This window comes from Alteromonas stellipolaris, from assembly GCF_001562115.1.
Lineage (GTDB): Bacteria > Pseudomonadota > Gammaproteobacteria > Enterobacterales > Alteromonadaceae > Alteromonas > Alteromonas stellipolaris.
Window position 1 is genome coordinate 2422206 of the sequence record NZ_CP013926.1, and the last position, 230686, is coordinate 2652891.

At 43.1% G+C, this 230686-nt stretch carries 194 protein-coding genes, 2 tRNA genes and 1 other RNA gene (2 of these 197 only partly in view); 69 read left to right on the forward strand and 128 right to left on the reverse strand.

The features are described from left to right. The 8 genes from AVL57_RS10330 to AVL57_RS10365 form a co-directional block, all read right to left on the reverse strand. Positions 1-532 carry the 5' portion of an alpha-amylase family protein gene (locus tag AVL57_RS10330; RefSeq protein WP_231751111.1) on the reverse strand. It extends 1283 nt beyond the left edge of the window, so only the first 532 of its 1815 coding nucleotides appear in the window; its start codon is at positions 530-532; the stop codon falls past the left edge of the window. A gap of 365 nt (positions 533-897) precedes the next feature. Beyond that, positions 898-1860, reverse strand: coding sequence for a PEP-CTERM/exosortase system-associated acyltransferase (locus AVL57_RS10335; RefSeq protein ID WP_231701195.1), 963 nt, complete (start codon positions 1858-1860; stop codon positions 898-900). A gap of 34 nt (positions 1861-1894) precedes the next feature. Then, a complete protein-coding gene (locus AVL57_RS10340) occupies positions 1895-2410 on the reverse strand; it encodes an RNA methyltransferase (protein WP_057791637.1) in 516 nt (171 codons plus the stop codon). A 134-nt stretch (positions 2411-2544) separates the two neighbouring features. Beyond that, complete coding sequence (locus AVL57_RS10345) at positions 2545-3420, reverse strand: patatin-like phospholipase family protein (RefSeq protein WP_057791635.1); 876 nt, start codon at positions 3418-3420, stop codon at positions 2545-2547. A 373-nt stretch (positions 3421-3793) separates the two neighbouring features. After that, entirely contained in the window at positions 3794-8143 is a 4350-nt protein-coding gene (locus AVL57_RS10350; protein ID WP_061093607.1) for an alpha-1,6-glucosidase domain-containing protein, read from the reverse strand. A gap of 86 nt (positions 8144-8229) precedes the next feature. Then, the gene (locus tag AVL57_RS10355) at positions 8230-11325 is read right to left on the reverse strand and encodes a TonB-dependent receptor (RefSeq protein ID WP_057791633.1); all 3096 of its coding nucleotides are present in this window, start codon (positions 11323-11325) and stop codon (positions 8230-8232) included. Between the two features lie 398 nt (positions 11326-11723). Beyond that, positions 11724-13310 carry a tryptophan halogenase family protein gene (locus AVL57_RS10360; RefSeq protein WP_231751112.1) on the reverse strand — a complete coding sequence of 529 codons (1587 nt, stop codon included), beginning with the start codon at positions 13308-13310 and terminating at the stop codon, positions 11724-11726. A 156-nt stretch (positions 13311-13466) separates the two neighbouring features. Then, positions 13467-16271, reverse strand: a complete 2805-nt coding sequence (locus AVL57_RS10365) for a TonB-dependent receptor (RefSeq protein ID WP_057791631.1) — start codon at positions 16269-16271, stop codon at positions 13467-13469. A gap of 59 nt (positions 16272-16330) precedes the next feature. Here AVL57_RS10365 and AVL57_RS21415 point away from each other — a divergent pair, with 59 nt between their 5' ends. Next, positions 16331-16459, forward strand: coding sequence for a hypothetical protein (locus AVL57_RS21415; RefSeq protein ID WP_257721360.1), 129 nt, complete (start codon positions 16331-16333; stop codon positions 16457-16459). A 217-nt stretch (positions 16460-16676) separates the two neighbouring features. Here the strand turns inward: AVL57_RS21415 and sucD are convergent, their stop codons facing one another. From sucD to sdhC, 8 genes are all read right to left on the reverse strand, one after another. After that, positions 16677-17549 carry a succinate--CoA ligase subunit alpha gene (gene sucD, locus AVL57_RS10370; protein WP_013783986.1) on the reverse strand — a complete coding sequence of 291 codons (873 nt, stop codon included), beginning with the start codon at positions 17547-17549 and terminating at the stop codon, positions 16677-16679. Then, positions 17549-18715, reverse strand: coding sequence for an ADP-forming succinate--CoA ligase subunit beta (gene sucC, locus AVL57_RS10375; RefSeq protein WP_057791629.1), 1167 nt, complete (start codon positions 18713-18715; stop codon positions 17549-17551). The genes sucD and sucC overlap by 1 nt, the downstream gene beginning before the upstream one ends. Positions 18716-18867: 152 nt before the next feature. Continuing rightward, entirely contained in the window at positions 18868-20364 is a 1497-nt protein-coding gene (odhB, locus tag AVL57_RS10380) for a 2-oxoglutarate dehydrogenase complex dihydrolipoyllysine-residue succinyltransferase (RefSeq protein WP_061093587.1), read from the reverse strand. A 9-nt stretch (positions 20365-20373) separates the two neighbouring features. Further along, positions 20374-23193, reverse strand: a complete 2820-nt coding sequence (gene sucA, locus AVL57_RS10385) for a 2-oxoglutarate dehydrogenase E1 component (RefSeq protein WP_057791625.1) — start codon at positions 23191-23193, stop codon at positions 20374-20376. Between the two features lie 173 nt (positions 23194-23366). Beyond that, on the reverse strand, positions 23367-24077 hold the full coding sequence (locus AVL57_RS10390; protein ID WP_057791623.1) for a succinate dehydrogenase iron-sulfur subunit: 711 nt from the start codon (positions 24075-24077) through the stop codon (positions 23367-23369). A 14-nt stretch (positions 24078-24091) separates the two neighbouring features. Then, entirely contained in the window at positions 24092-25864 is a 1773-nt protein-coding gene (sdhA, locus tag AVL57_RS10395; RefSeq protein WP_013783981.1) for a succinate dehydrogenase flavoprotein subunit, read from the reverse strand. 1 nt (position 25865) lies between these two features. Next, entirely contained in the window at positions 25866-26213 is a 348-nt protein-coding gene (gene sdhD, locus AVL57_RS10400) for a succinate dehydrogenase, hydrophobic membrane anchor protein (RefSeq protein ID WP_057791621.1), read from the reverse strand. Beyond that, positions 26207-26581, reverse strand: coding sequence for a succinate dehydrogenase, cytochrome b556 subunit (gene sdhC, locus AVL57_RS10405; protein ID WP_013783979.1), 375 nt, complete (start codon positions 26579-26581; stop codon positions 26207-26209). The genes sdhD and sdhC overlap by 7 nt, the downstream gene beginning before the upstream one ends. Before the next feature lie 701 nt (positions 26582-27282). Here sdhC and AVL57_RS10410 point away from each other — a divergent pair. Continuing rightward, the gene (locus AVL57_RS10410; protein WP_057791619.1) at positions 27283-28560 is read left to right on the forward strand and encodes a citrate synthase; all 1278 of its coding nucleotides are present in this window, start codon (positions 27283-27285) and stop codon (positions 28558-28560) included. Positions 28561-28684: 124 nt separating this feature from the next. After that, positions 28685-29107, forward strand: coding sequence for a DUF3429 domain-containing protein (locus AVL57_RS10415; protein WP_057791617.1), 423 nt, complete (start codon positions 28685-28687; stop codon positions 29105-29107). A gap of 237 nt (positions 29108-29344) precedes the next feature. On the opposite strand, the gene AVL57_RS10420 is transcribed toward AVL57_RS10415, so the two are convergent. From AVL57_RS10420 to AVL57_RS10430, 3 genes are all read right to left on the reverse strand, one after another. Continuing rightward, complete coding sequence (locus AVL57_RS10420; protein ID WP_057791615.1) at positions 29345-30805, reverse strand: phosphohexomutase domain-containing protein; 1461 nt, start codon at positions 30803-30805, stop codon at positions 29345-29347. Positions 30806-30955: 150 nt separating this feature from the next. Then, positions 30956-31924 carry a glutathione S-transferase family protein gene (locus tag AVL57_RS10425; RefSeq protein WP_057791613.1) on the reverse strand — a complete coding sequence of 323 codons (969 nt, stop codon included), beginning with the start codon at positions 31922-31924 and terminating at the stop codon, positions 30956-30958. Positions 31925-32131: 207 nt separating this feature from the next. Beyond that, the gene (locus tag AVL57_RS10430) at positions 32132-32467 is read right to left on the reverse strand and encodes an FAD-dependent oxidoreductase (RefSeq protein WP_057791611.1); all 336 of its coding nucleotides are present in this window, start codon (positions 32465-32467) and stop codon (positions 32132-32134) included. Positions 32468-32674: 207 nt separating this feature from the next. Here AVL57_RS10430 and tcdA point away from each other — a divergent pair, with 207 nt between their 5' ends. After that, positions 32675-33457, forward strand: coding sequence for a tRNA cyclic N6-threonylcarbamoyladenosine(37) synthase TcdA (gene tcdA, locus AVL57_RS10435; RefSeq protein ID WP_376738706.1), 783 nt, complete (start codon positions 32675-32677; stop codon positions 33455-33457). A 113-nt stretch (positions 33458-33570) separates the two neighbouring features. After that, positions 33571-33978, forward strand: coding sequence for a hypothetical protein (locus tag AVL57_RS10440; RefSeq protein ID WP_057791609.1), 408 nt, complete (start codon positions 33571-33573; stop codon positions 33976-33978). Between the two features lie 103 nt (positions 33979-34081). Here AVL57_RS10440 and AVL57_RS10445 read toward each other — a convergent pair whose 3' ends face one another. Both AVL57_RS10445 and AVL57_RS10450 read right to left on the reverse strand, forming a co-directional pair. Continuing rightward, positions 34082-34555 carry a DUF2919 family protein gene (locus AVL57_RS10445; protein WP_057791607.1) on the reverse strand — a complete coding sequence of 158 codons (474 nt, stop codon included), beginning with the start codon at positions 34553-34555 and terminating at the stop codon, positions 34082-34084. A 107-nt stretch (positions 34556-34662) separates the two neighbouring features. Then, positions 34663-36297, reverse strand: coding sequence for an esterase/lipase family protein (locus AVL57_RS10450; RefSeq protein ID WP_057791605.1), 1635 nt, complete (start codon positions 36295-36297; stop codon positions 34663-34665). Between the two features lie 192 nt (positions 36298-36489). Here AVL57_RS10450 and rimO point away from each other — a divergent pair, with 192 nt between their 5' ends. Continuing rightward, positions 36490-37932 carry a 30S ribosomal protein S12 methylthiotransferase RimO gene (gene rimO, locus AVL57_RS10455; RefSeq protein WP_057791603.1) on the forward strand — a complete coding sequence of 481 codons (1443 nt, stop codon included), beginning with the start codon at positions 36490-36492 and terminating at the stop codon, positions 37930-37932. Between the two features lie 154 nt (positions 37933-38086). On the opposite strand, the gene AVL57_RS10460 is transcribed toward rimO, so the two are convergent. The 6 genes from AVL57_RS10460 to AVL57_RS10485 all read right to left on the reverse strand — a co-directional run bounded on the left by AVL57_RS10460 (position 38087) and on the right by AVL57_RS10485 (position 45375). Continuing rightward, on the reverse strand, positions 38087-38746 hold the full coding sequence (locus tag AVL57_RS10460) for an SDR family oxidoreductase (protein ID WP_057791601.1): 660 nt from the start codon (positions 38744-38746) through the stop codon (positions 38087-38089). 229 nt (positions 38747-38975) lie between these two features. After that, a complete protein-coding gene (gene kdsB, locus AVL57_RS10465; protein WP_057791599.1) occupies positions 38976-39725 on the reverse strand; it encodes a 3-deoxy-manno-octulosonate cytidylyltransferase in 750 nt (249 codons plus the stop codon). Positions 39726-39732: 7 nt separating this feature from the next. Further along, entirely contained in the window at positions 39733-39927 is a 195-nt protein-coding gene (locus tag AVL57_RS10470) for a Trm112 family protein (RefSeq protein WP_013783967.1), read from the reverse strand. 16 nt (positions 39928-39943) lie between these two features. After that, entirely contained in the window at positions 39944-40945 is a 1002-nt protein-coding gene (gene lpxK, locus AVL57_RS10475) for a tetraacyldisaccharide 4'-kinase (protein WP_057796115.1), read from the reverse strand. A gap of 9 nt (positions 40946-40954) precedes the next feature. Further along, entirely contained in the window at positions 40955-42700 is a 1746-nt protein-coding gene (gene msbA, locus AVL57_RS10480; RefSeq protein ID WP_057791597.1) for a lipid A export permease/ATP-binding protein MsbA, read from the reverse strand. A 71-nt stretch (positions 42701-42771) separates the two neighbouring features. Continuing rightward, a complete protein-coding gene (locus AVL57_RS10485) occupies positions 42772-45375 on the reverse strand; it encodes a DNA internalization-related competence protein ComEC/Rec2 (RefSeq protein WP_057791595.1) in 2604 nt (867 codons plus the stop codon). 69 nt (positions 45376-45444) lie between these two features. On the opposite strand from AVL57_RS10485, the gene AVL57_RS10490 reads away from it, so the two are divergent. Beyond that, positions 45445-45981, forward strand: coding sequence for a DUF2062 domain-containing protein (locus AVL57_RS10490; RefSeq protein WP_057791593.1), 537 nt, complete (start codon positions 45445-45447; stop codon positions 45979-45981). A 177-nt stretch (positions 45982-46158) separates the two neighbouring features. Here the strand turns inward: AVL57_RS10490 and ligA are convergent, their stop codons facing one another. The 3 genes from ligA to smc all read right to left on the reverse strand — a co-directional run bounded on the left by ligA (position 46159) and on the right by smc (position 53481). After that, the gene (gene ligA / locus AVL57_RS10495) at positions 46159-48192 is read right to left on the reverse strand and encodes an NAD-dependent DNA ligase LigA (RefSeq protein ID WP_057791590.1); all 2034 of its coding nucleotides are present in this window, start codon (positions 48190-48192) and stop codon (positions 46159-46161) included. A 191-nt stretch (positions 48193-48383) separates the two neighbouring features. Then, positions 48384-49994 (reverse strand): cell division protein ZipA, encoded by a 1611-nt coding sequence (gene zipA / locus AVL57_RS10500; protein WP_057791588.1) that lies wholly within the window; start codon positions 49992-49994, stop codon positions 48384-48386. 19 nt (positions 49995-50013) lie between these two features. Further along, positions 50014-53481 carry a chromosome segregation protein SMC gene (gene smc / locus AVL57_RS10505; RefSeq protein ID WP_057791586.1) on the reverse strand — a complete coding sequence of 1156 codons (3468 nt, stop codon included), beginning with the start codon at positions 53479-53481 and terminating at the stop codon, positions 50014-50016. Positions 53482-53738: 257 nt separating this feature from the next. Between smc and cysZ the strand changes: the two genes are divergently transcribed. Beyond that, entirely contained in the window at positions 53739-54488 is a 750-nt protein-coding gene (cysZ, locus tag AVL57_RS10510; protein ID WP_167542098.1) for a sulfate transporter CysZ, read from the forward strand. 4 nt (positions 54489-54492) lie between these two features. Here cysZ and AVL57_RS10515 read toward each other — a convergent pair whose 3' ends face one another. Together AVL57_RS10515 and nlpI are read right to left on the reverse strand one after the other, a co-directional pair. Then, positions 54493-56262, reverse strand: coding sequence for a tetratricopeptide repeat protein (locus AVL57_RS10515; protein ID WP_197427672.1), 1770 nt, complete (start codon positions 56260-56262; stop codon positions 54493-54495). Positions 56263-56275: 13 nt separating this feature from the next. Then, positions 56276-57169, reverse strand: coding sequence for a lipoprotein NlpI (gene nlpI, locus AVL57_RS10520; RefSeq protein ID WP_057791584.1), 894 nt, complete (start codon positions 57167-57169; stop codon positions 56276-56278). Positions 57170-57298: 129 nt separating this feature from the next. On the opposite strand from nlpI, the gene cdd reads away from it, so the two are divergent. Next, positions 57299-57706 (forward strand): cytidine deaminase, encoded by a 408-nt coding sequence (cdd, locus tag AVL57_RS10525; RefSeq protein WP_057791582.1) that lies wholly within the window; start codon positions 57299-57301, stop codon positions 57704-57706. 176 nt (positions 57707-57882) lie between these two features. On the opposite strand, the gene AVL57_RS10530 is transcribed toward cdd, so the two are convergent. Genes AVL57_RS10530 through AVL57_RS10540 form a run of 3 tightly spaced genes read right to left on the reverse strand, consistent with a single transcriptional unit; the run spans position 57883 to position 59763 of the window. Next, complete coding sequence (locus AVL57_RS10530; RefSeq protein WP_057791580.1) at positions 57883-58497, reverse strand: hypothetical protein; 615 nt, start codon at positions 58495-58497, stop codon at positions 57883-57885. After that, positions 58494-59060 (reverse strand): sigma-70 family RNA polymerase sigma factor, encoded by a 567-nt coding sequence (locus AVL57_RS10535; RefSeq protein WP_057791578.1) that lies wholly within the window; start codon positions 59058-59060, stop codon positions 58494-58496. Before AVL57_RS10535 ends, AVL57_RS10530 begins: the two co-directional genes overlap by 4 nt. A gap of 55 nt (positions 59061-59115) precedes the next feature. Further along, positions 59116-59763 (reverse strand): energy transducer TonB, encoded by a 648-nt coding sequence (locus tag AVL57_RS10540; RefSeq protein ID WP_057791576.1) that lies wholly within the window; start codon positions 59761-59763, stop codon positions 59116-59118. A gap of 400 nt (positions 59764-60163) precedes the next feature. On the opposite strand from AVL57_RS10540, the gene AVL57_RS10545 reads away from it, so the two are divergent. Continuing rightward, positions 60164-61267 carry an NADH:flavin oxidoreductase gene (locus tag AVL57_RS10545; protein ID WP_057791574.1) on the forward strand — a complete coding sequence of 368 codons (1104 nt, stop codon included), beginning with the start codon at positions 60164-60166 and terminating at the stop codon, positions 61265-61267. 231 nt (positions 61268-61498) lie between these two features. Beyond that, positions 61499-62692, forward strand: a complete 1194-nt coding sequence (locus AVL57_RS10550) for an MFS transporter (protein ID WP_057791571.1) — start codon at positions 61499-61501, stop codon at positions 62690-62692. 113 nt (positions 62693-62805) lie between these two features. Here AVL57_RS10550 and AVL57_RS10555 read toward each other — a convergent pair whose 3' ends face one another. The 6 genes from AVL57_RS10555 to AVL57_RS10580 all read right to left on the reverse strand — a co-directional run bounded on the left by AVL57_RS10555 (position 62806) and on the right by AVL57_RS10580 (position 69367). Then, positions 62806-63090 carry a hypothetical protein gene (locus tag AVL57_RS10555; RefSeq protein ID WP_057791570.1) on the reverse strand — a complete coding sequence of 95 codons (285 nt, stop codon included), beginning with the start codon at positions 63088-63090 and terminating at the stop codon, positions 62806-62808. Positions 63091-63273: 183 nt separating this feature from the next. Further along, the gene (locus AVL57_RS10560; RefSeq protein ID WP_057796111.1) at positions 63274-63483 is read right to left on the reverse strand and encodes a hypothetical protein; all 210 of its coding nucleotides are present in this window, start codon (positions 63481-63483) and stop codon (positions 63274-63276) included. Between the two features lie 136 nt (positions 63484-63619). Further along, positions 63620-63946: a YceK/YidQ family lipoprotein gene (locus tag AVL57_RS10565; RefSeq protein WP_057791568.1), complete on the reverse strand. Its 327-nt coding sequence runs from the start codon at positions 63944-63946 to the stop codon at positions 63620-63622. Between the two features lie 80 nt (positions 63947-64026). After that, positions 64027-64560, reverse strand: coding sequence for a DinB family protein (locus tag AVL57_RS10570; protein ID WP_057791566.1), 534 nt, complete (start codon positions 64558-64560; stop codon positions 64027-64029). Positions 64561-64568: 8 nt separating this feature from the next. Further along, positions 64569-66539 (reverse strand): tetratricopeptide repeat-containing sulfotransferase family protein, encoded by a 1971-nt coding sequence (locus AVL57_RS10575; RefSeq protein WP_057791564.1) that lies wholly within the window; start codon positions 66537-66539, stop codon positions 64569-64571. 119 nt (positions 66540-66658) lie between these two features. Next, on the reverse strand, positions 66659-69367 hold the full coding sequence (locus AVL57_RS10580) for a TonB-dependent receptor (RefSeq protein ID WP_057791562.1): 2709 nt from the start codon (positions 69365-69367) through the stop codon (positions 66659-66661). Positions 69368-69663: 296 nt separating this feature from the next. On the opposite strand from AVL57_RS10580, the gene AVL57_RS10585 reads away from it, so the two are divergent. Together AVL57_RS10585 and AVL57_RS10590 are read left to right on the forward strand one after the other, a co-directional pair. Next, positions 69664-71634, forward strand: a complete 1971-nt coding sequence (locus AVL57_RS10585; RefSeq protein ID WP_057791560.1) for a BCCT family transporter — start codon at positions 69664-69666, stop codon at positions 71632-71634. A 34-nt stretch (positions 71635-71668) separates the two neighbouring features. Further along, a complete protein-coding gene (locus AVL57_RS10590; RefSeq protein ID WP_057791558.1) occupies positions 71669-72148 on the forward strand; it encodes a MarR family winged helix-turn-helix transcriptional regulator in 480 nt (159 codons plus the stop codon). A 140-nt stretch (positions 72149-72288) separates the two neighbouring features. Here the strand turns inward: AVL57_RS10590 and AVL57_RS10595 are convergent, their stop codons facing one another. Together AVL57_RS10595 and AVL57_RS10600 are read right to left on the reverse strand one after the other, a co-directional pair. Beyond that, positions 72289-72669 carry an RnfH family protein gene (locus AVL57_RS10595; RefSeq protein ID WP_057796109.1) on the reverse strand — a complete coding sequence of 127 codons (381 nt, stop codon included), beginning with the start codon at positions 72667-72669 and terminating at the stop codon, positions 72289-72291. A gap of 11 nt (positions 72670-72680) precedes the next feature. Next, on the reverse strand, positions 72681-73112 hold the full coding sequence (locus AVL57_RS10600; RefSeq protein WP_013783879.1) for a type II toxin-antitoxin system RatA family toxin: 432 nt from the start codon (positions 73110-73112) through the stop codon (positions 72681-72683). 234 nt (positions 73113-73346) lie between these two features. On the opposite strand from AVL57_RS10600, the gene smpB reads away from it, so the two are divergent. After that, positions 73347-73826 (forward strand): SsrA-binding protein SmpB, encoded by a 480-nt coding sequence (gene smpB / locus AVL57_RS10605; RefSeq protein ID WP_057791556.1) that lies wholly within the window; start codon positions 73347-73349, stop codon positions 73824-73826. 26 nt (positions 73827-73852) lie between these two features. Here smpB and AVL57_RS10610 read toward each other — a convergent pair whose 3' ends face one another. Next, complete coding sequence (locus tag AVL57_RS10610; protein WP_232363278.1) at positions 73853-75169, reverse strand: NADH:flavin oxidoreductase/NADH oxidase family protein; 1317 nt, start codon at positions 75167-75169, stop codon at positions 73853-73855. A 130-nt stretch (positions 75170-75299) separates the two neighbouring features. Between AVL57_RS10610 and ssrA the strand changes: the two genes are divergently transcribed. After that, positions 75300-75657, forward strand: a transfer-messenger RNA (tmRNA) gene (ssrA, locus tag AVL57_RS10615). 236 nt (positions 75658-75893) lie between these two features. Here ssrA and AVL57_RS10620 read toward each other — a convergent pair. After that, positions 75894-76478, reverse strand: coding sequence for a hypothetical protein (locus AVL57_RS10620; RefSeq protein WP_057791552.1), 585 nt, complete (start codon positions 76476-76478; stop codon positions 75894-75896). A 580-nt stretch (positions 76479-77058) separates the two neighbouring features. Between AVL57_RS10620 and AVL57_RS10625 the strand changes: the two genes are divergently transcribed. From AVL57_RS10625 to AVL57_RS10635, 3 genes are all read left to right on the forward strand, one after another. Beyond that, the gene (locus tag AVL57_RS10625; RefSeq protein ID WP_057791549.1) at positions 77059-79899 is read left to right on the forward strand and encodes a TonB-dependent receptor domain-containing protein; all 2841 of its coding nucleotides are present in this window, start codon (positions 77059-77061) and stop codon (positions 79897-79899) included. 376 nt (positions 79900-80275) lie between these two features. After that, on the forward strand, positions 80276-81469 hold the full coding sequence (locus tag AVL57_RS10630) for an MFS transporter (protein ID WP_057791547.1): 1194 nt from the start codon (positions 80276-80278) through the stop codon (positions 81467-81469). A 333-nt stretch (positions 81470-81802) separates the two neighbouring features. Beyond that, a complete protein-coding gene (locus tag AVL57_RS10635) occupies positions 81803-83128 on the forward strand; it encodes an RICIN domain-containing protein (protein ID WP_057791544.1) in 1326 nt (441 codons plus the stop codon). A 72-nt stretch (positions 83129-83200) separates the two neighbouring features. On the opposite strand, the gene AVL57_RS10640 is transcribed toward AVL57_RS10635, so the two are convergent. The 5 genes from AVL57_RS10640 to betB all read right to left on the reverse strand — a co-directional run bounded on the left by AVL57_RS10640 (position 83201) and on the right by betB (position 92575). Then, positions 83201-85522 (reverse strand): CehA/McbA family metallohydrolase, encoded by a 2322-nt coding sequence (locus tag AVL57_RS10640; RefSeq protein ID WP_057791542.1) that lies wholly within the window; start codon positions 85520-85522, stop codon positions 83201-83203. Between the two features lie 170 nt (positions 85523-85692). Continuing rightward, entirely contained in the window at positions 85693-88050 is a 2358-nt protein-coding gene (locus AVL57_RS10645; protein WP_057791540.1) for a TonB-dependent receptor, read from the reverse strand. 70 nt (positions 88051-88120) lie between these two features. Next, the gene (locus tag AVL57_RS10650; protein ID WP_057791538.1) at positions 88121-89338 is read right to left on the reverse strand and encodes a BCCT family transporter; all 1218 of its coding nucleotides are present in this window, start codon (positions 89336-89338) and stop codon (positions 88121-88123) included. Between the two features lie 103 nt (positions 89339-89441). Further along, on the reverse strand, positions 89442-91112 hold the full coding sequence (betA, locus tag AVL57_RS10655; protein WP_057791536.1) for a choline dehydrogenase: 1671 nt from the start codon (positions 91110-91112) through the stop codon (positions 89442-89444). Beyond that, entirely contained in the window at positions 91112-92575 is a 1464-nt protein-coding gene (gene betB / locus AVL57_RS10660; RefSeq protein ID WP_057796107.1) for a betaine-aldehyde dehydrogenase, read from the reverse strand. The genes betA and betB overlap by 1 nt, the downstream gene beginning before the upstream one ends. An 815-nt stretch (positions 92576-93390) precedes the next feature. Here betB and AVL57_RS10665 point away from each other — a divergent pair. Continuing rightward, positions 93391-94764 (forward strand): hypothetical protein, encoded by a 1374-nt coding sequence (locus tag AVL57_RS10665; protein WP_057791534.1) that lies wholly within the window; start codon positions 93391-93393, stop codon positions 94762-94764. On the opposite strand, the gene AVL57_RS10670 is transcribed toward AVL57_RS10665, so the two are convergent. From AVL57_RS10670 to AVL57_RS10700, 7 genes are all read right to left on the reverse strand, one after another. Further along, positions 94761-95963 carry an RNA polymerase sigma factor gene (locus AVL57_RS10670; protein WP_057791532.1) on the reverse strand — a complete coding sequence of 401 codons (1203 nt, stop codon included), beginning with the start codon at positions 95961-95963 and terminating at the stop codon, positions 94761-94763. The two genes, AVL57_RS10665 and AVL57_RS10670, sit on opposite strands and share 4 nt — an antisense overlap. A gap of 4 nt (positions 95964-95967) precedes the next feature. After that, positions 95968-96933, reverse strand: a complete 966-nt coding sequence (locus AVL57_RS10675) for an alpha/beta hydrolase (RefSeq protein ID WP_057791530.1) — start codon at positions 96931-96933, stop codon at positions 95968-95970. 114 nt (positions 96934-97047) lie between these two features. After that, positions 97048-97320 (reverse strand): DUF3325 family protein, encoded by a 273-nt coding sequence (locus AVL57_RS10680; RefSeq protein ID WP_057791528.1) that lies wholly within the window; start codon positions 97318-97320, stop codon positions 97048-97050. Beyond that, the gene (locus tag AVL57_RS10685; RefSeq protein ID WP_057791525.1) at positions 97320-98930 is read right to left on the reverse strand and encodes a PepSY-associated TM helix domain-containing protein; all 1611 of its coding nucleotides are present in this window, start codon (positions 98928-98930) and stop codon (positions 97320-97322) included. The genes AVL57_RS10680 and AVL57_RS10685 overlap by 1 nt, the downstream gene beginning before the upstream one ends. A gap of 20 nt (positions 98931-98950) precedes the next feature. Further along, positions 98951-99232 carry a hypothetical protein gene (locus tag AVL57_RS10690; protein WP_057791523.1) on the reverse strand — a complete coding sequence of 94 codons (282 nt, stop codon included), beginning with the start codon at positions 99230-99232 and terminating at the stop codon, positions 98951-98953. A 35-nt stretch (positions 99233-99267) separates the two neighbouring features. Further along, positions 99268-101727 carry a TonB-dependent receptor gene (locus AVL57_RS10695; RefSeq protein WP_057791521.1) on the reverse strand — a complete coding sequence of 820 codons (2460 nt, stop codon included), beginning with the start codon at positions 101725-101727 and terminating at the stop codon, positions 99268-99270. A 102-nt stretch (positions 101728-101829) separates the two neighbouring features. Then, positions 101830-102795 carry a LysR family transcriptional regulator gene (locus tag AVL57_RS10700; RefSeq protein WP_057791519.1) on the reverse strand — a complete coding sequence of 322 codons (966 nt, stop codon included), beginning with the start codon at positions 102793-102795 and terminating at the stop codon, positions 101830-101832. 242 nt (positions 102796-103037) lie between these two features. Here AVL57_RS10700 and AVL57_RS10705 point away from each other — a divergent pair, with 242 nt between their 5' ends. The 4 genes from AVL57_RS10705 (at position 103038) to AVL57_RS10720 (ending at position 107816) form a co-directional block, all read left to right on the forward strand. After that, positions 103038-103877, forward strand: coding sequence for a DUF4437 domain-containing protein (locus tag AVL57_RS10705; protein ID WP_057796105.1), 840 nt, complete (start codon positions 103038-103040; stop codon positions 103875-103877). Positions 103878-104205: 328 nt separating this feature from the next. Continuing rightward, the gene (locus AVL57_RS10710; protein WP_057791517.1) at positions 104206-105264 is read left to right on the forward strand and encodes a transporter; all 1059 of its coding nucleotides are present in this window, start codon (positions 104206-104208) and stop codon (positions 105262-105264) included. Positions 105265-105273: 9 nt separating this feature from the next. After that, entirely contained in the window at positions 105274-105759 is a 486-nt protein-coding gene (locus AVL57_RS10715; RefSeq protein WP_057791515.1) for a YfiR family protein, read from the forward strand. After that, complete coding sequence (locus AVL57_RS10720; protein ID WP_057791513.1) at positions 105756-107816, forward strand: bifunctional diguanylate cyclase/phosphodiesterase; 2061 nt, start codon at positions 105756-105758, stop codon at positions 107814-107816. Before AVL57_RS10715 ends, AVL57_RS10720 begins: the two co-directional genes overlap by 4 nt. Here AVL57_RS10720 and AVL57_RS10725 read toward each other — a convergent pair. The 3 genes from AVL57_RS10725 to AVL57_RS10735 form a co-directional block, all read right to left on the reverse strand. Beyond that, on the reverse strand, positions 107813-108631 hold the full coding sequence (locus AVL57_RS10725; RefSeq protein WP_057791511.1) for a DUF3307 domain-containing protein: 819 nt from the start codon (positions 108629-108631) through the stop codon (positions 107813-107815). The genes AVL57_RS10720 and AVL57_RS10725 overlap by 4 nt on opposite strands. Before the next feature lie 2 nt (positions 108632-108633). Continuing rightward, a complete protein-coding gene (locus tag AVL57_RS10730) occupies positions 108634-109272 on the reverse strand; it encodes a hypothetical protein (RefSeq protein ID WP_057791509.1) in 639 nt (212 codons plus the stop codon). 378 nt (positions 109273-109650) lie between these two features. Continuing rightward, a complete protein-coding gene (locus tag AVL57_RS10735; protein ID WP_057791506.1) occupies positions 109651-111141 on the reverse strand; it encodes a sensor domain-containing diguanylate cyclase in 1491 nt (496 codons plus the stop codon). Between the two features lie 197 nt (positions 111142-111338). On the opposite strand from AVL57_RS10735, the gene AVL57_RS10740 reads away from it, so the two are divergent. After that, positions 111339-111917: an exopolysaccharide biosynthesis protein gene (locus AVL57_RS10740; RefSeq protein ID WP_057791503.1), complete on the forward strand. Its 579-nt coding sequence runs from the start codon at positions 111339-111341 to the stop codon at positions 111915-111917. Between the two features lie 18 nt (positions 111918-111935). On the opposite strand, the gene AVL57_RS10745 is transcribed toward AVL57_RS10740, so the two are convergent. The 8 genes from AVL57_RS10745 to AVL57_RS10780 are packed head-to-tail and all read right to left on the reverse strand — an operon-like array spanning position 111936 to position 122750. Continuing rightward, the gene (locus AVL57_RS10745; protein ID WP_057791501.1) at positions 111936-112724 is read right to left on the reverse strand and encodes a sterol desaturase family protein; all 789 of its coding nucleotides are present in this window, start codon (positions 112722-112724) and stop codon (positions 111936-111938) included. Further along, positions 112724-113383, reverse strand: coding sequence for a CDP-alcohol phosphatidyltransferase family protein (locus AVL57_RS10750; RefSeq protein WP_057791499.1), 660 nt, complete (start codon positions 113381-113383; stop codon positions 112724-112726). The genes AVL57_RS10745 and AVL57_RS10750 overlap by 1 nt, the downstream gene beginning before the upstream one ends. Continuing rightward, positions 113377-114012, reverse strand: coding sequence for an ABC transporter ATP-binding protein (locus AVL57_RS10755; protein ID WP_057791497.1), 636 nt, complete (start codon positions 114010-114012; stop codon positions 113377-113379). Before AVL57_RS10755 ends, AVL57_RS10750 begins: the two co-directional genes overlap by 7 nt. Then, on the reverse strand, positions 114009-115862 hold the full coding sequence (locus AVL57_RS10760) for an ABC transporter permease (protein ID WP_232363277.1): 1854 nt from the start codon (positions 115860-115862) through the stop codon (positions 114009-114011). The genes AVL57_RS10755 and AVL57_RS10760 overlap by 4 nt, the downstream gene beginning before the upstream one ends. After that, a complete protein-coding gene (locus AVL57_RS10765) occupies positions 115862-117286 on the reverse strand; it encodes an ABC transporter substrate-binding protein (RefSeq protein WP_231751115.1) in 1425 nt (474 codons plus the stop codon). The genes AVL57_RS10760 and AVL57_RS10765 overlap by 1 nt, the downstream gene beginning before the upstream one ends. After that, positions 117273-118196, reverse strand: coding sequence for a DUF547 domain-containing protein (locus AVL57_RS10770; protein ID WP_082605040.1), 924 nt, complete (start codon positions 118194-118196; stop codon positions 117273-117275). The genes AVL57_RS10765 and AVL57_RS10770 overlap by 14 nt, the downstream gene beginning before the upstream one ends. A gap of 16 nt (positions 118197-118212) precedes the next feature. Beyond that, on the reverse strand, positions 118213-120366 hold the full coding sequence (locus AVL57_RS10775; protein ID WP_057791495.1) for a dihydrolipoyl dehydrogenase family protein: 2154 nt from the start codon (positions 120364-120366) through the stop codon (positions 118213-118215). A 20-nt stretch (positions 120367-120386) separates the two neighbouring features. Further along, a complete protein-coding gene (locus AVL57_RS10780) occupies positions 120387-122750 on the reverse strand; it encodes a TonB-dependent receptor (RefSeq protein ID WP_057791493.1) in 2364 nt (787 codons plus the stop codon). 154 nt (positions 122751-122904) lie between these two features. Here AVL57_RS10780 and AVL57_RS10785 point away from each other — a divergent pair, with 154 nt between their 5' ends. After that, positions 122905-123321, forward strand: coding sequence for a DoxX family membrane protein (locus AVL57_RS10785; protein ID WP_057791491.1), 417 nt, complete (start codon positions 122905-122907; stop codon positions 123319-123321). A gap of 64 nt (positions 123322-123385) precedes the next feature. On the opposite strand, the gene AVL57_RS10790 is transcribed toward AVL57_RS10785, so the two are convergent. After that, positions 123386-123853, reverse strand: a complete 468-nt coding sequence (locus tag AVL57_RS10790; RefSeq protein ID WP_057791489.1) for an EVE domain-containing protein — start codon at positions 123851-123853, stop codon at positions 123386-123388. A 221-nt stretch (positions 123854-124074) separates the two neighbouring features. On the opposite strand from AVL57_RS10790, the gene AVL57_RS10795 reads away from it, so the two are divergent. Beyond that, entirely contained in the window at positions 124075-126369 is a 2295-nt protein-coding gene (locus AVL57_RS10795) for a YgiQ family radical SAM protein (RefSeq protein WP_082604906.1), read from the forward strand. 34 nt (positions 126370-126403) lie between these two features. Here AVL57_RS10795 and AVL57_RS10800 read toward each other — a convergent pair whose 3' ends face one another. The 7 genes from AVL57_RS10800 to ahpC form a co-directional block, all read right to left on the reverse strand. Next, positions 126404-126907: a cupin domain-containing protein gene (locus AVL57_RS10800; protein ID WP_057791485.1), complete on the reverse strand. Its 504-nt coding sequence runs from the start codon at positions 126905-126907 to the stop codon at positions 126404-126406. Further along, the gene (locus tag AVL57_RS10805; RefSeq protein ID WP_057791483.1) at positions 126904-128001 is read right to left on the reverse strand and encodes an SMP-30/gluconolactonase/LRE family protein; all 1098 of its coding nucleotides are present in this window, start codon (positions 127999-128001) and stop codon (positions 126904-126906) included. The genes AVL57_RS10800 and AVL57_RS10805 overlap by 4 nt, the downstream gene beginning before the upstream one ends. Before the next feature lie 369 nt (positions 128002-128370). Continuing rightward, positions 128371-129909 carry a PepSY-associated TM helix domain-containing protein gene (locus tag AVL57_RS10810; RefSeq protein ID WP_082604904.1) on the reverse strand — a complete coding sequence of 513 codons (1539 nt, stop codon included), beginning with the start codon at positions 129907-129909 and terminating at the stop codon, positions 128371-128373. A 10-nt stretch (positions 129910-129919) separates the two neighbouring features. Further along, complete coding sequence (locus AVL57_RS10815; protein ID WP_231518261.1) at positions 129920-130459, reverse strand: hypothetical protein; 540 nt, start codon at positions 130457-130459, stop codon at positions 129920-129922. A 12-nt stretch (positions 130460-130471) separates the two neighbouring features. Further along, complete coding sequence (locus AVL57_RS10820) at positions 130472-132604, reverse strand: TonB-dependent siderophore receptor (RefSeq protein WP_057791480.1); 2133 nt, start codon at positions 132602-132604, stop codon at positions 130472-130474. 156 nt (positions 132605-132760) lie between these two features. Further along, the gene (gene ahpF, locus AVL57_RS10825; protein ID WP_057791478.1) at positions 132761-134350 is read right to left on the reverse strand and encodes an alkyl hydroperoxide reductase subunit F; all 1590 of its coding nucleotides are present in this window, start codon (positions 134348-134350) and stop codon (positions 132761-132763) included. Between the two features lie 149 nt (positions 134351-134499). After that, on the reverse strand, positions 134500-135063 hold the full coding sequence (gene ahpC, locus AVL57_RS10830; RefSeq protein ID WP_057791475.1) for an alkyl hydroperoxide reductase subunit C: 564 nt from the start codon (positions 135061-135063) through the stop codon (positions 134500-134502). Positions 135064-135405: 342 nt separating this feature from the next. Between ahpC and AVL57_RS10835 the strand changes: the two genes are divergently transcribed. Together AVL57_RS10835 and AVL57_RS10840 are read left to right on the forward strand one after the other, a co-directional pair. After that, positions 135406-136722 (forward strand): DUF2252 family protein, encoded by a 1317-nt coding sequence (locus tag AVL57_RS10835; protein ID WP_057791473.1) that lies wholly within the window; start codon positions 135406-135408, stop codon positions 136720-136722. Positions 136723-137006: 284 nt separating this feature from the next. Further along, positions 137007-139574 carry an ExeM/NucH family extracellular endonuclease gene (locus AVL57_RS10840; protein WP_057791471.1) on the forward strand — a complete coding sequence of 856 codons (2568 nt, stop codon included), beginning with the start codon at positions 137007-137009 and terminating at the stop codon, positions 139572-139574. A gap of 165 nt (positions 139575-139739) precedes the next feature. Here the strand turns inward: AVL57_RS10840 and AVL57_RS10845 are convergent, their stop codons facing one another. Then, positions 139740-141428 carry a response regulator gene (locus AVL57_RS10845; protein ID WP_057791469.1) on the reverse strand — a complete coding sequence of 563 codons (1689 nt, stop codon included), beginning with the start codon at positions 141426-141428 and terminating at the stop codon, positions 139740-139742. A 198-nt stretch (positions 141429-141626) separates the two neighbouring features. Further along, positions 141627-142298: a 2OG-Fe(II) oxygenase gene (locus AVL57_RS10850; RefSeq protein WP_057791467.1), complete on the reverse strand. Its 672-nt coding sequence runs from the start codon at positions 142296-142298 to the stop codon at positions 141627-141629. Between the two features lie 253 nt (positions 142299-142551). Here AVL57_RS10850 and AVL57_RS10855 point away from each other — a divergent pair, with 253 nt between their 5' ends. The 4 genes from AVL57_RS10855 (at position 142552) to AVL57_RS10870 (ending at position 146982) form a co-directional block, all read left to right on the forward strand. Further along, on the forward strand, positions 142552-144108 hold the full coding sequence (locus AVL57_RS10855) for a bifunctional GNAT family N-acetyltransferase/carbon-nitrogen hydrolase family protein (RefSeq protein WP_057791465.1): 1557 nt from the start codon (positions 142552-142554) through the stop codon (positions 144106-144108). A gap of 136 nt (positions 144109-144244) precedes the next feature. Then, the gene (locus AVL57_RS10860; protein ID WP_057791463.1) at positions 144245-145069 is read left to right on the forward strand and encodes a hypothetical protein; all 825 of its coding nucleotides are present in this window, start codon (positions 144245-144247) and stop codon (positions 145067-145069) included. Positions 145070-145255: 186 nt separating this feature from the next. Beyond that, a complete protein-coding gene (locus AVL57_RS10865; protein WP_057791461.1) occupies positions 145256-146071 on the forward strand; it encodes an alpha/beta fold hydrolase in 816 nt (271 codons plus the stop codon). Positions 146072-146109: 38 nt separating this feature from the next. Then, complete coding sequence (locus tag AVL57_RS10870; RefSeq protein WP_138118229.1) at positions 146110-146982, forward strand: sensor domain-containing diguanylate cyclase; 873 nt, start codon at positions 146110-146112, stop codon at positions 146980-146982. A 23-nt stretch (positions 146983-147005) separates the two neighbouring features. Here the strand turns inward: AVL57_RS10870 and AVL57_RS10875 are convergent, their stop codons facing one another. The 14 genes from AVL57_RS10875 to AVL57_RS10940 form a co-directional block, all read right to left on the reverse strand. Beyond that, positions 147006-148112 (reverse strand): M48 family metallopeptidase, encoded by a 1107-nt coding sequence (locus AVL57_RS10875; protein ID WP_057791458.1) that lies wholly within the window; start codon positions 148110-148112, stop codon positions 147006-147008. 4 nt (positions 148113-148116) lie between these two features. Then, entirely contained in the window at positions 148117-149322 is a 1206-nt protein-coding gene (locus AVL57_RS10880) for a YjgN family protein (protein ID WP_057791455.1), read from the reverse strand. A gap of 139 nt (positions 149323-149461) precedes the next feature. Then, positions 149462-149731 carry a 30S ribosomal protein S15 gene (gene rpsO / locus AVL57_RS10885; RefSeq protein ID WP_013783816.1) on the reverse strand — a complete coding sequence of 90 codons (270 nt, stop codon included), beginning with the start codon at positions 149729-149731 and terminating at the stop codon, positions 149462-149464. A gap of 103 nt (positions 149732-149834) precedes the next feature. After that, positions 149835-150809, reverse strand: a complete 975-nt coding sequence (gene truB / locus AVL57_RS10890; RefSeq protein WP_057791453.1) for a tRNA pseudouridine(55) synthase TruB — start codon at positions 150807-150809, stop codon at positions 149835-149837. Next, positions 150810-151211 (reverse strand): 30S ribosome-binding factor RbfA, encoded by a 402-nt coding sequence (gene rbfA / locus AVL57_RS10895; protein WP_013783814.1) that lies wholly within the window; start codon positions 151209-151211, stop codon positions 150810-150812. Positions 151212-151392: 181 nt separating this feature from the next. After that, positions 151393-153999, reverse strand: coding sequence for a translation initiation factor IF-2 (gene infB / locus AVL57_RS10900; protein WP_057791451.1), 2607 nt, complete (start codon positions 153997-153999; stop codon positions 151393-151395). A 25-nt stretch (positions 154000-154024) separates the two neighbouring features. Next, complete coding sequence (gene nusA / locus AVL57_RS10905; RefSeq protein WP_013783812.1) at positions 154025-155518, reverse strand: transcription termination factor NusA; 1494 nt, start codon at positions 155516-155518, stop codon at positions 154025-154027. 45 nt (positions 155519-155563) lie between these two features. Then, complete coding sequence (rimP, locus tag AVL57_RS10910; RefSeq protein WP_013783811.1) at positions 155564-156022, reverse strand: ribosome maturation factor RimP; 459 nt, start codon at positions 156020-156022, stop codon at positions 155564-155566. 344 nt (positions 156023-156366) lie between these two features. Beyond that, positions 156367-157362, reverse strand: coding sequence for a response regulator (locus tag AVL57_RS10915; protein ID WP_057791449.1), 996 nt, complete (start codon positions 157360-157362; stop codon positions 156367-156369). Then, complete coding sequence (locus tag AVL57_RS10920; protein WP_057791447.1) at positions 157362-160691, reverse strand: MHYT domain-containing protein; 3330 nt, start codon at positions 160689-160691, stop codon at positions 157362-157364. Before AVL57_RS10920 ends, AVL57_RS10915 begins: the two co-directional genes overlap by 1 nt. 386 nt (positions 160692-161077) lie before the next feature. Then, positions 161078-161154 (reverse strand) — tRNA-Met (locus AVL57_RS10925). Between the two features lie 65 nt (positions 161155-161219). Beyond that, positions 161220-161296 (reverse strand) — tRNA-Met (locus tag AVL57_RS10930). 182 nt (positions 161297-161478) lie between these two features. Further along, positions 161479-161784, reverse strand: a complete 306-nt coding sequence (locus AVL57_RS10935; RefSeq protein WP_057791445.1) for a 4a-hydroxytetrahydrobiopterin dehydratase — start codon at positions 161782-161784, stop codon at positions 161479-161481. 195 nt (positions 161785-161979) lie between these two features. Then, complete coding sequence (locus AVL57_RS10940; RefSeq protein ID WP_057791443.1) at positions 161980-164691, reverse strand: TonB-dependent receptor plug domain-containing protein; 2712 nt, start codon at positions 164689-164691, stop codon at positions 161980-161982. Positions 164692-165095: 404 nt separating this feature from the next. On the opposite strand from AVL57_RS10940, the gene AVL57_RS10945 reads away from it, so the two are divergent. Beyond that, positions 165096-166070: a mechanosensitive ion channel family protein gene (locus AVL57_RS10945; RefSeq protein ID WP_057791441.1), complete on the forward strand. Its 975-nt coding sequence runs from the start codon at positions 165096-165098 to the stop codon at positions 166068-166070. Positions 166071-166111: 41 nt separating this feature from the next. Further along, positions 166112-166294 (forward strand): entericidin A/B family lipoprotein, encoded by a 183-nt coding sequence (locus tag AVL57_RS10950; RefSeq protein ID WP_057791438.1) that lies wholly within the window; start codon positions 166112-166114, stop codon positions 166292-166294. A 77-nt stretch (positions 166295-166371) separates the two neighbouring features. Here AVL57_RS10950 and AVL57_RS10955 read toward each other — a convergent pair whose 3' ends face one another. After that, positions 166372-166680 (reverse strand): hypothetical protein, encoded by a 309-nt coding sequence (locus AVL57_RS10955; RefSeq protein ID WP_057791435.1) that lies wholly within the window; start codon positions 166678-166680, stop codon positions 166372-166374. A gap of 240 nt (positions 166681-166920) precedes the next feature. On the opposite strand from AVL57_RS10955, the gene AVL57_RS10960 reads away from it, so the two are divergent. Beyond that, a complete protein-coding gene (locus AVL57_RS10960; protein ID WP_057791433.1) occupies positions 166921-167388 on the forward strand; it encodes a hypothetical protein in 468 nt (155 codons plus the stop codon). A gap of 369 nt (positions 167389-167757) precedes the next feature. Then, positions 167758-168876, forward strand: a complete 1119-nt coding sequence (locus AVL57_RS10965; RefSeq protein ID WP_197467658.1) for a mechanosensitive ion channel family protein — start codon at positions 167758-167760, stop codon at positions 168874-168876. A 39-nt stretch (positions 168877-168915) separates the two neighbouring features. Here AVL57_RS10965 and AVL57_RS10970 read toward each other — a convergent pair whose 3' ends face one another. Further along, entirely contained in the window at positions 168916-169371 is a 456-nt protein-coding gene (locus tag AVL57_RS10970; RefSeq protein WP_057791431.1) for a MaoC family dehydratase, read from the reverse strand. 190 nt (positions 169372-169561) lie between these two features. Here AVL57_RS10970 and AVL57_RS10975 point away from each other — a divergent pair, with 190 nt between their 5' ends. Together AVL57_RS10975 and AVL57_RS10980 are read left to right on the forward strand one after the other, a co-directional pair. After that, positions 169562-170464, forward strand: a complete 903-nt coding sequence (locus AVL57_RS10975) for a LysR family transcriptional regulator (RefSeq protein WP_013783800.1) — start codon at positions 169562-169564, stop codon at positions 170462-170464. Positions 170465-170657: 193 nt separating this feature from the next. Continuing rightward, entirely contained in the window at positions 170658-171050 is a 393-nt protein-coding gene (locus AVL57_RS10980) for a DUF3718 domain-containing protein (protein ID WP_013783799.1), read from the forward strand. 147 nt (positions 171051-171197) lie between these two features. On the opposite strand, the gene AVL57_RS10985 is transcribed toward AVL57_RS10980, so the two are convergent. Together AVL57_RS10985 and AVL57_RS10990 are read right to left on the reverse strand one after the other, a co-directional pair. Beyond that, entirely contained in the window at positions 171198-172712 is a 1515-nt protein-coding gene (locus AVL57_RS10985) for a mannitol dehydrogenase family protein (protein WP_057791428.1), read from the reverse strand. Between the two features lie 9 nt (positions 172713-172721). After that, the gene (locus AVL57_RS10990) at positions 172722-174437 is read right to left on the reverse strand and encodes a purine-cytosine permease family protein (protein ID WP_057791426.1); all 1716 of its coding nucleotides are present in this window, start codon (positions 174435-174437) and stop codon (positions 172722-172724) included. 706 nt (positions 174438-175143) lie between these two features. On the opposite strand from AVL57_RS10990, the gene AVL57_RS10995 reads away from it, so the two are divergent. The 3 genes from AVL57_RS10995 (at position 175144) to AVL57_RS11010 (ending at position 177720) form a co-directional block, all read left to right on the forward strand. Beyond that, positions 175144-175800 (forward strand): HAD family hydrolase, encoded by a 657-nt coding sequence (locus tag AVL57_RS10995; protein ID WP_082604902.1) that lies wholly within the window; start codon positions 175144-175146, stop codon positions 175798-175800. Positions 175801-175814: 14 nt separating this feature from the next. Next, positions 175815-176771: a sugar-binding transcriptional regulator gene (locus tag AVL57_RS11000; RefSeq protein ID WP_057791423.1), complete on the forward strand. Its 957-nt coding sequence runs from the start codon at positions 175815-175817 to the stop codon at positions 176769-176771. Positions 176772-177324: 553 nt separating this feature from the next. Next, a complete protein-coding gene (locus AVL57_RS11010; RefSeq protein ID WP_013783794.1) occupies positions 177325-177720 on the forward strand; it encodes a DUF3718 domain-containing protein in 396 nt (131 codons plus the stop codon). Positions 177721-177854: 134 nt separating this feature from the next. Here the strand turns inward: AVL57_RS11010 and AVL57_RS11015 are convergent, their stop codons facing one another. The 4 genes from AVL57_RS11015 to AVL57_RS11030 all read right to left on the reverse strand — a co-directional run bounded on the left by AVL57_RS11015 (position 177855) and on the right by AVL57_RS11030 (position 183974). Further along, complete coding sequence (locus AVL57_RS11015; RefSeq protein WP_057791418.1) at positions 177855-178781, reverse strand: alpha/beta fold hydrolase; 927 nt, start codon at positions 178779-178781, stop codon at positions 177855-177857. 71 nt (positions 178782-178852) lie between these two features. After that, a complete protein-coding gene (locus tag AVL57_RS11020) occupies positions 178853-180652 on the reverse strand; it encodes an acyl-CoA dehydrogenase C-terminal domain-containing protein (RefSeq protein WP_057791416.1) in 1800 nt (599 codons plus the stop codon). Between the two features lie 9 nt (positions 180653-180661). Further along, positions 180662-181843 carry an acetyl-CoA C-acyltransferase gene (locus tag AVL57_RS11025; RefSeq protein WP_057791414.1) on the reverse strand — a complete coding sequence of 394 codons (1182 nt, stop codon included), beginning with the start codon at positions 181841-181843 and terminating at the stop codon, positions 180662-180664. 10 nt (positions 181844-181853) lie between these two features. Next, positions 181854-183974, reverse strand: coding sequence for a 3-hydroxyacyl-CoA dehydrogenase NAD-binding domain-containing protein (locus AVL57_RS11030; RefSeq protein ID WP_057791412.1), 2121 nt, complete (start codon positions 183972-183974; stop codon positions 181854-181856). Positions 183975-184219: 245 nt separating this feature from the next. Here AVL57_RS11030 and AVL57_RS11035 point away from each other — a divergent pair, with 245 nt between their 5' ends. The 4 genes from AVL57_RS11035 to AVL57_RS11050 all read left to right on the forward strand — a co-directional run bounded on the left by AVL57_RS11035 (position 184220) and on the right by AVL57_RS11050 (position 187045). Continuing rightward, the gene (locus AVL57_RS11035) at positions 184220-185134 is read left to right on the forward strand and encodes a haloalkane dehalogenase (protein WP_057791410.1); all 915 of its coding nucleotides are present in this window, start codon (positions 184220-184222) and stop codon (positions 185132-185134) included. 9 nt (positions 185135-185143) lie between these two features. Further along, positions 185144-185908 carry an SDR family NAD(P)-dependent oxidoreductase gene (locus tag AVL57_RS11040; protein ID WP_057791408.1) on the forward strand — a complete coding sequence of 255 codons (765 nt, stop codon included), beginning with the start codon at positions 185144-185146 and terminating at the stop codon, positions 185906-185908. Between the two features lie 211 nt (positions 185909-186119). Next, positions 186120-186425: a hypothetical protein gene (locus AVL57_RS11045; protein ID WP_057791406.1), complete on the forward strand. Its 306-nt coding sequence runs from the start codon at positions 186120-186122 to the stop codon at positions 186423-186425. A 272-nt stretch (positions 186426-186697) separates the two neighbouring features. Beyond that, a complete protein-coding gene (locus AVL57_RS11050; RefSeq protein ID WP_057791405.1) occupies positions 186698-187045 on the forward strand; it encodes a VOC family protein in 348 nt (115 codons plus the stop codon). A 127-nt stretch (positions 187046-187172) separates the two neighbouring features. On the opposite strand, the gene AVL57_RS11055 is transcribed toward AVL57_RS11050, so the two are convergent. The 4 genes from AVL57_RS11055 to AVL57_RS11070 all read right to left on the reverse strand — a co-directional run bounded on the left by AVL57_RS11055 (position 187173) and on the right by AVL57_RS11070 (position 191300). Then, positions 187173-188147 carry an NADPH:quinone oxidoreductase family protein gene (locus AVL57_RS11055; protein WP_057791402.1) on the reverse strand — a complete coding sequence of 325 codons (975 nt, stop codon included), beginning with the start codon at positions 188145-188147 and terminating at the stop codon, positions 187173-187175. Between the two features lie 185 nt (positions 188148-188332). Then, positions 188333-189373, reverse strand: coding sequence for a phosphotransferase family protein (locus AVL57_RS11060; protein ID WP_057791400.1), 1041 nt, complete (start codon positions 189371-189373; stop codon positions 188333-188335). Between the two features lie 9 nt (positions 189374-189382). Beyond that, a complete protein-coding gene (locus AVL57_RS11065) occupies positions 189383-190597 on the reverse strand; it encodes an acyl-CoA dehydrogenase family protein (protein WP_057791398.1) in 1215 nt (404 codons plus the stop codon). A 28-nt stretch (positions 190598-190625) separates the two neighbouring features. Next, a complete protein-coding gene (locus AVL57_RS11070) occupies positions 190626-191300 on the reverse strand; it encodes a histidine phosphatase family protein (RefSeq protein WP_057791396.1) in 675 nt (224 codons plus the stop codon). 328 nt (positions 191301-191628) lie between these two features. Here AVL57_RS11070 and AVL57_RS11075 point away from each other — a divergent pair, with 328 nt between their 5' ends. Then, on the forward strand, positions 191629-194178 hold the full coding sequence (locus AVL57_RS11075; protein ID WP_057796093.1) for a TonB-dependent receptor: 2550 nt from the start codon (positions 191629-191631) through the stop codon (positions 194176-194178). 127 nt (positions 194179-194305) lie between these two features. On the opposite strand, the gene AVL57_RS11080 is transcribed toward AVL57_RS11075, so the two are convergent. The 3 genes from AVL57_RS11080 to AVL57_RS11090 all read right to left on the reverse strand — a co-directional run bounded on the left by AVL57_RS11080 (position 194306) and on the right by AVL57_RS11090 (position 196876). Further along, positions 194306-195349, reverse strand: a complete 1044-nt coding sequence (locus AVL57_RS11080; protein ID WP_057791394.1) for an XdhC family protein — start codon at positions 195347-195349, stop codon at positions 194306-194308. After that, positions 195346-195984: a DsbA family oxidoreductase gene (locus AVL57_RS11085; protein WP_057791392.1), complete on the reverse strand. Its 639-nt coding sequence runs from the start codon at positions 195982-195984 to the stop codon at positions 195346-195348. The genes AVL57_RS11080 and AVL57_RS11085 overlap by 4 nt, the downstream gene beginning before the upstream one ends. Positions 195985-196072: 88 nt before the next feature. Then, positions 196073-196876: an SGNH/GDSL hydrolase family protein gene (locus AVL57_RS11090; protein WP_057791390.1), complete on the reverse strand. Its 804-nt coding sequence runs from the start codon at positions 196874-196876 to the stop codon at positions 196073-196075. Positions 196877-197115: 239 nt separating this feature from the next. Between AVL57_RS11090 and hemN the strand changes: the two genes are divergently transcribed. Further along, positions 197116-198483, forward strand: coding sequence for an oxygen-independent coproporphyrinogen III oxidase (gene hemN, locus AVL57_RS11095; protein WP_082604899.1), 1368 nt, complete (start codon positions 197116-197118; stop codon positions 198481-198483). A 148-nt stretch (positions 198484-198631) separates the two neighbouring features. Here the strand turns inward: hemN and AVL57_RS11100 are convergent, their stop codons facing one another. The 7 genes from AVL57_RS11100 to moaB are packed head-to-tail and all read right to left on the reverse strand — an operon-like array spanning position 198632 to position 203307. Next, a complete protein-coding gene (locus AVL57_RS11100; RefSeq protein ID WP_057791386.1) occupies positions 198632-199828 on the reverse strand; it encodes an ATP-binding cassette domain-containing protein in 1197 nt (398 codons plus the stop codon). Continuing rightward, on the reverse strand, positions 199807-200499 hold the full coding sequence (gene modB, locus AVL57_RS11105; RefSeq protein ID WP_057791384.1) for a molybdate ABC transporter permease subunit: 693 nt from the start codon (positions 200497-200499) through the stop codon (positions 199807-199809). Before modB ends, AVL57_RS11100 begins: the two co-directional genes overlap by 22 nt. Next, positions 200500-201507 (reverse strand): molybdate ABC transporter substrate-binding protein, encoded by a 1008-nt coding sequence (gene modA, locus AVL57_RS11110; RefSeq protein WP_057791382.1) that lies wholly within the window; start codon positions 201505-201507, stop codon positions 200500-200502. It abuts the gene before it with no gap. A 2-nt stretch (positions 201508-201509) separates the two neighbouring features. Beyond that, positions 201510-201983 carry a molybdenum cofactor biosynthesis protein MoaE gene (locus AVL57_RS11115; protein ID WP_057791380.1) on the reverse strand — a complete coding sequence of 158 codons (474 nt, stop codon included), beginning with the start codon at positions 201981-201983 and terminating at the stop codon, positions 201510-201512. A gap of 2 nt (positions 201984-201985) precedes the next feature. Beyond that, positions 201986-202258: a MoaD/ThiS family protein gene (locus AVL57_RS11120; protein ID WP_057791378.1), complete on the reverse strand. Its 273-nt coding sequence runs from the start codon at positions 202256-202258 to the stop codon at positions 201986-201988. A gap of 21 nt (positions 202259-202279) precedes the next feature. After that, complete coding sequence (moaC, locus tag AVL57_RS11125) at positions 202280-202804, reverse strand: cyclic pyranopterin monophosphate synthase MoaC (protein WP_057791377.1); 525 nt, start codon at positions 202802-202804, stop codon at positions 202280-202282. Beyond that, entirely contained in the window at positions 202804-203307 is a 504-nt protein-coding gene (gene moaB, locus AVL57_RS11130; RefSeq protein ID WP_057791374.1) for a molybdenum cofactor biosynthesis protein B, read from the reverse strand. Before moaB ends, moaC begins: the two co-directional genes overlap by 1 nt. Positions 203308-203632: 325 nt before the next feature. Between moaB and AVL57_RS11135 the strand changes: the two genes are divergently transcribed. Both AVL57_RS11135 and AVL57_RS11140 read left to right on the forward strand, forming a co-directional pair. Continuing rightward, entirely contained in the window at positions 203633-204478 is an 846-nt protein-coding gene (locus AVL57_RS11135; protein WP_057791372.1) for a HesA/MoeB/ThiF family protein, read from the forward strand. 125 nt (positions 204479-204603) lie between these two features. Beyond that, positions 204604-205725, forward strand: a complete 1122-nt coding sequence (locus AVL57_RS11140; RefSeq protein WP_057791370.1) for a M14 family metallopeptidase — start codon at positions 204604-204606, stop codon at positions 205723-205725. 67 nt (positions 205726-205792) lie between these two features. On the opposite strand, the gene AVL57_RS11145 is transcribed toward AVL57_RS11140, so the two are convergent. The 12 genes from AVL57_RS11145 to AVL57_RS11205 all read right to left on the reverse strand — a co-directional run bounded on the left by AVL57_RS11145 (position 205793) and on the right by AVL57_RS11205 (position 215306). Beyond that, a complete protein-coding gene (locus AVL57_RS11145) occupies positions 205793-206497 on the reverse strand; it encodes an alpha/beta fold hydrolase (RefSeq protein WP_231751156.1) in 705 nt (234 codons plus the stop codon). 59 nt (positions 206498-206556) lie between these two features. Further along, positions 206557-207285 carry a fibrobacter succinogenes major paralogous domain-containing protein gene (locus tag AVL57_RS11150; protein ID WP_232363276.1) on the reverse strand — a complete coding sequence of 243 codons (729 nt, stop codon included), beginning with the start codon at positions 207283-207285 and terminating at the stop codon, positions 206557-206559. 36 nt (positions 207286-207321) lie between these two features. Further along, a complete protein-coding gene (locus AVL57_RS11155; RefSeq protein ID WP_057791366.1) occupies positions 207322-208272 on the reverse strand; it encodes an SDR family oxidoreductase in 951 nt (316 codons plus the stop codon). Between the two features lie 1229 nt (positions 208273-209501). Beyond that, a complete protein-coding gene (locus tag AVL57_RS11160) occupies positions 209502-209981 on the reverse strand; it encodes a nuclear transport factor 2 family protein (RefSeq protein ID WP_057791350.1) in 480 nt (159 codons plus the stop codon). A 123-nt stretch (positions 209982-210104) separates the two neighbouring features. Continuing rightward, entirely contained in the window at positions 210105-210461 is a 357-nt protein-coding gene (locus AVL57_RS11165) for a hypothetical protein (RefSeq protein WP_057791352.1), read from the reverse strand. 105 nt (positions 210462-210566) lie between these two features. After that, a complete protein-coding gene (locus AVL57_RS11170; protein ID WP_138118199.1) occupies positions 210567-210971 on the reverse strand; it encodes a hypothetical protein in 405 nt (134 codons plus the stop codon). A gap of 153 nt (positions 210972-211124) precedes the next feature. Beyond that, a complete protein-coding gene (locus AVL57_RS11175) occupies positions 211125-211601 on the reverse strand; it encodes a hypothetical protein (protein WP_057791356.1) in 477 nt (158 codons plus the stop codon). A gap of 134 nt (positions 211602-211735) precedes the next feature. Next, positions 211736-212356, reverse strand: coding sequence for a hypothetical protein (locus AVL57_RS21420; RefSeq protein ID WP_232363275.1), 621 nt, complete (start codon positions 212354-212356; stop codon positions 211736-211738). Between the two features lie 689 nt (positions 212357-213045). Next, positions 213046-213516 carry a DUF8453 domain-containing protein gene (locus AVL57_RS11190; RefSeq protein ID WP_057791360.1) on the reverse strand — a complete coding sequence of 157 codons (471 nt, stop codon included), beginning with the start codon at positions 213514-213516 and terminating at the stop codon, positions 213046-213048. Between the two features lie 146 nt (positions 213517-213662). Next, a complete protein-coding gene (locus tag AVL57_RS11195; protein ID WP_312038617.1) occupies positions 213663-214001 on the reverse strand; it encodes a putative quinol monooxygenase in 339 nt (112 codons plus the stop codon). Between the two features lie 634 nt (positions 214002-214635). Then, positions 214636-214917: a hypothetical protein gene (locus AVL57_RS11200; RefSeq protein ID WP_057791362.1), complete on the reverse strand. Its 282-nt coding sequence runs from the start codon at positions 214915-214917 to the stop codon at positions 214636-214638. 131 nt (positions 214918-215048) lie between these two features. After that, positions 215049-215306, reverse strand: coding sequence for a hypothetical protein (locus AVL57_RS11205; protein WP_057791364.1), 258 nt, complete (start codon positions 215304-215306; stop codon positions 215049-215051). 1083 nt (positions 215307-216389) lie between these two features. On the opposite strand from AVL57_RS11205, the gene AVL57_RS11210 reads away from it, so the two are divergent. From AVL57_RS11210 to AVL57_RS11235, 6 genes are all read left to right on the forward strand, one after another. Next, positions 216390-216851: a hypothetical protein gene (locus tag AVL57_RS11210; RefSeq protein WP_057791347.1), complete on the forward strand. Its 462-nt coding sequence runs from the start codon at positions 216390-216392 to the stop codon at positions 216849-216851. Positions 216852-216987: 136 nt separating this feature from the next. Further along, a complete protein-coding gene (locus AVL57_RS11215; protein WP_138118198.1) occupies positions 216988-217431 on the forward strand; it encodes a hypothetical protein in 444 nt (147 codons plus the stop codon). A 125-nt stretch (positions 217432-217556) separates the two neighbouring features. Then, on the forward strand, positions 217557-218768 hold the full coding sequence (locus AVL57_RS11220; protein WP_057791343.1) for a hypothetical protein: 1212 nt from the start codon (positions 217557-217559) through the stop codon (positions 218766-218768). Between the two features lie 111 nt (positions 218769-218879). Further along, positions 218880-219311: a hypothetical protein gene (locus AVL57_RS11225; RefSeq protein WP_057791341.1), complete on the forward strand. Its 432-nt coding sequence runs from the start codon at positions 218880-218882 to the stop codon at positions 219309-219311. A gap of 141 nt (positions 219312-219452) precedes the next feature. Beyond that, positions 219453-220370 carry a hypothetical protein gene (locus AVL57_RS11230; RefSeq protein ID WP_057791339.1) on the forward strand — a complete coding sequence of 306 codons (918 nt, stop codon included), beginning with the start codon at positions 219453-219455 and terminating at the stop codon, positions 220368-220370. 89 nt (positions 220371-220459) lie between these two features. Continuing rightward, on the forward strand, positions 220460-221032 hold the full coding sequence (locus AVL57_RS11235) for a class I SAM-dependent methyltransferase (protein WP_057791337.1): 573 nt from the start codon (positions 220460-220462) through the stop codon (positions 221030-221032). 119 nt (positions 221033-221151) lie between these two features. Here AVL57_RS11235 and AVL57_RS11240 read toward each other — a convergent pair whose 3' ends face one another. Together AVL57_RS11240 and AVL57_RS11245 are read right to left on the reverse strand one after the other, a co-directional pair. After that, entirely contained in the window at positions 221152-221442 is a 291-nt protein-coding gene (locus tag AVL57_RS11240) for a type II toxin-antitoxin system RelE/ParE family toxin (protein WP_057791335.1), read from the reverse strand. Continuing rightward, entirely contained in the window at positions 221435-221656 is a 222-nt protein-coding gene (locus AVL57_RS11245; protein ID WP_057791333.1) for a TA system antitoxin ParD family protein, read from the reverse strand. Before AVL57_RS11245 ends, AVL57_RS11240 begins: the two co-directional genes overlap by 8 nt. A gap of 186 nt (positions 221657-221842) precedes the next feature. Here AVL57_RS11245 and AVL57_RS11250 point away from each other — a divergent pair, with 186 nt between their 5' ends. From AVL57_RS11250 to AVL57_RS11330, 14 genes are all read left to right on the forward strand, one after another. Next, complete coding sequence (locus AVL57_RS11250; protein ID WP_145974493.1) at positions 221843-222085, forward strand: hypothetical protein; 243 nt, start codon at positions 221843-221845, stop codon at positions 222083-222085. A 129-nt stretch (positions 222086-222214) separates the two neighbouring features. Further along, the gene (locus tag AVL57_RS11255; protein ID WP_057791329.1) at positions 222215-222559 is read left to right on the forward strand and encodes a hypothetical protein; all 345 of its coding nucleotides are present in this window, start codon (positions 222215-222217) and stop codon (positions 222557-222559) included. A gap of 114 nt (positions 222560-222673) precedes the next feature. Then, positions 222674-223459: a DUF2071 domain-containing protein gene (locus AVL57_RS11260; protein ID WP_057791327.1), complete on the forward strand. Its 786-nt coding sequence runs from the start codon at positions 222674-222676 to the stop codon at positions 223457-223459. 114 nt (positions 223460-223573) lie between these two features. Next, entirely contained in the window at positions 223574-224017 is a 444-nt protein-coding gene (locus tag AVL57_RS11265; RefSeq protein WP_057791325.1) for a hypothetical protein, read from the forward strand. 552 nt (positions 224018-224569) lie between these two features. Then, the gene (locus tag AVL57_RS11275) at positions 224570-225067 is read left to right on the forward strand and encodes a GNAT family N-acetyltransferase (protein WP_057791320.1); all 498 of its coding nucleotides are present in this window, start codon (positions 224570-224572) and stop codon (positions 225065-225067) included. A gap of 990 nt (positions 225068-226057) precedes the next feature. Next, the gene (locus AVL57_RS11290; RefSeq protein WP_057791314.1) at positions 226058-226303 is read left to right on the forward strand and encodes a hypothetical protein; all 246 of its coding nucleotides are present in this window, start codon (positions 226058-226060) and stop codon (positions 226301-226303) included. Between the two features lie 95 nt (positions 226304-226398). After that, positions 226399-226761, forward strand: coding sequence for a DUF2750 domain-containing protein (locus AVL57_RS11295; RefSeq protein ID WP_057791312.1), 363 nt, complete (start codon positions 226399-226401; stop codon positions 226759-226761). Positions 226762-226885: 124 nt separating this feature from the next. After that, positions 226886-227176, forward strand: a complete 291-nt coding sequence (locus AVL57_RS11300) for a hypothetical protein (RefSeq protein WP_057791309.1) — start codon at positions 226886-226888, stop codon at positions 227174-227176. 20 nt (positions 227177-227196) lie between these two features. After that, positions 227197-227442 carry an Imm32 family immunity protein gene (locus AVL57_RS11305; protein WP_057791307.1) on the forward strand — a complete coding sequence of 82 codons (246 nt, stop codon included), beginning with the start codon at positions 227197-227199 and terminating at the stop codon, positions 227440-227442. Between the two features lie 354 nt (positions 227443-227796). Further along, entirely contained in the window at positions 227797-228486 is a 690-nt protein-coding gene (locus AVL57_RS11310; RefSeq protein ID WP_057791305.1) for a VIT1/CCC1 transporter family protein, read from the forward strand. Between the two features lie 140 nt (positions 228487-228626). Then, a complete protein-coding gene (locus AVL57_RS11315; protein ID WP_057791303.1) occupies positions 228627-228866 on the forward strand; it encodes a hypothetical protein in 240 nt (79 codons plus the stop codon). 198 nt (positions 228867-229064) lie between these two features. Further along, a complete protein-coding gene (locus AVL57_RS11320) occupies positions 229065-229898 on the forward strand; it encodes an acyl-CoA thioester hydrolase/BAAT C-terminal domain-containing protein (RefSeq protein WP_082605039.1) in 834 nt (277 codons plus the stop codon). Positions 229899-230007: 109 nt separating this feature from the next. Beyond that, complete coding sequence (locus tag AVL57_RS11325; protein WP_062087368.1) at positions 230008-230394, forward strand: DUF5412 family protein; 387 nt, start codon at positions 230008-230010, stop codon at positions 230392-230394. Between the two features lie 22 nt (positions 230395-230416). Then, positions 230417-230686, forward strand: the 5' end (the start) of a protein-coding gene (locus AVL57_RS11330) for an SDR family oxidoreductase (protein WP_057791297.1). It continues 462 nt past the right edge of the window; the window shows 270 of its 732 coding nt (coding positions 1-270); the start codon lies at positions 230417-230419; its stop codon lies off the right edge, out of view.

Consider the following 230686-nt stretch of genomic DNA (forward strand, 5'->3'; position numbering starts at 1 on the left):
CTCGAGCATACTCTTGCGATTTATCATCGTTAGCACCGAAGTTATCATGGCGTGGCGAAAAAGATTGATAACGGCGTGCAACATGATTAGGCACTATATCGATAACCACTTTCATACCGTGCTGATGAGTGCGCTGGATAAGCGCTTCAAATTCATGTAATCGATTTGCAGGGTTGTCTGCTAAATCAGGATTAACATTGTAATAATCTTTAACTGCATAAGGCGAACCTGCACGTCCTTTAATTACATCGGGATCATCGTCATCAATACCGTATTCTAAGTAGCTAGTGGCGAGGGCATGATGGGGTACACCGGTATACCAAATATGTGTAGTACCTAAGGCTTTTATGCTTTGAAGGGCTTGCGGTGTGAAATCACTAAATTTCCCCACACCATTTTCTTCGATGGTGCCCCAAGGTTTATTAGTTGTATTGGTATTCCCGAACAATCGAGTAAAGACCTGATATACCACGGGCTTGCCAGAATTAGGGGGAATTTGTGTTCGTGGGTGATTCGCGTTCTCATTTTCCATGAGATCGGCTCCTGACTGTGAGTAAGCGATGCATGATAAGAGGCCAAGTGATAAAGCCACTACTGTCAGTTTCTTAACCGCCGAGCTTTTGTTTACGCTTTTTATAGGAGTGTGTGCCGCGTTTTCTGCTGCACATTTCACCGTGTGGAGGTGATTTGTCTTTTTGATATCTAACACTACAAGCATACCTTTGCATTGAATTGCCAATAGCATACTCGTTAAGGGAATGTTAAAACAATTCCATACGTATTCAGTAATAAATTAGTACGATGTGATTGCTTTCTTCCGTTTCCCTTGTTCTTCGATTTGTCCTTTAATCTATTAGTAGTTTTTAAATAAGAGAAGTGCGTAATACAACACTGATACTATGCCGCTTTACTGGCTGTAAACTCTTCCTCTACTTTCATGCTGGCGCCAAACATATTTTCAGTTAAGCTGCCCGCCAGGTCATTTTTAATTCGTAATAAAAAGCTACGCAGCGCCGGAGTTAATTCACTCTCAATAGATTTGGGCTTGATACGATACACCGCACGTAAGCCATTGTAGTCAATCGGATCGCCCAAACGTTCAAAATTAAACCCGAACATTTTTAATCTGCGAGCCAATTTAGGTTCCATCAATACATAGGCATATTCCATTTCCTGTTCAACGCAAATACTCAGAGCGATGAAGTAGAGCGCCAAAGATAAATAAGGTATGTGTTCCAGTAGAACGCTTTCTGCTTTACTCACCTTTTGTTTACCAGAAGGTTTGAACGGCGCTTTAGCTTTAAGCTGTCTAACTCTAAACGATTTAGGAATGGCTAGACGAGAGATTTCGCAGATTGAAGTTCTACCCAATTGAGCGGGCACTAACGCTTTGTCTTCAATGGCGTGAATACATTTTTCTTCCAACGGCAGGGCTTGATTGCGAATAGCAGGCATAATGATACGAATCGTACCTGCACAATCTCCTGTCGGTAGATGTTTGATGTAACAATTGACAGAATAGTCATCATATCTATCAATTTCTAATCCTGTAGAGCGCTCTTTTTCGAAGTTCATTTCTTCACAATAAACTTCGTGCCTTGTGCTGAAACATGTCTCTCGGTCTTCGTTATTTTGTGCGACCACAAGTGAGTAACGACTAAAGAAAAAACTTGATAGTTCATCCATCTGTTTTTTCTTTCTTTTGTTTCTCAATTTCTTCAAATTAGCAGAAATATGGCTATGAATTGTTTTTAATTTACTTAGCGAAGTAGCGACACGTTTTTTCAATTTTTGGTCCTCTATAGATTTAGCAGGCCCAGTTTGAAAAGCATGACAAAAGCTCACCTTGCGCTCACGCACAATTTCACTCTCGAATACAACGATTCAAACCGATTTATAGTTTTGATTGATTATTATTATCCCGGCTCTCACGTATGAGGCTATTACCTGAGATATACTCTGATTTTGCTAAGCGATCGTAAAGTACCACGTTAGCGGTAGCAGCTAGATTCATGCACGAATAGGTAGGTATGTAGACAACATGGTCACACCACTCAAGCACGCTTTTATCTAAACTGCCATCTTCTGGTCCGAAAATGTACATTGCGTTTTCGGGATGTTTAAATTCTGGTAAAGGTAACGCGCCTTCTACTAGCTCTATGGCTACTACACTTGCATTCTCGGGCACGACCTCTTTTAAATCATCAACGCCGATAGTAGGGATCTTTTTATGGAAAGCCTTCGTATCAGCATTAAAGTTCTTCGCAATACGGTATCGGTATCCGGTGTAAAACACGCTTGAAACACCGTAACAACCTGCTGCTCGTAAGATAGAGGCAACATTCACGGGATTTTTAGGGTTTACTAACCCAATGCTTACTGTTTGCTTTGATAGCGAAAGGGAACTCACACGACCTCTTCTTATTATTTATTATTTTGTTATTTTGTTGCGCAATCGTTTTTCAGCACTGCCATCTTATCTATTGCAGCTTTACGCCATTCTAATTTATTAGTTACTTCGGTATTGAGCGTTATTCTTATACTTTAGTTTAGTTGCGCGACGGTTTTATTACTCTGTGCAGTCTGCAATTCTTTTTGCCAATTCGATATAGCACGTCTTGCCATCCGCCTTCCCTGCCCGTAGCCACGTAATAGTTTCTTTTTATCCATTGTTAAACGTTTAACGCAGAACGCCTCATCAGGCGCAATGACAGTAATTTTGCAATCAGACGGCGGATTTAAGAGAAAATTCAATGTTTCGTTATAAATATTTGATCTTTTCGTCATCTTATCTAGTAAGGCGGGTTGAGCGCCATACATTTTTTCTAAAAGCCACGCTGTTTTTACTGCCGGCTTCGTGAAGCCCTTAGGTTGAGATAGCACTACCGTTATATCACGTGCCCCCATCTCATAAGCTTTTATTGCCGGTATAGCATCAGCCACTCCGCCGTCAACATAGCGGTTGCCATCTATTATGGGTTGTTCTCTAAACGCTGTTGGAATGGCACAGGATGCTACCATCAACGCATCAACATTTTCTTCCGTAGCTTGTATGTATTCACATTCACCCGACTCAACATTAGTGATCCCAACATACAGTGGCATTGCTGTTTTTTCACCTGGTGCAGGTATGCCCAACGACTTTTTAGAGTGATGCCATAACCAATGAACATCAGTCATATGCCCACCTTTAATAAAACGTATTGGGCTGAAAAACTCTCGTTTAGTGGCATGCTGCGTGATAATGGTCTTACTAAGGCCTGGCATTCTAGCTACGTATGTTGAGAGGTTTGTTGCCCCAGCCGACACTCCTATCGCGAAATCAAACGGATAGTAATTTTCCTCCATAAACTTATCCAATACGCCAGCTGCAAATACGCCACGCATCGCCCCACCTTCTACCACTAAAGCTGATTTCATTGTCTGAATCTCCGTTATAGCAATATATAAAATTACTACTTAATTAAATCCTTCTATTAGAGCACCCTTAGCCATCTAAAAGCTCAGGAAAAACAATGTTGTTCAGCAATGCCTATTATTAACCACACCTATTGCTGAAGCGCCAATGTGCATAAACATGCACTTTTGCTAAGTTGCAATTGTGTGTAGCGTTCATCTACTACATAGGTTGAACAAAGCAAAGTATGTTCCAATAGTGCGAATTTTTAATTTTGCCGTAATCGGGTGAGAAAGATGCAAGAGAAAAACTGATTGGCTTAATGGAAAAAACTGTTTAAAGAATAAAAAAGCCGTGAAAATCCACGGCTTTAGTTTTTTGATTCAACGCTAATAGTTATTTTGCGCTCACGGTGAGTGTAGGCGACTCTCCATTAGGACCAGACACTTTAAATTCGTAAAGCCCAGCATCAGTGACGTCAATAACAAGATTGTTGTTGCTAAATGACAACACTTTTGGCTGACCCGGCGTTACTAGGTTAGATGCCGCATCGTTTGGGTTACCTAAATTAACAGTATTCCAATCTTCTGATGCCACCTTGAACTCCGCACTTCCTATGCTGAGTTCAATATCTACCGTGTACTCACCCTCACCTTGGTAGGTAAATAGGTCAGTAGTTCCCCACCCGTTCATACCACCGCGAATGTACACTTCTGTATCACCGAAATAGGCTTCTTTATACACACCTATGGTGGGATTGTTTTCGTCATTTACATCAAAAACAAATACATAACGGTCAGCTTCTTCAATAGTCAAAAGCAGATTATCGTTTGTTCTTGCCAAAGCAGTCGTTTGACCTACGTTAACATTCTTATCTGCATCATCAGCACTCAATGCGCCAAAATTAACCGTATCCCAATCTTCAGAAGCGACTTTGAATTCATAACTGCCTGGGTCTATATCCATTGTCACTATATAGATACGCCCCCCTTGATACACAAGTTCGTCATTAGTGCCCCAATCGTTCACTGCACCTCGAATAAACACAGGTGTGCCAACATAGGGCTCTTCGTTAACAATAGTGAGTACTGGGGACTCTGAATCCGAGGCGTTTATGGTAAACAGATACGTAGCACCAATAGCCGGAGTGAATGATAAATTATTATTAGTTCTAGCCAAGATTTTAGGCTCACTTTCTACAAACGCAGCATCATCTCCGTCTGCGGCACCAAAATTAACCGTTTCCCAATCCTCTGAGGCAAACTTAAAGCCATAAGTGATTCCCGCTTCCAAGGCAACAGCAACTTCATAAATGCCATCCCCTTTATAAATAAATGGATTATCAGTCGTCCAACCGTTCATATCGCCGCGAAGGTAAGGCGTAGTTTCACCATAAGGCACAACATCCGGGGCACCAGAAGTTGCGTAGGCCGACAAACCGTAACCTTGTGCGCCAGATTGCGGCTTCACAAATACGGCAATGGTCAGTGCTGGAACCGTGAATATACCATTCCCGTCTTCAGCTTCGTTAAACGTAGCGCCTCGCACAGTTTCATCACTTGATTTCATTTGCGTCGCATGTAATGAAAACCCGGTTGCGGTATTGATGCTTATAGATTGCGTTTCGTACCCCGTATTCACAAGTACAACGATGGCATCATTTTGCATATCGAGGTCGGTACGTAGCGTTTCAGCATCAGCCGTAACACCATCATCAATACTCATGGCTATTAAGCCTTTTTGCTGGTTTGAACCGATATTATGAAAGCCAATACGGTTAATGATGTCCTCTGCGGTAGTTAAACGAAATAACGGACTTTCCATACGAATGGCAAGCAACTCGTTAAATACATCCGACGCGAGCAATATATCAGTCATCGTTGCTGCTCGTTCTGGGCTATAAATAAATTCACCCATTTCTTCCCAGCGAACTTCATTGTCTTGTGCTAACGGTAAACCCACATTCCAGTTGTTGGTTTCATAGGTAAAATCAACGAAGTTGAACCAGTCACCTGCATCATAGGTGTTTCTGTCCATAGACTTAGAGCGCAGTAAATCGCCCCCCATTTGCAAGAATGGAATACCTTGAGACACCAGTGGAATACCGATAGCGACATTCTGTGCACGTACGCGCTCACTCAACGAAATATCCATTGGCAAGGTGTAGTTCAGTTGATCCCATAAGGTTTCATTATCATGTTTAGACACATAGTTAATAATGTCGGCAGGATCGAGTGCGTAACCACCTAGGTTACTGGTATTGCTGGCCACACCAGCCGAGGTTTCAAGCACATAGTCTTGTAGGGTGCCTACCATGCTCATCTTCACTTTATCTTGATCGCTCAATAGCGCGTCAGAATCAGGTGAAAAGATATTCCCTTGGCGAATAGCTTCACGAATTCTATCGTTGTACGTGCCTATTTGCGTACCGGCCATATTTAGCTGGTTCGCTTGCTCATAACCTCTGTCAATGCGCGTCCAGCCTTCGCCGTAGAAGTAATTGTCTTCATCTAATGCTTGTACGCTGTTGCGCAATTGCAACATGGTTTCTTTAGAAGCTTGGCTCATAATGTCGAAACGAAAAGCGTCGTATTTGTAATGCTCGGTCCACATAAGTAGTGAATCTTGCATCAATTTTTCCATCATGACGTTGCGCGGTTCAGTGTCGTCACAGCAGGTTTCGCGAACAATATCACCCGTGTCTGTTTCATATCGATGGAAATAGCCAGGGACTACTTTGTCCAGTACAGATTTAGCAAACACGCCAGAGGCATTGGTATGATTAAATACCACATCTAAAGCAACTCGAAGGCCCATTTCATGCAGCGCTTGAATCATGGCCCGCATTTCAACTATACGTTCTACCCCCTCGGCGCTTGACGCATAGCTACCTTCAGGAGCGTTAAAATGATGTGGATCATAACCCCAATTAAAACCATCAATGGCACGCATATCACTTGTAAGCTGTTGAGCTTTCGCTGCTTCAGCTAGTGGGTCGTAGCTGTTGTATACATCAATAAGTTGTGTGGCACTGTTTTCTTCCTCACAAACTGCAGCTTCGGTATTTAGACGACACAAGTCCGCAACCGTATCAAATAAACCAACCGTTTTAGTCGGGTCCTCATCAATAGTGGCAATATCGTTCGCTGGCAGTACATGAAAGTAATTTAGCCCCGCTTCAACCAGTTTTTGTAGGTGTAAAACAGGTGCCGTGTTTTGCTCAGTAAATGCCATGTACTTGCCACGATTTGCTTCGCTTGTAGACATATCGCGAATACTGAAGTCTCGTACATGACCTTCATAAATAACGGCATCCTCAGGGTTTTCCAACGTAGGAATGACCTGCGTATCCCACCCCTCTGGTTTTAAATCGTCATCAGCTAAGTTAACAAAGCGAGAAAAGCGGCCATTGGTGCTAAGGCTTACCGAATAAGGGTCAGTAACTTCAAGTTTTTCTACCGCCCCCGTTTGCGGATGAAAAACCGTCACTTCATAGCGGTAAAGCTGTCTATCTAACGACATGTCTCCTTCAAATTGCCAAATACCTGTAACGGTGTCGCGTGTCATGCTATAGCGATTAGCGAGGGTTTTGTTATCGTTGAAGGTCAGCAAATCTACATTTTGAGCCGTGGGTGCCCATACCGCCACCGCAATACCCGTGTCAGAATATACGGCCCCTAAACTTGCTTCATTTGCATCTTCATCACCCGCCGTATAAATAGCATCAATAACCTTTGCGTTTTGTAAGCCTGTTGCTGCTATTAAAACGCCATCACTGTCATACCCACCTACTACGGCTTGAGTGGTTAAGACCGTTTTTGCATCCTCTAGGCTCCAGTCACCTTCCCACGCCTGAAGACCCGCTAGGTTTTCTGCTTTAGCAGTTTGGCTATCGTCTAACGTGGCAGGCATTAACGCTACTGACGTGCCGTTAATTCCACTTTCCAATGAACTTTCTAAGTCAGCATTCGGTGAATAGTGAAGCTTCACGGTAGATACGGTATCAGCCACATCCCACAATATCGTATTCGCATCTAACCAATGTGCGCCAAACCCCACTATATCCACTGGCTGTGGCCCAAGTGACATAATTGGGTATTCAAATAAAGTGGGCTCTCCCGATAAGGTAAAGTTCATTCGCACGTAAGTATCATCATCTTGAACTAGCGAAGCTTGGAAGTCAGAACCACCCAGCTCTTTGCCTGCATCGTCAGTGCCTAAGTGAATGATAAAATTGTGGCAATCATCAAAATCATTTTTTAAATCTAAAACCCAATACGCGCCATAATTAGGATCGATCCCCGTATGTTGACGTCCGTTGGCCCAATCAGTATCTGAATCGGCATATGCGTCACATTCATCGTTGTTCCAGGTATGCAAACGCCAGCCTTCGTACACGGGATCGTTTGTGGAATTATCAGCATCAACTGCCGCGCGGTTGTAGTATAAAACCGCTTGATTATCTGCAGGGAAAAATACCGGTAGTGGCAAACTTGGATCGGCGCCAACCACACACGCATCATTAGTTTCATTTGGTACCGTAGGTGCATCACACTGAATAGGCGGGGGTGCGACACACGCGCTGCCGTCTGCATTAGGTACGTTTGGTACATTACAAGTCAGTAAATTGTTAGAGCCAGATTCAACACCTGAGCCCCCGCAACCTACTACAAGAAGCGCCGTTAGAATAAGTGCTGCAATACGCCATACATTCAGCATTGGCGTTGATAAGGGTTTCGTTAACATGGATAACTCCAAATTTTTCTTTTTCATAAACGCAGTATTGGCATTGATTGCCTTAGGATTCAGCTTTTGGGAGAGAGGTAAAATACTCATAATTGGTATGTCATCCCTAAGTAATACTGCGTACCGAAAAACTGAATGGTGCCGGTTTGTTCAGAAGAGGTGAAATAGCTTTTGGTAGGTTCGTCGGTAACGTTGTTAACTTGAAACAAAACGCTCCAATTATCGTTAATTTCATAGGATGCTTGGTAATCAACAACCAGTTCAGAATCAAAATTAACGGTTTGATCGTTCACCGCCACTTGTTCAGAAACGAAGAAATCTCGATAACGCCCAGATAAGCGAGTTTCAAACCCTTCGTATTCCCAAAATAGCGTTACCGTGGCGACATTTTCGGATAAGCCAGGCAAGCTATCCGAATACACCGAACTACTCAGCGTACGTTGAATTTCACTTTCCGTGTAAGAGTAACTAGCCGTAACCCCTAAGCCAGACCAGAAATCCGGCAACTTGCTATAAATTTCAGTGTAGGCAATTTCAACACCTCGAATATAGCCGCCTTCAGCGTTATTTACTGCCGTACTATAGCTCCCATTTTCTGTAGGAACCGTAACAAAGATAGGGTTGCCGTCGGCATCCCGAGACAACTCAGCCTCTTGACCCACAAACTCAGGCTCAAGATAGACAGGTACCTGTACCGAATCTGGAACCACAATACCGTTGCCACTGAAGTCATAAGGTTCTATGTTAATTTCTTCAATGAAAGACTCTATGTCTTTGTAAAACGCTGCCAGTATCAATGCCCCTTCGGTATCCTCAAAATAGTATTCCCATGAAATATCATATTGGGTGGCATAAAAAGGCTCTAGGTAAGGGCTATTTGTTGCGTTCCCGTTTACCTTGGCGGTAGGTTGCGACAACGTAACCTCCCCCGAGTCTCTATCCTGCACAGCAGTCACCGTTTCAACGGTGGTAGAAGCATTTGCTGCAAACCTATTGATAGGCGCACGGCCCATCACTTTTGCTGCAGCGACTCTTAGTTGGGTATTATCTGTAAGCGCAAAATTTAGATTAATAGACGGCAACACATCGTCGTATTCGTGAGTAAGCGTTGTGAAGCGATAAAAATTGTTAATTAAGCCGGCATCGTCGGTAATATTTTGTGCGCCCGCGGTGGGATCACTCACCTCTATTGTGACACCCGTTTCTGGGTCGGTAATTAACGACGTAGCACGCTGGTATGTAGTAGAGCTTTGTTTGGTTTTTACATACCGGACACCCACGTTACCCGTTACTGGCATTCCCGCTATCTCAGTGCTTAGACCCGCCATCACATAAGCAGAGTTTACCGTTTCAAACACCTGACCACTTTCTTGCATAGTCCAAGAGGTAGACGGCCCTGTACCTGGACCATTAATCACGCCAGCAGCCCCTGGCCCCCAAGTTTGAACCGGTTGAGGATAGCCGCTTGGAAACCATGCGTTAAGCGCACTGTTTAAGTCTACCGACAAATAGCTTGGGAAATAGCTAAAATCGCCAGCCCAATCGACTTGCTCCACCATGTCATTTGTTAACCTCAGCGGTGGCTCACTTACTGAAAATGCACTGTCATTGCCGTATTCAAATACTGAACGATCGTTGCTGTACTCTCTATCAGAATAGCGATAGCCAAACTCCAAGCCAGTCACGATAGGCATGTCGATAAAGTATTGGAAATCGACCTTGTAAGCATCAAGCTCATCTTTGTTTACAAACGGATAAATACCGTACTTACTGACCATCACCCTATCAATATCGGAAAACGCATCTGCTTGATTAAAGGCTAAATCAGGAAGATTATTACCATTCAACAAATACGAAATTTGAACGTTCTCATCAAACACAGGGCTGATGGCGTTGGCATCTTCACTGACTAACGACCATAGCAAGCCATTACGGAAATCACTTTTCGCGGTGGAACGAGACACATCAAATTGCACCGACAAGTCAGCACTAATTTCCCAATCTGCGTTAATACCAAAGTTTTCAACGCTATCGAAATCCTGGTTGTCGTCGTTAACTAGTTCAACCCGAGTAAAGCTGTTGTCTGTTCGAGAAAAAGTGCCACCAATCACACTATTATTCACAATGACAGGGTTCGTGATGCCTGCCGTTATACCGCCTAATTTTACTCGATACCCACGGGCAAATTCTTCTGAATCGAATTTAGAAATAAATGCATCGGCTTTTAAGGTGAAATTTTCCAGTGGTGCCCATTCTATGGCTGCAACGTACCCATCACGAGTTTGCTCACCACCCTTGTGTTGCATTTCAAAGCCTTCTGAAATGAGCTCACACTCTGGGCAGTCTGTGCCTGCTCTGTCGATGTCACCTTCAATACCATCTACATCAACAGCCCCGTTATATGCTAAGCCCACAAATTGGGTAGATACACTAGGTTGGAATAAACGTGCATAACCAAGAGATAAACCTACGGTGTCGTCCATGAACTTCCCTTGATAGGAAAAACTCAATCGATGGCCGTATTCACTGGCATCAGATATCTCATTGGCTCGATCGTTATACATACCCCGCATATTGGCACTAAACTTATGCTGCTCTTCCATGGCTAATGGGCTTGCTGTTTTCAGTTCTACCGTTCCCGCAATCCCCCCTTCAATGAGCGATGCTTTAGGCGATTTGTATACACTGGCTTCGGTGATCAATTCTGATGGGTACTGGTCGAACTCAATGGCTCGGCTTCCACTCGTAGACACTTGCTCACGACCATTGAGTGTAGAGAACACAAAGTCACCGGCTAAACCACGAATGTTAATCTCAGCCGCTTGTCCCCCTGTTCGAACAGCTGATATACCCGGCAATCGGGTAAGGGCATCTGCCATAGATACATCAGGCAAACCGCCCAAATCATCCGCTGAAATTTGTTCTGACACTGTGTCAGAAAAACGTTTCTGGTTGAGTGATTGAATGAGGCTAGTACTAAACCCCCTCACCTCTATACGTTCGAGCGTGTCCTCAGATATGTCATCAGCAGCTGGTTGACCGCGCGATTGCTCAATTGAAGTTTCGTTACCGACTTCATCAATGGTGTCTTCCGACGTTTGCTGTGCGTAAATTGGCAGGGAAAATGCCAACCCACTACTGACTAACGCCACCATGATAGGCTTAAGTTTGAATGTTCTCATTGGTGCCCCGTTCCTTATTTTTTATCAACGGTTCGGGAATACCACACCCAAACTCGTCACTTATGGTTCTGCCACAAATAGTATCGGGTTGTATAAAAAGAGAGCAACACTATGCATACGTATTCATTTACATTAAATTTACACAGCAATACATATTAGCAACACCTGACTTAACGGGGTGTGTAAATTATTGAATTTAAATGAGGAATAGACCCTCAAGGAAAGCTTGAGGGGTACATAGAATGGTTAGGTGTTAATAAATGTTAATTTTTCAGCCGTGCTGCACACCAACGCTCAGTGAGGCGAACCGAACACAAAGTATGTTGAGGCAAAGCTAAATACGATGAAATAAATAGCACATAGGCCCGCAACACACCTGCAATAAAAATCCAAATCAATTAAAAGCTCACAGACGTTTTATTTGCACTATCAATCATAGATTGAATGTACGCATCATGTGTTGGTAACGATGCTATTGGTTCCCGTTTAATCTTATATAAGGACGCTAACATAGCTTGCGTTTTTTCATCAGAAAAGCTATTCGTTAACCCATGATAATCTTCAGGGACTAGCCCTTGCCCATACATAACTTGTAGCCAAGAACTTTCTAAAAATAAGTCACTCTGCTCGCGCACTAAATTGCCATTTTGTTTAAACAGCGCCATTTTGTGCACCAACGAGTCTGGTAATGTTAAGTGGCGCATATCTCGCCAGAAATCACTGTCTTCGCGTTCATTTAAACAATAATGCAATACTAGGAAATCTCGTATTTGCTCAAATTCTACTTTTGATTGTGCGTTGTATTCGGCAACAGCACTATCTGAAATACCTTGGTGTGGAAATAGTTTAATTAACCTTACGATGGCTGATTGAATCAGGTGAATACTTGTAGATTCCAAAGGCTCTAAGAATCCACTAGAGAGGCCTACCGCAACCACATTTTTATACCACTGCTGTCTACGACGACCGGTAGTAAATTTAATGAGTTTAGGATCGCCTAATGGTTTGGTATCTAAGTTAGCCATTAGCGTATCGTGGGCTTGGTTATCACTAATATAACGTGAACTATAAACGTGACCATTGCCATTACGATGTTGCAATGGAATACGCCACTGCCAGCCCGCATCGTGGGCGATAGAACGGGTAAAAGGTGCAGTATTTTCGTGGCGTTCAGAAGGCACTGCGATAGCCGAATCGCAAGGCAACAAATGAGACCAATCATCATAACCGGCCCCCAGGGTTTCGTTAATCAACAACCCTCGAAAACCAGTGCAGTCGATAAACAAGTCGCCATCAATGGCGTGGCCATTTTCGAGATGCAATGCTTTTACATTGCCACTGAGTTTGTGCCTTGATACATGACTGATTTTACCTTCAACCCTTCTAACCCCCATTCCTTCACTGAGTTTACGGAGATATTGTGCATAGAGTGAGGCGTCAAAGTGGTAAGCAAAAGGAAGCTCTAAAACCGGATCTTTCGCATTAATACGTGCAAATTTACCTGCCTCTGCCGCTAAATAATTAAGATCATAATCCCATAAATCGTGTTTCAAACCCTGCTGACGCGCTTTTAGCCAAAAGTGATGAAAGTGACAAAAGGCCATGCTTTTACCTGGCGCGCCGAACGTGTGGTAGTAGTGCTGCCCTTGCTGCTTCCAGTTTTCAAATCGAATTGCTAGCTTAATGGTAGCTTTGGTATCACGAAGAAAGGTTGCCTCGTCAATACCTAGCACTTGGTTAACTAAGCGGATGGGCGGAATGGTGGCCTCGCCTACTCCAACTGTGCCGATAGCTTCAGATTCTACGAGGGTAATATTCACAGCTTCGCCAATGACTTTTTTCAGTAACGCGGCCGCTAGCCACCCTGCCGTTCCGCCCCCAGCAACAACAACACGTTTCACTGGCGTATGCTTAGCTTCTTGGTGATCCCTTGTCTGTTGATCCGTTGCTTGTTGATTCGCCTCTTTTTGATTTGCCACTGCCATATTCAACCCTTACTACTTACTTCACCACACTGTAGATGGTTTGCCTGTCTTTTTACAATAAAAAACCACCTTTTGCTTCGCCGCCGGAATTCATATTCGAGCGCTGAAACAACAAGGTGGTTAGTATCTATCCTAATGTTGGCTTTCGCTCAACCATTAGAAGGTATAGTTAAAGCCTAACAAGTAGTTAGTACCGTAAGATTGATATTGCGTGATTTGACGAGAATCCGCCTGTGACGCTTGAATATCATCTTCATCAGTTAAGTTTTGCGCTTGGAAAGTAACACGGAGGCCTTCCAGAGACTCAATACCAGACTCGCTAAAGTCGTAACCGATTTGTGCGTCAACCAATGTACCGCCTTGCTTAGTAGCATCTACTAATGCCAAGCTAGTACCGCGTTCTTCTGTTAGGTAGTCATCACGCTTCGTTGCCGCAACACGGAATTCGAAACCATTGCTTTCATAGAAGAATGTCATGCTGTATGACTCTTCAGACAAACCTGGAATACGGGTTTCTGTTTGCGTAGGTGCTGCATCTACTTCACCTTCCATGAAGGTAGCACTTGCGAACAAGCCAAAGCCTTCAAGTGAGTCATGAAGCAATTCACCTGGTAACGAACCTTGAAGTTCATAACCGCGCACATATCCTTCAAAACCATCAAGTACACTGCCTACTGAACCTAAGAAAGTTGCTGGCGTTTGACCTTCTGAACCTTGGTGTAAATCAGGAATGTACACATCAGAGAAATCAGTCAGTACACTCGTATCACGATGCCAGTTTTTAATATCCTTATAGAAGAATGAAGCCGCTACATAACCCGTATCAGAGAAGTAGTTTTCATAAGCGATATCCAACTGGTTAGCTTCAAGAGGCTTAAGTTCAGGGTTACCTGAGCTACCACTCCAAGGCCCATTTTCAGGATCGGTACTGGTAATTTGGTTATCGTTGAATGCAAAAGACGCCTGCGTATTTGGACGCATATCGTCCATACGTGGTCTTGAAATCACTTTACCCAAAGCGAAACGTACAAACTGACCTTCCGCTACTTCTGCAGAAAGGTTAAGTGTTGGTAGTACATCTGTGTAATCAGCACCACCAGAAACCGGTACCGCTACTGTCATTCCATCAGCATCTGACGTAGTTGAGAAACCGGTAGATTGTTGGTCAGCATTAACCACTTGCACACCCACGTTACCGCGAATATAAACATCACCCACTTCCATTTCTAAATCAAATTTAGTGTAGAAAGTCAGTAATTCTTCATCAACCGTGTAGCTATCTCCTAAACGATCGTTTTGTACAAGCTTGGCGTCTGTCGCTGTGTAATAACCACTTTGGAACAGTCCAAGTGAATCATACGCAAGAATACCATCTATACCGATGAAATCTAAAGGTACTACACCTAGTACATCTGGAATAGCCGCATCACCAGGATAGCTAGGCGCAGTTAAATATGCACCGTTGTTTTCTTTGGTTTTGCTGCGGTCTGAGTAGATAACGCCCGCAGACATGCCAGTCACTACGCCCCATTCAACGTACCCTTTTGCATCAAAGCGGTAAGTATCTAGGTCTTCTTCATAGTTTGGTTGGTTAACAAAACCATCTTGTGCGTCTGCGCCAATAATAGGTGCGCCCCACGCTTGTGGGCCTGCAAGACGAATTAAGCTTTCGTCGGTAAGGTCAACCGGTGCAATGCTTGGGTGATCAGAATATACCGCGCCAGTCGACGTCATTTCCCAACTACGAGCAGTAATAGGACGACCATCAATACCCGCACGGCCTACACCTGAATAACTCTCTACATCGATAATGTCTTTTTCAACTTTACCGGTAGAGTAATCAAACTCAAGCGTCCAGTTATCATTTAAAATGTATTCAGCGTTAACGCCCACTGTTGTTAAGTCAGCTTCTTGAGTACGAGCGTCGTTACGAATAACTGAATAGAAGCCATCGTAGTAGCCTGATGTCACTAAACCGTTTTCAACACCAGTAATAGTATATTCGCCAGTACCCCATTCAGCACCGCCTTCTTCAAGACCACGACGAACGTCATCTTCAACAAAATCGATGTAAAGCGCATCTACTTGAACATTTAATTTATCATTAGGCGCCCATTCAACCACAGCTGCGATAGAGTCACGCTCTAACATAGCTGAACGTGCAAATGAATCGTGTCCACCTAGAATCGTAGTTCCTTCTGCAACATCTACACCGTCAACGGCATTATCTGCGTTAGCACCCGCGTAACCCCAACCACGGAAGTGTTGTTCTTGACGAGGTGATTCCATGCTAGCAACAGTTAATGCTAAACCAATGGTATCGTCGGCAAATTGATCAACGTAGTTTACTGAAATACGATGCCCATTATTGTCGAAGTCTGGGTTAGGAGAATCTTCAGCATTCTTTTCATACGAGCCATTGATAGCAAAAGTACTTTTTGCTGTTAGTGGGCTAATCGTTTGAAGATCAATTGAACCACCAATGTTTTGGGTAGTCATGCCAGCTTCTGCTGTTTTATAAACAACAATGCTAGAAATGATTTCTGTAGGGTAAAGATCGAATTCAACGCCGCGGTTGTCACCCATACCTAATAATTCACGACCGTTAAGTGATGTACCTACGTAGTTTTCGTTGAAACCACGTACTGAAATACCACTTGTACGACCGTTTCTACGCTCACCGGCTAGACCAGGCAAACGTGAAATAGATTCTGCAATACTTGTATCCGGTAATTTACCGATGTCTTCTGCGGATAACGCTTCAACAATAGATGTATTGTCCATCTTAATTGCTTGAGCGCGTTGTAAGCTGCCACGTATACCGCTAACTTGAATAACTTCAACGTTAGCTTCATCAGCTGCTTCAGAATTTGTTTCTTGTGCAAATGTAGGCGAACAACCAAAAGCTACGCCACCAGTGATCAGCGCAACCTTGATGAGATTTGGTTTAAATTGTTTCATAAAACAGGTGTCCCATTCAGTTATATTTGTTGTCTTTTTGTTATTTTTATGACAATCGAATGACAATGTATCCAGTCGCTGACAATCCTATAGAGCACATGGGCTTTGCACAATTGCTTGCATACGTATTCATAGAAAATATTCAACACCCCATTAACATTAACCATCATGAAATTATTGAAATTTAACAACAAAATTACGCAAATTAACGCCAAAACACCTTTTATGTTGTAATTTTGTTACCTTGAAAGATGGCAGAGTTGAGGTGGTAAGCACACTTAAAACTGTGGAAAATGATAGTATTCATTACGTATAATTATAAATTAATAATGTCACCGTTAACTAACAGCAGGTACAAAAAAGCCCGCTTAAAGCGGGCTTTTAAAATGACTAATAAGCGTTAGCTTACCAACCAGTAGTTTCGCGAAGTGCCTTGCCGATTTCAGCAAGAGAGCGAACCGTTTTAACGCCCGCATCTTCTAGTGCTTTAAATTTCTCGTCAGCTGTACCTTTACCGCCTGCAATGATTGCACCAGCGTGACCCATACGCTTACCTTCAGGTGCAGTTACACCCGCAATGTAAGAAACAACAGGCTTAGTTACGTTAGCTTTGATGAATTCAGCAGCTTCTTCTTCTGCTGTACCACCAATTTCACCAATCATAACAATAGCTTCTGTTTGAGGATCATCTTGGAACAACTGCAAAATGTCGATGAAGTTAGAACCAGGAATTGGGTCCCCACCGATACCAACACAGCTAGACTGGCCAAAACCTTCGTCAGTAGTTTGCTTAACCGCTTCGTACGTAAGCGTACCAGAGCGAGAAACAATACCTACTTTACCAGGCTTATGAATGTGACCAGGCATGATACCAATCTTACACTCTCCAGGAGTAATAACACCTGGGCAGTTTGGACCAATCATGCGAACGCCTTTAGCATTTACGTATTCTTTTACGTAAAGCATATCAAGCGTAGGAATACCTTCAGTAATACAAACGATAAGCTCGATGCCAGCATCAGCAGCTTCAACGATTGAATCTTTACAGAATGCAGCTGGTACATAGATAACAGTTGCAGTTGCGCCTGTTGCTTCTACCGCTTCACGTACTGTATTGAATACTGGAAGACCTAGGTGCTCAGTGCCGCCTTTGCCTGGTGTAACACCACCAACCATCTGCGTACCGTAAGCAATGGCTTGCTCAGAGTGGAAAGTACCTTGACCACCAGTGAAACCTTGACAGATTACTTTGGTATCTTTGTTAATTAATACAGACATTATTTGCCCTCCGCAGCAGCAACAACTTTCTCAGCTGCATCAGTTAGCGACTCAGCAGCAATGATATCTAGACCAGAGTTCGCTAGAACTTCACGGCCAAGCTCTGCGTTTGTACCTTCAAGACGTACAACAACAGGAACACTAACGCCAACTTCTTTAACCGCGCCAATGATACCTTCAGCAATCATGTCACAACGAACGATACCGCCGAAGATGTTAACTAAAACAGCTTTAACGTTGTCGTCAGATAAGATGATTTTGAATGCTTCTGCAACACGTTCTTTAGTCGCGCCGCCACCAACATCTAGGAAGTTAGCTGGCTTGCCACCGTGTAGGTTTACGATGTCCATTGTACCCATTGCTAGGCCGGCACCGTTAACCATACAACCTACGTTACCGTCTAGAGCAACATAGTTAAGTTCAAACTCAGCAGCATGCGCTTCACGTGCATCTTCTTGAGTAGGATCTTGCATAGCTTTAACTTTAGGCTGGCGATATAACGCGTTGCCGTCGATAGCTAGCTTAGCGTCAAGACAGTGAAGGTCACCGTCTTCTTTAATTACAAGCGGGTTAATTTCAATCAATGCAACATCAAGATCTTCAAACATCTTAGCTAGGCCAAGGAAAATCTTAGTGAATTGTTTGATTTGAACGCCAGAAAGACCAAGTTTAAACGCCATTTCGCGCGCTTGGTAAGGCTGAGCACCAACAATTGGATCGATTTCAGCTTTAAGAATTTTTTCTGGCGTTTCTTCAGCAACAGTTTCAATCTCAACGCCACCTTCAGTAGAAGCCATAAACACAACACGACGGGTTGTGCGGTCAACTACTGCACCAAGGTACAATTCGTTTGCGATATCTGTGCAAGTTTCAACAAGGATTTTGCTCACAGGCTGACCATTTTCGTCAGTCTGGAAAGTCACCAAATTTTTGCCAAGCCAGTTTTCTGCGAAAGCTTTAATTGCGTCAGTATCTTTTACTAACTTAACGCCACCTGCTTTACCGCGACCACCTGCGTGGACCTGACATTTAACTACCCACTCACTACCGCCAATGCGGTTAGCGGCTTCTACAGCACTTTCAGGAGTGTCTGCTGCGTATCCTTCAGAAACAGGTAGACCGTATTCTTTGAATAGCTGCTTACCTTGGTATTCATGCAAATTCATGGTGTTTCTATCCGATTTTTAGTAAGACAAAAGCCGCTCGCGCGACTTGATTAATTAGACTGATATTATAGGGCGAATATCAGCGTTGTGGCAGTAACGCTCCTTACCTCAATAAGAAACGCTGCTGCACACAATAACAAGAGAGGAAAGCCTTACACGTCTAATAGAAGGCGTGTTGGATCTTCAAGCATCTCTTTGATTGTTACCAAGAAGCCTACTGACTCTTTACCATCAACAATACGATGGTCATAAGACAGAGCGAGGTACATCATTGGCAGAATTTCCACCTTACCGTTAACAGCCATTGGACGATCTTGGATTTTATGCATACCCAAAATAGCGCTCTGTGGCGGGTTAATGATAGGCGTAGACATCAATGAACCAAACACACCACCGTTAGTGATAGTAAAGTTACCGCCTTGAAGGTCTGCCATCGACAATTTGCCATCACGGCCTTTAATTGCCAATTCTTTAATTCCTTTCTCAACACCGGCCATACCTAGCGTATCCGTATCTTTTAAGATAGGCGTAACTAGGCCGCGAGGCGTTGATACCGCGATAGAGATATCGAAGTAGTTGTGATAAACAATGTCATCACCGTCAATTGATGCGTTCACATCTGGGAAACGTTTAAGGGCTTCAGTTACCGCTTTCACATAGAAAGACATGAAACCTAAACGAATACCGTGACGTTTCTCAAAGCTCTCTTGGTACTGCTTACGAAGTTCCATAATTGGCTTCATGTTAACTTCGTTGAACGTAGTTAGCATAGCAGTAGAGTTTTTAGCTTCAAGTAAACGTGTTGCAATCGTTTTACGAAGACGTGTCATAGGAACACGTTTTTCAGTGCGATTACCCGTAGGTAATTCAGCTGTGTCGGCTGTAGCAGATGGTGCTGAGGCCGCTGGTGCACTACCACCTTTAAGGTGCTTTTCTACGTCTTCTTTAGTGATACGGCCATTTTTGCCCGTACCTTTAACTTTTGCTGCGTCTACGCCTTTTTCCGCCAATAAACGGCGAACTGAAGGACTAAGTGCATCGCTGCTTTCATCTGAATCATCAGATGATGCTTCAGACGACTCAGATGCAGCTGCACCTGATGACGCGCCTTCAACAAATTTAGCAATCACTTCTTCAGCTGTCACTGTTGCGCCTTCTTCGGCAACAATCTCAGATAGTGAGCCATCAGCTGGCGCAACTACTTCTAGAACCACTTTATCAGTTTCGATATCAACCAAGTTTTGGTCACGGCTTACCGCTTCGCCTACTGCAACATGCCATGTGGCGATGGTTGCATCAGCTACCGACTCAGGTAATACAGGCACTTTAACGTCTGACGTTTTACCGCTAGATGCAGGTGCAGCTTCTTTTTTAGATTCAGCTTTCGCTTCAGATTTAGCTGGCGCAGCGCCACCTTCTTCTAATTTAGCAATAACTTGTTCGCCTAGTACCGTTGCACCCTCTTCATTAAGAAGCTCACCGATAGTTTCGTCGGCTGGTGCTACAACTTCCAGCACAACTTTATCAGTTTCAATGTCAACCAGGTTCTGGTCACGCTTTACCGCGTCGCCGGCCTTTACGTGCCAAGTTGCAATGGTGGCATCGGCAACTGACTCTGGTAGGACCGGAACTTTTATCTCAATTGTCATCATTGTTCCTTATTTAATAGTGAGTGCGTCTTCAACCAGCGCTTTTTGCTGCTGATTGTGAACGGAAACATAACCTACTGCAGGTGAAGAAGATGCTTCACGACCTGCATATGTTAATTTGGCGCCATCTGGAATTGCTTGCCAGAAGTGGTGTTGACTGCAATACCAAGCTCCTTGGTTTTGCGGTTCTTCCTGACACCAAACCCAATCTGTAACGTGGCTGTATTGTGCCACAACTTTAGCGCATTCTTCTTGCGGGAACGGATAAAGTTGCTCCAATCTTACGATTGCAACGTCTGTTTGTTCATTTTTACGGCGCTGATCAAGCAAATCATAGTAAACCTTGCCTGAACACATCACCACACGCTTAACATCTTTCGGATTAATATCGTCAATTTCGCCAATGACGTTATGGAATTTACCTTCCGCCAACTCTTCAAGAGAAGAGGTAGCTAACGGATGACGCAACAAAGATTTAGGCGACATAACGATAAGCGGTTTACGCATTGGGCGAACCACTTGACGACGAAGCATGTTAAATACTTGCGCTGGTGTAGAAGGTACACATACTTGCCAGTTGTGATCAGCACACATTTGCAAGAAGCGTTCAAGACGCGCCGAGCTGTGCTCAGGACCTTGGCCTTCATAACCGTGCGGTAGCAGCATAGTTAGACCACATAAACGGCCCCACTTCGCTTCACCTGAACTCAAGAATTGGTCAAATACAACCTGTGCACCGTTTGCAAAGTCACCAAACTGGGCTTCCCAAATGGTTAAGCACTCAGGTTCTGCCGTTGCGTAACCATATTCAAACGCCATAACCGCTTCTTCTGAAAGCACAGAGTCGTAAATCTCAATCTCACCTTGGCCTTCCCGAATGTTTTGCAGCGGCATATACGTCGAGCCATCAGCTTGATTATGCAATACTGCATGGCGGTGAAAGAAAGTACCACGGCCAGAATCCTGACCTGTCATACGTATATCTTCACCAGAGTCCACCAACGATGCGTAAGCAAGGTTCTCTGCCATTCCCCAATCAAGTTTCTTCTCACCACTCACCATGGCCTTGCGGTCTTGGTATAGTTTGTTTACACGTGATTGAAGTTTATGTCCTTCAGGGAAAGTCGTTAGTGCTTCACCAAGTTCTTTAAGTTTTTCAACACTGATAGCGCCATCATATGGGGTATCCCAATCGTGACCTAAGTACGGAGACCAGTCTACGCTGTGCTCTGTCATCGGACGCCATTCTTCAACCACACACGCACCATGATCAAGTGCAGCGCGATATTCTTCTATAAAGCGGTCTGCATCACGCTGCTCTATAACGCCTTCAGCAATTAGCTGGTCGGCGTAAATAGCGCGAGGAACAGGATGTTTCTTCACTTTTTGGTACATGAGGGGCTGAGTTGCATTTGGCTCATCAGCTTCGTTATGACCATGACGGCGATAGCAAACTAAATCGATAACCACATCGCGCTTGAATTTGTTACGGTATTCAAGGGCAAGTTGAGTCACAAAAGCTACCGCTTCTGGATCATCAGAGTTAACGTGGAAAATAGGCGCCTGAACCATCTTAGCAATATCAGTACAGTATTGCGTAGAACGGGTATCTTCTGTCTTCGACGTTGTGAAACCAACTTGGTTATTCACTACAATACGCACAGTTCCGCCCACGGCAAAACCGCGAGTTTGTGACATATTGAAGGTTTCTTGCACGACACCCTGCCCAGCAATTGCTGAGTCACCGTGAATGGTGATAGGAAGTACGGTATTGGTATCGTCGTTTCGACGTTCAAGACGCGCACGAACCGAGCCCATCACTACCGGATTAACAATCTCAAGGTGAGACGGGTTAAATGCAAGCGCTAGGTGAACATTGCCACCTGGGGTAGCAAAATCTGATGAGAACCCAGCGTGGTATTTAACATCACCAGCACCTAATGAATCATCATGCTTACCTGCGAATTCGTCGAACAATACAGATGGGTTTTTACCCAGTACGTTAACGAGTACGTTTAGACGACCACGGTGAGCCATACCAATAACCACTTCTTTGGTACCGGCAGCACCTGCATTAGTGATTAGGTTTTTGAGCATTGGAACCAACGCATCACCACCTTCCAGTGAGAAGCGTTTTGCACCTGGGAATTTAGACCCAAGATACTTTTCCATACCGTCAGCTGCCGTTAGCCCTTTAAGTAGGGTAAGTTTTTCATCTTTAGAAAACTCAGGCTTGGCTTGTACTGACTCAATTTTTTGCTGTAACCAGCGTTTTTGGTCTGTATCGGTAATGTGCATGTACTCAGCACCGATAGAGCCACAATATGTTCTATTAAGTGATTTAAACAACTCACCTAATGACATCGAATCTTTACCAATGGCAAAAGACCCTACGTTGAACACACTGTCAAAATCTTTATCAGACAGGTTATGGTGAGAAAGTTCTAAATCACGAACGCGCTCTTGTTTCCATAATCCTAGCGGATCAAGGTTGGCATGTTGGTGTCCTCGGAAGCGAAAGGCGTTGATAAGCTGTAACACTTTAACTTGCCTGTCATCCGAGACCGGAGTGCCTTCAACTGGTGCGCTCGACATTCGTGCTGTCGGGCCTAGAGCAGCTAGCTTCCTAAACTGGTCTTTAACACTAGTATGGTTGGTTTCAAGTTCAACGCCTTCGACCTTGGGGAGGCTATCAAAGATTTGACGCCAAGTATCGGAAACGCTCTGCGGGTCTTCCAAATACGATTCGTACAATTCTTCAACATAGGCAGCGTTGGCACCTGCCATATGCGAGGAATCCCACCACGCTTTCATCACGCTTTCTTGCATTTAATTTGCCTTGCTACGTTTTGTAAATTCTATTAACCATCGGTTTGTATTATAAGGTTATTCGTGACATAACCAAGCGTTATACCGATGAATACAAAAAAAAATAGCCATCACATCCGGATGGCTATTTAGAGCATTGCTTTCTGTCACTCAGGAGTAAACAGAATATAGTACTAAACAGCCCGTTGTAAAAGCATAGACTTAATGTGTCCAATTGCCTTTGTCGGGTTTAATCCTTTCGGACATACACTTACACAGTTCATGATACCGTGACAGCGGAATACGCTAAATGCGTCATCTAGGTCGTTCAAGCGTTCGTCGGTTGCAGTATCACGACTATCGATAAGGAAACGATAAGCGTGAAGCAAACCAGCTGGCCCGATAAATTTATCCGGGTTCCACCAGAACGATGGGCACGACGTAGAACAACATGCACATAGAATACATTCATACAGCCCATCAAGCTTAGCACGTTCTTCAGGAGACTGAAGGTGTTCTCTTGCAGGAGGCTGTTTATCATCGTTGATTAAGAATGGCTTAATCTTTTCATACTGGGTGTAAAATTGTGTCATATCAACCACAAGGTCGCGTACTACTGGCAAACCTGGAAGTGGACGAACAACAACTTTACCTTTACCTAATGCAGACAATGGCGTAATGCAGGCAAGACCATTCTTACCATTCATATTGACACCGTCTGAACCACACACACCTTCACGGCACGAGCGGCGGAATGATAACGTTGGATCTTGCTCTTTAAGAGCAATAAGTGCATCCAACACCATCATGTCACGACCTTCCTCTACTTCTAGAGTGTAGTCTTGCATGCGTGGCTTGTTATCAACATCAGGGTTGTAACGATATATCGAAAATTGTAATTGCATGATCGTTGCCTCTATTAATATGAACGCACTTTAGGCGGGAAAGCTTCCCGAAGCTTAGGCGCCATATTGACATCACGTTTAAGCATTTTTTCAGTATTCGGATCGTAAACGCTGTGGCATAACCAGTTCTCATCGTCACGGTCCGGGAAATCGAAGCGGCTGTGTGCGCCACGGCTTTCCGTTCTGAAGTTCGCTGCTACTGCTGTGCTGTACGCGGTTTCCATAAGGTTATCAAGCTCAAGACATTCAATACGCTGTGTATTGAAATCGGCACTCTTATCATCAAGGCGAGCATTCTGAAGACGTTCACGAATTTCACCAAGTTGCTTAAGACCGTCTGCCATGGCTTCACCTTCACGGAATACTGAGAAGTTAAGCTGCATGCATTCTTGCATATCTTTTTTGATTTGAACCGGATCTTCGCCCTTGCCTTTCTCTGAGTTTTCCCAGCGATTGAAGCGAGACATAGCCACTTCAAGGTCAGACTCTGATGCTTCGCGGAATGGCGATACGTCAGAAAGGGTTTTACCTAAGTGTAGTCCAGTCGCACGACCGAATACTACAAGGTCAAGTAGTGAGTTACCGCCTAAGCGGTTAGCGCCATGTACAGATACACATGCAATTTCACCACAAGCGAATAAGCCATTTACCACTTTATCGTTACCGTCAGCATCTACAGTTAGACATTGACCGTCAACAGTAGTGGGAATACCACCCATCATATAGTGACATGTAGGTATTACAGGAATCGGTTCTTTAACTGGATCAACGTGAGCAAACGTACGAGAAAGCTCAAGAATACCTGGTAAACGAGACTCAAGTACGTCTTTACCAAGGTGATCAAGTTTGAGTTTACAGTGAGGTCCCCAAGGGCCATCAAACCCGCGGCCTTCGCGAATTTCTGTCATCATTGAACGTGCTACAACGTCACGACCAGCGAGGTCTTTCGCGTTAGGCGCATAACGTTCCATGAAGCGTTCACCGTCTTTATTAAGTAGGTAACCACCTTCACCACGACAACCTTCCGTTACTAGCGTACCAGCACCGGCGATACCCGTAGGGTGGAACTGCCACATTTCCATATCTTGTAGTGCAACACCAGCGCGAATTGCCATACCAACACCGTCACCGGTGTTAATGTGTGCATTGGTAGTAGAAGCGAAAATACGCCCTGCTCCACCTGTCGCAAGTACTACCGCTTTAGACTTGAAATAAACCACTTCGCCTGTTTCGATATCGATAGCAGTACAACCAACAACATCACCGTCTTGGTTTTTAACTAGGTCGAGTGCATACCACTCAGAAAAGACCTTTGTTTTATTCTTTACGTTTTGCTGATAAAGCAAATGCAGCAAGGCGTGACCAGTACGGTCAGCGGCGGCTGCGGTTCGAGCTGCTTGCTCGCCACCGAAATTTCTTGATTGACCACCGAAAGGACGCTGGTAAACCTTACCATTCTCAAAGCGTGAGAAAGGTAAACCCATGTTTTCCATCTCAATGATGGCTTCTGGGCCGGTTTTACACATATATTCGATAGCGTCTTGGTCACCAATGTAGTCCGACCCTTTTACAGTGTCGTACATGTGCCATTCCCAGTTATCTTCATGGGAATTACCTAGCGCAACAGTGATACCACCTTGCGCTGATACCGTATGTGAACGGGTAGGAAATACTTTAGACAGTAGTGCACATGATTTTCCAGATTCTGAAATCTGTAATGCTGCACGCATACCAGCGCCACCAGCACCAATAACTACTGCGTCAAACTCGTGAACGGGTAAACTCATCTTACACTCCCCACAATACAAACAGACCAACAGCGACGTAACCAAAAGCAATGATGTTTAGCACATACTGAATGATTGCACGCAAACCAGACGCCTTCACATAATCGGTAAGTACTTGCCATAGGCCGATACGAACGTGGATCATGATGGCGATAAGTGCTGCCAGTGTGAACACCTTCATCGCTAACCCAGAAAATAATCCGTGCCATTCAATGAAAGTAATATTATCAGTGGATATAAAAAACCACGCCATGAATACCGTATAAGCAAAAATTATTGCAGCGGTAGTACGTAGTGACACGTAATCTTGAATACCATTACGCTTTAAGCTTGCTTGGTTTCCTAGCATAGTGCTACTCCCAATACTACTGTCAGCACAATCCAAAGAGCGATAGCTATTTTGGCGCTGAGGTTTCCTGACTCCAACTCTTCCCAGTGACCTAAATCCATAACAACATGTCTTAGGCCGCCTAAAATGTGATAAGTCAGCGCTGATAAAGTGCCTATTGCGATCACTTTTCCAATGATACCGTCCATCATCGCTTGTACGTTCGCAAACCCTTCAGGCGAGGAAACAGATACTGCCCATGCCCAAATAACAAAGAGTAATGCGAAAAACATTGCGACACCGGTAACACGGTGGAGAATTGACGAAATAGCGGCAGGCGGAAATTTAATAGTATTGAGTTCTAAATTTACTGGTCTTTGCTTTTTCACAATGTATGCCTGTTTAATCCGTAGGGATAATGAATTACTCACCGTTATTATGTCCTGTGCGAGTTAATTCGTTTATTACCTGTTAATTACCTCATCCAATGAGTTGTTAACAATTTGTGAATTATTCTTTAATGCAATTTACAGAATAATTATTCTGTTTTAATGCACCGCTGAGTATATCCAGCACAGTATATAATTACAATTTTTTGTGCTGCAGTAAGACTTTAGTCTTTTTTGACAAATCTTCCTGATAAACACAAAGAAAAATAGTCACAAATACTAACAACAAGCATGGAATGCTTAATAAACAAGGCTGTAAAGTGTATCAGCACTAAACTAGAATAACACTATTTTCACTAGTAAAATTAAGGTCTTTTAATGAAAACGAGCAATTCTCAATCGACAAAAGGTTAATATTTCAGCTAAGCTGTTAATAAATTTGGTAAACGGTGGTTTACCTTTTGCTAAAAGACATTGATAATTACCCCGAAACGGGTTTAGTGCGATTACCAAAATGTTAACGATACAGATTCCGGCTGAGTATTATAAATCTCAGTAATTCGGAATATTTATTGTGCATAAATGCAATTAAATTGACTTATTGGTACATAATAAAGTACAAATACGCCACTTTTCCCCAACGAAACGAGCATTTTCGCCCGTTTTCGCTGCAAACAGAACCATTCTGAGGAGAGCATTTTATGGCAGATCAGAAAGCCATTCTTAAAGCCGGCGGTAAGGAAATCGAGCTTCCTATCTTGTCTGGCACCGAAGGACAAGACGTAATCGACGTCCGTTCACTTGGTCAACACGGTTACTTCACCTACGACCCTGGTTTTATGGCGACAGGATCTTGCGAGTCAGCTATTACTTATATTGATGGCGCTGCTGGTGTTCTTTTACACCGTGGTTTCCCAATTGAAGAACTAGCGCGCGATGCAGACTACCTTGAAGTTTGTCATATGCTTCTACACGGCGATGCGCCGTCTAAAGAAGAATATGAAGAATTCAAATCAACGATTACACGCCACACCATGGTACATGAGCAAATCAACATGTTCTTCCATGGCTTCCGCAACGATGCCCACCCTATGGCAATGTTATGCGGTACTGTTGGTGGTATGTCATCTTTCTATCACAGCGACTTAGACGTTTCTAACGATGAAGAGCGTAAACGTAGTGCACATCGCTTAATTGCGAAAATGCCTACATTGGTAGCCATGTGTTACAAGTACAACATTGGCCAACCTTTCGTTTATCCACGTAACGATTTGAGCTATGCAGCTAACTTCTTGAACATGATGTTCTCAGTTCCTGCTGAAGAATTTGAGATTAGCCCTGCGGTTGAACGTGCAATGGATCGTATCTTTACGCTTCATGCTGACCACGAGCAAAACGCATCTACCTCTACTGTTCGTCTAGCTGGTTCATCTGGTGCTAACCCTTATGCATGTATTGCGGCTGGTGTTGCCTCACTTTGGGGCCCTGCCCACGGTGGTGCTAACGAAGCATGTTTAAATATGCTTGAGGAAATTGGTACTGTTGACCGCATTCCTGAGTTTATTGCACGCGCTAAAGATAAGGCAGACCCGTTCCGTCTTATGGGCTTTGGTCACCGTGTATATAAAAACCACGATCCACGTGCAACAGTAATGCGTGAAAGCTGTCACGAAGTACTTAGCGAACTTAATGTTAAAGATCCACTACTTGAAGTAGCAATGGAACTTGAAAAGATTGCATTGAGCGACCCGTACTTCGCAGAGAAGAAATTGTTCCCTAACGTAGATTTCTACTCGGGTATCGTACTTAAAGCTATTGGTATTCCTACCAATATGTTTACGTGTATCTTCGCACTGTCTCGTACAGTGGGTTGGATTTCACACTGGCATGAAATGATGAGCGATCCCAAACAAAAAATTGGCCGTCCTCGTCAGCTATACACTGGTCACAACCAGCGTAAGTACACGCCATTAAAATAAGCGTGAACAGGTAAATATTTGTTCATAAAATAGCGCCTTACGGCGCTATTTTTTTAGCTCTTTTTTAATAAAATTACTGTTGTAAAACAAATTTATTAAAATAACCGCAGAAGGATTATGTTACATGCCCTACTCTGTTGTGTTACTTGGCGTGGCTGGGCTCATCCCATTTTTAGCTATGCCAATAGCCTATTCTCTTAATCTTTTGTCATTAACCCAAAGCGCTATTTACTTTATGCAGTACTCAGCGGTTTTGCTGTCATTTTTTGGTGGGATTCATTGGTGGGATTCCATCAGTAATCAGCGCTATGGTAAACAAATGTATATCGCCATGCTACCGAGCATTATCGGTTGGCTTTGTCTGGTGTTTAGCCACGACCCGAAAACCTTAGGGGTGTTATCGCTTAGCTACGTTGCCATTTTAGTTTACGATAAATTCACGCTTAGCCTTCCTAAAGGCCAAATTGTGAGTTACATCAGTTTACGTATAGCCCTTACCTCTGTTGTGGTGATTAGCCATGCTTGGATGATTTACCTCATTACCTAATTGCCATAAAAGACATACAGCACATGTTGTCAGCACAGCATCGTAATTAGTGGCTAATTCTGCAAGTGGTGGCAAATTCCTGAGATGGCACTTGCCAGTAATACACAAAAAAAGCGCAGTCATTACTAACATGACTGCGCTTTATATTTGTTCCAATTTTCATGTTCCGGTTTTTATCTTTTAATGCTTACTCAGTTTTTGAAAAGTAAGAAGTAAAAAGAATTAAAAAGCGGAATATTATTCGTCACGTATTACCGAAAGCAACTCAGCCGTTTTCTCTTCCATTAAAGCAATATCACCTCGGCTTTCTACGTTTAAGCGAATAACCGGTTCGGTGTTCGATTTACGCAAATTGAAGCGCCATGTATCAAATTCCAATCCAAGGCCGTCGGTAGTATCGATAACCGTTGCAAGCGGCTTATATTTAGATGTCGCGCGCTCAAGTGCAGCATCGGCGTCTTTAAGCTTGCTGTTAATTTCACCCGATGATGGGAACGCTTCAATGCGTGCTTTAACCATGCTGGCTAACGATTGTTTTTTAACACACACGAGTTCGGCTATTAATAACCAAGGGATCATGCCTGAGTCACAGTAAGCGAAATCTCTGAAATAGTGGTGCGCACTCATTTCACCGCCATAAACAGCATCTTCTTTGCGCATACGCTCTTTAATAAACGCATGCCCTGTTTTTGACTTAATGGGTGTACCGCCAGCATTCGCCACGATGTCTTCTGTATTCCAAAATACCCGTGGGTCATAAATAATTTTGCTGTCTTGGTTTTTCTCAATGAACGCTGCCGCAAGCAAGCCAACAATGTAATAGCCTTCAATAAAGTTTCCTTCGGCATCGAACAAGAAACAACGATCGAAGTCGCCATCCCACGCCACACCAAAATCCGCATTATATTTTATAACAGCATCGGCAGTGTCTGCTCTGTTTTCAGGTAACAATGGATTAGGAATACCATGAGGGAACGTGCCATCTGCCTCGTGGTGCACTTTGATGAAGCTAATTGGAATTTGTCTGCTTGCTAACTCAGCCTCAATAGCATCAAGCGCTGGTCCTGCAGCACCATTGCCCGCATTGACCACTATTTTAAGAGGCGTGAACGAATCAAGGTTAACGTAAGACAACATGTGATCTACGTAAGCTGACATACAGCTATCTTCTACATAGCTTCCTGTGTCTGTTAAATGTGAAACCTTTATGTGTGCATGACCATTATAAAAGGCATCAGCATCGATGGCTTCGCCTTGGGTGTAATAGGCAAGGCGCTGTGATACAGCTTCATCGCTTAACTGCTCAGCACGCGTTTTAATCGCATTTAAGCCAGTGTCGCCACTAATGGGTACAGAATCAGCTTTTACCAACTTCATGCCATTGTAGTTAATGGGGTTGTGACTAGCGGTCACTTCTATTCCGCCATCAACACCTAAGTGTTTAGTCGCGAAGTATATTTCTTCCGTTCCTGCCATACCAATATCGGTGACGTTCGCGCCAGCATCAATGAGCCCTGCGCTCAAGGCAAGTTTTAACGGGGTAGAGGTTAAACGAACATCGCTGCCTACTACTACCGTTTTCGCATTCAACTCTTCAGCAAAGGCGTAACCAATGCGGTAAGCCGTTGCTTCATCAAGTTGGCTGTTAAGCTCACCGCGTATGTCATATGCTTTAAAGCACGTAATTGGTTTAGTCATGTATTAGAGTCTCTGTTCCCTGTTAAAGATATTATTGGTCACTAGTGTTATAAGAAAAAGTGTTACAAGAAAAGTAACCAGTATCATTCTAAAGTAGATGGTATAAAACCCCTCACCTTCGCGCAATGCGCTTTTGAAATTACCATGCAATTAAGCTGGCTTTATTGCTTCTCTGTTGTGGGGAGCCATTAAATCTTGTTTTGGGCCAACGGGAATGACTTGGGTAGGGTTAATCATGGTGTGACTATAATAATAATGACGTTTGATATGATCAAAATTCACCGTATTCGCCACACCAGGATATTGATACAACTCCTTCATGTAGCCAAACAAGTTGGGGTAGTCCGCTATTTGGCGAATATTGCATTTAAAGTGGCCGTGGTACACCGCATCAAAGCGGATCAAGGTAGTGAATAAGCGCCAATCTGCTTCGGTAATTTGATGGCCAACTAAATAACGCTGTGTAGACAATCGCGTTTCCAACGTATCTAACGCCTCAAATAAGTCCTCAACCGCTTCTTCATAGGCACGTTGAGTGGTAGCAAAACCCGCCTTGTACACACCATTATTAATAGCGTGATACACCATTTTATTAATATCGTCTATATCTTCGCGCAGTGGTGCAGGGTAAAAATCTTGTTTGTCACCCGTAAGCGCATTGAAGTCACTATTAAAAATACGAATAATATCTGCCGATTCATTATTCACTATGGATTGGGTTTGCTTATCCCACAAAACCGGAACCGTTACCCGGGTGGTAACATCATGCTTTGCTTTGGTATAAAGCTGGTGCAGGTAGTCAAAGTGGTAAAGCTTATCGCCAGTGCTACCTGGGTAATCTGAAAAACTCCAACCATCCCCCAGCATATCTGGGTTTACCACTGAAACATCAATGTGTTCAGTGAGCCCTTTTAGTTGTCTTAAAATTAACGCACGATGGGCCCACGGACATGCATAAGCGACATAAAGATGATATCGACCAGATTCAGGGGGGTGCTGCGCACCGGCTTCACCGCCAATTGCACCTCTAAACTTCGACGCTTGGCGTTCAAATTTACCGCCATTCTCACTCGTGTCGTACCATTTATCTTGCCATATTCCATCTACAAGCAATCCCATATATTTCTCCAAGCATTCATTTTAAAACGTGTTATTCAAACATGTATAGCTTTGAACGTAATGCCTGTATTTTTGGATTTAACTTCCTAGTTTTTAGAACGAATAGGTAGAGCAAGTCTACATAGCGTCGATTTTATCGATGATGGCTCTGGCAATGGGCATGGCGCTAGTAGCTGCAGGAGAAGGTGCATTGCCAACGTTACTCTGTCAGTTGATAAAAAGGTTATCAAGCTTATGCAACTCATCAGTGTTGGTCGCCACTATAAGCTTACCGCATTGCTCAAACGGTAAATGATGGTCTCTACACCACGCAATAGTATCTTCTAAACCTTGCCTACAATACTGTGACTTTAACGAACCAGGCGGGTAATACACCCCAGCGTGGATCACTCCCGAGTTTCTGCCAGTTTGATGAAATGCAGCTACAGGCTCTTTTTCAATTAAGTGAACCTTGTGCTGTGGATAGCGCTTTTGATACTCATAAAGTACAGCCGCACCCACTATCCCAGCACCTACAATGGCAATATCGTACCGTTTTGACATGTCTTACTTAATGTTTAAAGAAGATCCCTTGCAATATTACGCTTTTTTGCGATCATGCGCCCCTTATGTAAACGCTTTTAATTTATTGTTTAAACTGCTGTGTTTATTCGCCGCCTCCAAGTGTTGGCAGAGCAGTGTCAGCAAAGCAATGTTGACGGGGCAGTTTTAACAAACAGGCTATTGGCATAGCAACAACTGGAATACATAGTGAGTATATTGGAAGATCAAAGGTTTGGCGGCATCGTGCGCCTATACGGCGCAGACGCCGCAGAAAAACTTGCAATGAGCCATGTGTGCGTTGTGGGTATTGGTGGTGTTGGAAGCTGGAGTGCAGAAGCACTTGCGCGCTCTGGCATCGGTAAAATCACCCTGATTGATTTAGATGACGTATGTGTAACCAACACCAACCGACAAATTCATGCCATGGCAGATACTATAGGCGACGCAAAGGTTGACGCTATTGCTGAGCGTATTAAACGTATAAACCCAAATTGCGAAATCGTATGTATTGAAGACTTCGTTACACCTGAAAACACGGTTGAGCTGTTAACCCAAGATATGCATGCCGTGATTGACGCAACCGATAGCATTAGAGCGAAAGCTGCCATGGTTGCCCATTGTAAACGCGCTAAAATACCCATTGTGACCGTTGGTGGTGCCGGCGGACAGATTGACCCTACCCAAGTCACTAGGGGCGATTTATCGAAGACCACCCAAGATCCTCTTGCAGCTAAATTGCGCAGTGAATTAAGACGCAATTATAATTTCAGCAAAAATCCTAAACGCCGCTTTGGGGTTGAATGTATCTATTCAACTGAACAGTTGCGCTATCCCCAACCTGACGGCAGCGTGTGTTATAACAAATCGGCTATGGAAGGCGGTACTCGGCTAGATTGTGCTGGTGGTTTTGGCGCGGTGGTAACCGTAACGGCTACCTTTGGTATGTTCGCGTCAGCCAGTGTAATCAATCGCTTAACCGGTCATAAATAGACAAACGGGAATAACTACCGCACAATGTTGAAAGCTGGGTTATCAGCAGGTTTAAAAATGACGATAGCTAACATCACACTATCGCGTAAAGGTTAAAAGAGAAGGATAATAAAATGTCACCCATAGAGCTCGAAAAATTAATGAAGGACTGCGCAGAAGATGCGGTTGCTACAGCCCAAGAAGAGTTCAGTTTAACCTTAGATTATTCTGCTGAAAGTATTTCACTTGTAGATGATATTTTACTTAGTTTTTTAGACAAATATCATGACAGCGCGCTAGAAGATGAGGCAGTTTTCACCATTTGTAATATCTTTGGAGCCTACGTAGGAGAAACGTTTCAGCGTTTTGTGGGTGGAACCTGGCTTTATGACCAATCGAATCCCAAAGCACCTTATGTGTTACTGGTGGTGGGTGAAAACTCTTATGCCTTTGCGGGTATTTGCTACGAGCGACTAGTGAACGACAGCCAAGTTAGTGTTAAAGCTTATTTCGACCAATCTGTAAGTAATCACCGCCAGTAATCGGTCTGTATTGCACTTCTTCGTGTGGGGCTTTTATTTCTTGCCTCACACGCTATTCGCGATTTGCATGTAATTTAATATCTGTATGTAATTTAATGGTAATTTACTCGCAATGAGGCTTTTTCCAATCTTGTATCATCCAGCGCAAATGCCGACTTCGGCTAATACAATATAGACTGATAATCGACACCACCACTTTGATGGCCGTTATTATCTCAAACCCCCAATGTACTGACACAACATGATAAAACTGCACACTCAACGACGCTATCACTCCCACTAAAATAAGTGGCAACAATGCACCAGACCAACTTGTGTATCCCTTATTCCAAAGCCTTTCACGTTGCGATATAAGCGCAAGCCCTAGCACTATCGGCACACTGCTTAATAATGCCAAGCCTAAACTTTCACTTTGAGGATAAAACAACTTGAGTAATGCTTCTGTTTGCGAACGCGAGGCTAACGAAAAAATAAACGCAATCCAGTCCAAACTAAATAGCGCTAGTATGACGTACAGCCATTTCGGCGGTAAAATGCGGCCAGATTCATCGTAATATTTTAATGGCAGTTTTAGCATGAAAAACACATAGCCTTGCTTTAAAGAATAATTAATAGCTCAGTTATTATTGGGCTAATAATGCAAACTTAAAGCGCTAAAAGAAAATATCCGACAATTTGGCAGGTTTATAAATGCTTTAATATAAACGACACGGCATCAGGTGATTTAAATGAGTTATGTTTAGATACAACAATGAGCCTTTCTAGCGCTTCTGGTATATCTGCACTTTCGTAGGTCACCACGCCATCAGTGAGTAATAAACACACTTCCCTTTTTTCACATTCGGTTTCTTTTTTTGACCCAATAATTGAATAAGCTTTTCCCTGAATGCGCATAGGATACAGGGTGTTCATTAAAGGGTGGCCTGGCTTTAATGAGTCGAGGCTTTTGAATTTAGTGTCTGTTAGATAGCTCTGCATGTCTGACTGAACAATGTCTAACCCTTTCTCATCAAGTAAACCAACAAACATATTTTTAAGTTCATAGGGTATTTGTACTAACGACGAGCCAATATAACCGATTGCCGATGCCGCCAATGCCGAGCCCTTATGGGGCGTATCTAAATAAAAAACCGTGTTAGTTTTAAACCTAGGCTCAAAGAAAAAGGTGTCCCGAATATCTTCAGATATCGACTTTTCAACCTGCTCTGGTGACACGGCAAAGGTAGTATCCCAAAAGGCATCACCAGAAGATACCGTCAGTAACTTGGTTATAAGCCCTCCTAGGCTGTGCCCAATAAACACCGCCTCGCGAGTAATAACGGGGTTATCAATAGTGTCCAGTAGTGCATCAAGCTCTCTCCTAATTTTCATGGCGCTGTACAGTGGCGGCTGGCCTGAAGGGTAAAGCACATGCCAAATTTGATAGCGTTCGTTTAACCATTCGTCATTCATCACGGCCATGGTTAAGTAACGCCAAATCAAGGGATCGGAATTAAGACCATGGATCATAACAAGGGGAATTTTAGTGTCTGACATCTCCCCAATAACGTAAATTCCTCTAAGGGCTTTTGCTTGCTTAGTACCCACAAACCCTTTCCAACGAAGCCCGCCCACGGTTGCATCATTCAATAAGGCTAAATACGTGGCGCTTGGAGAGTAGCGCGCCATGTAGGCATTATTACCCACACGTACCGTGGTTCGTCCGTGGATTTTCTGGGCATCTAAGGTAATGTGCACCTCGTTACCGTCTAACTTAATGCCTTGGAACATTAAGGTGTAACTACTGTAAGTCCCTTCTTGAGGGTAATAAGTTTGTTCTGCTTCTGTGGTCGCTGGTTCTCTTACTACCACGGCAACGCCGTATTCCCCTAATATGTTGGGTTGCAGCGCCTCTTCTGAAGGCAGCATCCTAGAAGCAAAAATAATTGGTTGGTCTAAAGTCAAATGGGTGTGAAAATGTGCTTCATCTTCTTTCCCAGACATGCGCAATGTTAGCAAACTCATTAGTGCTTCTCGATGGCGCTTTAATGCAAAGTGGCGTTCGTCAGCACTGACATCATTCCTACCAAGTAGAGCTTGAGTACACAACAAGCTATTAATTAACCCTTCTGTCGAACGAGGTAGTACTGTTACGCAGCCCCAATAAAGCTCGCGTGTGGTGTGCGCATCATAATCAAGGGTGTATTGTGGCGTATCAGACAAACGCAAAGTGAGTGATGGGGGCTTGGGTTTATAATAGTCGGAAGAACATGACGCCAAGCCAAGCGCAAGCAAGCTAAACAGGATGGCTAACCTTTTTCTGCAATTAAAACTGCCCATGAAGCCCTGCCGTAAACCTAGTTGAGAAGAGCGAAAGAGTATGATGAATTTTTGTTCAGTATTCCACTAATTGGCAGTATTGTCGTTAGTTGAAAAAGTTTTACCTCAAAGAGCTGCGAACCCGTCATACTTACTGTATAATCCGCGGCCATTTTAGGCACAAGTAGCGTCGTTTACCGGGTGATATTTTAGATGACTGTAGAAACCTTCAATCCAAGTAAAGCAGCAAACAAAACCACTACTTTAGAAACGCCAGTTAGAACTCTAACTGAAAATCGTAGTACAGGTGCAAGCAACGGCGCCCGCATTGGGTTTGTCAGCTTAGGCTGCCCTAAAAACTTGGTAGACTCCGAGCGCATTCTTACGCAATTGCGTACAGAAGGCTACGATGTTGTTCCTACATACAACGATGCTGATTTAGTCATTGTTAATACCTGCGGCTTTATTGATGCCGCGGTGGAAGAGTCACTTGATACCATTGGTGAAGCGCTAAAAGAAAATGGCAAAGTCATCGTGACTGGTTGTTTGGGCATTAAAGAAGATGAAATTCGTGAAGTACATCCTAATGTACTGGCTATTACCGGTCCTCACGCTTATGAATCGGTAGTTGAGCAAGTTCACGAACACTTACCTAAGCCTCAACATAATCCGTTTGAACATTTAGTGCCCGATCACGGTGTTAAACTTACCCCTCGTCATTACGCGTATTTAAAAATATCAGAAGGCTGTAACCACAGATGCACTTTCTGCATCATTCCTTCCATGCGTGGCGATTTGGTAAGCCGCCCTGTAGGCAGTGTGCTTGATGAAGCTAAACGTTTAAAAGCTGCGGGTGTGAAAGAGCTACTGGTTATTTCACAAGATACCAGTGCCTACGGCGTTGATGTGAAACATAGAACAGGCTTCTGGGATGGTATGCCCGTAAAAACACACATGCAGCAATTGTGTGAGAAATTGGGTGAAATGGGTATTTGGGTGCGCCTTCATTATGTTTACCCCTACCCACATGTTGATGACCTTATTCCCTTAATGAATGAAGGTAAAATTCTTCCTTACCTTGATATCCCATTTCAGCATGCCAATAAACGTATTTTACGTTTAATGAAACGCCCTGGTAGTGCAGATCGTACCCTAGAACGAGTTAAGAAATGGCGTGAAGCCTGCCCTTCATTGGTAATACGCTCAACCTTTATCGTAGGTTTTCCGGGTGAAACCGAAGAAGAGTTTGAAGAGTTGCTCGACTTTATTCGTGAAGCACAGCTAGATCGTGTGGGCGCATTTGCTTATTCACCAGTTGAAGGTGCTCGTGCCAACGATTTACCTGATCCTGTGCCAGAAGACGTTAAACAAGAACGCTTAGCACGCTTTATGGAAGTTCAAGGTGAAATTAGCGCCCAGCGCTTACAAGCTCGCATTGGTAATGAATACCAAGTGGTTATTGACAGTGTAGACAGCGAAGGTGCTGTAGGGCGAACGTACGCCGATGCGCCTGAAGTTGATGGCTTAGTTCACCTTAATGGCGTTTACGATGTAAAACCGGGTCAACGGGTGTGGGCTGAAGTCATTCACGCTAATGAACACGACGTGTGGGCTGTGCTGTCTGAAGACCAAGACGAAGACGAAAGCCAAGGCTAATTTTAGAAGCAGCCAGCAAGCGTTCAACTCGCTAGCTACATTAAACACAGTTTAGAAAAAACCGGTAAGTCCTAAGGCTTTACCGGTTTTTTTATGTGTTCTTTAATCTAAGAAAAGTAACAAATATACTTTATATAAAGGACTTACTTAGGGCTTACCAAGGCAATTCATCGCCATTGGAATGAATAAAACGCCCTGCATTATCAAGAGTCATCTCAGCTATTCGAGCCACTAATCTTTGTGCAGAGGTATCTGCATCAATATCTCCGCTTCCATTCACCATTTCAGTTTGCACAAACCCTGGGTGAAATAAACCTACCGCTATTCCTTGTGGCTTGAGATCGTTTGCTAATGACACACCAGCAGCATTTAGTGCGGCTTTCGACATTCTATAGCCATAATACCCGCCAGAGGTGTTATCCGTCATAGAGCCCATTCTGCTGGTGATCATGGCTATCTTACTGTTGTCGGCCATTGATGAAAGCAGAGTTTGCGTGACAAGCAGTGGCCCCATAGCGTTCACTCTAAACTGATAATCTATGGTATGAGGTTCCCAGTCATCCAAGGTTTCTCTGCCCAACACACCAGCGTTATTAATAAGCAGGTCAATTTTAACGTCTGTTAATTCCGCTAAACTATCTGCCAGTGTATCTGGCTGCGACACGTCAACACCGGTAATTACTTTGACGCCAGAGGAATTGAGCTCATCACAGCTATTACGACAGGTGGCATACACAGTCGCACCTTGCGCTTTATATTGTTTAACGAGGGCTAGACCAATACCGCGGTTGCCCCCTGTAATGACTACGTTCATTTTAACGCTCCCTATTTTTATGCTGCACCCGATTTAGAATATGCCAGTCGTATTTCGAGAAAACCAGGCTGAATGCACTCACAATGAAAGAATGTATTAACCGTCTTTGGCAACGGTAAGATTTGTCTTTAAGCAGGCAAATCTTATTGCTCTTTAACACGTTATATCACGTAGCTTTTTTATCTTTACTGGTTTACAGCCACCTAAAAAAGCGAGTAAAAAGTGCGGCCTACCCTAGCGACGCCAGCAAACGCGCGAGATCTTCAGGTGTATCAATACCTACTGGTGGTTTGGCATTTGCCACAGTACAGTGGATTTTGTCGCCATACCACAAGGCCCGAAGCTGCTCGAGAGATTCAATTTGCTCAAGAGCACTAGGCTGATAACTTACGTACTGCTGCACGTATTGTGCACGGTACGCATAAATGCCTATATGTCGAAAATACAATTTAGGATCAACACTTTGACGGTTTTCCATCATACGATCGCGCTCAAATGGAATAGCCGAACGCGAAAAATACATCGCTTCTTGATGTGCGTTAACCAGTACTTTAACCATATTAGGGTTGAATACATCGTCGCTTTCTAAAATGGGCGTAGACAAGGTAGCCATCACACATTGAGGTGCATTCGACAAATTACTTGCCACTTGCTTAATGTTCGCCGCAGGAATGAAAGGTTCATCGCCTTGCACATTGACTACTATGCTATCAGCAGCAATGTTTTCTTTCTCAATGACCTCGGCAATACGTTCGGTGCCTGATTGATGTGTATCGGCGGTCATACATACATGAGAAAATTCGTTAGCAACGTCGGCAATGCGCATATCGTCAGTGGCGACAATGATTCGATCAGCCCCCGCCTCAATGGCTCGCTCCACCACATGCTGAATCATGGGTTTACCATTAATGTCAGCTAGGGGTTTACCTGGAAAACGGCTAGAGCCATATCGTGCGGGAATAACTACTGTAAATGCCATCACACACCTATCGCGTTGCGTCTACTTCATCAAGTGTCATTACCGTTGCTTTGCTTTCGATAAGCACCGGAATACCGTCTTTAATATCGTAAGCTAAACGGTCGAAGCGGCAAATTAGTTTATCTTTTTCATCATTAAGCACCAATTTGCCTTTGCACACTGGGCATGCCAGTACTTCTAATAATTTATTATCAAATGCCATTATATTTCCTTGCTTGCTAAGGCGTCATTGTTAAGCCAGCATTAACCAGCTTGTCATCTATTTGCGTGAAAAACTTCTGGTCGATACTTGCCGAAACCGGCAAATACCAACAATCGCTATGAGCGATTTCACTTACCTTCACCGCATCTTTTTCGGTCATTAGTACCGTACCCGAAGGGATATCGTTTGCTGTAAATTGGTGATGATCAGGAAACGGTAATGTGCTGGACAAATTCAACCCCATACTCTTTAACTGAGAGAAAAAACGTTCAGGAGCACCAATACCCGCCATTGCGGTAATATTTTTACCCGTAAAGCTAGTCAGTTCAGCCTGCTCGGTGGGCTTCGTAACAGAGCACATTTCACCGGCTACCAACTTCATAAGGTACTGAGGAGTTTGACCCGCTTTAAGCTCTGGCTTTTTGTTATCAGCACGGTTATGCACGATAGCATTCACCGTTGCCAGCCGCCAATGACCTTCTCTAAGCGGCCCCATCGGTATTAAAAAGCCGCTACCGGTTAAACGCTCGTCCATTACCACTACTTCAACATCTCGCGCTAACGCATAATGTTGAAGGCCATCATCACAGATAATTAGGTCGCAATTAAGAACATTTGAAAGGTAATTTGCGCCCCGGCTACGTAGGGGGTCTATGACGACTGGCACTTGGCTACGAATGGCCAGTAATCGAGGTTCATCCCCTACTTCACTGGCATCATCGTTACCGGTAACTTGTCGAGGATAGAAGCTAGACTTACCGCCATACCCCCTACTTAAAATACCAACTCGCACACCCTTTTTGCGATAATACTGCGCGAGTGCAAGTACTACGGGTGTTTTACCGTTACCGCCAACCGAAATGTTGCCTACGACAATAACCTTGGCATGGCCTCGATACACTTTTTTCAGGCCTGTAGAAAACAAACACCTACGAAAAGCAGTTATCAGCCAGAAAAGTATCGCAAGTGGCGATAACAGCCAAACTAATGGGTGACCAGCGTACCAGCGCTTCACCATACGGCTCACTTAGTTATCACCAAACTGCAGTGCGTGAAGCTGAGCATAATGCCCACCTTTCTCAAGTAACTCGTGATGCTTACCACTTTCAATGATTCGACCTTGCTCAACCACCATGATGGTATCAGCATTTTCAATAGTCGATAACCTGTGTGCTACTACAATACTGGTACAACGTTTTTGTAATGTTTCTAATGCATCTTGAATGAGTCTTTCCGATTCAGTATCTAGCGCCGAGGTAGCTTCGTCTAAAATTAGAATTGGCGCATCGGCTAAAATAGCGCGGGCAATAGCAATACGTTGGCGCTGACCGCCCGATAGCATAAGGCCATTTTCACCAATAACGGTATCGATACCTTCAGGTAAATTACCTAAAAATTCATCGACATGGGCCATTTTACAGGCTTGCTCGATTTGTGCTTGCGTCACCGTTTCTTTCGCACCATAAGCAATGTTATTGGCAATAGAATCGTTGAACAAAGTCACATTTTGCGATACCACAGCAAACTGCGCCCGTAGTGATTTCAAATCAATACTGTCTAAAGGATTATCATCCAACCTGACTTGCCCACTTTGCGGGGAATAGAATCGGGTAAGCAATGAGGAGATAGTCGACTTACCGCTTCCCGAACGCCCGACCAAAGCAACAGAATGCCCAGGCTCTACAGTAAACGAAACGTTCGACAGCGCAGGTGAATGCTTGCCTGGATAAGTAAAGGTCACATCATCGAATTCAATTTTACCCACTGCGCGTTCTACTTTTATGTCGCCAGAATCAGCTTCGTTTTCTCTGTCTAGTATTTCAAATACGCTTACGCAGGCAGTCATGCCTTTTTGAAATTCATTATTAATTGTAGTTAACTGTTTAAGTGGCTTTAATAGCATCACCATACAAAACACTACGTTAATAAATACACCAGCAGAGAGCTTTTCTACCATGCCAGGGGTACTGGCAATATAGAGCACTACGGCTAACGCAACAGAGGCAATAACTTGAATAGACGACACACTTAGAATTTGGGTAACCGCCAGCTTCATGGTTTGTTGACGATTATTATTATTTTTCTGCTCGAAGCGTTTTTGTTCGATAGTTTGCCCACCAAACATAATCACTACTTTATGGCCTTTTACCGCCTGCTCTACCGCAGAGGTTAAATTGCCCATGGCTTGCTGAATGTTTCGACTAACCACCCTAAACCGTTTACTCACGAATGAGACAATAACTGCAACCAAGGGGCCAATCAGCAAGAAGATAATAGATAATTGCCACGAGTAATAAAACATAACGGCGAGCAAACCAATAACCAGCGCTCCTTCCCGCACCAAGGTTAACAAGGCTTTACCGGAAGCATTTGCAACTTGCTCTGTGTCGTAGGTCACTTTACTTATTAACGCGCCCACCGCTTGCGTATCGTGAAATGACACCGGTAAATGGATATATTTATCGAATAACTGTTGTCGCATGCGCATGACAACCTGCGCACCAATCCACGTTAGTGTGTAGGTACCAAGAAAGTTAAATAAGCCCCGTAACAAAAACAAAGGGACTATGGCATAGGCGGCCAACCTTAGGTAAGCATGATCATTTTTCCCTAATGACTCGTCAATCATGGGCTGCAATTGTGCAAATACAAAAGTATCTACCGCGGAGTAGCCCACCATGCCAATAACGGCAACGAAGAAAGGGAGTTTATATTCACGCAGATAGCGTAAAAAGCGTTTAACCTGGAAGGCCGACGGATCGGTTTGTTGCATCAAAGTGTTTTAACCTGTTCGTTATTCATTACTTTCACCCTAGCTATTGTACTAGTACTTGAGTCATTTCCCTAATCAACCCTATGCTTTGCTTGGAAAATGTCCGTTTTCTTCACTTCAGATTCTGAAGAAATAAGATGCCTTGGCGTGTAACGTGGCAAATACCAACGGTTTTGGGCGTCTTTTCGTTCTGAACTAACTATATAGCCACCTTCTGCGAACTCAAGTCGAATGAAACCAAATTCACTGGTGGTGAATTGGCGAACGCCATAATGTTGGTAGCGAGAAAAGACTGAATGGCTTGGAAATTTCCACCTGTTTTCATACCCTTGCGTATAAACAACCACATCAGGGGAAACACGTTTAATCCATATATCAGTAGATGAGGTTTTACTGCCATGATGAGGCGCAATTAACACATCAGCATCCACTGCCATTTTTTCGAAGTGGCTTTTATTATCTTGAGCGCTGCTTATGCCCGCATTATCCCCATTAGTCATTTGCTTTTGTTCTGCATGTAATATGGCGTACTCACTGGAACGCTCAATATCACCAGGTAGTAAAATACTGTGATGTCCATCATCAATTTTTATCACGCAAGACATGGCATTACTGTCTTCTAGGTTTCCTTTTTCAGGCCACAGAAAAGTAAGGGTTAAACCTTGCCAGTTAATTACCCGGCCTCGCTCACACCCGTCTATTGGGCTTATCCATGAGGGCTGAATACCTTCGTTGTCTAACCAAGCTTTAAATGCAGCTTTTCCGCCAGCGTGATCAGTATCGCCATGACTATGAATAACCATGTCTACTTGCTCACTGTTATTTCGCTTAAGAAATGCAGGTATCACCTTACTCGCCAATGGCGCTTCACCGTTATACATAGGCCCTGTATCTACAATGATGGCATGTACACCTTTGGTTAACGCTATTGCAGTCCCCTGCCCAGCATCAAATACATTGACAAACCACCGGGCTGGTGATGAAGGGATAAGAGAAAAGGTAACTGGCAGTATTAGCAATAACACACATGGCCATTTGTAGCGCCACCTGGGCAAAACCACAAATAACATGGCGATAAGTAGGCAAAGCATTGAACCCGTGCTGGGATAGAAGTGTATTGCACTTATTCCCCAAGATGCCGCTTCGCTTAAGCAGCTTAAAAGCCAGCCCAATACTGTATCTATTTTGAGAAGCACCCAAACAGTAAAGTCTAAGCTTGGAGAAAAATAGAACCCTGCCATTAAAGCAAGCAGTGCAACAGGAAGAATAAGCGTAATAACCGGCAATACAAAGAGATTAGCGATAATACCAATTGTGCTAGCCGTACCAAACCACAAAAGAGTGATAGGCGCCATCACTACACTCACGCCTAACTGCATATAAAATAACGCTTTGTACCAAGGCATTGCTTGAAATCGAAACCGCCAATTAAGCAGCCAAATACTTATCACCGCGCCAATACTTAAATAAAAACTGGCTTGTAGTAACGACAAAGGGAACAACACAATACAGGTAAACAACATAAACACGCCCATATGTAATGGCCGTAACACATTATTGAATGCAGCAAAGCCTATGCCCACCACTAATAAAACAAACGCCCTTACGACAGGCAGTGCCATACCACTTAGCATGACATACAATGCCGCACTACTAACCAAAGTTATTAATACGTAACCCCTTAGGTTTATAAAAGCCGACTTTCCTTTCACTATGCTGCTAGCAACAAAAATAAACGCGCTACACCCATAAAATGCTGTCATGGCGATTATCGATAAATGCATGCCCGATATACTGAAAATATGCGCGGTACCGGTTTGTCCAATAGTATGCCAGTCTTCCTTGGTTAACAGACTGCGTTCACCAATCAATAACGCCTGAAACCAGCGCATTTGATTAAGAGGCAACGTAGATAAAAAAACTGACATGTTATGACGAGTACTATGGTTATGAAGCACAGATTCATGATGTAGCTGTTTTATATAGCCCGTGGCCACAATTTGTTGGCTGGCAAGGTATTGTTGCCGATTAAAGCCTACTGGGTTAAGCGTGCCGTAGGCCGGTTTTAATTTCACCGTAGCTGTAAATTCATCACCGTTGTGTAAACAGGCACCGGTCACGCGATGACTTAATGTCATTTTACGAGTGAATCTGAGTGCTAAGTCATCTAGGGCGTTAACCTTTACGGTGTACGCCATAAATCGCTGTTCGCTTTCATCATGCCCTGCGCTTTGAGTAGGTTTTGATTTACTTGAGTTTGCCGTGCTTTCTGTATTTTCCCTATTTAATGCATTCTCTCTATTTTTTAGGCTGGGCTCGGCGTTTTTTTGACCACTTAGACAGCCTCCATGGTCAACCACCGCATTTATTGTGACATCTTGTTGAATTTTGCTCTGTGGTAGTTGCCAAGATAGGTGCCAATACCCTAAACTCGCCAACCATGTAGCACCTATAAAAGCGCCACTAACTGCAATAAGCACAAACTTTATCCAAGACGTTTGTTTCTCACCGCTTATTGTATGAAAGTGAAAATTGCACTTTGAAAGGAACAGCAGTACACCACCACCTATGGCAAGCGTCATCACTAGGTTTAGCGATGGCAACTCGGGCCATAAAACAGCGGTTGTTGCGCTAACACAAAAACTGCCACACCAAATTGTGATACGATTTACCATTGTTTTACGTAGCAATAAATATAGCTGGCTGAATGTAGCCCATATGTTGATAGTTAACGAACGAGTGTTATGCCTAAGAAATTTATTAGACGCTTCCTGCCTGAACCGCAGGCTGTAAAGAACAACAAAATTCTGCGCGTATTCGGCAGCGTTTTGCACGAACCTAATTTATGGCATTTAAACAGACGTTCAGCGGCAGGCGGATTTTGTATAGGGCTGTTTTTTGCATTTTGGCCTGTACCCTTTCAAATGTGGCTTTCTGCGGGTGTCGCCATTCCTTTTCGTGCGAATTTACCGTTATCGGTAGCCACAGTTTGGGTTACCAACCCCTTCACCATACCGCCCATATTTTATGCTGCTTATAAAATTGGTTCTACTGTACTTGGGACCAAACCTGAGCACTTTGAATTCCAATTCAGTTGGCAATGGGTGGTAGAAAGCATCAGTACCATTGGCCCCGCATTCTTGGTTGGCTGCGCCATTTGTTCCATCATCGCCAGTGCTGTGGGTTACTTCACCCTGAACTGGATTTGGCGTTTTCAGGTCAAAAAGGCGTGGGAACGCAGAAGATTGGCGCGTGCAAAAGCCAAGGTACAAGCACAGTAACGCGCTGTCCCTGTTTCTAAACAGAAGAGTAGAGGCAAAGTATTGGCGGGTAGATAGCCTACCGTACATTTTCTGAATACATAGCTACCCCAAAAATACCCACGCAGAAACGAAAAAGGCGCTTTATTAAGCGCCTTTTTACGTTCCAATGATAAGCATGCTGTTAATTATAAAGTGCTAGTCATGCTCTGCTAAAAAGGCGAGCAACGTCGCTTCATCCCACACTTCAACATCTAGCTCTTGTGCTTTGGTCAGCTTCGATCCCGCTTTTTCACCCGCGACTAAAAAGGAGGTATTCTTCGATACCGAGCCTGCCACTTTAGCACCCAACAATTGTAGTTTCGCTTTAACATCAGAGCGACCCATTTCGCTTAATATTCCTGTTACTACGCAGGTTTGTCCATCTAGAGGAAGCGCACTTTGTGGCTTTTTCTCAATTGCAGGCCAATGAATACCCGCCTCAAGTAATGCGTCGATAACATCGGTGTTATGTGGCTCATTAAAGAAGTTATGCAAATGCGCCGCTACAATTGCGCCAACATCTTGCACTTCAATGAGTTCATCTTCGCTTGCGCTACGAATAGCCTCTAGGGTTTCAAAATGCATCGCAAGATTTGCCGCCGTGGCTTCACCTACTTCTCTAATCCCTAACGCATATAAAAACTTAGCTAACGTGGTAGCTTTCGATGCCTCAAGAGACAGCAACAACTTGGCAGCAGACTTTTCAGCCATACGCTCAAGACCAACAACATCGCCCAATTTAAGATTGAAGAAATCTGCTGGGCTATGCACTAAATCGGCATCAACGAGTTGATCTACCAACTTATCGCCTAACCCGTCGATATCAAATGCTTTACGAGAAGCAAAATGCTTCAACGCTTGCTTGCGCTGCGCCGCACAAATAAGGCCGCCGGTACAGCGAGCAACGGCTTCGTCTTCTAGTTTTTCTACATTAGAACCACATACTGGACAATCTGTGGGAAAGACAATGTCTTTAACATTGTCATCTCTTTTGGCTTGTACAACAGACACCACTTGAGGAATAACATCACCCGCTCGGCGAATGATTACGTAGTCGCCTACTTTCACCCCTAAGCGGTCTATTTCATCTTGGTTATGTAATGTGGCGTTTGATACCGTAACACCACCCACAAATACGGGCTCTAATCGCGCTACAGGGGTAATCGCACCGGTACGCCCTACTTGAAACTCAACATCTAACAGTTTGGTAATTTCTTCTTGAGCAGGAAACTTCTGCGCAATTGCCCAGCGTGGCGCCCGTGCTACAAAACCTAATGTTTGCTGTACGCTAATATCATCAACTTTAAACACTACGCCATCGATGTCGTAAGGCAAGTCGTCACGAAGGGTTAATATGCGCTGGTAGTATTCTAAGCAGCCTTTGCCGCCTTCAGCAGTGTCAATATCAGGGCATAAGGGTATGCCCCAGTCACCTAATTGCGCTAATCGCGCACTATGATAACGTGGCAGCTCGAAATCTTCAGGCGTAACCACACCCAAAGAATAGGCGTAAAACATTAATGGACGTTTCGCTGTTACTTTTGAATCAAGCTGCCTAAGGCTGCCAGCGGCAGCATTACGTGGATTAGCGAACACTTTTCCGTCGTTAGCACGCTGATAGTCATTAAGCGCTTCAAAGCCCTTCTTAGGCATAAATACTTCGCCGCGAACTTCCAATCGGGATGGGTAGTTTTCGCCACGTAATTTTAGAGGAACGTTAGCGATGGTGCGAACATTGGTAGTAATATTCTCGCCAACTTGACCATCCCCTCGCGTAGCTGCACGCACCATTTCGCCATTTTCATAAAGAATACTAACGGCTAACCCATCAAGCTTTGGTTCACAGCTAAAGCTAAGCGCTTTATTATCTTTCAGGCGATCGTAAATACGTTTTTCAAACGCCAATAGCGACACATCATCAAACGCGTTATCTAGAGACAACATAGGCACTTCATGCGTAACCTGCTCGAAGGCAGAAAGCGCAGAGCCACCCACTTTCTGACTGGGTGAACTCACACTCTGCAATTCAGGGAACTGCTTTTCGATACTAATGAGTTCCTGCATATCTCTATCATATTGTGCATCGGGCACCGTTGGGGCATCGAGCACATAGTATTGATAGTTGTATTCATTTATTTGCCCACGAAGTGATTCGGCGCGGGCTTTAGCTTGTTCTAACGAGTCTGACATGTTGATACTTGCGTGTAATTTTTTAAAAGAAATGGCTTTTGTATTCTGCTAAGTAAAACAGAAGCAGTACCCTCACTCAATATTAATTGAGTGGATGTACTTAACTACAAATAATTGCCCTAATGGTAGCATGAGATAACAAAAAAGGGCCGCTAAAAAGTCAGGCCCTCTTTGATATTTATAGAAAATGACTACTGCCGGGTAATCATACGTTTGCGCTCAAATTCACGTATCTTTTCCATATATTGCTGTAAACCTTGTTTGGTCAGAACACTACGACGACCATCTAGCACTTGACCACCAAATTCGTCTGCCAGCTTACGTGCGGCGTTGTGCATCATGTTAAACACTTGATGGGGGTCGCCTTCAATGGGCAGGATCATAAACAAAGAAACACCGTGTGTGTTGAAGGTTTCAAGGTTATCAATATCGAAAATTCCAGGCTTAAACATATTGGCCAAGCTAAATAACACCGGCCCTTTACCATTTGAATTCACATGGCGATGGAAAATATCCTGATCGCCAAACTTAAAGCCAAGGGTAAGTAACATAGGCAATAAGGCCGCACCAGCTATTGGGTCGTTCTCGGGGGCTTTCACATTGAGTACAAGTACTTCTTGTTCAATTTGCTCGGAAGCGCCTTGATTTTGAGTGCGGCTGTTTGAATCCGTCGCGTTTTGCATACTGTTTTCTTGGCTGACTGTACTCTCACTTTCTGCACTTCCTGCATTGGCGGTACTGGCTGCACTATCATCGAAATCGATACGCATTTGATCATCGCCAAATTTAGGCTCTTGGCGCTTGCGAGAAATAGGTTTGCTGCGCTTTCCTTTCATAAAGCGTTTCGCTTGTTCACCTAGGCCGCTGGCACTAACAACTTCAGCACCTTCACTTACCTGATGCTCAGTCTCTTTGCGGCCTGTCTCTGCGATATTCCCCGACACAGATTGTGTTGCCGGTGAATCTAAACTGAAATCATCTATTTCTGGTGATTTGTGGTCAGGCGCTGATTGGCTATTGCCTTCATCATGAGACACTGATGTATCGCCAGCGCTATAACTTACAGAAGGCTGGTTGGTAGCGGCAGTTTCAACTTCACTAGCAGGTTCATCGTCGCCTTCTCGTAATAGAAAACCTGGAGGTTCTGGAAATGAGTCAGAACTAAAACCATCGCCCTCATTTGCAGGGACTGAACTGCTTTGTAGATGCGGCTTTGGATTAGACACAACCGAACCATAAAGCTTAGGTTTGTCGGCCACCTTTTCTTTCGGCGCATTTGTGTCACCAGCAGAATCTTCAGAGCTCGCTTTTGAACTATTAGCTTCTTTCTGTGCAGATGTCGCTAGGTGATCACTGGTTTCGTATTCAGGCGACAGTTTATCCGATACATTACTAACATCGCGCTCATTATCACGCTCAAAATTGCGATCGCTATCATCGGTGTTATCGCTAGCATAGAAGCTTTTTGCTTTAGAGGCATTTGCCCCAGTGTGACTGGCATTGCTATGTTCATTGCTACTTGCGTCACTTGGGTCTTGCTCATAACTTGCATCGAAATCGTTTTGTGAATTTTCTTGTGCATTACCAGAGCTCACCACGCGAACTTGGCCAATACCTAATTCATCAAAACCTTCTGATTGCGAACCTTCTTCTTCGCCAGTATCTGCCCACTGCCGGGGCTCAACCCGAGGTTTACTGCTCGGTTTTGTGTTTTTGCGAATTTTCCAAATACCGTGTGCAAGCACTGCAATTATAAAGCAGGTACCTGCAAACAATAGTGATAGACGTAATTCATCTTCCATTTAGCTTCGTCGCCCTTTGTTATGCTTCTGCGAAAGCCATTGCTTCATCAACATCAACTGCTACCATCCTAGACACACCAGGTTCTGCCATGGTAACACCGGTTAAATGAGTTGCCATTTCCATCGCAATCTTATTGTGGGTGATATAAATAAACTGCACCGTTTGCGACATTTCTGAAACCAAGTTACAAAAGCGCCCAACGTTAGCATCATCCAATGGTGCATCCACTTCATCCAGCAAACAAAATGGTGCTGGATTAAGCCTAAATATCGCAAATACCAATGATAAAGCGGTTAACGCTTTTTCTCCACCGCTTAAAAGGTGAATTGTACTATTTTTCTTACCAGGAGGGCGCGCCATGATGGTTACCCCCGTTTCCAGTAAGTCATCGTCGGTTAAGGCTAAATAGGCTGAGCCTCCCCCGAACACTTTGGGAAACAGGGCTTTCAAATCTTGGTTCACTTGCTCAAATGTGGTAGAAAAACGGGTACGGGTTTCTTTATCTATTTTACGTATCGCGCTTTGTAACGTTTCTAACGCATCGGTTAAGTCATTATATTGAGTATCAAGGTGTAACTTTCGTTCCGATTGAATCTCGTATTCTTCTACCGCGGCTAGGTTAACCGCCCCTAAGCGTGACAAACTCCCTTGAGTGCTTTCAAGTTCACTCTGCCACTTTGTTTCATCAGCCTCGTCTGGCAATGTTTCAAGAATAGATTTAAGCGACTGTTTGCTGTCTTCTAGCTGCTCTAAAATAGCGGAAGCACGCACTTTAAACCCTTCAATCTCGATATTTAGCTTTTCAATATTACTTGTGCGCTCTTGAATATCTTTAGCCAACGCCTGTTGACCTTTTTCTGACTCACGCAGTAATTGCTCTATGTCATCCTGCTTAGATTGGTACTCAGAACGCTTATTTTCAAGTTCATTTTTTTGGGTAAGCAATTCTTGTAGTTGAACTTTTTGAACCGCTTGTGGCGCCGACAAGTCGTTAAGCTCTTTGCTTAGTGTATCTCGTCTGAATTGATAATCGGTTAGCTGCTGCTGGTTACGCGTTACCTGTTGCGTATATAAATTCTGATGACTTTCCAATTGCTGTACTTTTAATGCCATCTCATGAGCCTGATGCGTTAACGACTCGACCTTACTGCGAAGTTGTGCCACCTTATTATCAAATTGTTCTCGGTTGTTTTGTGCCTCGCGAACGCGCTCTTCGTATTCTGCGAGCTGTGCTTCATGAATTTCAAGTTGACCAGACAATGTTACAAGCTGCGCTTCTTCTTTACCTAACATGACATTTTGCTTGCTTAATTCGTCTTTAAGTTTTGCATTTCGCGCCGCTAATTGTTCGTTTTGCATCACCAAAACAGACATGGCATTAGTATGTTGAACTAGGGTGTTTTTAAGGTTTTCATGAGTAAGTTTGGCATTATCACTTAGCTCGGTATTACGAATAACCAGCGTGTTAGCTTTTTCCACTTTTGCTTGAGCTAATGTTATATCGCTTTCAATGCGGTTAAGATTTTTACTTAATTCAGCCAGTTTTGATGCTCTATGCAACACACTGTTCTCAACCTCACCGCCCCGCACTACCCAATCTTTGGCACACCAAAGCCCTTCTTGAGAAAGTACGGTTTTTCCTTCTGCAAGGGTATCAACACTACGCAGAGCATCAGCATTGGTTTCACATAATAAGATATGATTAAACGCTTCTGGTACCCGTTCATTTGGCAAGGCGGCGGCCAGAGTGTTGGGTTGCTTTACATCAGTGAAAGCTGATTGCGCAAACACTCGCCCGCCCATGGGCAAAAACGTTATCTGATTAACTAATTCGTTTACTTCAAGGGAACCGGCAATATAAGGTTGCTGCCAATAGCGCAATACGGTTTCCACACAGTCATTCAAATGTTCTGGAACGGTTAAGTGCTGCCACAACAATTGTAAGTCGCTATGAACGTCTGTATTGCTGGTAGCAGCATCATCTTGCAGTGCAGAGAGTGCTGCAATGGTAGATTGCAACGATTGTCGTTCGCCATCTAGCTGTCTATGCATTGATTCGGCTTGTGCTAAGGATTGTTGACTGCTTACAAGGGCTTCCTTGGTATCGTTGTACTGTTCAAACGCCTCGCTTACCTGAACTTCGGCTTCATCAATTTGCGCCGTCAATATCGCAATACGTTCGCTAACATCATCGGTATCAAGCTGACTAAGCTCATCATTCAGTTCACTCATACGCTGCGTAGTACGAAGTTGCATATTCATTGTCGACTGAATTTGACTGTGGCAAGTTTGTACTTCTTGTTTTAAGCGATGATAGATTTGTTCGTGCTCACGGCTTTGCGCACTAAAATCACGGCGTTCTTGCTCGGCATTTTCAAACATGTCTTTGGCTTGCGCCAAGGCTTCATCATTTAATTCTTGCTGGGGTAACAGAGCATCTAAACCTGCTTTAGATGTAGCTAACGCTTGGTTAGCTTCATCTAACCCCGTAACCAACAAGTTAGTTTGCTCGGTTAACGTGGCTAGTTCCGCTTCAATTTGCTGTTTGCGCTGCTGGCTATGTAATTCGTTTTGTTCAATGCGGGTAATGGCGTTACTGGTGGTAAATAACTGCTGCTGTACGTCATCGGCGGCTTGTTTATTTTGCGCAAGTTGCTCTTTGTAGATGAGCATGCCCGCTTCGTCACCATGTTGTCGAGACACTAATGCATCAAGTGCTTGCTGATGACCTTGTAGTGCATGCTGCAAATTTTCAGTTTGTTCGTTATTTTTCAAAAAGCGGATACCCGCTAACTGCCCTTTGAGTTCCCGCACTTTTTCACGCAACGCTTTATAGCGATTAGCCGCTGCGGCTTGGCGCTGAAGCTTTTCAAGTTGTTGGCCAAGCTCATCACGCACATCATTTAACCGTTCTAGGTTATCTTGAGTATGGCGTATACGGTTTTCGGTTTCTCGCCTTCTTTCTTTGTATTTAGAAATACCGGCCGCTTCTTCAATGAAAACACGCAGCTCTTGCGGCTTAGATTCAATTAGCCGAGAAATCATGCCTTGCTCAATAATAGCGTAAGAGCGAGGCCCTAACCCTGTGCCTAAAAACAGATCGGTTACATCACGACGACGACACTTAGTGCCATTTAGAAAGTAAGTAGATTGGGCATCGCGGGTGACTAATCGTCTTACCGATAACTCACTGTAGGTAGCATATTCACCACCAATTCGCCCTGCACTGTTATCAAAAAACAACTCAACACTGCACTGCCCAACAGGTTTACGTGCACTAGAGCCGTTAAAAATAACGTCTGTCATGGCATCGCCACGTAAATTCTTAGCAGAACTTTCTCCTAACACCCAGCGTACAGCATCGATTACATTCGACTTTCCGCACCCATTTGGGCCAACAACTGCGGTCATTTCACTGGGAAAAGGAATGGTGGTTGGGTCTACAAAGGACTTAAAGCCCGCTAACTTGATCTTTTTTAAGCGCACAGCACTACCTTACGCATTATAGCTACGTAACAAGAGACGCCCCGTTGATAAGGGTTAAACGTTATAAAAGAAATATTTAGCGTATTGGCTAAGTGCATTAGGAAGCACATTTTTTTGGTTTTTATTATGCTTGGATTTTACCAAATCTAACAGCTTGTAACAATTACCATTTCGTTTGCGTTAGGGTGTTACGTATAATGTGAAACTCACTGTGTTTCAGTAATACCGTCTTAGTAAAACCGAGCAATGGAGTAATGATGAGTTCGCGAAGTGGTATACATTATTTTTTTGAAGGGTTTTCATTAATCAAAACTAAGGGCCTAAAACGTTTTGTTTTTGTTCCTTTAGCTATCAATATTCTGCTTTTTTCCGCCGCATTCTATTTTCTATTTGGCCAAATTGAGTACGGCATAAGTTATGTTATTAACCTAGTGCCAGAGTGGCTGGGCTGGATTAAAACCGCGGTAAACTTCTTTTTATGGCCATTAGCAGTATTAAGTGTACTGCTTATATTTGCCCTTATATTCGGCACACTCGCAAACTGGATTGCTGCGCCTTTTAACGGCGTATTATCGGAAAAAGTCGAGCGGCACCTAACAGGGCAAGCCATGGGCGATGATGGATTACTCGACCTGGTGAAAGACATTCCTCGCACCTTAGGTCGAGAATTTACCAAGCTGTTTTGGTATATCCCTCGTGCTATAGGCTTCTTAATACTGTTTATATTTGTGCCTGTGTTCGGGCAAATTCTATGGTTCTTGTTTTCTGCTTGGATGATGGCCATTCAATATTGCGATTACCCTTACGATAATCACAAGATTGACTTTAAGCGCATGCAAAATCACTTATCACAACATAAAGGTAAATCGATGTCCTTTGGCGTGATGGTGAATATCTTTTCACTTATTCCGGTGGTGAATTTTATTGTTATGCCAGTCGCAATTTGTGGCGCTACATCGATGTGGGTAAGTGAATTACGTGATGAGGCATTAAGAAACCGAATGTAGCCCCCTACTCTTCAGTATCGGTATTACTGTCTGAATTTGTAGAGGTAGCAGCATCTGCAGGTGCCTCACTCGCATTAATTTCACCACTGGCTTTGTGGCTTTCGTAGGCTGCAAGCCATTGCCCTGCTTCTTGTGGCTGTCCGTTTTTATGAAATGCTTGGAACAAGTTCATTGAAATAGGGCGCTGCGCCGCTGGGTTCGCTAATTGCTCTTGCCACAACGATAAATACAAATCAGGAATTACACCACTATCATGGTGCTCCATAAACGTGATCACGCGGCTAGGCTTGTAGCTGGTTACGTTTATTGCACCACAGGTTTTAGCCGTACCTACCCGTAAAGGTAAAAACTCTTCTTTGGCTTTTGTTTCCCATCGATTTACCGTGTTTTGAGGATGATAAGCAATGGCACCGTCCATAGTTAGATTAGGCGGAGCAAACGTGTTCAACCCTTCTTTGGAGCAGTAACGCCTCGCAGCATTGCGTGACAACGCATATTCGTCAATAAAGCCCGAGAAGTGCGCCAGCTCGTGCACCATCACTGAGTAAGCATCACTTATATCTAAGTACATCACCCCATTTTGAACATTGGCTTTACCCTGCTCTGATACCACGATGGCGTGGGTAATATCCCGCGCTTTTACAATGGGAGCGAGCGGCTTCACGTTACAGGCAAGATTACCTTGCCCTTGAAAATTAGCGTTACAGTCAAGCACGTTATTTTCAAGCCATATAGGCGGCGCAATACATAGTGGAAGTTCGCTTAGCCGCTCATCATTCTTATAGTCTTTGTATAACTTATCCGCACGAGCAATCGTCGCTAAAGACGTGGCCACAAGTTGTATTCGTTGATGGCACATTGTATTTGATTGCCATGCATATTGAGGCACGTTAGAAGGCGTTGTTGGGCTGTATCGCTTGATAACAGACGCCATTTGCTGCGCTAGTTTGTGACCTTCTTTGGCCGCACGCTGAATAAACCCCTTTGCTTCTTCACGATTGTTTTCATCCCACAGCAACCTGCCATACTTAAATGCACTTTGCATATCTTGCATTGCTGTTTTTTGAAGCCAAGGCTTGGCCAATCCTGGTTGAGCGTGTAATAGATACCAATCGGCGAGTGCCGCTTGTGCTGGCATATAACCTTGTTCAGCCGCTCTTATTAACCATTTCTCTCGTTTTTCAGAGTTTTCAGTGGCCATGGCGAAAGCCAGCTGGGCTTCAGCAACGTTACCAAGAGCAGCTAAGCGAACGAGCCGGTCGGAAGCGGCCTCTTCACCAAGTAGCTGGTACAGAGCCCATGCTGCGTCAGCGTTATTAATTGAGGCTAGCTGCTCAAGCCAATATTGGGCGTTGTTTTTACTTGCTAGCGTAATAAGAAGGCTTTGCGCTTCTTCGCTGGCACTATCGTTGCCTTGACTTGTAGCAGATTGATCATGATTTTGCGCCGCAAGCCAAAGCAGCGCGTAAACGCTTTGCTTTAATGGTTGGGCGTCATTTAATGGAGATGGTTTATTCGCAGACGCACTAGACGTTAAATCAGCGCTAGCTGTATCAGAGTCAGCCGCATCAGAGCCAGTTGAATCAGAAACAGTTTGTTCGGGAGTGAATGACTCGGGTAAATCAGGCTCAGTTGAGAGAGATTCGGCTGCAAGAAATTGCTTGTCGTAAGCGTGTATTGCCGAAGTAGCATTACGCACTAACTGCTGTGTGTAACGGCCGCTGTCGCCGGCTATCAGCAACAACGCTATTATCGCTAGTGTTAATCCACGCATTATTTAGGCGCTGTTACTCTTCAGCGTCTGACGAACTTTGACGAAGGCGGTTAAGCTCCATGCGAGCGTAACGATGCTCAACATAATCGAAGACGTTGGTGCTTAGCGCCAACTTAAAGTAGTTAGAAGCTATACCATTGTTACCGTCTTGGCTATGGTACTTCCCTAAATAAAAGTAGGCTTCACATAACCTGTCGGTTAACGCTTTTTGACTCTTTACACCGTCAAGTAGCGAATTAAGCACTGCGTTTTCATCCACCACGCCTAAAAATAGATCGGTTAGTGTCGTCGCCCAATGTTCGTTATTTAATTCTGGGCGAATAGCCGCTAAATAAGCCTGACCTTCTTCTGGCGACAAATCATAATGGGCAAAATACGCCCACAACGCCCGAAACGGGTCAGAATTATCTTTTTGCAAAAACAAGCCTAAATCTTCGACAGCCAGTTCGGCTCTACCGCCGTAATACAAGGCAATGCCGCGATTTAAAAAAGCGAAATCGTATTCAGGGTTAATTTCTAGCGTAGAATCGAAGGAATCGTAGGCTTGAATAAAGTCGCTTTGCTGAATGTAGTGAATACCCATTGAATTATAGGCTTCTGCAAAATCGGGCTTAAGATTAATGGCCTGACTGTAGTCAAACTGCGCTAGCCCACCTAACCCAACGCTGTCATATAGCATTCCGCGCTGTAGGTGAAGCTCTGCTTTGTCTTCGTCAGACAAGGCACTGCTACCCAAAATTTGATTGTAACGGGCAATAGCCATTTCAGAGCGAGGATTAACTGGCGCAGGCTCTGCTAACAGTAAATTACCCATTTGTGGTTGGCGAGAAACTTCTGGAGTTTGTGCACAACCGCCTAAAATACCAACAGATATGAAAAAAAAGATGAGACTAACGTTTCGACGCATGGTAAAAAAGCATTCTTAAGTAAGAAAAAACATCCCGCGTTACAGATGCGTAAGCGGCTTTATATGCCGCCAACCTTCTCGCATTTAGTGTAAAAAGTAAAGTTATAAGTCGGGAGAATGTAGGTAGTTATGGATAATAAAAAGATAAAAAAACTAATAGAACAAGCACAAGAAGTTCAACAACACTCGCACTCACCTTATTCTAATTTCAAAGTAGGTGCTGCTGTACTTACTGAGTCAGGTGATATTTTTGCAGGCTGCAACGTAGAAAGTGCCGCTTACCCGCTAAGTCAATGTGCTGAAGCCAGCGCCATTGGAAATATGGTTAGTCACGGCCACAAGCGCATTCATTCTATTGTGGTGGCGAGTCAGAACGACGAGTTTTGCTTTCCTTGCGGAGGCTGTCGACAAAAAATTGCAGAGTTTGCACCGGATGACACCCCTGTGGTGATGGTTACCAAATCTGGTGAAACCCACGAAACCACCATTGGTGAATTACTGCCCAATGCTTTTAGGGCGCATGACTTAGGCAAGTAATAGGTAAATAGCTACGTTCAAACATAGTGTCTTACGCGGTTATTTTTAGTCATAACACCGCGTAAGGCTTGCGTTTTTCACCTGTTTTAATGCTACGTTTCCAGCCCTCATCTTTCTATGTTATGCATTGCCTATTTTACACTCAATTAGCGCGCACTCTTAATTCATACGTCTTATCAGCACATTCTCGGCGCCCCAGAACGAGTAATGTTCAAGATCAATCCGTTTTGATTAAACGCTAATGCGACTTGATCGCCAATTTCTATGCCCGTGGCGATACGCTGATGCTCCCTCATACTCGCTACTAGATTATCAGAAAGGGTGATTTGCTTTGACGAGCAGTCGACTAACGTCCATTGATTATCTATGTTCGTAAGTGTTGCTACGCTTGTTCTTACGGTGTTCAATGTGGCTGCCTGTTGTTCGTAAGCTCTGCTGTAAGCCTTATATTTCTTGCTGTAATCGTTAATATTAACATCAGCTATTTCATCACTAAAACCGTGTACTTCAAGTGCAACATCTATAATGTCAATATTTGCTGTATTACTTACCTGGCTTTTAAAGTCGTAAATGCCAACCAACACCACCAACACAAATGCGGCCGCGCCAAATGCAAACCAGTCTTTATGCCAACCCCGTAAGAGTTGCCAAAAGCGTACCCCTTTTGCAGTACGTGAATTTTCATGGTGCTTGGCATTACTTATCACATTACGTTTAATACGGCTTGGCACCTTACGTTGACGCTTACTGTGCTGATATGCCTGACGGAACTGTTCATTTTCGTCGTTCATGATTGTGACTCCAATGCTTTTCTAAGCTTTTCCCTTGCATAACGAAGACGTGTTTTAACTGTCTCATGAGGGACACAACAAATTGTGCTTATCTCATGCACGCTGAACCCTTCTTGCTGCAAGGAGAACGCTTCTTTTTGCTCGAAAGGTAACCGCTTTAATAGTTGGTGAAAGTCTGGGATATCATCTAATACGGCGCTATCTGACACCAAGTTTTCAACTTGATTACAATGGCTATTTTGTTGATGTTGTTTTCTAAGTTCGTCTAACAGGGCGTTGCGTCCAAGGGTAAAAAGCCAGCCCAAGAATTTTCCTTCATGGCGATACAAGTGCTTTTTTTCTATTACCTTTAGCCAAGTTCTTTGGGTTATATCGGCTGCCATATCGGCGTTACTCAACACCAACAGATAGTAATACAGTGCATTGCTATGTTGGTCGTATAAACGAGACAAGACTTTGGGTTCCCCGGTACGCGCATATTGTTCCATTAAGCTTTCATCGCTTAAGGGAGCACTAAACCAATCTTTTACTGATATCAGCAGCCCTGCTCTGGCATAACTCATACGCGTACTCCCTTAATTACCTTTAAGAACAAACAAAACTAATTAAAACGTATTATTACCGTGCGGATTCAAAACGAAAATCTAATACAACAAACATATCATGCTGAGCCACTGGCACACCATTTTCTATTTTTGGTTTATATTTCCATTTAGACAAGGCTCGACGGGCTGCACGGTCAAACACACGCTTTGGCTCGGAACCAATGATATGAATATCTTGTACCGTACCATTAGACGCTACAGTAAAACCTAACTTAACCCACCCTTCTGTACCATTTCGCAACGCCTCTTGGGGAAAGGTTGGATCTACCCGAAATTGCGGAGAAGCTTGCATATCCCTTTTCCCACTTTGAAAATTGGGATTTATATTTACCGTATTGTTTGTAAATTGAGGGGTAAACTTAAACGTTGTATCGGTATCATTGGGCGTAGGATCCGCTTTGGGTATTTCCATAGGCGGCTGTGCTACAGGCTTCTCCATGGGTTTTATAGGCGTACGCACAATCACTTCAGGATCATCCAAGGCTAGTACTACTGGCCCAACAGTCTGATATTCAGTAACTTTGCTGCCAACCTGATTATTCTCAATTAACTTAGCCATTACGACGAACAAACCAAAGGTGATAAGTATACTCATCGCTATGTAAATAAGTGGCTTAACGCTAAAGGGTCGAAATACATTATGTTGTGTAAAAGCGTTCATATTGCTCTCCTGTTTTCTTACATAACGTAACAAGATGACAATAGGGGTGAATTATTTTTGTGTTTAAATTGAAACCGCATGCGCGCAACCACTGGTATGACCATTCAAATTGATAAATTGACTCTTCTTCATCTGCTAATACTATATTCAATCTCGTAAACTGGTGAAACCTAAGATCATTACGCTTATCAATGAGCTCATTATAAAGTTCGTGTTAATAAGCTTTTATCCAAGAGCGCGTATAAAGGGCTCGTGTAAAAAGCCTTTGTAAAGAGATACGAAAACGATAAAGCGGCTTACTGAGGTTTCCCAGATAAATTTTGTTGCGTTGAATGTTCGTTTATAAGCCCTATCGTGCTTTTAAGTACATTTCGCGCACTATTATGGAATACAACTGCCTATGACCACCAAAACTCAAGCGTTATTTACCCCTTTCAAGCACAAAGGGCTATCGGTAGACAACAGAATTGTAATGGCACCGATGACTCGTGAATTCTCTCCTGAAGGTGTACCAACCTCAGATGTTGCTGATTACTATCGCCGCCGCGCTGAAGGGGGTACTGGTTTAATCATTACTGAAGGTACTACGGTAAACGATCCGGTAGCTAATATGAGCCATCGTATTCCGGTTTTTCACGGTGACAAAGCACTTGCCGGTTGGGAAGAAACAGTAAAGGCAGTGCATAGTGTTGGCGGAAAAATTATGCCTCAGCTTTGGCACGTAGGAATGGCTCGTGTTGCTGAAAAAGCGCCGTTCCCTGAACTTCCTAGCGCAGGCCCTTCAGGCTTGTTTAAGCCAGGTAAGCAAGGCGCAGAGCCAATGACTCAGCAACATATTGAATCTGTAATCAACGCTTTCGCAACTGCTGCGGCAGACGCTAAACGTATTGGATTTGATGGTATTGAAATTCATGGCGCACATGGTTATTTGATTGACCAGTTTTTCTGGAGCGGCACTAACGAGCGCACCGATGAATGGGGGGGCAGCATGGCAAACCGTGGTCGCTTTGCGGTAGAAATCATTAAAGCTATCCGCGCAGCTACGTCACCTGACTTTCCCATTGTGCTTCGTTATTCACAATGGAAACAACAAGATTACACAGCACGTCTGGCTGAAACACCGCAATTACTTGAAGAGTTTTTAGCTCCGCTTAGCGATGCAGGTGTAGACATTTTCCATTGTTCGCAGCGCCGCTATTGGGAAAATGAATTTGAAGGCGAAGATTTAAACCTAGCTGGCTGGACTAAAAAACTTACCGGCAAGCCAACCATTACCGTAGGGTCAGTGGGTCTTAACGATGATTTTTTCGGAGCATTTACAGGTAAAGGTTCAAACACCCGCGCTATCGATGATTTGATTGAACGTTTAGAAAAAGGCGAGTTTGATTTGGTGGCTGTAGGTCGAGCCCTACTACAAGATTCAAACTGGGCTAATAAGATTAAAAACAATCAACTTGATGAACTAGAAGAGTTTTCAGGCAAGGCCCTCGCTTCGCTTACATAAGCAGTTACGTGAGTAGTTACATAAGCGCCGACATCAGCGCTGCCGACATCAGCGCTTATGTAACCTTTTGCACAAATACTCGATAGCGAGCGCGCTAATTAACGTCCATGAGATTGCTCAACTGGTGACACAATGGCTAACGCGCGCAATGGCTAATACTTACGGTGGCTAACACCTACATAAGAATAGTACTTTCACCATTGACCGTTCAATTAATCAGTAATCTTCACTATGACACAACCAATGCCGTCTAATAAGTTAGCTAAAAATACACTGCTATTAGCCGCAGCTGCCATTGGATTTGCTCAAACCGTTCTGTTCGCTATCTTAGCGCCGCTGGGTAGAGAAATTGGCCTAATAGAAGTGCAAATTGGTGCCATTATTTCTTGTTCTTCTCTTACGTTATTTTTAATAAGCCCTTTGTGGGGGCGTGCTAGCGATCGTTGGGGTAGACGAAAAGTACTCTTGATTGGATTGTTTGGCTATTCTGCGGGTACTTTAGTCTTCGCTGGCGTATTCCAAGCTGCACTATTAGGCTTTCTAGCCCCTTTAGCCGCGCTTACCTTACTTATCATCACTCGGGTGGGTAATGCCACGGTAATGGCTGCCGTATCGCCGTCAGCAAGCGCTTATATGGCTGACATCACCACAGTAGAAGAGCGTGTAAAAGGTATGGGCGCATTAGGTGCGGCCACCAATATTGGCTCAATTTTGGGTCCTGCCATTGGCGGGCTACTGGCCAGTATAAGTTTACTTACGCCACTTTATTTTTCTGTGGGGGTGACAGTAGCTGTTGCAGTATTAGCCATGTTTTCTTTGCCAGTATTGCCTAGACCTAATCATACTTCATTACCAAAAAAGCTGAAGTACACCGACCCGAGAATATTTCCTTTAATAGTTGCAGGTGTATTGTTGTTTATGGGTTTTGCTATCGTTCAGCAAACCATAGCCTTTCGGTTTCAAGACACCTTCGCGCTAAACAGTACCGACACCGCTAAAATTGTAGGCTTTAGTTTGATGATCTCTGCGGCATCAGCCTTGCTGGTTCAAATGCTGCTTATTCCTCGATTAAAGCTGCGGCCTTTCACGTTACTACGGCTTTCAATGCCCATAATGATGGTAGCGTTCGCTATTTTAGCCTCGGGCGACACTAAATTTCAGTTTATGTCGGCCATGTGCGTATTGGGTTTGGGATTAGGAATAGCGGGCCCAGGCTTTATGGCTGGTGTATCGGTAGCGGTATCATCAGATGAACAAGGTGCGGTAGCTGGCATCGCTGGTGCTTGCCCACCTTTGGGGTTTGCGGTAGGTCCACTTTTAGGCTCGTACCTTTACGCTATAGATGCCTCATTGCCCTACTGGTTCTCGTTCAGCTGTTATTTGTTAGTGTTCTTCTTCACGCTAAAATTTAAAACACGCCATTAAAATTAGGCTTTAGAGTTAAGTGGGCTCGCTACTTTTTACTGGTGACTTTCTTCTTAAGCCATTCAACTAGGGTCTATCAAAGAGACACGTTCACCCAAATTGCTAAACATGCGCTATTTTGTAACTACAATGCCTTCGGCTTCTGTTACCGTTTTTGCATCGGCGCGCTCTATAACTTTAAGTAGCGTAGTTTGAATGGTTTCATCGGTTCTTGCGTCAGTCTTGCTGGCAAATTTTTGTTCTTGTGGAGCTGCGCCTTCTTCAGCGATAAATCCCATCACCACTTCGTTTGCGCATTCTGCCGTTTCCCCATAATACGTTAAGGTAATTTGTGGGTAGCCTTGAAATCCTTTCTTTACCCTTTTGGCAATGCGTTTTGTCGACTTATCTAAATTCATAGTAGTTCTGGTAGGTAATTGTTCTAATGCCTAGAGCATTGCATGTAACCTGAGCAATGTCGCAGGTTATTTACTCATAAGGACGTAATTAACAGTAATTAGTATGAACATTGGCTGTTAAAAGTGAGTTATTACAAAAAAACGCCGATATAACGACGGCAAGCCCTATTAGTAAACCAACGATCAATTTTCCGATATTTTCACATCGTTTTTTAATACCAGTACGAATAGAAATATAATTGCTACAGGCGGTACAAGTGCGGAAAAGAATGCCAAAACAGAGGTAATAATGGGCGATTGGGTTTTTCGCTTCCCTAAATAATAGCCAACAGCAGCCATCAGTACAGCAAAGACAATAATAACTTGCCCAATCAATGTTGCATTAATATTCATAACAAACATTCCATTTTACCATCTTGGTAAAATCAACCTTAGCGGAAGCGATGGTCGCCATACAATCGCCTTTACGTAAAGTTGCGTATTTTTACACAAGGAGTTGAATCATAAAGAAGCGAGTGAAAGCGAAAGCTTAGTTAACTTTAATGCTGCCTTTGTCTATCTGCTGTACCGCCGTGTACGGAATAACAATAGTGTCTGCCACAATAGAAAACGCCGCATCAATAACAAAGAAAGGAACTTTCCCAACCGTCGAACCGATATTTTCCCGTCGGCTTGGTTCACCATTTAACAAACATACATTGTATGAGAATCCACTGTATACACGAGGTATTTCTTCGCAGTAGCTTTTCTTACCTTGATGTTCAATTTGAACATGGTTGTTGTCAGGAGAAATTGTTTTCACAGTGGCACAAGAGCAACACGCTAAAGATAAGATGGCGAGAGACAAAATTTTCATATACGACTAATTCCATTTAATGCTGTTGAATTGGGGGCAACTTCGTGCAGTCGATGTTAATGCGAAATTGATAGCAGAAACTATAACGCAGGGATTAGCTCCAGTAAATCGGTAGCCCCAACATCTAGACCACGCTGAGAAAGTAACGTAGTAATTTGCCCGCGGTGATGTGTTTGATGGTTAAATAAGTGCAGTATAAGTTGACCGAAGTTTTTCGTATGTGGCACACCCGCAGTATCTAGAAATGACAAGTCAGTGGTAAGCACTTCGCTTGATAAGGCATTAGCGAAGGCCAAAATAGCCTCATCTACTTTCACTCTTTGCTCGCGTAGTAACCCTATATCCTCAAAAAGTGTTTCATCTAGCTTTTTAGGAAGCGACATTGCCATTACGATGTCTAACTCGCTGAACTTATCAGGATGCTTTGCAAATCGTTGGAGCCAGATAATATCGGCAACCAATATGTGGTTAAGCGTTCCTAAGATAGATCCAAAAAAAGCCCCCACATCTTCATCCAATGCGGCCGGGCTTAATTGCGATGCTGCTGAATATACAGACTCATTCATCCACTGATTGTATTGAGCCATCAATGTGAAGCTATTTTTTAAAGACATAAACGTTCCTAAGACATGTTGCTTCGTTTAGTTAATGCTAGCTTAAGTTCATCTAAGTAACTTTCAAAGGGCTTCCACTGCTGCATGCCAGTTTTATATATAGGCTGGCGTACTTGTTCTGAACTGGGGGTTTTAATTACCCGTTTGGTTTCATAGAACGATAAACACGCTGGTTCAAATGGCAGACCGCAAAAATCAAGAATGCGTTGTACTTGCCCTTCTAAATCATCAAGTACGTCTTCGTGCTGCACGGTTAGAATATGATCCGGCAATACAGAATGCCAGTGGTTCATTAGCTTTTCATATGCGCAATAATAACGGCCAATATCATCTAAGGAATAGCTAAACTCCTGCCCTTCCCCGAATAACTGCTTAAAGCCACTAAAGCAGCAATCCATGGGGTCGCGCCTAGCATCGATGATTTTTGCGTTTGGCAAAATGCGCTTTATGAGGCCAATATGCACAAAGTTATTCGGCATTTTATCGATAAAAAATGGGGCTGACTGGCGATACGCTTGAGTTTGCGCCATGTATTTTTCGCCAAGGGCAATGCATGCTTCATCAGACAAATCAGCAAGATTAAAGGGGTACGCTTTCTTCTGATTACTTAAGCTGGATGCAATGCCTAAAATATCATGTAGCTCCATAGTGCCATCCACCATAGAATGGGATGCCAATATTTGCTCTAGCAAGGTTGAACCTGCCCTCGGCAAGCCAACAATAAAAATGGGGTCTGGCGCATCGCAGCCGCTGAACTCACTCATTAATTCTGCGTCGCAGGCCGATGCTTGGGCTTCAAGCGCCACTTCTGTGCGAGCAATATCAAAGCGATGAGTGCGCTTTTTAAGGTCGTTGCCTTTGTTATAATATTCAAACGCTTTGTCGGGCTGTTTCGCATCTTCAAAGCCTTTCCCTAAGGCAAAGCAAAGGTGAATTCTGTCGTCTAGCTTTGTGGTTTCAAGCGCTTCTTGCTGTTGCATTGCCGTCAAAGCGTTATCATCAAAACGATAGGTTTTCGTATTAGCCAAGCTCCAGTACGCGTCACCAAAATCAGGGGCAAACATGGCGGCTTTCTCGTAAGATGCAATTGCCTCTTTCACATCGCCTTTGGCCTTTAATGCATGGCCTAAAGCAACCCACAGAGCGGGGCGATCTTGCTTATCGGCAAGTAAACGATGATAAATACCAATGGCCTCTTCCAACTCACCAACACCCACTAGCGCATGGGCCAAGCTTACTTTTATGGAAAAGCTTTCTGGCTGCTGTGCTAAGCGCGCTCGCGCCACTTTTGCCGCCTGCGGGAATTTGCCCAGTTTTGCCAGTAACCCTTGGTAAGCCGCTTGGGCTTTATCGTTGTCAGGATAAAGCGCAACACAACTTTCTAATAAAAACTCGGCATCATGGTATACCTTTAACTGCACGCCTAATTCTGCCAATAGCATCATGGCTTCAGGGTGATGCTTGTTTTTGGCTAAAAACTGACGGCATACCTGTTCTGCTTTATGCAACTGGCCTTCGTGCATTAAATCGTGTGCGCCAAGTAATGGTTTGGGTAGACTTTGCAGGAAACTAATATGTTGTTGTGCGAGTGCCAAAGCTTGAGGTTGATTGTCTCGCTTGTATACCGCTTCTAACTGCTGCCATGCGGCAACAAGTGCGGGGTTGAAACGTGTGGCCTGATAAAAGGCGTTGGCTGCCTCGCTGTGGGCGTTTTCACGTAAATAACAGTAGCCCAACTCTTGAAAGCCTCTGCCGTAATCTGGGAATATTTCGACAAGATGTAACAGTGTACTTATTGCGCTTTTAATCTCTCCGGCAAGTCGGTACGCCACTGCCATTACATACATGGCTTCGCGGGTAGCGTCTTCGCTGGGTTTAGCATTGAGAAACTGCTTACTTTGCGCAATAACATGCTGATGATTAGACTGCATCAAACTTTGTTTTAGTGCAGTAAGAGTTTGTTGTTCTTGTGAATTCATAAATACAGCATGCCTAAAAACATAAAAAAACGGCATCCCCTAAGGCATGCCGTTTTAGGTAGGTGTAACATATTACATGAAGTTCAAATTACACCAAAGTCAGATTACATAACTTGTGTTTAGTAGTAATCGTAAGAAAAGCGCACGCCGATGGTACGTGGGCGATTCGTGACTACCTTAGGTGTAAACTGCTGAGTATCAATATTTAATATCGCGCTTTCATCAAACACGTTATCGACATAAAGCTCGGCTTTCCATACCTCGTTAGTTACACCAACGGCTAAGTTAGCCAGCATATAAGACTCTTGTACGTAACGGCCGCCTTCAAATACGTCACCGTTAGAGTCGGTATACGTTACGCCTTCGTAAACGTCTGCATGCTTCTCAATTTTAAGGCCAGAACCTGTGCCGTAAATAAGTTGCGTTGCATCTTCCATTACGTAAGCGTCCATTACCATGCCTGCATAACGGTCGCCGGTGTAGCTTACAGAGCCATTCACGTAACCACGCTTGTCGCCTTCTAATTCGAAGAAGTAACGTGCGTTAATGTTACCAGAGAAGCCAGCAGAGTAAGGAAGTTCAGAGCCTACACCTGCTGCAATGCCTTCTAATTCAGAGTTAACGCTAGTTAATTCAGTATTTAACAAACTGAAAGCAGCGTTAATCACTAAGTCGTCTGTAGCTAACCACGTAATGTCGGCATCTAAACCTTGAATCTCTGCATCACCAACGTTGTCGGTAAATACTAAGAAAGAGATGTTAGTTGGGTCGAAACGTGACGTTTGTAGGTCAGAAATTTCAGAGTAATACGCCGTAGCGTTTACACGTAGTATGCCGTCTAAGAAGTCACCCTTAACACCTAGTTCGTAGTTATCAAGGGTATCTGTGGTTGAGTACACAGGAATACGGAAGTTTTCAAATGCGCCACTTTGGTTTTTCGCCAAACCACCACCAACACGGTTAGTTACCGGAGGACGGAAGCCTTCAGAGTAGTTAGCAAACAATAATAAATCGTCGTTTACTTTCCAATCTAGTGAAAATTTGAAGATAGTATCGTCAACGGTAAGTACACCATCGCTACCTAACAAATCAGTTTCTAGCTGGCCACTAGCAATGGCAGCATTTACTGCATCTGGGTCTAGGCCAACGGCAGCGAGCTCATCTGGGTCAAGTGAACCAAACGCTTGAACACGGCGTGTTACGTCAACAGTAGAGGTTGAACCTGTGTACTTATCATCAATTTGATACCAACGAGCGCCTACACTAGCGGTTAGTGAATCGGTAATGTCGTATTCAAACTGACCAAATACCGCAATTTGCTCAACGGTATGGGTAATGTCGTTAATAAAGCTTATTTCTGATGGGAATGGACCACCGTCGCTATTAATACCGTCGGTACCTACTAACGTTCTTTGTAGGTTGTTAAAGCCGTATTGGGTTAGCTCGCCGTCAGTATTAGCAATTTTGAACTGCCCTACTGTTGCCACTTCTTGGTCATCATAGAACAAACCCGCAGTTACGCGCCAAGGCGTATCCATGGTCGTCACAAAACGAAGCTCGTGAGTAGAACGAGTTGTAGTTGTGTCTTCTCTAAAGTACTTGGTAGGATCTAGGCAGCGCTGATCTTCAGCTTCAACACCAGCCTCATAATGGTTACACACGTAATACGCTGCGAAAGCACCGCCATTAGTGTAGCCCGTGTAATCGGCTAAGGTATCGATTTCACGATCTAAATAACCACCTGTGTACACAAGGTCTAGTTTTTCCAAACGACCTTCTAATGTCCAGGTTGTTAAGCCAAACTCATCTTTGTTTTCTTCTTGAGCAAAACGAAGCGCAGAACTTTCGCCCTCAAGCGTAGGGTCGTAAGCAAATACACCTTCAGTATCTAGTGATTGTTGAGTATGTTGAACCAACAAATCCCAGTCATCATTAAATTCATAAAGTAAACCGAAACGTGCACCCGTGTAGATTGCATCGTTGAAGTCTTCCTCAACAAGCGCATCATTTTGTGGAGATACAACAGATGCTTCTTCGTTCGAGTTAACGCCTGGGCTAGTTACGCGGTTTGCATCCATGGCAACAGGATCAGCAAGTGGGCCGCCAGAGATTCGGTCAATAACTACCGCACTTCCAATGTAACCGCCTTCACCTGGAACGTTCATCACGTTATCAATCCAGCCGCCTTGCTTATCGTTGTAAGCGGCAACACGGAAACCTAGCTTGTCGGTAAGTGGCAAATTAAAGTAAGCCGTTACCGAGTTACTCATTTCACCACCTTTGGTGAAACCAATGTTGGTATCAAAACCAGCACCAAAACTGTTTAGGTCGGGTTTATTCGTGATCAAACGAATTGTACCTGCCTGAGAGCTTGCACCGAACAAAGTACCTTGTGGCCCAGGTAATACTTCAACGCGGGCAACGTCAGTAGCGTACACGTCTAGGTTACGACCGGCCATTGATACAGGCTGTTCATCTACATAGAAAGCAACAGAGGGTTGTAATGCTTGAACTGAAGACAACATGATGTTTGATTGGGTAGTTGCCGCACCACGAATATAAATTTCGTTTTGGCCCGGGCCAGTACCCTGAAACACTACGTTTGGAAGAAATTCAACGTAGTCTTGAAAATTATCAATACCTAAATTTTCGAGTGCTTTACCATTAAGTGCAGTAACGGCGACAGGTACATCTTGGATAGATTCGGCGCGTTTAGTGGCTGTAACTTCTATAGTTTCAAGTTTCGCTGGCGCTTCAGATTCTTGAGCGAGCAACGGTGAAGATGCCAATGCAGCAACGATTGCACAGCTAAGCTGAGTTTTACGCATAATGTGTGTTTTCCCTATTAGGTGATTTTTTATTCTTTGAACTGTGTTTACTTAAAACACTTATCAAAAATATCATTTCTATTAACCCATAAACTAAGATTAATTTCTACTCTAACTATTATTTAATACCTAGAACTTTCGTTTAACGCCGTCATATCGCAATTTTAAAAATCAGCCGCTCCCATTAAGGAATCAGTTCTAATAATTACAATCAAAGTTTATAAAAGTTGTTCCATGCGGTATATTTCAACGTAACAACTCTAATTCGACAGAAAAGAGAAAGGACGAGTACTAGCGTGAGCGAAACTGAGACCACATCACCCTTAAACAAACCCGTGTTTTACACATCTTCTATAATTATAGCCTGCCTGCTCATTTTTGCAGCAGCCTTGCCTGAAACTGCGGATTCACTTTTCAAGACTATTCAAGACGTCATTGTGACAAATGGCAGTTGGTTCTATGTACTTACGGTAGCAATTGTACTGTTATTTGTGGTTTATCTGGGCATGTCTCGCTATGGCGAGATTAAGCTAGGCCCCGACCACGCCGTACCAGAATTTAAGTTCACTACTTGGTTATCTATGCTGTTTGCTGCCGGAATGGGTATTGGGCTTATGTTTTTTGGCGTTGCCGAGCCCCTAATGCACTTTTTAGCACCACCGACTGCACAGGCTGAAAGTATTGATGCTGTGCGCGAAGCAATGAAAACCACCTTTTTCCATTGGGGTGTTCATGCTTGGGCAATTTATGCTGTGGTGGCTTTAATATTGGCCTATTTTGCGTATCGCCAGAACCTACCACTAACGCTGCGCTCTGCGCTTTATCCGCTAATTGGCGACAGAATTTACGGCTGGCCTGGTCATGTTGTCGATATTTTTGCGGTTACTTCTACCGTATTTGGTGTTTCAACATCACTAGGCTTAGGTGCATCACAAGTTAATGCCGGCTTCAATTACTTATTCGGCTTGCCTTCAAATACCACCGTTCAAATTATGATTATGGCGGGGGTTATTGGTTTAGCCGTCATCTCTGTGGCAACTGGGTTAGATAAAGGCATTCGTATTTTGTCTGAAACCAACATGGTTTTAGCCATTTTACTGCTTCTTATTGTTCTAATATTAGGGCCAACAGTATTCTTGCTTCAAGCCTACATGCAAAATACGGGGGCTTACCTATCTGATTTAGTTAGAAATACCTTCAACTTATTCGCCTATGACAAAACCGATTGGATTGGTGGCTGGACCATCTTTTATTGGGGCTGGTGGTTAGCATGGGCACCATTCGTAGGTCTGTTCATTGCACGTATCTCATACGGCCGTAGCATTCGTGAATTCATCATGGGCGTATTACTTATCCCTTCTGCCTTCACGCTTTTCTGGATGACCGTTTTTGGTAATGGCGCCATCGACCAAGTGTTAGTACATGGTAAGGATATATTAGCCACCATGGTCAACGAGGATAGTGCAGTCGCCCTATTCGTGTTCTTAGAGCAGTTCCCATTCTCGTCGATATTAAGCTTTATTGCCGTCATAATGGTGATAGTGTTCTTTGTAACATCGTGCGATTCTGGCGCAATGGTAGTAGACATGCTTTGTTCACATGGTAGAAACGACACGCCATTGTGGCAGCGAATTTACTGGGCCGTTGGTGTTGGTGTGGTAAGTGCCGTTTTACTTTATGCTGGTGGTTTGGGGGCACTTCAAACCATGACAATTGCCTCGGCGCTGCCCTTCGCAATCGTGTTGCTTATAGCGATTGCAGGACTATTGAAAGCACTACGAGTAGAAGCGTATAAACGTGAAAGCTTACAAGTGCTAGCCGGTACGCCGCAGCATAACGATGGCGATAAGAACTGGAAAGACCGATTAGAAAACATTGTGACTATCCCAGATGAAAATGCCGTTAGACGCTATATGCAAAAAATTGTTAAGCCTGCCATGTCTGAAGTAGGTAAAGAGTTTGAAACTCAGCAATTTGAAATTTTGATTGATGAAACCGATGAATCGCTAATGCTAACGGTAACCATGGGTAGCGACCCTGATTTTGTATACGCAGTATACCCATCTGCCACTCATCAGCCAGAATTTGGTCCAAGTGAGCTACAAGAGGTAGACGAAGGCGAAAAGCCAACGTACTATCGCGCAGAAGTTCATTTAAGTGAAGGTGGTCAGAACTACGATATTATGGGATGGTCGAAAATCTCAGTGATTAATGACGTAATTGATCAGTTTCAGAAGCATCAACACTTTATCCATTTGCTTAAGTAGCTTGGGTTAGGGTTGCAGATTTATTAGGAATAAAATGCGAAAAGAAGAAGAATTGTTGGTTGCACTACGGCGCGTGATCCGCGCCGTAGATTTACGCAGCAAGCAATTGAGCAAGCATGTTGGGCTAACAGGCCCACAACTGTTAGTAATGCAAAATATTCAGGAGAAGCCTGGAATTATGGTGCGAGAAATCGCTGAAAACATAAATCTAAGCCCTGCCACCATTACTAATATTCTTGATCGCCTTGAGGGCAGAGATTTAGCAACCCGCATTCGAAGTACGCAAGATAAGCGTAAAGTAGGCGTTTTCCTTACTGAGAAAGGAAAAGTGGCAGTTGTTAATGCTCCTCGCCCACTGCAAGAACACTTCGTGGAACGCTTCTCGCAGTTAAAAGAATGGGAGCAAAGCCAGATGGTGGCTACCGTTCAGCGAATTGCAAGTATGATGGATGCAGAAGATATTGACGCATCACCGTTCCTTGAACTTGGCAGTATTTCGGAAAAACCTAACTAAGTGTAGTGAAGACTGTTTGGGTTAATTGGCTCACGCAGAACTTACGATAAAACGAAACAAAACAGCCAGCTTATGCTGGCTGTTTTTTTGCATCCATAAAAATTTTGTAGCAAGAGCACGAAAAGTCTATTTTTTGGGCTTTAATCTAGTTTTAAATTAGAGCTTGAGTCAGATTGCTTATCTGTTTGTTTATCTGCAGCTTTCAAAGGGTTTACCCGGCCACCAGTAACTTTATCGGCGCGGCCCTCTTCTTTGGCTTTCTCGGCACGGCGTTTTCTTATTTCTTTCGGGTCGGCAATAAGCGGGCGGTATATCTCAATTCGGTCGCCATCTTTTACCGTATCACGTAACTTAACTACCCTGCTCCATATGCCCACCTTGGTGCTAGATAAATCGATGTCTGGGTATTCGTTGAGCAGATTCGATGCTTGAATTACTTCTTCTACGGTTGCGCCTTCTTTTATCGCAACATCAACCAAAGATTGCTTAGTAGGAAGTGCATAAGCCACTTCGATTTGCATTAAGCCTTCACTCACGCGTAAACACTCCTAGCACGTTCAGTAAACGCAACAACCATATTGGCCGCCAAATTGTTGAAGATTTTGCCAAATGCCATTTCTACTAATTTATTGGTAAATTCAAACTCAAGGTTTAGCTCAATTTTACAAGCTTCGTCTGATAACGCAGAAAATGTCCATCCGCCGGTTAAATAGCGAAACGGCCCATCGACAAGCTGCATATCAATACGCTTTCCAGGTTCAAGTTCGTTATGGGTAGTGAACCATTGTTTAATGCCTGCCTTTGCTACTAGCAATGAGGCTTTCATATTTTCGCCAGATGCTTCTAGAACCTTGCTGTCTCGACAACCTGGTAGAAACTGCGGATAGGCCGCAACATCGTTCACCAAGTCGAACATAGCCTGGGCGCTGTGTGCTACCAATGCACTGCGTTGTATACTCGCCATGTACTTCACTATATAAATATCGAAAGGCGCATTATATCATAGAAAAAATACCACAGAAAAAACCCTTCACTCATCTTCGCTTTTTCCGTTTCGCCCCCACATCGCTCTGTAAGGTTACAATACCCTCGCGTTATTAAGTGAGCGCTTGAGTGAACACTAAATATTAGTAAATGAACTAATAAATATTGTGATGGGTATACAGACATTCATACAGCAATCAGTATAATAGCGAGCATGAAAAAGAATAAAGCCAACAAAAACACCACAGGTACTATCGCGTTAAACAAGAAAGCGCGTCACGACTATTTCCTAGAGGACAAATTTGAAGCCGGTATTCAGCTTCAAGGCTGGGAAATTAAAAGTATTCGCTCAGGTAAAGTTAACATTTCCGATTGCTATGTGATTATTCAAAATGCCGAAGCATATTTGGTAGGTTGTCGCATAAGCCCGTTAAACCAAGCATCTACTCACGTTGTGTGTGAACCCGAGCGTGCGCGTAAATTGTTATTGAAAAAGCGCGAACTAGACCGACTTATGGGCGCAAGAGACCGACAAGGTTACTCTATTGTGGCCACTGCCATGTATTGGAAAAAATGCTGGGTTAAGTTAGAAATCAATCTTGCCAAAGGTAAGCATGAACGAGACAAACGAGACTCATTAAAAGATCAAGACTGGCAACGTCAGAAAGAAAGAATGATGAAACACAGCGTTTAACGCTGTGTTTTACTTTTAGCTGCACGTTATTTGTTCAGCTGGCCTGCACTAACATGACTGGTGCTAACGGTTTTATCACTGTTACTTGACTGATTAGTAAGCTGTACACTACCGTTTTTAGCATTAACATCACGCTTGGTCATCGACTTGCGATGCATCATATCAAGTACCAAACTCCACAATGGCGAAGGCGAACGTAAGGTAGTTAAGTTATTACCTAAGCGCCTAAGCTGACGACGAACCATGGCCATATTTGCTAAGCTGGCTAACGATTTATCTTTCCACGTACAATGCGGAATAACACCCGAATAACGCCATTCCTGCTGCCACTTCTTCGCTAAATCGGGCGTAATGGCCAAAGCACTAGCTAACCCCACTAATGAACAACCTTGTTGAATGACTTTTTCGGCAACTTCAGCCCGCTTAATACCCCCCGTTGTCATTAAAGGAATATCGGTTTTAGTTTCAAGGCTGTGGGCAAACTCTAAGAAGTAAGCTTCACGTGCAAGGGTAGTATCGTCTCGGGTTTGCCCTTGCATAGCAGGCGCTTCGTAACTGCCACCTGACAATTCCACCACATCAACACCTAACGCTTCTAAACGGCGTACTACTTCACAGGCATCATCAAAACTAAACCCGTTGCGCTGAAAATCAGCAGAATTAAGTTTAACCATAACAATAAAGCCACTTGGGCATACCGCACGAATTTGACTAACAATATTAATTAGCAAACGGGCACGGTTAATAATGGAACCGCCCCACTCGTCTTGCCGCTGATTAGTAAGCGGCGATAAAAACTGTGTAAGTAGATACCCGTGCGCCGCATGAATTTCCACGCCATCAAACCCAGCTTTTTGAGCTTGCACTGCGGTTTCAACAAAGCGTTTGCACACATCATGAATATCTTGGCAGGTCATTTCTTTTGGCACGGCGAACAATTTTGAGTGCTTACCCATATCAAGCGGCACCGCCGAAGGTGCAATTGCTTTGCCTTGCATAGCTTTAAATACCTGACGACCAGGGTGATTAATTTGCATCACCGCCAGCGCACCATTTGATTTGATAATTTTAGCCCAGCGCTCGAAAGGTTCTAAGGGGGAGTTTTTATCTAACACAACGCCACCCGGACCCGTCATCGATTCACGATCGACCATAACGTTCCCCGTAATGATCATGCCCAAATTACCATGCGCCCAATATCGATAAAGGGTGTACAGTGCACTGCCAGGTAGACTGCCAGCGCTCGACATGTTCTCTTCCATCGCTGCTTTTACAAGGCGATTACGTACCACTACCCCGCAAGGTAAGGTATAAGGCGTATAAATTATTGAGTCAGATGACATTAGCACTTCAAATGTAATTTTAAGCCGGTACACTTTAATGCTTATTGACGATAAATGCATCTTTTGAAAGCAAAATATAAAGAAATCATTTAACCGCAAGCTAGTTATGTTATACTGCGCTTTCACACTCGGGGCTGATTAGGATTCGACAGGATCTTGGAAGCCGGAGGTGCATGCAGAGGTGCGGCTGGCCTCTTAAAAAAGCCGCATACAAATAGTCGCAAACGACGAAAACTACGCACTAGCCGCTTAATAACCGGTATAGGCCCTTCCACCACAGCTTTGTTTGCTAGCGTGGATTCGGAAGGTCATCCAAGCAAACTAGCGAGGGAAACTCTCCTGAGGTTGAACCGCGAAATAGTATCGGGACAGCTACCAAGAACCCTGTTTGTCGGGGTCTAAAGTAGTTAAAGAAAAGACAAACTAAGCATGTAGTACCAAAGGTAGACATTTTCTGGACGCGGGTTCAAATCCCGCCAGCTCCACCAATTCGCAAAAAGCCCCTTTTTAGGGGCTTTTTGCTATCTAGCCCACTATGTTCAAATTAGCCTCTACGGCGTTGAGCTAAGCTTTATCAAACCATTACCTTAGGCTCTAGACAAGGATCGGACATTTAACGCTCCCTTTAGCCGCAGATGGTATCTGGCAGCTTTTTATTATTGTTTGAGTGATAGCGAGTAACGCAAGAATCTTGCTATACCTGCTTTCATGGTGGAAGTGCTTGTTATATTTTTACAGGGATTTCCCAAGTTCTTTTTATATTTTGCATTGATTCAACAAACTCGAAACTAGCCTCCCAAAAATATTTATTTTCTGAGAAGAACCCTTTGTTTGTCGGCTTCTTGTCGTGCGGGATAGTGAAACTAAACTCCAAGATGGTTGTGTCGTCTACATGATTAATCTTTGTTATTGTATTTGACTCCCAAACTTTGTCTTTTCGGCTCCCATCGCCAACCGTTTTTCTGCGCCGCCATAGAGTGATTGTTATTTCTTTAACACTATTAAAGTTTGGCTTACCAATTTCAATAGAACCTTTAAACTCCTCACCAATTGCGCAGAATGATGGCGTTAACGTTAATGGAGTTTTGCCCAACTTATAAAATTTTCGCTTTTGATAAGTTCCTATCGTCAATAAGAGAATAGAGAACGAGATAAAAAAGCCAGAAAATAAGTATGTAGCAGGTGGGTTTGTGTCAGTTGATATACAAAGAAGGGTAATTGCAGGCAGCAATAGAACGATACCGAAAATTTGAATAAAAATGCCATCCGTGCTCTCTTGACTGCGTATAACTCTATTAATTGCATCCACAAATATTACTCCTTCATAAATAGCCATCGCCAAAATCGATGATAATGCTTCGCTGCGAAGCGAAACCGAGCCAGGCGCTGCGCCTCATTATTTAAACAACTAATAACAACTCAATTAACATTTCCCATCGTACGACGAACAACCATATTATCAAGATGAAATGCCGAACTAATTTTTAACAGGTTAAATATCGCACTAACAGACTAGTACTTGGCTTATTCGATTAAGAAGCTAAATTTCTGAAGCTTTACATCCAAAGATTTGTCGCACAAAAATCATTCAAACGAATCAAAATTTGACCAACCGCTTATTTAACACCCAATGAATTTTCAATTTTCTACCAAAAATGTCGCACATAAGAAAAACCTACTATTTAAATAAAAATCAACAATAAGTTAATAGTTCCAAAAGGGTTATTCATTTCATCGTAAAAAATTGATCTCGCCTACTCATGCTCATTAGAATGCGCGCCCTCTTAGACAAAAGTATTAATTTGCACATAAATTAACCTTTTAAGGCTTGCCTAAAATTTGGCCTTATTTGATAACAAGTACGAAAATTTAATTTACCAGGAACACACATGAAAAATATTGCAACTGCTGTTCGGTTAGCACTGGCTGGAAGCGTCGCGTTGACCTCCGGCAACGTATTGGCGCAAGACTCTGCGACCAGTGGCGCCGATGTCGAAAAAATTCAAGTTACAGGTTCACGTATTTCTCGTCAGGGCGCAATTGCACCTTCGCCGGTTACCGCTATTTCTGGCGAATCACTGCTTAACTCAGGTGCGATGAACATTGGTGAGGTGCTTAATGAACTGCCCTCTCTAGCTAACACGTATTCGCTTGGTAACTCAGGGCAATTTATTGGTACTGCGGGCCTAAACATTTTAGATCTCCGCGGTATGGGTACAGACCGCACACTGGTATTGGTTGACGGTAAACGCCACGTATCCTCATCAGCAGGCACAGCCGCAGTTGATACGAACACGATCCCAACTTCATGGATTGAGCGTGTTGAAATTGTAACGGGTGGTGCATCTGCTGTTTACGGTGCCGACGCGGTTACCGGTGTAGTTAACTTCATTCTTAAAAAGAATATTGAAGGGTTCGACATTAGCGCAACCCAAGGTTTTGCGCAGGAAAACGGCTATAAAAACGATAAATATCAGGCGTCTTACGGTTTCAACTTCGACAACGACCGCGGTAACATCGCTTTTGCAGCTGAATATAGCTCGCAAGAATCGTTAGATGCTCTAGATAACCCGTGGACTGCCACGTCTTATCGTAACATGAGTTTTGAAAGCATCATGGGTTACGAGCGCAGTGAAGACCAGCTAGATTCAACCGCATACCCTGATGATATCTACACGGCTAACGCCGGTTACTACGTATTAAATAACGCAGGTGTGTTCGGTGGTGGAACTCAAACTTTTAACGCTGACGGCTCACTTAAAGACATTTATACTGGCAATCAAGTAGACGGCGTTTTCTGCGCTAACTGCGACTTTTTCAACCTTCGCCAGTTCACGCAACTACAGCCTGAGTTTGACCGTACTAACCTAAATGTTAAAGGTAACTACAAACTAAACGACGACACCACCGTTTACGCGCAAGCTAAATACGCCCGTACTCGCGCCATTTCTATGGGCCAGCCTGCTTTCTTCTTCTATAGCGATGAAACGACTATCTCTCGAAACAACGCATTTCTAGACGACAGCGTTGCTGAGTACATGGACGCAAACGGCCTTGATACTATTCAGCTTAACCGCATGATGACCGATTTAGGCCGTCGTACTGAAGCAGACGAGCGTGAAACTTATCGCTACGTGCTTGGTGTGGAAGGCTACATCAACGATGAATGGAACTACGAAGCGTTTGTAAACTACGGCAAAACAGAACTAGAGCGTGAAAATCGCAATAACCTTATTTTGCAAAACTTCTATAATGCGATAGACGCAATTGAAGATGACAATGGCAATATTGTTTGTGCATCAGGCAGTGCTGATGGCTGTGTTCCGCTTAACATTATGGGTTACGGCCAGCCTTCACAAGAAGCGATTAATTATGTGAATACCACATCGGTGGGTAACAGCACAATTGAACAGTACAACGCTGGCGCGACGATTGCTAACTCTGGTATTTATGAGTTACCAGCGGGCTACGTAGGGTTTGCCGCAGGTGTAGAATATCGCAAAGAGAAAAGCGAAATTAAAGAGCCTAATAATGCGGTTGGCACCTTCTTCAACGTTCTTGGCGAAGATAAAGGTGAGTATGACGTATCTGAAGTATTTACAGAACTTACTATACCGCTACTTGAAGGTCTTCCAGGCGTAGATATGCTGACGTTCGACACGGCCGCGCGTATTGCTAACTATTCGTCTATTGGTAATGCAAAGAGCTGGAAGCTTGGTCTAGATTGGCAGGTATTCGAAGATTTACGTGTAAGAGCAACTAAATCATCAGCCCTTCGCGCACCAAATATTAGCGAACTATACGGCGAAGCTAGCCAAACGTTCTTCAACGTTGACGACCCATGCCGTACAGACAACCTAGATAACCTTGCTAACGCCGACCAGCGTATCGCAAACTGCAATGCATTAGGCGTTCCAGCAGATTTCAACTCTGAGTATGATTCAGCCACGTTGGAAGGTGTAAATGGTGGTAACATTGACCTTCAAGCAGAGCAATCTATCTCTAAAACACTAGGTTTGGTTTACACACCTGGTTGGTTCAAAGGCTTTACTGCTACTGTCGACTATTGGGAAATTGAACTTACCGACGCGATTACCAGCATAGATGGTCAAACGATTCTTGATCGTTGCGTAGACTCTGAAACAGGTATCGATAACCCTTATTGCGGCCTTATCGACCGTGATTCAGTAACAGGTGAAATCACACAAATTCGCAGTTATGCGTTGAACATTGCAGGCCAAGAAGCAAAGGGTGTAGATTTCGAACTAGGCTACGACTTTGATGCGCTAGAAGGTGCCTTTCGTACTAGCCTGATCGCAACCTACCTTAAAGATCGCAAAGAGTTCCCATTCCAAGATAACCCAGACCTATTTTACCAATACGCGGGCACTGCCGGTGAGTCTGATTGGCAAGGTGTATTTACGCTTAATTACAGCCGCGGTGACTGGGAAGCAAGTTGGAAAACTCGCTACATTGAACGTGCGAGCCTTTACGACAATCAAGAGTTAGCGCTCAACCCTAACCCGAGTAATCGTATGGAACTGCCATCATATGCAGTTACTGACGTGACCGCAGGTTACAACTTCGCAAACGGCGTGAGCCTAACCGTGGGTATTGATAACCTATTTAACCGTGCACTGCCTACAGGTACCACTGGTACTGGTTTAAACGATGCTACATACGACAACATCGGCCGCTTTGGTTATGTAACCGTAGCTTATAAAATGTAATTTTCTTTTTATAAGATAAAGACAAAAACCGGCGTTTCTTCGCCGGTTTTTTTATAGGTAACTCACGCAGCTTAGAATTTGGCCGATAAAACTAGGCAATCTGTGGCGCTAGCAATAGAAATGTAATGCTTTAGTAGCGTATAATCGCCGCATAATAAAAAGCCGTTATTCAATTTTGCTGCCTGTTTTCGTTTTGTTTACTAGGCCGCTTTGATTCAAAACATCCCTACTACACCAAATTTTTATCAAGTTGCCATATTGAAGGTTAGCGTAGATTCGCTACCTATTTATATTGCACAATTTCTCAAAACGTATTTGTTATTGATGGGCCTGCATACTTCACATAATTGGTCGCCATCAAATCTATAAGGTATTTATGTCTGTATCACCTTCAAACCGAAGCACTGTAATTTGGCCTATGTTAGTGATGGCCCTTGGCACATTTGTTTTAGGGCTAACAGAGTTTTCATCTATGTCGATGTTGCCTCTTATCGCTGAGACTTATGCTGTCACTCCATCAATGGCCGGCAATGTAATAAGCGGCTATGCCATTGGTGTGGTCATTGGGGCACCTTCGTTTATGTTACTCACCAATAAAACTAACCGTCGCACTGCATTAATTATCTTTGCAGCAATGATGTGTATAGCTAATGGCTTAAGTGCTATCGCTTCAAGCTTGCCAGAGTTAGTGTTTTATCGCGTATTGTCTGGGTTACCCCACGGCGCTTATTTCGGCACCGCGTTGTTAATTGCCGCTAGTATGGCGCCTACTGGAAAACGCGCCAGCTATATGTCGATGGTATTTGCTGGCTTAACTATTGCCACAATCGTTGGTGTGCCCATGGCTACCTTGATTGGGCAGAATATGAGTTGGCGCGTGTGTATGGCTATAGTGGCGGTGCTTGCGCTCATCACCATTGCGCTTATTTATCTGTTCGTACCTAGTAGCCCGGTGACCACTCCAACGAACTTACGAGAGGAGTTTGGCGTACTTAAGAACAAACTTGTATGGTCAATTTCAGGCATCATATTCGTGGGTTTTGGTGGCGTTTTTTGTATTTATACTTACCTTGCCGATACCATATTAAACGTGACTCACTCACCAGAAGTAACTATTTCGGTAGCCATGATGATGTTCGGTATTGGTACCACTATCGGAAACTGGTTTATTAGTAAACTTGCTGATAAATCCCCTCTTCGCACCACAGGTATAGCATTACTATGTAGTGTTGGCGTAGCTGTTATGTATGTATTTGCGGCGAGCAATATTTGGTGGCTATACCTTACCGTATTCCTACTAGGCGCAAGCGTTGGCTTAGCCGCTGTTATTCAGTCGATGTTGTTAGATGTTTCACCCACGGGACATGCAATGATAGGCGCTCTCGTGCAATGCGCGTTTAATACGGCGAATGCCATTGGCCCAATGTTAGGTGGTGCTTTGTTGGCATCTGGCGCTAGTTTCAACGAAACCGGCTACGCATCGGCAATGCTGTTCTTTGGTGGTTTTATCATGTGGGCGCTTAGTTATTTACAACTGCGTAATCGCAATCCTGCCCTTGCTACTAGTTAAAAGACAAAGGGAGCAGAGTACATTTGTTTTATTAATGTACTCTGCTACTACTTCTACTATCTTCTATTAACTTTGTAGTACACAAAGCCATAATCTACACAACAACACATTCCCACCTCAAAGTTTGTTATTTTCTGCTTAATTCACTTCTAAAAACCTTAAATTGGGTTGAACTAATAATTATTCTTCAAAATACAGCAAACGCTTAAAAAATGAAAAATTTGCAAACTGCAAAAATGCTAACACCGGCAACATTGTTAACAGTTGTATGTACAATGTTTATATTGTAACGTCACAAATTAAACATATTATTAACAATGAGCAGAGGTAATTATGAAATATCTATCAATATTACTCGCAGGTATAATCACAAGCACGGTAGCACATTGCGAAGATTGGGATAATATTCCACTTCCAACTTCTCCTGGTGGTGGCAAAGTTTGGCAACTTCAAACCCAATATTCCGACTCTTTTAATTACATTGGAAAACCAAGCGATTTTACCGATAAATGGAACGACAGCTATTTTAATAACTGGACAGGACCAGGTTTAACCTACTGGTCAAGTAATGAATCTTGGGTTGCTAATGGCAACCTAATTATCAGTGCCTCACGCAGACAAGGCACAAACCAGGTCAACGCTGGTGTTATTACTTCTAAAACCAAAGTTAAATTTCCAATTTATTTAGAGGCAAGAATAAAAGTTAGCAATTTGGAACTCTCCTCAAATTTTTGGTTATTAAGTCAAAACGATGAACGAGAAATAGACATTCTAGAGGTATACGGCGGTGCTGCAGACACCTGGTTTGCCAAAAACATGTCAACCAACTTTCATGTTTTCTTGCGGGACGAACAAACCAACCAAATTATTAGCGACTTTAATGACCAAACCCATAACATACCCTCAACTGGCACCTATTGGCGCGATCAATTTCATCGCTTTGGGGCGTATTGGAAAAGCCCCACCGAAGTAACTTTCTATATCGACGGCCAGCAAACGCCAGATGGTTCGTGGGCACAGGTTGTTATGAAAGATAAAGATTACACTGGCGCAACTTTGGATAAATCGCAATACAACATGGATCAAGAAGCCTTCATTATTATCGATACCGAGGATCATGATTGGCGCTCTAACCAAGGCATAGTTGCTTCTGATGCTGAACTTGCAGATGGTTCCAAAAACAAAATGTATGTGGACTGGATCCGCGTTTATAAACCGGTTGACGGAGTGGTGACTGGCAACACAAACTTGCAAGCTAAACATTCTGGTCGCTGTATCGACGTTGCCCAAGGCGCTATGATTAATGGCAGTCAGTATCAGCAATGGACCTGTGATACCACAAACACAAACCAGAGCTTCAAATTTATTTCCGCTGGCAACAATGAGTATTTAATTCAATCAACGCAAAGTAATTTGTGTGTTGAACTGAAAGATAACAACTCGGCAAATGGCGCAAATATTCATCAATGGGTATGTAACAGTGCAAATGACAATCAAAAGTGGACGCTACACGATAAAGGAGATCAACACTTCGAGATCCGAAGTAAAGTCACAGGTAAGTGCATTGACGTGGCCGGAAAAGCAACTACTAACGGTGCAAACATAGTTCAGTGGAGCTGCTATAACGGCCAAAATCAGAGATTTAAATTTTTACAATAATAATGAGGTAAAGTTTAACAGCTGCCAATGAGTTAGAATAAAGGGGGTCAGAGTCTGCCCCCTTTATTTTAACTAAAACTGGCTCTCATCAACCAACTTAAGCCAAATGGGGTTGGTGTAGGCTTTGCGGCCTTCGTTATCTTCTACGATTAGCGCTACCCAGCCAGAAGCTTGTGGTACTTTAAAGCTAACGTAATCGTGATCTCCAGTTAGTTTTTTATCTTCAAGCACTACGCTGTTCACGGCACTTTGCTTATTGGTAGCGGTAGTTGTGGCTGTGCTATCACTACCAATCAACTGCACAGACTTAAGCCCATTTACCGCCACCAAATCGAAACTGATCGTCTGTGCTTGTGCCTTTGCAAGCTTCAATGTATTGCCAAACATGACGTTTTTTGGGTAAATCACAGGGCCAAAAGATACATAAGAATGACCATCTTTCGCGGCTTGCGCGAAGGCATTCGCATCAGGCTTACTGCCGGTATATACAAATAGCCTGTTTAATCCACTGGTTTGATTTAATACATCATGAGTATCTGAACCTGCAGTAAAGTAGTACGGTAATCCTTCATTCCAAAACTGATGCGCTTTGTTAACGGTTGGCTCATTATTTACTACCGCATTTAGTTCGAATAAATCAATGCTAGGGTTAAATCCCCCTGGCGCTGAGCCTTTATCCAAACTGCTTAAATAGCCATAAGGTATGTAGGGGTGATTTGAAGCAATTACAGTAGCCCCCATACGGCGAACATCTTCAATAATACTGTGTATATCATCTACGCCTGGATCAACCGTTAATTGCGCCCCACTATCTATGGGAAAAGCGTTAAAGTGGCCCCAAGAAGGCGACACTTCAATAGACGGTATAAAGGGTACATTGCGCGTATCGGCCAGTGTTTGAATGGTGTCGTTGTTTTTAGTGGAATCATGATCGCTAACAAACAGCACGTTTAAACCAGCCGCTAATTGAGAACGTACCAAATTTTTCGGGTTAGTTGACCCTTCTAACACATCGGCATGATGATGCAGGTCGCCTGCGTACCAACCGTGCTTCGTTGGATAGGTTTTAACATCAATAGCACTTGCTACGGTTGTTGTTTTATTTGCATCAACACTTGCCGCTATTATCGTACTTTTGGCATTAAAGCCCGCTCCATGTGAAACGCCTAATTCGTATTCCCCCGGCGCCAAACCAAATACGGCATTGCCGATATTATCAAGGTCAGTGAAAAAGGTTCGCGCCCCTAAATATTCGATGAGTGGTTGGTTGCCCTGCTCTATCGTAATTTTTGCATCTATGGGCTGCTGACTTTTCTCATCGGTAATATCAAGGCTTATTTTGCCGGGCGCGCGAAGCGCATCGAATGAAAGTGTTTGGGTCACGTTTTCTTCAACTGTAATCAGGCGCGTTTTACTGTCTGAATGTTGTTTGCCTGTAGCGTAAACTTCGTAATCTCCTACCGGCAGCGTGAATGCCACATTCTTGCCATCACCCATCGCCCACATATAAGGCACGCCATTTTGCGACACGACAATAGCGGCTTGTTCTACGGCTTGCCCTTCCTGAGTACTTATGTGTGCTTGAATTGTTCCGCTTTTTAACCCTTTACGTTTTATTTCGGCGCTAACAACGGCCGCTAAGTTACCGCGAGGCAATACCTGGTAATCACCCGAGAACGTCATACTTTGTGACGGGCTCAGTATATGTGCCGCGTATAAATCACGTGACTGGTTTTTAGTTTCACGCATATAAGGTGCGTGCAATGCAATCGCCCATTCTTCGTCGTAACCTACGAAACGGTCTGATAACCACCTATTTTCCAATGGTTTATCGATGGTGTGATTACGAGGAACAGCGAATTTATATCCGGAATCTGGCCATAAGGTATAGCCTGAAAGCAATGCTAAATCGCTATCGCCCTTATTGGTCATGGTGGTTTCAACACGAATAAGGTCTGAGCCCTCAAAAAGGCGGTAGGTAGTACTTATTTCAGTTTCGCCAAAGTCTCTTTTAATGTTAACCGCAGCTTCTTCAGCCGTGTCTTTGAGAATATCAATTTTGGTGTAAGTATTGGGCCAGCTAGACCAGTTATTTGGAATGAAATCGGCAAAAGCAACGCGGTCGTTACTTAAAGTGCCATCAGCTTTCACATTAGCAATATCAACTATACACCCTCTTGCTACGCCCCAAGGCGGCGCTGAATCTACTGCAATAGCAAATGCCAATTTATCGTTTTGAATGGTTAAATCTTGATTAGAAGTAGCATTTCCATGCGGAATTGCCGTTTTGCCTTTTGTGATACTAACCGAGGCATGACCTGCATGAGATAAAAGACTCCCCGATACCAGTAATGTGATGCCCAATAATGCAGGGTTAAGCGTCGAAAACTTCATAGAAACACCTTATATGGTAATAACAAGTCGCTTTTGTAAATTGAGTAAGTAGAAAAATAATAGATCTGAAGAGCGAAAACATGTGGTAGCAATTGAAAAAAAGCCGCAACCAGAATGTCTGATTGCGGCTTTGTCTATTGTATTACATAGCTCTAATTACGCAGTGCTAATTACATAGCAACACGAACATTGAAAGAAGCGATGCGAGGGGCACCAATCCATCCAGCGTTTGCGGCAATAGAACCAAGATAGTCTTCGTCAAACACATTGTTTACCGTAAAGCTTAGCTCTACGCTATCAATGCCGCCGCCAATATCGTAAGCCGTTTTACCTAGATACAGGTCACTAACAATGTAAGAGTCAGTTTCTTGTGTATTAGCTTGGTCTAAGAAACGCTCGCCTACATATTTTGTGCTAAAGCCAGCGTAGAAATCACCTTTAGTATAGTCAAAACTAACCACAGCCATGTCTTCTGGCGAGCCTATTACGGTGTTACCGCTAACGCCTTCGTCGGTGTAAGTAGAGTCGTTTTTAGTATAAGAAACATATATACTTAATGAATCGGTAATGCTGTAATCAATTGAGGCTTCAATACCGTCAGATTCAATACCACCGTCATTGATATAGCCGCCTGCAGCAGATTCTAAGAAGTCGATGCCATTTACATCTTCGTTGCTAACAAAGGTGATGCGGTTTTCAAATTCAATCGTGTAATACGTTAAGCTTGCATTAAAACCAGGTGTTGAGTAGCGTAAACCGAAATCGATATTGTCTGCAGTTTCGGGCTCTACAGTACTGATATCAGTATCGTCACGCTCTAATACAGCATCTTTAACCGCTGCAAAGTTCTCTGCATAACCACCGAAAAGCTCTAAACCGTTAACCGGTAGTGGTGCAACGAAACCAGCTGAAATAAGTACATCAGAATCAGACGATATGTCTAAGTTGTTTTCAGGTGTGAATTGGTCTTCTTTAGACACATCAACATTGAACTGTTTTGCACCTAAACGAATTTTAGCGAATCCTGCATCAAGTTCGTTTTCAACATAGTACATCAATGTTTCAACCGGAAACTCTCGGTCGTACTGAACCCAATAAGGGGTGTTCTCATAACGAGCGCTCGTTGAAGCATCGATAGTCTTGTGCCAATCGCGGTATTCGTCACGCTGATAATCTTCATACCAAAAACCACCTCGCACTACGTTGTCCATGTCGGCAATAGTTGTGTTCCATACGAAGTCACCGTTAATACCAATGCGCTTCTTATTATAATGTGTATGGCGATTAGAGCTTACTGCAATAGCGCCTTGCTCATAACAATTTGGATCAACTTCAGCGCCGCCGCCACCATAAGGTGAACTGATTGAACTAACACAGCCATCAATTGGCGATAACGCTTCACCAGCGCTGTTCACAAAGTAGATTAAACCTTGTGACGCACCGCCAAAAGCAGTAGTAGACGAATCTAATTCAGAGTTTGCATTACCTGCGCCGTCATCGGTTACATCAGCAATGTAGTATGGGTTCCACTTACCCGTACCTTCGTTTTCGTGATAATAAACGTTAGTACTAAAATCGACACTTCCCACTGAGAAATCGGCTTTTAGATAGGTGAAGAAGTTCTCGCGCTCGGTAACCCATCCTCCACGATAAACCTGATCTTGATATGGAATGCCAGACCAACTTTCGGTTAATCCATCCCAATCAGGGTTTTGAGCATACTGTGCCAATCCATAAACACGCTGATAAGTGAATTCTTGTGCATCGTCATAACTCACGTAGCCGGTAAGGTCTACTTCACCTACTGTGCTAATGATTTTACCTTCTAAATGATCACGGGTATTAGTCACTGACCCATCCATATAATCATCATTTTGCTGAGTAGATAATGAAAGCCATGCAAACGTATCTGGTGCAATCTCACCCGTGTCATAACGAACGTAAATTTTACTGGCGTTGTATTCTGCAAACGTTGTACTTACTGTTAATTGCTCGTCCAGCGCAGGTCTAATGGTAGTGAAATCCATTGTTCCGCCAAGGGCTTCATTTGAGCGCGAACTAATATCAGCGGTACCTTGAGAAACGACAGTGCCACGTAAGTTTTCGGTATCAATATAGCGGCTGGCTTTAGTACCACCACCATAATTCGAGTTACCGTTGGCAATGCCATCTACGGTCATCCCGATTTGCTGAGAGTCTAGGTTAACCTGAAAACCACGAATTGAAATCGTAGTAGACCATTCATCAGAACCAAATGGGTCGCCTTCAGTGACCAATACACCTGGCAAATTGTCGATAAGCGCCAATGCGCTAGTCATCGGGGTCTGTTGCTTTTTCATTTCTGTTGACGTTGCACTATTAGCGTATGAAACATTACGCCCAGTCACTAATATTGATTCAACATCTTTGTCTTCTTCAGCGGCTTTAGCTTCAGCTTCTTGAGCAAGCGCATGCATTGATGTTAGTGACATCGCAGCAAGTACAGACAAAGTTATAAAACTTCGTTTTTTTGGCACATAAGTGTTCATAAAACTCCCGTTGAGTATTGTGTTTTATTTTCTGTTATTAGATAGATAGTGATGTTTTTATTTGAGGCTCTTACGGCCCTGAATCTATTTTTGTAAAATCGATTTCGTTGTCTTTAGGAGAACTATCGATATTTCTTACCGTTTTCGGCTTACGGTACAGCATGAAAAACGCGCAGCTGAAAAACAGGCCGATGACTAATGCACCTACCCACTGAATTTGTAAAAACTCTAACTTGAAAAGCAATGTAAGCAAGGAAAGCATGGCGACATTCATGGCAATATATTTCAATTTACCAAAGCGCTTTACCGTTAAATTGAGGTTGTCTGTATACAGGCGAATAAGCGAATCTAGGGAGTTAATAACAAATACAATTCCTACGAAGGCCATCGCAAAATTTTTCAAACCTGTAGTGGGTATACCTGCCTCGTGATATTGATAAATAACACTGAACCACACAGCAATAGGTATTGATGGAAATATCAGCATGGCGCCTAGCACTTGATAGGTGCGTAAGCCACCCACAAAACGCGAGGTAAACTGCCCAATCATGATGCTCCATGCGAACCACCAAAATAAATAAAACTCGTGGTAGTCGTTTAGCGGCAATACAAAGTGTTCTATATTTCCAAAGTAACTGCCTATCAGCTCTAAATTATGCGTAAAAGCAGCAATTTGACTGTCGCTCCCCAAGAACGCTCCAGCCCACATAAAGCCAATCAACGCGATAAACAACCATGTGGTAGAGATGCTCAATAACCGCACATATTTAATGTCGGTACTGGAATAAACCGCAAAGCAGATAGCCGCAAACACGATAAAATAAAAAGTAGGTATGATGGACTCGCCATCGCCGATAGCCGGTAAGTACCATGGCAAATTCGATAACAGTAAAAACGCCGTAAATGCACAAGTGCCTATAATCACTACGTTATTAATGAATTTAACCAAAGGTATTTCAAAAAACTTAACCTTGGGCTCTACCACGCAAAAATAAAAACAGGTAAGAAAGTAAAAGCCCCATATTAGAAAGCCCCAGTAACCAAACTCAATGGCAATTGGGTTAGTAAAAGCGTATTCAGGGTTCGCTGTTATGTTCTCATAACCACCGAACTCGGTAAGCGGAAACATGATTAGGCCAACGTCTAGGCCTGAGGTAAATAGGATAGCAATGAAGGTGAAAAGTCTTACCGGTGTTACACCAATACACTTCACATTTCCCCATTTCGCGAGAATAACCACAATGGCCAATAGGGTGAAAATGATCCCAGCATTAAGCCATAAGGTCATTACTACCTCCCCAAAACAAACGATAATGCTTCATCTTTCTTCCTGTTGTTATATTTTTCATACGTACCAAAAATGCCTTTTGGGTACGTGTAAGCCGTTCAGGTTAAATGGTTGAATTGCGCTGAACCGTTTCCCAATTAGCAGATGTAGTAACGCTAACCGGTGAATGGGCTAACGCTGGCTTGCCAAGAATTAAATCTGCCGCTTTTTCGGCCACCATAATGGTAGGCGCGTTTAAGTTGCCGTTAGGTACTGTGGGAAAAATTGAAGAATCCACCACACGTAAGCGCTCAACACCATGAACTTGCGTCTTGGAATTCACTACCGCCATGGCATCTTCACCCATTTTGCACGAGCAAGACGGGTGATAAGCGCTTTCTACCGCTTGGCGCACAAAAGCGTCGATTTCTTCATCGGTTTGAACATGCTTACCAGGTTGAATTTCATCTTCTCGGTAATCGTCAAACGCACTTTGTTCAATAATTTCACGGGTTAAGCGCACGCAGGCACGAAAGCCTTCAATGTCGTCTTGATGCTGCAAGTAATTAAACTGAATTTTGGGTGCGTCGGTTGGGTTAGCCGTTTTAATGGTAACGGCACCGCGGCTTTTAGGCTTGTTGTGACCAACATGCACCTGAAAACCATGGCCATCAAAGGCACTGCGCCCGTCGTAACGCATAGCCGCTGGTAAGAAGTGATATTGAATATCAGGCCATTCAACACCCGGCTTCGAGCGAATAAACGCACAAGACTCAAAGTGATTGGTAGCCCCTAACCCTTTGCGGGTAAACATCCAACGTGCACCAATAAGACCTTTTGAAATGAGCCCTAATTTACCATTAAGCGTAATGGGCTGTTTGCACTTGTATTGGAAGTAGAACTCTAAGTGATCTTGTAGGTTCTGCCCTACCCCTGGCAAATGGTGCTTAACGTCAACGCCTGCTGCTTTTAGAGTGTCGCTGTCGCCAATACCAGAAAGCTGTAATAGATGCGGCGAGCCAATAGAGCCAGCGCTTAGCACCACTTCTTTATTGGCTGTTACTGTAACGCTCTTACCATTTACGCTGTACTGCACACCTACTGCTTTTTTGCCCTCAAGCAATACTTTTTCAGCCAGAGCACCAGTAACAAGCGTAAGATTTTTACGGGATTTAACTGGATCTAAATATTCGCGACTTGCCGAGCTACGCACGCCGTCTTTCACGGTCATGTGCATGGGGCCGAAGCCTTCTTGCTGAGCGGCGTTATAGTCAGCCGTTGCGGCATAACCCGCTTCTTGACCCGCTTCTATAAAGGCGGTGTATAAAGGGTTGGCCATTTCGTTGCCATTGTTAACCCCTAATGGGCCCATTCCACCACGATAATCATCTTTACCTAAATAAAAAGACTCGGCTTTTTGAAAATAAGGTAAACAAGCTTGGTAATTCCAGCCTTGTGCACCGTGTTCTTCCCATTCATCGAAATCTTTTGCATGGCCGCGAACGTACACCATACCGTTAATAGATGAAGACCCACCTAATACCTTACCTCGAGGGCAATGCATTTTACGGTTATCTAGAAACGGCTCTTCTTCAGTGTGAAACTGCCATGCATATTTGTCGCTATTCATGGGTATAGACAATGCCGTGGGCATTTTAATGAAAATGCTTTTATCACTGCCGCCGGTTTCTAGCAAAAGTACGCTATTGTTTGCGTCTTCTGATAGTCGGTTAGCTAACACACACCCCGCAGAGCCAGCACCTACTATGATGAAATCATATGACTGTATACTCATTAAAACGGGCTCTCTATGTCAGTTATGCCCACGTATACTGATTTGGTCTGTGTGTAGTGATCTAGCGTTTCAATACCATTTTCACGGCCAATGCCCGATTGCTTATAGCCGCCCACAGGCATTTCAGCCGGCGAATTACCATAGCTGTTTATCCAGCAAATACCCGCTTGAAGCTTATGGATAACACGGTGTGCTCGTTTAATATCTTTGGTAAACACACCCGCAGCCAAGCCTAAATGAGTATTGTTAGCACGCTGAATAACATCGGCTTCATCTTCAAACACCAATACACTCATGACTGGGCCAAAGATTTCTTCTTTAACAATAGTCATATCGTCTGTGCAATCGGTGAATACAGTAGGCGCTACAAAGTAGCCGTTTGGCGCAGATTCTGGGCTTAGTGTTGTGCCGCCTGTTAGCACAGTAGCGCCTTCTTCTACACCTTTGTTGATGTAGCTCATCACTAGGTCTTGATGAGTTTTAGAAATAAGCGCGCCTAAATTTACGTTAGGATCGAGCGGGTCGCCTGCAATTATGTTTTCTTCAGTACGGGTTTTAAGTTCGTCTATAAACGCTTGGTATACCGATTTATGTACGTACACTCGTGTGCAGTTTGTGCAAACTTCACCTTGGGTATAGAAGTTACCCAACATGGCTGCGCTAACCGCTTGCGATACGTCGGCGTCTTCAAACACCAACAATGGCGATTTACCGCCAAGTTCCATGGTTACGTCTTTTAACGAGCCTGCTGCGCTAGCCACTACCTTTTTGCCTGTACCGACTTCACCAGTAAAAGACACTTTTTCAATATCAGGGCTTTGAGTTAACCATTGGCCTACCTCTGCTGCACCTTGTACAACATTAAACACGCCCGCTGGTACGCCCGCTTCAAAGAAAATTTCAGCCAGTTTAATGGCTCCTAATGGTGTTTCTTCTGAAGGTTTAAATATTAATGCGTTGCCTGCCGCTAATGCAGGGCCAGATTTCCAGCACGCAATTTGTAATGGATAGTTCCACGCGCCAATACCTGCACAAATGCCAAGAGGCTCTTTGCGTGTGTAGTAGAAATCTTCGCCTACCATCTGCTGTTGCCCTACTTGTGTAGGAGCCAGGCCAGCAAAGTACTCAATGACATCAGCACCGGTAACAACATCAACACATTCGGCTTCTTGCCAAGGCTTACCGGTATCTAGCACTTCAATTTTAGCCAACTCATCATTACGTTCGCGAAGTAACGCTACTGCTTTTAATAGAATACGGCTGCGCTCTACCGGTGTCATAGCAGACCAAGTAGCAAAGCCTTCTTTTGCGCTTGCTATTGCCGCCTGTTGAACAGCATCATCTGCCACTTCAACGTGATAAATAACTTCGTCGGTAGCGGGGTTTTTAACCGCAAATGTTTCGCCGCTTTTATTGGCAATGAATTGGCCATGAATAAAATTTTGATAAACCGGGGTCGTCACATTAAAACCTATTTTGATAACTGTCAGCAGATTAGAACTCGCTAACATTGTCCAATTTACTTCGTCAGGCGTGCTTACTGCCTTACGCAGACCTGAGCGCTCGAATAACACACATACCGTTTGATTAACGTCTTGAATCCGTTATTTATGCTTAAAACGTTCACAGATAGCGTTTTCACCGAAGTCTACAAATACGTTGAACCCCTTATATAACTGCCAATCGAAACTTCAATTCAAGAAGCGGTTCTATTCAGTATTGAAGACTAAAGAAGATATTCAACTCTATCTGAGTAATGTGTATTTTTTATTAATTGATCGTTCAATAAAAATAAATACTAAGGTAATAACACTAATAATTCAACGTTGACAAAGGCTGAATTTGCATAAAAATGATTTGAACTAAATCTAAGGAGCTTTGTTTGCGCCCAAAAGGAATGGTTAAAATAAATACAATTAGCTGTTTTATTGACTAATTTCTTTCAGTTTAGTTTTATTTGTGTACGATTTTGAAGGGTGGTTGTACTAGCCAATAAGAACACTCACTTTTTAGAATTACCGATTAGATAGAACACGAACAATTTTTTACACTAAGCACTAATTTATGGTCAGATTATAAAACAACCAAATAAATTTGTGGAAATCAGCGTTAATTGCTTAATTAGATAGACAGAATTATTTCCTTCGAATGGTTTCAAAGTATAATAGCGCCCTATGAGGGCGATATAATCCGTAGTATTGCTCGTGACAAAACCAAACTAGTGCATACTTTCGTAAGAAGCGGTAACACTGTGATGAATAAGGCGAAAATTACCTAAGTGCACAAGATTAAACTCACGCAAGATGAAAACCTGTCTTTAAGAGTCGATTATCAGCTATTGCCGAGCGATCATCAGCGTCTTGACTTGTATTTCTCACTGCCTGATGAAATGGGTATAAGCTCGAAAACCCTTACCGAAGAACAGTATTTTCATCACAGTATTCAAAACCACAGTGCCTATTATTCAGATCAGTTACATGTCCCTTTGGTTCGTAGTCGCTTCATTAGTCAGAAAAAAGGCGAGCAAAGTGACTACCGGTTAAATCTAAATTTGTATTCGTATCAAATTCGTACCGCACTCGACACAGACGTTAAGCAAACGCTAAAGATTAAAGACAGCAAAGAATTTTACCCACAAGCCATCGTGCTGGCTGAGCAAACCTCAGATCTGCTAAAAAAGCTTAGGCGCTACACCCCTTCTGATGAAAAATTACGAGCGTATTTTGAAAATGCGGATAATTATTTAAGTTGGCAGGTTGAACAGTCGTTTTTAAAGCTGCTGTCCTCTGCCCCGAAAAGTAGCGATTATTCCAGTGAACGGAAATTTCTTTTCGATTTTTGTAGACGAGAAAATCAGTACCGTGCAGATAATCAATATAACTCGCAGATTACGTTAGACGATCCAAATCGTATTACTAACAAAATGCGACTACTACAGCGTTTAATTGAATACGGCGTGGTATTTCAAAAGAAAACGAAAAGCCTGAATACCTATTTGAACCGGTTAGTTAAGGGTACAGTAACCGCAGTAATTATGGCGGCAGTGATGGTGTTGGTACTAAACGCTCGCACCAACTTTACCGAAGTGACTGTGGCCTTCGTGGGAATTCTTGGTGTTATTTACGGGCTTAGGGAAATCTTTAAAGAAGACATTACTCGGGTAATTTGGCGGCGTATTCAAAAAGGTCTACCGAAGTGGAAGATTATTTATAGCCACAGTGTAAATAAAAGCAGAATTGCCACCCAAACTATTTGGCTTGAATACATTCGCAATAGAGATTTACCCAAGCAGGTAGATAAGTTGTATCAAACCCGTAGGCAGCAAAACAAACAGGCAGCCCAGTTGCTTCATTTTCGTAGCGACACTCGCGTGAATGCGAAAAGCTTTTTGCCAGGTTACGACGATATACAACAGCGTATTTACTTTAATCTTACCCCTTTTATTCGCTTCTTAAAAAAAGGCGAAGGTAAGCTGTATTCGCTAGAAAATAACAAAATCACCAAACAAGCTGTTGAGCGTCGCTATCAAATAAACGTGGTATTAATGCATACCAACAAACAAAAGCAGCAGCAAGTTCAGCGATTTAAAATAACGTTAAACCGCTCTACTATTATTAATATTGAAGCACTAGAAGTAAGAGAAGCAGATTAACCTATAACCAATCGACCACTATTGATTAGCCCTGCGATCAACCCTACAAAACCAAGAATTAGGCCACCGTACAGCCCTAGCACGTTAGCAACTTTAACGGGTTGTTTAACCTGAACATCTGTACTTTTTTCCTCGCCGAGCTGAGCATGCTGCTCGTGCTGTTCATATAGACTGAATTCTGTATCAGAAGGTGGCGAATTTAGTTTCTGCGATGGCGAGTAAATAATCTGATGAGCACGCTTTGTTAAAATAGCGATACCTGCACCAAACCCGCAGTAGGTTAATAATGGTGCTATAAACCCAGTAGAAAACTCGTAAGAGGCGGCAAATAAAACACCCCAAACGAAAATCCACACTAAAGTGTAGTTGCGCACTTGTTTAAGCTTTTTCTTGTCAGATTCATGCTGCATATAGCGTTCAGCCAATTTATGTGAAGCAATTACCGCCATCATGGCAACAAGCGCACCAAACATAGCGCCACTTAACACCCATATTACTTTGCTCCAGATACTGGTAAGTACGCCGCTTTTTGATGCGCTTCCCGTAGCCCCAGCGGTTACCGCCGCTGCGGCGGGTTTAGTGCTAGCTAGCAATGATAGTGTCATTGACGTAAATGTAACTGCCGGCGTTGTGGCAATAATAACGCGGCTGAATTTATCCAATGTTAGGGTTTTAAGCATGGCTCGTGCCCGTGAAAGCTTTTGTCTTACCGCAGCATCTGAAATATTAAGTAACTGCGCAACATGCTTTGTAGAGCATTGCTCTCGATAATATAACAGCACCACTTCTCTGCTATCTGATGGCAATTCATCAATAAGTGCTGCTACTATTTTCTTGGTTTGCTCGTCTGACACCCTAGTTTCTAGCGTATCGTCACTTTTGCAGAAACTTGCCAGAATACTTTCGCCCTCATCACCTTTTATCGATTGTGAAACTTTGTTGTCTCGCAGGTAATTAATGGCCATGTAACGGGCCACTTGGCGTACCCAAGGCATAAAACTTTTAGGATTAGTTAAACTCGCTAGGTTCTGCCAACAATTAATAAATACTTTTTGCGCTACGTCTTCGCTAGCATCTATATCTCTTACAATGCCAAGGGCAATTGCAGTTACGGTATTTTTACTCGCATTTATTAAGCGTTCGAAGGCTTTAAGATCTCCGCTTTGTGCGGCAATGACATCTGAAGAATACACGTCCATGCGTTTACTCCTTTCCGATAAACTGTGTTGTCTGTTGCAGTAACCAGGGCAAATCGTCGAACATAATAAAATGCCGAGATTGGGTATTCATTATTACATTTGCTTGGCGTGCTTCAGCAAATTGTTCTTTGTATAAGCGCGCAACCATCTCTTTGTTATCGTCGCTATTAAACCCGCCACTGGCGCCGAGAAATAATATAGGAGTGTTACTAGTAGCGATAGCCGAACGCAAATCCGATGTCATCAAGTCAGCCATTAGTTGCCCTACTGTTTCGGGGTGCGAACCTGATGCCATAGACAGTACTTTCGTTTGATGTAGTTCGCTGGCGGCCTGAATGCTTACGCCTTTTCGCGTGTAGGCAGTTAATTGGGCACTATCCATATTGGCGTACTGCGATTTCAATTTATTCGCATAAGGATTTGCCTGCGCTGCAGTTACCTGATTGCTTCGAGTAAAGATAGGCGTAATAAATGGTAAGCCATCAACTGACACCACTTTACTTACTCTATCTGGCAGCGCAAGCGCCAATTGATAAGCTAAATGACCGCCCATACTATGCCCAATAGCTATCACATTATTCAGGTTGTTATCTTCAATATAAGATACTAGCCCAGCGGTAATTTTGGATAATCGACTATTAGGATAAACTTTGTTATTTGCAAACCCTGCTACTTGAGCAAAGTGGCTTCGATATTCATGTTCATAATGATTACTAAGCCCCTGAGATAAATCTGACCAAACTGAAGCGTTAGACATTAAACCTGGTATAAATAACACATTTAGTTCTTTAGCTTTGTTCGAGTGTTCGGCATTGAGAATGTTATTAGTGGTAGCAGATGTTAAAGGCGTAGTTTGTTCGTAGACCATAACAGGTTGAGTGGCTACCGCTTGCTCATCTGCATATATTTTAAGCGAATTAACTGCCAACAAGGCAGCACAAAATAGCGTGGTTACATTTAAAATTTTCATGGTTTAACTCCTCTTTTATGTATAGTCACGCCGAGTGGAAAAAGTGTGACAACATTTTTAGAGAAGAAACTTTAGCTGGCTATTTTTAGTCACTGATGCGAAGAGTTACTGCTATTAATTACCCTTATTAATAACGAGTGCCACTAATAAAATAGCGCAGCCTACTAAGGTAAACCACCAAACCAGTGATATCGATAAAGGAAGTGGCGCATAAACTGCCGCTAACAACGAACCGCCCAATAATAGCCATCCACTAACCCGTGTTGTAGTTTGAACTACTGCCCTTCGCTTGCGATTGAATTTGCTTGCTACTCGCTTAACGTGTTTATCGCTTGCTATCGCAAGTAATGCAATGCCCAATATTACTAATATAGATACTGACACCATTACCGTTTTCTCGCTTTTATGTTCGGTACGTCTACAGACTTTGCATTTAGATCATATCTATCTGAAGTTTGTACCAGGCGAACCTTTAACCAGCGAGCCAGAGTAATAAAGCCCACGCCACACAGTGCAAATACAACCGTAAAGCTTAGGTAAGTTATATCTAAAGTAGCAAGGGCATCAAGGGTACGTTCAAAAGGTATACTAAACGAGACGACTGCCAACGCTAGATAACACAAGGCGGCAATACATGTTTGTTCATACCAAGCATTTTTACTTGGCCGAATAATGGCATGCCCTATACTACATAGCCATACAACGAAAAAAGCATTCACTTCCATATCTGCACGGTTAGCCATATCAGCAGGTAATAGCCGATTCACCAACAAGAAAACGGATGTGGCAATCGCGAGCCCCATTATTGTGGCGATATTGCCCTTTTCCATAATACGTAAGGATAAAGGCAAGCCCAATTGATGAGAGTTAGCATTCAGATAGGCAGTTCTTCGCTGGTTAACCCAAATTATTAGCCCTGTTGCAATTAACGCGCTACCCAATGCACCTAAAACAAACAGTAACCAACGTAAACCGATAGTGGCAAAGTTAGCTTGATGTAACCCATACATTATTCGCCTAAAAGTGGCGGGTGCACTTTCATCGGCATAGCCCTCAAGTGGAGTGCCGGTATAACTTGAATAGACCACACGCTCTGCGCGATTCGAAACAGTTAGGCTTTTGGTTCGCTCTATAATGAATCGGCTATTTTCCATAAATGGAGATTCTATGGTTATGCGCTTAATCGCGTTGGGTTCTTGCCACTTGATTTTTAAGTCGGCCAAAATGGTAGAATAAAGAATGTCTTTTTTCATCCCACGTTTATCTATTGCCTGTGTACTTTCACCAAGTGCTGGCAACGATGGAATAATGGCTTTATTAACACCCCGCTCACCGTTTTCAAAATGCATGTTTGCTGAAAAGGGCATATACATAATGGCGTAAATCATAATAGCGCTGATACAAATCATTAGGCAGAAAGGCAGCGTTACAATGCCAATCAACGCGTGAAAATCAGTAGTCCACTTTGTTACCTTACCCTTTCTTAAAGTGAAGAAGTCTTTGAAAAAACGTCTGTGGGTATATATTCCGGTGAAAAGCGCAAGCAGCATGGCCATAGCAGCAACCCCAGCAATATAGCGCCCACCGTACCCTCTTAGTTGTAAGGTGTAATGGAAATTTCTGAAAAATAGACCGCCTTTGGTGTCTGTGTTTGTCTCTATGGGTATGGCATCTTTATTAAAACTTACTAAATGGCGCGTTTTGCCTTCACTCCACTGAACATACCAATGATGATCTCGCTGTGTGGGTAAATAAACACGCCATGAAGTGGCATTTGTTGCGTGCGTTTCTAGGTAGTCTATAGACTTCTCAACTTGGTAGCGCTGGCCTTGTGCGTACGTTTGGTTTTGTTGCTGTTCATCTATCACGATAACCTGTCGCTCTGGCATCATCCAGTAGGTTATTTCTGGCGTGAAATAGCTAAGGGTTCCCGTCACAAAAATAGCAAACAACAACCACCCGGTTATTAAGCCTAAGTATGTGTGAAGCCATATCATAGATTTTCTGAATGTTGTTTTCACAGTACGTCAACCAAGGGTAAAAATAACACTGCCACTGCAATCAATAAGATTAAGAAAATTAACCATTTTGCAATATTGGAAACCGCGAAGCTGGCAATGAAAAAAGCAAAAAATACGATATAGCTCAGCATGCTAGCGGATAGCACGGCCACGCCTTCATTTATATATAGTAAGTTTACTAACCCGTAGGTTAAGTAAATTGATGAGAGTGCGGATAGCACATAGCCGCCAATAACGGCGGCTATGCTACGCAGTATGATGTCTACGTTTTTATTCAAACTTTTTAAAACCTGTATAACTGCAATGCGTAAAATTAAAAGCGGTAAGCCACAGATAATTTGGCGTTTCTTTCCTCACCAGGAAGACCACCAAGGTACATGGCATTGCTGTAATAGTCGGTATTATCAAGGTTTTTGATGTTTAACTGGATGTCCCAATCATTTGATACGTAGCTAATGGCTGCATCCCACACTGTGTATGAATCCACGAAGGCATAGTCGATACCGAATGCCGATGCAGAAATAGTACGCTCATCTTCATAAGACACACCTACACTGAATTTCACTGGCGCAGGCAAGGCACTAAATACATGACTATAGGTTAACCATGCACTCGCCGTTTTTTCAGCAATACCCTTGGTTTGCTCTTCATCGGTACTGCTTGCAAAATCACCAGGTTCGGTAACAGGATCTTGGTATGTAGCATTGGTATTTAATGCCCATTGCTCATTTATATCGAAGTTAATATCAACTTCAACACCCGTTGTACGTTCTTGTTCATCGTAATAAAACTCTGGTACATCAATGTTGTAAGCGGGATCGTCAATGTTATCTTCGTATAATGGGTTGGTGTACTGCAGGTTAGTTCTCGCGGTATCAAAAACAACAATTGAACCAAGCAACTGTTCAGACAAAGCGGTAAAACGTAGCCCTAAATCCCATGAGATTGATTCTGAATCTGGGCGGTTATTTTCCTCACTTAGTGAACCTAAGACACTGTATGCGGTTCTGCCTTTAGAGTGGTTAATAAACGTAGAAATATTAGGTGTCACTTTATAAGTAAGGCCTAAGTTATAGGTAAAACCATCATCGTCGGCATCATACTCTGGGTTACCATCGCTGAATTGGTTCAAGTAAGTTTGTTTAACGGCACCATAAGCACCACCGAAACGTCCAGTGAAGTACTCATTGAAATAAAGCACTTCTTGGAAACTTACGCCCCAGCTAGATACATCCTTTTCATATTTACTTCGTAATGAAGGGTTGTAATCGTCAAACGTACCCGTAGGCCAGTTTGGATTGCGAATATCCAAGATGTAAGGCACGGCGTCACTTCGAGTATCATCAGCGTCCCATATAGACCACTGTGCGTACGACATTTCGTGATCTTCATAGTTCGCACTAAATAAGTGCTCACCTTCAACACCGCCAGCCGACCACGTATTCGTCACATCAATGAAGTACTGCCACACTTTCTCATCGGCGACAATGTTACGATATTCCTGTCTACGGGCTGCAAAGGGGTACAACACATCATCAATCACCAATGGCGCTCGAGGCGCTAAATTAATGATGTCGGTACGTTCTGTATACACATAGTTATATGCACTGGTTTGACGAATATAATCCGTTTCATACGTACGATATTGAAGTTGCTGAGTCAGTGTCCAATTTTCTGCTAAGTTCACATCTTGGCGTAGTTTTACGCGAAACTCTTTACCTTGATTTGGCTCAGAAATAGGTGAAATAAGGCTAGTATCGCCTAAGTCATAAGGCTGAACACCATCGGTAGACGTTAACGAAGCCGCAAGTTCGGCGATTTGTTCATCGGTTAGTTGCAAGCCTCCACTATCTGCGTCGCCATTTACTAGATCTGCTGCAGTCACGCTGCCAGCATCGGCTTCTAGTAATGTTAAATCGAGCAAGCGAACAGGATGGCCAATAGAATCAATCTGAATAGCATCGTCAATATAGGCTGCGGAGATTAAGAACTTGTTGTCTGGAGAGTAGTCATAGCGTAACGAAGTATATAACTCACTACGTTCATCGCTAAGACCACGATAACCGTCAGATTGTTCGTGATTAGCTACCACTCGGTAGGCCAAAGAGTCATTAATAGCATTTGTTGCATCAAACATTAATGAGTAACTATCCCAGCTGCCTACCGATGCCTGTATTTCGTATCGTTCTTCAAATTGGGGCTTTTTCTCAATAAGATTGATAATACCGCCAGCTTCACCCATACCGTAAAGACCTGTTGCAGGGCCCTTCAATACTTCAATGCTTTCAACATTAGTCATTGAACGTGTTGGGTTGTAGCTATTACCTAAATCAGCACCGGCATAAATGCCATCGTAGGTGTAATTAACGCCTAGTCCACGAATAGCAAGGTTATCACCTACCCCGTAGTTATTACCGTCTTGCGTTAATCCGCTAATATTACGAATACTTTCCTGTAGTGTGTCAACGCCCTGCTCTTTCAACAAGGTTCCATCTACCAGAACGACAGCAGCAGGGGTTTCCATAAGACTCATGTTCGACTTGGTCGCTGTGCCCGATTCTAGTATTAATCGGTTATGACGACCGTAAACGGTAATAATATCAAGGTTCTCATCAGTCGCTTTTTGCTCTTGAACTACAGTGTCTTCGCCGTTTTCTAACGAGTCATTTTTCGCTGGCTCCGCAGTCTGCGCCGATATAGCAGTAGTATAGAAGAGAGAGAAAAGTGCAGTAGCAGCGCTAATTTTCGATGTGTGTGTGAGGTTTATGTGCATTATGTATCCATGTTATTAAGTGCAAATGATAATCACTTTCATTATCATGCGCGCATGGTAATTAAACACAGTATTTAGTTCAACTTAATTTACATAAAATCCTTATTTGATGATTTGTTCATCAATAGGCCACTCTTCTTCACTTATCATGTTGTTATCAAGAAGCGCATTTCTTAGTTGATTAATTTTCACTTTTAATTCATCGCGAATGTGCCGTACAGCTGGGGTAATAAGCTGCCTGCTAGGCAATACCAGCCACATTTCAGTTAGGGGTATGTGATAAGCCGGCATGATCCGCTGAAGTCGCCCAGCAAGTAAATCTTCTGCAATATCGATAACAGACTTTTTCGCTACTCCCACGCCGTCCACACACCATCGGCGCACAATATCGCCGTCATTCACTGCGCGGTTACTTTTAACTTTCACTTTGAATTTCTCTTTTTCTTTAAAGAGATCCCAACCGTCGTGTGTTAGCTCGTATAATTTGTAAAGCAATGCATTGTGATTGGCTAATTCTTCGGGAGTAGTAGGTTCTCCATGCTTTTCTATGTAGGTAGGCGATGCACAGATAAAGTGTGGAATATTACAAATTTTGAACCCATACATATTAAGTTCTTGAACTGCGCTTTTCGTCATGGCTCTTAAAGCAATATCTACCCCGTCGCGATAGAAGTCGACTCGGCTGTCACTTACCTGCAACCTCAGCGACAAGTCTTCATGCCCATTCATAATATCGTTTAGCAATACCCGCATAAGGTTGCGGCCCATCTCGGAAGACATGGCCATTTTCACTTCGCCATTAATGTCTTGCTGCTTTTCGCTGATACGCATAACACCTTGCTGCAACAAATCTACCGCTTGCTGACATAAGGGCAGAAAACGCTCCCCTTCTGGGGATAACCGAATTTTGCGGGTGGTTCGCACAAATAGCTGAGTGCCAAGCTGTTGCTCTATGCGCTTTAGTGCAACGCTTGCGGCAGAAGAACTGATGTCTAGTTGATTGGCCGCAGCAGTAATTGAATGCAGTTCTGCTACCTTGAGCAAGACTTGCAGGTCTTCTATCTTCATAACATCTTCTTTTTCATTTGCTAGCGCTTAGTTTAATGTGACTATCGCTGTGTCAGTTCGAGGACATAAACTTTAATCAGGTTCACTTAATTACAGCTAAAATAGAGACAATAAATTTAATTAACCTATTTATTATCCACGTTTTAGCGAAAGTGTATTCGCCATTTGCCCATTTATCCACTGTCTGTAAGCTCATAAAATACACCCAAGCAATCAAGTTAAAGGGTTAAAAAATGAAATTCATGGTTAAAGCAACAACACTCGCACTTGCTTTTTCAAGCGCCATGGTACTTTCTACATCGTTTGTGGGCACAGCAGCGTTTGCAGCCCAGACAGCATCTAAAGTCGTTGCAACAGACGATATTGAATGGGGTTACCTAAACCCACTTCGCGGCAATAAAAGCCCAGGTGCAGCAGATCTTTGGGGCGATCGTACTAAAAATACGGCAACCGGTATGCTAGTACGTTTTAATAAAGGCTTTGAGTCTCCACCGCATATTCACAATATTACCTATCGCGGTATTGTGATTGAAGGTGCTATGCACAATGATGACCCAAGCGCTGAAAAAATGTGGATGCCAGCTGTTTCTTTTTGGACTCAACCTGCTGGCGAAAATCACACCACCGCAGCTAACGGCAGCACAAACTTAATTTATTTAGAAATAGATTCGGGCCCTTACCTAGTACAACCTTCGAGTAAACATTTCGATAATGGTGAACGTCCGCTAAATCTGCACAAAAACAACATGGTATGGCTTAACGATGGCGAGCTGCACGACATAAATGCAACAGGCGTTTCGTCAACGTACTTGTGGGGCAACACCGCCGATATGAACGGCTCAATGGTAAAGTTACCTGCTGGCTTTAAAGGCACTATTGGCACGCAAGCCAGCGAATTTCGCGCTGTGGTTATAGCTGGGGAAGTAGATTATCAATCTGTGGAGGTAACATCACCGGTATCGTTAAATGCGGGAAGCTATGTAGAATCTACTGGTATTTTTAACCATCAGCTCGTGAATAAAAGTCAGCAAGAGACGATTATTTATATTCGTACCAATAGTGCATATCGGGTTTTCGAGTAACCGCTATGAGTGGGTTAGACCTTTGGCTTTAAGGGAGTAATTCACTCGCTCAATTTTTTGGTTGCTCAATTATGGTTAATAAGTGTTGTAAAGTGCAGCAACTTGTTTACTGCTGGTTTGTTTATGTACAAAAAAAACTCATCATCAAGTTGAAACAGGATTGTTAAATGAAAACATTTTCATTGGTTTTTTTTCAATATATTCCTTATTAGTCAACAAGTTGAATATCTTCATTAGTGGTTGACGAGTACATTGTAAATTTGTAATAGTATAACAATACTTTATACTTTATTTTTACTTTCCTCTTGGCCAATCTCGGAGCACACTAATGAGAAAGTTTCTGAGAATAGCCAGCGTTAGCTTAGTTTCTTTTACACCCGCAGCCCTAGCCCAAAGTACGCCTTCAGAGTTTGCCGAGTTAAGTTTCCAAGCCTTGCTTGATATTGATATAAACGAAAGTGACAGTGAACAATCTTCGCCTAATAAGTGGAGTTTCGCTGTACAACTAAAAGCCGCAGAGTTTGATGGTTATAAAGTCAATGATAGCGACGTGAGCCTTGATGATGTGTTGTTCTCTTTTGGACAAGAAGCGCGCACTTCAAGTAACTTCCCTGTTGTGCCGACGGTTATCAAGCAACACGCTAAAATTGTGCAACTAGGTTACCAAGTAAATGAACGCCTAAAGCTCGGTATTCAAGCTCCTTTTATTCACCAACAAACTGATCATATTAGTGTGGTACCAGGTTACGAGCATTTTGTTATTTCGTCTTCAGGTTTGGGCGATATCGCGCTTTCAGCAAGTTATGCACTTGAAGACAATAGTGAGTTCAGTTGGTGGGTTACTGCAGGGCTTAGCCTGCCAACCGGCTCAATTGATGAGCAAGGCGATACGCCTAGAGATGCGGGTGATCAACAACTCCCCTACACCATGCAATTAGGCTCAGGAACCTACGATTTTCCTATTGAAGTAAGTTATCAAAATAAAGGGGAACACGCGTTTACCGTTACCCTATCAGCCATGCTTCGTACAGGTACTAACGATAGAAACTATCGCTTAGGAAACAACTATAAACTCAGTGGTAAATACAACTTCCCACTTTCTCAAAGTACGGCATTGTTCACTGGTGCAGCATTTGGCTATTCAGAATCTATTCACGGACAGGACGATGAAATTACCATAGGTGGCAATTACTCGTATCCTGCCAGCATTACTAACCCTAATTTATACGGCGGAAAAAGAGTCAATATAATCGGGGGAATTTCGTTTATTCCCATTCACTGGTTAAAAGTGGTCGCTGATATCAGTAAGCCTGTATATCAAAACCTAAATGGCCCTCAACCCCAAGAATTGTGGCGCGCAGGCCTTCAGTTCTCCATGTTGTATTAAACGTTGTACATGCGTTCATTATTCATTGCTGTCGCTCTGACTTTAGCCGTCAGTCACTCGGCTTATGCCGACTTAAAAAAACTCGACAAAGTTAAAGCGGCTTACATGTTTAACTTCACAAAGTTTATGACATGGAGCAGTATTAATTCTGACCCGGTCAATTTTTGTGTGCAGAATGATGAAGCATTTCAGCAGTTTTTAACCCAGCTAGTTGAAAGCCGACCCACAAGCAGCGGTGCATCCATTCGCATCGTTATGTTAGACGGAAAACAAAGCTGCACCTTTGCCTATCTCATCGAAAATGATGACAGCCTGGTAAACCTTGCCACTTCAACCATCATTATTAGTGATTTACCCAATCTTATTGATCGCCCAGCGGTATTTACGTTTTATGAAGAAAACAACCGGCTAAGGTTTGAAATTGATTTAGCAGAGGCTGAACGTCTTGAGTTAACGATTAGCTCGGAATTGTTGAAGGTAGCGAAAATAAAATGATATTTCGTTCTACGTCGTTTTTTACCAAACAATTGTTTGCCGTCCTCTCGGTTAACTTCTTATCTCTGTGTCTGGTTGCGGGTTTGCTTTATTCAAATTTCGTTGATGATCACAAAACTAACTTGGTGAATGTGCTTAGCAGCCAGTCTACATTATTGGCGTCGGCCAGCCGCTCTTCGGTACTTTTCAATGATGCTCAGTCTACCCAAGATTTACTGTTTGCAGCATCGCAGTTACAAGCGACATTGACCGCAAAGATATACGATGCCGAGTTTAATTTATTTGCCGAGTATGCCAGAGACGGTGTCTTAGACCTCACCTCCCCTAGGCAGCTTCCTCTAGGGGAAACATTTAAGGACGATGCGCTTTATTTTCTAGAGCCTATCGTTTTTGATAAAGAAATTATTGGCTACCTTTTGCTATCTGCCAGTACGTACTCGCTAGATACACAACAGCATCAGGCAATGATGGCGGTAATAGGTGTATTGTTGTTAAGTATGCTGCTTTCATACTTACTTAATTTTCGTTTACAGAAACTATTTACCAGCCCCATCGATAAACTGATTTCACTGATTAGAAAAGTAGCAACATCCCGTGAATATCATACTCGCCTGCCAGAAGTACGTAACGACGAATTAGGCGAGTTATTTTCCGGCGTCAACGATATTCTGGCAACCGTTGAAAATCACCAAGAGCAGCTAAAGGCACATAATACTGAGCTTGAGAGCTTGGTAGAACTTCGGACTCGCCAGCTCTACCAACGCGCTAATTATGATGCGTTAACACACTTACCCAATCGCCACCTTTTTTTAGATCAGTTGGAGCTTGCGGTAAGCAAAGCCAATAAGTATGGCAGCCCACTGGCCGTCATGTTCCTAGATTTAGACCGCTTTAAACTTATTAACGACAGTTTGGGTCATGATATTGGCGATAAAGTGCTTATTGAAGTTTCAAAAAAACTAACCGAAATCGTGACGCAACAAGACAGTGTGTCTAGATGGGGTGGCGATGAATTTGTGGTTATGGTTGAAGAAACTCATTCTAAAGATGATTTAGCGTACCTTGCTAATGAAATCATCACCAGCTTGAGTGAACCCATGCAATTAGAGGGGCATCAACTTCACATTTCTACCAGCATTGGTATTGCGATATATGAAACCAAGAGTGAAAACGGCATATCGCTGTTAAAGCATGCCGATACCAGCATGTACCACGCTAAAGAAAATGGGCCTGGTCAGTTCTGCTTTTTTAACAACGGCATGTTAGAAAATTCACTGAACCGACTGTCCGTGGAAGGGCAATTACGACAAGCGTTAAAACTTGAAGATGCTTTTCATATGGTTTATCAGCCTCAAATTTGTGCCTACACAGGCCGCGTTCAAGGTATGGAAGCGTTAATACGTTGGCAAAATAGCGATGGTAACTATATTCCTCCTTCAGACTTTATTCCTATTGCTGAGGAAGCTGGCATTATCAATTCTCTCAGTACATGGATATTAAACCGAGTAAGCACTCAGATGAATCAATGGCGCGCACAAGGTGTTCCTTTAGTGCCCGTTGCGGTCAACTTACCGGCTTGTTTTATTACTCAATTAGATTGCGCCGAGCAAATTGCGGATATTATGGCGTTTAATCAAATCCCCCCTGAGCTTATTGAAGTTGAGCTCACTGAAAATACGTTTATAAGTTCTACGGAATTTGCCTTAACGTCACTTAAAAAGTTAAAAAAATTAGGCTTTAAAGTCTCTATTGATGACTTTGGTACAGGCTATTCTTGCCTAAGTTACATTTCCACCTTACCTATTGATAAGTTGAAAATTGATGGCAGTTTTGTGCAAAAACTCGGGAAGTCTAAATCTAACGATGGCATTGTGAGCGCAATTGTCATGTTGGCCAAAGGGCTTAACCTAGCCACGGTGGGCGAGTGTGTGGAAACAGAAGACCAACTTGTGCGACTGCGTGAAATGGGCTGCGACGTGATACAAGGCTATTATTGCCACCCTCCTCTACAGGTTGATGCGGCAGCCACATTGATGTTGGAAACTATCGAAAGCTAAAGTTTTCCAATAAACCATCTAACGGTAAGCCCTACCGCTAGCGTAATTACCACACTCGTTAATGTACCCAGCAATACATATTCCGTTAGCTTTTTGTCTTCGCTTTTCGTCAAATCACCAAACCGAAAAATTGATTTAGCGGCAAGGAGAAAGCCTATTGCTGCAAATTGATTTATCAGTACAAAAGTAAGAATAAGCAAACGCTCTAAATAACCAATTCGCTGTCCGGCCATAGCAAGCGTATTTTGTATGGGAAGCTGTACTAATGTGCTGGTTGTTTTTGGTTTAGCATGCTCATCAAGCTCTTTACTCCATGGCGACAGGAGTTGTTTTATAAAAATAGACGTGGGTTTTAAAATAATTAAGTACGCCAAGAGTATGGCCAGATGCTGATGACTAATCAGTAATATTTGCTTAAATAATATTTCTACCTGAGCAGTAAGTATTGCCCATAAAATAACGATAACGCCAATGTGTGCGGCTTGATCGATTGCAAACGCTAAGGTTGTGGTTCCCGCGTAAGACTTTACTGCATCTATAACAAAATGGCTTATTAATACCCCGCCAGCCACCATCAAAAGTGCGGTAAAGTTGATATCTACCATACCCGACTCTTTTGTTGTAAGTACCGTTATGGCCGACATCGCGAGCAAGGCGACAAGAGCCAAGACCCCATGCAATAAAGCGTGAAGGTATAATGCAGTGGATTGAAGATGTTTAGTGTTTCGGCTTTCCACCCAGTGAGTTGGCTGAAAATAGAAGTCTCCGAGTAAATGGGCAACCAATAGCCCTATTACTATGCTAAGTTGCTCCATGCTTACTGCTCCGTTTCCACTTCTGTTGCCATGTAATCTAAATAATTATTAACGAGGTGATATTGACTGGCATTTAAAATACGAGTGATGTTACTGCGGTTTTTCCCCAGCGTATTCGCTATATTCTCATGGCCTTTATCTTCTGCTTTAATATAGGCTAGTAACGTTTCTGACTGTGTTTGCGTTAAGGAAGTAATATGGCTATCAACAAACGCCGTCAACAAGCTTGCGTGTTTATTGAAAGCTTCGTTGTCGCTAGAAAAGGCAAGGTATTGTGACTTCAAACTATCAAGCGTCCTACCCGAACGAACGAAGGCATCACCATTTCCGGTTTTCACTTTCCCATCAGTAAAACTCACTTTACCAACACCTACGCTAATACGTACATCGGTGGCGGGCGTACAGGCTTTTAATGCTAATCGGATGCAAATGGCCACCAGCATGGCACTTTCAGACTCTGGAATAACAACCTGGAAAGCATCTCCACGAAAGACGTCGTATTGCCCGTTGTAAATTGCCGATTGTTCTTTGAGTTCATTGGTTAGCACCTCTAACACATGAGCTAAATCGGTATTACTTAACTGCTGGGAGTTTGCGATATCACCAGTTATTACCGCTTGCCGCTTGTTTTTATTATCCATACTTACCCTTCGAATAACAGCGGCCTGGTTGAATAATCGACCAACTCGCCCCGTTTTTACCTAACTCGCATTATAGTTACACTTTAGATTGCCTGTATTTTTATACAGATGCAACATTACCCCTACAGTAGTTTCATTCGCCATCCAGTTACCATAAACAATCACATCACCCAAAGTTACCATAATTAATCACATCACTCAAAGTTACTATAAACGGTAACAAACTGGCGAAAGGGTATAGGCTGCAGAGGCCCGAAGCACTATTCAAGCGTACACAGTGTCATTAGTTGTACAAACTTCGTAACTAAAAGATTAAGAATTACTGGGCTCTATTGTGATTTTTGAAGCAGGCGATGCTGCTAAACTGGTGCTTGCGTTTTAGCGCAGCGTTGTTTCCTGGGCGTCCCAAACTTCGACGCGATTACGTCCTAACGATTTGGCCAAATAAAGAGCAGCATCGGCTCGTTGTATCAATTCGGTAGGGCTTATGGGGTGATTAAATGACATTGTAGAAACCCCTAAGCTTATTGTGAGTTTACTATTGTACATTGATTGCTTAAACACAATAGCCGCGTGTTCGATATTATTGCGAATACGCTCGGCCACTTTTAACGCTGAACTCATGTCAGTAAAAGGCATAATGACAGCAAATTCTTCCCCACCATACCTTGCCACCACATCATCGCTGCCAATGCAGGTTTTCTTTAATATTTCTGCAACTTGTATGAGAACGTTATCGCCTGCTACATGCCCATAGCAGTCGTTGTAAATTTTGAAGTGATCGACATCAATCAACAACAAGCTTAGCGGCGTTTTACGCCGAATGTTTCTTTGTATATCGCTTTGTAAGGTATCGTCAAACAGTCTTCTGTTCGCTATACCGGTTAAACCATCTATATTAACGAGTTTTGCTAACTTAAGGTTGGCCTCAATAAGCTGTTGCTTTGCTTCTTGCAGTGCCCGTTCGTTATGCGCGTTTTGTAATGTGTTAGCCAACATCTGGGCAATACGCTGCAAATACTTAACATCATAATCACGCCACGTGTATGGGCTGCCAGTGATATCACAACCAATAAAGCCAAAAATCCCATCATCTAATTCAATCTTGGCACAAAGAATTGAGCAAATGCGCTCTCGTTCAAACTCCTCTTTTTCTCCTGCAGCGTCATCTGGTAAATAGGCCACATTATTTACTTTGAAAAGACCTTCTTGCTTAATCTTTCTATTAAAATAAGGCATGGATTCCATGGGTAAGGCTTGCAGATCGTTTTTATAGGGTGTTACTCCAGCGGCTACCCATTCGTGGGTATTACAGGCAAATTTTGTGTCATCATAAAATTCAAATAAATAGCAACGGTCAAGGTCGCAGAATTCACCGAATGCACCCAAAATATTCTCGATAAGACTATCGATTTTGTCACTGGTAGTGTTAATCAGTTGCGAAGAAAGAGTTGAAAGTAGCCCATTAAACGTGATGTGTTTACCCACAGGTGAAGACTCTTCTGGCGCGATGAATAAATTGTTTTGAACCGCCTTCGCGTTAATAACCACTAAGCTAACGTTATCAACACTAATAACGGCACTTTCTATAAAAAATTGGATCCCTCTTTCATAAGACTGTATGCGAACCCACTGACAAAGGTGCAGTGTTTCCTCTGCCATGGCAAAGGGGTGATAACTGCCTGACAGCTCATCTTTAGTAATAGGATCGAAAAAACGTAAGCTGTCTAAGAACGCATCAGATACACATGACTCACCGAACTGACGCGCAAATGCAATGCTTACGTCAAACTCTGTTTCTCCAAGGCGTTTGAACAGTAAACATGTAGGGAGTTGACGTAATAAGGCTATGCCCTCAACTGGCTTCACGTATAACCCTTATGGAAAGTTTAGTAATTAGCTATTACTTTAGTACAAATTGGCAAAACACGCTTTTAGTGAATGCGCGTGCGTATAAGAATTTTTGCAGTAAACCAATACAAATAACACTCGTAGTAAATGACAGCAGCTATGTTCCACGATAGTTGCTTTCCTTTGGATGTTAGGTAACTTATGGACGGGTCAATATGAATGAATCAATAAGTGGGCTGTTAGATCAATTAGTTGATGGAGATGGTGGCGAAAAACAAAGCGCAGGAGATATTATTGCTCGCTTTGAGGATAGAGGGTTTGGCCCACTATTGCTCATACCGTCGTTAATTGCACTGCTGCCAACCGGCGCTATCCCTGGCGTACCTTCTTTATGCGGTATCACCCTTTTTTTAATCTGTATACAAGTTGCATTAGGGAGAAGTACCCCGTGGTTACCAAACAAAATTACCCAGCAAGAAATAAAACAAGACAAGCTTGAAAATGCTGTAGATAGAGCCAATCCTTACGTTAAAAAAACCGAAAAGCTGTTAAAACCACGCTTAACACTACTATCAGAATCGCCATGGAAAAATATGGTTGCGGGTTATTGTGCTGTAGCATCACTGTGTATGATACCCCTTGAAGTTGTCCCTTTCGCCGTTGCACTACCAGCTTTCGCGCTAACATTGACCGCTATCGGCATGACCAACCGAGACGGGGTATTTATTGGCTTAGGGATGATAATTCAGTTGGGCACCGTTTATGTAACCCTCAAGATTTCTGGCTTATTGTAAAGGTAGCAACGTCAAATTTTAACGATTAAACGGCATTTTTAGTAATGCTATTATGCCTGCATTATCGTTTGTTGCAGGGTAGTCTTTTTGGCCTATGGCAATATCTTCATCAGGCTTGGTTGCACGGCTTTTAAAACTGCCAAATAGTTTGTCCCACCACGATACGCTGAAGCCAAAATTGGAATTAGACTCTGCTTTTAGCTGGCTATGGTGAATGCGATGCAGCCGCTGGGTAATGAAAACCTTGCCTATTCTGTCATCCCACTTCTGAGTCAGTCGAATATTTGCATGGTTAAATAAGGCAAACCCGTTCAAACCCACTTCGAAAATAACAATTGCAATAGCAGGTATTCCAAAGGTGGTAACCACCGCCGCTTTAATGAATAAGCTCAACACGATTTCGATAGGATGGAAGCGAAGCCCTGTGGTGGTATCGACGTGACTGTCCGCGTGGTGCATTTTATGAATACGCCATAACAGTGGAATTTTATGAAACAGCCTATGCTGCCAATAAATCACCATGTCTAATAGTAATACACAAAGGGCGATAGCAACCCAATGGTTCATATTCACGTTGTTGAACACACCTATGCCCGCGTTATCTCCCCATAGTGCTACCCCCACTAAACTGGCAGGCAGTACCACTTTTGAACACAGCGCACCTAATACCACCATACTCAAGTTACCTTTCCACCGGCTGGCGCGCCCCAATACCGATTGCCTCGCTGGCAACCATGCTTCTAGCACCGCCATTATCGCGAATATGCCTAAAAATAGACTAACTCGAACAAATACAGTGTTATCCACTATGACTTCTCTTTATCTTTGTTACTACAGTAGTCATCAATACCTTCTACGGCTTTAAGCGTAGTGAAACCACTGTAAACTCGGGTGATGATGGTAATGCCACACGCGGACGCGAAAACATAAGCCAACACCGGAAAATACGCCGGCCATATACAAAATGCTAAAAACAAGAGTATGGTTTCGGTGCCTTCGGTAAGCCCCTGCATGTAATAGAAGCTCTTATTCTTAAACTGCGGTTTTTCAATATTAAATTTTTCAGCTGCTACGGCGAAAGCCAAAAAACTACTGCCGGTTCCTACAAACGCGGCCATTAGCACTAACGCAGGTACGCCCCATTCAATAGGATTTGCAACACCAAAAGCTAACGGCACTGCTGCGTAAAATAAAAAGTCTAAACAAATATCTAAAAAGCCACCTGCACTACTGCTACTTTGCTGAAAGCGAGCAAGTTCGCCATCTATACCGTCGAATACCCTATTTGCAACAATGCATATAAAAGCCAATACCCACCACCCATTGATAATGGCAGGAACCGCCAACATACCAATAACAAAACCCGCCAAGGTAACTTGATTCGGAGTAACGCAGGCTTTGCTAAGCGCCACTATCATAGGCCTTAACAGCGGCTTTATATAAGGCGTAACTTTAGCATCTAACATGTTTCTATCTCTATTAAGTGCCCTTGGGCAGCTTCTACGTCTTCACTGTCGTGAGTAACTAATAAGGTTGGTAGGCCACGCACTTTGAGTTGCCCGAATACCCAGGTTCGCATTTGAGTTTTGGTGGCAGCATCTAACTTACTAAATGGCTCATCGAGCAACACCACACTCGGTGCCGCAGCCAAAGTTCGTAACAAAGCGATACGCGCTTGTTGCCCGCCTGATAAGGTCTGTACGGGTCTGTGTTGTAAATCGTTAAGCCCTACTTCGGCTAACATTTCACTAACCCGTTGCTCGCGCTGCGCTCTATTAAGCGCACTAGAAGGCAATGCAAACGCAATATTTTGCCCAACAGTCATGTGTTCAAAAAGCAAAGGATCTTGGTATAGCACACCCACCCCACGTTTGTGAGCTGGCATGTCATCAATGCACCTATCATTAATGTATATACTTCCTGTCATGGAAAAAGGCGCAGTTAACTGCCCGGCAATCGCGTTTAATAAGGTCGATTTGCCAGAGCCGCTTGGCCCCATGATAGACAGCACTTCGCCAGGGTTGATTACTTCATCGAGTGAAAGCAAGGTATCTGTGTATCGAAACAAACTCACCTTATCTAACTTCAAGGTCATAATTTCGATTTCCTTGTTTGCAGAAGCGTGTAGCGCCCCATGGGGTTAAAACAAATTGTGGGCAGCCACCACGCCAATACAAAGCCTAATAGGGGCATTAGCATTTGTACTATCACATACACCGCAGTTAACCGAGCACTACTGCCCGATGCTGCTGCCACCGCTTCTGTGGTAACGGTAGCAATACGTCCACCGGTACTCAGTAAGGTGGGCAAATACTGGCTAAAACTAATGGCAAGCCCTAATGCAAAAGCCACCAGCATAGGGGCAAACAATAAGGGTAATTTTATTTTCAAAAATACCTGCCATGGTGATTTACCCATACCGTAGGCAACTTGAATATATCTAGGGTCGAACTTACGATAGGCCACAGCCAAAGAAATAAATACATAAGGCAGCACATATACAAGATGGCTAATGAATAAATGAAACCACACTGCCTCGTTAAAATAAGCTAATTGAAACCACACTAAGCCATATAGGAACGCCACGCCTGGCACTAGCAGTGGTAAAAACAAAGTAAGTGACAGCAACGCTCCTGCCCCCCCATTAAAGAAAGGCGAGGGTTTGCTTTTAGGCCCGTTATTCCCACTAAAGGTTTCTGCCTCTAACGCTAAGGTTGCGACTATTACCGAAAAGCCGCTCACTAACACAGCAAGTAATACGGTATTGTTAAAAGGTTCGGCCAGCGCAGCTAGCGTGGTTTGCCAATGCAGCAAGGTTAGCCCTTTTGGTAAAACCGCAGGAAATTGCCAAAAGGTGGCAAAAGACCAGAGTAATGTGCTGATGATTATCGATACTATCAGTAGGGTATATAAAGACACTACGCCGTAGGCGACTATATCGCTAAGAGTTTTCCCTGTATGACGACGCCCATTTGAATAGAAGCGAATCTGTGCATGCTTTGCTACTTTTTCACCCATAATCCATACACTGATAGCGGCTAGGGTTACAGCTACTTGTAGCAGTGCAGCAGCCGACGCCTGAAAGCGCATCGACAAATCGACATGATTGAACCATTGCACTACCGCCACGGCTAGCGTGGGTGGGTTATTGGGCCCTAACAACAAGGGTATTTCTACATTTGCCGTGGCGTATGCTAGTACCGCCAATATAGGTAAACGAACTTGGGGATACACAATGGGGAAAATAACCTTAAAGAACAGGGTTACCGGCGAGTAGCCTAGCGCCGTCGCGCTATTAAAATAACCATCGAACTTACGTTTAACGTGTGGCTGCGACATCACACTTACTGCCATTAAAAACACAAACGGTAGTTCTTTAAGTGCCAACGCAATAATAATAGATATACCGTAACTGTCGTACGGAAATGCCCACGTCGGCGGCAATAGTACACTGGCGCCACCTACACTTGTTGCTTCACTTAACCCTATACTACTAAGTATGTTACTCACATTTGTAACAATGCTCGAAAAGAAGCCTGAAGGTGAAAGCACAAACAACAGCGCAATGGCCGCAGCCGCATGGGGCAAGACTAATAGCGGACTTAGCCAAGTTTGTAGCTTATTTAAATAGGATGACCGGTAAAACACCGCTAATAGCAAAAAGGCACTCGCAACGGAAATTATAGTGGCTAATAAGCCGGTGAAAAACGATAACAATGCCATTTTACCCATACCATCTATGGCAAATAACTGAGCAAACACACTTAAGGTAAAATGATGAGCATCCAGTGCCGGAAAGTAACCAAAGGCAGGTAACACCACACCAACTAGCCCCGCCAGTACCGGTAGGCTTAACAGCAAAGTAAGTAACGCACGCACGCTGAGCGTTAGACGTTGGAAAAGCGTCATGTTGCGAAGCCAATGAGTTCGTGAAAGCATCGACATTAGAACCGCTCACCATAACGTGCAAACCACGCTCGACGTATTGCATCTGTCCAACTGCTATGGGGTTCAGCAAAAAGTGGCACTGTATTTTCTTTATTTAGCGCAGAAGCATGGTGCGATGTAGATTTAAACAACGCTTTATCGTTGGCAGAAAGCAGTGAGAAGTCGAGTACTGAATCATCACCCCACACTGTTAATTGCTGCTTTTTCGCTTGAGCCTGAGGAGATAATAAAAAATTCACCACTTGCTTAGCGGCAGCGACATTTTCGGTGTTATAGGTAATGCCGATAAAATGCACGTTCGCTAAGCTGCCGTCTTGCATCGCGTAGGTGCGGATGTTTTTAGGTAAATCAAACCGGTTGACCGCACTCGGTATTTCGGCGGCGGTAAACGAAAATGCCAACAGTAATTCGCTAGCTCCCATTAAACGTTGAAGTTGCGAAGCTTGTCGCACCATATAGTCCCCTTGTTTATACATAAGAGGGTGCAATGTATCTAAGTATTTAAAAAGCGCCGGGGTGACTTTCGCCAGTGCAGTGTCGGTTACCGGCTGATACAGCAAATATTGATGTTCTTCATTTAACGCTATAGCCGCATATTTTAAAAAGCTTATGCCTAAATAATCGTTCGGTAATGGGTAGGTAAATCGACCTGGATATTGTTTGGCGAAGGTAAGTAATTCGTGAACGTTCAGCGGGGGCTTTTCTACAAAATGATTATTATAATAAAACACCATAGATGCCTTTCCCCACGGTGCCTCTTGCCCCTCGGTAGCTATGCCAAAATCGGTGATCATGGCAGGGTTTCGAGACGGATTCGTGAGTGCAAAATTAGGAATGCTGTCTGCCCAGTCTTTTAATAATAAATCGTGGCGTTTCATGGCAGCAAAATTTTCGCCATTAATCCAAATTAAGTTCACGCTGCCTTGGTTGTTGTTACCCGCCGCTTTTTCAGCAAGTACCCGAGATACCGCATCGCTGGTATCGGCTAGTTTCACATGGTTCAAGGTAATATTGTATTGGTTACTTACTTGCTGGCCAACCCACTGAATATACCCATTCACTTGGGCACTGCCGCCCCACGCATGAAACTGCACTGTAGGCGAATCGCCTAGCTTTTGATTAGAAGCTGGTGATTGATTTTGAGGCTGGTCTTTTAGTCGAGTGCTTGTTTGAACCTCAGGGTTTATTTGACCTAGCGATTGTGCAGCCTCCGATCCATAAGCTAACGCCGTTGCAAGCATGGCGACGGCTATTGCGGTAAATACGGTTTTTAAGAGGCCTGTCACTTGAACTGCTACATGAATAACTGATTGTACATTTACAGTCGATCTTGGTTTTACAGTTAAGGTAGTAAATAGGCACAGTGGCGTTAGACGAAACAAACTGCCTAACGCCGCTAAGATTAAATTACTCTTGGTCATTCAATGCCCAGTTGTAATCCAAAAACTCAATTTCGCTATTACCAGACATAATCGCTTTTATGTCATCGTTATCAAGTGACTTACCATCGTTGAATGATAATGCACTGCCATAATGAGCAAGAAACCCATTGAGGCTTGATGAATCACGCCATTTCATTTCGAAGTCTTCTTTATACCAACTGAAAATTTTCGAAATGTGTAGCGTATTCCCATCGTAATAGTTGCGGCTATTGTCAGATAAAAAACGAACAGTTTGCTGTTCTAATTGTTCATCTAACTTAGCGCCCACATAGGCTTCTTCACGCAATGCAGGGCAACCAATACTGGCGCAGTTTACCGCAAAGTGAATTCGAGGTTCTTTATACACACCCTTTTCACGAATAAGCCCGTGTTCTATATCATCAAGGCTACGTTTTTTACCCAGTAACACAGCAAACTCTTGTTTCCACGGTGACGAAAAGAAACCGCCGATATCACGAATAGAGGTTAAGTCTGGGTAACGGGTTAATATTAAATCGATGGTATACGCATTGTACGCATTAATTAAAAACGCTAACTGCGTGTTTTTATCCCACCGATCAAACGTATCTTGTGACACGGTTGATAAGCTTTTCAAATAAGCAGCAAGTTCAGTTTGCGACGATTTAAAGCCCGCATAATTAACCTGTGTGCTGGTGCCTTTTGAGCTTATACCTTGCGAGGCCGCGTCTCCATCAGCACTGGTAACAGGGTTAATAGGCACAACGTATTTAGCTAACATTGCTGAAAAGGGTTGGTGTAGAGAAGCTTCAGCGTGAGCTACCACTGGCATAACCAGTAGTAACGCACCCATTACAGATGAAATTAACCTTGACGCTAAAGTTGACTCTAGCGCTGGTTTTTTTAGCTTTATCGCATTCAAAGAAAACATAATATTTACTCGCCCATTAACCACGACGCCAAGTGTGGAATTTTTCCACGTAGCTTAGTAATTTTTCTGGCTTATTAGCACGTTTCCAAGTACCTGCGGTGTTTTTAGCGCCTTCGGCCCACGTTGGGTACGCGTGAATAGTGCCGAGTAACTTGTTTAAGCCCAAATCGTGTTTCATGGCTAATACAAATTCCGCAAGCAAATCACCAGCGTGTTCAGAAACAATGGTTACCCCTAAAATTTTGTCTTTGCCCGGCGGAGTAAGTACTTTAATGAAACCTTTAATTGCGCTCTCAGCGATGGCTCTATCAAGTTCTTCAAACTCGTAGCGAGTTACTTCAACTTCAATACCCTGCTCTGCTGCATCGTTTTCATTAAGACCCACTCGTGCCACTTCAGGGTCGATGAATGTTGTCCACGGAATAACACGGTAATCAACTTTGAATTTTTTGAAGGTTCCAAATAAAGCGTTCACCGCGGCATACCACGCATGATGTGCAGCAACATGGGTAAACTGATACGGCCCTACTACATCGCCCGCCGCAAAAATATTTGGCATCAAGGTTTGTAAGTATTCATCGGTCTCGATTGTGCGATCAAACTGAATGCCTAACTCCTCTAAACCGAAGCCGTTAAGACGTGCTTTACGCCCTACCGCGACGATGACTTCATCGTATTCAATAGCGCTTTCCTTGCCGTCTTTGGCGACCACAAGAGTTTTACCGCCGTCTTTATTTTCAAAACGAAGGGCGTCGTGGCTGGTTAATACGTTCACGCCACTATCACGAAGTACGGCTTCTGAAAATTCAGCCACTTCCTTGTCTTCTCGGCCCATAAGGTGCGGTGCACGTTCAACTTGAGTGACTTCACTGCCCAAGCGCGCAAAGGCTTGTGCTAGTTCGCAGCCAATTGGACCACCACCTAATACAATCATTCGTTTTGGCGTTTCTTCTAGCTCAGCAAAATGGCTCCATAAAGTATCAGATGTAACATAACCGCTCTCTTCAATACCTGGCAATGGTGGTACAAACGGGCTCGCGCCTGTTGCCACAACAATGCTTTTGGTAGTTAGGGTTTGCATGCCGCCGTCGTTTTGCTTAATTTCTACCGTCCAAGGGTCGATAATTTTTGCGTAGCCTTTTACCACATCTACCCCTAAACCCGTATAGCGTTCTACGCTGTCTACTGGTGCAATAGTGGCAATAACGTTATGAACGCGTTGCATCACCGTTTTAAAAGACATGGTAGGTTCAACACCGTGCAAACCGTAATTTTCAGCATTACGCATCTGGTTGGCTACTTTGGCAGTTTTGATGAGGGCTTTACTTGGTACGCAACCATAGTTCAAACAGTCACCGCCCATTTCACCAGCTTCCACTAGCGTTACTTTTGCTTTTACCGCTGCAGCAATATAACTGGTGACTAAGCCACCCGCGCCAGCACCAATAACAATAAGGTTTCTGTCAAATTTAGCGGGTTTTTTATAGCCTTTGTAAACGCGGCGACGTTCAACAAATGCCACAATGGCCTTAGCAATCCACGGGAATATACCGAGTAATACAAACGATAAAATAAGCCCTGGCGATACAATACCCGACAAGCTGTCTATCTGCGCAAGCTGTGTACCAGCATTCACATAAACCACAGTGCCAGCCAACATACCGACTTGGCTTACCCAGTAGAATGTCCATGTTTTAATGGATGTTAAACCCATTAATAGATTAATCAGGAAGAACGGGAAGACGGGCACTAAGCGTAATGTGAACAAGTAGAACGCGCCTTGTTTTTCAACGCCTTCATCAATCTTTTTAAGCTTTTCGCCAAAACGCTTTCTTACCGTGTCGCGCAGAATAAAGCGTGCCACTAAAAAGGCTACGGTAGCCCCTACGCTTGAAGCAAAAGACACAATAATAAAGCCTTGCACCAGCCCAAATAAAGCACCTGCTGCTAAGGTAAGAATGGCCGCGCCAGGCAACGACAAAGCCGTTACTGCCACGTAAATAGCGAAGAAAACACCAATACTCACAAGTGGGTTTTCTTCAATTTGTTGTGTGAAGGTATCTAATGAGCCTTTCAAACCTTCAAGGGTAAGATAGGTATTTAAATCAAAGTAAAAAAAGCCAATGACGGCAGCCACCAATACGGCGACAAGAGCAATTTTCTTGAACATAGTTTATCCCTTAATTGCGCTTAAAACGCGTATTGCATAGTGAATTGAACGTGACGCGGCGTGTTCGGCATCGCTAAGGTAGCGCCAAAGTAGCCCCCCTCAAACACAGGTTGCCAGTTCTCTTCATCGGTAATATTAATTACATCGACACGAAGGCGCATATCATCAGTAATTTGATAATCCGCGTTCACGTCAATATTGATTTGATCTCGTATAAATACGGTTTGTAGAAAGTCGAGTGGAAACGACTTTGTATACAATGCCGAGGCACCAACTTGTAAATCATCGGTAAGTTGCCAGCCCGCATTTAAAGAAACTATCTGTGACGGTATACCTTGCACTAATGAGTCAGATTGAGCAAAAGCCGCAAAAGAAGGCGAACCGACACCATTTCCGTCAATGATATCAGGTCGGCTATCGTCAAAAGCATCGGCGACTTGCGCGGTATCTTGGAAAGATGCTGAATCATCGAAGCGTGCATCTAAGTAACTGTATGCCGCATTTACCCAAATATCTTGCCCTTGGTAGAATACTTGTAGCTCTGCGCCTTTGGTTTTCACGCCACTGTTACTGCCATCACGGTTACGTAAGCTACGAGTCTGATCAAACACCGACACCTCACCATACCAATGACTATCAGGAGAATACTTTAGCCCTACTTCATAAAGGGTATTTTCAGTGGCAAAGTTTAGCGGGTTGATTTCGTTGGCACTGGTAAGTGTGGTGCCACCTGCCATGCTATTGGATGTGGCATCATTTTCTGACCACGCCACATAAGCATTGAGTGATTTCGTTAGCTTATACACCGCACTTAGTTGAACGCTTTCAAGTATATCGTTATAAGTGTCAGAAGCCGCAACGACACCTTCAGGAGCAAGGGGGTCTCGTGCTTCTACATCGTAATAGTCGAGCCTAACGCCGGCTATGGTTGAAAACGATTCTGTCCATTGAGAGCGCTGCTGAACCGCTAAGCCAGTTTGTAGAGTGGTTGAATCGGTGGTATCAGATAAATTGTAATCCCCTGCACCATCGCCATCTACATCGTACTGTCCACCAGGTGAAACAAATACACCGGGCCGAAGCTCAACCAAGCGGGCTTTTTGTGTATCGGTTAACGGAATTACTCGATTGCTTAATGGGCCAGTTAAATCTACTGGGCTGTCAGCTTCAGTGGTAAACTGGCTGTAACCTAAAACATCGTTGTAACGTACTGCTAAACCGAATGTGGTAGTTTGCTTATCGTTCCAAACCACATCTAATTCAGTGCGATTCTCGAATGCATCAGCACCATCAATAATCTCTACAAAACTATTTTGTGCAATTTCTTCACGGGTAAGGTGCTGATAGTACGTCATGTTTCGTAGTACAAGACTGTCTGAAAACTGATGAGTTAAGTTGCTTCGTAGAACGGTAGACTCAGCGCCGTTAACATCATCAGGATGGGTATAAACTTGGCTGCGTGGAATAACCACTTCACCTGTAGGCGAAATAATAGCGCCAGCACCAGGTACGGTACTGCCATTCGCTTGTACACCTTGGCCTGTTATATAAAGATTGTTATCAATTAAGTTTTGCGTGGGGCGGTTAATACCTGCAATATCGGGGTACTCGGCATCATAATACTCTGCACTTATATCCCAAGTTGTAGCATTGCTTGGTGTGTATCTATACGCAATAAACAGGTTTTTGCTTTCTCGCGATGCAAAATCAAAGAAGCTATCGTGATCTAACCATTCAGCGCTTACACGAATACCACTTTTGCCTTCTTCAATGGCAGTACCATAATCAAGCTGCGCTGAATATTGATCCCAACGCCCAGCGCGAAGTGTGATATTACCTTCACTGCCTACTGTTGGCGCAGTTTTGGTTTGCAGGTTTACAAAGCCACCATTTCGCTGTGTGCTGCCAAAGAGCACGGGAGATGGACCTTTCACTACATCTAATTGTTCAACACTGTTGAACGAAACCGGTAAACCAAAACCGTTGTTACCCGACTGACGACGTATACCATCTTGGAATAGCTCCCCCAACTGGCCACGAATACTAGGCAAGCTAGGCGTACCAAAACCACTGGATGCATAGGCGTTCGGCGCGGCTTTAACAATATCATGTAAGGTATTGATGTTTAGCGCATCCATAGCTTCAGCCGATAAAGACGTTACTGCTCGTGGCGTATCGGCAGCGGACATGCCGGCGCCAAATAATCCACTTAGCGTATTGTCACCAGGGTTTAACGGGTTCAGCGCTTGCTGGTTTCCAGTAACCTCAACAACTTCTATGTCATTTGCATCAATGGTATCAAGCTTGTCAGCTTGCTGAGCTTGCAGCCCTTGGCTTACAGATAGAGCCAGTGCACTGATGGCAAGCCCAATATTATTTTTCATTCGTATTTTTACCTTACAAGATTGCTTACTCGACAAGACCGACACCCGGCTAAAAATATTTCATAAGCATTTTTATTTTTTTTCTATGAAAGTTTTTGAAATTTAATATGAAAACGCCCGTTCTTTATCGCTACACAAATAAATAGGAGTTACAATGCAATCTCAACAAACCACTGATATTTCTAATCGCCTCAGTTGGTCTCTACTCGCCCTTCGTGTTTCTGTTTTCATTGTTATGTTCGTATGGACACTAGACAAATTCGTTAACCCTTCACATAGCGCAAAGATATTTGAACATTTTTATTCCATTGGTGGCGTACCAGAGACGGCCGTGTACATTTTAGGTGCATTCCAGTTGGCATTGGTCCTTGCTTTCCTTGCCGGTATTGCAAAGCGTTATTCCTACGGATTGATTTTCTTGCTTCACGGCGGGTCAACCTTGTCATCATTTCCGCAATACTTCGACGCTTTCAACAACATGCTGTTTTTCGCTGCATGGCCAATGTGGGCGGCATGTTTTGCCCTTTATTTACTAAGGGATGCTGATACTCGTTTTGCGTTAGACAAATAAAATATCGCCAATAGCTTACACGCCGCCGGCATTTTAGATAAATATTTACTTATATATAGCAGGTTTAGTTCATTTTGGCAGTAGTATAAAGCTGCTGCCATTCTGTTTCTTCCACTGGCATTATTGATAACCTCCCCCCCTTTTTCACCAACCCTATTTCTGTAATAGTAGGCATTGCCTTGATGACAGATAGCGGCAATACGCTTTCAAACTTTTCTACAAACTTTACATCTACGCGAAACCAACGCGGGTTTTCTGGCGTCGATTTAGGGTCATAGTAGTTGGACTCTGGATTAAACTGAGTTTCATCTGGGTAACCTGCTTTTACCACTTCTGCGACGCCTGCAATACCTACTGTTTTGCAACTTGAATGATAGATAAACACTTGATCACCAATAGCGACCTTATCCCGCAAGAAGTTCCTTGCTTGATAGTTACGTACCCCATCCCAAGGCTCAGTTTGCTCAGGCCGTGTTTTTAAATCATCAATGCCGAATGCATCGGGTTCTGTCTTAAATAACCAGTAAGCCATACATTTTCTCGTTATTATCCTAATTGATATAGCAAAGCAGTATAACAAAGGCGTTGAATTTAACGACAGCGCTATACCTAGGTTGCTGTGTACTGGTATAATACGCTTTCGGTCTGCAATGTTTATATTCGCTTTGGGTAATTTATACTTGCAATTAGCAATATGAACTATGATGTACTGACCTACTTAATTCTTTTTTTTCTCTGCTATATGTGAACCTTATGCAAGCCACCATTAAGGCCGATCGCGGTCTATTTTCCTACCCTAAATATTGGCCGCACTGCCTTGGTACTGCGCCGTTTCTTCCCATGTCTAAAGAGGAAATGGATGCCCTAGGATGGGACAGCTGTGACGTAATCTTAGTGACTGGCGATGCGTATGTTGATCATCCTAGCTTTGGTATGGCGGTAATTGGCCGTGTACTTGAAGCGCATGGTTTTCGTGTAGGTATTATTTCTCAACCTGATTGGACGAGCAAAGATGCATTCATGACGCTGGGTAAACCGAATCTTTATTTCGGTGTTACTGCGGGCAACATGGATTCAATGATCAACCGCTACACAGCAGATAAAAAGCTTCGCCACGACGATGCTTATACACCAGGTAATGTTGGCGGTAAGCGGCCAGACCGTGCGGTTACCGTATACGCACAACGTTGCCGTGAAGCCTTTAAAGGCACCCCAGTGATTGCCGGCGGTATTGAAGCCAGCTTACGCCGTATTGCCCATTACGATTATTGGAGCGAAAAGGTACGTCGTTCAGTATTGTTCGACTCAAAAGCCGATATGTTATTTTTCGGCAACGCCGAGCGCCCATTAGTTGAAGTCACCCACCGTCTAGCGGCCGGTGAAACTATTAGCGAGATGCGCGATATTCGCGGCACCGCCATTATCGTGAAAGAGGCATTACCGGAATGGCAAGGGGTAGATTCAACCTCGTTAGATCGCCCCGGTAAAATTGAGCCCATCTCAAGCCCTTATCAAATGGAGCCTGAGTGCGACTCGCAAGATAAAGATAAAGCAAACAGCGAAGCGCCAGAAGCTGCGCCAATCGTGATACAACCACCCACGCGCCGCAAGCCTTGGGAAAATGTATACGTTAAGCTTCCAGCTTACGAAACGGTAAAAGACAACAAAGTCTTATATGCCCATACGTCACGTATTTTGCATCAAGAAACTAACCCTGGCTGTGCTCGTGCATTAATGCAGCGCCATGGCGACCGTCATATTTGGATAAATCCACCCGCCATGCCTTTGGAAACAGAGGAAATGGATGCGGTATTCGACCTTCCGTATCAGCGTGTGCCCCACCCTGTGTATGGCGATGCCACCATCCCCGCGTATGATATGATTAAGTTCAGTATCAACATTATGCGCGGGTGTTACGGCGGTTGTACCTTTTGTTCTATTACAGAGCATGAGGGCCGAATTATTCAAAGCCGCTCTGAAGACTCAATTATTCGCGAAATTGAAGAAATTCGCGATACCGTACCTGGGTTTACCGGCGTTATCTCAGACTTAGGTGGCCCTACCGCAAACATGTACCGTTTGCGCTGTAAGAGCCCGAAAGCTGAGGCCACGTGTCGTCGCCCGTCTTGTGTATACCCTAGCATTTGCGCGCACATGGACACCGACCATAAACCGACTATCGATTTGTATCGTCGTGCTCGTGAATTGCCCGGCGTAAAGAAAATCCTTATCGCTTCTGGTGTACGTTACGATTTGGCGGTGGAAGATCCTGAGTACGTAAAAGAATTAGCCCTGCATCACGTTGGCGGCTATTTAAAAATAGCACCAGAGCACACCGAAGACGGCCCATTATCGAAAATGATGAAGCCGGGAATGGGCAGCTATTACCGCTTCAAAGAGTTATTCGACAAATACTCTCAAGAAGCAGGCAAGAAACAGTACCTTATTCCGTACTTTATTGCCTCGCACCCAGGCACCACAGACGACGATATGTTGAACTTGGCGATTTGGCTGAAAGAGAATAAGTTTAAGCTTGATCAAGTGCAGAACTTCTATCCTTCACCAATGGCAACGGCGACGACTATGTACCACACCGAAGTAAATTCACTTCGTAAGGTAACGAAAGACAGCGAAGACGTACCTTCCGCTAAAGGTGAAATACACAGGCGTCTGCACAAAGCTATGCTTCGATATCACGACCCTAAAAACTTCGCGCAAATTCGTGAAGCCCTTAAACGTATGGGCCGTGAAGATTTAATAGGCCGTGGTGCACAGCACCTAGTGCCGCCAGAAACCGCGGATGAGAAACGTAAAAAAGCGGCGAAAGGTAGAAATGGGGAACGTGCGTTAACGAAGCACACCGGTTTACCGCCAAGTTTTCAACGTAAAGGTCGTGGTAAAAATAATGCCGCTGGTACATCTACTGAAAATAGAGGCGGAAAAAATACCGGTCGCGATAACGACACTTCCAACAGAAGTGGCGGCAGAAACAGTGGAAAAAACACGCCTAGTTCGCAGCGAAGAGGGAAACCAACAGCAAAACGCTAGGTTCCCCTATCGCTAAATACTAGCGGTTTGTTAGTTATTTCTTGTAAGCACTTTTTGTCGGCACAGCAATACCTTTGCTGTGCCACTTAAATACCACAAAGATTAAGTCTACATCTGAAGTATTTTTTACTCCGTGTTCATCCCAAGGTGCAGCGTACAACATATCACCCGTGTTTGCCTTAAACACTTCACCTTCTACGCTCCACTCCCCACTGCCCTGTGTTACTAATAGAAACTCTTCGTCACTGTGTTCGTGGGGTGGGTGTATTTCTACGCCAGGTTTAATCACTGCCATACCCGCCAATGATTGGCTTGTGCCAAAGGTTTCATCGTTGTGGTAGCTGTAAAATATCCAGCCCTCACCTTCATCAATGGCTGCATTAGCCTGTGGGATAACCTGTGTTTTGAAACTATCTTCAGAGATTATTTTGTCGGTATCATTCTTATTAATCGCAAGAGTATCTGCCATAAGAGCAGTAGAGAAACTGCCTAAAACACATAAAATAACAGAAAGCACTACAGGTAAATTACGCTTCATTCATCATCTCCCTTTGGTAAATTTGCTTTGTTAATCACCGCCACATGAGGAGCAGTTAGGCTGCTAATGTATAGCATATCCGTCGTTTCTAACACCCCTGTTGTAAGCGGATAATGTCCAGTTGGGTCTTGCAAGTCACGCGTCACTTTGCCTTGTTCGTTAATTTTTATTACATGGCCGTAGGCTTTTGCTTTAGGGCGCAGTGAAGCAGGCAGTCGCTGTACCACTTTACGTAAAAAGGGAGAGTTTGATAAATCGTCTAACGATGCGGAACGAGGCGAAGCAAACCCTACCCAATAATCACCGTCTGGCGCTGTGGCAATATTATCGGGAAAGCCAGGTAAGTTATCGATAAACACTTCAACCAAACCTGATTTAGGCCCAGCAATGAAGTAACGTAACACGCGGTAGCTGCCTGTTTCGTTGATTAAAACATATTGCTGGTTTTGGCTGATGGCAACCCCATTAGCAAAAATTATCCCGTCCATTAATACAGTAGTAACTTGGGTATCTGGATTGTACGCTAACAGTCGGCCATGTCCCTTATGCTCTAAAATCTCTAACAAGCTGCCGCTAAGGGTTCCGCCATAGGCTTTAGCACTAAATTTGGTGGTGGCGTCAGAAAAATATATCATGCCATTTTTTGCCACATCTACGTCATCAGCATACACAATGGCCGTTCCATCAACGCTGTCTGTTAACAAGGTGATATCGCCCGAGGGTGAAACTGAAAGTAAGCCTAGAAAGGCATCTGCCACAATAAGATTATCATTGGCATCGAACTCCAAGCCTAACGGTCGCCCGCCAGTGTTTACCCAAGGTGTAAAGTGCGTAGCGTTAGGCGCTAACAGTAAAATGGCACCAGAATGCGTTGCAGTAGCAATAGAGCCATCACTTCGCAGTGCAAAATCCTCGGGACCGAATTCGTTGCCAAGGGAAAGTCTATCAAAAAGAGATAGTGAATCGTTAGTAAGGTGAACGCCGCTATAACCGCTATCTTCTGGAGCATCCCAAGCTACAGGTTCAACCGGCACGGGCCAAAACAGTAAATATCCCGTCACTGATAATAAAGCGATGATTAGTATAATTCGCATGCGCTACCCTTTTTAATTCAATCTAAATGTAGAACCGTAGCAATAGCATGTTCTTACCCTAGGGTTAAATTCAGATTGGTGATTATTCAATATGTTTAAACGCTATAGGTAGATAAACCATTACAAATCAATGCCCACTAAGTAGGTGAATGAACCTTTATTAAACGGGTAAGTTATTTGGTTAAGAAGAAAGTAAAAATGAGGATGGAGATACCTATGAAGGGTGAAATGAAGATTAAGCTGAAGGTTGAGGTAAAAAACGAAAGTTAGGCACAAAAAACGCGGCTTTCATTTAGTTATATAAACTAAATGAAAGCCGCGCTGTATTCGTTCACCCGACTAACTTAATAGTGTTATTCGGACAGTGCTTTAAGCCATAGGCGATTGAGGCACATTAGATCTTGACGTGCTCTGATGACTATCTTCATCACGAGTAGTTTCGTTACCACTATTACCATTTGGTGTTACTGCCTGATTTTCTTTTTGAAAATTCGATAACAAGGTTTCACGCTTAAGTAATGTGTTGCCGCGTAGAATGCTCCACACTACATACATCAGCATCGGTACGTTTAATTGCAACGATGCTAGCGATAGCGAATGTTCGCCATTCACTACACCATAAATAACTAACATCACTAACACACTGATACCTGAAATTATCAGCCACACTGGCTTGGTGAGGCGCTTAATTGCTACAGTAAGTACCACGTTTAGCACCATTACTCCCCAGAACACGGCGACTAATGAGCCTGCGAAGAACATATCTGCTATTGCCGTAAATGCCAATGCACTTACGCTGCCCCACACCGTGCAATACCATAACCGTGTGGCCAGCACAGGATGCGCTTTCTTAGATAACCATACTTCCATTCCCGATACGCACAACATGGTTAGCATGATACCCAAAACAAAATACAGCACCTTACTTGGTATTCCTGCAAAGTCACCAAAGTGAAGGCGGTATACTGCCCACAACAATTGCTTGCCCCATACGCCATCATCGTAACCAGCAGTACCTAAATAGTTACCTGCGGTATCAAACCGGTATGCTTCACCGTAAATCAGTCGACCCGGTACTTGCGCATAAATTTCGATGAATTGTTCTGGTTTACTAACCTCGTGAACAGTTGCAAAAATAAGCGGATTTTCTGGGGCTATGGTTTCCATTTGCGCAATGGCTTTTCCTATCGCAGGTTTGCCTTCTTGTGCTTCTATAACTGGGTCGGGCGTAAATACTTGGTTTATTACCGCTTCCCTGTCACCGCCATAATTTAATTGCGCTACGAGTACCAGTACAATACCGGCTAACCCAAAATACGCCCCCGTTACACCTATAACCAAATGAAATGGTGCAGCCCAAAGGCCAAAGCGGTTGTGCAAATCAATTTGGTTTTGCTGACCATTGCCACCACGGCGCAACTTAAACGCGTCTCTGGATAAACGTTTGTGAGCAATAACACCCGTGACTATGAGTGTACAAATAATTGCGCCCAAGGCACTGACTAATATCATGCCCCAGCTGTGGGGTAAGTTAAGATGTAAATGTAAATCCACCAACATTTGAGTGAAAGGCACGCTTTCTTTCTCAAGTAAATTTCCCTGTGCATCAGCGAAATAAGCAGCGTGGTCGTTTTCTACCACTAACCTTGGAATACCCGATGTAGGAAGCACCACAAATAGATGATCAGTTTCTTCTGGATGTTTGGCTAAAAAGCTGTCCATTGCTTTTTCTACTGCCCCATCTTCTACTGTTTCAAATTCAGGAATATGAGGTTGTTCCCAGCGTTCAAATTCCAAATGAAACACAGCAATGGTGCCTGACAAACACACTAAAAAGAGCAGTACACTTAAAAATACGCCTACCCAACTGTGTGCGTTTAACGCTGATTGTTTTGTCGCTTTATTCATGATGTGATCCCTAAATCGGCACTGCAAATAGAATGGCAGTACTGATTACTGCAACAAAAATGTAGGTTATTACCGCTCTTACTTTTTTAATTGTTGCCAAGTAATGATAGGCAGCAAGTCCCCATAGAATAGGTAACAGCACAACACTCGATGCTAGTTTTCCTGCAGTATCAAAGGGTAGTAAAGTACATAACGCTAACGCTAGCACCACACTTGTCACTAACAATAAAATTAATACCACGAACGCATGCCCTAGATTCTGCATACTTGATTGCGGTGAGAAGTTTAGCGATTTGGGCTGCGGCACATTTTTAGGTACAGGCAATGTCGACTGGTTTTTACCAATAAAAGGCCACACGATAATACCTGGTAAACACAGTGCGTATAATACCCCAAATTCCCAACCTGCCGCGTAAGACCATGCAATTGCTGATAGAACCCAAATAGTGAGTCCAATATAAAGCACTAACGACTTTTGGCGACGCCAACTTTCATAAACGGTAGCCATAGAAGCAATCGACAGGCCACCAGCTGTAAATAACATCAACATACACGACGCCTTTTAAAATGAGTAAGTCACACTGGCATTGACAGTTCGACGTAAGCCAGGGAAACAATCGCCACGGAACAAACAAGATGTAAGGTATTCTTTGTCTGTTAGGTTACGCACATTAAGCTGAAGATCTAGTTGTTCAGATAACTGATATGCCATCATTAGATCTGCTAACGTATAGCTAGGTGTTTCGTACCTAATTGTTCCATTTTCTGAAACCGACTGCCCTACATAACGTATGCCGCCACCTAATCTAAAACCTTCATATGCATCCGGTTGCCAATTCACCCACAATGAAGCGTTACTGTCGGGTTGTGCAGATAATTCAAAACCATTCGGGTCTTCTGCATCCATCACTGACGCAGCAAATTGAGCGGAAACTTGGCCAAACTCAACCTTTCCTTCTATCTCTACACCTTCGATTGAAGTAATACCCTGTTGTTGGCTAATATCTGAAGGTAAATTATTAGGATTTGGTAGATTTGAAATCTCTATATCGTAATAAGACAGTGTTATGTAGCCTGGCAATGATGATAAGGCATATTTGATACCGGCTTCATATTGGCGCCCTTCCTCAGGCTTAAGTTGCTTATTGTTGCTATCAAGCCCCACTACTGTTTCAAACGATTCTGCATAGCTAATATACGGTGACAACCCATTATCAAATCGATACAAGATTCCAGCGGAATACGAGGTTTGCGAATCATCCTGTTGTGTATCGCCATTATCGTTATCTACTTTATCATGGCGTACTCCAACTGTAAGGCGCCACTCTCCAAAACTAATATGATCAGACAGATAGAAGCCATAATCGGTGACGTTTTGTTCTGGGCTGTCGTTGTAGATAGCGTCTAGGATAGCTTGATCAGGTGAGCCCGTATAAACCGGATTCGCTAAATCTAAAATGTAACTGAAGTCGCCCTGCAATACCCCACCACCGGCATAATAGGCAGAATTAGCGTCGGTATCGACACTTTGATATTGAAGTCCTGCCAACACTTCATGTTGGGTTTTGCCTATACTAAAAAGCTGATTTACCCGAACATCTAATGCATGTTGATTAAAGGTGTTATCGGCTTGATAAAATGTTCTTGCCACATAAGTATCAGTAGGTGCTACAGGAGAGCCTAAAAATGTATTTAAATAATGCGAAGCGCCGGTAAAAGTACCCCAAGCCTGATGATAATCAGCCTCCCCTTCACGCCACAACGCGGTGAAAGAAAGAGAAGTAGTGTCGGTGAAGATATGCTCACCTAACAGAGTAACTTGATTAGATCGCGTTTCAAATTTATTGAAACCAGGCTCTCCCACATATACATCTTGGTCTGGCAGATATGTACCATCGGGTAACGGTAATAAGGTACCTTCAACAGGAATAAACTGTGCACCGGTATCGCTGTCTGAATCTTGAAAAAGGCCAATTAATGTCAATGTTGTGTCATCAGTGGGCAAGAAGGACACAGATGGCATAAATACCTGAGTATCGTCATTCACGTAATCGACTTGAGTGTCCGAATCACGATACACACCAACAAAACGTGCTAGCCATTTATCGTCATCGCTTAATGCAGTATTTATATCAACGCCCAATTGCTTTCTATCAAACGTGCCATAGCTAGCAACAATTTCATTTCCTTTGTCGATTTTTGGCGTTTTCGACACGTAATTCATAATACCGCCGGGTGACCCCTGTCCATAGAGTACTGAAGCTGGCCCCTTCAATAACTCTACTTGCTCCATGGTATACACTTCAGCACGAGTAGAATTGTAGTTCCCAAATAACTCTTGTATTGAATCGCGGTATCGAGGAATTCTCAAACCTCGCGATGATATTGAATCGCCACGCGTTGCAAAACCATTAGGCTCACCATTAACACCAGCCATATAGGTCGCCGTTTGGGAAAGGTTAAGAGCTCCTTTTTGAATTATATCGGTTTCCGTTTCAATAGAAATGGTACGTGCTAAATCTACAATGGGAGTATTGGTTTTTGTGGCACCAAACGGACTACGTTTACCGACTATTTCAACTTTTTCAATATCGCTCTGTGCGCTATCTGAGTTTTCGTCTGCGGATACATAATGCGGAAGTGCAATCTGCGATAAGGCGACCAAAGAAGCGAGTGTTTTGTGTGAATTATTCATTTTTCCAATGCGTTTTTGTTATTTATCCTTTAGGCTAATTTACCAAATTCGCAACAATAATGAAAATAAAAACCATTCCCATTTGTAAAATAAAATCTCTAGACATAAAAAAGCTGACAATGCTGTCAGCTTTTTAAATTATCAACACCGTGCGTTTTACGCAGCTTGTGTTTCTTCTTCCATTTCAATTACTTCATGGCTTAGCAAGTATTCAAATGCTGCCAGTGATGCTTTTGCACCCTCGCCCATTGAGATAACGATTTGCTTATAAGGTACTGTTGTTACGTCGCCCGCCGCAAAGATGCCTGGTGCTGACGTATTACATTTCGTATCAATCACAATCTCGCCGTACTTGCTCATGTCTACTACACCTTCCATGAATTGGCTGTTTGGCACTAAACCAATTTGTACGAATACGCCTGATAGTGGAAGCGTGTGTAATTCGTTGGTATTGCGATCTTGATACTCAATAGCGTTAACCTTGCCGTTTTCAGCGGTAATCTGATGCGTAGCAGCATTTCTGATAATCGTGATGTTTTCACGTTTTTCAGCTTGGTCAATCAGTACTTGGTCAGCCTTAAGTTGTGGCATGAATTCAAATACCGTAACCGATTTCACAATACCCGCCAAATCAAGCGCCGCTTCAATACCCGAGTTACCACCACCAATTACCGCAACGTCTTTACCTTTGAAGAAAGGACCATCACAGTGTGGGCAGTACGCCACGCCGTTACCTACGTTTTCTTTCTCACCTGGAACACCAAGTTCTCTCCAACGTGCGCCAGTAGCAACAACAATTGAACGAGTGCGAATTTGTTCGCCAGACGATAACGTGATCGTTTTAACATTACCTTGTTCTACAGAATCAACACGAACGTGCTCTTTAAGCGTGATATCGTAATCGTTCATGTGTTCCATCAAGTTACCTACTAGCTCAGGGCCGGTAGTTTTAGATACTGAGATAAGGTTCTCAATACCCATAGTATCTTTCACTTGACCACCGAAACGATCGGCAACCACAGTCACTTTTAAGCCTTTACGTGCGCTGTATATTGCTGAAGCCACACCCGCTGGACCACCACCAATTACGGTAACGTCTTGTAGCGGTAACGACTCCCCCTTGTTCGCCTCTTTTAGCGAAGGGTCACGTTCGATAAGTTTGTCGATAAGCACCGATGCATCGACCTTACCGTTAGCGAACAGCTCGCCATTTAGGTAAACACTTGGTACACCTTGAATGTCACGTTCTGCAACTACGTTTTGATACAAACCACCGTCAATCATTTCAGACGTAATGTTTGGATTAAGTAGCGCAAATTGGTTAAGCGCCTGAACCACTTCTGGGCAGTTATGGCAGCTTAGGCTGATAAATACTTCGAAGTTAAGTTCTTCTTTAACGCCTTTAACAATCGCTTTTACGCTGTCATCAATTTTAAGCTCGGTACCTGATGCGTGAAGCATACCTAAGATAAGCGAGTTAAATTCGTGGCCGCCAGGAATACCAGAAAAGCGAATGCCTGTATCTTCGCCATCAGCTTCTAAAAGAAAGCTAATAGAGCTGCGTAATACACCGTTGGTGTCACGCTCTTCAAGGCTTAATTTGTCACTTACACCAGCAATGTCGGACAGAAACGACACAAGCTCTTCACGTTTGCTGTGTTCACCGGTCTGTACGACGAAGGTTACGTTTTTCTGCATTGACTCAGCATAGCCTTTCAACGCTTGTAAAATTTCTTTAGTTAACACGGTAGTCTGCCTTATTTTCGACACGCCGATCCCCGCCAACCATTTTTCAGGCTAACAACATAAGCAGGAATTGGAAATTAATTAGATAGGGAGTGGAGACCCACTCCCATTACTTACTTATAAATTACTTATAAGCGCTAAGCAGTTGCTTAGATTTTGCCTACTAGGTCAAGAGAAGGAGCTAGTGTAGCTTCGCCTTCTTTCCATTTAGCTGGGCAAACTTCACCTGGGTGAGAAGCAACATACTGAGCAGCTTTGATTTTACGAACTAGGTCGTCTGCATCACGGCCGATACCTTCAGAAGTGATTTCCATCGCTTGAACGATACCTTCTGGGTCAACAACAAATGTTGCACGGTCAGCAAGGCCCATAGTTTCACGCATACAATCGAAGTTGCGAGTAATTTCACCAGTAGGGTCGCCAATCATTGCAAACTTGATTTTGTTGATAGTGTCAGACGAATCGTGCCACGCTTTGTGAGTGAAGTGAGTGTCAGTAGATACTGAGAATACTTCTACGCCACGAGACTGAAGCTCTTCGTACTTATCAGCAATGTCACCAAGTTCAGTTGGGCATACAAAAGTGAAATCTGCTGGATAGAAAACAAATACTGCCCACTTACCGCTGATATCTTCGTTGCTTACTTCGATGAACTCGCCGTCTTTAAATGCTTGTGCTTTGAACGGTTTGATAGCAGTGTTAATTAATGCCATGTTTACTTTCTCCATTTAGTGAGTTTTGTTTTGTACTTTCGACTCTTAGTCTATAAATACAAACAGTACGAAAATTTACAAAGCCCATTTTGTTACCAGCACATTGCTGTTGTGCAAAATCGACTTCGTTGAAACTGGTGATAAGAATAGCGCGGTTTTTTTAAAAAAACTAATTGGTATTTTTGAATGTTTCAATCAAATTTACCAATCAATAATATAAATTATTCGCAAAAATCCCGAACAAGCGAAATTTCTCACATTCCACCTCCCCACGCAAGCCTCGCATTCGAAAACCAATAAAGGTAATGTTAACGCCATGATTATTACAACGACATAGCAGTTATGGATCGCGCAAGATTTCTTAATCAAAGAATTGCTAAAATTGATGGCACCCCACCTTCTCCCCACTTAGCTAAACATTTGAAAATGGCGCAAAGCCCCTTCATGTTTTACCGCGGTAGTGCACAACTATTTTATGCCGATTTAGCAAACCACCATTTAGCAGTGCCAGAGGCATGCTTTTCGATGTCACTAACCAGTGTAATGGGTGATTGCCATACATCTAATTTTGGCTTTCTTACAGAGGAAGGCTCTCACGGCGACAACGTTATTTTTACGCCGAACGATTTTGACGATGCCTGTGTAGGCTATGCACATTGGGATATTCTTCGCTATCTTACTTCTCTGTCTCTCGTCGAAGCCCATTGCAAAGGTATTTCTGAAGGCCGCTTTTTAGTAAATGTGCCAGACCCGTCAAAATCTGCGGTAGACACCCACCAGGTTAACCATGCTCAATCTCTATTTATTCAAGAATACGTGGCTACATGCCAGCGGGTTACCGAAAATTCGACGGTTATTAATGAAGCTATGGAACAAGAGCCAGATGGAAAATTGAAAAAATTCTATCGCAAAGCATTAGAGCGCTCTTCTTGCGGTGAAAAGTTTGAATCTAAAAGTGCGCTAGCTAAAGCGGTTCATTTAACCCACGACGGCCTTAAATTTAAGCACATCACCGATAAGTACACGCCATTGAGCCCAGTGGAACACCAACAGGTATTAAAGGCATTCGCACCTTATATGGATGATGATATTGTCGATATCACAAGCAGAGAAAATGCCGGCACAGGCTCGGTAAATATGCGCCGCTTCTATTTTTTAGTTGGCCCCAAAAAGCCGCATAACGCTGAAAGCTTTCGTTATTGCCACATTGTTGAGGTAAAACAGCAGCGCAAAGCCGCGCCCTTATTCTATTTCGACAATGTGTGCCCAGTGAATCAATTGAACCCCGCTCACTTAACCGCCCGCAGTCAGCGACGAATGCAGCGCCGTCCAGACTTGTTATTAGATGAGGTCATTTGGGACAATGCACACTGGTTAATTCGCTCACGCCACCACGCTAAAGTGGGATTAGACCCTGATGATATTGGTATGGGAAATAAAGCGCGAAACGGCGACTTTGGTTACTTCGCTAAACTGTGCGGGTACACCCTCGCCTTAGCGCATTGTCGTGGTGACAGGCGAAGTACACGCTTTGCAAAAAGCGCTGTAAAAGCGTTAAACCACCATACTAATCGTGCACTAATCACAAGTGCTAACCATTATGCAAAGCAAGTTATCGAAGATCACTGTTGGTTTTGCGATACGCTCAAAAATACTTAATACAGGCGTTTATTGTCTAGTAACAACGCGAGCGCATTCAAAACTTTTTAGTCGTTGTAGGGTTATTTATAGATGCCGAAATGCCTTTTATGACGAGCTAATGTCATAAATAACTTTATTTGAATAGATTAAACACCTGATTATTAAGATTTTATTAAAAATAAACTTGAATAACGTTAAGTCATTCCTGCGTTGACATTATAGTTATAGGCTAGGTCTAGCAATAACAAAGAGGGTCTGCTTTGACAGACCTAATAATAAAAGACCTAAGAGGGAAACAACCAGTGAAAACTTCATTGTCACTCATAACAGCAGGTATTCTTACTGCATTTTCGGCCAATGCCAGCGACTTAGTTATCAGCGGTGTTGTTGATGCGTCACTTACCGGTGGCCTTCCTAAAGCTGTTGAGCTTTACGTTGTAAATGATATTGCCGACTTATCAGTATACGGGCTTGGCTCAGCCAACAATGGCGGCGGTACTGATGGCGTAGAATTTACTTTCCCAGCAGATAGCGCCTCAGCGGGTAGCTATATTTATGTAGCATCTGAAATTGATGGTTTTACTGAATTTTTCGGTTATGCACCAGACTACGATACTACGGCCATGGGTATTAATGGCGATGATGCGGTAGAGCTTTTCGAAAACGAAGCCGTAGTCGATACTTTCGGTGATATTAATGTTGATGGTAATGGCACAGCATGGGAATACCTAGACGGCTGGGCTTACCGAAAAGATGGTTCAGTCGCCAATGGCGGTACTTTCTCGTCTGACAACTGGACTTACAGTGGCGTTGACGCATTAGATGACACAGCGACCAATGCTGCCGCAACAACTCCCTTCCCTGAAGGTACTTTTAGTACTGAAGGCGGCGGTGATGATGAAGTTCCACCAGAAGAGCCAGTGATCGAGCTAGGCGTTTGTACTGATGCAGCAACGCTTATTAGCACCATTCAAGGTAGTGGCGACGCGTCAGAAGAAGTAGGTAACGGTCATATCGTTGAAGCCATTGTGACTGGCATGGGTGCGGGCGGTTACTTCCTACAAGAAGAAACGGCTGATAGCGATGGTGATGATGCCACTTCTGAAGGTATTTTCGTTAGCGGTAGTACTACCATTGCGGTAGGCAACGTTGCTCGCATATACGGTGAAGTGGTTGAAAATTACGGCATGACTACGCTAAACCAAGACAGTGATGTTACTGCACTTGATTGTGGTGCAAGCGATGACGTTCTGATGACGACTATCGATATGCCTTTCGATTATTCTCTTGAACCATTTGAAGGCATGTTAGCTTCTGTTGTTGACGCTACGGTAACTAGCACAAACGATTTATGGCGTTACGGCGAAATTCAAGTAAGTGACGGTGTCAAACGCCAGCCTAGCGACGTTGCAGCACCTCTTTCAGACGCATACGTTGAAGCAGTTGCAGCTTCAGAAGCCAGCTTACTTAAAATTGAAGATAACAGCAGTTCTACTTACCCGGACGCTATTAATTACTTCCCTACTTTTAGCTACGCAAATGCTATTCGCATTGGTGATACTGTATCTGCAAGCGGCCCGCTAAACTATAGCTTCGGTGCGTTTAGAATTAATCCTACCGATGTGATTACAGTAACCTCTACTCGTGAAGCGACCCCAGTGGTAACTGAAGGCAATTTATCAATTGCTACCTTCAACGTTCTGAACTACTTCAATGGCGAAGTAGATGCAAACGGCGATGTAACCTTCGATTTCGATGCAAACCGTGGCGCTGAAGACGAAACTGAATTCGCTTTACAAGAAGCACGTATCGTTGAAGCCATTGTAGGCTTAAACGCTGACGTGGTTGGCTTAATGGAAATTGAAAACGACGGTTTTGGCGATGACAGCGCTATCGTTAGCCTAGTCGCTGCTGTTAATGCAGAACTTGCCGATACCGAACAGTACTCATTCATCAGCACTGCTGATAGCACAGCAATTGGTACTGATGCAATTACTGTTGGTTTGTTATACCGCGCAACTATTGTAACGCCTGAAGGTGATGCACAAGTGGTAGACATGCCAATTCAGCAAATTGATGAAGATAGCGTGGCACAAATGCGCCCTTCTTTAATTCAATCTTTTGCCCATATTGAAAGTGGAAAGACATTTGCAGTTGCTGTTAACCACTTTAAATCGAAAGGTTCACAGTGTGGTGAAGATATTGCTGAAGAAGTAAGCGAAACTGATACTATTCAGGGTAGCTGTAACGCGCTTCGTGTTTCTGCTGCTATTACCCTTGGTGAAGCACTAAGCGATGATAGCTTACCTGAGCGTATTCTAGTATTAGGTGATTTAAACTCATACAGCGCAGAAGATCCTGTTGCTGTTCTTACCGACTACACAGCAGAAACTCAAGGCTACACGGTAATGACTGCAGCTAACACAGGTATGGACGACGGTGCCTCTGTAGAAGTAACGGCCAACTATGGTTACGTTAACCTTGCAGAAGAGTTTGATGCTGAAGGTTACTCTTACTGGTTCTACGGTACAGAGCAAGTAGGTAGCTTAGATCATGTACTCGCGAGTGAAGCCATGCTTGCTGATGCGGTAGACGGTGCGCATTGGAGCATTAACTCTCCTGAAGTTTACCAATTCCAGTACGACCAAGCGCTTTCTTACTACCCTGATGAAGACGGCTATGCATTTACTGATGTAGGTCCATTCCGCAGCTCAGATCACGACCCGTTCATTGCAACCTTCAACTTAGAAGCAGAATTGCCTGATGAAGCTGATCCTATTGAAGATGACAACGATTCAGGCGGCTCTATGGGTTTCATCTTAGCATTAATGGCTGGTGTTCTAACCTTTCGCCGCCGTGCAGCTAAGTAAATTCATCAAACGTAACCGCCACAAATAAACGCTGGCGGTTTATAAATAAAAAAAGGGGATGGTTTTATAAACCATCCCCTTTTTATATGTACTTTGTATCCGTGTAATGCCCTATTGGCGCATGGTTTAGTTTACGCAGGCAGATTCACTGTCCGCTTTACTCATTTAAGGTGTAGGGTGACCAAGAACGCCTAAGGCTTCTTTGTCCTGTGGTGCTTCTACCTCAAGCCCCAACTTATCAATATACTGATCGCGCTTTTCCGCTTGTGAAGATGATAACTTTTCGTTGGTTAACATACGTGCTGCCAGTGTGACCACTTCCAACTGCTCATCATTTAATGGCTGAGTACTGTGCAGTTGAAGCAACACCTTCATTAAACTCAATGCAATTTGTTTGTCTTTAGGCGAAATAGTAAGTGCTTGTCGCAAGTTATTGTAAGCAGGCTGCAACCGGTTCTCTTTATAGTGCACCGTAGCCATGTTCTTCAATTCTTTAGTCGTGAACTGTATCTCTGTGCGTTCAATAGACTCTTGCTTGAGATATTCATCGACGACTTGCGAAGAAAAGGTATCACCCTCAATTTGCGTTTTAAGCTTTTCTAAAATACTGATGCACTGCTCACGCATGCCTAGCTCATGAAAAGCTTTCATTTTGTCTAGGTTATCTTCCATCGATTGCCCAGTGGTATGCACTGAACTGGCGTTCATGATTTCCTCAGCCGACTTCTTTTGATTTCGAAGGCACAACATACGCGCTTTAATAACATCAATTTGGTCGCCAAGTTGGGTTTGAACCCCTTTTTGCTGACTGATCTCTTCCAAGTCATTTTGCGCACGTTGTATGTATCTATCACCTTCCCCAGCGCCAAGGCTAGTGGCTAAATCGATGGTAGAACGAATTACATTTAAAGAAAGCTCAGGTGAATCATGAATAGAATTTTTGGCAAACTTCGCCATATTTTGAACCGCAGACAACTGACCTACTTTGTCGTGGTTGAGCCTGGCCAAATCCCACAATCGCTTATTACGTTCAATATTACGAGGCGCTAACTTACTCGCTTGTTTCATTTGTTCGTAAGCCAACTCGAACTGCTCTTTTTCAATAAAGTACTGTGCTAGCAAGTCGTAGGTTAAAAATCGAGTGTCTGGGCGTAGTAATAAGTCTTCAACCAAGAGTTGAGCTTCTTCTAGCTCATCCTGACGCAATAACGAACGGGCTAAGCCAATATGCACCCACGCATGATCCATGGTTTGCAGTAGTTCTCGGTAGTAATTTTCAGACGTTTCATAGTCACGCAGTTGCAGCAAACATTCGCCAATTAGGCGCCTAATTCTGGGGTGATAGTCGGATAATGACATGTCTTTTAATTGGCGCTCTGCATAGTACATCGCAGTAGAATAGTCGCCAACCTTCATACAATGCAGCATTTTATGAAGCTTATAGCGTATCTGGAGTAAGTAATTTAAACGAGACTCGATACTGCTTGGCGTCAACGGTTTCACCCAGAAATCGTCAGGCTGCAACTCAACGATACAATTAACCAATTCTGGTGATGTTTCGGCACTTAGAAAGATAACCGTAGTGGTGTCACTGATATGATTTAAGTGCTTTAGCTCTTCGAATAAATGAAAGCCGTCTTTATCGTGACTCACATTGAATGCAAGCAGCACGAAATCAAAACGCTTTTCTTCACACAAACGAATAGCGTGAAAGGCATTAAATGCACTCACAACATGTTTGATACCAATAGCATGCAAAGCAGAGGCTACTACATCGTGCACTAAACCCTGGTTGTCGATAACCAGAACGCGCAAATCCTCTTTTGAGGTGGGGGCAGGAATTTTTTCCAACATTCAACCAATCACTTTTTTCTTGTCCCTAAGAATTACCGTAGTTACCACATCTGTTAAATGGAGGGTTTAACTATCTACGATATTATAAGCCAATAACCTACTGTTGGGGTTTAACAGTAACTGCATTACTTGGGAATTATACTTTTGACTTATAGTTTCGATACTAGCATTAGAAGCAAGGGTTTAGCCATAGGTGAATTACTTTGGTGGATCAATATTTTCATTAATACTGGTATTTAACCTAAACCACCCTGCAACTGAATGCCGCTCACGTTTTGCGGTGAGTACCTCGTGCGGAAATATCTCACTAAGAAAAATGGCGATAGTGCCTCTTTCAGGTAACACTCTCACGCCAATGTCATCTTGTTCACTAGCATATAATACTAACTCGCCACCCTCTGTAGCTTGCCAATCATCATTTAAATAGGTCACCACCGATAGCATTCTATTACTTTGACCTTTGAAAGCATCGAGATGACGTTTGTAAAAATTACCGGGGGCGTAACAGGCAAAGTGGCTCTCGAACGAAAATAACCCCATGAATAAATGGCGATTAATATAGAGCCTTAACGCTTCACACCATTCTAACCACAACTGCCCTTTTGAAGAGGTGCCGTCTATCCAACATATCTCATCGCTTCTTACTTTTTCGTGGTGTTGAAATTGTTGAGCCCGACCAATCCCCGCGCGCCGATATGCTTGCTTGGACAATGTATCTTGGCAGGCGACCAATGCATCTATAATAAACTCTGGCACGCCTAACGGCCTAATACTAAAGCCCTTTTCTTGTAAATCGCTGACAATATTACTGAAATAATTTTCATCAAAAACATAAAGGGGTGAAGGTAAATCTAACGAGAAACGTTCCATGATTAATTTTGACTTTGTACGGCGTTAGCACGAGTAATTGGATGCGGATTTATACGCTTAAGTTACTCGCACAGCAAGCTTTAAATGCGCAATTAACGAACAATAAATGAAAGCCTAACCTCTTGATTATAACGCATTGGTTTTAATAGGAATAAAACTTGCTTTAAAACCTAGATGACACAAGCATTAATACCGTTAGCCCCACGGAAATAATTATGCTCAAATATGAAAAACAACCACTGGTGGTAAAGGCATGAGTCAGGATCAAACAGTCATTGAAGAAACCGAACATCATTTAGCGCTGCGTAATTTGCGCCTAGATGATTACAACGACGTTAAAGCGTTAATGGATAACGTGTATGCAAACGTTGGAGGAGCTTGGCCTTATAACAACTTTAAGGCACAAGTCACCACGTTCCCCGAAGGTCAAATATGTATTGAAGACAAAGGAAAGGTGGTGGCGTTCGCTATCTCAGTCATTGTGGATTACGACCAATTTGGCGACAAACACAGCTACGATGAAATTACTGGCGATGCTTATCTTACTACTCACGATCCAAATGGAGACGTATTGTATGGTGTTGAAGTCATCGTTTGCCCCGACTATCGTGGGCTAAGACTAGGCCGACGTTTGTATGAGGCGCGCAAAGAGTTATGTAGAAACCTGAACTTGAAATCAATAATGGCTGGCGGGCGGATTCCTACTTATAAAAATTATGCGAAAGAACTGTCTCCCTATGAATACATTGAACAAGTAAAATCTAAAGACATTTACGATCCTATTCTCACTTTTCAGCTATCAAATGGTTTTGAAGTAAAACAGGTCCTCAGCGCCTATTTGCCTGAGGATGAAGCCTCGAAAGGCTATGCCACGCTACTGCAATGGCACAACATCTATTATGAGCCTAATAATCCATCGCTTATAACTGGTCGTAAGTCGAGCGCCCGTATCGGATGTATTCAATGGCAAATGCGTTACTTCAACAATGTAGAAGAACTCCTTCAGCAAGTTGAATATTTCGTAGACGCATTATCGGATTATTCCTGCGATGTGGCATTGTTTCCTGAATTTTTTAACGCACCGTTAATGGGGCTGAGCCCGTCTGATACTTCAATTGATGCAATATGGCACTTAGCCACCTATACCGATGAAATTCTGACTTCTATTTCGCACCTTGCTGTGTCGTACAATATTACTATTATTGCGGGCTCTATGCCTGTGGTAGAAGAAGATGAGCTATACAACGTTAGCTATATTTGTAAGCGGGATGGCACCATAGAAAGTCAGTACAAACTGCACCTTACCCCACACGAAAAGAAAGATTGGATAATGAAAGGCGGTAATAGCCTTAAAGTGTTCGATACAGATTTCGGGAAAATCGGGGTACTGATATGTTACGACGTGGAATTTCCTGAACTTGCACGGTTGCTATCTGAGCAAGAAATGCAGATTCTATTTGTTCCTTTTTGGACAGATACCAAAAACGGCTATCTACGGGTTAGACGTTGCGCCCAAGCCCGCGCCATTGAAAATGAATGTTATGTGGCTATAGCAGGCAGTGTGGGTAACTTACCCAAAGTAGACAATGTTGATATTCAATACGGTCAAACTGCGGTGTTTTCACCTAGCGACTTTGCATTCCCCCACGATGCTATTGTGTCAGAAACCACGCCAAATACGGAAATGACGCTGATCGTAGACCTAGATTTAGATAAGCTGACTAAACTTCAAAATGAAGGTTCTGTTAGGAATTATCTAGATCGTCGTCGCGATTTGTATCGTGTAGAATGGTTTGACAGCGATACGTAATCGCCATTGGTATTTATAATTAATTCAATATAATATCGATGTTATTATGCGCTAACAATGATATTTCGGTTACTGCGCCTACATCTAGGTAGGCTGCAGTTAACCCAATGCTTTAACAAGAGAAAATAGAGAACTTATGGCAAATAATTCGAATAATGATGATTTTCCAACTATTCGTTTAGATGATGAAGATCGTCGCGATTATCAAAAAAAGCGTCAGCCTACGCCAACCAAAGCACCTTCGAATTCCTCATCGCCTACCAGCCCCTCTCCTAAAACCCCAGAAAAAAGCAGTGGTGGCGGTAATGGTCTCTGGGTATTCCTTATCGCACTTATTGCGCTTGGTGCCTGTGGCGGATGTTATTACCTGTACACATTGGTAGAGCAACAAAAAGTAGTCGCTTCTCAAGCTGAAAAACGCATTCTTGAATTAGAGAAGAAGCTTTCTGCTACTGGTGAAGAAATGGGTGAGTCGACTGTTGCATTGCAGGTTAAAGTAAATGAACTGGCCAGTAAGACCAATGATTTGTGGGAACAGATGGACAAACTTTGGGCTTCAGCGTGGCGCCGCAATCAAAAAGAAATTGCTGACTTGGGTGATAGAGTGGGTAATGTTCAAACTGCGCTTCAGGGCAACATTAAGAAGGTTGCCGATGATGTGACTAGCCAGCAGAGCCAAGTTGGCTCAGTGAAAAATCAGTTGGCTTCTTTGGCTGATGAAATTCTAGCCTTGAATGTTCAACTAGAACAAGTCTCTGGCGATAAACGCAGTAGCGAACAACAAGTACGCAACTTGTCTGACAAATTATCGGTGTTAGAGCAGCGTAACAGTTCCCTTTCTGGGCGCATTACCAGCCTTGAAAATGAGTTAAGAGAGATAGCCACCAAAGTAGTTTCACGAAGCACAACGAGTTCTACAAACTCTGCGCCTTCATCTACAGCGAGCTTATCTGAAGGCTAATCTTAGCCTCAAATTTGAATGTATTTTGAAAGGAGCCTATCAGCTCCTTTTTTTTGCGCTGACGTTATTGACCTTAAGTAGCATATATTCTGTTTCTCTTCGATGCTATAAACATTATATAAGTGGATAGCCTTGTGTTGCTATTTTCAGGCTATTTTTTTGCACAAGTAAGAACAGGCGACTACTATGGTTTTTCAATCCAGTGCTAATCATATTATCGACAATAATAACGTAAACGTTATTGGATCAGGCACAAAAACACTTATGCTTGCACATGGATTTGGTTGTGACCAAAACATGTGGAAGTACCTTACCCCCTATCTTGAGCAAAAATACAAAATCGTGCTGTTTGACTATGTGGGTTGTGGAAAATCTAATGTTAGTGCTTTTGATAAATCTCGGTATGAAGAATTAGAAGGGTATGCACAAGATGTTATCGATATTTGTGAAGCGCTTGAGTTAACCGAGGTCACGTTTATTGGCCATTCAGTGAGCGGTATTATTGGCTACCTCGCTTCAGTTATCGCCCCGCAACATTTTTCAGATTTTGTATTGATATGCCCCTCTCCTTGTTTTCTGAATTTACCGCCAGACTACTTTGGCGGTTTCGAAAAAGAAGACTTGGAAGAGCTTATTAACCTAATGGACAAAAACTACATTGGATGGGCGAGTTACCTTGCGCCATTAGTGATGGGGGGAGAGAACGACCCCACTTTAGTTAAAGAACTGGAAAGCAGCTTTTGTTCTACCGACCCTAAATATGCGAAACCTTTTGCAAAGGCCACCTTCTTTTCCGATTATAGAAATGTCCTTCCGACAATTTCTTTTCCCTCTCTTATTCTGCAAAGTCGCAGCGACTCATTAGCAGCGGTCGAAGTGGGGAAATATATGCATGAAATAACACCTTTGTCATCGCTTGAAGTGATTGATGCTCACGGCCATTGTTTGCATATGACGAACCCCATCACTATTGCAGAAAAAATAGAGCAGTTTGTCTCTTGAATGAGGAACTGCTCGACCTCTTTCCAAGTTTACTTTTAGTGTCTGATTTACGATCCGGAAGCATCGATTACTGCAATAAAGATGCACTGGAATTTCTCGGCTCTTCACGAGAAGATATGGCGGGAAGTAACGTTTCCAGTATTATTTCGCGGGCGAGTTTAATTTTTTTTGAAAGCTATGTGAGACCGTCATTACTCGATACGGGTAGATTTTCGGAACTTCAAATGACGTTGGTTACTGCGCAGCAAGAACGGTTACCTGTACTGGCAAATGTTACACTGCATGGCGAACAACTCTACTGGTCTATGCATTCAGCTAAAAGCCGTGACAAACTTTATCAAGAGCTAATAGAAGTAAGAGACAGTTTGGAATTAAAAACCGACGAGCTAACACTACTTTCCCGTCTCGACCCGCTTACAAACTTACTCAATCGTCGTGCTGCCTCGGCGGATATTCGTAAACTACTCGATCAGGTAAATCGAAAATTCGTTCCTGTGTCCTTCTTACTCATTGATATAGATTTCTTTAAAGACATTAATGATAAGCACGGTCATGATGTGGGCGATGAGGTTATTGTATTACTCTCTAAAACATTAAAATCTGCCACACGAAAAACTGACGTTGTTGCCCGCTGGGGCGGCGAAGAATTTCTGATAGTGTTATATAACTCAACTCAGGACAATGCCCGACTCTATTGTAAGTACTTGCATGAAAGGATTGCAGAATTACGTTACTCGCGAGCAGATAGAATTACGGTAAGTATTGGCGTGACGCAAATACCCATGTCTCAACATGACACTGTCTTGCAAGTTGAAACGTTAATTAAAGAAGCCGATGACGCGCTTTACCAGGCAAAAGACGACGGCCGAAATCGCACTATCTTCCACACAGACAAACACGCCAAAATCTAGGCATTAACACTAGGAGACTGATATCAATCATTATATGCTGCGCTTTCAGCATTCTCTATACGTGCTTTTGTTGAGGGATGAGATTGAAACCAGCTATTTTCAGCGCCCTGCTGGTCAGTTTCGTTCGATAGTTTACGCATTACGTCCGCAAAGTCAGCGGTATCTCGGTGCATTAATTTTAATTTCGAAATAGCAAAGTTGTCAGCTTGCCATTCATGCTTTTGTGAGTATTGGTTTTGTACAACACTAGAACCTATTCCCATAAAAGACTCAATTGCTCCGCTTAAATCGCCGAAAAAGTAACTTATCGCCAGGGTGGCAAATAAAGACTCGGCCACCATTTGCATGGAATGGTTTTGCGCCACATGGCCAATTTCGTGTAACAATATGGCATCAAGTAATGCTTGATCACCATCTACCAGTGCAACCAAATCATCGGTAAACACGATGGTACCGTCGGGTAGCGCAAAGGCATTGGGGCCAATGAGATCGGAATCTCTGAAATGTACCCGAATATCATTCTCAGTACCGAGTTCGCTAACTTGCTCTACAACGGCGTTGAACCCCATCATTAACTGCTCACGTTGCCAATCGGGTAGCGTGCTAGGCTCCAGCATAGAATAATCTAATGCACTCAACGTATGCTGTGAAGCTACGGTTTTAATGGAATATGGTATTTGGTCAGCAAATTTAACGGCCGCCCATGGCATACCCTGTACAAAAATAAAGTAGAGTAAAAGCGGTACTAATAAAACACTCGCAATTAACCAAGGCTTTTTCGTTTCCATTTGAGAGATACGACTACCTGCCCCACCATCTAACCACTGATTTAATAGTGGTGATGGAGTACAAACCAGTAAGCGTTCATTAGGTAAGATGATTTCTCGAGGCAAGTTGCCCAGTTTCGACTTCGCATTAACTTCAGATTGCTGAAACCTTAACGGTTCGGCACTTTCACCATTGATCACGTCCGTATTAGCGACAGCATTACTTTCGTTTATTTCTAGGCCGTTGTTAGCATTACACTGGTCCTCGTTTATGAGACGAATGACCAGTATATTATCTTCAATACTCGCGGTAATAGGTGTGACCGATGAACCTTCTGATTGATATAGCTGCCCATCTATCATTGAGCTAGCCTAACGCGACATCAACATCGAACAACGTAGCCGCTTCTTCAGCTGTCGCGCCCACAGAACCGGTATTAATGGACGTAACGCTATCAATACCTGATAACACAGTGACCTCAGTTGCATTAGCAAAGAAATGAGCACTGCGAATTTTCGCCCATGGAATAGCGCCCCCTAAGGAAAGAACAATAGCAATAACGTTAGTGGTTCTAAGCCATACCAAAGGCATTACACCCACATTAGAATTAAACTGCGCCACGTTTGGTATTTCACTATTTTCATAAATATGATTGCGAATAAGGGCGGTATAAAAGCTAGATGAAATGGCAAAAGCAATAAGGTACATGCCGATCAGAGCGAGCATCACTAAAGGTGCGCCGTCTTCTAACGTTTCAATAAGGCTACTAAAGCCAAAACCCATTGCACTAGCACCAACGATAAACACTGCCACGACTATACCCACAGCGCCAAGTGAAGCAAGATAATAAGATCCCGTGCTCAATTTCGTAGTAAATCTACTGTCACCGAAAGCAGATTCGTCAACTAGGTATTCGTCTATCTTCTTAAGCGCCCATGGCAACATTAAATACAAGGTAAACATGCTAACGATAGGCAATACTACGAAAACCACAAACGCGCCACCAAAGCCACCATTGAATTTAAATCGAACATTTCGATAGCCCGTCATACGCATACTGAAACGCTGACCAAGCACTATCATAAAGGGCGTGAGTAGCATTAAAGCCAACACCATGACTGCGCCTGCAATAGGACTTACTGCACTTAAAATGAAATAACTAGCAAATAAACACACCGCAATAATACGGCCTTTTAAAATTTGTAATGGATTCGCTAGATAGGAAAACCGATGACCGTCAATTTCAGTATTTCCATAAAAATATCGATTGGTTCTTACTTTTGCCCACGCAGAATAGATACCCAGTGTCACAATACTAAGCAATAGGTTCACAATCCAAATAGAAAAGAATTCCGACGCTTTACCATGAAAGGTAACCTTACCTTTTCTTAAAACACTTGCGGTAGATACTGTGGAGGAAGTTTCTGTGGAAGGATTTCCTGATGATTGAAACTTCACAATTCGCTCTTCTAACTCTTGCGCCCGTTCTGGGTGCTCAATTTCGTCAATTGTGGCGCGAGCTTGCTTCAATTCTTCCAATGAATACGTTGAGTAATCAATATTTGATGACATACATCCCTCTTATTATTAATCATTTCCATATGCTTAAAGCATTACCAATGCTAAACATACGCAACATTTGCTATGGGGGCAATGTTTTACAGGCATAAAAAAAGCACCCTAGGGTGCTTTTTTCATTAAAAACTTAAGCTTATCGACGTAGGCCAAGACGCTTAATTAGGTCAAGATAACGCTCAGCGTTCTTGCCTTTAAGGTAGTCTAGAAGCTTACGACGCTGGCTAACCATACGTAGAAGACCGCGACGTGAGTGGTGGTCTTTCTTATGATCAGCAAAATGGCCTTGAAGCTTGTTGATGTTGTGAGTTAACAACGCAACTTGAACTTCAGGTGAACCAGTATCACCTTCTTTTACGCCATAATCAGCAATGATTGTTGCAGTTTCGTCTTTAGTTAGTGACATAACATTCTCCTAAATTATGTCCGGCCGATCACTAATTCAGCCAGACGGAATGAAGCGCGTATTATAATGACAGCGCGCGAGTTAGCAAGGGAAAGTGTAAACTTTATTGGTTGTACACAACCCGTCTTTTGGGATTCACAAAAATATCGCCATTAGACCCCACTTGGTCTTTTGGATCTTGAACGCCTTCACCTACACCTAAAAACAAACCTTGTTCATTTTCTCCAAAATAAACTCGGTAAGGCTGGCCGACAACTAATGCTTCGCTACAAGTGCCTTTAACACTTTGACCATTATCAAAACGCTGTTTTTCAGCATCGTTAATGCAGACCAAAGGCAGTCTACTGACCGCAGTGTCCATAGGTATCATAAAGGCATCAAGTGCGGCAAAGTCGCCCTCATCTAATGCTTCTTGAGTAGCAATTAGCGTATCAAGAGATACCATTTTATCCGTTGGGTAATCGGCCACTTCAGTGCGATGCAAGCGTGTGACATAAGCGCCGCACTCAAGGATTTGACCAATATCGTCTACTAACGAGCGAATATAAGTGCCTTTGCTGCATTTAACGCGCATATCCACTTCTGGCAACGCAATTCGCGTGACTTCAAGTTCAAATATTTCGATGTCTCTGGCTTCACGCTCAACTGTTATCCCCTGACGAGCATAGTGATAAAGAGGCTTACCTTGGTGTTTTAGCGCCGAAAACATGGAAGGCACTTGTTTGCTCTTCCCTAAGAATTGCAAACACGTGTTTCGAACCGTTTCTTCATCCACCGTCACCGGCTTTTCTTCAACGACTTCACCATCTGCATCAGAGGTAGTAGTACGAATACCTAAGGTTGCGGTCACTTCATAGGTTTTCTCTGCGTCTAATAGAAACTGAGAAAACTTAGTGGCTTCACCTAAACATAAAGGCAACATACCACTGGCTAATGGGTCTAGTGCGCCAGTATGACCACCTTTTGAAGCTTTGAACAACCAACGTACTTTTTGAAGAAGTTGGTTTGAAGAGCCGCCTAATGGCTTATCTAGCAATACTATGCCGTTAATATCACGGCCTTTACGACGCCTTGCCATTTATTCCTTCTCTTCTGACTCGTCGGTATCTCGTTTAGCGTCATCTGCCGCAACGGTTTGCGATACCAAGTTAGAAATGCGCATTCCTTCGATAATTGATTTATCTTCAAAGAAATGAAGGTGCGGCACAGAGCGCATGCGTAAACGCTTAGCCAAGATACTACGAATAAACGGCTGAAACTCGGCCAGCTGTTTTATTTGTCTCTTGCCTTCTTCTTCTGTGCTGTTATAGATAGTCACATAAATTTTAGCGTGGGCTAAATCTCGAGTTACATCTACATCAGACACGGTAATCAGCGGCATATCGCCTACGCGGTGTTTGTATTCATTTTGCAGAATGCTAGCCACTTCTTTATGAACTTGCTGCGACACTCTGTCGGTACGTGAAAATTCACGAGCCATAACTTTCTCCTGTCTTTAAATCAGCGATTGTTGCCAGTCACTCAGGCTTTTAAATCTAAGCCGTTTTAAGGTATAGCCTATTAAAGCTTAGCCTATAAACAACAAGGTCTCTTTTTGAAAAGTGACAGACAAAAACGGGGGCTTGTGCCCCCGCTTTAATTATACTGATTTAGTTAGGCAATTAGATTTCGCGTTTAACTTCAACGATTTCGAAGACTTCGATTTGGTCTCCAACTTTTACATCGTTGTAGTTCTTAACGCCGATACCACATTCCATACCGTTACGTACATCTTGTACGTCATCTTTGAAGCGACGTAGAGATTCTAGTTCACCTTCATAGATTACTACGTTTTCACGAAGTACACGGATTGGATTGCTACGCTTAACCACACCTTCTGTAACCATACAACCAGCGATAGCACCAAGCTTAGGCGATTTAAATACATCACGCACTTCAGCCAGACCAATAATTTCTTGTCTGAATTCTGGCGCAAGCATACCGCTCATTGCTGCTTTCACTTCGTCGATTAGGCTATAGATAACGCTGTAGTAACGTAAATCAATTTCTTCAGCTTCTAATACGCGGCGTGCAGTTGCATCGGCACGAACGTTAAAGCCAAGTACGATAGCGCCAGAAGCCGCTGCCAATGTTGCATCAGTTTCAGTGATTCCACCTACGCCGCTACCAACAATATTCACTTTAACTTCTGCCGTTGATAGTTTAATCAACGACTCAGCAATCGCTTCTACAGAACCTTGTACATCAGCTTTAAGTACAATGTTAAGTTCGCTAACGTCGCCTGCTTCCATGTTCGCGAACATGTTTTCAAGCTTGGCTTTTTGCTGACGAGCTAGTTTAAGCTCACGCTTCTTCTGATGACGCTTAGCCGCTACTTCACGCGCTTTACGCTCATCTTTAACAACTGCTGCATCTTCACCGGCTACTGGAACACCAGATAGACCTAGTACTTCAACAGGTGTAGATGGACCTGCTAGCTTAAGCTCTTGACCATGCTCATCGCGCATTGCACGAACACGTCCGTACTCTTCGCCACATAGCAGGATATCACCGGCTTTCAACTCACCTTCTTGGATAAGTACTGAAGCCACTGGACCACGACCTTTATCAAGACGTGATTCAATAACGATACCGCGACCTGGACCTTTAGCTACCGCTTGTAAATCTAGTAACTCAGCTTGAAGATTAATGGCTTCTAGAAGACCATCAACGCCCATACCGGTTTTAGCAGAAACGTTACAGAACTGGTGCTCACCGCCCCACTCTTCTGAAATAACTTCCAATTGAGAAAGCTCTGTTTTAACTCGATCTGGATCGGCTGACTCTTTATCCATCTTGTTCACGGCAATGATTAACGGCACGCCTGCTGCACGAGCATGTTGAACCGCTTCTTTTGTTTGTGGCATTACGCCATCATCTGCCGCAACAACCAAGATAACGATATCTGTAGCTGTTGCTCCACGAGCACGCATTGCAGTAAACGCGGCGTGTCCAGGAGTATCTAAGAAGGTAATTTCGCCATTATCAGTTTGTACTTTGTAAGCACCGATATGCTGAGTAATACCACCCGCTTCACCGTCTGCCACTTTCGCGCGACGAATGTAATCAAGTAGTGATGTCTTACCATGGTCTACGTGACCCATAATAGTTACAACAGGTGCACGTGACGTTTTATCACCACCTGTGCCATCATCAGCTAACAATTCTTCTTCAAGCGCGTTGTCGTTAACCAGTTCAAATTTATGACCCATTTCTTCAACAACAAGTACTGCTGTGTCTTGGTCAAGAACTTGGTTAATGGTCGCCATCTCACCCATTTTCATCATGGTTTTGATAACTTCATTCGACTTAATCGCTAACTTGCTAGCAAGTTCGCCAACAGTGATAGTTTCACCTAGCTTAACGATACGCTCTACTGGCTGAGCTGGCTTGTTGAAGCCTTGCTTCAAGTGCTCACCCGCATTACGCTTAGACTTTCTGCGACGACGTGAAGAACGCTCAACTTGGGCGTCTTGCTCGTCTTCTGCTTCTTGAGCATAACGGTTTGAATGTAAGTGAACTTCTTCAGCTTCCGCTTTCTTACGTGCTTCAGCTTCTTCTTTCCAACGACGCTCGTTTTCTTCTGCTAATTTACGTGCTTCATCAGCCGCTTTCTTAGCATCTTCTTCAAGCTTCTTCTGCGCTTCTTCTTCTTGCGCTTTACGAAGACGTTCTTCTTCCTGACGAGCAGCTTCCTGAGCGGCTTTTTCTTCAGCCGACATTTCAGGCTCGTCTTTTTTGCGTGCTTCAGCGTCTTTCTTAGCTTGCTCAACGCGACGTGCACGTTCTTCTTCAGCAGCTTTTCTTGACTCTTCCGCTTTACGCGCTTTTTCTTCAGCAGCTTGTTTTGCTTCAGCAGCAGCTTTTTCTTCTGCTTCACGTTTCAAACGTGCTTCTTCAGCTAACTTCGCTTCTTCTTCCGCTTGACGTTGTTGCTCTTCAGCATCAGTACGCTTAACGTATGTACGCTTCTTACGTACTTCAACTTTAACTTCTTTAGACTTGCCTACGCTAATAGTACTGGTTGTCTTGCGTTTAAGTGTCATGCGCTGTGGTTCGGACGCGCTGCCGTGTTGCTTACTTAAATGATCCAACAGTTTCTTTTTCTCTTCTTCAGTAACCTGAGCGCCGGCATTCTTTGTAATACCCGCGTCTTTAAACTGGCCAACCAATCGGTCAACGGTCGTACCAATGTCGCTGGCGAGCTTTTCAATAGATACATCTGCCATTACGTATTATTCCCCCTGTTGACCTTTACTCTTCATTGAACCAAACGATATTACGTGCTGCCATAATCAGCGCACCCGCAGTAGCTTCGTCTAGTTCATCAATATCACTAATTTCATCTGTGCCTTGCTCGGCCAGTTCTTCAAGGTCGGTAATGCCGCGGCTGGCCAACACATAGGCCACGTGCTTACTCATTCCTTCAAGGCCTAGTAAGGCTTCGGTAGGCTCTGCGCCTTCAAGCGATTCTTCGTTTGCTAATGCACGGGTCGTAAGGAATGCACGTGCACGATTACGCAATTCTTCAACGGTATCTTCATCAAGTCCGTCAATGGCAAGAAGCTCGCTTGCTGGCACGTATGCCACTTCTTCCAATGTGGTGAAACCTTCATCAACCAACATAGCCGCAAACTCTTCGTCTACATCTAAGCCAGCGGTAAAGATGTTCAACACCTTCGCGTTTTCTTCTTCATGTTTCTTGTTCAGATCTTCTACTGTCATCACGTTCAATTCCCAACCAGTTAACTGGCTAGCAAGGCGAACGTTTTGACCGCTACGACCGATTGCCTGAGCAAGGTTGTCAGCTTCTACTGCTACATCCATCATGTGACTGTCTTCGTCCACAACAATAGAGGCAACTTCTGCAGGGGCCATGGCGTTAATAACAAACTGTGCAGAGTTTTCATCCCACAATACGATATCAACACGCTCACCACCCAATTCGCCCGATACTGCTTGTACGCGTGAACCACGCATACCCACACACGCACCAACTGGATCTAAGCGTTTGTCGTTAGTTTTAACGGCAATTTTTGCACGGGAACCCGGATCACGAGCCGCCGCTTTAATTTCTAGTGTTTCTTCAGCAATTTCCGGTACTTCAAGTCTGAATAGCTCTACAAGCATGTCAGGGTGAGTACGGCTGATAAACAACTGAGCGCCACGTGCTTCAGGGCGAATTACATATAGTAAGCCGCGAACACGGTCGCCTGGTCTGAAGGTTTCACGAGGAAGCATATCGTCACGGTAGATAACACCTTCGGCGTTATTACCTAAATCGATGATAATGTTGTCGCGATTTACTTTCTTAACCGTACCGGTTACCAACTCGCCGACTTTATCTTCGTATTCTGCAATCATTTGCGCGCGTTCAGCTTCACGTACTTTTTGTACGATAACTTGTTTCGCGGTCTGCGTAGTTATGCGGTCAAATTTAATAGATTCAATCTGATCTTCCACATAATCGCCTAATTGAAGCTCAGGCTCTTCTACTTGTGCAGCAGAAAGGGTGATTTCTGCGAACGGGTTCTCTTGTTCCTGATCATCAGGAATAATTAACCAACGACGGAATGTGTCGAAGTCACCAGAGGTTCTGTCGATACTTACTCGTACTTCAATATCGCCTTCATTTTTCTTTTTGGTGGCACTGGCTATTGCAAATTCCAGCGCTTCAAAAATCTTCTCTCTAGGCACTTGTTTTTCATTTGAAACGGCTTCCGCCACTAACAAAATTTCTTTATTCATTTTAGCCTCACTCAAGCTTTCGTCGATGAAAGCATTGCTGTTCCGTTATTCGAATGTGGGAACAACGTTACCTTTTTCGATATTCGCCACAGCTAACTGGAACTGCTGGCCATCCACTTCAATACTGACTACGCCATTGTCGCAAGCCAATACTTTGCCTTTAAAGTTACGTCTGTCGTCCATCGGCATAGATAAACGAACCTGAACAACTTCACCTACAGAATCAACATAATGCTTTTCTTTGAAAAGCGGTCTATCCATACCTGGTGAAGATACTTCTAGGTTGTACTCTGTGCTAATTGGATCTTCAACATCCAATATCGCACTCACTTGATGACTTACATCTGCACAATTATCTACGGAGATACCGTTTTCATGATCAATAAAAACGCGAAGAATTGAATGTTTCCCCGCTCGTACAAATTCGATCCCAACCAATTCAAACCCCAAAGCTTCTACACCTGGGTTAAGCATTTCGGTTAGTTTCTCTTCAAGTTTTGCCAATGCAAACCTCCAAAAACGAAAAAAGGGCCTTAAGCCCACCTGTCATCACCTAGCTCAGCTAGGCTGACTCCAGGGTCTAATACAACAAAAAGCCCCGGACTAGCGGGGCTTTTATTAAAATTCTGAACCCAAATTTGTCAAAAAGACAAATGCAAACACATGGGTAAAAAACACCGGTAGGTGATAGTTTGCTGAGAATGGAAGCGTTACTTTCCTAAACACTGAGGGAGCCCGCTACCATCACTTAATAAGCGCATTATACTGATTGACGTCACATTAAGCAACAGCACTCGACTATTAGTTAGTAGTCCATGATTTATAGCACAGACTCTATTAGTCTTTGTCTAGTCTTCGTCTTTCCACTTTTCTTTTATTACTAATATCTGAGGTAATTTTGCCATCAGCAAATCAATTAGCGTCGGATCGAAATGCTTGCCCTTCTGACTTTCCATAAAGGCTAATGTTTTGTCTACGCTCCACGGCTCTTTGTAAGGCCGTCTGCTGGTAAGCGCATCGAATACATCCGCCACGGCACAAATTCTTCCCTCAATAGGAATGTCTTCACCTGCTAGTCCGTTCGGGTAGCCACTACCATCCCATTTTTCATGATGAGTCAGTGATACCGACTTGGCTACCACCAACAATGCAGAATCGCATTCCCCTAAAATTTCAGCACCAATTTCAGGGTGGGTCTTCATTATTGCAAACTCTTCGTCTGTCAATTTACCCGGCTTCAACATGATACTATCGGAAATACCAATTTTACCTATATCGTGCATAGGCGCTGCGTGCAGTAATATTTCAGCTTGTTCATCACTAAACCCGTAAGCGAGTGCCAATTCTTTTGAGTAATGACTCATGCGTAACACGTGCATGCCGGTTTCGTTGTCTTTATATTCAGCTGCACGGCCTAAGCGCTGTACCACTTGCAATCGAGTACGCATAAGTTCATCAGACTGCACTAACGATAAATGGGTTTTAACTCTGGCTTTTACCACCGGTGGTGAAATGGGTTTAGTAATATAATCAACTGCCCCAACCTCAAAACCCTCTGCTTCATCGTGCTCATCATTTAACGCAGTAACGAATATAACTGGAATATGACGTGTATCGTCTTGACCTTTTAATATTCTACATACCTCGAAGCCTGTAAGTCCTGGCATCATAATATCTAGCAAAATAAGTTGAGGTTGACGCTGCGAGGTTAATCTAATCGCCTCTTCACCGTTCTTGGCAAAAATGAGTTGGTAGTCTGCAGCTAACAGTTGCTTTAAGACTCTCAAATTTACTGGCTCATCATCAACCAGTAACAAGGTAGGCTTTTCAATAGTTCTAAGCATTATTGCGTTTCAGTCTCTGTGGCCAACGTATCAATAAGCTCGACGAGCTGCGCTTCGGCACGTTCGAACTCAAAATCATCAATATCCATAATAATGGAGGCTATGGTGTCTTTGTATTCACCACCAGCAAGCGCTTTAACTTCTTGTAATTCATCTTCATCAAGCATGTTCTGCTCAACACTCCGTTTCAGTTTAGTTAGGTGCTCTAACAACACAGTGTAGTTAACATCTTGCTTAACGTGCACCGTTTTGGTCTCGTGAGTGCCTTGTAGCCATGTAATCACTTCATTGAATGATTTTTTAAGTATTTGTACTGTTGAAATATCTAATTCACCAGCATGTGCATTTTTCTCAATATCTCGGCAAACTGACATCAGAGGGTTTAAACATAGGTTTCCGGCAACGCCTTTAATGCCGTGAGCCAGTGATGCTGTTTTTGCTGCATCGTTATCGAGAATTGCTGTACTTATTTGCGCAATTTTGGCTTCGTTTTCACGGGTAAATCGCGCCACTTCGTTGCGATGGGTTTGTGCGTCACCCCAAAGCATAATTGCTCGATTTACGTCTACCACTTTACTTAATTTAGGTTTTTCTGATTTATCATTATTAACAACTAATGTGGCTGATTCATCAATTTCTTTGCCCAGCACCCGTGCCATCTCTCGAGTTAGTACGGGGTAATCAATAGGCTTATTCGCAAAGCCATCCATTCCCGCATCGGTTGCGGCATGTCTATCCTGAACTAACACACTGGCTGTTAACGCGATAATTGGCATTGGAGGTAGGCCATGCTCAACCTCATATTTTCGTCTTAGTATTGATGCTTCTAGGCCATCTAATACCGGCATTTGCAAATCCATCAACACCAATTCAATACCGGGGATATTCATTTTTTCCAGTGCTTCTTGGCCATCCCGCGCCACTTCGACGGTATGCCCAGAACGGGATAATAACAAAGACAACAAATCAATATTTTGAGCGATATCATCTACGATAAGAATATGCATTGGTGGTAATTGGACAGGTTTTCCTTCTTCCATTGCCATAGGGGCTTTTGCTGGCACAAGCGGTAAGCGGAAGGTAAAAGTACTACCAACGCCAAGCTCGCTTTGCGCACAAATGTTTCCGCCCATCAATTCAACAAGCTGTTTAGAGATAGTTGTGCCTAAACCTGTGCCGCCATACTTTCTACTCATTGACGCGTCAGCTTGGGCGAATGCGTCGAATACACGATTGACCTGCTCGCTATTCATGCCAATACCCGAGTCTTTTACTTTAAAGTAGACAAAAGAGCTGTCACTGGATACTTCTAACACCACACTGCCATCGCCAGTGAATTTAACGGCATTACCAATTAAGTTATTAAGCACCTGCCTAATACGCTCTGGAACACCATTGTAGGCCTCGCGAACTTCGCTCCCCACTTGAACTTCTAATGAAATTCTTTTGCGCTTGGCTTCAAGCCAAAATGTAGAAATCACGGTATCGACTTCTTCGCGAATTATGAAGTCGCGATAATCTAAATCGAGTTTGCCTTTATCTAACTTAGCGCTATCAAGAATATCGTTTAACAGGTGCAGCAGTGAACGTGCAGAGCGATTTACCGTGGTAAGGTGACCGTGCTGTTCTGGCGGCATTTTTTCTGCAAGCATTAAATCACTGAAACCAATAATGGCATTCATTGGCGTTCTTATTTCATGGCTCATATTGGCAAGAAAGTTTGTGCGAGCAGCGGCAGCCTGCTCTGCTCTTTCTTTTGCCGCTTTAAGTTCTTCTTCCATTTCCCTTCGGGCGGTAATATCAGAAATAAAGCCATCTAAATAAATAGTGTTGCCTTGCTCATCAAGGACATGAACACCATGTTCGGTCACCCATCGAATATCACCCGCTTTATTAATAATACGGTACTCAATACTGAATGCTTTATGGGCAGCCACTTCTGCTTCTACGCGCGCCACATCATCGGGGTGACAAAGGGAACCAAACGTAATTTTAGGGTGTGGCAAAATAAAATCATCTGCGGCATATCCCGTTATCTCGCTTACTGCTTGGCTGATAAACTCCATGGGCCAATTAGGCTCATTCAAGCAACGATAAGCCATACCTGGGATATTAGAAATAAAACTTCTGAACTTAGCTTCACTTTCACGCAGCGCATCTTCCATTGCTTTGCGTTTTCTTAAGTCAGAGAAAAAACCAACGAATAAGGCCTTACCATCTACCTTGGTATACCCAATCCCAACCCGAACAGGGATATATTCGCCACCTTTGCCAACAATGACCACCTCTCGGCTGGTTCCAATTATTTGCTCAGTCGGTACTGATTTTTGTTCAAAGAAATCACTGCTGTAAATTGATTTTTTGTCATCTGGCGCCAGTATTTTGCCTTGTTGACCAATAAGTTCCTCCGGTGAATATCCTGTCACCGCAGTGACTGCCGGGTTAGCGGTTTTAATAATGCCGGTACTGTCTACTGTAATAATGGCATCTACCGCAATATCCGTAATAGCCCGCTGAATTCGTTCGCTCTCGATAGCACGTGAACTGACATCTTTGTACTTAAACAACAAGGTAATACCCAGCACTAATGCAATGAGCGTAACCGTAACCATTGCAATTGAAAGTGCTAGATAAATTGATATTTCAGAAGGCTGTGAAGTAAATTCCATCCCTGGCGGCATAACAAATCTGGCTGCTAACATTCCCGTGTAATGCATACCTGCTATGGCAAGGCCCATTACAATACTTGCAATTAAAGCATCCCTTCCCAAGCTCGACTTTTTTATCCCCACAGCACTTAGGCCAAATTTGATCCATAGGGCCAGCATCGCGAGGCAAACTGCGACAACAATTGAGAGTATAAATAATGAAGGGCTGTAGCGAAGTAAAGGCGACATTTCCATAGCCGCCATACCGCTGTAGTGCATGGTGCCGATGCCTGACCCCACAAGCACGCCGCCAGTTAATATTTCGGTGAATGAAATGGTAGGCTTTGTCATGAGGTAAAGCGCTACCCAAGCCGCGGCTATGCCCGGTAATGCAGACGCTAAGGTTATCCCTACGTCATAGGAAACGGCGGTGCACAACTCAAAGGCGAGCATACCCAAAAAGTGCATGGCCCATATCCCGCCCCCCATGGCGATACTACCCGCACTGAGTAAGGTGTATTTTCTGAATTTATTAGTAGAAACGGCGGCCTGAGTGGCGACGTTAAATGCCATAAATGACGCAAAAATAGCAATCGTTAACGATAGTGCTACTAAGCCAAAGTCATAACTTCCATCGAGCAAGGTGACCTCTTGCCCTATCGTAAAATATTCTTGAATCATACTACCCAAAAGCGCGCATTTCGAAGCGAAGGAAATTTAAGAATTATCAAATATACCAAGGGTATATTTCTTCTTTTTCTATTATTAGGGTTACTTTTACCATTTTACGTTCACTAATTAAATATGCGCTGTAAATTAAATTGGCCAAGCGTGTGCCGGCAATCCCGCTTAAGAGCCAGGCATATATATGAGCTTTGGCAATTAAGCGAAAGCTACCACCTTTGGTGCATGCAAAGGCTTTACTGAGAAATTTAGGATGGTCTGTATTGACAACAAAACAGGGGGTTAGCGTGAAGACATATAATGAAGTGAAGTAATTAAGAAATGAAAATCAAGAAGCTGTGCTTTAGAAACAAAAAACCCCGGCATAAGCCAGGGTTATAATGTGGTTGCGGGAGCAGGATTTGAACCTACGACCTTCGGGTTATGAGCCCGACGAGCTACCAGACTGCTCCATCCCGCGTCTGTACATTTAACTGCTTGCCTCTATACTTAGACAACTCAGTATTTAAATCGTTTAATTTTCTGTGGTTGCGGGAGCAGGATTTGAACCTACGACCTTCGGGTTATGAGCCCGACGAGCTACCAGACTGCTCCATCCCGCGCCAGAAAATAACGTTGTTGGCTTGAGGTGTTTGATGCCTCCCTTCAACGTGGGGCGTATTATACATACGCACTTTTGTAACACAAGGACTTATTACTTAATTATTTCACTTTTCTGACTGAACGCTTTAATTTTAATCGTTACGTTCAATCGGCAAACAATTCAAGGTTAATAATTAAACGTTTAGGGTTTAAAGCTTTCCATTTTTGTTGCCAGTTTAAAATCTAATTCGCTTAAACCACCCACATCATGCGTCGTTAATTTCACTTCAACGCGGTTATAAACATTAAACCATTCCGGATGATGCTTTAATTTCTCTGCCCAGATAGCAATTTGTGACATCCAACCGAATGCCCGAATGAAACTTTTAAAGGTAAATGTCTTTTCAATCGCATTATCGCTTAATGTCCACCGTTCGTTTTCCTCAAGCCCTTCATTTAACATATTGAGATTTTCTTGGATTTCTTCACGGGTTAATATTGTACTCATATAGGCCTCCTTCGCTTATAGTAAACAATGTAACCAATACGCTTTGTGAATTCAGCTTTTTAGATAAGAAAGTGTCATAGTAAAAATGCAGATGTTGGCGAGAATTCTTTACATAAAAAAGCGGCCTATGGGATGCGCATTTTCATGAACACTTAACATAGGCCGCTAGGTTTGTTTGGTTAAGAAGATTGAGTTTTAAAACTCTACCGCTAACCGTGCATAAATTTGACGCCCACGGGGGTCATGCACTTTTGAATCAAAACCACTATTGGTAAACAACTGAGGAGGATCTTCATCAAATAAGTTCAATCCGCCTACAGTGACAACATAACTTTGTTCCGTTTCAAATAGCGAACCTAAGTCGATGTTGTACTGAGCATCTACTGTGACATGGCTATCTACTTCGTATAAACCATTTGTACAGGCACCTAAGTTTGTAGTGCCATCTGAGCAGTTTTGGTCATCATCGTACGAAGAAATGTAACGAACAAATAAGTTAGCCGCGTGAATGTCGTTTTTCCACGCAAGACCGAAGTTCATTCTAAGTTCAGGTGAAGAAACCCCGATATTGTTGAAGTTTCTGCGCCCTGCCCCGTCAATATTACCCGCTTGTGGATCCATCAGGTCATATTTCATCGTGTAGGTACCGTTTAAAGATGGCGTGAAACTACCAAACTCAGTGTCAATCTTGTAACTAGTCACAAAATCGATACCCGACGTTTCCATCTCACTTGCATTCACGTAAGTGTTGTTAACTTGTAACACAGGGCCATTTAACGGGTCGCCAGCACGAATAATGCGGTCGGTATCGGTAGGGTCAAGATTTAATACTGCTTGCGCATTTTCCTGAATGATTAAATCTTTGAACTCAAAGTTCCAGTAATCAAGCTCAATAGAGAAATCTCTGAAAGGTTCGTATGAAAAACCAATATTATATGCGGTAGATTCTTCTGGTTTTAGATCTTCGTTACCTGAGGTTCTTACTGCAACAAACGCTGTAGCCCCTTGTACTGGGTCGATAAGCTGTTGTAGAGACGTAGCGCCACCTTGTGCTAAGAACACGGTAGGTGCTCTGAACGATGTAGACACCGAACCCCGTAGTGAAAACTCATCGGTAGCGCGATAGGACACAGCAAGTTTAGGGTCTACTGTGCTACCAATGCTACCGCCGTAGTCTTCATAACGAACGGCAAGTTGAACGTCTAAATCTTCACTTAATGGTAAAGCAAGTTCACCAAAGGCAGCCCATACGTCTTGGCTTCCATCAATATCTGGATTACCTATAACGAAGGTGAAGCTGTCTTGGTTAGCCAAATCATCATAATCTTGGCTTAACTGCTCTTCGCGATATTGCACACCTACTGCTAACGCGGCAAACCCACTACTCATTTCAAAGATATCGAATGAAGTAAATGCTTCGAACACTTCAAGATCAGCTTTTGAATCTATGATTTCTGTGCCGGTGAACGAATCAACCACGTAATCAGAGTTAGGTGCTGACGAATAAGAAGTAGCAAAAGGATTGAAGAATTCACAATTTCCTTCGCCTGGTGTTCCTGCAATAGGATCACATGCCGAGCCACCTAAACCATATAGGGCAAGCTGGAACTCAGTGTTTAGCACATCAGGTACTTTGAATAAGAAATCATTCACTGCACGGGTATAACTCACCTCCCAGAAGCCGCTGTCAGTCACACCTTGTAAGTTGGTGCTGAATCTAAAAGTGTCTGATTCTGTGTTTGCCGGATCGCCATCGAAGCCATTTCCTTCAGCACGGCCAAAGAAGGCAACAGACTGACCAAATGGATTTTGAGGGTGGTAATCAGGAACAATCGGTGATGTTAAAATAGGGAAACTTGGCGCCCCGCCACGTTCAGCGCGGTTACGCGCCATACTAAGCTCAGCTGTCCATGTAATGTCATTAGCAAACTCATAGTCTGCTCTTACATAAGAATTAATTCGACTTTCATCGGCAACATAAGAATAGAACTTACCAAAATCGAAGCCGCAAAATCCAACTTCTAGTCCAGGAATTGTGCCACTAGGGGCAAGTAAGTTTGGTGCACCACCAAACTCCTCACACCCGTATGGGTCTATGATAGGTAACGCCCCAGCGCCTGGAATAGTAACAAAGTAGGAGGCAGGGTTACCTAACGCACTGGTGTCGTCTTCGGGGCGGCTTAAGCGTCGGTCACTTAAAAATAACGGTGAACGGTTCGTGTAGCTTATGGCTGCTAGTACGCTACCATTGTCGCCTGTTGCTCCCCATAAACCTTGAAATATATATTCTTTGTTATCACCATGGGCGCCGTCTTGATAATCTACACTGACCATCGCACCATCGTAATTACGTTTGGTAATGAAGTTAACCACCCCTGCAACCGCATCTGAACCGTATAAGGCCGATGCACCGTCTTTTACGACTTCCATTCTATCAATGGCAATCATAGGTACAAGTGAACTTGTATCTACGAAATTTAACCCTTCGTTAGTAGGTTGAGCGGTTACCACTTGGCGTTTGTTGTTTAACAATACTAAGGTAGATGCAACACCTAACCCACGTAAGTTAATGTTTGAGGTGCCGGCTGTGGCGTTTTGTGTAAAGGCATCAGGGTTGTTCTCTGCGCCAGTATTAATCGTTAATGTTTGCGTGATATCCGCTATGTTTTTAGCACCTATTGAATCGATAGCAACGCTGTCTACTACCGCTAATGGTGAAGGTGACTCAAAGTTCTCACTGCGACGAACAAAGCTCCCTGTAACGAGAATTAACTCTACATCTTTTTTACTTTTAGATTCAGCTTCAACTTCTTCGTTAGCATCTTGCGCATACGCTAAAAAAGGAGAACAAAATAAGGCAGAACTGACTAAGGCAGCTACTGCAGTCTTACGCGTTTTAAATTTCATAGTGTGATTCCAAATCTGGGCGCATCACTACCGGTAAAACCCACACTTTTCCGCTAGCAACAGGCTGGACGATTTCTCATTGTTATTGTGAAAGGTCAATGAACAATCTTTGACCTGCAATATTGATGTTAAGCGTCATCACATAGTTTGTAAATTTATTGTGAATAATATATTTACATTAATTTTACACATGGTCAGACCACATGAACTTTTGTCTAACACCTATAAAATTCATTTAGTTATTGCGTAGTTATTTCCCACTCTTGTATTTTTTGCTTATCAATTTTTCACCGCCAAAAACAACCGATTTAATTTTCGCTTACAAAACAAAAGATTAAAGCAAAACCATGACGGAATAAATCTTGAATAGACACTGCATATTGTTTGCTAAATGAAAGAGTTCTATGGATTTTCCGAATATTGATGACTTTTACCAACTGATAAACCAGAAGCTTGAGGGTTGGATCGAGAGCGGAATTAAGCACTTACCCAACTTTGTAGTAGCAATATTAATCGCTATTGTTTTCGGAATACTGGCAAAAGTAGTCGGAAATATTGTCGGAAAGGTAATGCGAAGAGCATTCGAGTCTCGACAAATCGCCAAATTACTTACCTCTATTATTAAGTCGCTCATTATTATCTTCGGTATTTTCATTGCGCTGGATTTTGTTGGCCTTAAGGGAACGGTTACTTCATTACTTGCCGGTGCAGGTATTGTGGGTTTGGCCATCGGCTTTGCTTTTCAAGATATGACGGAAAACCTTATTGCGGGAATTGCGATGGGTATTCGTAAACCATTCGAAATCGGTGATGTGGTTAAAGCTGAGGGGGTTTTCGGTACGGTAGAGGAAATTAACCTGCGAAACACCTTGGTATCTACCTTTTACGGGCAACGTGAAATCATTCCCAATAAAATTCTCTTTAGAAATATCTTAACTAATTACTCAGTGGAAGGTATTAGACGTATTGAGGTTCCTGTTGGCATTTCCTATGCCGATGACATTGAAAAAGCCGCCGAAGTCATTACCGACGCTATGAATGAAAAAGACTATGTAATAAAGAAAGACGAAACGGCGGTTTACGCAGCGTCATTTGGTGATTCTAGTATTAATCTATTGCTTTGGTTTTGGATACGTTACCCAGGCGACCCCGGCTTTATGGTGGTACGCCACGAAGCGATATGCACTGTTAAACGTGTATTGGAAGAAAACGATATCTTAATTCCCTTCCCTATTCGTACATTGGATTTTAATTCAAAGGGAAGCGATAACCTTAACAATATGCTTGAAAAGCAAGAGACCACATTAGAAACCGAATCTAGTCCAACTCGCAGTTCTGGCGATCAACCAGATGCGGATGGCGAAGCAAGTGATGAGTAAAGCATCAAAGTAACATTGATTATTAAACCAGGAGATATGCCATGAAAAAGTCAGTTTTGTCGTCATTTTTAACATCGAAATTACTTAGAGGTAGTTTCACTGCCCTGTTGTTTTCATCTGCTGTAGTAGGTATGAATGGCTGTGCAACGGTAGAAGGTGCGGGAGAAGACATTCAAAGCGCTGGTGAAGCGATTGAAGAAGGTGCTGAAGACGCATCTAATTAATTTCACACGAATATTCTATTTAGGCCACGCTGTAGACACCTATAGTCGTGGCTTACAATACAAATGCTTAATGCCAGTTAACGTCTTTCTATCGCTGGAATTTCAATATAGGCATCTGGATCTGACGCCTTTAACGCTTCCAGTTTACTCTTTCTTTTTGCTCTTTCGTCAATGGTTTCTCCAAAAACCTGTAAGTGTAAGTCAGCGATAAGCGCCTGACCTTCGCCTTTGCTTATTACCCCAAGAAGCTCGCCTGCATGCATAAACCCTTGCACCCGGTATTTATCTGCATCTACGTTTTTTCCCTCTTTACTTGCGTTGTACAAACTAACAAGCTGAGTAGTACAAGCCTCCAGGAACTTAGTCGTTTCTTCTTCGTTATTCATCGCAGCGCTCCTTACTATTAATTTGTTATTGCCTCTAGATGAGCTTTCAGTTGCCCTTCTTGTCAGCATCCCTTGCTTAGAGTTTACCTATTTAAGTAATAAAAGTGGAATGACTAATTTATCTGTTTTATGTGCATTTCAACTAAAGTTCATTGGTAAGCTTTTAATATCTTACCTACGATTTAGGGAGTGTTAGAAACGTTTTTCTAGGAATACACCATAAAGAGTAGTGAGCACACCATGCGATTACAAATAGCTACAGGATTGATTACAGCCTTGGCATTTGCCCCTACTGTTGCTGCAAAAGGAAATGCTCATCATTGGCAAACGTCACCTCATCATCTTTCCGCCCTTGTAGGCACAACGTATACAGAAGAGTGCGGTAATGCGTTTACCCTAGGTATTGATTATGAATACCGTATTAGCGATTTCTTGGGGCTTGGCTTCGTTGCCGAATATGCATTTGAAGATTTAGACGCCTACACGTATTTATTGGTTGCGGACCTTCACATTACTAACCGCTTTATCGCCCAGATTGGCCCCGGGGTAGAATTTCACGGTAGCCATAAAATGGAAGTTGCACGATTAGGTTTTTTATATGAGTTCGAGATATCTGGTATTACGGTCTCGCCGCAACTGCACTATGACTATCATAGAAACCATGAAAGCGCTGTGGTTGCCGGTCTTGCAATTGGTATGTCTTTTTAACGATTTGAAGATGAAAATATAAAAATAAAAGAAAAACCGATTTGCACTAACTTAGTGCAGTTGTTTGGCGTTGAATCAAACAACTTCCCAGCTTACTTCTTCGCGGCCTAACACTGACACTCCTTTCAAGTGAAATCACAAACATGCCGCGACTACCCGTGTTGAAAGGCCTATAGTAATAACAATCAACGACTTTGAGGATAATAATAAACCCCGATGCTCTTAATTACTCTCTAGATTCAATTGAGCAAACTTGGCTGGAACGTTATTTGCTGCATGTAAGTGTGTATATTCACGCATTGATTTCAAATCGGTCTTGGTGTGAATGACTTCGTCGCGTATTTGTATGTTATTGGTCAAGGGATAGCCATGCCAGAAGTTGACTTTGCAGGCTTACTGTTAGTGCCTGAATTAGTTATCACCTTTACTGTGATAATTGCGAACCTTTTTATGTTCTTAATTAAGCGCATCTTTCTACGAAAGTTTTTGTTGCTTACCGATCGCACCTCACATTTCTACGACTCGTTACTGGCACACTCTTTAAACCTGCCCCTCACTATCCTTATTTTCGTCATCGATATTTGGATTTTAAACTGGCTGTTCGACAAGTACGGTATTGTAAACGCGTCCTATGCGAGCTCAATTTCCCTTGCGTCTAAAATATTACTGATCACTGCCGCTATTCTTTTCTTAAATCGTTTTGCTGTTGGGTTACTTGCCAATCAAACACAGCGCTCAGATTCACTTAGAAGTAGCACGGGCATTATTAAAGGCATAGTGAAAGGCCTTATCGTAGGTATTGGTATATTAATAATGTTGGGTACGTTAGGCATTTCAATTACCCCTATTATCGCGTCGTTAGGTATCACATCGCTTGCCGTTGCGCTCGCCCTTCAACCCACTCTAGAGAACTTCTTTTCAGGGGTACAACTGGTTATGGACAAGCCTATTAGAGTAGGCGACTTCATTGAATTAGAGAGTAAAGAGCAAGGTTTTGTAGAGCGTATTGGTTGGCGCTCCACGTGGATAAAAATGTTACCCAACAACACTATTATTGTACCAAATAGTGTATTAGCTGAATCTAAGATAATTAATTATTTCTACCCGAGTAAAGAGTTATCAGTACCGGTTGATGTAGGTGTACATTATAACTCTGATCTTGAGCACGTAGAGAAAGTCACCCTTGAGGTAGCCAAAGAAATATTGGTTTCCCATGAATGGGGAATTGACGATTACGATACCTTCGTGGTGTACCACACTTTTGATAATTCCAGCATCAATTTCACGGTGATGTTGAGAGCAAAAGAGTACTTCCATCGCTTCTTTATAAAATCAGCATTCATAAAGGCATTACATAAGCGATATGCCGCAGAAGGTATTATTATTCCCTATCCAATACGCGCCATTAATACCGAACAAGAGAGCCCGCGTATTGACGTTCAAACTACCAACATCCCTAACAACGCAGGCGAGCCTCCTAGCCAGTAGAGTACACAGTAAAAATATAGTGTACTCACAGCGAATTTATTACTCGCTAGGTTGCATTACTGCCAACATAAGAAAAGTCCCCACCAGTGCTGGTTTGCCTGACGAGGACAGCACGCAGCTTGATTCCATTTTAAATAGTTTACCAGCAGGTTTATTGACGACTTCTACCAATTTGAAGTGATATTTGATTGCATCGCCTGATTTCACGGGCTCCAAAAAACGTAATGAATCGATACCATAGTTAATGGTTGATGCAATTTCGTCAGATGCAGCAAGTACACCTTCAAAGGCCTTAGGCATAACCGACGCGGTGAGAAAGCCATGCGCAATAGTAGTTCTAAATGGGCTCTCTTTTTTACACCGTTCAGTATCAAGGTGTATCCATTGATAGTCACCCGTAGCTTCAGCAAATTGATTAATCATATCTTGCGAAATGGTGAGCCATTCAGCTTGTTCAAGGGTTTCCCCAACCTCTAAGTCGATGAGTGTTTTCATATTTTTTGACCAATGGTAGTTAATTTAAGACGAACAGTACTATTGATGTATTGAATATTTCAATTAACTTTTAATAATAGGTATTTATAAATAACCTTGTTACAATAAGGTAAAAATAATATTAACCAAAGAATTCGCCAGTTACTTTTTGGTATTTTCATACTGGCACTCGCCAGACAAGGATTGCGCAATGAATCTTAATAGAATTGATTTAAACCTCTTCGCCGTATTCGACGCCATATATACTGCGGGAAGCCTAACAAAAGCAGCTGATGTATTGTGTATTACACAACCTGCGGTGAGTAATTCACTGGCTCGTTTACGGGAAATGCTGAACGACCCATTGTTCGTAAGAACCGGTCATAGCATGACACCCACCCCGGTTGCACAGAATATTATTGTACCTGCGAGACAAGCCTTAGCCTTGTTAAGAAAAAGCGTGCAAGAGAGTCACACGTTTGACCCTTTAACTGCAGAAAAGGCATTTAACTTTGCTAGCAGAGATTTGCTAGAAGTTAGCATAATGCCAAGGCTGGTTTCGCGGTTACAAAACCTAGCGCCCAATATTAGCCTAACTAATTACGAAATTCCTCGTAGTCAGATCGTATCTGCGATGGCCAGCGGTACCTTAGATTTCTTCGCCGATGCGTCCACATTTAGCGATCCGCATTTATGCAAAGAAAAAATAGCGCAAGACAGATTTGTGGTTTTAGCACGAAAGAACCACCCTGCGTTAAAGAACGGTTTAGATTTAGACACCTTTTTACGCTTAGGTCACATTAATGTGTCGCAACGTAAATCAGGTGCCGGCCCTATTGATGTAGCACTAGATAGAATGGGTAAACGCCGTAAAGAAGTTATGCGAAGCCAACACTTTTTAACTGTGCCCAGTACAATTGTGAAAACCGACCTTATAGCTTGTTTGCCATTTCATCTAGCTAAACACTACGACTTAGCCATTTATGAATTACCTTTCGACCTACCTACCGTAGAGTACTTCTTATATTGGCACGTAAGTGCAGATCACGATTACGCCCATATGTGGATGCGTGAGCAGATTATGGAAGTGTCGAGCCACTTTAAAAGCCATTAACGTTTACTCGTTATTCCCTAAGGCACACCTCTTCTAGTGGTGTGCCTTTTTTTTTGCGCTTACCCTTTCAACGCCACTTAGATATTAAACTGTATACCTTAGTATTAGACCAAGGCTTTCTAACCTCAAAAATTTTGCGTTTAATAGAACCCAACGAACGAACATACTTTTAAATTAAACCGAGGAATTGACCATGTTGAAAATCGTTAAAACTTCGCTAGTTATCGCAGCAACTTTGGGTGTATCTGGCATGGCGCAAGCCAACGTAAACGAAGCATTAGCAAACATTTGTACTATCGTACAAGCAGATGATAAAGGTGAGCTACGCAAGAAAATGCGTTCTGTAGAATCAGATTATCGCCTTAAACTAAAAGATTATTATTCGGGTGTTAGCTGTAGCGGCAACAGCCTGATACGTACAGCAATGCTGAGCAACGCTGTAGAAGCAGGTTCACTGCTAGTTAAAAAGATGCCAAAGAGTGATTTATCAGCACCAGAAACAGACGGTAAGACGTTGCAAGCATGGGTTGCTGAGAATGGTTTGGAAGGTAACGAAATTGCCACAGTCTTGAGCGGAAGATTATAAGCAGTCTTGAGCGGAAGATTATAAGCAGCCCTGAGCGGACGTTTATAAATAAAAAATTCACATACCATGTGAAAAGATTCAACATGGTTGCAGAGTAATCTGCACTTAAAGAGGCGACCACAAGGTCGCCTCTTTTCTTTGTATCTACTAGACGAGCGCTGGCTCGCTTGGTGCACTTGTTAGCGATTTAGCTATTTCTAAAATAGACTCACCGTTATAAATTCGGCTCAAGTAGCCTTGATATACAGGCGTGAAGCCTGCCTCATCACTTAAATCACCGAAAACACTGGTCACTTTCAAGAAAGACAAAGCATCATCTTGGTAACGTGAAGCAGCGTTGTGCAATTCATCAGCAAGTTGATCTTGAATAACGAGCGGCGTACCTTTTTGCGACGTGCGTTTATCTGAATAGAAACTCCACGCTGCAAGTATTAGGGCACTAATATCAACTTTTCCACCATTTGCTAAGTTCTCACGAATGGTAGGTAACAAAAACACAGGAATTTTTGCTGAGCTTTCCAAACAAATTCTGGACAGTGAATCTTTAATGTACGGATTTGCAAATCGTGCTAGTAAAATATTTTTGTAATCGTGAACATCAATACCTGCAACCGGATCTAGGGTTGGCATTACTTCATCTACCATGAAGGTTGCTAGCAGAGAACGAAGTTCCGTTTGGGCTACACTTTCATGAATTGTATCAAGCCCGGCAAGTGAACCCGTTAACCCCAACACAGAGTGACCCGCGTTTAGCATTCTTAGCTTCAATTTTTCATAAGGTGCCACATTGTCTACAAACTGTGCACCAACATCTTCAAACGCTGGGCGTTCATTGCAAAATTTATCAGCAATAATCCATTGAGCGAACGGTTCGCATACTACAGGCCAGCTGTCTTCAATACCTGATTCAACTAATGCCGCTTTGTCTTCATCAGTCGTTGCAGGAGTAATACGATCGACCATTGAATTAGGAAAGCTTACGTTTTCCTCAACCCAATTAGCAAAATCGGTATCCGCAAGACGAACATAAGACAACAACATGGCTTTGAGTACATCACCATTATGTTGAATGTTATCGCACGACATCACCGTAAAAGGTGCGATGCCCATTTCTTTACGCTTTTTAAGTGCTGCCGTTAAATAGCCAAACACTAATTTTGGCGATTCTGGATTGGCTAAATCGTGCTGAACGTCAGGATTTTGTGCAATAAATTCGCCTGTAGTGGGGTCGAAGTTATACCCACCTTCAGTGATAGTCAGCGAAACAATTTTAATTGCCTCGGACGCCATTTTATCAATAATGGCAATGGGGCTATCGCCCGCAATTAAAAAGTCGGTAAGGGCACCAATTACACGGGCTTTACGTTCACCATTTGCGTGCTTTTCTACCAATGTATAAAGGTAGTCTTGCTCTTTTAAAAGTGATTGCATATGACGGTCAGCTTCACGCAGCCCTACCCCACATATACCCCATGAAGTGTCACCTGTTACGTTCATATACGCATCTACGTACATGGCTTCGTGGGCACGGTGGAAGCCGCCCACGCCAACATGAACAATACCGGCTTCTACACGAGATACATCGTACTGAGGTACAGCGATGCTCTCATCAAGAGAAGATAACGCAGTACGGTTCAAACGCATATTAGTTGCTGGTTGCATAAAAAACCTCTATTTCGCAAGTGCTTTGTGGCGACGCATTGACCAGTAAGCAGTAGTAAAGTAAATAATTGTGCATACGAAAGCCAAGTTAAAGAACATCTCTCTGTTACTTTCGTAATTGGCTACATCTGGGCTTAACGAGAAGGCATTAATGGCTAATAACGTCGTCACCAATAAGCTACCCCAAGACACAACTTTTAGTAATTTCGATAACATTGACGTGTCTATTGCAGGTGTTGGAATCTCAGCGCCTTGACGCTCCTGCTGAATTTCAACTTCTTTATCGAAAGCATCCATTTCTGCTTTTTCTTCAACGTATTGACGCTTTGCACCATACTTTGCTGCCAACAAGGTGTAGACAATAATGGTGAATATCCACGTTGGAATAAACAGGTAATAGAATGAAATAACATCCAATGCATTAAGACCAAATCCAAATACAAGCCCTAATCCCCAGGTCGCTACTGCAGGTGTGCTGTGGGTTAAGTTTTGGAAATGTGCCCAATAACGAGTGTAACCAATACGCGGGAAGATGACGTGTTCAGCGAATACAATACCGCCAACAGGAACTACTAATAATCCAGCATAGGTTAATAAGGGAAGCAGTTTAGTAAATACGAATGGGAAACACGCGATAACAACGGTAACCATGCCTACTGTGGCGGTGGTTTTAATTCGAGATTTATCTTTAAAAATAGCTTGAGCTGCTAAGCCCGCGCGGTACAAGTTAGCATTCGCGGTTGTCCAACCAGCAACAATAACAATGACCAACCCTGATAGACCTAATGCGTGGAAGGCGACATCACCTGGGTCTAATTCTGTAATAGATTTTTGGACGATAATAGCAGTACCTGCCCCCATAATACCTGCAGAAATCCATGCCACATAGTGACCGAAAAGCATACCAGCAGAAGTAGTAAGGCCGTAAACTTTACGTTTAGCAAAACGAAGCATAGCCATATCAATCAAACCAAAATGGGTGATTGTATTTGCTGCCCAAGAGAAGCCAATAACTTCGAGTAAGCCAATACCCTGTTCACCAGAGGGGGTTAAACCAGTCCATACCGACACAGATCCTATGTGCATGAAGTCAGCCCAACTTGTTAAGAATGTTTGACCAATTACTGCATCAGCCAATGCTGGCATTAGCACTAATGGACCACACACAAACATAGTGAATAACCAAGGTGCGCAAATACGAGAAAAATCAGACACCGCATTGAAGCCGTACATGGCGACAAACACCACGATGACGCCAACCGCTGCAACAACACCTACAAACGCCAGGTTCGTTGGATACCAATCAAGTTGGGCGGGAATATTCAATGCGAACCTGACCGCCGTAGCTGATACGGTTATCATTGCGGCAGATATAACGGTAAATATGATGACGTTGGCCCAGTTATAGAGCTTGGTCATCGAATCACCCGCAATTTTATGCAAGTAAGTATATAAACTTAGGCGTGTATCTACGGCGATGGGCGTAGTGATTAGCGTCCAACTAAGTACCGCTAATATATTACCGATAAGTAAACCAAACAGAATGTCGGTCATGGTTGCGCCTAAGGCAACAAAGGTAGCACCAAACACAAACTCGGTGGCTGCAACGTGCTCACCAGCATAAAGTCCCATGAAGTGCTTCCAGCCCTTCAATTGGTGTTTTGCAACTGGGAGTTGCTCGTCACCTATCTGTGCAATGTCGACATTGCTTGAATCTGTTTTCATTTTCTATCTCGCTACTTTATTCACCGCTTTGGTATGTCCAAAGTGCATTTTACTGCTAGCTACCAAAACTACACTTGTTATGAATATTATTATCAGTACGTTAACACTCATAAAACGACGCCTTCACCCAAAACATAATTGGAAATTTTTAGGTTTGGCTCAGTAACCGTTAACCCAAATGAGCATTTGCCACAGACGTGAGTGATTTCTCACGGGGCAATACTTACATATCGATGTTTAAATGTAAACGGAATTAACAAGCCTAACGTTATAATTCGGTTAACAAGTTAATTTTTATCCAATAAATGTTATTACTTGTAGGTTCATTTTTGTTTGAATTTAACTGTTATTACTATGCCTATAGGGGCTTGTTGACTTAAAAACTCGGTAAGGGCACGATATGTTATGCGTAAGTAAAATAAGTATTTTGAAGTGATACGGCCTGGCAGCCTGATTAATACTCTTTCCTCATTTACCTCAGTGGAAGTATCCTACTGACAAAAATGGTGAGAAATGATGAAAAATAACCTGAAAAGGCGTTGTTTCCCCCAGTTGTAACGTGTTGCCCCAAAGGGCTTTCCCTTCATTTTACTCATAGAGCTAAATAGCTTAATTAGGTAAACTTGAATTGGTTTATTCTCGGGCTTGTACGTAAAAATGCTTCTTAGTGGAGTACATGCGTATCTGGAATGCATTAAGGAATTACATGACAATTGAAAGCAGCCTTGTCATTTTCGACTGTGATGGCGTGTTAATTGATAGTGAAATGTTGTCGATGCAAAGCTGGCAGCGCTTACTTGAGACTTATGGAGTGTCGATTAACGCGGAATATTTTATCAGCAAATTTCTTGGCAAAAGTATGCAACATGTTGAACAACAAATTCATCATGATTTTGGCCTGACTGTCACCACTCAAATTAAAGATGATTTTCATATTTTGCTGAAGCGAAGCTTTGCTAAAAATTTGATGCCTACTCTGGGCATTGAAAGCCTACTATCTAGGCTAACGGTTCCCTATTGTCTTGCTACTAGCAGTTCGCCCGAGCGCACAGAGTACGCCTTATCTTGTACTGGTTTAAGCCAGTATTTCACTGGCAATATATTTACACGCTCTTTAGTAAAAAATGGGAAGCCAGCCCCCGACCTTTTTTTATACGCGGCTGAAAAAATGGGTGTTGCGCCTAAACATTGTATTGTTATTGAAGACTCCCCTGCGGGCATTGAGGCTGGTATTGCCGCAAACATGCAGGTTATTCATTACACGGGGGGAAGTCATTTAAAGGATATGCCAACAAACCACACGACAACCATTTCACATTGGGATAACTTTATACAAGCCTACCCTATGTTGGTATCTGATTGATGGAACAAGAATAAATGAGTAAAAAACAACAACTAGAAAATCAACGTCTTGACGAAGCCGCTCGTGCTGGCTGGCTTTATTATGTAGGCGGTAAGACACAAGACGAAATTGCGAAACGTTTAAATACTTCTCGACAAAGTGCCCAGCGCTTAGTGGCGCTGGCCATGTCTGAAGGGCTCGTGAAGGTGCGACTCGAGCACCCTATTGCCCGTTGCATGGAGTTAGCTGAAACTATTCAACATCGCTTCGGTTTGCAATTTTGTGAAGTCGTGCCCTCTGTGGTTGGCGACGAAAACTCTACCTTAGGCTTGGGGCAAGCAGGAGCCAGTGCCATAGAGCGCTCGCTTAAATCTGACTCACCACAAACTATTGCATTTGGTACTGGCCGCGTTTTACGCGCGTGTGCTGACGAACTAGCATTAATGAACTGCCCGCAGCACAAAATTGTGTCTTTGGTAGGGAATATTGCCAACAATGGTGAAGCCACCCGCTATGATGTTGCAGTACACATTGCCGATAGAGTAAAGGCCCAACATTACCCCATGCCATTGCCTGTTATTGCGGGTTCTGAAATTGAACGCGAGCAACTGCATCAACAAGCTCACATTGCGCGAATTCACAAACTGGCTCGACAAGCAGACATTACTTTTGTAGGCATTGGTAATTTAGGCAACACATCGCCACTGCATGTTGATGGCTTCATTAACGATAACGAAACGCAAAGCTTGTCGTCTATGGGGGCCACTGGAGAGGTCATCGGATGGGTTTACAATCGTGAAGGCGCTATTGTGGATTGCGAAGTAAATCGAAGAGTAACCAGTAGCAAATTAACCCTAGCGTCTGATAAGCCAGTTGTGGGTATTGCGGCAGGTATGAATAAGAAAGACGCTATATTAGGCGCGTTGCGATCTAAACTTATCAATTCACTCATTACCAATGAAACCACTGCCCAAGCTCTACTCAATAGCTAACGGGCTTTTTTCGTAGGCCGTATTTTTTAGAGAGTTTTTTTCTTAGAGCGTAGATGGGTAATCGTATTGGTTATTTATCTACGCCTATTAATAATGTAATTAAATGCTGCAGTTCAACACTACCAATTGATTGTGCTAATCAATAATGCCATTTAATCGCTCCACCACGCCCACTATTCTTAATAGAAACAGATTTCCTTAAAACGCTGCTTTTATCCAACGAAATTCAAATAAAGCGTAAAAAATTAGCGATTCTGAGCTGGATAGGTGAGCAAAATCCATGTCCATTTACCTTTTCAAATTTATTTTTCGCTTTTTTCACCGATAAATTGACGTAGGTTTGCCGTTTCAATTTTTTATTATACTTTAGTTGGCACCTTATAAATAAAGGGCTAGAACCTAGCAACAGCTCTACAACTTTCGTATAAGGTATACTTTGGGATACCTTGTTATTTGCTTGCATGTTTTCTGACCTGCCCATTTGGTTTTTAATTATTCCCGAACCGAACAGACAAACTTTAAATTAAACATTAAATACGAAAGGAAATTAACCATGTTGAAAATTGTTAAAACTTCTTTAGTTATCGCAGCATCTACTCTAGCTTTCTCTAACGCAGCACAAGCCGATGTAAACGAAGCGCTAGCCAACATTTGTACTATCGTTCAAGCAGACGATAAAGGCGAACTACGTAAAAAGATGCGTCGTGTACAATCAGATTTCAAATTAAAATTGCATGATTACTACTCAGGTATTTCGTGTAACGGCAACAGCCTAATCCGTACTGCTATCGTAAACAACGCGGTAGATGTAGGTACACTTTTGGTTAAGAAAATGCCAAGCCGTGAACTACAAAACCCAGAAGCAGACGGTAAAACACTTCAAGCGTGGATTGCTGAGCAAGGTCTTCAATCAAGCCCTATCTCTAGCGAACTTAACGAACGTATCTAGTTTTTAAGATACTTCGCACCATGTAAAGATACAGCAGTTCAACATGGTAACGGCAGGATGCCGTGCTTGTGGCCCCGAAAGGGGCCACGCCCCTTTTCCAACATCGCTTTTCTCACACTTCTTTTTAAAAAATTCTACGTTACAAAATCAGTTATTTCTTTTGCAGCCCAACTCGCCTGTTCTCTATGAACCCAATGTGTTGCCGTATCGTGATACACAATTCGTAGGTCGTGAACGTACGCTGTTAAACCATTCAAGATACCTTCATCAAACGCATCATCTAAACGCCCCCATAATACCAATGTAGGTAAAGTGACGCGTAGAACCGGTACACGTAAGCGTGACAATTCTGTTTCAGGTGCGTGCTCATCGGGTGCCATTTGTGGCATTTCTCGGTAATAGTTCAGCATGGCTGACAATGTTGGAGTATTGCGCCAACTACGAAGTAGTCTTTGCCCGTAGCTATCTGGGCTAGCTTTATGATCTTTATTTTTGGGCATGGCGCCGTCAAACATAGCAGAGCCTAGCATCCCCTTAAGCAACGCAAAATCGGTTTGCTGTAAGACTACCTCTGCATCGTCTGCTACTAACGCTTTTATGTATTCACTTTTCTTACGTTGTGCGCTACTTGTTTTAAGCGCTTGGGTAAAGGTACTTGGGTGCGCTGCATTTAAAATCACTAGTTTATGAAACAAATCAGGTTGAAAAGCAGCTAACGGCCACGCTATCGCCCCACCCCAATCGTGACCCACTAGTATCGCTTTTCGACCTTGGCTAACTGTTTCAACAAATTCCTTCATACGAGCAACCAAGGAAGGAACTTGGTAATCGCTACTATCTGTCAATGGATCTGATTGATGGTAGCCCGGTAAATCAGGCGCAATAATATGATAATCAGCTGGCAAGACATTGATGAGCGCTTCCCATGTATGGGCATTCTCAGGGAATCCATGAAATAAGATAAGTAACGGGCTATTTGAGGTTTGCCCTTTTCTTTCTAGATAATATATACGGTGATCTTGAATAGAAATGGTGTGAGATGTTACTGCGTTTAGTGGCATACCTAGCCTTTCGCAAAACAGTAAAGATAAAAATGCCGAGCAGGTGCTCGGCACTTCATTACGTATCCTATTTACTCGATAGCAAACATGCTTTCTGGCATAGACATAAGGTTGTCTGAGCCTGAGTGCATGGCTGATACAAGTGAACGGGTGCGCGTTAGTAAGCGATCAAAATAGAAACCAGTGGTTAAGATTTTGCTCTTATAGAACTCGGTCTCAGTACTACCTGCATCAAGTTGTTCTTGTGCTTTAACAGCCATTTTCAACCAGAAGTAAGCGACTGTCACATAACCTGAGTACATTAGGTAATCTACCGACGCGGCACCAATCTCATCAGGATTAGAGGCTGCTGCTTTACCAATATCCATGGTAAGTTGCTGCCATTCATCTAAATGAGACGTTAATGCATTGGTCCACGCACTGAACTGGGCTTTACCGCGAAGCGATTCGCAATATTCACGCACTTCTTGCACAAATACATTAAGCAATTCGCCATTAGAGCCCATCACTTTGCGGCCTAATAAATCGATAGCTTGAATACCTGTAGTGCCTTCGTACATAGTACAAATACGCGTATCACGTGCTAACTGCTCCATGCCCCATTCTTTGATGAAACCATGGCCACCGTAAACTTGCATACCGTAGCTTGTGCTTTCTTGCGCTGTTTCTGTCAAGAAGGCTTTAACGATAGGTGTTAAGAAAGCAAGCTTGGTATCAGCCAGTTTCTTCTCTTGTGCATCATCACCGTAAAGGGTCACATCAACCAACTGCATGCAATAAGCTGCTAATGCACGGTTACCTTCTGCAAACGCTTTTTGCGTAAGTAGCATGCGGCGTACATCAGGGTGCACTATAATTGGATCTGCAGGGCCATCTTGGTTCTTACGACCCGTTAAAGAACGAAATTGAATACGATCTTTAGCATAACGCAATGCACCTTGGAAAGACGCTTCAGAAGCGGCTAAGCCTTCTAGGCCAGTACCGATTCGGGCAGTGTTCATAAAGGTGAACATGCAATTAAGACCACGGTTAGGCTGGCCAATCAAAAAGCCTTTCGCACCGTCAAAATTAATCACACAGGTGGCGCTAGCCTTAATACCCATTTTGTGTTCAATACTGCCGCACGCAACGCCGTTGCGATCTAGCTTTTCGCCTTCATCAGAAACGTTGAACTTAGGTACTACAAATAACGAAATACCTTTAGTGCCTTCTGGGGCACCAGGCAAACGCGCAAGCACAATATGAACGATATTTTCAGACATATCGTGCTCACCGGCTGAGATGAAAATCTTCGTTCCGGTTAAGCTATAGCTGCCATCGTCTTGCGGTTCTGCGCGACATTTAAGCATGCCCAAGTCAGAGCCACAGTGTGCTTCGGTTAAACACATGGTACCTGTCCATTCACCGCTGATAAGCTTTGGTAAATATTGGTTTTGTAGTGTTTCAGTACCGTGAGCTTTGATGGTTTCCATACACCCTTGGCTTAAGCCAGGGTACATAGCCCATGAGTGGTTAGCACCCGAGAACCATTCAGCAATAATAGATGACAATGAGTATGGCAATGCTTGACCACCAAACTCTTCAGGGTGAGACATACTTGGCCAGCCGCCTTCAACATATTGTTGATAAGCTTCTTTAAAGCCAGCAGGCGTAGTCACTTCACCGTCTACCCACTTACACCCTTCTTCGTCACCCGACATGTTGATGGGTGCTAGGCTGTTTTCAGAAAACTTAGCCGCTTCAGAGAAAATAGCTGATACTAAATCTTCTGAAGCTTCGTCAAAACCAAGCTTTTGATAATGTTCTTGATAGTTTAATAGCTCATGTGTAACAAACATGGCGTCGCGTTGTGGAGCTTTATAACCTTCCATACCAAATACCTATATAACTTCAAATAAACCAGCAGCACCCATACCGCCGCCAATACACATAGTACAAACAACGTATTTAGCACCACGTCGTTTGCCCTCGATTAATGCATGACCCACCATACGTGCGCCACTCATTCCGTAAGGGTGACCAATTGAAATTGCACCACCGTTTACGTTTAGTAATTCATCAGGAATACCCAGCTTGTCGCGGCAATAAAGCACTTGAACAGCAAAGGCTTCGTTAAGTTCCCACAAACCAATATCGTCCATGGTTAAGCCGTGTTGCTTTAACAATTTAGGAATAGCAAATACAGGGCCAATACCCATTTCATCAGGTTCACATCCAGCTACCGCAATACCACGGTAAATACCTAATGGTTGCGCTTGACCTTTAGCGGCAGATTGCTCATCCATAATGACGGTAGCACTAGCACCATCAGACAGTTGACTCGCATTACCCGCAGTAATACAACCGCCTTCAATCACAGGTTTCAGCGAACGCAAACCTTCAAGTTGAGTTTCAGGACGGTTACCTTCGTCTTTCGATAACGTCACTTCCTGCTCGCTTGTTTCACCAGTTTCTTTATTGAAAATGGCTTTAGTGGCCGTAATTGGCACAATTTCGTCGTCAAACTTGCCTGCTTCTTGGCCTGCCGCTGTGCGCATTTGGCTTTGATAAGCGTATTCATCTTGCACGTCACGGCTAATACCGTAGCGCTGTGCAACAACTTCAGCAGTTTGCAGCATAGGCATATAAATGTTCTTATGCTTTGCCACTAGTTGTGGGTCAACCGCGCGAGACATGTTCATGGCTTTGGTTTGAACCAAAGAAATAGAATCTAACCCACCCGCTACCATAATATTGGTGTCGCCAGTACGAATACTGTTTGCCGCATTGGCAATGGCATACATGCCAGAGCTACATTGTCTGTCTAACGTCATGCCAGCAACAGTCACCGGCAAATCGCCTGCTAATGCCGCTAAGCGACTTATGTTCATGCCGCCACTGCCTTGCGTTAGGGCTGCACCCATGATCACATCGTCGATACTGGCAGGATCAACACCTGCACGTTGTACCGCGTTGCGAATAGCATGACCACCTAATGTAGGGGCTGGTAAATTATTTAGTGCACCTTTATAGGCACGGCCAATAGGCGTTCTTGCGGTACTTACTATTACTGCATCGCGCATAGCGTACTCCTTAGTTTTTAAATTTTGCGAAGCTACTGCGCTCTTGCGCTAGCTTGATTAATAGGTCGCTTGGTTGTAACCACATTTTTCCGTAGTCACCCAATCTTTCAGCGTAGGTAGATAGCTTATCGACGATTTCCCCAAGGCCAACTTCATCGGCATACTGCATAGGACCGCCACGATAAACTGGGAAGCCATAACCATAAACATAGATAACATCGATATCGCTAGACTTAGCCGCGATGCCTTCTTCAAGAATGCATGCGCCTTCGTTGATTAAGGTGTATAGGCAACGTACCAGAATTTCTTCATCGCTAATGTCATTGCGCTGGGCAACCCCTAGGCGAGCAGCTTCTTGTTTAGCAATTTCTAATACTTCAGGGTCTGGAATGGGAACACGGCTGCCAGCTTCATAAAGATAAGCACCACGACCTGTTTTAAGACCGTTACGATCTTTCTCAACCAATCGGTCAGCCACTGCGCCGTAAGAAGGGTCATGTGAAATAAAGGCTTGGCGAGATTGGCGTACGTAGTAACCAATGTCTAACCCAGCCATGTCACCCATGGTAAATGGCCCCATAGGCATACCAAATTGTGTAAGCACGCGATCGACTTGCTCAGGGCTTGCGCCTTCAAGCAATAAACGGTTAGCTTCACGGCCATAAGGTTCAATCATCCGGTTGCCAACAAAACCAAAACATACGCCAACCAATACCGCTACTTTCTTAATGCGTTTGGCTAGTTTCATACAGGTTTTAATAACGTCAGCCGACGTATCTTCTGCTTTAACCACTTCAAGCAGCTTCATAACGTTGGCTGGCGAGAAGAAATGCAGACCGATAACATCTTGTGGACGTGAGGTACATGCGGCAATTTCGTTCACATCCAGGGTAGACGTGTTAGACGCTAAAATAGCCCCAGGCTTACAGACTTTATCTAAGGTAGTGAAAACGGTTTTCTTCACTTCCATTTTTTCAAATACAGCTTCAATAACAAGATCAACATCGGCTAAGTCGTCATACGTTGTGGTGCCGCTCAACAGCGCCATACGTGTTTCCACTTGCTCTTGGGTTAACTTGCCTTTTTTAGCTGAGTTTTCGTAGTTTTTACGAATAAGGGCCAAGCCTTTATCTAGCGCTTCTTGCTTAAGCTCTAGCATAGTGACTGGAATACCCGCATTCGCGAAGTTCATGGCGATACCGCCACCCATGGTGCCAGCACCAATAACCGCAACTTTCTCTATACTGCGCTCTGTCGTGCTCTTGTCGAAATCACTCACGTGACCCGCTGCTCGCTCGGCAAAGAAGAAATGTTGTTGTGCACGGGCTTGAGGGGTGTTCATGCATTCCATGAACAATTTCCCTTCGTGTTTAAGTCCATCACTAAAAGCTAATGTATAAGCACCTTTTACTGCTTCAATACATTTTAATGGTGCAAAAAATCCACGAGCTGCTTTTTTCGTTTGTGCCGAAACGGCGTCAAATACGCCCTGCACTTCTTCAGACATTGTCAGCGTAATATCACTAGTACGTTTAATACCGTTTTCAGCATTTAATGAACCAAGATACTGCTTAGTGTCTTCAAGCAGATGTTCAGGTTTATCAGAAATTTTATCGAACACACCTGAAAGCTTCACTACCGAGGTAGGTTTACCCGTAACTATCATCGTTAAAGCGGTAGCAGGATCGGCTAAGCGCGGTAAACGTTGTGTTCCACCCGCGCCTGGCAATATGCCTAAGTTAACTTCTGGAAGTCCAACTTGATTACCCGCAAAGGTAATTCTGTGATGACACGCTAATGCGACTTCTAAACCGCCACCAAACGCAGGACCAGGCAATACTGCTACTACTGGCTTGGTTGCATTTTCAATTTTGTCGAGTACTTCAGGAAGGTTCGGCGATAAATCGCCACCGGAGAATTCACTAATATCAGCGCCGCCCGAAAATAGGGCGAGAGAAGAAGTGATTACAATAGCACTAACACTGTCGTCGCTTAATGCGCTTTCAATGCCATCTATTAGACCAACTCGTACTGCACGAGAAAGTGCGTTGACTGGGGCACTTTGCATAGTGATTGTTGCTACGCCCTGTTGGACTGTGTAGCCCACTGCCTTGTTTTCCATCTCTGTCATAACGGTATCCTGTTATTCACGTTAACCGGATGTTATTGCAGTGTTGTCAATCATCCAAGTTTATTGGTGTTATAGACATTCATCACAATATTTAATATGGACAGCAACCCCTTTATTTGTGCCCGACTCCCCTTGAGCGCTTATTCGATAGGGTATAAGGAAGATTTGACAGATTACCTCACTAGTGTTTTTGTTAACTGACACAATAATTGGTTACATATAATTTACATTTGAGGTTGGCAAGTATGCAAGTCTTAAAAACCCCTGAAAGTGCATTCTCTTCTATTACCGACTTTCCCTATAGGCCGAGGTACGTAAACGTTACCGACACGGTGAGCGGCGAAATAGCCATGGCTTATTATCAGTGCGGTCCTGAAGATAGCCACACTATTCTTCTTTTGCACGGTGAGCCTTCATGGGGCTACCTATATCGCAGCATGATTCCAATATTGGCAGATGCAGGTTTTAATGTATTAGTTCCCGACCTTATCGGCTTTGGCCGTTCAGATAAGCCCACCAGGCGGGAAGATTACACTTATGCCCGTCATCTTATTTGGCTGAAAGACTGGTTTAATCAAACCATTGAAGGAAAAGTCACCCTCTTTTGTCAGGATTGGGGCGGATTACTCGGTTTAAGGCTGGTTGCTGACATGCCAGACCGCTTTGCTGGCGTCATGGCTTCTAATACCTTTTTACCTACCGGTGAGCACAAGCCCCCTGAGGCATTTTTGAACTGGCGTCGCTTCTCGCAAGATGTTCCTGTATTTCCTGTATCAGGTGTGATTAAAGGCGGAACCGTATCTACACTTTCTCAAGAAACATTAGATGCTTACGACGCCCCTTTCCCTTCTGAAGAATATAAAGAAGGGGCCAGACAATTTCCGTTATTAGTGCCTGCCACACCCGACGATCCCCAAACCCAAGCAAACCGAGATGCGTGGGAAAGGTTAAAACAATTTAATACGCCATTTATGACCGCATTCAGTGACAGCGACCCAGTAACCGCTGGCGGCGACAAGCTGATGCAGTCTTTGATACCTGGCTGCCGTGGCGTGCAGCACACCACAGTAGTGAAAGGCGGACATTTCGTACAAGAAGATAAAGGCCCTGAATTGGCCGATCTTCTAATCACTTTTATTAATGCAACTGGACAAGCTTAAGGAACCACCATGGATTCATTGTTAGATTTTAGCGACAAAGTGATATTGATCACCGGCGCGGGCAGCGGTTTTGGCCGCTTATTAGCAGAAGGCTTAGGGAGTCGAGGTGCCAAATTGGTACTATCAGATATTAATGAAGAAAATTTAGCGTCATGTCGCGCTGACGTTGCAAGCTATACTGATGTGGTAGCGAAAGCAGGCGATATTGCCAGCGAAGAATTAAACAAAGCCTTGGTAGAATTGGCAAAAGACAAGTTTGGTCGTTTAGATATCGCCATTAACAATGCGGGCATTGCCCATGTGCCTGCCCCTATGCATGAAATGACCGAAGAGATAATAGACCTTCAGTTTGCTGTGAACGTAAAAGGCGTGATGTTTGGCATGAAGTATCAATTGCCGCAAATGTTATCGCAGAAGCAAGGGCATATATTAAATGTGAGCTCCCTTGCCGGTTTAGGCGGCGCACCTAAAGGTGGCGCATATGCCGCTGCTAAACATGCGGTTGCAGGCGTGACTCGAACTGCAGCTGTTGAATATGGCCGTAAGAATGTACGTGTAAATGCAGTGTGCCCTTTTTATAGCCCTACCAACATTTTAAATGTGGATGGTTACAACACCAAAGAAGCACAAGCTCAACTTGGTATGGGAAGCCCAATGAAACGCTTGGGCGAACCTCAAGAAATTGTGAATGCCATGATCCTTATGTTGTCACCAGGTAATAGCTACATGAATGGGCAAACTGTTGCGGTAGATGGCGGCGTGACTGCATGGTAAGCACTTGGCAGATGCTTATACCTGGTTTAGATGGGCATCCAAAAGTATAAGTTTTCATACCTTAGTATGTATGGTGATGTTTTGTTTTAGTGCGACTTTAGTTGTAATGAAGGGGAACAAACAAAACCTTCGGACGAAGCGACTTGTTAGTCGCTTCTGACTTTTTACCTAACCAATCTGTGCGCTAAGAAACTAAACGCTAAGAGTACTTATGAAAATGACATTAAGACACTTCATTACTATGAGCAGCATTGTAGTTGGTTTAGGCCTATCTTCGAACGGTTTAGCTAACGAGTTATCAACGCAATACGCAACGTCTTCTTCAGCACAAACATCTGGGTTTCAACTTGCAAACCCTACGCAGAATTCACCCGTTACCGTTAAGAAAGTACGAAGCCAATCTTCTTCTTTTGCGCTTAAACGTTTGATTTCTGTTTCAACACAAAAGCCATCTGCGTCTAACGCTACGCGCTTACTTCATACTGCATTACCACAAGGCATAGTTGTAGCCCAGTAATTGCCAGTCAATGCTCGTAAGCCCATAATTATTAGCATGCCGGTAAGCAATCGCCGCTCTGCTTCTAACTTGACCAACCTGCTTTTGCCCCCAGATTATTCAAGCCAATTAGCATGTGCTTCTTATAGGCAATAGCTAAATACATTGCTGATATAAACGCCGTTTCTTATCTACACTTATCTGTATTTATCTACATTTGGCCGCCTATAATCACCCTCATTAGTATGCCACAATACGGCTAAAAGTCAGTTAGACATTGGTTGGAGAAACGCATGGACGTTGACCATATTAAAGTATTTATTCCCAGTAAAGATTACGAAGTATCGAAAAGGTTTTACAGACAAATCGGCTTTAAAGGTGAATTTGTTTCCGATGAATTAACCCTATTTGAAAATGGCGATTGCCAATTCTTTTTACAGGATTTCTATCAGGAAGATTTAGCAAAAAACTTCATGCTGCAGATTTGTGTGCAGGATATTGAAGCGGCACATTCATTATGTGAAAAAGCCACCAATAAACTCAAGATATCAGACGTTTCAATGGAAGCATGGGGAAAGGTATTTTATCTTTGGGGCCCTAGCGGCGAACTATTGCATATCACTGAGCTTCGTAAATTTTAGGCAATAAAAAAGCATGGCACGTAATGGAAGCTCTATCCAATCGTAGGCCATGCCTTTTTGTTTTATTAATTAGTGCCTTTCAGGCTTCGCTTTTAAACGCCTCTGGTTTAAAACTAATTTTAAAACCCTACGGCGTAATAACCATTTTGCCTTTTACTTCGCGGTTCATCACTTTAGCCATGGCTTCGGTAGCACGCTCCAAGGGTAAGGCTTCATCTACCACGACTTTCACTTTACCTTGCACATACCAAGTTAAAAGCTCTTGCATGTTAGCAGCAAAGCCTTTCGGATCGTGCTGCGTGAATGAACCCCAGAATACACCCACTACCGAATAGCCTTTCACTAACGATAAGTTCACAGGGAATTGAGGGATTTCACCACCCGCAAAACCGACTACGAGCAAACGCCCTTCCCACGCCATACTGCGGCTACAGGCGTGAAACGTATCGCCACCAACACATTCGTAAACCACATCAGCGCCTTTGCCGTCTGTGGCTTCTTTAATGGCATCTTTTAGGTTCTTTTCTTTGTAGTTAATAAGTATATCTGCGCCATGCTCTTTGGCTAGCGCAAGCTTTTCTTTGGTAGAACAAACGGCGATTACCGTTGCCCCCATTTCTTTACCTATTTGCACTGCCGCTAAGCCAGTACCACCAGCCGCGCCTGTTACCACAAGGGTTTCACCCGGTTGAATTTTGGCTCGCTGTTTTAAAGCATGGTGGGCAGTAGCATGCGCAGTCACTAGTGCTGCACCTTCTTTTACATCGATAGGATCGGGTAATGGCATAACATGAGTAGCAGGCACCAACACTTTCTCGGCAAAGCCACCTAGATTAGACAATGCAATAACGCGCTGCCCTACACTGATATGTTTTACGCCTTCTCCCACTTCGACGACCACACCAGCCACTTCATTTCCTGGCACGAATGGGCATGGCGGTTTCATTTGATATAAACCTTGTACCAGTAACCCATCAGGGAAATTTACACCAGCCGCTTCTACATTCACGACTACGTGACCTGGCTTAATTACTGGGTCGTCGATTTCTTTGCATTTTAAATCGTCTATTGGTCCAAATGCTTCACATACAATCGCTTTCATAGCCACTCCTTATCATTCGTTTCTTTGCTTACCGCTCGTTTATTAACGGGCGACAAGTTGTTCATTAGCGCCTAAGTAATCCAACTCGCGCCTTTCTATTAGCACCGCGAGTGAGCACAATCACCATCCGTATGACGTTTAAGCGCATTTCAAAGCAAATAAGGTCTACAACCGTATTCGGTCGTCTACCCGTTTTGATGAATTGTTTTATTCGCAATTTGTGCCAGAGGACGCACCATAGCGCCTAATTGCATCGCCTTGTCACTTGATGCATTCCCATCATGAGCCCGTTTTACAACCCCTTGCAGGATGGCTGCTAAACGGAAAAAACTAAACGCGAGGTAAAACGTCCAGTTTTCTATTTTGTCGATGCCCCGTCGTTTGCAATAAGCATCTACGTATTCTTCTTCACTAGGAATTCCTAATGCGTCCCTGTCTAACCCGCCTAAACCGGAAGCGTGGGCAATGTCACTCGGTAAACGCAATTGCATGCATTGATACGCTAAATCAGCATACGGATGCCCTAAGGTAGACAGTTCCCAATCAAGTACCGCAATTACTTTAGGTGCATCAAGGTTAGACATATCAAACATCATATTATCTAACCTAAAATCACCGTGAACTAAGGCTATCTGCCCATCGTCTTCAGGCAAATTTTCTTCTAAATAGGTAATCAATTGTTCGATGTCTTCAATGTGTTCTAGCTCAGACGCACGGTATTGTTGAGTCCAGCGGCTTAACTGACGTGAAAAGTAACTCCCGGGTTTGCCGTAACTCGTTAACCCAGCGGCTTCAATATCAACACTGTGCATTACTGCCAACACGCGGTTCATTTCATCGTACATGGCACCACGGGTTTTTGGGCTATCGACTTCCGGTAAGGCGCTGTTCCAATAAATGGTACCTTCGACGTAGGCCATAATGTAAAACATACTGCCAATGATGTCGGCATCTTCACACAGGTGATAAACCTTAGGCACAGGTACTTCTGTATTACTGAGTGCATTAATCACGCGGTACTCGCGATCAACCGCATGGGCAGACTTAAGCAGTTTCCCCGGCGGTTGGCGACGCAGCACATAAACGCCAGAATCAGCATTTAATTTAAACGTAGGGTTAGATTGCCCACCAGAGAATTTCTCTGCCGACAATACCGTGCCTATTTCTGGGCACGCCTTATTTAAGTAGCGATTTAACGTGTCTATCTCTAGCGTGTGCGTAGCCACAGATACTCCTTAAGCGTTCTTTTCGGCAATAAGATTGCGACCCAATTGCATCATGTGCACTTGATCTGGGCCATCTGCTAAACGAATGGTTCTGGCATACGCGTACATGGCTGACAAGGCGTAGTCTTGACTTGTACCCGCAGCACCGTGCATTTGAATAGCTTCATCAATAACCTTACACGCCATTTTAGGTGCAACAATTTTTATAGCGGCAATAATATCGCGAGAGACTTTATTGCCGTATCTGTCCATTTTATCGGCGGCTTTAAGTGTTAATAAGCGAGCTTGCTCAATGTCACAGTGCATTTGCGCAATACTTTCTCGCACTGATTGCTGTTTGCTAAGTGGCTTACCAAACGCTTCACGCTGTTCTACTCGCTCGCAGGCTAAATCTAGGGCGCGCTGCGCACAGCCTATTAGACGCATGCAGTGATGAATACGACCTGGCCCTAAGCGACCTTGTGCAATTTCAAAACCTCGGCCTTCACCCAGTAATAAATTACTTACCGGAACGCGCACGTTTTCGAACAATACTTCCGCATGCCCTACTGGTTCATCAAAATAGCCCATTGCAGCCATCGGGCGCACAACAGTGACTCCCTTAGTATCCATTGGCACTAAAATTTGCGACTGTTGTTGATGGCGAGCAGCTTCAAAGTCGGTTTTGCCCATGACCACCATGATTTTGCAATTTTCGTTCATTGCACCACTGGTGTACCATTTGCGCCCGTTGATTACGTATTCGTCGCCTTCACGGGTAATTGAGGTTTCAATGTTAGTCGCATCACTTGAAGCAACTGCTGGCTCGGTCATGGCAAATGCCGAACGAATTTCGCCATTAAGCAGCGGCTCTAGCCATTGTTTTTTCTGCTCTTCATTTCCGTACTTTGCCAATACTTCCATGTTGCCTGTATCTGGCGCGCTACAATTGAAAATTTCTGAGCTAAACAACACGCGCCCCATCTCTTCACACAAAGGGGCGTACTCAGCATTTGATAACCCAGCGCCATAAGGTTTGTATTCCTCTGGCAAGAATAGATTCCAAAGGCCCGCGTCTTTAGCGCGTTGTTTGAGGGTTTGCATCATATCGGGGGTTTGCCAACGGTTTTCACCATTTTCTACCGCGTGAACATAATCCTTTTCAATTGGATACACTTCTTCTTGCATGAAGGCTCTTAATTTCGTTAAAAGCGTTTGTGTTCTTTCATTATATTCAAAGTTCATAACTGTCCTTATCCGCTGATAGCGCTGTTTAGCTGTATGTCACAGCGTGTAATCTATCCACAACATCTAAATGTGGTACGCTGTTGAAATTATTCAAATGCACGCCGCGAGTATTCGCGAAGCACTGAGAAAAACTCGCATTTCTAATCTGCAAATTCATGTTAATAACCGTTGGGGCGTCGTATCCGAGTATGTGTTTTAGCATCATGGCAATAGCACCACCTGAACTCACCACTAGCACTCGCTTAGCCTCTGTGCTTTGAAGCGCGCTTAGCATGGTGGCAACCCTGTCTTCGAAGCCTGCCCAACTTTCATCCAATAGGTTATGGTCCAATTCATTGGCTGCCCATGCCAGCATGGCTTTTTTAAGCAAGCGATAATATTCAGCGCGAGACGCACCTTCGGGGACCTTTTGATCTGGGTATCGGGTTAAAAATGCCGTTGCCACAGCTTGGAAATTAAATTCGTTCAGTTCACTGTTGATATTTGCTTGGGGTAAAGAACCTGCCCCCTTTGCAATACCTTCGGCAGTCTCTCTGTGGCGCACCATGTCACCCATAAAAACACTATCGAAAGTAATATCGCGCTGCTTGAAATAATGCCCAAGCCACTTGGACTGTTGTGCACCTAAGTCGCTGAGCTTGTCGTAGTTTGCTGCGCCAAAAGATGCTTGCCCGTGGCGTACTAGGTAGATGTCAGTCATACTACTCTCTGATGTTATCAACATGTTAACCATGGTAAGAAAAGTAGCACCATAAGTTTAATTGATATTTTGAATGGGAATACATCATGTTAGGCTATGGGGAAATCAGGCGAGTACACACGCTCTAATGTCGTTAAAACGGGTCGTTAAAACGGTTCGTTTTCGGATTATTTCTACCATTGTTATAACGACATAAAATTACTGCAACACTAGGTTGTTACGTTCTTTTTTGCATAATGATGCAAAGCGTAAAATTACTGCTAAGGTTCTAGCTGTAGTCAAACGACGCTATTCGTTTGAAATGGGTTAGATGTTAGGTAAAAAAAAAATGAAAAAATTGCTGCCCAAGCACACACTTGTCGCACTAGGTGTCTCACTAAGTATTGCGGCGAGTTGCACATCTTCACTTGCTTACAGCCAAGATAGCGCCTTAGAGCACATTACTGTTCAGGCACAAAAAACGGCACAAAATTTACAGGAAGTCCCTGTTGCGGTGACCGCCCTTTCCGGCGACGATTTAATTGAAACCGTAGTGAAAGACGTTTTTGATTTACAAAACTATGTACCGGCTTTTGGTGCTTTTCAAAATCAAAGCGTGACTAATTCAGGGTTTTCTATTCGCGGTATTGGCACATCATCACAAAACTTCGGTTTCGAATCTTCTGTGGGTTTATATGTGGATGGGGTTTATCGTTCACGGCAAAATGCCCTTATCAACGACTTAGTCGATATTGCCGCTATTGAAGTATTGCGCGGCCCCCAAGGCACTTTGTTTGGTAAAAATACTGCTGCGGGTGCAATGACACTTACCTCTGTGGCGCCAAGTCATACTGATACCGATGGGTTTGTAGAAGTACTGGCGGGCAATGATTCATTATTGAGAGTAAGCGCTGGCGCTTCGTTCTCGTTGATTGATGATGTATTAGCCATGCGAATTTCAGGCTTTAAAACCGATGGAGATGGCTACATTACCGATGCCACTTCTGGGCAAAGTTTAAATAATAAAAATCGCTCGGCGGTAAAGGCCCAGTGGCTTTATACACCAACAGAGAACGTAAGCGTTCGTATTATTGCCGATTACGGTGAGTTAAATGAACGCTGTTGCGGTGCACTTACTTGGCAAAATAATTTTCAGGCAAATGAAATCTCTGGCAAGTTTGGCACTGATGCGGTGCTTTCTCAGCCCCCCTTTAACGCCACGATTTACAGTACGAAAGATTTCTACGACTTCACCACGTCGTTGTCTCAACCACCTCTTTCAAAAATGGAAGATAAAGGTGTATCGGCTCAAATTGATGTGGCCCTTAATGCACAATGGTCTTTAGTGGGTATTACGGCTTATCGTGCTTTTGACAGCATAGATATTGTAGATACTGATTTTTCAGATGCAGATCTGTTAACCGCCACTAACGATGCAAAACAACAATCTTTCTCTCAAGAATTAAGACTGCATTATAAAAGCGACAAAATTCGTGGTCTTGTGGGTGCATATTATTTCAGCCAAAATTTAGATTTAACCTTTAACACCACGACACAGTCGGAATTCGATAGCTTCTTTAGCATTGCAGGTGCCCAATTACTTCCCTTGGCAAATGCGATTGATGGGCTCAGCGCAGCTACAGGCGGGCTAATCGCCCCTTCTGGTGTGGCAGCACCAAGCAATACTGTATTTATGCATACAGCAAATCAAGAACAAGATAGCATTGCTCTTTTTGCCCAAGCTGACTGGTTACTTTCTGATTCACTTACCTTAACAACTGGCCTGCGTTTTACCGATGAAAAGAAGTCGATAGATGGGAGGTATACCGAGCAAGGCCCTGGCATTGATGGCTTAAACGGCGACCCCGAAAGTAGACCGAATATAGGTGCTGCGGTGACAGCGTTGAATGATATTGGCGCAGCGCTTATTACGGGTACTGCAATTAGTCCAACGTCACTAAATGACCTAGCCCCTTTTCAGCAACCAGGATGGGGGTATTTCTTCTTGGGATCATCCGCGGTGCTCCCTCGCCCTGACTTAAACGAAGAAATAGATGATAGCCAGTTAACGGGCACAGTAAAGCTTGCTTATCAGCCAAATAAAAACCAGCTAATTTATGCCAGCTTGGCCACAGGTTATAAGGCAGGCGGTACTAATACCGATCGTATTTTACCGTCTTTGGATGCCACTTTTGAAGCCGAAAAGGCCCGCAGTGCAGAAATAGGCTTAAAACAGGATTGGCCTGAATATGGTGTGCGGGTAAATGTAGCGGCACATTATTCAACTATTAAAGATTTTCAAGCTACCACTTTTACTGGCACGGGGTTTAACCTACAAAACGCAGGCGACATTCATGTTAAAGGACTGGAGCTTGAAACTACTTGGTTGATAAGCGCAAATACAGAACTTCAGCTTAATGCTTCACGTACGTTAGCCAATTTTGATACTTTCAAACAGGGTACATGTTGGGTGGCCTATTCATGGCATACAGGTATTGACGATCCGGGCAGAGCGTCACCTACCGACCCATATTGCGCACGAGACGGTGACAGAGTGGGTTTCGAACCTCAAAACAGCTTTTCAGTTCTGCTAAACCATCATTTTTCAGTGGCGAGTTACGACACCACGATAAGCGCAGACTATCAATATACGGGCGATGTATATTTGGATGATTCGAACGACCCGTATAAACAGTCTGGTTCATACGAGATTATTAACGCTCGACTCGCACTTCATCTTGATGAGTGGGACAGCGAAGTCATTGTATGGGCTCGAAATCTTTTAGATGAAGAATATATCGCCCGAAGCGGTTTTGATGTGCCAGTGCAAGAAGGAAAAATTATGGCTTACGCTGGCGCACCTCGCACCTTTGGAGTGTCGGTAAGGAAGCGCTTCTAACGTTAGCCTTTACTAAGTTAAAGCGTTTCGAACATTAAAAAAGCCCCATGTACTCTTTCACTTTGGGGCTGCCGATTTATTGAACTGTCGACTTGTAGAGCTGTGTATATTGACCGCGAGTTGCACACTACTGCTGTAATAATGGTAGCTTTTGAGCTAGCACCGCATGGCACTGAGCGATAATCGATAACGCGATACTTTCAGGTAAATCGCCGCCAATATCAAACCCAGCTGGGCTAGCAAAGAAGCCCTGAAAATCACTTTCTGTCACCCCAGCTAGCGCAAACATTTCTTCTTTACGATGAATGGGCCCCAACATGGCCACGTACTTCAGCGGGTGCCGACTTAACGTTGCTAAGGCTTTGCTGTCTATTTGACGGTGATGGGACATCAGCACCGCTGCATCAACATTATGCTCTGCGATATGTAAATTGAGTGCGTCGGCTTCCGTAGACTCGACTATAAAGTTTGCATCGGTAAAGTGCTCTACCCTTGCCTGTGCTGGCCTAGGATCCCACACACTCACCGACCATCCTTGCTGTACCGCCATCTTCACCACAAAGGTTGCATCGTATCCACCGCCAATAATAAGTATGTGTGGAGGCGATTGACAATGCACTGTTAAAAAGCGCTTTCCGTTTTGGGTATCCAGTGACGCAGCCACTTTTTTAGCTGCAGCCTTTACCAGAGGAGTAGTGTCAGCCAGTTCACTTGAACCCGTAGGTTGGGCGCCGCAAATGCTAACAGAAGACGAAAGCTCGCCATTAATTTCTTGCTTCCATAAACAAGCATTCCCGCTTACCAAATGAGAATAAACCGTATGTAACTGCAAATAATGATTATCGCTTTTTACGGGCAGCAGCGCTAAATGCACGACCCCGCCACAGCCTACACCTAACTTAAAGGCAATGTCTTCTTCGTCATTGTCATCATAAACCGCAGTGCGATACTTACCATCTTGCATTACCCGCTGGGCTTGCTTGTTAATATCTGATTCAAGGCACCCCCCACTTAACACACCAAGCTGGTGCCCTGCGTCGCTGAACAACATCACAGCCCCGGCTTTTCTGTAACAAGAGCCTTGCGTTTTATAAATAAGCCCCAGCACCCACTGGTGGGAATCCTTTAGCGGATACCACTGGGCTAAAAGGTGTATTAGCTGATTACTCATTGCTCGGTTGATGCTTGCATAATAAACTGCGCTAAAGTATCTGGGTCCTGTGCGCCTGCAACACCGCTATTGCCAATCACAAAAGTAGGCACACTTTGAATACCGCGCTGCAACCATAAGTTCTCATGCTCTCGAACCACATCTGCGTAGGTTTGATTGGCCAGAATTTCACGTACCTCTTGCTCGTTTAACCCTACAGACACTGCTTCGTTTGCCAACACGTCAACATCGTTCACGTTCTTTCTTTCACTGAAATAAGCGGCAAACAAGCGTAATTTTAGTGCTTCTTGCTTACCTTTTTCCCCTGCGAAGTGCAGTACTTGGTGTGCATTGAAAGTGTTGGCCATGCGCATGCCGTCGAAGTAGTCAAACTCAAAGCCAACTGATGCACCTGCATCAATAAGTTGTTGTCGGTTTTGATCACTCTGTGCCGGAGTAAGCCCGTATTTTTCCATTATGTGTTCACGAACGTCTTGGCCTTCTAGCGGCATATTCGGATTAAGTTCAAATGGATGGAATTGAATAGTTACTTCTATATCGTCTAGTTGCGCGATGGCTTTTTGTAGACGTTCGTAACCTATAATGCACCAAGGACAAACCACATCTGACACCATATCTATTGTTACTTTTTTCATTGCACCTCCAGCGCGAAGCCGTTAAATATTGTTGGTTTTTCAACACCTACTAAATGAATAATGCATTGTAGGGGTGAACCTTCCAGCTTCAACCAACATGGCTATTTTTACCGACCAATTCATCAAGTTCTTCGTTAATTAACTTCACAACAGCGTTAGACCACAATTGATAGCCTGTAACTTGTGGATGAAAACCGTCTTCGGCCATGTAATTGTGTGTGTTGTTTGATTGGCTGTTATCTATTGGATTTAGCGTTAGGGTAAGTACGTTAACCCCATGATAATTGTTCACCAGCTTTAGCAAGGCGGCATTAAGGTACTTCGCTTTTTGCCCTAATACCCACCGTAATGGTTGAGGTAGTGCGGGAAATTCGTGCATAGGAGGCAGCGCAGTAAATACAATAAACCTGCACTGGAATCGTGCTTTTAGTATTTCAATTATTTGCTTTAGGTTGCAACGCCACTTCCGCAAAGAAGTAAAACCCGTAATATCATTTACCCCTATTGAAATCACCGCCACGTCAAACGCTCTGCATTCAAGAGGCGTGTCGAAGTCATGAGTAGAAGTGAATATTTGACTAGAAGTAAGTAGTGAAGGCGGTGTTGATTTAGAATCAACAGTAGGTTCAGAGTTTGGTTTAGCCCGCTGCAACATAGATAACAAATCAGTACTGTTAACTCCTGCCTTGGCCTTTAACTCCCAATTAATGCAGTAGTTTGTTGATAAGCTTTCCACTAGCCAGCCAGACAGTGCTTGTTTTTGGGTAGATACTCCCACACCAGCGGCGGCGGAATCTCCTACAATTAGTAACGCCAAGGAAGGTTTTGATTGCGCATGGCCTTTAAGATCTGCTTTGCTGTTGACCTTGTTAACGCACTGACAACAGCCCACTCTACTACCCGTAGGTTCCGGTAATTTGAGCGTTTTTTTCCTTACCCGCAAGCCTTGCAATAGCAAAATTGGAAAACTGACTATAATGAGTATGTTTAAGAGCAAAACCTTGAACGAGATCAATAAACACCTTACTAGTTTGCATTACTATCAATGATGAAATGGGTTTAACACGAAAGAAAGACACCGTGTATGTGAGTCTTTCGCTACTTTACTAGCAAACTAAGCAGAAGATAACTATGAATTCGCCAATTGAACAAGCCACAAGTACAATAACAAAGTATGCACAACAGGCGCCACGTTACACTTCTTACCCTACTGCACTTAAATTTGAGGCGGTGAATGATGGCTTATTAGAGAGCGCGTCTGAAAACTGCGGTGCCGATACAATAAGCTTGTATATCCACATCCCTTTCTGCGAAGAGCTTTGCTATTACTGTGGCTGCAATAAAATAGTGACTCGCCACAACGAAAAAGCCGACCATTACCTTAGCTATATTGAAAAAGAGATGGTAGCGAAAAAGTCGCTATATAAAGATAAGAAAGTAGTAGCGCTTCATTTAGGTGGAGGTTCTCCTAGCTTCCTCTCAGCAACACAACATACCTATTTAATGTATTTGATTAAGAAACACTTTCTTATTTCCAGCGATGCAGAGTTTTCGATTGAGTTAGATCCCAGAAATGTGACTTGTGAATACTTAGAAGATTTAAATGAATTAGGTTACACCCGCGTTAGCTTCGGTGTGCAAGATATTAATGTGGATGTTCAGCAGTCTATCAATCGTGTTCAAAGTACGGCGCATATTGCCAAATTAGTATTCGATGCAAAAAACATAGGCTATACCTCGGTTAATTTAGACTTGATTTATGGTTTACCAAAACAAACTATGGAGAAGTTTCGCACCACGATAGTGGCGGTAAAAGCCATGTCACCCGACCGAATTTCTCTTTTTAGTTATGCACATTTACCCGATAGATTCGCAGCCCAGCGTAAAATACCGCTAGATACCCTACCCACCCCTGATGAAAAAGCGGCACTGCACCAAATGGCAGTAGAAAGCTTTACTAAAACAGGTTTTGAGATGATTGGTTTAGATCACTTCGCTAAACCCAGTGATACTCTAGCCATGGCTAAGCACAACCACGTATTGCACCGAAACTTTCAAGGTTACACTACCCATAAAAACAGTGACTTACTTGGTTTAGGTGTATCGGCTATTAGTACAATAGGTAATGCATATGGTCAGAACCCTAAGCAACTCAAAGACTATTACAACCGGTTGGATAACGACTTACCACTAACCGCCAATGGTATTGCGTTAAGCTTAGACGATCGCATTCGCCGAGATGTGATCATGTCTTTAATGTGTAATTTGTATTTAGACAAGAAAGACATTGAAGATAAATACAATATTAACTTCAATGGCTATTTCTGTATTGAATTAACAAGCCTTAAATCCTTAATGGCCGACGGTATTATTGAGCTTAGCGACCGATATATTAGTGTTCCAGATACGTCTCGCATTTACATAAGAGCAATATGTGCAAGGTTTGATGCTTACCTAAATAAAGATCACCATATCTCGCGCTATTCTGCTGCAATTTAGGAAGTGGGAATTTAGATCGCAAGGATTTAAATCGCGAGAATGTTGGTCGCGGGAATGTAGGCAGTGAGAATAAAGAGAACCGGAATTTAGCCTGCAGCATTTAGCTTGTAGAAATACCAAACGCTGGGCTTTAAAACACGCTGCACATCTACTGAAGCTTGAACCTGGCAACCACGGATAAACCAGGTTCAAGTTTCAACCTTTCAATCGACAAAGTACTTACTCTGGCATATAGCGTTTGTGCATCGTGGGATAGCATCACGATTGCGGTTTGAAGTTGCTGGCTGTTAGCTTGTGGATTGTTATATTGCAGTGTTTCAGGATAATAAATTTTCACCACCTCGCACGGTAGCGCATTCAAAATACTGCTAGAGGGCACATTCACTTGTGTATTGGTATCGATACTCACTTCACTGGCAAAAACGGCTATTTTTCCTCGCGCTTGACGCGGGTTCGAGTCTAGCCCTTGTTCAGTGTTGTTATTGGTATTCCGTTCGTTATCACTTTGTACGGTCGCTTTAGCGTACAATATATTGCCGCTTACGTTTAAACGAGTAAACGGATGAGGAAAATCATCCGAGTGTGGAATTATCTCACCTTCTAAAATGGCACAGGGGTTTTCTACGCTTCCTTGGCTGGCGATTTTCGCCATAACGTAAGCTACTGAGCCCGCCGCGTCTACCGCCCCATCTTCAACCAATATTAGCCCATCACAAAATAGGGCTAAGTCTTGAACATCGTGAGACACCATGATTAATTTTATATTTAAGCGCCCACAGGTTTTTACTAAAAATCGTAAGATTTTACTGCGTAACGTTGCATCTAATGCGCTTAACGACTCATCAAGCATTAGCACATCTGGCCCATTAACCAGTGCTCGCGCTAACGCCACCCGCTGCGCTTCGCCACCTGAAAGGCTATCTATTGATTTATGCAACAGGTGTTCGCACTCACACCCAGCGAGGGCATGCTCTACCGCTAACGCTTTGCTCCCTGCATGACGCTGTGCCAGTGCTAAATTGCCTTTTACGTTTACATGAGGAAATAGCATTGGTTGTTGGAATACTAAGCCCACTCGCACGGGGGCAAGCGCGTTTTTTGCGTTATATGCTTTTATCGCGTTTACCGTCTTTGTAGCTGAACCCGCTTTAGCGGTAGCTATTGATTTAGCGCCTTCGCCAAACCAATTAACACTTACCGTCGCTTCTGGCTCGAACCCAGCTAGCGCACGAAGCAAACTGCTTTTGCCGGCACCTGATGGCCCGGTAATACCCACAACCTGCATGGAGTCTGGCAACACGGCGTTCGCACTAATGCGGTTTACTAACGAGATATTGAACTCCAACCTTGCCCTCCCTTTCCATTAAAGCGATACAGCAGCGTAAGCAGCAAAAATGAAAACAACAGTAGCCCAAACGAAAGTGCATGTGCTTGACCATACTCTAAGGCTTCAACATGCTCATACAACGCTATTGAAAGCACTTGGGTTTCACCTGGAATATTGCCTCCAATCATTAGCACTACACCAAATTCACCTATGGTATGGGCAAAACTAAGGCCGAAAGCTACTATAAACGGCGCTTTGCACAAGGGAAGTATGATGCGAAAAAACGTCTCAATTTTGCCAAAACCTAATGAATGCGCCACTTCAACATACCGTTTATCGAGTTGAGTAAAGCCGCTATACAGCGGCTGTAGTGCAAAGGGTAACGAGTAAATAAAGGAGCCTATCACTAAGCCTTCAAAACTAAACGCAAGTTGATGGCCGGTGAGCCATTGCCACCCTTCCCCTACTGGGCTTTGCGGCGAAAAGGCCACCAACAGGTAAAACCCAAGCACTGTGGGCGGAAGTACCAAGGGTAATGCAAGCACCGACATAAACACGGGTTTTAATTTATGCTGCCAAGTTGCTAACTTCCATGCCAAAGGAGTAACCAATAACATTAAAAGCAGACTGGTTAAAAAAGCCAATTTTAGGGTTAAGCCTACTGCGGCAAAAGCGCTACTCTCTAGCATTTACGGTAAGCCCCTAGTGCCACTGTTGTTTACTTCCTTGTTCTCCCTAATACGCGAATCTACGCTAATCGGTAGTGGATCATTAGCGGGTTGATAACCCCAATTGGGTAAGTTTTCCTGTACTTCTAGTGACAATAAATAACGAGCAAATGCTGACGCTGCGGCTTTTCTATCGGCGGCAGCGGTAACCGCAAGGCTTTGTAATATGGGCTGATGCAGGGTATCGGGAATGAGTAATGCCGCGGCAGCACGAGCACTAGTATTACGCCCGCCAGCCTCATTAATTTGCTTATCCGTCAATGTAAGTGAGTATGCCACCAAGGCATAGTCGGCGTTACCTGTAGTAAAAAACTGATAGGTTTGAAGTACGTTTTTCCCCATTACAATATGCGGGGAAACAATGTTCCATTGATTGGTATTAACAAGATACTGTTTTGCTGCGTGGCCATAAGGAGCAAGTTTAGGGTTTGCCATGGCCAGCTTTTTCCCAGCCAAGGAAGCAGCGGTAAAATTAGGCGTTGAAGTAGTGGTATTCGATGACAGAAAGGCCAGTCTACCTTTAGCATAAACATGCACATCTTCAGCGTTAACACGCCCAGCCTCTACCAACGCATTTGGCCTAGCAGTATCGGCAGAGAGGAATACATCGAACTGTGCACCATGAGTAAGCTGCGCAAATAGGGTGCCACTGGAAGAAACGGTAACACTAACTTCCTGCCCGCTTTTCTTAAAATAATCATTGGCGATATTACGTAAGGGCTTGGCAAAATTTGCGGCTACTGCTACCTGTAATGGCGAAGACAAGATGGGCACTGCTTTGCCATAATTAGCGGAATTATTATCCGAATCAAGATACGTGTTTGATACTGCCGCATTGCACGCAAAGCTCAGAGTAAAAAAGACAACAGACAGAAACGTACCCGCGCTGACTTTAGGTTTACCTACTCGCGTGCTTAAACACGCGGGTATTATTCTTGAACAAGTAAGTATCTTTGCGCCAACCGCCATTTCTATTTTTCTCGCAACCAAGCCAAAGCGGCCTTGTCGTCTGAGGCTTTTACCTCAACCCAACGAGAATCATCTCGGGTAAATTCTTTTTTCCACAAGGGGACAGATTGCTTAAGCATATCCATTAAAAAGTTGGCGCCTTCAAAGGCCGCGGCGCGATGGGGTGCGGCAGTGCCCACCCAGACTATTTGCTCGTCGTTATATAATCGGCCAACACGGTGAACCGCGCCTGCCGAGGTTAGCGAAAATCGAGTGATGGCTTGTTGCACTAAGTCGGTTAAGGCTTGCTCTGTCATGCCAGGGTAATGCTCAAGCTCAATGCCTAAGATATTGCCATCGACATTGTTGTCTCGTACCAAGCCGGTAAAAGTAACAATAGCGCCTACATTGCCTTTCGCTTTTTGGCTAGCTTCTTGGCGTAAGCGATTGTATAACCATTGTTGATCGAAGTCGGCGTCGCCAATTAATGCGAACATGATTATCCCCCTGTTACTGGTGGGAAAAAGGCAAGTTCGTCACCTGGTTGCACATGAGTTTGTATGTCGCACAGTTGCTGGTTTCGCGCCATTAATACACTGCCATTCTCGCTATCAGCACTGGCACCAAGAGCTTGCGCCCATTTTTCACTTCGGCTTTTTAGCAAGGTAATAACGTCACCCATAGTAACGGTACTATCGGGCAGCGTTAGAGTGAAGTTACCTTCTTGGGTAATTTCACGTAATTGCGCAAAGGTTTTCACGGTTACATTCATGTTGATTCCTATGAAGGTAAATTACTCACCTAATGGGTTCTTGTCTTTTATATGGCTACTAGCTGGTTCATCGATACGTTGCCAATGCCCCGTTTTACCGCCTTTTTTATCGAGCACTTGAATGCCCTCTAAGCGCATACCAGGATCGATAGCCTTACACATATCAAATAAGGTAAGCAAAGCCACATTTACACCGGTAAGGGCTTCCATTTCCACCCCCGTCTTTCCACTTAGCTTGCAAAAACAAGTGGTTTTTATACGGTTATTTTCCGGCTCAATGGCAAAGTTAACATCGACTTTCGAGAGCGCTAGAGGATGGCACAAAGGAATAAGATCGGCGCATCGCTTTGCCCCCTGAATACCTGCAATACGCGCAACGGCAAATACATCGCCTTTAGCAATAGTGGCATTGCTTATTTGGCTGATAACCTCTGGGCTAGCATATAAATAGCCTTGAGCAGTGGCTTCTCTGACGGTAACCGCTTTATCACTAACATCCACCATGTTAGCTTCGCCGCCCGCGTTTAAATGACTAAATGTGGCCATTACGACACCAAGTGTTTAACGAAATTACAGGGTTTGAAGTCGACATCTAACTGGCTGGCAATAATTTTTTCCCAACCGGTTTTACAAGCACCTGTAGAACCCGGTAAACAAAAGATGACGGTGTTATTGGAAAAACCTGCAATAGCGCGAGACTGAATGGTAGAAGTACCAATTTCTTCGTAGCTTACTTGGCGAAACAATTCACCGAAACCATCAACCTGTTTATCGAATAAAACACTGATAGCTTCTGGCGTTGAGTCTCTATGAGTAAAGCCGGTGCCACCGGTAATTAATATACCGTGAATGTCGGGGGTTGCTATCCACGCTGACACTATAGCGCGTTGCTGATAGATATCATCTTTTACTAAGGCTCTGTCGCCTAAGTTATGCCCCGCAGTTTCTAATGCGCCAGTTAAATAATCCCCTGACTTATCGTTTTCAAGTGTGCGGGTGTCAGAAATGGTAAGTACCGCCAAATTTAGCGGCTGACTAACTACAGACATAAGAAATCCTAAATTGATATGCGACATTTATTCAGGCTTTGATAAAGTACGCCTAATTAATACATCATGTTACGTTCAGCTTACCACATTGATGTATGCGGCAACATATACTGCACTAGCGGCGCTTCGGTTTTTTAGTCAGGCGCCGCGTCTTTGCAAAGACGTCGATTTTAAAAGCTTAATTTGTAAAATGCAGCGCCTAATCTGAAAATTGTTGTGTGTTGGTCGTATGACGCATTGCCATGTACCATTATAAATTAAAGTAGTGGTAAGGCTTAAAACACAACGTGAACAACACCAATTCATCTATAAGGGTACTGCGTAAATGAAAACCCCGCTATCTACTAAGCAGGTAATGCGATACAACCGCCAAATTGTGCTGCCTCAAGTTGATATAGATGGGCAGGAATTGTTGGCGGCGTCACGCGTTCTACTAATTGGAGTAGGTGGTTTAGGTAATGCGGCGGCTACAAGCTTATGTGGCAGTGGTGTGGGCAAAATCACACTCATAGACAACGATATTGTTGAACACACCAATCTTCCCCGCCAAACCTTGTTCGATGAAAGCCAAATTGGACAGTCTAAAGTAATGGCGGCTAAAGCTAGGCTGGCGCAAATAAATAGCGATTGTGACATTGTAGGTATTGAAGCGAGTTTGCAACCAGATAATACGCCATATACTTCTATAGACCGCTCTGGGGTAGACAGCGAAGAGGTAGATGCCTCTCAGACAGATTCTTCAGGAATAGAGAAAGCTGAAATAAATAACCACAAACTGTTTAGCGAGCACGACATTGTGCTGGATTGTACCGATAATACGCAAAGCCGCGACCTCATAAACCACTTATGTTATAAACACGGCGTACCTTTAATTTCCGGTGCGGCCATTCGCTTTGAAGGTCAATTATTTGTAGCCAAACCTGGCGAGAGCCAATGCTATGCCTGTTTACGCAGGTTATTTAGCGCTCCTGAATTAAGCTGTACAGAAGCAGGCATTTTTTCGCCCATCGTGAATATTGTAGGCACTTACCAAGCCCTGCTTGCCATGCAAGTACTAATGAGAGTTGGTTCAGTGCCGCTGAATACCTTGTTAACCTTCGACGGCTTACAACATGAGTGGCAACAATGGACCTTACCAAATACTATGCAGTGTGATGTTTGCAACAAATAGCACAAAAATGCTGATAACAATCAAAGCTAGCGCACGTCCATCACCCAAGTGTGTTACGCAAGTACTTGCGAAAGCATCATTAACTTACAACGACATGAATAACAACGAACTAAAAAGAGAGAGTTATGACAACTAAGGTTGTTAAACAGCATATTGTCGTGGCGCAAAACGCCTCTGGCAGAAATATGAATGTACCTATTTACCGAATGCGTGGCGCAAGACCCGGCCCCACCGTATACATTCAAAGCTCGATACATGGCGCCGAGGTGCAAGGTAACGTAGTGATATACCACCTTATCCAACGCTTAAAAGACATGGATATTTGTGGTGAAATTATCTTGGTACCCAATTGCAACCCTGTGGGCACTAATATAAAAGCCGGTGAGTACACCATGGGCCGCTTCGACCCTGTAAACGGCACTAATTGGAACCGAGGCTATCATTTCGATAAAGGCAGTGTAGAGCAATTTGCTAATACCGTTACTCCAGAAGAGTCGGTACAAGGCATAAAGCAACGTTTCAGAACGTTTTTATCAAGCGCCATTGATACTAAACTTGCCACACCTTGGGGTTTAGGCTTAGCGCAGCAACTTAACTTAAAATTACAGCAATTAGCGGTGAACGCTGATTTTGTACTGGATTTACATAACGGCCCTGTTTCCACACGCCATATTTATGTGCCTGAGTATGCTAAGCCCAGCGCTAGCCTATTCAATATTCCCCACTGCATTTTTATTCCCAACGTTTTCGCTGGCGCATTAGACGAAGCGACTTTTTGCCCATGGTGGACGCTACAAGAATGTATTGAAGCAAACCTGCAGCGAAGTATTGAATTTAACGTTGAAGCTTTTACGCTTGAAATGGGTAGCCAAGAGGTGATTAATTTCACCGAAGGCGATGTGGATGCGCTAAGTATACTCAGTTACTTAAACGCAAAAGGCGCACTGCATAATTGTGATGTTAAGCCTGACCATATGACTCGGTTAGGGGTAATGCTGAAAGACTATAAAACCCTGTTTACTGACTGGGGCGGTATGGTGGAATACATGGCAAAACCAGGGGAAACTATTAAGGCGGGTGAGCCCCTAGCTAAAATTCTAAATATCGACGAGCTTGATAACGATAATGGCAGCCGTTTATTGAATGCCCCATGCGATTTAATACCTATTTTGCACTTTCCGTCGGCATCGGTACTAAGTGGCACACAGCTGTATAAAGTATTTACTAATTACGAAACGCTCACCTAGCTAAGGTAATTCGCGTGGTTGCTTGCGAGATTGCGCAAGATTATATAGGAGCACTAATGTCTTCGTATTAGTGCTCAAATGCGCCATTCTGTAAAAAATGTATAGTTTGATTTGCCACTTCTTCGCTATATCGCATTTGAGCATGGCCAACCTCGATGGTGATAAAATCACTCATGCCTTCCAACTTGGTAGATTCTACTGATACCAAACCGTCATTTGGCCCCTTGAACCTGTCGTTCGTTAAACCCAATGGCTTTGTGCCAGCAATAACGCCTATATTGAAATCTATCGCATCAAGGTTATTGCCCAGGCTTCTACTGCCTGTTACCAACGCGCGACTAATTCCCCCACCTAGGTTCATCAACCAAGAATCACTATAATAGTCGGCCAGCTCACTGCCTTTGTTTGGCGTACCGATTAGTACTACCTCACCCACGTTCACGGCTTCTAACGCTTCTTCGTGGTTTTGCAGATACGCCCTAATGACTAAACCACCAAGGGAGTGCCCTACAAAATGTACCTTGGGGGCATTTTGTAAGCACGCATCGATTTGGCTGGTTGTTTCATCTAATACCGACGCCACACTAACCCCGATGGTAGCGTAGTCTAATCGGCATACTTTATAGTTTGCGTGTTCCAAGCGCTGGGCAAAACGCCACATCGCCCAATCGCTTCGCCCTAATCCATGGGCTAGCACCACAAGCTCATCATCCACTTGGTAGTTAAGCGACTTTGCTTCAGAGTTAGCACAACCCGCAGTATGAAAAAGCATTAGCATTAAAACCGTTACAGCAACGGATTTTGTAGTCGTTAAGAGGAACATCATTCAACCTAAATTTTTACGCACCTAACCGAGAACATATAACTCTTTTTGAGTTTGGCGCGGCGAATTTCTCCTTTATGAGAGTTCCACCACGAATATGCCAGTGTTCTAGCAAAAGCCTCTTTTTCAGTGGCATTGCTGCTTGTCCAAAACTCAGTATACATGCCTTGGGTAATATACCAATTACCCAACTTCACACCCGCTGGCGTGGCAGAAAATTTATGCTTATTTACTTGGGACTGGTCAAAACGCTTAAACAATGTATTTGGTTGTGCAGCTTTAAGTGTAATAGCAATGTCGCTTTCGCCTCTCCACCCTTCTTTATCCAGATCAGATTCGGCAATACCAATAGCAGACTCCAACGCTTTCCAGTCTTCATCTGATGCAACTCGCCACCCCTCAGGGCAAATATTTCGGGAGTCAGAAACATCATTCCAATCATAAAGCCTGCCATAGCCTGAAAGGTTTTTGTCGTTATCATCAGGAATGAAGCCCGTATTTAACGCAGTGCCATCCTGAAATTTGGTCGACCTTAAATTTTCAGCCAACCATACTCTATTGCCAATGTTAACTGTACGATAAACGTTGCCCTCAACATCTTGTATTGAGCCTTGATCAGAACTTTGTTCCGAGCTTTGAATAGCTTGCTGAGTATCGGCTAACTTACTACTATCGTTAGCCGATGAATTCATTGTAATTAACATACTGATACCCACACCCAAAAATAATCTTTTCATCTTTTAGCCTAAACACAAAGCGCGTTACTTGTTAAATTAAAGCGGCCAATCAATAGCGGTTTCTTTTTCAGAAAGCGCCCACAATCGAGTTAACGCGTCTTTTTGCAAAACAAATGATTCAAGCTTACCCTCTCCTACCGGGCCACCAAAATTCATGATGCCGGTTGGCCCATAATAAGCACGCTCTTTTAAGTTTTCTTCGGTTGCACACATTACCTCTGGATAAGCGCCTTTTTCAGCGGTTTGCGCTAAGCCGATTTTAACCATAAATGCCCAGGAGATCCGTGTCATAAAGCTCGCGCTTTCCCTGATAAGAGATGTATTAGAAGCCCCAGGGTGGCAAACGTATACTTTCACATTCTTCCCAGCCGCTTTGATTTTGTCTTGCAGTTCATAGGCAAACATCATTTGAGCTAGCTTACTTTGGCTATACACTTTATTTGGATGGTAGTTTTTGTCCCAATTCATGTCATCGAATTGAATGGCTTTTAAACCCATTTTATGGCCTTCACTAGACACCACTACAATTCTGCCTTCTGACGCTTCAATTCTTTCAAAGAGCAAACCACATAATAAAAAGTGACCGTAATGATTCACCCCTAACTGACTTTCAAACCCGTCGACAGTAAGCTGTTGCGTGGCGATTTGAGCAATTGCGCCATTGCACACAAGTGCATCGATTTTAGGCACCTTTTCTAATATTTCTTTCGATGCGCGCCTTACTGACGCCAACTCCGCTAAATCTAATTGTATAAAACTAACTTTAGCTTCATCACCAAATTCACTTTTTAGCTGGGCCATTGCAGCTTCCGATTTGCTAGGGTTTCGGTTTAGCATTACCACATTAGCCCCTTTCGATAGCAAGATTCGCGTAGCCTGAAACCCTGCACCGGTATTTGCGCCAGTGATGAGAAACGTTTTCCCCGTAAGAGAACCTAAACGCTCGGGAGTCCAGCCTTTAGGGCCAAATTGGTTGTTAATCGCCATAAAATTACCTGCCAATGTTGATTACGCAGTCACCGCCTAGCCTGAGGTAAGCTCTATTAAAAGATTGGTGACGCGCTTAGGGTTAAAACTACTCTTAGCAATGCATTATAGTATTTGGAAACAACATTTAGCAGGCGCAATAGTCGCTAAAAAATGCCTATTTGTATCAATATGCTTATATTTAGTGTATTTACTCTAACCTATAGCAAGTCAATTACTCCTGCGGTAATTTAGTATTTATCAAACTAAAATAATTTTGCATAAGCACTGTTTTTTTATACAGCCAAAGATTCAGTTGCATAGACTCGATCTATTACGGAATTTTTCCGTCTTTCTCTGGGTGTGGTTTAGGGTTTATTAATAATGACTTGCTAATCATAAGCTTAAAAAATAGACTGGGACAATAAATCAATGAAATATGGAAATTTTCCACCTTGCATAAAGGATTTTTTCCGTACACTAAATTGTTAGAAGGCGTCAGCCTAAACTACGTTTAGCTTTATAAAAATAGCAGTTCAACCACCCTCACCTGTTGTTTCCAACATCGCTAAAGCCTTGGTAGTTTTAATGTCACCGCGCTCACTTCAAAGGTCGAGCAATAGGCGGTTTATCGGCTAGTTCTTATTTTCAGTCAGCAAGCGCCATTGCGTCTGTCAGTTCAAATGGCAGCTTGCTTCAGTCAAATCAAAACCATCACAGCACTGTTGTTTTACTTGTTTGTGTTAATAATCAATCGTATGCTGACTTCATTAGTTTTTAATTAGGCCAAAGGAACAGGCTCTGCTTCTAACAAAGCGCTCAAGTCACTCCCTTCGGTCGTTCGGACGCTAACATGTGGGCTAACTCGCTTCGCTCGGGATTTTAGCCCACATGCCAGCGCCGCTTAGCTTAAGGTTTTGATTTGACTGAAGCAAGCTGCCATTTGAGCTGACAGACGCAATGGCGCTTGCAGAATTGAAATAATAACTTGGCGATAAAGCGCCTATTGCGCGACCTTTGAAGTTAATGCGGCGAAGTTAAAACCACCTAAAGCCAAAGCGATGCTAGTGAAGACAGTTGAGGGTAGTTTCATTGGGATTTTTATACAGCCAAACGAAGTTTAGGCTGACGCCTTCTAACTTTTCAATAACGGGCGCAGACATGTGGGGCATAATGGCGAAGCCGCCCCGCGTGTATGCGTCCCAGCGAACGAAGTGAGTGACTTAATTTTTTTGTTATATGCCAGCTTCTTACGGAGTGCTGGCTGAAGGTTTATTACTTGCTGACACACTAACTAATTTCCATTGCCCGCTGTGTTTAGACCAGACTTGTGTACCACCACCTGAAAAAGTATAGGTAGTACCATTTTTAAGCAATACAGATTGTGAAAACTCGTTGACTAAAATAGCGGTGTAATCATCAATGACTGACACCTTGACGTTTAGGAACTCTAGATAATTAACTTTTTGTATTGAGCTAAAGCCAACATTTATAACTGGTGTCAGCTCATCGATAGAGTTCCAGTTTGTACCGTCGCTATTCAAACCGATAAACTTGTCTGCATCAAAATGTTGAAAATAAGATTTTGTATCCAGCCTCTTTGATGCTTCTACAAGACTTTGAAATGAAGCCAACACTTCTTTCTCTAAGCCGGTGCGCTTTGGGTTTGCATGAGCCAAACATGATAGTGATAGAGCAAAAATCACCAAGATAAATTTATTTTTAAACAATCAGTAATTCCTTTTCCTTTGGCATATAACTTTTAAATAAGGGGCGCAGGCGCGTGGGCTAAAATGCGAAGCAGCCCACGTGTATGCGTCCCAGCGAACGAAGTGAGTGACTTAATTTTTTTGTTAGGTGGCATTGTTTCCTCGAAGATACACACCAATGTGGTCGCCCGAATACTTATGATTTTTAAAGTTACCACGTTTTACAATTGGGATAGAGCCTAAAGTGTTGGTTATTTGCTGCTGAAGCTCTGGTGTATTGAAACCTGATTTTTTGGGAACAACTATGAGTGGCGTGAATAAGAAATGAGAAAAGTCTTGATTGCCACTTACTACGGTATATCCACTTTTTTCTAATTTGATTCTTAGGTTAGTTAAGTTTTCTTCGCTAACTCCATCTGAGTGGAGGTGAATAGTTGGTTTGGCGACTGAAGTGCACCCAGCTAACACAATTACAATAAATGACAGTAGTACCGTTTTCATCCCTGACACCTAACGCCACATTAAGCGGCAATTTTACAGTTGGTTAAAATTGAGCGAAGCGAACAACCAACTGTAAATTGTCCGTTTGAATGCCTTGTTAGGTGTTTACTTATTGAGTATTTTTAATATCATACCAATACGAGAATCGAATTGTTTCTTTTTATAAGGCTGAGCAGTACGAATTAATTCAAGCCATTGACTCAAGAACTGTTTATTAAGGGCTAATTCGTTACGCTCAGTTTCCCACCTACACTCCATGCCTAAAATATTCTCATTTAAAGTATTCCAATTTTTAGTACATGAAAAGCAAAGTGTTGGTAACCAACCAGGGTAAACCTTATCAATTTCAAATTTTTGCTTTTGCTCTTCAGGAGTAAAAACAAAAGAACAATCACATTTTTGACATCTACACCTTATACCTTCGTAATATTTACAATCTTTATCATAGTGACCGAGGTAAGATGATTTGTGCCAATTTAAGCGATTTATATCGAGTTTATCTTCCATCATTATTGATCTTGAATACCTATGAGGCTTCGAACACCTAACACCCCGCTTAGGGGCAATAACACGTGGGCTAAAATTTGGAGCGAAGCGACTGGGCCCACGTGTTATTGTCCCAGGGAGCTTGCGACCGACTACAGCGGTTTGTTAGCTGCCGAACTACTCTAAGTCTTCATCGTAAATACGAGTAAAGTTTTCAAACTCTGTACCTACAAGGTCTTTTTCAATGATGCGCTTAGCAACCTCAAAATCGACAACGTAATTACATACTTCCATAGTATCACTGCCAATACTTCCGCCATCACAGTGTCCTAAGCCAGTCCATCCAAGTGTTTTATTTAGACGATCTTGAAGCCTTGCTCTTTTTTCTAGATCTTGTGGTGTCCCGAATCCGTCTACAGAATACTCAACCATAAGGGTAAATTCTTGCTCGACTTGACTGAATCCATTAGCGACTAAATCATCAATTTCCTTTTGAATAGCTTTCTGTGGATTTTTAAACAGGCCATTTTTTAGAACTTTACTCTCGCCAGTCGTACCGAGTTCTCCCCAGTGAACCGTATGAGATCCATCATCGTTTGGCCAAGTTTCCCAGTATTCCTTTTTCTCTTCAGAGAAACGATATAGTTTTAGCACAAAATATCCTATAGGCAGCTAACGCTTTGCTAAGGGGCAATTAGCAGTTGGCTAAACTTGCGCGAAGCGCCAAGCCAACTGTTAATTGTCCCAGTGAGTTTACGAACGAACTTGAGCAACTTGTTATGTAACACTTATCCAGAACCTTTCATGATGTTCTTATTTAGCTGCTCAAACTCTTTCATTAACTTGTCACAATCTGCCTTTTTAGCTTGGCAGAGTGCTGACATTTGAATGTGAATTGCTTGGTTTTTCTCAAGGACTTTACGCTTTATCGCTGCTGGGTGAGCTGCGTGAGTCTCGGGAGTAAACGACCATAAAACCAAGTTAGACTCTTCTGTATCTTCGATAATAGTCCAGCCTCCTTGGATGCTTAAATTTGTACCATCTTTATTTTTCAATGCTTGAAGAGCTAGGTCGACTGTTTTGTATCCAATAGAACTATTTTCATTTGCAGATGATGGGAAGGCTAATAGTGCGCCCATGAATGCTATAGGTATAATTTTCACTAAACTCTCCGTGTTACATAACTTTAAGCTAAGGGGCGCAGATACGTGGGGCATAATTGGCGAAGCCGCCCCGCGTATAGGCGTCCCAGCGACCGAAGGGAGAGGCTTAAGCGTTTTGTTAGAAGCAGAGCCTGTTCCGTTGGCCTTATTAAAAACTAATAAAGTCAGCATACGATTGATTATTAACACAAACAAGTAAAACAACAGCGCAGTGATGGCTTTGATTTGACTGAAGTAAGCTGCCATTTAAGTTACCAAGTGCAATGGCGCTTGCTGGCCTAGAATAAGAACTTGGCGATAAAGCGCCTAATGCGCAACCTTTGAAGTCAATGCGGCGAAGTTAAAACTACCTAAAGCAAGAGCGATGCTAGTGAAAACAGGTGAGGGTAGTTGAACTAGGATTTTTATAAAGCCAAACGAGGTTTAGGCTGACGCCTTCTAACTTTTAAATAAGGGGCGCAGGCACGTAGGGCATAATGGCGAAGCCGCCCTGCGTGTTTGCGTCCCAGCCCGCGTTGCGGGCGAGCTTAATTTTTTTGTTATGTGTCATGCTGCTCAGAAAACCTCGCTCTTATTAATGCTATTAAACCTTTAGCCATACTCCAAAAGCATAAAGCTATAATAGCTACACCAAGTAAAAAGGCATACCCATCAGAGCGTCGTCCTTCAAACCATTGCTCGAAGTTCTCGAAAAGCGAACCCATCCAGCAGCAAAGAGCAAACCCCAACAACATACCGAGAGTGTCTAGGATGAACTTATTGAGAGTGTATGGCTTAAGGTCTTCTTTAACATCCATATAGCCTCAACTTACACTGACATATAACGCCCAACTTAGGGGCAATAACACGCAGGCTAAACTGGGAGCGGAGCGACTGAGCCTGCGTGTTGTTGTCCCAGTGAGCGCCAGCGAACGGCTACAGTTGTTTGTTATGTGCTAGTAGCATTTTAAAACCTCTTCACTTGAGCCGCTTGAACCGTCAAGATTTGTCCAACTGACCAATACGGTTATGACGTCCGGTGAATCAAAAGTATCATAAGAGCCTAGCAGTTTATAATCGGCAAAGGGTTTTAGCTTTTGAATTGGTAGCTGCTTTAGTTCGCTCTCAACGATCCTGTTTTCATCATCGTTCTCAAAGGAAATATTAATATTTGATGCATTCGATTTGCCTACATTGCGAACAAATAAAGAACCAGAGACTATTTCTAGATCTATTGTCGTCCTCATTTTGTCTTTGTTTGACTCTTCGAGTTCCCTTATTTGACGCTGGCTTAGCTCAGCATGAATTTTTTCTAATTCCAAAAACTTTGATTGTGTCTTTCTTGTTCTTATTAAAGCCACAGCAGAAATAGAAGCAGCGATGATTGATACAAGTAAGCTCAATAGGTTTATTATTGATTCTTCCATAGATTCCAAACTTCCCGTGGCACATAACATTAAGCTAAGCGGCGCATTTGCGTGGGGCATAATGGCGAAGCCGCCCCGCGTAAATGCGTCCGAGCGACCGAAGGGAGTGGTTTAAGCGCTTTGTTATACGTTACCACCGAGCGTTCCTAAACCTCTGTAATGACATAGTGACGTAGTGCACTTTTTGAAGCTATTCCCCAATCGGAGTTTGATACTCTTTTTTGATGTTTCTCGAAAGCTTCCTTGTCAACGAACTCTTCGTATACGTCAAAAATATTGGGTTCATTTGTTCTTTGAGTGACTTTAAATGTTAAACACCCATTCTCTTGTTGAGTCAGCTCAATGTGTTTAGGTAGCGCAGATTTGACTAACTTTATTTGGTCATTCGGTACATCAATGTACCCTGATAATATGATTTTTTTCAAACTGACTTCCTTTTCAACAACGTATAACTTTTCAATAACGGGCGCAGACATGTGGGGCATAATGGCGCAGCCGCCCCGCGTGTATGCGTCCCAGCGAACGTAGTGAGTGCGTTTATTGGCTTGTTAGGTGCGTTCATAAACAACCTCGTCTGACCCAACGGATTAAACACAGTCCAAGCCTATACTACAAATTGTTAGTAGTACAAAAACAGGCCAGCTTGCTCCGACAATTATTGATGAGATTACAGCAATAACACTACTTTTTAAGTAACTTAGTTTTTCACACAGTTTTGCAATGGTAGCTAGCAGTGCTACCGGGACAAAGTAGATAATACACAGACTTATAATGAGCTTTGCATGACTATTTTCTTTGGAAAAGTCGGATGATTCATCAAAATAGCTACTTAAAAATAATACGGCAAATACCAAACACGAAAAAGTCACGAGCCCTTTATATTTAAAGCTATTGAATAACAAAGTTCCGATAACAAGAAACAAAAAACACAGAAAAATATATAAAGGAGAGATCAAATTCAGATTCCTTTCTTATAAGCACCTAACTTTTAAATAAGGGGCGCAGGCACGTAGGGCATAATGGCGAAGCCGGCCTGCGTGTTTGCGTCCCAGCCCGCGCAGCGGGCGTGCTTAATTTTTTTGTTATAAGCCATTTTAAATTCAACCTTGTTTAGCTACGTTAATCACCACAGCCACCACCAGAATCTGAACCCTCATTCCCCGAATATAGATTGCTACTACCAGAACCGTCCGTAACAGGATTGCGACTTTTTACTTTAGGGTTTATTGAGCGAAGGACAACCAAAGTAATAGCAGGGCCACCTATTGGAATAAGCCAGTTAACAAGTAAGGTCATAGCTCGAGAGCTATTATTGATAAACAATGTGCTGTTAACAGCTAGAGTATTAAAAAATGCCCAAGCCAAATGAACACACACAATCCCAGCTAATAAGTAAACCATGAGTTAGGTTTTCCTAGTGGCATATAACTTTTAAATAAGGGGCGCAGACGCGTAGGCTATAATGCGAAGCAGCCCACGTGTATGCGTCCCAGCGAACGGAGTGAGAGACTTAATTTTTTTGTTAGCTGACATTATTTGAATTTGTACCATTTTTTTCGTTGGTAGCAAGCCGCTCCTATAGCAATGCCAATAGCTATGAGAAAATAGTGAGTAGTGAATACAGCCCAGACAATCAATGGAGCTGCGACAGAGATTGCAATTGATAACCTTTGATTTGATGAGTAATCAACTTCTACAAATTTACCTTTTTTAAAGGCAATAATTTGAACGACTAAGGCGGCAACTATCAAAACCAAAATTAATAGTTGAATAGGGCTTAAAAATTCCATCTTTATATCCTTTGGCAGCTAACTTTAAGCTAAGCGGCGCAGTTGCGTGGGGCACAATGGCGAAGCCGCCCCGCGTAAATGCGTCCGAACGACCGAAGGGAGTGACTTGAGCGCTTTGTTAGAAGCAGAGCCTATTCCTTTGGCCTTATTAAAAACTAATAAAGCCAGCATACGATTGATTATTAACACAAACAAGTAAAACAACAGTGCAGTGATGTAGTTGATTTGACTGAAGCAAGCCGCCATTTGAATTGGTAAACGCAATGGCGCTTGCTGGCCTAGAATAAGAACTTGGCGATAAAGCGCCTAATGCGCAACCTTTGAAGTTAATGCGGCGAAGTTAAAACCACCTAAAGCAAGAGCGATGCTAGTGAAAACAGGTGAGGGTAGTTGAACTAGGATTTTTATAAAGCCAAACGAGGTTTAGGCTGACGCCTTCTAACATTAAGCTAAGCGGCGCTGGCATGTGGGCTAAAATCCCGAGCGAAGCGAGTTAGCCCACATGTTAGCGTCCGAACGACCGAAGGGAGTGACTTGAGCGCTAGCGCTCAAGTCACTCCCTTCGGTCGTTCGGACGCTAACATGTGGGCTAACTCGCTTCGCTCGGGATTTTAGCCCACATGCCAGCGCCGCTTAGCTTAAAGTTAGAAGGCGTCAGCCTAAACCTCGTTTGGCTTTATAAAAATCCAAGTTCAACTACCCTCATCTGCTTTCATTAGCATCGCTCTGGCTTTTGGTGGTTTTAACTTCGCCGCATTGACTTCAAAGGTCGCGCAATAGGCGCTTTTTAGCCAAGTTATTATTTTAGGCCAGCAAGCGCCATTGCGTTTACCAATTCAAATAGCGGCTTGCTTCAGCTAAATCACCTACATCACTGCACTGGCATTTTGCTTGTTTGCTTTAACAATCAATCGTATGCTGGCTTTATTAGTTTTTAATTAGGCCAAAGGAACAGGCTCTGCTTCTAACAAGCGCTTAAGCCACTCCCTTCGGTCGCTGGGACGCCTATACGCGGGGCGGCTTCGCTATTATGCCCCACGCATCTGCGCCCCTTATTTAAAAGTTAGGTGCCCTTGGAGATTTATGGCAATTCGGGAAGTTCGGCTCAATTTTTTTGGAAGCGACAGCACAAACATCCGCGAGTTAAACGGTGCTATCGGTCAGCCGTTTACTTGGTTTATGGATGGAGTTATGAGAGGACGATTCAAAATGTATTCGGGCATTGAAGTTAAAGGTGTCAATATCGTAAATTGCAATTTAATGGATGTCGAGTTTGAGGGTTCATATCAATGGGAAACACTCTTAAATACTCACCAAATCGAGCTTCCGCTTGAGTTAAAAATGTTGCAAGGAGATCGAATTTCGCAGATAACTAAAGGGATTGAGTTTTTCTGCCAAGTTGCAGCAAAATCACCAATACCTCAGGTCAAATTAATAGGTGCGCATGCATTGGAATCTATGAAGAGTAATAGAATTGAAGAGGCTATTGAAAAAGCAGATGAATACTATGCCTTCACGCTCGAGCAACATCGGCTGGGCACCTAACAAAAAACTGTAGTCGTTCGCTAGCGCTCACTGGGACAATAACACGTAGGCTCAGTCGCTTCGCTCCCATTTTAGCCTACGTGTTAATGCCCCTAAGTTGGGCGTTATACCCTTGGAGGAAAAGATGCCACGGAAGATGTCTAGAGAAAAAGAATTAGAATTTGAGGAGCTATCTTTATTCTTAGAATTCTATTCAACAAATGTATCTGGCATTCAGAGGGAAGATCCCATCCATCCTTCGAATTGTTTGGTTGAAATCGTCAATAAATTTGGGAAATCAAAAGCTCTCCAAGGCCTCAAACAGGCTATCAACGATACGCTTGAAGATACTGCTAGCTGGGACTCAAATACTGTAAGTGAATTAGATGAACAATTACGAGATAACGGTACAATCACTTTATCAACGCTAAGAACCAGATATTGGTCAAAGTACAAATCCATCTTAAAGCGCGGCAAAATAAAAAATGAGACAGAATATTATCTAATTCGAGGGCTTGAATGTGAATTAGATAATGGTATTCCTCAAGAGCAACGAACTTTATTAGCTGAGTTGGTGAGAGATTTTGAAGAACGGGTATAACAAACAACTGTAGCCGTTCGCTGGCGCTCACTGGGACAATAACACGTAGGCTCAGTCGCTTCGCTCCCAGTTTAGCCTGCGTGTTATTGCCCCTAAGTTGGGCGTTATAACGATATGGAAATTAGATGATAGAAGTCTTAGGCATTATTGCTTCAATATTAGGGATACTTGCATTTTTCGCAGTGGCTCCTAAAGATTTGCTCGCAAACATGAAAAGTTGGTTTGTGGATCCAGTAAGCTCTATAAGCAAGCGACAAAGTAAACTGGATATTAAGGAACTATTCGATCTACTTAAAGTTGAAGATATTAGACCAGAAAATGTTTTCTTATCATCCCCTCTTAAGGAATCAAGTTTTGATGCAGAAGTTTGTGAATATCAGCCAACGATCTCTGAAAATATTGAACAACTGAAAATCAAAGAGATAACAGCCAAGAAAGAATACTCTGAAAAAAATGGTATGACATTTGACAATAATGCCTCTTTTGCGCTTAGGAGAATTGATGTTAGCCGACCTGAAGGACAAAATGGTAAACGTGTTAATATTTACAAGCTGATTATAGAGAATACAGATTACTATAACTTTGTATTTCCAAACCTTTGCTTAGACAAAGCTTACTATCACGAAGCAACTCAAGAAAATCATACGCTTAGATACATGTTGAATATGGACAAAAAATTATTGTCTATATCTACAATGACAGATTTCACAAATTGCCAGTTCAAAATAGGAACAGGGACTTTATTAGTTACTAAAGATGGCTTTCTTATATGCTCAGTAAGATCGAAAAATCAATTTGTCGCAAGTAAACAAAGCAAGCATGAAATAGCAGTCCATTTATCATCGGCTGAAGGCATGTATCGATCATTGAACAATCCTTTAAGTAGTGATGTAAATTCTGAAGGTAAACCATCCCCCTTTGTCACTTCTGCGCGCTCACTTACTGATGAACTAAATTTAAATGAAGAACACTTCGATCAAGAAGATATATCCTGTCTTGGTTATTTTATGGATCTAAAAAGGGCGCAGCCATTCTTCTTATTCTATTTGAAGATTGACTTAACCGTGGATGAATTTTTCTCTGTCTATTCAAATACTAGTACAGATATACATGAGAATGAGGCGATCTTTGCATTGCCCAATAAGTTCGAAAATTTAAAAAATCTATTTCTAGGAAAACCTTTTGATGCTCTAGGAGCACAATTCCCTGCAATGTATAAAGATTTTTTTGACTACAATAAAACTGTAAAAGTAAGAATTGCTTCGAATCATGCTCAAGCTGGTTTTGCTGCATATGCACTTAAGGATTTGGGGCCCATAACCAAAGCAATGGTGTAAGTCGTTATAACAAGGCCTTGAAGTCGGATTCGTAACTGTTGGCTGGGTTCCGCTTCGCTGCACATTTTAGCCAACAATTACTCACCGCTTAAGGCGGCGTTAGGTGCTACCATGGAAGAACTTAAATTAAGTCACCCTTATTGGGTACGTATTATAGGATGGGTATTTTTACCCATAATGTTGGGCGTTTCTATTTGGTGCCTATTCTTACCGGTTTGGTACCAAAAATATGAATTTCTTCTGTTTCTTTCAGCAGCATTTTTAGGCGGTGGGTGCTTATATATGACTGTACATGGTTTAAAAACACTACCATTTATGAATGCTGTTATCACTCTATCGGAAAAGGGAATTAGTGTTAAAAATGGAAGTAAATGTAATAGCGTACAATGGAGCTCGATTTTAAAAGTTCGCCATGTAGCAAGCGCTCAAATACTTCATCTTTACGACACACAAGGGAATAGGTTTCTATCCGTTACAGAACAGCTCAAAGGCTTTAGTATCTTAGTCGGCTGTTTGCACGACAAGAGCGGCTTGGAGCTCTAAAAGTGAGCGCACCTAACAAAAAAATTAAGCACGCCCGCTGCGCGGGCTGGGACGCAAACACGCAGGGCGGCTTCGCCATTATGCCCTACGCGCCTGCGCCCCTTATTTAAAAGTTACCTGCCACGGAGAATTAGGCTCTAAATGAAAAAGTGGGCGTTCTATAAAGAAGGCGAAGAATGGCGAAAAATTGGTTTGTATGCTGCTTTATCTAAGGAGAAAGAAGAGCCAGGCCAATGGAGAAGGCGAACATATTACAGCACTCATTCTCCTGCAAGTGTGCGTCTCCGGATGCATATTCGTGAAAGCTCTAAAGGGACTTTTTCCTTTGCTTATAATCGAGGTCAGGAAGCTGAAATAGAAAGACTTGGTGGAGGAGAATCTCTTGTTCACTACCTTTACAAAATTGCTATAAGCGAATTAAGTCATACCACTCTGAAACTAAGCAATTTGAACGAAGATGTGACTGTTCAGTTTATTAATTCTCAGACTGAGAGACGCGTACATATTGACGATAGGTACTATGACCTAGATGTGTTCGTAAAATTCACCTCACAATCAAAATACCAACTTAAGTGGAATGGAGAGCTTGCTATAGAGGTTCATAACACGAATCCTGTTATTGGCCAAAAACTAAAGGATCTAAAAGCGCTTCGAATTCCAGTTATTGAAGTTAGCGTAAATAAAAAGTTTGCGTACAAAACACCTGAAGAGTACAGCACGCCAAAACTAGAGCGAGAGTATATTAATTTTCTCAAAGGTCGTCTTTCAGAATATTTATGGAGTAAAGTCTTGTCTGATCCAAAGTCGATAGATTACTTAGAAAATGAAAATTTTGAATTGATTAAAAATATTAAGAAGTTGAGAGAGCAATTAGATCATTCGAAAGCGCTCCTTGAAAAAGAGAGGGAGAACGTTTTGGATAGCAAAAGCAGGCTCAAACGTGTTAATTCAGAATTAATCGAAAAAGATAAGTTAGTGTCAAAGCTTAGGACGCAAGTGGAAGGTCTGAAAACCATGGGGGTTTTCAGGTTCTTGTGGTTTAAACTAGCAGGCAGGTAACAAGCGCATGTTGTCGGACTGGTTTTCCGCTGTGCTCCAAACCAGCCGCAAATGCGGGCGTTAGGCCCAATAAAAATCAGAGGAAGAGAATGGATTCAGCAATTGCATATGAAAAAAATGCCAAAGATTTTATGCAAGCACGCTCCAATTGCGGTTACAAGGTTGTAAGGCAATGGGCAGATAGTCTTGAATCAGGGGCTGAGGTTTTAGAGGTTGCATGTGGTAGCGGGTTCCCGGTCTCTAAAGAACTTGTAGAATCAGGTTTAAAATTGTGGGCAATCGATAGTTCAAAAACGTTGACTAATGAATTTGCAAAAAACTTTCCAGACGTCCAAGTTAAATGTGAGCGATTTCAAGATAGTGACTTCTTTAACAAAACATATAATGCCGTTATAGCTATTGGGCTTATATTTTTATTAACAGAAAACGAACAAGGTCAACTTTTGAGTAAAGTTTCTGAGGTGTTGGAGCCAGGCGGTAAATTTTTGTTTACAGCTCCAACGGAAATTGGGAATTGGCGTGATTTAAACACAGGCATTACTTGCACTTCTCTAGGGCAAGAGAAATATCAAGAGTTACTTGCTAATTCACGATTAAAAATTATTTCTACATTTGTTGATGAGGGCAAAAATAATTACTACGAAACTGAAAGGCTGGCCTAACAAGTGCGTCAACATGGACAGGGTAACTCCGGCTCGCTTTTGCGCATGGCCTTTGGCCATTATTGCGCAACACTCACCTACGTTACCCTGCCAGTTACGCAGGCGTTATACCCAATTGGTCAGAATAACTTTTTAACATCGCGGTAAAAGTTCTCATGAGAGCCAAGTGCTATCAATTCAAGTATTACTGTGCCATCCTCGTAGCTGTAACCGAGTAAAGTTAACTGCTTAACCATCTTGAACTTGTATACGCGAAGAAAAGCTAGGTCGCCTTTTTTCTGCTCTCCTAAAAGAGGAGCATCCATCAACTCCTTTACAGCTTTATCCAAGTCTTTTTTCTGATTCTGATGTAACTTCTTTACTGCTCTCTTAAAATTAGCTGTCTGTAAAACACTGGTAATCTTAGCCAAAATCGTAAGGCTCCAATTTTCCTACCTCTTTTTCAGCTTTGGAAATAATTGCCTGTTTCACGAATTCATATGGTAATTCGGGATTATCTTCCATCATTTCGCCTATCTTTGCCCAATGCTCAATTTGTTTTGGCATAGTTCGGTTTAGTGCTTTGCCCATAATAGCCGCTTTCTCAACTAAATTTTGGTCTAGTCTTACGCTTGCTGTTGCCATAACATATCTCCTAATAGTTCACCACCATATTGTAGCAATGCGCTACAAATGTAGCAAATTGCGTATAACAAACGCATTAACACTCGCTTCGCTCGGTATTATAGCCTACGTATTTTTGCCCGTTATGCGGGCCGTTAGGTAGCTAGAGTGTTAAATCAATTTCAGTATCTACTTTCAGAAATAACAGTGTTTCAAGATACTCAGTATGGCGCTGCAATTAAGCTTTTAGATTACGAACATATTGATTACATAGATGATGTGCTAATTGAAAAATTTGATGTTGATTGTGAGTTCAGGGTTATGGATGATGAAAATCAGAAATATATATTGTACTTCGGTTCAAAATTCTCATTTGATGAGGTAAGCAGCGTAGTATCTCAAATTAATGCTTACCATCAAGTGGAGCAAAAACTATATGAAACAGTTTAGTAGCGCACCTAACAACCAAATTAAGTCACTCACTACGTCTCCTGGGACGCATACACGCGGGGCGGCTTCGCCATTATGCCCCACATGTCCGCGCCCGTTATTGGAAAGTTATACGTTACAGGAGGCTTCGTGAATAACTCTGAATTTATTACCGTAATCGAAGATGTTGTATCGACATCTGCTATTGAAGATACAATAAATAATTTGAAATCACCTCCAGGTAGAAAAGCTGATGAAAACTTGGTTAAACAATCGGCTTGGTTTAATTCATTAAGTGACTCTGATAAGGATATGGTAAAAAGTATTATATCTGACGCTGTAAATGAATCTGCCTTTGGTTTTTTGTGTGTATTAGATGGCGTACGATCTATTTCTGAATCAGGTAGCACTAATAACTTGAAGTTAACTCACGGTAATACTTTGCTAAATGACCCAGAAAAAGAATACTTACATGATTTGTATAAAAACGTATAACAAGCGCATTAAGTCAGAACCAAAACAGCGGGCTATGTTTCGTTCCTCAACATTTTAGTCCACAATTTTTGTCCGCTTTTAGTGGGTAAGACCAATTTCTAGGATGGCTCGGCGTTGGATTCATTAAAATTAAACGACTTTCTTCACCCAAGACCTTCTCCCAAAGGGATTGACGTTCTCTGTAAATTACAACATTTTGCGATCATCACATATGCAGTCGATCCTTCAAGGTTTGATGGGCTTTTTCCCGAACGTTTTAAACTAGATACTTTACTAATTAATGGTGAAGAAAAAGCTTTAATTTCCGTAGTTCCTTTTATCGATGTAGATTTTACATCTGCTGTTATACCATTTCCTAAGTTCAAAATGGGACAAACAAACTACCGAATCTATATTATCGATCAAGAAACAAATGAGCGATGCGTTTGGTTTCTTGGTACGACTTTAGATTCATGGACTCTTGCAGTACCAAGACTTTGTTGGAACTTACCTTGGTATAGTGGCGAAGTTAAATTTGAATGTGAATATGATGAATCTCAACAAATATACCGTAAATACAAAATGACGACAGAAGCCACTTGGGCTCCAGCTAATGTTGAATTAACACAAACCAAAGACTCCAAAATTGAATTGTCAGGATTCCCTGATACAGAAACAGGTTTGGTATACATAACACATCCTCTAGCTGGTTTTTATCATCGTCGTGATGGTAAATTAGGTACGTATAGGGTGTGGCATAAGCAATTAGAAGTATCTTCTGCAAACCTAAAGTCTGCTAGCTTTGGTTTACTATCTCGTTTAGGTTTGGTTACTCAAGAGGAACAACAAACCCCTCATAGTGTGCTGATTGAACCGATTAATGAATTTACTATTTATTTACCGCCGAAAGTGGTGAAATAGAAATATAACAAACGCATCAAGAACGGACCTTATACCCACTTAGGATCGCATGAGTATTAAAATAAAAATCTATCTGGGATTTTTCTTTTGGTTCTTTCCACTGGTGCACTTACTATGACTGCTGGATATCCCAAAATTTACTCTCCTTATTCATTTACCGTAGTTATTCCGGTATTCATGCTTTATGCTCTAGCCTTACCAGGTCCATTAATGTTGTTATTAGCCTCTTTGCCCAACGCGCTTCTTTTCTTGCTCAGTACACGCTCAACAGCACATGAAAATTTCAAAATCAGTCGTTTATTTACTGGTATTAGCGTTTTACTGGTTTTGTTATCACTAATATTTTTGTTTGTTTCTTACGATTACGGTATTCAATATCAGGGTTTAAAGCACACCCTGTTTATGTATTTATTTAACGGCATTTACATCGTTTCACTTATTGCAGCCTATATTGCTAATAACCGAAAACCTAGTTTGAACAACTCTTTGGTATTTAGGATATTGTTTTTTTGCTGGCTTGGTTGGTGCGCGTTCCCATGGTTAGGCGAATTGATATAGTAGGTATAACAAACACATTATGTTCATGATTAGATTATGAAAATTTATTGCTTAACTATCGGAATATCCTTATTAGTTGGTTCAGCTATTTTGCTGTTACATAGGATTCTATTTATATATCGGGCGAAAACAGTAAATGCGGTTGTTGTAGACAAAATCTTCCGTAACGCTAGTACCGAAACACGCTCAAGTAGAGCGAAGGTTTTGAAGCTCAGCTTCGAGCATCCGGCTTCTGGACCAACTAGTTATGTTTGCGATACCAGCATTCTTACAATGCTCTTTGATGTAAATGACAAATTACAGCTATCAATCGTGGGTAATAAGGTGTTAATAAAACACTGGTTCTATGTAATTTTAGCACCGGCAACGTTGTTAACTCTTGGCATTCTATGCATTAATGGGTCGTATCAACTTTAGCAATAGGCTTAGTATCAAGTAAGCGGGATAATAACACGTGGGCTCCCGTCACTTCGTTCCGTATTATAACCCACGTGCAATTGCCCCTTCTTGGGGTGTTTATGCGTTCGGCAGATATTACAGTAAGGATGTAACTTGAAAATTAGACACTTAGAAGAATTTGATCATAAAGATCTTCATAATATTTATAGCTTTACGGAAGTAATGGCAAATACATCACAACTTCCTTTTTTGAGCTCTTCGCAAGTTTCAAATCTCTTTTCAGCATCAAATCAATACACGTTAGTCGCAGAAGTTGATGGTAAGGTGGTTGGACACGTGACGCTATTCCTAACGGATAAAGTTCGGGATAAGCATACTGCTTCTATTGCCATCGCTGTTCACCCTGAAAGCCACGGACAAGGTGTCGGAAAAGCCTTGATGCATGAAGCAATCAATCAATCTGATAATTGGCTTAATTTAGTTCGTGTTGAATTAGAGGTTCATGCTGATAATCTTTCAGCCAAAGCTCTGTATGAAAAGGTAGGCTTTGAAACTGAGGGCATTAAGCGTTTGAGTACCTTCAAAAGTGGACGGTATATAGATATGGTTATCATGTCCAGAATCAGCCCTGCACATAGAATGAACGCATAGCAAAGCGTTTAAGGCAGATTCGCAACGCATGGCATTCTTGGTTCAAATTGAGTTTTGTGTTTACGGTGTAATGGTTTAGGTTAGACGTAGGCGTCGCTCACTACTTAACGCGGCGTTATATTCTTCGGTGAGTTATGAGTTTTAAAAAGCCAACAATTTGGGGTAACGGCTCTGTAGCTCCGTCGGCTAAATGCCCACAGTGCAAGCTCTTAATGTACCTCGGCAATCAGTGCCCTCATTGCAAACATTGGCTGTCCGTGAAGGAAAAAGATGCACAAAAACGTTTTTGGAAAAAGCGCAGAAACAGTGAAATCGTAAAAGGTCTTATCTTCTTCCCTATTTTGCTATTGCTGCTGTTTTTGCTTTTTGTGTAGAGTTGCAAATCGGCGGTTATATTTAGTTAGCTTTTTTAAAACTCAGCAGGCAAACATAACAAAAAATAAAGTCGTGTGCCAAGGCTCACTGGGAGACAAGGGAATGTTGCAGTATAAAAGGATGTTTGTATTTATCCCTTTATCTATTATTTTGCCCGCATTCAGTGTCGCAATTTTGGTTTTAATATTTGGTCGTTCCAATATCGCTATTACTGATATAACATTTCTTACTACATCATATATTGCAGGTTGCGCGTTAACATTCGTGGTTTTCTGGTGGTTTGCTACAGGTGTAATTAAAAATCCGTATCTTCACGCCTTCGTCGTTTATTTTTTCAACGTGTTAGTATCAACTACTGTAATTACGTTGCTTGTTGGAAAAGATTATATTTCCTCTATATCAATCTATGACGCTTTAATTACTATTATCGTTATACTTGTTGCAACCAAGATCGGATACAAAAACATGGAGATATCAAGCAACGCCTCCTAACGAAATATTTTAGCACGTTCGCTGGGACGCAGACACGCAGGGCGGACTAGCCATTATGTCCTAAGTGCCTGCGCCCGTTAGCTTATTGTTAGGTGCATCTAAGGTATTAAAAAAGGAATTTTAATGAATAAAAAAAGCAAAGATTTTCATCCATTTATCAAAGCATGTGCAATGCTCGGAGCTGTTAGCTGTGGCTTTTTCGCAATCGCACTATTTGTCTCTAGCTTAGTTGCTTTACCTAATATCTTTACTGTATTAGTAGGTTGTTCTAAAGCTATTTTAATATCAATGCTCTCATGGGCCTTTTGGTATGCGGGTAAATTCGGTAAAAACCCTTTTCTCAGAGCCCCCTTCCGCAGACAGGAATAATCAGAACATAATTAAAGTACGCATACACGCTGGCGGCTTCGCTATTATGCACTACAGCCAGTGCCCCTTAGTGTTAAGTTAGGAGACTAGGAAAGTTGAGTTCCGGTTCTCAAATAGATAAGTTTTATAAAGAGGTTATTGAAAAACAGGTATTGTGGTTTGGAGAGTTTCCAGATGGCACAACACTTGAGTTTGAAGTATCAGACAATAAAGTCTCTTTCCCGGTATGGTCTTCAAAATCTAGAATTTTAAGGCTTAAGAAGTTAGCTCCAGAATTGCTGAGTGAAATTAAACCAAGGGGAATGGTTTGGAGTGACTTTAAAGAACATATGATTCCTATTCTTCACGAGAAAGGCAGACTGGTGAATTTAAATTTAAGTGGTAAAGGCTTAACTGGTTTTGACTTACCCTTAAGTTCCCTGGTAAACAATTTAGAAGCGCAACTAAGCGTTTCCTAAAAATCGCATTAACGCGCTCGCAGGCTGTCTGGGACAAATACACAAGGCTCCTGTGCTTTGCTTAGTATTGTCGCCTACGTATTTTTGCTCGCTATGCGGACCTTATGTGAACGGAAAAATTCGAATGCAATTTCCTTTAAGAGTGTTTATATTTTTGACTCGACTAGTGGGTTTACTATTTATCGGTGGCAGCCTAATTTTCGGCTATGCGGCAGTGGAATTGATTTTTGACCCAGAAGCTACGGTCATCGTTAATGGTATGGAAAGAAATGATCGGGAAGCTAAAGGCACGTATTTGCTCGCTCCCATTATTTTACTTATTGTTGGTGTTGTTCTTTGTAAAGTAAAACCCAAAAGCTGGCATCAATATCACCAAGCTAGATCAAAATTGTGGTCATTTTTTTATGGTAAGTAGTTTAAGCCAATAGGAATCTCATGCTATCAGTTGAGAAAGATAAGGATGCTGAACAGATATATATCCACGGTTCTCCAGAACAGTTACGCTGGCTTGCAAATAGGTTAGTGGCAATTGCTAAAGAAGCAGAAAAGTCTGGACAAGCTCATGACCATTTCATGACCGAAGACTGGGGTGGAAACGAACTAACCAATGAGCTTATGGGAAACTCCGAATCTCATGCAATCATTAACCACTTGATAGTGTATGGTCATGCTTCAAAGTAAATTGATGGAGCTACTCATAGTTTTTCAGATTCCGCACCACAAAAAGCTAAATTGGTATTTTCAGAGCTCATGAATTTTATAGAACGATGGTCAACCAGCCCCTAATATAAAGGTGGCCGGACCAAAACAATAATGGTGGTTGGTTTTATAGCCATGTATATTTGTGATATCAACTTATATAACTTTTATGATGGCGTTCAATTATGGCGGGCCGTTCTGGATGACATTTAATAACACGCTAAAATCACTTCCTTCGGTCTTTAAAACAAATACACATGTGGTTTCACGATTATGCTCTGCATGTCTTAGCCTGCTGTTTAATCGTTATCTGCAAAATGATTCATCGAAAAATATATGGTTCATAGTGAAATACATCGCTCACAACGCGTAGGTTGGTTACGTGCAGCAGTACTTGGTGCAAATGACGGAATTGTATCTACTGCAAGCCTTATTATTGGCGTTGCAGCTGCTAGCACTTCCCACGATGGTATTCTTCTCGCTGGAGCTGCAGGTTTAGTGGCTGGGGCTATGTCTATGGCTGCTGGTGAATATGTTTCGGTTAGTTCTCAGTTAGATACTGAAAACGCCGACCTCGCCATTGAAAAAAAATCGCTGGAACAGAATTTCGAGTCTGAAAAAGAAGAACTCGCAAAGATATATGAAAGAAGAGGCCTTAAACCAACTCTAGCTGAACAAGTTGCTGAGGAACTGATGTCTTACGATGCTCTTGGCGCTCATGCCAGAGATGATATCGGAATTTCACAAAGCGTTAATGCTCAGCCCATTCAAGCGGCATTCTCTTCGGCGGCTGCTTTCACTTTAGGTGCTGCACTTCCTTTAGCAGTTGCCTGGTTAGTACATGGTGAGCAACTTATACCTGCTGTCGCAGCTTTATCTTTACTATTCCTTGCCGCACTGGGCGCTACTGCCGCACGTGTTGGCGGAGCATCTATTACAGTAGGTGCAATCAGAGTGACTTTCTGGGGGGCGCTTGCGATGGTATTAACAGCAGTTGTAGGTCGAATCTTTGGCGTGGTTGCATGACAATAGGTTTATCTGCGATAACGGCCTCTTTTCAAGGTAGGCCTTAATTTAGGAATTGAAGTAAATTGCAAATACGGGCGCTGATTCGTATTATCGCGCTCCTCTTTTACCGCTTTATACTTACAAGATAAGGGAATTAAATGAAAACTAAATTAATCGTCGTTTTGATAGCGTCAGCCATTTCGTCAGGGTGCGCATCCACTTCTAAAAAAACGGTGAGTGATTTTCTTGACGGGGCATCTTCTAGCGCAGAAAAAAGAGAGCAAGAAGAATCAAACGTAATACACGCTAAAAAGAATTCACCCGAAACCGATGCCATAGAAGACAGTATGTCAGGTGTATTTACCGCCCTTTTTCGTGGCATATTTGGCTCAGAGTAACGCCAGCACTCACTAAATATGTTGCATATAAAAAGTACGAATCAGGGTTTTGCCAGAAACATTTCCTAAAACTTTTTATTAAAAGGCCCTGCTGATTTACTTTATTATAACCCTTTAATTCTTCTATAAAATGCTTAAGGTTCTAGGGTGTTTTCAGCATTTGAGTTCTCAAGGGTAAAACAAAATATGAAATTAAAAATGAAGCATTTTTTACTATTTTTATTCTCGTTCGTACCAGTATTTACTTTAAGTGCAGCCCCTCAAGTTCTTAACGTTGAGCAAGATGGTATTGTGGGTCACTATTATCATCAACCCGCTAATTCACACAAGCAGCCGGTTATTGTGCTTGGTGGTTCAGAAGGCGGAATTCCTACAAAGCTTGCCAAAGTCATCGCCGAAAATGGTCACCCAACATTAGCCGTTGCTTATTTTAAAGCCGATACACTTCCCAAAGAATTAGAGAAAATTCCCCTCGCCTATTTCGAAAAAGCAACAGCGTGGCTTCAACAAAAACACCCCGCACAAAAACATATCACGCTGGTTGGTTGGTCTAAAGGCGCCGAGTTGGCGTTGCTGATTGCATCTCGCGACACTGTATTTGATCGTGTTATCGCCATTGCGCCCAGTTCAGTGGTGTGGGCAGGTATTCTAGCTGATTGGCAGACGGTACCTGGCTCCAGCTGGAGTCAAAACGAAAAGGAATTACCCTTTGTTGCATTCAACCCAACCGGACCTGTTGAAGGCTTGTTAGACCTATATTCTCAATCTTTAGAAAATAGAAATGATGGCGGAAGTGCAACAATCCCTGTTGAGAATATTCGCGGAAATGTTGTGCTATATTCGGGGGGAATGGACGAAATATGGCCATCCTCTTCTATGGCAGTTTCTATTTGCCAACGTATGACAGAAAACCAGCTATCTCGCTGTAAGCGTTTTAATTACCCAGAATTAGACCACCTGCTAAATTACAAGATGTTAGCGCCTTCAGAAGACTTGTATAAGCACTTTATTCGCAGTGTCGACGGTAAATAATAGTTAACCCTTTGAGTAACAGCCATCAAGTGGCAGTAACGTTAATAGCTCGAAATGTGAATGAATTTTATGTACGTTAATTAAGCGCAATTTATAAAAGGATTCTAGTTTGAATACCATAGGAAAAGTGGCCATTGTCATCAGTGTGATCGCCTTCTTGGCTTTTTACAATTGGCTTCCTGATATGTGCGGTAACGATATTTATTCTGAAACGTTGTCTCCTAATGGCGAACTAAAAGCAGTAATTTTCCAAAGAGATTGCGGGGCAACCACAGGCTTTAGTACTCAGGTCTCTATTTTGGACACTGATGAAGCCTTGAAAAATGAAAGTGGTAATATCTTTCGTATGGATGGGCACCCTAACGATGCTGCCCCCATTATTTCGTGGGAGTCAGATTCAGCACTTACTATTAAAAAGACGGTAAACAATAAAGAGTACTTCGCTGAATCGACCTATGGTTGGTTCAATCCAATTCAGATACGCTACAGTGGCTAGTAAGACTAGCAAGGACTCAAATTTGACCAAAGTTGTAATAATAACTGGAGCCAGCAGAGGTATTGGTGCCGCTACTGCTTTTACGCTATCTAAACAGGGTTATCACGTTTGCATTAACTATCTTAAAAATGAAAGTTATGCCGAAGCGTTATGTTCTTCAATTAATAACAACGGCGGCGTTGCACTTACTCATAAGGCGGATGTCTCAGTGGAGGCAGAAGTCCAAAGTATGTTTAACAGGGTAAACGCTGAGTTCGGCGCTGTTACGCACCTAGTGAACAATGTAGGCGTG

Excerpts from the sequence above, each read along its gene's own strand:
- AVL57_RS10345 (WP_057791635.1), bottom strand. The coding sequence starts at position 3,420 with ATGAAATCAGCTTTAGTGGTAGAAGGTGGGGCGATGCGTGGCGTATTT.
- AVL57_RS10350 (WP_061093607.1), bottom strand. The coding sequence starts at position 8,143 with ATGTTAACGAAACCCTTATCAACGCCAATGCTGAATGTATGGCGTATT.
- AVL57_RS10355 (WP_057791633.1), bottom strand. The coding sequence starts at position 11,325 with ATGAGAACATTCAAACTTAAGCCTATCATGGTGGCGTTAGTCAGTAGT.
- AVL57_RS10360 (WP_231751112.1), bottom strand. The coding sequence starts at position 13,310 with ATGGCAGTGGCAAATCAAAAAGAGGCGAATCAACAAGCAACGGATCAA.
- AVL57_RS10365 (WP_057791631.1), bottom strand. The coding sequence starts at position 16,271 with ATGAAACAATTTAAACCAAATCTCATCAAGGTTGCGCTGATCACTGGT.
- AVL57_RS21415 (WP_257721360.1), top strand. The coding sequence starts at position 16,331 with ATGACAATGTATCCAGTCGCTGACAATCCTATAGAGCACATGGGCTTT.
- sucD (WP_013783986.1), bottom strand. The coding sequence starts at position 17,549 with ATGTCTGTATTAATTAACAAAGATACCAAAGTAATCTGTCAAGGTTTC.
- sucC (WP_057791629.1), bottom strand. The coding sequence starts at position 18,715 with ATGAATTTGCATGAATACCAAGGTAAGCAGCTATTCAAAGAATACGGT.
- odhB (WP_061093587.1), bottom strand. The coding sequence starts at position 20,364 with ATGACAATTGAGATAAAAGTTCCGGTCCTACCAGAGTCAGTTGCCGAT.
- sucA (WP_057791625.1), bottom strand. The coding sequence starts at position 23,193 with ATGCAAGAAAGCGTGATGAAAGCGTGGTGGGATTCCTCGCATATGGCA.
- AVL57_RS10390 (WP_057791623.1), bottom strand. The coding sequence starts at position 24,077 with ATGCAATTACAATTTTCGATATATCGTTACAACCCTGATGTTGATAAC.
- sdhA (WP_013783981.1), bottom strand. The coding sequence starts at position 25,864 with ATGAGTTTACCCGTTCACGAGTTTGACGCAGTAGTTATTGGTGCTGGT.
- sdhD (WP_057791621.1), bottom strand. The coding sequence starts at position 26,213 with ATGCTAGGAAACCAAGCAAGCTTAAAGCGTAATGGTATTCAAGATTAC.
- AVL57_RS10410 (WP_057791619.1), top strand. The coding sequence starts at position 27,283 with ATGGCAGATCAGAAAGCCATTCTTAAAGCCGGCGGTAAGGAAATCGAG.
- AVL57_RS10415 (WP_057791617.1), top strand. The coding sequence starts at position 28,685 with ATGCCCTACTCTGTTGTGTTACTTGGCGTGGCTGGGCTCATCCCATTT.
- AVL57_RS10420 (WP_057791615.1), bottom strand. The coding sequence starts at position 30,805 with ATGACTAAACCAATTACGTGCTTTAAAGCATATGACATACGCGGTGAG.
- AVL57_RS10425 (WP_057791613.1), bottom strand. The coding sequence starts at position 31,924 with ATGGGATTGCTTGTAGATGGAATATGGCAAGATAAATGGTACGACACG.
- AVL57_RS10430 (WP_057791611.1), bottom strand. The coding sequence starts at position 32,467 with ATGTCAAAACGGTACGATATTGCCATTGTAGGTGCTGGGATAGTGGGT.
- AVL57_RS10440 (WP_057791609.1), top strand. The coding sequence starts at position 33,571 with ATGTCACCCATAGAGCTCGAAAAATTAATGAAGGACTGCGCAGAAGAT.
- AVL57_RS10445 (WP_057791607.1), bottom strand. The coding sequence starts at position 34,555 with ATGCTAAAACTGCCATTAAAATATTACGATGAATCTGGCCGCATTTTA.
- AVL57_RS10450 (WP_057791605.1), bottom strand. The coding sequence starts at position 36,297 with ATGGGCAGTTTTAATTGCAGAAAAAGGTTAGCCATCCTGTTTAGCTTG.
- rimO (WP_057791603.1), top strand. The coding sequence starts at position 36,490 with ATGACTGTAGAAACCTTCAATCCAAGTAAAGCAGCAAACAAAACCACT.
- AVL57_RS10460 (WP_057791601.1), bottom strand. The coding sequence starts at position 38,746 with ATGAACGTAGTCATTACAGGGGGCAACCGCGGTATTGGTCTAGCCCTC.
- kdsB (WP_057791599.1), bottom strand. The coding sequence starts at position 39,725 with ATGGCATTTACAGTAGTTATTCCCGCACGATATGGCTCTAGCCGTTTT.
- AVL57_RS10470 (WP_013783967.1), bottom strand. The coding sequence starts at position 39,927 with ATGGCATTTGATAATAAATTATTAGAAGTACTGGCATGCCCAGTGTGC.
- lpxK (WP_057796115.1), bottom strand. The coding sequence starts at position 40,945 with ATGGTGAAGCGCTGGTACGCTGGTCACCCATTAGTTTGGCTGTTATCG.
- msbA (WP_057791597.1), bottom strand. The coding sequence starts at position 42,700 with ATGCAACAAACCGATCCGTCGGCCTTCCAGGTTAAACGCTTTTTACGC.
- AVL57_RS10485 (WP_057791595.1), bottom strand. The coding sequence starts at position 45,375 with ATGGTAAATCGTATCACAATTTGGTGTGGCAGTTTTTGTGTTAGCGCA.
- AVL57_RS10490 (WP_057791593.1), top strand. The coding sequence starts at position 45,445 with ATGCCTAAGAAATTTATTAGACGCTTCCTGCCTGAACCGCAGGCTGTA.
- ligA (WP_057791590.1), bottom strand. The coding sequence starts at position 48,192 with ATGTCAGACTCGTTAGAACAAGCTAAAGCCCGCGCCGAATCACTTCGT.
- zipA (WP_057791588.1), bottom strand. The coding sequence starts at position 49,994 with ATGGAAGATGAATTACGTCTATCACTATTGTTTGCAGGTACCTGCTTT.
- cysZ (WP_167542098.1), top strand. The coding sequence starts at position 53,739 with ATGAGTTCGCGAAGTGGTATACATTATTTTTTTGAAGGGTTTTCATTA.
- AVL57_RS10515 (WP_197427672.1), bottom strand. The coding sequence starts at position 56,262 with ATGCGTGGATTAACACTAGCGATAATAGCGTTGTTGCTGATAGCCGGC.
- nlpI (WP_057791584.1), bottom strand. The coding sequence starts at position 57,169 with ATGCGTCGAAACGTTAGTCTCATCTTTTTTTTCATATCTGTTGGTATT.
- cdd (WP_057791582.1), top strand. The coding sequence starts at position 57,299 with ATGGATAATAAAAAGATAAAAAAACTAATAGAACAAGCACAAGAAGTT.
- AVL57_RS10530 (WP_057791580.1), bottom strand. The coding sequence starts at position 58,497 with ATGAACGACGAAAATGAACAGTTCCGTCAGGCATATCAGCACAGTAAG.
- AVL57_RS10535 (WP_057791578.1), bottom strand. The coding sequence starts at position 59,060 with ATGAGTTATGCCAGAGCAGGGCTGCTGATATCAGTAAAAGATTGGTTT.
- AVL57_RS10540 (WP_057791576.1), bottom strand. The coding sequence starts at position 59,763 with ATGAACGCTTTTACACAACATAATGTATTTCGACCCTTTAGCGTTAAG.
- AVL57_RS10545 (WP_057791574.1), top strand. The coding sequence starts at position 60,164 with ATGACCACCAAAACTCAAGCGTTATTTACCCCTTTCAAGCACAAAGGG.
- AVL57_RS10550 (WP_057791571.1), top strand. The coding sequence starts at position 61,499 with ATGACACAACCAATGCCGTCTAATAAGTTAGCTAAAAATACACTGCTA.
- AVL57_RS10555 (WP_057791570.1), bottom strand. The coding sequence starts at position 63,090 with ATGAATTTAGATAAGTCGACAAAACGCATTGCCAAAAGGGTAAAGAAA.
- AVL57_RS10560 (WP_057796111.1), bottom strand. The coding sequence starts at position 63,483 with ATGAATATTAATGCAACATTGATTGGGCAAGTTATTATTGTCTTTGCT.
- AVL57_RS10565 (WP_057791568.1), bottom strand. The coding sequence starts at position 63,946 with ATGAAAATTTTGTCTCTCGCCATCTTATCTTTAGCGTGTTGCTCTTGT.
- AVL57_RS10570 (WP_057791566.1), bottom strand. The coding sequence starts at position 64,560 with ATGTCTTTAAAAAATAGCTTCACATTGATGGCTCAATACAATCAGTGG.
- AVL57_RS10575 (WP_057791564.1), bottom strand. The coding sequence starts at position 66,539 with ATGAATTCACAAGAACAACAAACTCTTACTGCACTAAAACAAAGTTTG.
- AVL57_RS10580 (WP_057791562.1), bottom strand. The coding sequence starts at position 69,367 with ATGCGTAAAACTCAGCTTAGCTGTGCAATCGTTGCTGCATTGGCATCT.
- AVL57_RS10590 (WP_057791558.1), top strand. The coding sequence starts at position 71,669 with ATGCGAAAAGAAGAAGAATTGTTGGTTGCACTACGGCGCGTGATCCGC.
- AVL57_RS10595 (WP_057796109.1), bottom strand. The coding sequence starts at position 72,669 with ATGCAAATCGAAGTGGCTTATGCACTTCCTACTAAGCAATCTTTGGTT.
- AVL57_RS10600 (WP_013783879.1), bottom strand. The coding sequence starts at position 73,112 with ATGGCGAGTATACAACGCAGTGCATTGGTAGCACACAGCGCCCAGGCT.
- smpB (WP_057791556.1), top strand. The coding sequence starts at position 73,347 with ATGAAAAAGAATAAAGCCAACAAAAACACCACAGGTACTATCGCGTTA.
- AVL57_RS10610 (WP_232363278.1), bottom strand. The coding sequence starts at position 75,169 with ATGTCATCTGACTCAATAATTTATACGCCTTATACCTTACCTTGCGGG.
- AVL57_RS10625 (WP_057791549.1), top strand. The coding sequence starts at position 77,059 with ATGAAAAATATTGCAACTGCTGTTCGGTTAGCACTGGCTGGAAGCGTC.
- AVL57_RS10630 (WP_057791547.1), top strand. The coding sequence starts at position 80,276 with ATGTCTGTATCACCTTCAAACCGAAGCACTGTAATTTGGCCTATGTTA.
- AVL57_RS10635 (WP_057791544.1), top strand. The coding sequence starts at position 81,803 with ATGAAATATCTATCAATATTACTCGCAGGTATAATCACAAGCACGGTA.
- AVL57_RS10640 (WP_057791542.1), bottom strand. The coding sequence starts at position 85,522 with ATGAAGTTTTCGACGCTTAACCCTGCATTATTGGGCATCACATTACTG.
- AVL57_RS10645 (WP_057791540.1), bottom strand. The coding sequence starts at position 88,050 with ATGAACACTTATGTGCCAAAAAAACGAAGTTTTATAACTTTGTCTGTA.
- AVL57_RS10650 (WP_057791538.1), bottom strand. The coding sequence starts at position 89,338 with ATGACCTTATGGCTTAATGCTGGGATCATTTTCACCCTATTGGCCATT.
- betA (WP_057791536.1), bottom strand. The coding sequence starts at position 91,112 with ATGAGTATACAGTCATATGATTTCATCATAGTAGGTGCTGGCTCTGCG.
- AVL57_RS10670 (WP_057791532.1), bottom strand. The coding sequence starts at position 95,963 with ATGGACGTGTATTCTTCAGATGTCATTGCCGCACAAAGCGGAGATCTT.
- AVL57_RS10675 (WP_057791530.1), bottom strand. The coding sequence starts at position 96,933 with ATGAAAATTTTAAATGTAACCACGCTATTTTGTGCTGCCTTGTTGGCA.
- AVL57_RS10680 (WP_057791528.1), bottom strand. The coding sequence starts at position 97,320 with ATGGTGTCAGTATCTATATTAGTAATATTGGGCATTGCATTACTTGCG.
- AVL57_RS10685 (WP_057791525.1), bottom strand. The coding sequence starts at position 98,930 with ATGATATGGCTTCACACATACTTAGGCTTAATAACCGGGTGGTTGTTG.
- AVL57_RS10695 (WP_057791521.1), bottom strand. The coding sequence starts at position 101,727 with ATGCACATAAACCTCACACACACATCGAAAATTAGCGCTGCTACTGCA.
- AVL57_RS10700 (WP_057791519.1), bottom strand. The coding sequence starts at position 102,795 with ATGAAGATAGAAGACCTGCAAGTCTTGCTCAAGGTAGCAGAACTGCAT.
- AVL57_RS10705 (WP_057796105.1), top strand. The coding sequence starts at position 103,038 with ATGGTTAAAGCAACAACACTCGCACTTGCTTTTTCAAGCGCCATGGTA.
- AVL57_RS10710 (WP_057791517.1), top strand. The coding sequence starts at position 104,206 with ATGAGAAAGTTTCTGAGAATAGCCAGCGTTAGCTTAGTTTCTTTTACA.
- AVL57_RS10715 (WP_057791515.1), top strand. The coding sequence starts at position 105,274 with ATGCGTTCATTATTCATTGCTGTCGCTCTGACTTTAGCCGTCAGTCAC.
- AVL57_RS10720 (WP_057791513.1), top strand. The coding sequence starts at position 105,756 with ATGATATTTCGTTCTACGTCGTTTTTTACCAAACAATTGTTTGCCGTC.
- AVL57_RS10725 (WP_057791511.1), bottom strand. The coding sequence starts at position 108,631 with ATGGAGCAACTTAGCATAGTAATAGGGCTATTGGTTGCCCATTTACTC.
- AVL57_RS10730 (WP_057791509.1), bottom strand. The coding sequence starts at position 109,272 with ATGGATAATAAAAACAAGCGGCAAGCGGTAATAACTGGTGATATCGCA.
- AVL57_RS10740 (WP_057791503.1), top strand. The coding sequence starts at position 111,339 with ATGAATGAATCAATAAGTGGGCTGTTAGATCAATTAGTTGATGGAGAT.
- AVL57_RS10750 (WP_057791499.1), bottom strand. The coding sequence starts at position 113,383 with ATGTTAGATGCTAAAGTTACGCCTTATATAAAGCCGCTGTTAAGGCCT.
- AVL57_RS10755 (WP_057791497.1), bottom strand. The coding sequence starts at position 114,012 with ATGACCTTGAAGTTAGATAAGGTGAGTTTGTTTCGATACACAGATACC.
- AVL57_RS10760 (WP_232363277.1), bottom strand. The coding sequence starts at position 115,862 with ATGTCGATGCTTTCACGAACTCATTGGCTTCGCAACATGACGCTTTTC.
- AVL57_RS10765 (WP_231751115.1), bottom strand. The coding sequence starts at position 117,286 with ATGACCAAGAGTAATTTAATCTTAGCGGCGTTAGGCAGTTTGTTTCGT.
- AVL57_RS10770 (WP_082605040.1), bottom strand. The coding sequence starts at position 118,196 with ATGTTTTCTTTGAATGCGATAAAGCTAAAAAAACCAGCGCTAGAGTCA.
- AVL57_RS10775 (WP_057791495.1), bottom strand. The coding sequence starts at position 120,366 with ATGTTCAAGAAAATTGCTCTTGTCGCCGTATTGGTGGCTGCCGTCATT.
- AVL57_RS10780 (WP_057791493.1), bottom strand. The coding sequence starts at position 122,750 with ATGAAAAATAATATTGGGCTTGCCATCAGTGCACTGGCTCTATCTGTA.
- AVL57_RS10785 (WP_057791491.1), top strand. The coding sequence starts at position 122,905 with ATGCAATCTCAACAAACCACTGATATTTCTAATCGCCTCAGTTGGTCT.
- AVL57_RS10790 (WP_057791489.1), bottom strand. The coding sequence starts at position 123,853 with ATGGCTTACTGGTTATTTAAGACAGAACCCGATGCATTCGGCATTGAT.
- AVL57_RS10795 (WP_082604906.1), top strand. The coding sequence starts at position 124,075 with ATGCAAGCCACCATTAAGGCCGATCGCGGTCTATTTTCCTACCCTAAA.
- AVL57_RS10800 (WP_057791485.1), bottom strand. The coding sequence starts at position 126,907 with ATGAAGCGTAATTTACCTGTAGTGCTTTCTGTTATTTTATGTGTTTTA.
- AVL57_RS10805 (WP_057791483.1), bottom strand. The coding sequence starts at position 128,001 with ATGCGAATTATACTAATCATCGCTTTATTATCAGTGACGGGATATTTA.
- AVL57_RS10810 (WP_082604904.1), bottom strand. The coding sequence starts at position 129,909 with ATGAATAAAGCGACAAAACAATCAGCGTTAAACGCACACAGTTGGGTA.
- AVL57_RS10815 (WP_231518261.1), bottom strand. The coding sequence starts at position 130,459 with ATGTTGATGTTATTTACAGCTGGTGGCCTGTCGATTGCTTCTATGGCT.
- AVL57_RS10820 (WP_057791480.1), bottom strand. The coding sequence starts at position 132,604 with ATGAATAATTCACACAAAACACTCGCTTCTTTGGTCGCCTTATCGCAG.
- ahpC (WP_057791475.1), bottom strand. The coding sequence starts at position 135,063 with ATGGCATTAATTAACACTGCTATCAAACCGTTCAAAGCACAAGCATTT.
- AVL57_RS10835 (WP_057791473.1), top strand. The coding sequence starts at position 135,406 with ATGGATCGCGCAAGATTTCTTAATCAAAGAATTGCTAAAATTGATGGC.
- AVL57_RS10845 (WP_057791469.1), bottom strand. The coding sequence starts at position 141,428 with ATGTTGGAAAAAATTCCTGCCCCCACCTCAAAAGAGGATTTGCGCGTT.
- AVL57_RS10850 (WP_057791467.1), bottom strand. The coding sequence starts at position 142,298 with ATGGAACGTTTCTCGTTAGATTTACCTTCACCCCTTTATGTTTTTGAT.
- AVL57_RS10855 (WP_057791465.1), top strand. The coding sequence starts at position 142,552 with ATGAGTCAGGATCAAACAGTCATTGAAGAAACCGAACATCATTTAGCG.
- AVL57_RS10860 (WP_057791463.1), top strand. The coding sequence starts at position 144,245 with ATGGCAAATAATTCGAATAATGATGATTTTCCAACTATTCGTTTAGAT.
- AVL57_RS10865 (WP_057791461.1), top strand. The coding sequence starts at position 145,256 with ATGGTTTTTCAATCCAGTGCTAATCATATTATCGACAATAATAACGTA.
- AVL57_RS10875 (WP_057791458.1), bottom strand. The coding sequence starts at position 148,112 with ATGATAGATGGGCAGCTATATCAATCAGAAGGTTCATCGGTCACACCT.
- AVL57_RS10880 (WP_057791455.1), bottom strand. The coding sequence starts at position 149,322 with ATGTCATCAAATATTGATTACTCAACGTATTCATTGGAAGAATTGAAG.
- rpsO (WP_013783816.1), bottom strand. The coding sequence starts at position 149,731 with ATGTCACTAACTAAAGACGAAACTGCAACAATCATTGCTGATTATGGC.
- truB (WP_057791453.1), bottom strand. The coding sequence starts at position 150,809 with ATGGCAAGGCGTCGTAAAGGCCGTGATATTAACGGCATAGTATTGCTA.
- rbfA (WP_013783814.1), bottom strand. The coding sequence starts at position 151,211 with ATGGCTCGTGAATTTTCACGTACCGACAGAGTGTCGCAGCAAGTTCAT.
- infB (WP_057791451.1), bottom strand. The coding sequence starts at position 153,999 with ATGGCAGATGTATCTATTGAAAAGCTCGCCAGCGACATTGGTACGACC.
- nusA (WP_013783812.1), bottom strand. The coding sequence starts at position 155,518 with ATGAATAAAGAAATTTTGTTAGTGGCGGAAGCCGTTTCAAATGAAAAA.
- AVL57_RS10915 (WP_057791449.1), bottom strand. The coding sequence starts at position 157,362 with ATGCTTAGAACTATTGAAAAGCCTACCTTGTTACTGGTTGATGATGAG.
- AVL57_RS10920 (WP_057791447.1), bottom strand. The coding sequence starts at position 160,691 with ATGATTCAAGAATATTTTACGATAGGGCAAGAGGTCACCTTGCTCGAT.
- AVL57_RS10935 (WP_057791445.1), bottom strand. The coding sequence starts at position 161,784 with ATGAGTACAATATTAACCCGTGAAGAAATCCAAGAAAATCTCAATATG.
- AVL57_RS10940 (WP_057791443.1), bottom strand. The coding sequence starts at position 164,691 with ATGAAATTTAAAACGCGTAAGACTGCAGTAGCTGCCTTAGTCAGTTCT.
- AVL57_RS10945 (WP_057791441.1), top strand. The coding sequence starts at position 165,096 with ATGGATTTTCCGAATATTGATGACTTTTACCAACTGATAAACCAGAAG.
- AVL57_RS10950 (WP_057791438.1), top strand. The coding sequence starts at position 166,112 with ATGAAAAAGTCAGTTTTGTCGTCATTTTTAACATCGAAATTACTTAGA.
- AVL57_RS10955 (WP_057791435.1), bottom strand. The coding sequence starts at position 166,680 with ATGAATAACGAAGAAGAAACGACTAAGTTCCTGGAGGCTTGTACTACT.
- AVL57_RS10960 (WP_057791433.1), top strand. The coding sequence starts at position 166,921 with ATGCGATTACAAATAGCTACAGGATTGATTACAGCCTTGGCATTTGCC.
- AVL57_RS10965 (WP_197467658.1), top strand. The coding sequence starts at position 167,758 with ATGCCAGAAGTTGACTTTGCAGGCTTACTGTTAGTGCCTGAATTAGTT.
- AVL57_RS10970 (WP_057791431.1), bottom strand. The coding sequence starts at position 169,371 with ATGAAAACACTCATCGACTTAGAGGTTGGGGAAACCCTTGAACAAGCT.
- AVL57_RS10975 (WP_013783800.1), top strand. The coding sequence starts at position 169,562 with ATGAATCTTAATAGAATTGATTTAAACCTCTTCGCCGTATTCGACGCC.
- AVL57_RS10980 (WP_013783799.1), top strand. The coding sequence starts at position 170,658 with ATGTTGAAAATCGTTAAAACTTCGCTAGTTATCGCAGCAACTTTGGGT.
- AVL57_RS10985 (WP_057791428.1), bottom strand. The coding sequence starts at position 172,712 with ATGCAACCAGCAACTAATATGCGTTTGAACCGTACTGCGTTATCTTCT.
- AVL57_RS10990 (WP_057791426.1), bottom strand. The coding sequence starts at position 174,437 with ATGAAAACAGATTCAAGCAATGTCGACATTGCACAGATAGGTGACGAG.
- AVL57_RS10995 (WP_082604902.1), top strand. The coding sequence starts at position 175,144 with ATGACAATTGAAAGCAGCCTTGTCATTTTCGACTGTGATGGCGTGTTA.
- AVL57_RS11000 (WP_057791423.1), top strand. The coding sequence starts at position 175,815 with ATGAGTAAAAAACAACAACTAGAAAATCAACGTCTTGACGAAGCCGCT.
- AVL57_RS11010 (WP_013783794.1), top strand. The coding sequence starts at position 177,325 with ATGTTGAAAATTGTTAAAACTTCTTTAGTTATCGCAGCATCTACTCTA.
- AVL57_RS11015 (WP_057791418.1), bottom strand. The coding sequence starts at position 178,781 with ATGCCACTAAACGCAGTAACATCTCACACCATTTCTATTCAAGATCAC.
- AVL57_RS11020 (WP_057791416.1), bottom strand. The coding sequence starts at position 180,652 with ATGGAAGGTTATAAAGCTCCACAACGCGACGCCATGTTTGTTACACAT.
- AVL57_RS11025 (WP_057791414.1), bottom strand. The coding sequence starts at position 181,843 with ATGCGCGATGCAGTAATAGTAAGTACCGCAAGAACGCCTATTGGCCGT.
- AVL57_RS11030 (WP_057791412.1), bottom strand. The coding sequence starts at position 183,974 with ATGACAGAGATGGAAAACAAGGCAGTGGGCTACACAGTCCAACAGGGC.
- AVL57_RS11035 (WP_057791410.1), top strand. The coding sequence starts at position 184,220 with ATGCAAGTCTTAAAAACCCCTGAAAGTGCATTCTCTTCTATTACCGAC.
- AVL57_RS11040 (WP_057791408.1), top strand. The coding sequence starts at position 185,144 with ATGGATTCATTGTTAGATTTTAGCGACAAAGTGATATTGATCACCGGC.
- AVL57_RS11045 (WP_057791406.1), top strand. The coding sequence starts at position 186,120 with ATGAAAATGACATTAAGACACTTCATTACTATGAGCAGCATTGTAGTT.
- AVL57_RS11050 (WP_057791405.1), top strand. The coding sequence starts at position 186,698 with ATGGACGTTGACCATATTAAAGTATTTATTCCCAGTAAAGATTACGAA.
- AVL57_RS11055 (WP_057791402.1), bottom strand. The coding sequence starts at position 188,147 with ATGAAAGCGATTGTATGTGAAGCATTTGGACCAATAGACGATTTAAAA.
- AVL57_RS11065 (WP_057791398.1), bottom strand. The coding sequence starts at position 190,597 with ATGAACTTTGAATATAATGAAAGAACACAAACGCTTTTAACGAAATTA.
- AVL57_RS11070 (WP_057791396.1), bottom strand. The coding sequence starts at position 191,300 with ATGACTGACATCTACCTAGTACGCCACGGGCAAGCATCTTTTGGCGCA.
- AVL57_RS11075 (WP_057796093.1), top strand. The coding sequence starts at position 191,629 with ATGAAAAAATTGCTGCCCAAGCACACACTTGTCGCACTAGGTGTCTCA.
- AVL57_RS11080 (WP_057791394.1), bottom strand. The coding sequence starts at position 195,349 with ATGAGTAATCAGCTAATACACCTTTTAGCCCAGTGGTATCCGCTAAAG.
- AVL57_RS11085 (WP_057791392.1), bottom strand. The coding sequence starts at position 195,984 with ATGAAAAAAGTAACAATAGATATGGTGTCAGATGTGGTTTGTCCTTGG.
- hemN (WP_082604899.1), top strand. The coding sequence starts at position 197,116 with ATGAATTCGCCAATTGAACAAGCCACAAGTACAATAACAAAGTATGCA.
- modB (WP_057791384.1), bottom strand. The coding sequence starts at position 200,499 with ATGCTAGAGAGTAGCGCTTTTGCCGCAGTAGGCTTAACCCTAAAATTG.
- modA (WP_057791382.1), bottom strand. The coding sequence starts at position 201,507 with ATGGCGGTTGGCGCAAAGATACTTACTTGTTCAAGAATAATACCCGCG.
- AVL57_RS11115 (WP_057791380.1), bottom strand. The coding sequence starts at position 201,983 with ATGTTCGCATTAATTGGCGACGCCGACTTCGATCAACAATGGTTATAC.
- AVL57_RS11120 (WP_057791378.1), bottom strand. The coding sequence starts at position 202,258 with ATGAATGTAACCGTGAAAACCTTTGCGCAATTACGTGAAATTACCCAA.
- moaC (WP_057791377.1), bottom strand. The coding sequence starts at position 202,804 with ATGGCCACATTTAGTCATTTAAACGCGGGCGGCGAAGCTAACATGGTG.
- moaB (WP_057791374.1), bottom strand. The coding sequence starts at position 203,307 with ATGTCTGTAGTTAGTCAGCCGCTAAATTTGGCGGTACTTACCATTTCT.
- AVL57_RS11135 (WP_057791372.1), top strand. The coding sequence starts at position 203,633 with ATGAAAACCCCGCTATCTACTAAGCAGGTAATGCGATACAACCGCCAA.
- AVL57_RS11140 (WP_057791370.1), top strand. The coding sequence starts at position 204,604 with ATGACAACTAAGGTTGTTAAACAGCATATTGTCGTGGCGCAAAACGCC.
- AVL57_RS11145 (WP_231751156.1), bottom strand. The coding sequence starts at position 206,497 with ATGCTTTTTCATACTGCGGGTTGTGCTAACTCTGAAGCAAAGTCGCTT.
- AVL57_RS11150 (WP_232363276.1), bottom strand. The coding sequence starts at position 207,285 with ATGAAAAGATTATTTTTGGGTGTGGGTATCAGTATGTTAATTACAATG.
- AVL57_RS11155 (WP_057791366.1), bottom strand. The coding sequence starts at position 208,272 with ATGGCGATTAACAACCAATTTGGCCCTAAAGGCTGGACTCCCGAGCGT.
- AVL57_RS11165 (WP_057791352.1), bottom strand. The coding sequence starts at position 210,461 with ATGAAAACGGTACTACTGTCATTTATTGTAATTGTGTTAGCTGGGTGC.
- AVL57_RS11170 (WP_138118199.1), bottom strand. The coding sequence starts at position 210,971 with ATGATGGAAGATAAACTCGATATAAATCGCTTAAATTGGCACAAATCA.
- AVL57_RS21420 (WP_232363275.1), bottom strand. The coding sequence starts at position 212,356 with ATGGCAGCTTACTTCAGTCAAATCAAAGCCATCACTGCGCTGTTGTTT.
- AVL57_RS11190 (WP_057791360.1), bottom strand. The coding sequence starts at position 213,516 with ATGGAAGAATCAATAATAAACCTATTGAGCTTACTTGTATCAATCATC.
- AVL57_RS11195 (WP_312038617.1), bottom strand. The coding sequence starts at position 214,001 with ATGCCCCACATGTCTGCGCCCGTTATTGAAAAGTTATACGTTGTTGAA.
- AVL57_RS11200 (WP_057791362.1), bottom strand. The coding sequence starts at position 214,917 with ATGGTTTACTTATTAGCTGGGATTGTGTGTGTTCATTTGGCTTGGGCA.
- AVL57_RS11205 (WP_057791364.1), bottom strand. The coding sequence starts at position 215,306 with ATGGAATTTTTAAGCCCTATTCAACTATTAATTTTGGTTTTGATAGTT.
- AVL57_RS11210 (WP_057791347.1), top strand. The coding sequence starts at position 216,390 with ATGGCAATTCGGGAAGTTCGGCTCAATTTTTTTGGAAGCGACAGCACA.
- AVL57_RS11215 (WP_138118198.1), top strand. The coding sequence starts at position 216,988 with ATGTCTAGAGAAAAAGAATTAGAATTTGAGGAGCTATCTTTATTCTTA.
- AVL57_RS11220 (WP_057791343.1), top strand. The coding sequence starts at position 217,557 with ATGATAGAAGTCTTAGGCATTATTGCTTCAATATTAGGGATACTTGCA.
- AVL57_RS11225 (WP_057791341.1), top strand. The coding sequence starts at position 218,880 with ATGGAAGAACTTAAATTAAGTCACCCTTATTGGGTACGTATTATAGGA.
- AVL57_RS11230 (WP_057791339.1), top strand. The coding sequence starts at position 219,453 with ATGAAAAAGTGGGCGTTCTATAAAGAAGGCGAAGAATGGCGAAAAATT.
- AVL57_RS11235 (WP_057791337.1), top strand. The coding sequence starts at position 220,460 with ATGGATTCAGCAATTGCATATGAAAAAAATGCCAAAGATTTTATGCAA.
- AVL57_RS11245 (WP_057791333.1), bottom strand. The coding sequence starts at position 221,656 with ATGGCAACAGCAAGCGTAAGACTAGACCAAAATTTAGTTGAGAAAGCG.
- AVL57_RS11265 (WP_057791325.1), top strand. The coding sequence starts at position 223,574 with ATGACTGCTGGATATCCCAAAATTTACTCTCCTTATTCATTTACCGTA.
- AVL57_RS11290 (WP_057791314.1), top strand. The coding sequence starts at position 226,058 with ATGAATAAAAAAAGCAAAGATTTTCATCCATTTATCAAAGCATGTGCA.
- AVL57_RS11300 (WP_057791309.1), top strand. The coding sequence starts at position 226,886 with ATGCAATTTCCTTTAAGAGTGTTTATATTTTTGACTCGACTAGTGGGT.
- AVL57_RS11305 (WP_057791307.1), top strand. The coding sequence starts at position 227,197 with ATGCTATCAGTTGAGAAAGATAAGGATGCTGAACAGATATATATCCAC.
- AVL57_RS11310 (WP_057791305.1), top strand. The coding sequence starts at position 227,797 with ATGGTTCATAGTGAAATACATCGCTCACAACGCGTAGGTTGGTTACGT.
- AVL57_RS11315 (WP_057791303.1), top strand. The coding sequence starts at position 228,627 with ATGAAAACTAAATTAATCGTCGTTTTGATAGCGTCAGCCATTTCGTCA.
- AVL57_RS11320 (WP_082605039.1), top strand. The coding sequence starts at position 229,065 with ATGAAGCATTTTTTACTATTTTTATTCTCGTTCGTACCAGTATTTACT.